Genomic DNA, 230,686 nt, shown 5'->3' with positions numbered 1-230,686 from the left:
AAGAGACGACACTCTGCATGAGCTTGGCCTGGCCGTCGTTGTGCGCCGACGTGTCCGCAGTCGGCATCTCGCCCGCCGGGTGTCCTGTGGTCGCTGCTTCCAGGGCAAGCGCCAGATTGTTTTGTCCGGTGTGAAGTTCGTCGCCCTTGAGGTTGGCCTCTTGAGGCCAGTCCCGCTCTTCGAACAGGTATTGGAAGTTGGACAAGGAAACCTTGCCCTTCTTGCCGTCATCGTCGGTGTCGCGCTCGAACGGGTTGCCGGGTTCGTCCTTGGACACGTACTGCTGGTTGAAGAAATCCGTTGCCGCGTCCGGGCTGTTGGACAACCCCTTCAGGTATCCCGTCAACGGGTCCGTACCACTGTCCTCGCCGATCCTGTTCAGGTAGGGGTCCATCCCCAAGCGCTGCCACGCACCATTGCGATGTTCACCGTTCCCCGTGAGCTTCCGCTCGGTCTCCATGAGCTTGGTGCCGTAATCCCGGAGGAACCCGTCGTCGTAGTCACCGGTCCGCATCAGGTTGCTCATGACCTGGAAGCCCATCGGTCCACCCCGGTCGCCGTACAAGGGTTTGTCACCGATATCGATCATCGTGTGCTTCCAGGTGCCCATCGCCGTCGAGTCGCTCTGAGACGCCGTGGCCAGTGTCATGCCCAGACTGCGCTGCAGGTCGTCGAACTTGTCGAGGCGCTCACGCCCCAAGTCCCAGTTCCCCCGCTGAGGGTCGGTGACTCCGGTCCAGAACTCCAACGTCCCTTTGGGACCCAGCGTCGTGGCGAACCGCTCGGCGAACAGTTCGTCGCCGGCGTACTTCTTGAGTCCCGCGGTGAGCCTGTCGAAGTCCTTGACACTGAGGTCGTCGGGACTCTTCTTCGCCAGTGCCGCCAGCTCTTCCGCTTGCTTCAAGGCCTCGGCTGCGGAGTCCCGGTCCTTGTAGCTGGCGTCGGAGAAGCCCAGCGAGCTCTGGTCGGCGATGGCCTGGAGGACGGTCTTGGCCGAGTTGTCGCTCTCGGTGGCCTTGTTGAGGATGCCCTGGATCTGGTCCCGGAGCGCGGTGATGTCGCCCTTGTTGTCCTGATCCATCTTGCTGCGGGCTTCGGGCGGGGCGTTCGTGGTGACAGTGAAGCCGCCCTCGTAGCCGATGACCGTGAGGTCCTTCTTGCGGCCGCCCTCCAGGGCATCAAGGAGCTGCCGATGGTAGTCCTTCAGCTCCCCGACCGTGTCGTTGAGGATCTTGTAGATGGACGTTGCCTGGGTGTGGGCGTCGGCGAACTCTCCCGCCGTCTTCCCGATGAACTCCTTGGACACCTTGGCGTTCACGCCGGCCCAGTCGGCTTTGTTGGCGCCTTGGTGCAGATTGTCCTCGGCGTCCTTCTTCATCTCTGCGAGACTGCGGACGAGTGTCGACCAGTCCGTCAAAGCATCGTCGATCAGCTTGAAGTTGGCATCGCGCAGGGCTTCGAGTTCCATCGAGCTATTCGTTCCTCATAAGTCGGAGACGAGGGAGAAACCGGGGTTGCCCGCGCCCAACGGCGGCGGGCGTGGCGCGTCAGTCCTTCTTCTCCTTGCTCTGCTCGCCGTAGATCTCGTTGTGCCTCCCAGGCGGCCCGACTCGTTCGTCGAAACCGGCGTCCAGCGTCGCGATGCTGCTCATCTGCCGCAGGATGTAGCCCTCGTCACCGTCATGGGTCTTCTTGGTGACCTGCATGTGGTTCGAGATCTGGGCGCACGCGTCCATGAGGGACTTCAATTGCTCGTCCCACCGCGTCGACACGTGCTTGAGCCCGGCGCCCAGCGCGAAGCCCTGCTTCGACAGATCGCCCGCGGCACTGTCGCTACTGACGATGTGGACCCGAGCCTTGTCCCACAGTTGGTTGTACAGGGCGTGGGCGTCCTTGCCGACCTTGGTCAGGGCATCGTTATGCACCTTCAGATCCCCGTACTGACTCGGTGCCCGCACGGGGCCACCGCCGTCCAGCTGGTTCAACTGCATGTGCGCGGAGCCACCCTGCCGCTGCTCCAACGCGTCCGTCTTGAGCTGCTCCCACTCGTCCCATGCCATGGACGGCTACCTTCCCCGTATGCAGGACCATCGACGCCGTGCGGATCACAGGGCGCCGTGCGGTGACCGGACTCTGCCATAACCTAGCAATGGCTGGGCGAGGCGACGTAGCTCGCATGGTCAGCCCCGGACATAAGAGTCTTCGCCGATGGCTCTCTGACTGGTTCTTGGCCATGATGCATCCCCGTTCGCGCTCGCCGCTTTGCTGGTCCTCATGACCTGTATGAAGGCGGACCGCGTACGTTCCTGGCGCGAGTCGCTGAGCCCTTCCGCTCCGACCTCCCGGACCCGGCTTTCGTGGTCGGACGAGCCGTCCTGACTCTCATGGCCGTTGTCTGTGCCATCGTCGGTTTCCAGGGGCTAGCCATGCAGGACGGACGCGGATGGAGGGACGACGAACTGACGAGCGCGGCTGAGGGCGTGACCCCGGCCCTGGACGGCAGTTTCACCTATGGAGACCCTGAAGGACGGGTCCCTGGTCGACTTCGACGGTGACTGCGCCAGGAAGGTCGAGCAGGAGGTCCTCGAGCACGGTGGTGGGGACGCCCCACAACTGGGCCTGACCGCCGCATCGGTCGGCCCGGCGGCGCCCGTCCAGGACGAGTACCGCATCCCAGCCGACGGGGGCAGACGCGGTCCTCTATAGGGCCCGCGGTTCACATACCGATACTGCGCCGCCGCCTGCCTGGCATCCGTCACGGCCGTCGGCCGGGTCGCGCAGTCAACTGCGGGTGCCGGACAAGACAACGAGATCTTCGCGTTCATCGCGCCTGTGGCTGGTCGAGGTGAAGACGACGCATCGCCTGCTGGTGGTCAAGAGCAGCCAGCCGAAGCTGCCCACGGCCCTCGAAGCACCGTGGGCCGGCTGTGACTGCCCAGAGACGCGCGAGCACCGCTCAGTGCATACGCTCACCGTCAAAGGTCTCCGCTTGGACTTCCCACACGGCCTCAGACAGTGGAAATCCTGCGGCAGCGCACCAACATGAAAGTCGGCTGGCAAGGTCACACGGAACGTCCGCCCGATCGCGGACACGACAGCACGACGAAGGTCCCCTGATCTGTGCAAGGTTCCCTGGTCCTCATGCTTGGGCGGTCGATAGGGCTCAGAGGTCAGCCTTTGAAGAGGATCTGCGGCGGCGCATCCGGAGGTAGTTGGAGGCATGCGCGGGCGACCCAGTCATGAGCCTGGTACTCCTCGGATGTCGAGGCATGACTGCTGGGGCGTCGGGCTTGAGGCGCCCGATCCGCGGGCGCTCGCTCACTTCTACTCGGTTCTGCTGGGCTGGGCGATTACCGAGGAGGAGCCTGATGGGGCGGCGGTCGCATCCTCGGAGAGTGTGGGCTAATAACCTTCCAGCTCTCGGACGGCTACGTCCCTCCAGTCTGGCCCGCTCAGGACGCCCAGCGGATCACGATGTCGGCCCGGCGTTCCCAGCGGACTCGCAGTCGCCGGAAGCCGTGCAACCAAGCGAAGGTTCGCTCTACCACCCGCCGGTAGACGTCAAGCCCGGTGCCGTCCGTGGTATTTCGGCGGGCGATGGCTCACTGCGAGGAGAGTGCCGTGGCCTGCAACCGCGGGACCGCCGCTTCTACGTCCAGTGTAACGCCCAACTCGCCTGTCAGGCACGGCTACCAGGGGCGATCCACCTTGTTGTGTTAGCCGATTTTAGTCCGACGGTAGTTGCGTGGGAACAGAGGGTTTGTTTTTGCAGCTGAAATCGTCGACGACTGTCCGTGCCGACTGCAGCAGGTAGGTGAGATGTGTGTTGGTGTCGGTGTCGCCGGTGAGTGTGTCCCGCATGGTCCCTTCGATGGGTACGCCTCGCTCCTGACCTGGCGATGCGTCGGACACCTGGCACTTGACGTAGACGGAGTATTCGAGCGCTCCGTCGTCGTCCCGGGTTACCAGCTTCACATCAGAGTTCACGGATACGACGGAAACAGACGAGTAGATGTCTTCTTCTTTGTTGAACGGGTAGTCGAAGGGAAGTATCGAGGCGCCGTAGCTAAGCGACAGAATTCCCTGTTCGTTGCTCTTGTCGTGCGCCAAATACCTGCACACCTCTGTGCTGAGGAATGTGGGGGTCTTGTCGTTGTCGGGTTTCCATTCTCTTGCGTCCCGGTAGAAATCCTCCTTGGCGTCCTTCAGGTCGCCCGATTTGGAGGAGTCAGCCTCTTGCCCTTGATTATGCTCGACCCATTCGATACCAGATTGTCCGAGCAGTCGCTTGCAAGCGCTCGGTGAACTGCTGTTCTCCGTCTCGGCATCACATGCCGTGGCGGCGATCAGTAGACCGACGAGTGTCGAGGTAGCGAGGATCTTCTTGCCGTTCAACGTTATTAACCTCGACTGTTGTCGGTGTCAGTGTGATCTTCGCCAATCAGGTATCGAGCCTGTGCGTCTTGAGTCAATTTGCGCACTTCATGTGGAGACATGTTCTCGTCTTCCGCATAATTCAGGAGCGGTGTCATAGCATTGCGTTGCCCCTGATCCTTTGCATCTTGAATCGAATCGATCGATTCCTGGTCGTTCTTGTACTCGTTCTCCTGGAGCCAGTCGATCGTGTGGGTTCCCATGACCGTCTCGCCGGCTGCGCCCAGCGTCTCGAAGCCGAGAGGGACCGCCACGGCCGCCGCGACCCCGGCGGGGATGACGACTCCGGAAGCCACGCCCACGCCAACCCCGATCGCGGCACCAGCGGCGAACTTACGCCATTCGCCCTGCTTTTCGAGCGCTTTGTTACGTGCTTCTTCGTCATCGGAGTACTGCTGTCCGATGGCCTCGGTGCGAGACTCGTCCAGCATTCCGTGCATGGTCATACTGTGCAGTCCCGCGTCCAGCGTTGCGTCGCGATTCTCGCCCTGTGCCGCCATGAGGCTCGCCCCGTACACCTGCTGTGCCGAGGAGACCGTGGCGTAGGAGTCCTCATCGGACGCCAGCGCACGCAGGAAGTTGGTCGTGTCCGAACTGTCGAGGTCACGGAGATGTTGGGCGTCGGCATTGAAAAGGCCATCCCGGTCTGCGAGTTGCCCGCTGCCACCCCAGTCCGCCATGGAGTAGTTGAGACTGTCGATGTTGCCGGCCGCGATTTTGGCGAGACTGTCCCGGACGCCGGGCTGGGCGTCGATGATGTCGGACGTCTTGTAGTTGCCCATGACGTCGGCGACGAAGTCCAAGCGGGCCTCACGAGCCGCGATCTGCTGCTCTGTCTTCATCGGCGGAATCTGTGGGTTCGGCTCGTCGTAGGCGTACCCCAGGGTCGCGGACTCCAGTGCGTGGCCGAGGTTGTCGTAACCGATCGGTTTCCCGTCGTCGCCCTCCGGCCAGTCACGGGCACCGCCTTCGTGGCCCGCGAGGTAGTCGAAGTTGCTCATCTTGTCGTCGCCCTGGCCGGTCGAGGCGTTGAAGAACTCCAAGGACGCCACCGGGTTGTGACCGAGAGCATCCATGAAGCCGGACATCGGGTCGTTGGCGTTGCCGGTGGGCGGGTAGTTCAAGTCGGCGGTGTCGCGCCAGGCCACGCCGGGATCACCCGGGTACTCGCGCTCGTACTTCACCACGGCCTGGCCGTAGTCGTTCAGGAAGTCCGTGTCGAACTTGCCCTTGTGCATGAGGCTGCTCATGACCTGGAAGCCGTTGGGCCCCATGGGCATGGCCGGATCGACCGGGAATATCTTGGTTCCGGCGGCGATGACGTCCTTCTTCCAGGCCTCCATCGCGGGGCTGTCCCCGTGGGAAGCATTGGCGAGGGCCATGCTGAGGTTGTCCTGGACATCCGCCAGCATCTTGCCTTTGTCACCCTCGACGGCTCCACCGGGCGGCGCGGCCAGATCACGCCAGAACTGGAGGGTGTCTTCCGCACCCAGCCCGGTTGCGAACGTCTCGGTGAAGCCGGGATTGTCCCGCTGGTCCTTCAACATCTCGTTGAAGCGGGCCAGCTTCTCCTTGCTCCACTCGTCGACGTTCCCCTTGGCGATCTCCTTCTCCCAGTACTTGGCGTCAGCCTCGCCCTGCTCGCGGTCGGCTTCCTTTACCGATGCGGCCCCCGTGTCGGTGAAGTCATGTTTGTTCTTCACCAGGGCACGCAACGCACGTGCGACGATGCGGTCGGTCTCCGAAGCCTCCCAGAGGATCCTGGTGATCCGCTGCTGCGCGCCGTCGAGTTCTTCGTCGGTCGGCTGGTGGATGCCCTTGCCGTCCCCGGCTGCAGCTCCGGACGGTACGGAGGCACTCACCTTGCCGCTGGGATTCACGTAGATGTTCCGCTTCGCCAGGTCGTCTATCGCGGTGTTGAGAGCGGTTTTGCGCTTGGTGAGGTCGGCATGGGCATCCCGCAGGAGGCCGTGGACACTCTTCGCCTCTGCGGCGGCGTCCGCGAACTGCGCAGCTGTCTTGGTCACGAACTGGCGTGACACGGTGGCGTTCGCGCCCTTCCAGGTCGCCGCCTCAGCCTTGGACTGCAGGCCTGCGGCGTTGACATCCTCGTTGCCGCCGTCGGCCAGCTTCTGCAGGCGTCCGGCCATGGTGGCCCAGTCGTCCACCGCCGTCTTAAGGGTACTCAGGCGCAGATCCGTGAGCTCCTGAGCCGTCAGCGTGTCCGCCACGTGAATCAGTCCCCGTTACTCGCTGCCGGTGCCTTGTCGGCTGCCGTCACTTGAAGTAGCTGTTGATGCGGGAAACGGTCATCAGGTCACCCGCCGCGTTCCGCATACCGGTCACTACGTGCGCCTCGTCCTCGGCGTGCCGGGCACGGCTGAAGTCAAGGTGGTTGGAGATGTGGGCGCACGCTTCGTTGAGCGTCTGCAGTTGGGTGTTCCAGGCGTCGTGTACCTCAAGGAGCGCCGAACCCATGTCCAGGCCGTCATTGAAGAGATCGTTCGACGCCGTGAACGTACTGGGACGCGCGAAATCGCCGTCAACTCTGAGCCGCTCGCGTAGGTCGTACGCCATGTTTCCGAGCTTCCCCAGTTCGTCGTCATGGACGACGAGGTCCGAACCCCCACCACCCCCGGACTCCGCTGGGAGCTGATTGAGTTGCATGTGCGCCGACTGCCGCTCGACGGCACCGGACTTCAGTTGCTCCCACTCTTCCCATGCCACTCGGTCGTACCTCCCCGTTCGGGACTGCGGCAACCGAACATTCTTACCACGTAGCCGGATTGGCACGGATGAACAGGGCGGTGGCAGGGGCTGTGGACCTCGCGAACGTTTCTGCTACGCAGCGAAGGCTCCGTTCGGCACTTGGCATTCGCGACGGTCGGTAACATCACGAAGGTGTGGATTGCTGATGGTTCCTGCGCAACTCGGACTAGCTCTCGTCGAATGCACTGGAGTCGGATGGGCGATGATCTCGAGCTGGCGTCGCTGGGGTCACCGGCAACCCCGAGGTCCGCCCTTGTGGGCATTCAACGGATCTCGTTCGTCCCAGGCTGCAGGTGACCGTGCGCTGCATCGGGCGCGCCGCGAGGTATGAGTACGGGTACTCATGGTGGAGTTGTGAGGCAATGGGGCAGGCTTGGCAGGGGGTGCTCACGAAGCACCGGCCGCTGTGGTGGTTGAACGTCGAAACCGTTGCGCGGCTGCAACGAGGCTGACAGAAACTGCAGTTGGGTAGGAGCTACCCGGCGACTACAGTGACGAAGCTCTAAGGTTACGATCGGTTGTGGTCGTAAGCCGTTCAGACTGGCTCGACCGACGGATGTACGGGGCAGCGGGGGAGGTAGCAGCATGCTTCCAATGGTGGGAGGGGTGTCCGCCGCCAGGGCAGCCAACCTGGAGGTCACTGGCGAAGCACTGTCGACGTTCGTGAAGCGGGTGGACAGCGCGCTCAGCAATCTTGAAGGGTCGGCGGGCGACCCGACGCGTATCGGCGCGCAAAGAATCAAGCCCTCTTCGCTCAACAGCGGCAGCACGGCCGCCTTCCCGGAGGCTCACGCACTCTACCTGCAGTACAACCGGGTCCACGAAGAGCTCACCAGCCTCTCCAAGACACTGCACCTTCAGATCGAGGCCATCGGCATCGCCGTCAGGGGCGCGCACGTGGGCTTCGACAATCTCGAAGAGGAGCAGCGCCGCCGCTTCCAGCTGATCCAGACCCAGCTCAAGCAGATCGAGGACGCCAGGGGCGGCAAACAGCGCACCGAATCGACAGTCAGTGGGGGCCTGTAGACATGTCCGACAAGCGTCACGAGGCGGACTACGACCGAATCTCTCGGCAGAACACCGCTGCCGACTTGACGCGGGGCCTGGAAAAACGCCCCTCGTTCGGGCTCTTCGGTGGGATGCTGAAGTCTGCTGTCGAATCGACGCCGCTGGGTTCGGCCATGCGAGGCCGGACGAACTTCGAGAACCACGACCTCAACGAGATGGTCGACCTCGTCGAACAGACGAATCCGGAAGACCTGGAGAGCTCGGGCAAAGCGCTGTGGGATGCGCGAGACGCCATCAAGGAGGCCGCCAAGGAGTTGGACGGTCATATCGGCAACGTTCGCTGGGTGGGCGAGGCGGGCGAAGCCTTTCGTAAGTGGGGGCGCGCTCTTGTCACCAGCACGCATGCCCTGAGTGCCTTTGCCGGCGGGGCGGGAGACCAGATCACCGCTGCCGCTGTGGGCCTGGCGCACGTACGCACTGCCATGCCGGAACGTGATACGAGGCCGACGAGCAAGGCGCTGCGGCCCGAGCAGCTCCCGATGCCCATGCAGGTCGAGGGAAACAGCGAGTACACGGAAGCGGTTCGCGTCGAGAAGAACCGCCAAGAGGCGATCAACCAGATGAACCGGTTGTCGTCCTACTACGCCGTGTCCGAGGAATTGCTCGCGGGACTGGAGCCGCCCAAGTTCACGGATATGCCGGATGTGGGAGTGCCGAAGCCTCAAAAGGATTACCGAACCGGGACGCCTGATGTTCGCCAGCCGGGTCCCATTCAGGAACGCGAGAGCGGAAGCTTTACGGGCGGTCATTCGGGCACCGTCATGGAGGACCGAACTCGGCCGCATACAACGGACGGCACCGTTGACTCATCTGTGAGCATCACACGGCCGGCCGTCTACACCGATGTTCCTATTGCGACGAACATCGACAGTGTTGGTACGCCAACGCTGCCTACGGCTCCTGTTCCCGGCCCTGCGTTGCCGACCACGCCACCCCCGGGTGACGGTGGTGGACCGACTGGCCCGTTCGGTCCGAGTTTCGGTCCTCCGGTGCCTCCTGGACGCTCCGGCCGGGCTGATGGCGGACCCGGTCGTGCCAGGGCGCCGTTTCCGGCCCAGGGGCGTGTGACCCCTCCCTCCCAGGGTGGGGGCCCGGGGCGTCAGGGCAGCCAGGGGCCCTTCAATCAGGTGGGGCGTCCGACGCCTGCCGGGCAGCAGCCCGTCGTGAAGGGGCTCACGTCAGGAGCCAAGCCGTCCCTCATGGGGCCCGGGGTGAGCGGCGGTACTCCGCGTCCTAACCCCACGATGGCGCCGAAACCGGTGGGCGGCCCGGTCACCGGAGCCGGCCGGACTGGTGGTGTGGTCGGCGGTCGGCCGATGAGCACCACGGGTACAACGGGACGAAGTGGGCCGAAGCTTCCCCGTGGCACGGTCGTCGGGGCTGACGCCGGATCGCAGTCGGGCAAGGGTCGTTCCACGGCGAAGCCCGGTATCACCGGTGCGCCTACGGGGGCGAGGTCTGCCGCCCGTGCCGAACGGAACGGCATGACCCGTGGTGGTACGGGGCTCGTGCGCGGTCCCGGCGGACGTGGGCGCCGTCGCGATGAACGCAGGGAGGAAGGTGCGGAGCGACCCGACTACCTGGTCGAGGACGAAGAGACACACCTGCCTACGAATCCGCGGCGCGATGTGCCGCCGGTCGTCAACTGAGCGCGAGCGAGGACTCACCCCATCATGAAGTCAGCAACACGCCAAGGGCTGCGAGTACGCGTAGGGGGCGCCGTCGTGAGTGCCCTGATTGCCGTTGGCGTGAGCTTTGCTCCAGGTGCCACTGCGGCCGACGTGCAGTCGGAGCAGTGGTACCTGGGGCCAATGCAGGCCGAGAAGATGTGGAAGACCAGCACGGGGGAGGGCATCAAGGTCGCAGTAATCGATACCGGAGTTAACCCCGACACGCCTTCCCTCAAGGGGCAGGTTCTGGCTGACGAAGTGCCTAAGCAAGTCGCGTACGGTGCCACCGACGACTATGCGGGCCACGGCACGACGATGGCAGAGTTGATCGTCGGCACCGGGGCAGGCGGACGACTTCAAGGGTTGGCGCCTGGCGCGGAGGTCGTGCCCTATCGAGTTCCGTTGGGAAACGAGCTCAGCGCCAAGGAGGAGAAACGGGCGCCCACCTCAGCTGAAGCGATCAGGGCAGCCGCGGACAGCGACGCACGCATCATCAGCATGTCCATCGGCTCCGTAGCCTATGAAGCAGAAGATGCAGCAGCAGTGAAGTATGCCGCTTCCAAGGGCAAGATTTTGGTCGCGAGTGTCGGGAACGGTGGCCAGGACAGTGGCTACATTGAGTACCCAGCGGCGTACCCATACGTCCTTGGCGTGTCGTCCATCGACGACAAGAGCCGCATCTCAGACTTTGGCCAGTCGGGCAATTACGTCGACTTGGTGGCGCCGGGTGAGAACCTCCCCGCTTATTGCAACGGGAACTTCGAGAAGTACTGCCACAACCTCAACGGCACCAGTTTCAGCACCGCCATCACCTCTGCCGCAGCCGCCCTCATCTGGTCCGCGCACCCGGACTGGACGGCAAACCAGGTCACCCGGGCGCTGATCGACACGGCTGGCCGTAAGTGGCCCAAGGACGAGCCGACCTCGACCGCCGGTTACGGGACCATCCGCCCTCGGTCGGTGCTGGCGGACCCGAACTACGACGCCGGGGAGCCGTACTCCGACCCGCTGCGGAGGGAGAACATGCAGGAGGGGGAGAAGCTGGTTACGGAGATTCCGCCGGCGTCCGCCTCCGCGAAGCCGTCCGCAGGTGCAACAGGCCCGTCACAAGGTGCCGCAGGGTCTTCCAAGGACAAGCAGGCGGCCGCAGGCTCGGACGATGCGAAAGCCGTGGCGGCCGACTCGTCCGGTGAGAGCAGCACGCTGTGGATCGTGCTCGGCGCCGCCGCAGCCGTGGTCGTCATCGGCGGCGGTGCCTTCGCCGTACTGCGGGCGAAGCGCGCGCACTGACACCGGCGCCGTCGGTGTCGTAACGAGAGAAGGAAACAGGGAGGGCAGGGCGGATCATGGCCGTCGACCAGAAGCTCGAAGATGCAGCGGTAGTCAAGCTGCAGAAGGACATGTACGAGAAGTTCGAGAGCATCCGTAAGCGAGTTCACAACCTGCAGGGTGTGATCGACAGCCTTGAGGGCCAGTGGCAGGGTATCGGCCGTGCCGCCTTCGACAAGAAGCAGTACGAGATCAACACGTCGCTGCAGAACATGGGCCGCATTCTCGCGGACGTGGTGGACGCGATGACCACGACGCGGAACATCAAGGACAGCAAGGAAGACGAAGTCCGTGCTGCCGTGAACAAGATCGACGTCCGCGACGGTGCCAAGACGTCACCCCTCAGCGCGCTCTGAGTCGAGCGGTCAGCAGGCGCCGGAGAGCAGATCCGACGGGGCTCGCGGCGCAAGGGTCAGCCACAGCCGGCGCACGTCCGGCAGGAGAACAGGGAGGCAGAAATGGGCGGTCGTAACGGCGAGGGCCTGCAGGTAACGTACGACGGACTTGACGTCGCGGCGACGAACATCGCCAACGAGGCGAAGCTGCTGGACGAGGACATTCAGCAGCTCACCAAGATGGTGGAGGGCAGCAAGCAGTACTGGGCGGGCAAGGCCCAGGCCGCCTACGACGAGAAGCTGCGTCTCTGGAAGAACGAGACCACCGACATCCACCAGGCTCTCATGGGCATCGGACATGTCGTCGGTTCGTCCGGCGGTTCGTACATGGAGGGTGACCTGGCCGCGTCCAGGTACCTGCAGTAGGCGAGGCTGGAGCAGCAGCCGAAGCGGTCGCAACAGAGGGTGGGCGTGCGCGGGAGACGCCCACCCTCATTGGTGACTCCGGAGGCGGTTCACCCGGCCGCCACTCGACGGTGGGAGCGGGAAGTCCGATGGGTCTTCCGGCTCCAGGGTGGGCGCCATTCGACGACGGAGGGGCGGGCTGGCGGAGCAAGCGCTCCGTCGGCCCGCCCCTCTCACGCCTCACCCGCGGGTGACCGGTCGTTCGGCCGTCGGCCGACGAACCCTCAGCGGCCGCCGGTGTCCGTGTCCTCCGCCAGCCCCACCTGGACCAGTGGCCTTCCCCGCCGACGGGACACGAACACGCCCCGGCCCGGCGGCATCGTGCGCGGCCGGACGCCGCCCAGCAGGTCGCCCTCGGCCGTGTCGCCGCTGAGGACAACGCCCTGGGCGCCGAGTTCCTTGAGGCGCTGCATGAAGGACTCGTAACTGGCGCGGCCGGCACCCGCGGTCGAGCGGGCGATGATGAAGCGCACGCCGACGTCCCGGGCGAAGGGCAGGAGTTCGGTGAGATGCGCCAGCGGATTGCCGCTGGACGTGGCGACCAGGTCGAAGTCGTCGATGATGATGTACACCGCCGGGCCCTGCCACCAACTGCGGTCGCGCAACTGCTCCGGCGTGACGTCGGCGGTCGGCGTGCGGCGCTGCATCAGCTCGGCCAGCGCGTCCATGTGGTGCTGCATCTGGTTCGACATGGGCACGTACTCGGCCAGGTGCGACGGCGGGGTGACGCCCAGCAGCGTACGGCGGTTGTCGATGACGAACAGCTTGCAGGAGTCGCCGTCGTAGCGTTCGCAGAGCCGGCGGATGAGGAGCTTCAGCAGATTCGACTTGCCGGACTCGCTCTCGCCGAAGATGAGGAAGAACGGGTCCTGCTCGAAGTCCACGAACACCGGCTCCAGGTTGTCCTCGTCGAGCGCGAAGGAAACCCCGCGCTGCGGGAACCGGTCCCCCGGGGGAAGCTGCTGCGCCGGGAACTCGCGCGGCAGCAACCGCACTGCGGGAGCGCCGGGCTGCTGCCAGTGCCGGGTGACCTCGGTCGCGAGCGCCTGGGTGGCCTCGGCGAGGTCCGTGTCGGAGGACAGCCCGTCGATGCGCGGGACCGCCGCCATGAAGTGCTGCTTCTGCGGCGTCTGACCGCGCCCGGGAACACCCGTCGGCACGTTCGCCGCGACCTTGCGGTCGAACTCCGAGTCCATCGAGTCACCGAGGCGCAGTTCGAGGCGGTTCATCAGGTGGTCCTTGAGGTTGCTGCGGACCTCCATGGAGCGGGACGCGGTGAGGATCACGTGGATGCCGTAGCCGAGACCTCGCGCCGCGATGTCCAGCACCAGCGACTCAAGGCCTTCGTAGTCCGCGCGGAAGTTGCCCCAGCCGTCGATGACCAGGAAGACATCACCCCACGGCTGATCGGTCACCGAGATGTCGCCACGCGCGCGGCGCGCACGGAACTCCGCGATCGACGAGATGCCGGCCGTGCGGAAGTACTCCTCGCGGCGGGTCAGCACGCCGTAGACCTCGGCTGTCGTACGCCGTACCTTCTCGGGGTCGAGGCGCGAGGCCACGCCTCCGACGTGGGGCAGGCCGGCCAGCGCCGACAGGCCGCCACCGCCGAAGTCGAGTCCGTAGAACTGGACTTCGTGCGGGGTGTGGGTGAGCGCGAAGGACGCGACGATCGAGCGCAGCAGCGTCGACTTGCCGGACTGCGGTCCGCCCAGGATCTGCATGTGGCCGGCGGCGCCGCCGAAGTTCACCCACAGCGGGTCCCGGCGCTGCTCGTACGGCTTGTCGACGATGCCGACGGGGACGACGAGCTGCCCCGCGCCCTCGTAGCCGGGCTGGGTCAGCCCGCGGCCCGCCACCTGGGCGAGGCCGGGCAGCAGTGTGTCGAGCGACGGCGGACTGTCCAGCGGCGGAAGCCACACCTGGTGGGCCGCCGGGCCCTGCGCCTCCAGGCGCCGGACCACGACATCGAGGACCGTGTCGGCGAGGGCGTCGTCCGTCACGTCAGGGGTCTCCTCGCGCTGCTGCGGCACCGCCAGGTACCGCACAGGGACCTCGGCGGCGGTGAACAGCACCGGCCGCCGGTCGATCGGCCGGGGGCCGCCGGGAACCGCCGCCTGCTGGGAACCCGTGCGGTATACACCCGAGACGTACGCCGCCTTGAAGCGCACCATCTCGTCCGTGCCGAACTTCAGGAACCCGGAGCCGGGGACGTTCGGCAGTTCGTAGGCGTCCGGGACGCCGAGCGCGGAGCGGGACTCGGCCGCGGAGAAGGTGCGCAGACCGATGCGGTACGACAGGTAGGTTTCCAGGCCGCGCAGACGGCCCTCCTCCAGGCGCTGCGAGGCCAGCAGCAGGTGGACGCCCAGCGATCGGCCGATGCGGCCGATCTGGACAAACATCTCGATGAAGTCCGGTTTCGCCGTGAGTAGTTCGCTGAACTCGTCGATGACGAGAACGAGGGAGGGGATCGGCTGCAGTGCGACGCCGGCCGCGCGGGCCTTCTCGTAGTCGTGGATGTTGGCGTAGTTGCCCGCGTCCCGGAGCATCTCCTGGCGGCGGTTGAGCTCACCGCGGATCGAGTCGCCCATCCGGTCGACCAGGGTCAGGTCGTCGGCGAGGTTGGTGATCACGGCGGCGACGTGCGGCAGTTGCGCCATGCCGGCGAATGTCGCACCGCCCTTGAAGTCGGCGAGGACGAAGTTGAGGTTCTCGGACGAGTGGGTCACGGCCAGGCCGAGGACCAGGGTGCGCAGCAGCTCCGACTTGCCGGAACCGGTCGCGCCCACGCACAGGCCGTGCGGACCCATGCCCTCCTGCGCGGCCTCCTTGAGGTCGAGCATCACGGGCCGGCCGTCCTCGCCGACGCCGATCGGCACCCTGAGCCGTTCGGACTGGGAGCGGGGCCGCCAGGTCCGGCGCGGATCGACGGAGGCGGCGTCGCCGAGGTTGAGGAGGTCGGTGAACTCCAGGTTGGCGAGCAGCGGCTCGTCGTCGTCCCCGCCCGTTCCCGCGCGCAACGGGGCGAGCTGCCTCGCCAGCGCCTCCGCGCTCTCCGGGGACAGGATGTCGGGGGTGCCTTCGTAGACCGCTCCGTGCACGGCCTCCAAGCGCAGTTCGTTCGGCTGGACGACGACCGAGAGGTCGCCGCGTCCAGTGGTGAGGGTGCCGGGGACCAGCTCCACGACCGTCACCCCCTGCAGACCCTCGGGGCTCGCCAGCAGCGACGTCGGCGGCAGGGAGACGCCGTCGAGCACGATGACCAGGTGCGGCTGATCGGGCACCGGGCGGCCCTGCGGATGGAACCGGGGGCGGCCTTCGAGACGAGTGCCGAGCAGTTCTTCGAGCGCCGTGGGATCGGCGGTCATCAGGCGCCGGGAGCCCGCTCCGTCAGCGGCACCCCCCAACTGCGTGTGCGGGAGCCACTTCGCCCACTCCCACTCCGTCGCCGCGTCCCGCCCGGTGGCGACAGCGATCACAAGGTCCTCGGGGGAATGCAGCGCGGCGAGCGAAGCGGTGACGGCCCGGGCGGTGCCGCGCGCGGTGACCGGGTCGCCGCTGATCGTCAAGTGATAGAACGCCCGCAGGGAGACGGCCATCGGAAGGTGCTCGACGGTGCCGTGGGTGGCGATGAAGCGGTGCATGGCGCCCGCGGTCAGCGGTTCCAGCTCGTCCACCGGGGCGGTCTCGGGCGGCACCAGGGGAGTGGCCAGGGACTGCGGGCCGAGGCCCACGCGTACCTGGGCGAAGTCCTCGTCGCCCGTGCGCCGCTCCCATAGCCGGCTGCCCTCGGCCACCAGCGCCCACAGCTGGTCCGGCGACGGATGCAGGTAGTACTGCGCGTCCCGCTGGGCCTGTGCCGTTGCGTGCGCGGTGCGCCTGGTCTGCGACAGATAACGGAGGTAGTCGCGGCGGGTGTCGGCCATCTGCCCCTGGTTGCCGCGGCGGTAGCGCACCAGCATCGCGATGCCCATGGCGATCGTGGACGCGATCATCACCATGCCCATGATCTTCATGATGGGCTGCGCCGAGGGGTTGAAGAAGAACACCACCGACCCGCCCATGCCGAGCATGGGCAGGAGTTGCATCCATGCGCCCTCCTGCTGCCCGCGCGGGAGTTCCGGCGGGGACTGCAGGTGGACCTCCTCCGTGGGCACGTTCTTCGGCAGTGCCCGAGGGGGGCGCTTGACGACGATGTGACTCACTTCGCACCAATTCCCTTGCCGGCCCGACCTGTTCCGTTCACCGCCCGTCTCCCGGTGTACGTCGATCGCGAAGGACGATCCTACTGACACCTGCGAACAGCAGAGGGCGGTAGGGTGCCGTGAGACGCGTGAGCAGTTGCGAACCCGTCCGGGAGGGAGAAGTGAGGCCCCGCGGGCGGCGCGACGCTGGACACGGGCTGTTCCCCGCGCAGTGCTGCGGGGCGCCGCCGAACAACCGAGCAGGATCGTTACCGAGAGGCAGGGCGCGCCGTGCCGCACCTTGCCGCCATCACTCACGAGGGGGACGACGGGTGAGCATGACGGCCTCCGCGCCGACCGGCGCGACAGGCGGAGCACGCACGGGTGCCGGAAGCCCGGCCGCAGCGGGTTCGGGACTCGGCTTCTGCCGGGTCACGATCGTGGCGCCCGACAGCCGTATCGACGTGGCCCTACCCGACGACGTGCCGGTCGCCGACCTGTACCCGGAGATCCTGCGGTTCTCCCGGCAGAGCCCCGCCGAGGGCGCGCCCGTCGGTTACCACCTCGTACGCCGTGACGGAACCGTCCTCGACAGCGGCCGCTCCTTCGCGGCGCAGCGCATCCTGGACGGTGAGCTGCTCACGCTGCGTCCGTTCGCCGACTCGCTGCCCCCGGCCGTCTTCGACGACGTGTCGGAGGCGGTCGCCTCCGCCGTCGTCCACGACCGCACGCTGTGGGACGGTGCGCTCACCCGGGTGGCCTGCCTGGTGGGGGCGGGAGTCCTCCCTGTTCTGCTGGCGTTCGTGGCCTGGAGTTCCCAAATCCGTCACGACATGCACAGCCTGCAGGGCATTCTCGCCGCGGTGGCCGGCGTCCTGCTCGTCACCTTCGCCTGCGTGCGGGCGCGCGTGTACAGGGACCGGGGCTCCGCGCTCGCCCTCGGCCTGGGCGGACTCGCGAACCTGGCCGTGGCGGGCTCCGGACTGCTCCCGCTCAGTGACGGCCAGGGCATTGGCCGACTCCAGTTCCTCCTCGCCTGCGCGGCGGTCCTGGTCGCTTCCGTCGTGCTCACCCTGGTGTCACCGAGCGGCGACAGCGCCTTCGTCGCGTTCGTCTTCTCGTCCGCGATCGGCCTGCTCGCGACGTTCGTGGGGATGCTGACGCACCTGAAGCCCATGGAGACAGCCGCGGTCTGTGCAGTCCTGTCCGTGTGCGCGCTGGCGTTCCTGCCGGGTCTGTCCGTGCGCTTCGCGCGACTGCCGATCGGCTTCGAGCCGCCCAACCAGCCGCGCGGCTCCTACGCGTCGGACGAGGCCACCGCGCCCGAGCCCGTGGACGCCGAGCGTGTCGCTGCCCAGGCCCGTCGCGGCCACGAGCTTCTCGCGGGGCTGGTCGGCGGCTGCGCGCTGGTCTCCGTAGGCGCGTCGCTCGTCCTCGGCTTCACGAACAACGTGTGGGCGCAACTGCTGACGCTCGCCACCGGCGTCGCGATGGTGATGCGGGCGCAGCTGTTCCGCTACACCACCCAGGTCGCCGCCACGCTGGCCGCCGGGCTCGCCTGCCTGATCGCCCTCGGTCTGGGGCTGGCGATGAGCCCGCCCGTGGAGTACTGGCGCGACGCGCTCCAGGGCGACACCGCAGCCCTCGACATCCGCAGCGTGTGGCTGGTCGCGGCGGTGGGCGTGGCGGTGGTCCTGGTGACCGCGATCGGCCTGATCACTCCCCGGCGCGGTGTGACGCCGTTCTGGGGCCGCTTCATGGAGATCGCTGAGGTCTTCGTCCTGCTGACGCTGATTCCCCTGGCCCTGGCGGTCTTCGACGTCTACGCCTCGGCACGGTCGATGACGAGCGACTGAGAACGGCGCTCATTCGTACGGCGCCCACGTGGCACCGGGCGCCAGACGGCGGGGCGGCCGGATACGCACCACGCCCTCCCACCACACGCGGAACGGCGGGTGGGCGGCATAGTGCGTGGCCCGCTCCGGGTGTCATTCGACGCCGCCACCCGCCCGCAGCGTCACTCGGCGCCGTTCCCGCTCTCCCGGGGCGTCGGCTCCAGGTCGAACTCCCCGTCCCGCGCGCCGAGTACGAACGCCCGCCACTCCGCCTCCGTGTACCGCAGCACGGTGTCCGGGTCGAGGGACGACCGCATGGCGACGGCGCCTTCCGGGAGGTAGGCGATCTCGACCCGCTCCTCATGGGTCTCGGTGCCGGGCGCGCTGTGCCATTCGACGCCGGAGATGTCGAGGGCGTAGAGCTCGTCCCGCTCCCGGTCCTTGCGTGCTCGGAGTTCCTTGTCCTCGGCATCGGCCATCGTGGCTCCGGTCCTTCCTGCTGTGCCAACGAACTGTGCGGCTACCCTACTTGCCGCCCACCCTCCTGCCCCGCGGTTCGCGCACGCCTCACCAGGCAGGGAGTGACGATGCCGTCGGCTCCTTGACCTCTCGACTCCCCGAGATACCGACTCCTCCACTCGAAAGGCGTCCGCCGTGAGTTTCGGGCCCCCGCCCACCCCCTACAACGTGCCCGGCCCGGACGGCTCCTCCGGTCCGCCGCCACGCACCGGGCGCCGCAGGACGGCCGTCGGCGCGGTCGCGGCCGTCCTGCTGGTGGCCCTGGCCGCCGGAGTGTGGGCGTTCGGTCCGGGCGGGGCCGGTGGCGGCTCCGCGTCGGACGCGCGGGCGGCGGCGGGTCGCCAGGCACCGGACGACATCCGGGAGACCGTCGAGAAACGGCCGCCGTCCCCGGAGGGCACCGCGGCGGTGTCGTACGAGGAGACCCTCCGTACCGTCGGACGGAACGTCTCGGCGATGGGCACCTGGGCCACGGACAAGGTCTTCGCCAAGGGCTTCGGCAACGAGATCAAGGGTTTCCGGCTCGGCGGCCCGGACGCGTCGGAGACCGCCTGGCGACTCACCCTCCCGGGACCGCTCTGCGCGGTGTCCCGCCACGTCAGCGTGGACGGCCGTACCGCCATCGCCTACGCCGGGGAGGACGAAGGCCGGGGCGAGGACGGGACCGGGGACGGCGGGCCGGAGGCCGACCCGCTCACCCGCGCCTGCGACCGGCTCGCGGTGTTCGACATCGACACCGGCAAGAAGATGTGGGACACGAAGCTGGCCGGCGCGGGCTCCTCCCTGGCCGTCAACGTGACGATGACGGACGGCACCGTCGTCACCGCCTGGGGCGAGGGCTCGGCGGCGTACGAGCTGTCCGGCGGCAAGCGGCTGTGGGCGGACACCGACCCCTCGGCCTGCGCGGACGAGGGCTTCGCCGGTGGCCGCGACCTGCTCGCCCTGCTCTCCTGCGGAGACTCGGCGGATCCCACCTACCGCGTCCAGAAGATCGATCCGCGCACGGGCGACGCGCAGTGGACGTACCGGGTCGCCCGGGGCGTCCAGGGCGTCTACCTGGTCTCCAGCTCACCGGCCGTCGTCGCCGTGGCCGCCGGCGACGTCGTCGTCACCGACCTGATCTCCCTCGACGAGCGGGGCAAGCGCCGCGCCACCATCCGCCTGAACCGGGACCACCAGGTCCTCGACTGCGACCGGACCTTCAGCGCCGTGGTCGAGAGCTGCGGCGCGATCGTCGTCGACGACGAACGGCTGTACCTGTCGGAGGAGGACCACATCGTCGCCCACGACCTGGCCACCGGCCGGACCGCCGGGAAGTTCGACGCGCCCGCCGGCGGCGAGATGCACCCGCTGCGGATGAGCGGGGGACAGCTGATCGCCTACCGCCCGGGCCGGGGGCTGGGCCGCCCCGACGCGGTCGTCGCCCTGGACCCCGACTCCGGCGAGCAGACCCTCCTGCTCCTGTTCTCCGGGGGAGAGGAGGTCGGCGGGCTCGACGACCCCGCGCAGAACGACATCGTGTACGAGCACGGGCGCGTATTCTTCGGCGCGCGCACCGTCGTGGGCCCGTACGACGAGGGCGAGGTCGGTGGGACCGACCAGGTCGCGGTGGGCATCGAAAGCGCCGGGTGAGTGGCGCGTCTGCCGACTGGTACCCTGTGTGACGGCCGTTTGTGTACGCGCCCCCGGAGCCTCGAGCCCTGGAGGTCGCGCCCAGCGGATCCCCGCCTTCCGAGTTGTGGAAGATCCCCCGAGACGTAGACCGGGGGCACTCGGTGGCCCGTCACAGACCAAGAGGAGTACGCGTGTCGCTCGACGCCGCAGTGAAGAAGCAGATCATCACCGAGTTCGGTACCAAGGAGGGCGACACCGGCTCCCCCGAGGTCCAGGTCGCTCTGCTGTCCCGTCGGATCTCCGACCTGACCGAGCACCTCAAGACCCACAAGCACGACCACCACTCCCGTCGTGGTCTGCTCATCCTGGTCGGCCAGCGCCGCCGGCTGCTGCAGTACCTCGCCAAGAAGGACATCCAGCGCTTCCGTGCGCTGGTCGAGCGCCTCGGCATCCGCCGCGGTGCGGCGGGCGCCCGCTAGGACGCCGTGGAGGGAGCGGTTCCCATCGTTCGGGGGCCGCTCCCTTTGCTGTACGTGCGTGCTGTCGCCGCCCCTTTGTAGTGTGGTAACAGAACACAAGACGTACGAGGAGAAGCGGACCCTCACGCCGCCGCCGGTCCTCGGTAGTGGCCCCCGGGGGGCAGAACCCCGGGTGCTTCGATCGAAGACCGGCCCGCATTGCACGGAACGCTTCTCCGTACCGTCCCCTCCGCCACACGGGCGGCGCGGGACAAAAGACGACAAGCATCGGAGAAATCACTAGTGGAGAACGAGACCCACTACGCCGAAGCCGTGATCGACAACGGCACCTTCGGCACCCGCACCATCCGCTTCGAGACGGGCCGCCTGGCCCGTCAGGCCGCCGGTTCCGCCGTGGCGTACCTGGACGACGACACCATGGTGCTGTCGGCCACCAGCGCCTCGAAGAACCCGAAGGACCAGCTCGACTTCTTCCCCCTGACGGTGGACGTCGAGGAGCGGATGTACGCCGCCGGCAAGATCCCCGGCAGCTTCTTCCGCCGTGAGGGCCGGCCCTCCGAGGACGCCATCCTCACCTGCCGCCTGATCGACCGCCCGCTGCGCCCGTCCTTCAAGAAGGGCCTGCGCAACGAGATCCAGGTCGTCGCGACGATCATGGCCCTCAACCCCGACCACCTGTACGACGTCGTGGCGATCAACGCCGCCTCCGCGTCCACGCAGCTGGCCGGCCTGCCCTTCTCCGGCCCGATCGGCGGCGTCCGCGTCGCGCTGATCCGCGGCCAGTGGGTGGCCTTCCCGACGCACACCGAGCTCGAGGACGCCGTCTTCGACATGGTCGTCGCGGGCCGCGTCCTGGAGGACGGCGACGTCGCGATCATGATGGTCGAGGCCGAGGCCACCGAGAAGACCGTCAAGCTGGTCGAGGGCGGCGCCGAGGCGCCCACCGAGGAGGTCGTCGCCGCCGGTCTCGAGGCCGCGAAGCCCTTCATCAAGGTGCTCTGCCGCGCCCAGGCCGACCTCGCCGCCAAGGCCGCCAAGCCGACCGGCGAGTTCCCGATCTTCCTCGACTACCAGGACGACGTCCTGGAGGCGCTGACCGGCGCCGTCAAGCCCGAGCTGGCCCAGGCGCTCACCATCGCCGGCAAGCAGGAGCGCGAGGCCGAGCTGGACCGCGTCAAGGGCATCGCCGCCGAGAAGCTCCTGCCGGAGTTCGAGGGCCGCGAGAAGGAGATCTCCGCCGCGTACCGCGCGCTGACCAAGTCCCTGGTCCGCGAGCGCGTCATCAAGGAGAAGAAGCGCATCGACGGCCGCGGTGTCACCGACATCCGCACCCTGGCCGCCGAGGTCGAGGCCATCCCGCGCGTGCACGGCTCCGCCCTGTTCGAGCGTGGCGAGACCCAGATCCTGGGCGTCACCACCCTGAACATGCTCCGCATGGAGCAGCAGCTGGACACCCTCTCCCCGGTGACCCGCAAGCGCTACATGCACAACTACAACTTCCCGCCCTACTCCGTCGGTGAGACCGGCCGCGTCGGCTCCCCGAAGCGCCGCGAGATCGGCCACGGCGCCCTCGCCGAGCGCGCCATCGTGCCGGTGCTGCCGACGCGCGAGGAGTTCCCCTACGCGATCCGTCAGGTGTCCGAGGCCCTCGGCTCCAACGGCTCGACGTCCATGGGCTCGGTCTGCGCCTCCACCATGTCGCTGCTGAACGCCGGTGTGCCGCTGAAGGCCCCCGTCGCCGGTATCGCCATGGGCCTGATCTCCCAGGAGAGCAACGGCGAGACGCACTACGTCGCCCTCACCGACATCCTCGGTGCGGAGGACGCCTTCGGCGACATGGACTTCAAGGTCGCCGGCACCAAGGAGTTCGTGACCGCCCTCCAGCTCGACACCAAGCTGGACGGCATCCCCGCCTCCGTCCTGGCCGCCGCCCTCAAGCAGGCCCGTGACGCCCGCCTCCACATCCTCGACGTGATGATGGAAGCGATCGACACGCCGGACGAGATGTCCCCGAACGCGCCGCGGATCATCACCGTGAAGATCCCCGTCGACAAGATCGGTGAGGTCATCGGCCCCAAGGGCAAGATGATCAACCAGATCCAGGAGGACACGGGCGCCGACATCACGATCGAGGACGACGGCACCATCTACATCGGTGCCGCCGACGGCCCGGCCGCCGAGGCCGCCCGCGCCACGATCAACGGCATCGCCAACCCGACCATGCCCGAGGTCGGCGAGCGCTACCTGGGCACGGTCGTCAAGACGACCACCTTCGGCGCGTTCGTCTCCCTGCTGCCCGGCAAGGACGGTCTGCTGCACATCTCGCAGATCCGCAAGCTGGCCGGCGGCAAGCGCGTGGAGAACGTCGAGGACGTCCTCGGTGTGGGCCAGAAGGTCCAGGTCGAGATCGCCGAGATCGACTCCCGCGGCAAGCTCTCCCTCATCCCCGTCATCGAGGGCGAAGAGGGCGACGACAAGAAGGACGACGCCGACAAGTGACGTCCCGTAGCGCCAGGGCGACGGCCCGCACCTCCTCGGAGGCGCGGGCCGTCGCCCGTACCCAAACCCTCATCAAGGGCGAGCACGGCATCGGCACGGTCCGCAGGACGACCCTCCCCGGCGGCCTGCGCATCGTCACCGAGACCCTGCCCTCGGTCCGCTCGGCGACCTTCGGCATCTGGGCCCACGTCGGCTCCCGCGACGAGACCCCGGCCCTCAACGGCGCCACCCACTACCTGGAGCACCTGCTCTTCAAGGGCACCCGCAGGCGCAGCGCCCTGGACATCTCGTCCGCCATCGACGCGGTCGGCGGCGAGATGAACGCGTTCACGGCGAAGGAGTACACGTGCTACTACGCGCGCGTGCTCGACACCGACCTGCCGCTCGCCATCGACGTGGTCTGCGACATGCTCACCGGCTCGCTGATCCAGGAGGAGGACGTCGACGTCGAGCGCGGCGCCATCCTCGAAGAGATCGCGATGACCGAGGACGACCCCGGCGACTGCGTGCACGACCTGTTCGCGCACACCATGTTCGGCGACAACGCGCTGGGCCGCCCCGTCCTCGGCACCGTCGACACGGTCAACGCCCTCACCGCCGACCGCATCCGCCGCTTCTACAAGAAGCACTACGACCCCACCCACCTGGTGGTCGCCGCGGCCGGCAACGTCGACCACAACAAGGTCGTACGCCAGGTCCGCGCCGCCTTCGAGAAGGCCGGCGCCCTCAAGGACCCGGCGGCCCGGCCGCTCGCCCCGCGCGACGGCCGGCGCACCGTCCGTGCCGCCGGACGCGTCGAGCTGATCGGCCGCAAGACCGAGCAGGCCCACGTCATCCTCGGCATGCCGGGCCTGGCCCGCACCGACGAGCGCCGCTGGGCGATGGGCGTCCTCAACACCGCCCTCGGCGGCGGCATGTCGTCCCGCCTGTTCCAGGAGGTCCGGGAGAAGCGCGGCCTGGCCTACAGCGTGTACTCGTACACGTCCGGCTTCGCCGACTGCGGCCTCTTCGGCGTGTACGCGGGCTGCCGGCCCTCCCAGGTGCACGACGTGCTCAAGATCTGCCGCGACGAGCTGGACCACGTCGCCGAGCACGGCCTCACGGACGACGAGATCGGCCGCGCCGTCGGCCAGCTCCAGGGCTCCACGGTCCTCGGCCTGGAGGACACCGGCGCGCTGATGAACCGTATCGGCAAGAGCGAGCTGTGCTGGGGCGAGCAGATGTCGGTCGACGACATGCTCGCCCGGATAGCCTCGGTCACGCCGGACGACGTCCGCGCCGTCGCCCGCGACGTCCTGGGGCGCCGGCCGTCCCTGTCGGTCATCGGCCCGCTCAAGGACAAGCAGGCGGCCCGGCTGCACGACGCCGTCGCCTGACGGTCCCGTTCCGAGAAGTTCGAGAAGGAAGCATGTGACATGAGCAAGCTGCGCGTGGCCGTCCTCGGCGCCAAGGGCCGGATCGGCTCCGAGGCGGTACGGGCGGTCGAGGCCGCCGAGGACATGGAACTGGTCGCCGCCCTCGGCCGGGGCGACAGCCTGGAGGCGCTGGCCGAGTCGGGTGCCCAGGTCGCCGTCGAGCTGACCACCCCCGCCTCGGTGATGGACAACCTCGACTACTGCCTGCGCCACGGCATCCACGCTGTCGTAGGCACCACCGGCTGGACCGACGAGCGCCTCGCGCAGCTGAACGCGTGGCTCGACGCCTCCCCGGGGACCGGCGTGCTCATCGCGCCGAACTTCTCCATCGGCGCCGTGCTCACCATGAAGTTCGCGCAGATCGCCGCGCCGTACTTCGAGTCCGTCGAGGTCGTCGAGCTGCACCATCCGAACAAGGTGGACGCCCCCAGCGGCACCGCCACCCGCACCGCCCAGCTGATCGCTCAGGCCCGGCAGAAGGCAGGCTCCGCACCGGCGCCCGACGCCACTGCCACCGCTCTGGACGGCGCCCGCGGCGCGAACATCGACGGCGTCCCGGTGCACGCGATCCGGCTGCGGGGCCTGCTCGCCCACCAGGAGGTCCTGCTGGGCGGCGAGGGCGAGACCCTCACCGTCCGGCACGACTCCCTGCACCACAGCAGCTTCATGCCGGGCATCCTGCTGGGCGCCCGCCGGGTGGTCACCACCCCGGGCCTCACCTTCGGCCTGGAACACTTCCTGGACCTGAACTGAGACCCTCACCCTGATGCGCGCGAAGATCACCTACCTCGTCACGGCCGCCGTCCTGGTCTTCTACTTCGTCCTGGTCGGCAGCCGCGGCGTGCTGCTCATCAAGACCGGCACCCTGCTCACCGTCACCTTCGGCGTCGCGGTGCTGATCCTGCCGGTGATCGGCCTGTGGTTCCTCTGGAAGAACACCCAGTTCGTCCGCCGGGCCAACGCCCTCGCCGCCGAGCTCGACGCCGAGGGCGGACTGCCCGTGGACGAGCTGAAGCGCACCCCCAGCGGCCGGGTCGACCGGGAGTCGGCCGACGCGGTCTTCGCCCTGCGCAAGGCCGAGACAGAGGACAGCCCCGGCGACTGGCGCACCTGGTTCCGCCTCGCCGTCGCCTACCACGACGCCCGCGACACCCCGCGCGCCCGCAAGGCGATGCAACGGGCGATCGCCCTCCACGACGGCAAGCAGGTCGAGGCCGCCTGAGCGGGCAGGAACCGAAAGGCCGGGGCCCGGACCGCAGCTGTGCGGTCCGGGCCCCGGCCTTTCGACCTCGGCCGTTCAGCTCCGCCGGTACTCGTCGGCCCACGCCTCCACCGCGTCGGCGGCCCGGTTGAAGGCGCCGTCACGGGCGAGGAAGTCGGAGTTGTGCGTGGTCAGCAGCGGGGCCATGGGCTCCGCCGACCGGCCCTGCCGCACGAGCAGCAGCGCCTGCCCCTGCACCGTGCGCGGCAGTCCGAGCCAGCGCACCGGCTGCTGCACCGTGCGCAGGCTGGCGACCTGCTGCCAGGCCACCGTGCGCGTGCTGAGGAAGCCCACCTGACGCACCCCGTGCGCGCTCACCCACGCGCCCATGCGCAGCATCCGCAGGGCGCAGACGATGACGACGACCGCGATGCCGAAGACCACCCCGGCGGAGGACGGGCCGCCCGTCGCCGCGATGATCACCGCGGCGAACAGGACGAACGAGGCCAGCAGCAGCATCAGGGCCGCCGTCCCCACGCGCCACGGCCCCGGCCGGTAGGGCCGGCGCCACTGGTCGCGGTCGTCGTACGGCAGCGCGACGTCGTCGGCCGTGTCAAAGGCGCGGTCGGCCGTCAGGAAGGGCAGGGGCACGGCTGGTCCTCACTCGTTCCAAGGCAAGAGTTGTGCCCGGTGAGGCTACCGACCTGTGTCTCCCGTCACCACCCTCGGGGGTCCGGACGGAGTCGGGCCGTCCGCCCCCGTGTGCCCCTAGCGGCCCTCGGACGCCTGCGACGGCTGCTTGTGCGGGGAGGGCTGGTCGGCCGACAGGGCGGGCATCCCGATCACCAGGGAACCCACGAGACCGGCGACGACGGTGAGGCCGAGGAGCCAGCGTCCGGCCAGCTGACCGAAGGACGCCCGCTCGCGCGGCGGGGGTGTGACATTGCTGCGGAACCTGTCGGCCTCGGCGACGAAGGCGAACGGCACGGGTTCACGCCGGCGGATCATAGGGACTGCGTCTCCCTTCAGGGACTGGAATGAAGTGCTGTTACTCATACAGACGAACGAACGCCCCTCCAGGTGCCCTGTTTCGCCGACTTCATTGCGGCACGGCAGCGAACGCCCGATTCGGCGCCACATGGCGGGCCGTAGAGTGGCCTCGCCAAGCGCCGAGATTGACTGGGAAGGCCCTCCACACCGTGACCGAGATCCCCGCCGACGATCCGAAGATCGAACTCCGCAGCGACATCACCGTCGAGTTGGTCAAGAGCGCCGCGACCGACTCCGACGTGCTGTTCGCCGCCCGCGTCTCGACCGCCGGGGAGCAGTCCCTGGACGAGCTGAAGAAGGACCCGGAGCGCTCCAAGGGCCTGATCAACTACCTGATGCGGGACCGGCACGGCAGCCCGTTCGAGCACAACTCGATGACCTTCTTCGTCAGCGCCCCGATCTTCGTCTTCCGGGAGTTCATGCGGCACCGCGTCGGCTGGTCCTACAACGAGGAGTCGGGCCGCTACCGGGAGCTCCAGCCGGTCTTCTACGTGCCGGACACCTCCCGCAAGCTGGTGCAGCAGGGCCGCCCCGGCAAGTACGTCTTCGTCGAGGGCACCCCCGAGCAGCACGAACTGGTCGGCGGCGCGATGGAGGACTCCCACCGCCAGGCCTACGCGACGTACCAGAAGATGCTCGCCGCCGGCGTCGCCCGCGAGGTGGCCCGCGCGGTGCTCCCCGTCGGCCTCTACTCGTCGATGTACGCCACCTGCAACGCCCGCTCGCTGATGCACTTCCTGGGCCTGCGCACCCAGCACGAGCTGGCCAAGGTGCCCTCCTTCCCGCAGCGGGAGATCGAGATGGTCGGCGAGAAGATGGAGGAGGAGTGGGCCCGGCTCATGCCGCTCACCCACGCAGCCTTCAACGCCAACGGCCGCGTGGCGCCGTAACGAGAGCGAGGGCCGGCCTCCGGCCCCGCCCGGCCGGGCACAGATGTACGCATCAACCATCCGAAGTGTCCGGATTGCGGCGTTTGGAGAAGTTCATCTAGCCTGATCAAAGGGACCCGGCACTGCTTGAACCCCCGAGCAGGCAGTGCCGGGCTCCACCTCCGTTCCGACCTGCCGCCTCCCCCGAGGGCAGACCTCGCCCTGAGCAACGAGTAGCGTGTAACCCATGGCTCCGACCTCCACTCCGCAGACCCCCTTCGGGCGGGTCCTCACCGCCATGGTCACGCCCTTCGCGGCGGACGGCGCACTCGACCTCGACGGCGCACAGCGGCTCGCCGCCCACCTGGTGGACGCAGGCAACGACGGCCTGATCATCAACGGCACCACCGGCGAGTCCCCCACCACCAGCGACGCGGAGAAAGCGGACCTCGTACGAGCCGTCCTGGAGGCCGTCGGCGACCGGGCGCACGTCGTCGCCGGAGTCGGCACCAACAACACCCAGCACAGCATCGAGCTGGCCCGCGCCGCCGAGCGCGTCGGCGCCCACGGCCTGCTGCTCGTCACGCCGTACTACAACAAGCCCCCGCAAGAGGGCCTGTACCAGCACTTCACGGCCATCGCCGACGCCAGCCGGCTCCCGGTCATGCTCTACGACATCCCCGGCCGCAGCGGCGTCCCGATCAACACGGAGACCCTGGTCCGCCTCGCGGAGCACCCGCGGATCGTCGCCAACAAGGACGCCAAGGGCGACCTCGGCCGGGCCAGCTGGGCCATCGCGCGCTCCGGCCTCGCCTGGTACTCCGGCGACGACATGCTGAACCTGCCGCTGCTCTCCGTGGGCGCGGTCGGCTTTGTCTCCGTCGTCGGCCACGTCGTCACCCCCGAGCTGCGCGCCATGGTGGACGCGTTCGTCGCGGGTGACGTACAGAAGGCCCTGGAGATCCACCAGAAGCTGCTCCCGGTCTTCACCGGCATGTTCCGCACCCAGGGCGTCATGACCACCAAGGCCGCGCTCGCCCTCCAGGGACTGCCCGCCGGACCACTGCGCGCCCCCATGGTCGGCCTCACGCCCGAGGAAACCGAGCAGCTCAAGATCGATCTTGCCGCCGGCGGGGTACAGCTCTGACAACAGACTTCGCACCACCGCACGAGCGCACGGACTTCACAACTGAATAGGCGGGCCACCGGTGCCCGCACCCCACAACGACAACTGCTTCTGCACGAACGTCACGCGCGCCACGTGCCACCGGTACGTGGCGCGCGTGGTGAGGAGAGTCTTTTGAGTCATCCGCATCCTGAACTGGGCCGGCCCCCGGCGCTCCCCAAGGGCGGCCTCCGGGTCACGCCGCTGGGCGGCCTCGGCGAAATCGGCCGCAACATGACGGTCTTCGAATACGGCGGCCGTCTGCTGATCGTCGACTGCGGCGTGCTCTTCCCGGAGGAGGAGCAGCCCGGCATCGACCTGATCCTGCCGGACTTCTCGTCCATCCGGGACCGCCTCGACGACATCGAGGGCATCGTCCTGACCCACGGACACGAGGACCACATCGGCGGCGTCCCCTTCCTCCTCCGCGAGAAGCCGGACATCCCGCTCATCGGCTCCAAGCTGACCCTCGCGCTGATCGAGGCCAAGCTCCAGGAGCACCGCATCCGGCCGTACACCCTTGAGGTGGAGGAAGGGCACCGCGAACGCGTCGGCCCCTTCGACTGCGAGTTCGTCGCGGTCAACCACTCCATCCCGGACGCGCTGGCCGTCGCCATCCGCACCCCGGCGGGCATGGTGGTGCACACCGGCGACTTCAAGATGGACCAGCTCCCGCTGGACGGCCGCCTCACGGACCTGCACGCGTTCGCGCGCCTGAGCGAGGAGGGCATCGACCTCCTCCTCTCGGACTCGACCAACGCCGAGGTCCCGGGCTTCGTCCCGCCCGAGCGCGACATCTCGAACGTCCTGCGTCAGGTCTTCGCCGGCGCGCGCAAGCGCATCATCGTGGCGAGCTTCGCCAGCCACGTCCACCGCATCCAGCAGATCCTGGACGCCGCCCACGAGTACGGCCGCCGGGTCGCCTTCGTCGGCCGCTCCATGGTCCGCAACATGGGCATCGCGAGAGACCTCGGCTACCTCAAGGTCCCGCCGGGCCTGGTGGTCGACGTCAAGACGCTCGACGACCTGCCCGACAGCGAGGTGGTCCTCGTCTGCACGGGCTCCCAGGGCGAACCGATGGCCGCTCTGTCCCGGATGGCCAACCGCGACCACCAGATCCGCATCGTCAACGGCGACACGGTGATCCTGGCCTCGTCCCTCATCCCGGGCAACGAGAACGCGGTGTACCGCGTCATCAACGGCCTGACCCGCTGGGGCGCCAACGTCGTCCACAAGGGCAACGCCAAGGTGCACGTCTCGGGCCACGCCTCGGCCGGCGAGCTGCTGTACTTCTACAACATCTGCCGCCCGAAGAACCTGATGCCGGTCCACGGCGAATGGCGCCACCTGCGCGCCAACGCCGAACTGGGCGCCCTGACCGGCGTCCCGCACGACCGCATCGTCATCGCCGAGGACGGCGTGGTCGTCGACCTCGTCGAGGGCAAGGCGAAGATCACCGGCAAGGTCCAGGCGGGGTACGTCTACGTCGACGGCCTCTCGGTCGGGGACGTCGGCGAGCCGGCCCTCAAGGACCGCAAGATCCTCGGTGACGAGGGCATCATCTCCGTCTTCGTGGTCATGGACTCCTCCACCGGCAAGATCACCGGTGGGCCCCATGTCCAGGCCCGTGGTTCGGGCATCGAGGACTCGGCCTTCTCGGCGGTGCTGCCCAAGATCACCGAGGCACTGGAGCGCTCGGCCCAGGACGGGGTCGTCGAGCCGCACCAGTTGCAGCAGCTGATCCGCAGGACCCTCGGCAAGTGGGTCTCGGACACCTACCGGCGCCGGCCGATGATCCTGCCGGTCGTCGTGGAGGTCTGACGGACCGTCGGACCACCGACAGCGCCAACCTGGAGCGGGGCGCCTCGATTTGCATCGGGGCGCCCCGCTCCAGTACGTTTACATCTCCGCTCGGACGGGCACCCGGTCACTTCGTGGTTCGGAGCCGCCCCGGGGGCGGAAATCCCGACTCAGAATCTCTGATAAAGTCGGACTCGCCGGAAAGGGAAACGCGAAAGCGGGAACCTGGAAAGCACCGAGGAAATCGGATCGGAAAGATCTGATAGAGTCGGAAACGCAAGATCGAAGGGAAGCGCCCGGAGGAAAGCCCGAGAGGGTGAGTACAAAGGAAGCGTCCGTTCCTTGAGAACTCAACAGCGTGCCAAAAGTCAACGCCAGATATGTTGATACCCCGTCTCCGGCCATCAGGCTGGGACGAGGTTCCTTTGAAAACACACAGCGAGGACGCTGTGAACGTCGGGACTATTCCTCCCGATGTTCCGCTCTCGTGGTGTACGCCGGATAACCGGCAAACATTCACGGAGAGTTTGATCCTGGCTCAGGACGAACGCTGGCGGCGTGCTTAACACATGCAAGTCGAACGATGAACCACCTTCGGGTGGGGATTAGTGGCGAACGGGTGAGTAACACGTGGGCAATCTGCCCTGCACTCTGGGACAAGCCCTGGAAACGGGGTCTAATACCGGATACTGACCTGCCAGGGCATCTTGGCGGGTCGAAAGCTCCGGCGGTGCAGGATGAGCCCGCGGCCTATCAGCTTGTTGGTGAGGTAATGGCTCACCAAGGCGACGACGGGTAGCCGGCCTGAGAGGGCGACCGGCCACACTGGGACTGAGACACGGCCCAGACTCCTACGGGAGGCAGCAGTGGGGAATATTGCACAATGGGCGAAAGCCTGATGCAGCGACGCCGCGTGAGGGATGACGGCCTTCGGGTTGTAAACCTCTTTCAGCAGGGAAGAAGCGAAAGTGACGGTACCTGCAGAAGAAGCGCCGGCTAACTACGTGCCAGCAGCCGCGGTAATACGTAGGGCGCAAGCGTTGTCCGGAATTATTGGGCGTAAAGAGCTCGTAGGCGGCTTGTCGCGTCGGTTGTGAAAGCCCGGGGCTTAACTCCGGGTCTGCAGTCGATACGGGCAGGCTAGAGTTCGGTAGGGGAGATCGGAATTCCTGGTGTAGCGGTGAAATGCGCAGATATCAGGAGGAACACCGGTGGCGAAGGCGGATCTCTGGGCCGATACTGACGCTGAGGAGCGAAAGCGTGGGGAGCGAACAGGATTAGATACCCTGGTAGTCCACGCCGTAAACGGTGGGCACTAGGTGTGGGCAACATTCCACGTTGTCCGTGCCGCAGCTAACGCATTAAGTGCCCCGCCTGGGGAGTACGGCCGCAAGGCTAAAACTCAAAGGAATTGACGGGGGCCCGCACAAGCGGCGGAGCATGTGGCTTAATTCGACGCAACGCGAAGAACCTTACCAAGGCTTGACATACACCGGAAAGCATCAGAGATGGTGCCCCCCTTGTGGTCGGTGTACAGGTGGTGCATGGCTGTCGTCAGCTCGTGTCGTGAGATGTTGGGTTAAGTCCCGCAACGAGCGCAACCCTTGTCCCGTGTTGCCAGCAACTCTTCGGAGGTTGGGGACTCACGGGAGACCGCCGGGGTCAACTCGGAGGAAGGTGGGGACGACGTCAAGTCATCATGCCCCTTATGTCTTGGGCTGCACACGTGCTACAATGGCCGGTACAATGAGCTGCGATACCGCAAGGTGGAGCGAATCTCAAAAAGCCGGTCTCAGTTCGGATTGGGGTCTGCAACTCGACCCCATGAAGTCGGAGTCGCTAGTAATCGCAGATCAGCATTGCTGCGGTGAATACGTTCCCGGGCCTTGTACACACCGCCCGTCACGTCACGAAAGTCGGTAACACCCGAAGCCGGTGGCCCAACCCCTTGTGGGAGGGAGCTGTCGAAGGTGGGACTGGCGATTGGGACGAAGTCGTAACAAGGTAGCCGTACCGGAAGGTGCGGCTGGATCACCTCCTTTCTAAGGAGCACATGGCCGACTGCAAGCAAATGTCTTGCACGGTTGCTCATGGGTGGAACGTTGACTACTCGGTCGGGACCACGGGTCGGTGGCTGCTAGTACTGCTCTTCGGAGCGTGGAACGCACGATCACCGGACGGGATCCGGCCGGGCACGCTGTTGGGTATCTGAAGGTACGGCCGCATGGCCTGCTTTCAGTTGCCGGCCCCAGTGCACTCGGGATGTAAGTCTCGGGGTGATGGGTGGTTGGTCGTTGTTTGAGAACTGCACAGTGGACGCGAGCATCTGTGGCCAAGTTTTTAAGGGCGCACGGTGGATGCCTTGGCACCAGGAACCGATGAAGGACGTGGGAGGCCACGATAGGCCCCGGGGAGTCGTCAACCAGGCTTTGATCCGGGGGTGTCCGAATGGGGAAACCCGGCAGTCGTCATGGGCTGTCACCCGCTGCTGAACACATAGGCAGTGTGGAGGGAACGCGGGGAAGTGAAACATCTCAGTACCCGCAGGAAGAGAAAACAACCGTGATTCCGGGAGTAGTGGCGAGCGAAACCGGATGAGGCTAAACCGTTCACGTGTGAGACCCGGCAGGGGTTGCGTGTGCGGGGTTGTGGGATCTCACTTCTGTTGTCTGCCGGCAACAGGGCGAGTCAGAAACCGTTGATGTAGGCGAAGGACATGCGAAAGGTCCGGCGTAGAGGGTAAGACCCCCGTAGTCGAAATGTCAGCGGCTTGCTTGTGAGACACCCAAGTAGCACGGGGCCCGAGAAATCCCGTGTGAATCTGGCGGGACCACCCGCTAAGCCTAAATATTCCCTGGTGACCGATAGCGGATAGTACCGTGAGGGAATGGTGAAAAGTACCGCGGGAGCGGAGTGAAATAGTACCTGAAACCGTGTGCCTACAAGCCGTGGGAGCGTCGGAACAAGGCTTGCCTTGTTCTCGTGACTGCGTGCCTTTTGAAGAATGAGCCTGCGAGTTTGCGGTGTGTTGCGAGGTTAACCCGGGTGGGGAAGCCGTAGCGAAAGCGAGTCCGAACAGGGCGATTGTAGTAGCACGCTCAAGACCCGAAGCGGAGTGATCTAGCCATGGGCAGGTTGAAGCGGCTGTAAGAGGTCGTGGAGGACCGAACCCACCAGGGTTGAAAACCTGGGGGATGACCTGTGGTTAGGGGTGAAAGGCCAATCAAACTCCGTGATAGCTGGTTCTCCCCGAAATGCATTTAGGTGCAGCGTCGTGTGTTTCTTGCCGGAGGTAGAGCACTGGATAGGCGATGGGCCCTACCGGGTTACTGACCTTAGCCAAACTCCGAATGCCGGTAAGTGAGAGCGCGGCAGTGAGACTGTGGGGGATAAGCTCCATGGTCGAGAGGGAAACAGCCCAGAGCATCGACTAAGGCCCCTAAGCGTACGCTAAGTGGGAAAGGATGTGGAGTCGCACAGACAACCAGGAGGTTGGCTTAGAAGCAGCCACCCTTGAAAGAGTGCGTAATAGCTCACTGGTCTAGTGATTCCGCGCCGACAATGTAGCGGGGCTCAAGCGTACCGCCGAAGTCGTGTCATTGCGATATGTACCCCCAACGGGGATCGTGATGGGTAGGGGAGCGTCGTCTGCCGGGTGAAGCAGCACCGGAAGGTAGTTGTGGACGGTTGACGAGTGAGAATGCAGGCATGAGTAGCGATACAAACGTGAGAAACGTTTGCGCCGATTGACTAAGGGTTCCTGGGTCAAGCTGATCTGCCCAGGGTAAGTCGGGACCTAAGGCGAGGCCGACAGGCGTAGTCGATGGATAACCGGTTGATATTCCGGTACCCGCTGTGAAGCGTCAAACATCGAACCAGGCGATGCTAAGTCCGTGAGACCGCCTGCTGCCGGCTTTGCCGTCAGTGGGAGTGGTGGAGCCGACGAACCAGACCTGTAGTAGGTGAGTGATGGGGTGACGCAGGAAGGTAGTCCATCCCGGGCGGTGGTTGTCCCGGGGTAAGGGTGTAGGCCGCAAGGTAGGTAAATCCGCCTTGCATACGGCTGAGACCTGATGCCGAGCCGATTGTGGTGAAGTGGATGATCCTATGCTGTCGAGAAAAGCCTCTAGCGAGTTTCATGGCGGCCCGTACCCTAAACCGACTCAGGTGGTCAGGTAGAGAATACCGAGGCGTTCGGGTGAACTATGGTTAAGGAACTCGGCAAAATGCCCCCGTAACTTCGGGAGAAGGGGGCCACACCTGGTGACCGGATTTACTCCGTGAGCTGGGGGTGGCCGCAGAGACCAGCGAGAAGCGACTGTTTACTAAAAACACAGGTCCGTGCGAAGCCGTAAGGCGATGTATACGGACTGACGCCTGCCCGGTGCTGGAACGTTAAGGGGACCGGTTAGCTTGGATTCGTCCAGGCGAAGCTGAGAACTTAAGCGCCAGTAAACGGCGGTGGTAACTATAACCATCCTAAGGTAGCGAAATTCCTTGTCGGGTAAGTTCCGACCTGCACGAATGGCGTAACGACTTCTCGACTGTCTCAACCATAGGCCCGGTGAAATTGCACTACGAGTAAAGATGCTCGTTTCGCGCAGCAGGACGGAAAGACCCCGGGACCTTTACTACAGTTTGATATTGGTGTTCGGTTCGGCTTGTGTAGGATAGCTGGGAGACTGTGAAGCTCGCACGCCAGTGTGGGTGGAGTCGTCGTTGAAATACCAGTCTGGTCGTGCTGGATGTCTAACCTGGGTCCGTGATCCGGATCAGGGACAGTGTCTGATGGGTAGTTTAACTGGGGCGGTTGCCTCCTAAAGAGTAACGGAGGCGCCCAAAGGTTCCCTCAGCCTGGTTGGCAATCAGGTGTTGAGTGTAAGTGCACAAGGGAGCTTGACTGTGAGACCGACGGGTCGAGCAGGGACGAAAGTCGGGACTAGTGATCCGGCGGTGGCTTGTGGAAGCGCCGTCGCTCAACGGATAAAAGGTACCCCGGGGATAACAGGCTGATCTTCCCCAAGAGTCCATATCGACGGGATGGTTTGGCACCTCGATGTCGGCTCGTCGCATCCTGGGGCTGGAGTCGGTCCCAAGGGTTGGGCTGTTCGCCCATTAAAGCGGTACGCGAGCTGGGTTTAGAACGTCGTGAGACAGTTCGGTCCCTATCCGCTGTGCGCGTAGGAGTCTTGAGAAGGGCTGTCCCTAGTACGAGAGGACCGGGACGGACGAACCTCTGGTGTGCCAGTTGTTCTGCCAAGGGCATGGCTGGTTGGCTACGTTCGGGAGGGATAACCGCTGAAAGCATCTAAGCGGGAAGCCTGCTTCGAGATGAGGACTCCCACCCACTTGATGGGGTAAGGCTCCCAGTAGACGACTGGGTTGATAGGCCGGATCTGGAAGCACCGTGAGGTGTGGAGGTGACCGGTACTAATAGGCCGAGGGCTTGTCCTCAGTTGCTCGCGTCCACTGTGTTGGTTCTGAAACCACGAACAACCCCACGTCCACAGCGTGGTGCGGTTGAGTGTTTCATAGTGTTTCGGTGGTCATAGCGTAGGGGAAACGCCCGGTTACATTTCGAACCCGGAAGCTAAGCCTTACAGCGCCGATGGTACTGCAGGGGGGACCCTGTGGGAGAGTAGGACGCCGCCGAACAATTATTAGAAGGGCTGGTCCCGGAACTTCGGTTCCGGGACCAGCCCTTTTTTGTTTTCCGTCACTTCGAGTTCACGTTGCGCCCCCACCATCCCCCTATGGGTACTGCAGCAATGCTCAGGGCCGCCGGCGTGGGCGTCGGTGACGAGGTCGTCGTACCTGCCTTCGGGAACGTGGAAGTCGCCGAGGCCGTGGCCCTGGTGGGCGCTTCGCCGGTGTTCGCCGACATAGATCCGGTGACGTACTGCCTGGACCCCTCCGTGGTGGAGGCGGCGCTGACGCCCCGGACCGCGGCGATGGTCGTCGTGCACCGGTTCGGGCGGCCGGCGGACATGGGCGCACTGCACCGGGTCGGACAACGGCACGGGCTGCTCGTGCTGGAGCAGGGTGAGTCCGAGGTGCCGTACGACGAGATAGCGCGGCGCAGGCAGCGGGCGGCCTACCTCGACGGGAAGTTGAGGGGGGTGCGGACTCCGGACTGGGGCGACGGGCACACCTACCAGCAGTACGTGGTGCGGGTGCCGGGGAACGGGCGGCCGGACCGTGACGCGTTCGCGCGCGCCGTGCGGGGGAGGGGAGTGGAATGCCGGGTGCCGGTGAAGGTGCCCGTGCACCGGTTGCCCGGATTCCGGCGGTGCGTGTCACTGCCGGAGACGGAGCGGGCCGTCGACGAGACGCTCGCGCTGCCCGTCGAGGCGGCGTTGACCAAGCGGGACATGCAGCGGATCGTGTCCGCCTGCAATGCGCTCGGTGGGCTGTTGCAACCCGCGCACTGAGGAAAGGCCGTGGTTGGGAGCACCGGCTTGTTCGGGGTATGATCTATTCCGTTGCCGCGAGGGAAACCTCAAAAGCGACAGGCCCCTATAGCTCAGTCGGCAGAGCGTCTCCATGGTAAGGAGAAGGTCAACGGTTCGATTCCGTTTGGGGGCTCCAGCACAAAGGCCCCGCCCATTCGGGCGGGGCCTTTCGCATGCCCTGGTCAGTCCGCGTGGGGCTCCGGGACGCGCATGGCGAGGATCGCCATGTCGTCGGACGGGGCGTCGGACGCGAACCGTTCCACCGCGCGCATGATGCGGGCGGCCACCGCGCCGGCCGTCAGACCCGTGCAGGTCGTCAGGACGTCGGCGAGTCCGTCGTCGCCCAGCATGCGCGTGCCCTCGCGGCGTTCGGTGACGCCGTCCGTGACGCACAGCAGGACGTCGCCCGGGTCGAGGGTGACCGTCTGCTCGTACAGCTCCAGGTCCTCGATGACACCGAGGAGGGGCTGCGGTTCGGCGGCCGGTTCGACCGTGCCGTCCTGGCGCAGGCGGAGCGGGAGCGGATGGCCGGCGCAGACCACCTTCAGCTCCGCGCTGCCGTCCTCCTGCGGGCGCATCTCGCCGTACAGCAGCGTGAGGAAGCGGCTGCGGGCGCCCTCGTCCAGGATGGCGGAGTTGAGGCGCTGCAGGACCGCCGGGCCGCTCAGCCCCTCCCGGGCCAGCAGGCGCAGGGCGTGCCGGGCCAGGCCGGTGACGGCCGCCGCGTTGGGGCCCGTACCGCAGACGTCGCCGATGGCGAAGCCGTACGCGTCGTCGCTGATGGGGAAGAGGTCGTAGAAGTCGCCGCCCACCTCGTTGCCCTCGCCGGCCGCGCGGTAGATGACCTCCACCTCGACGCCGTCGATGACGGGCAGCTCCGGGGGCAGGAGGCTGCGCTGGAGGGACTGGCTGATGGCCGTGCGCTCCGAGTACAGCCGGGCGTTGTCCAGGGCCAGGGCGGCCCGGCGGGACAGGTCCTCGGCGAGTTCCAGGATCTCCTGGCGGAAGTGGTCGTCGGTGGGCTTGCCGAGCGTGAGCATGCCGATGACGCGGTTGCGGGCGACCAGCGGGAGGACGACGGTCTCGCCGCCGACGGCGGAGGCCGTGGCGAGGGTCGGGCCGATGCCGATGCTCACCGGCTGGGGCGTACCGCCGCTGAGGCCGAGGTCGCGCATGGAGGTGCGCAGTGCCGCCTGGTGGGCCATCTCGGCGGGAGCCGTCCAGACCCGGGCGCCCGGGGTGGGGACCGGGTCGGGCGGGGCGATCTTCGACAGCAGGGATTTGATGCCGTCGATCAACTCCTCGTCCTCGTGCAGGACGTAGGAGAGGTACGGGTCCGAGGACTGGTCGGCGATGGTGTACACGGCGCACCAGGTGGCCAGCGTCGGGACCGTCATCTGGGCCATGAGGGCCAGCGTCTGGTCGCGGTCCAGGGTGCCGGCGAGGAGGTCGGAGGCCTCGACGAGGAAGCTGAGCGAGCCGCGGCGCAGCCGCTCCAGCTCGCCCAGGCGTGCCGACTCGACGGCCAGCGCGATGCGATCGGCGGCGAACTGGAGGCGCAAGGCCTCCTCGTTGGAGTACCGGCCGGGGGCCTCGGCGGCGACGCCGAGGGAGCCGGTGAGGCGGCCCTCGACCTTGAGGGGGACCGTGACGACCGAGCGCATGCCCGTGCTGTTGAGCAGCGGAACCGCGCCGGGGACGGCCTCGAGGTCGTCGTGGACGGCGGGCATGCGTGCCGAGCCGTAGCGGCCGGGGCCCGCCTCGACGGGGACGCGGGCGAAGCGCTGGCGGGCGGAGGGCAGGCCGGTCGAGGCGCGGACCTCCAACTCCGTTTCGTCGTCGGTGGCCAGGAGCAGGAAGGCGGCGTCGGCGTCGAGCATGTCGCGGGCGCGTTCGACGGTGCGCTGGAGCAGGCCGTCGAGGTCGTCCGGGGCGGGGGAGCCGATGAACACCTCGAAGGGGTCGGCGCTCTGGCCCTCGGCGGCCGGGGTGTCGGCGGCCGGCACGCGCAACGGGGTCTGCAGCACCGCGCGTTCGTGGTCGCGGACCAGGAGGCAGACCGTGGACGGTTCGCCGTCGGCGTCGCGGACGCGGAGGTGGGAGGCGTAGACCGGGGTGACGCGGCCGTCGGCGCCCCTTATGCCGTAGCTGCCCTCCCAGCGGGAGAGCTGGAGCGCCTCGGCGATGCCGGTGCTGGTGCCGGGGGTGTGCGGCCAGGCGGCGAGGTCGGTCAGCGGCTTGCCGACGACCTGGTCGGGGGCGTAGCCGAAGAGGTCCTCGGCGTCCTCGTTCCACGACGTGACGGCGCCGGTGCGGTCGATCTGGACGACGGCGACGCGGACGCGGCCGTCGGCGAGCGGCAGCAGGGCGGCCGGGAGGGAGGGGCCGGCGGCGCGGGTGCCGACCGGGCGCTCGGGCAGATGGAGGTGGAACCAGACATTCTTGAGCGTGGGCGTGTACTCCACGCCCCAGCGGTCGGCGAGCGCCGCGCACAGCTGGAGGCCGCGCCCGCCCTCGCGGTCGAGGCTGCCCATGTTGGCGGGGGAGCCCTGGAGCGGTACCTCGCGCTCCGGATAGTGGTCGGCGACCTCGATGCGCACGCCGTCGTCACCGCGCAGACACACGACGTCGGCGGTGGTGCCGGCGTGGACCACGGCATTGGTCACCAGCTCGCTGGTGAGCACCACGGCGTCGTCGACGATGTCGGCCTGGCCCCAGCCCTGGAGGGTGTCGCGGACGAAGGACCGGGCACTCGCCACGGATCGCCCGACGGGCTCGAAGCTGGCGGCCGCGCGCGCGGTGATCACAGAACTCCTCGACCCTCTCTCCCCGTGCACGGCCTCATGGCCGACCGGCTCGTGCCGCTGCTGCGGCAGCCCACCCGTCGGCCCGGGATCCGGGGGCTGCTCCCCCGGGATCAGTCCGGTGGTCATTCCGGCCGCCCCTCCGATGCCCGCTCGTCTCCGTGCCACCGCCCAGACCGGACGGACCGGTACGGCTGGACAGCCTCATGCAAGGTTACTTACCTTCGCCGTCCATCCGGATGCCGGTCTGCAGTGTTTCCGCCCAGAGGGTGTGCGGACGATGTGCGAAGCTGCCGAACTGTTATGGCCTGGTTCGGCCGGGGTGAAACACTGGGCAAGCTGCTTATGAAGGTCCGGGCAGGTGAATGCGTGCCCAGTCGGGTGGGCAGCAGCCCCTGGAAGCGGTCCGGCGTGCCGGGCCGCGGTGCCCGGCAGTACGGGAATCACAGGCGGCAGGAACCGGTCCGCCGAGCGTGGGCGGCCGGGCACAGCGGTATCGGTCGACCCCTGCGGGAGGGACACAGTGGAGTCTGGCGCAGCGACGCGGACCTCGAAGACGCGCGCGAAGGGCGGACAGTCCCTGAGCAACCAGGGCAAAACGCGGGGCGGCAGTACCCGGGGCGGCACCACGACGGTGGACACGGCGGCCCTGAACCGGCTGCTGGCGGCCCTCGTGTCCATGCGGGAGGGAAACTTCCGCAGGCGGCTCACGGTGTCCGGCGACGGCGTGATGTCGGAGATCGCGGCGGTCTTCAACGAGGTGGCCGACCGGAATCTGCACCTCACGGGCGAGCTGGCGCGGGTACGGCGCGTGGTCGGACGTGAGGGAAAACTCACGGAACGGCTGGAGACCGGCGCCTGCGAGGGGTCCTGGGCTGCCGCGATCGACCACTCGAACGCGTTGGTGGACGACCTGGTGCGACCCGTCTCCGAGGTCAGCCGGGTGCTGTCGGCGGTGGCGGACGGTGATCTGTCGCCGCGCATGGAGCTGCGGACGCAGAGCGAGGAGGGCACCGGGCAGCCGCTGCGCGGTGAGTTCCTGAAGGTCGGCCGCACCGTGAACAACCTGGTCGACCAGCTGTCGACGTTCACGGACGAGGTCACGCGGGTGGCCAGCGAGGTCGGTACCGAGGGCAAGCTGGGCGGTCAGGCCCGAGTGCGCGGTATGTCCGGTTCCTGGAAGGACCTGACGGACTCCGTCAACACGATGGCGTACCGGCTCACCGCCCAGGTGAGGGACATCGCGCTGGTCACGACGGCGGTGGCCAAGGGTGACCTGTCGCGGAAGGTCACGGTGCACGTGGCCGGCGAGATGCTGGAGCTGAAGAACACCGTCAACACGATGGTGGACCAGCTCTCCGCGTTCTCGTCCGAGGTGACGCGGGTGGCCCGTGAGGTGGGCACCGAGGGTGCGCTGGGCGGTCAGGCGCGGGTGCCGGGTGTGGCCGGGGTGTGGAAGGAGCTGACCGACTCCGTCAACACCATGGCCGGGAACCTGACGGCCCAGGTGCGCGAGATCTCGCACGTGACGACGGCGGTCGCCAACGGCGACCTGTCGAAGAAGGTGACGGTGCCGGCCCGCGGCGAGGTCGCGCAGCTCGCCGAGACGATCAACCAGATGACCGAGACGCTGCGGATCTTCGCGGACGAGGTCACGCGCGTGGCGAACGAGACGGGCGGCGAGGGTCAGCTCGGCGGGCAGGCGAACGTGCCGGGCGCGGCCGGTATCTGGAAGGACCTGACGGACTCCGTCAACACCGTCTTCCGGAACCTGACCACTCAGGTGCGCGACATCGCCGCGGTGACGACGGCCGTGGCCAGCGGCGACCTGTCGCAGAAGGTCACCGTGGACGTGGCCGGCGAGATGCTGGAGCTGAAGAACACCGTCAACACGATGGTGGACCAGCTCTCCGCCTTCGGTGCCGAGGTCACGCGGGTGGCCCGCGAGGTCGGTGTCGAGGGCGAGCTGGGCGGTCAGGCGCAGGTGCCGGGGGCGGCCGGGACGTGGAAGGACCTCACCGACTCCGTCAACACGGCGTTCCGCAACCTCACCGGTCAGGTGAGGAACATCGCCCAGGTGACGACGGCGGTGGCCAACGGCGACCTGTCGCAGAAGGTCACCGTGGACGTCTCCGGCGAGATGCTCCAGCTGAAGAACACCGTGAACACGATGGTGGACCAGCTCTCCAGCTTCGCCGACCAGGTGACGCGGATGGCCCGCGACGTGGGCACGGAGGGCCGCCTCGGCGGTCAGGCCCGGGTCGACGGCGTGTCCGGCACCTGGAAGGAGTTGACGGACTCCGTCAACTCCATGGCCGGCAATCTGACCTCCCAGGTGCGCAACATCGCCCAGGTGACGACGGCCGTGGCGCGCGGTGACCTGTCCCAGAAGATCGACGTGGACGCGCGCGGCGAGATCCTGGAGCTGAAGAACACCATCAACACGATGGTCGACCAGCTGTCGTCGTTCGCGGAGCAGGTCACGCGCGTGGCCCGCGAGGTGGGTACCGAGGGCCGGCTCGGCGGTCAGGCGCAGGTGCCCGGGGTCGCGGGCGTGTGGCGCGACCTGACGGACTCCGTGAACGGCATGGCCGGCAATCTCACCGCGCAGGTGCGCAACATCGCGCAGGTCGCGACGGCCGTGGCGCGCGGCGACCTGTCCCAGAAGATCACCGTGGACGCGCGCGGGGAGATCCTGGAGCTGAAGAACACCCTGAACACGATGGTGGACCAGCTGTCGTCGTTCGCCCAGGAGGTCACGCGCGTCGCGCGCGAGGTGGGCACCGAGGGCATCCTCGGCGGCCAGGCGGAGGTGCAGGGCGTCTCCGGCACCTGGAAGGACCTCACGCAGTCCGTGAACGGCATGGCCAACAACCTGACCATGCAGGTGCGCAACATCGCCGAGGTCACCACCGCGGTGGCCAAGGGCGACCTGTCGAAGAAGATCACCGTCGACGCCAAGGGCGAGATCCTCGAACTGGTCACCACCGTCAACACGATGGTGGACCAGCTGTCGTCCTTCGCCGAGCAGGTCACGCGGGTGGCCCGTGAGGTGGGCACGGAGGGCATCCTCGGTGGTCAGGCGAGCGTGCCCGGCGTCGTGGGCATCTGGAAGGACCTCAACGACAACGTCAACCTGATGGCCAAGAACCTCACGGTCCAGGTGCGGAACATCTCCCAGGTGGCCGCGGCCGTCGCCAACGGCGACCTGACGCGGACGGTGACGATCGAGGCGCGCGGCGAGGTCGCCCAGCTCGCCGACACCTTCAACACCATGGTGCGGACGCTGCGGTCCTTCGCCGACCAGGTGACCAAGGTGGCCCGCGAGGTGGGCACCGACGGCATCCTGGGCGGTCAGGCACAGGTGCCCGGTGTGTCGGGGACGTGGAAGGACCTCACCGAGTCGGTGAACCAGATGGCGTCCAACCTGACCGGCCAGGTGCGCAACATCGCCATGGTCACCACGGCGATCGCGAAGGGCGACCTCACCAAGAAGATCGACATCGACGCGCGCGGCGAGATCCTGGAGCTGAAGACGACCATCAACACGATGGTGGACCAGCTGTCGTCGTTCGCCGAGGAGGTCACCCGCGTCGCCCGCGAGGTGGGCACGGAGGGCCAGCTCGGCGGCCAGGCACGCGTGCGGGACGTGGACGGCACCTGGCGCGACCTGACGGAGTCCGTGAACGAGATGGCCGGGAATCTCACCCGGCAGGTGCGGGCCATCGCGCGCGTGGCGACGGCGGTGACCCGCGGCGACCTGAACCTGAAGATCGACGTGGACGCTTCCGGAGAGATCTCCGAGCTGCAGGACTACATCAACAAGATGATCGCCAACCTGCGCGACACCACGATCGCCAACAAGGAGCAGGACTGGCTCAAGGGCAATCTGGCCCGGATCTCCGGTCTGATGCAGGGCCGCCGCGACCTCCAGGACGTGGCGTCGCTGATCATGAGCGAGCTGACGCCCGTGGTCTCCGCGCAGCACGGGGCGTTCTTCCTCGCGATGCCCCTGGTCGACGGGCAGGAGCAGGCGGGCGCCGAGGGCGACGCGTACGAGCTGCGGATGCTCGGGTCGTACGGCTACTCGATGGGCTCGATGCCGACCTCTTTCCGGCCGGGGGAGGCGCTGGTCGGCACGGCCGCCAAGGAGAAGCGCACGATCCTCGTGGAGAACGCGCCGACCGGCTACCTGAAGATCTCCTCCGGGCTCGGCGAGGCCCCGCCCGCGCAGGTGATCGTCCTGCCGGTGCTGTTCGAGGGGCAGGTGCTCGGCGTCATCGAGCTGGCGTCGTTCACGCCGTTCACGCACATCCAGAAGGACTTCCTGAACCAGATCGCCGAGATGATCGCGACCAGCGTCAACACCATCTCCGTCAACACCAAGACGGAGGTGCTGCTGAAGCAGTCGCAGGAGCTGACCGAGCAACTGCGTGACCGCTCCGAGGAGTTGGAGCAGCGGCAGAAGGCGCTCCAGTCGTCCAATGCCGAACTGGAGGAGAAGGCGGAGCTGTTGGCGCAGCAGAACCGCGACATCGAGGTGAAGAACACCGAGATCGAGGAGGCCCGCCAGGTCCTGGAGGAGCGCGCCGAGCAGCTCGCGGTCTCCATGCGCTACAAGAGCGAGTTCCTGGCCAACATGTCGCACGAGCTGCGTACGCCGCTCAACTCACTGCTGATTCTGGCCAAGTTGCTCGCCGACAACGCCGACGCGAACCTCTCCCCGAAGCAGGTGGAGTTCGCCGAGACGATCCACGGCGCCGGCTCGGATCTGCTCCAGCTCATCAACGACATCCTCGACCTGTCGAAGGTCGACGCGGGGAAGATGGACGTCTCCCCGACGCGCATCGCACTCGTCCAGCTCGTGGACTACGTGGAGGCCACCTTCCGGCCGCTGAGCGCGGAGAAGGGCCTGGACCTGTCGGTGCGGGTGTCGCCGGGGCTGCCCGCGACCATGCACACCGACGAGCAGCGGCTGCTCCAGGTGCTGCGCAACCTGCTGTCCAACGCGGTGAAGTTCACCGACTCGGGCTCGGTCGAGCTGGTCATCCGGCCCGCCCGGGACGAGGTGCCGCAGGCCATCCGGGAGCAGTTGCTGGAGGCCGGTTCGATGAGCGACCCGGACGCCGAGCTGATCGCGTTCTCCGTGAGCGACACGGGCATCGGGATCGCGGCCAGCAAGATGCAGGTGATCTTCGAGGCGTTCAAGCAGGCCGACGGCACCACCAGCCGCAAGTACGGCGGTACGGGCCTCGGGCTGTCCATCTCGCGGGAGATCGCGCAGCTGCTCGGCGGCGAGATCCACGCGCAGAGCGAGCCGGGCCGCGGGTCGACGTTCACGCTCTACCTGCCGCTGCACCCGAGCGAGCTGCCGCCGCACGGCTACCAGCAGCCGCTGCCGTCCGTGGAGGGCGGTGAGCCGTCGGCGTCCCCGGCGGCCGTGGCCGAGCTGCCGGGTGCACAGGCCGAGACGCCGGCCGAGGTGAAGTCGTACCAGGACTCGCAGAACGGAGCGGCCGCGCTGTTCCGGCGCCGCCGCCGGTCGGCCGGGACCGACGAGCTGCCCGCGGTGCGGGAGCGGCAGTCGGACGACGGGCAGGAGCCGGCGCCGCAGTCCGGCCGGGGCATCCGGTTCGGCGGGCAGAAGGTGCTGATCGTCGACGACGACATCCGCAACGTCTTCGCCCTCACCAGCGTCCTGGAGCAGCACGGCCTGTCCGTGCTCTACGCCGAGAACGGGCGGGAGGGCATCGAGGTCCTGGAGCAGCACGAGGACGTGGCGGTCGTCCTGATGGACATCATGATGCCCGAGATGGACGGGTACGCGACGACCACGGCGATCCGCCGGATGCCCCAGTTCGCCGGTCTGCCGATCATCGCGCTGACCGCGAAGGCCATGAAGGGGGACCGGGAGAAGGCGATCGAGTCGGGCGCGTCCGACTACGTGACGAAGCCGGTCGACCCCGACCACCTGCTGACGGTGATGCAGCAGTGGATGCGCGAGGAGTGAGCGAGAGGCTCCGGCGGCGGCCGGGGAGCCGGCGGGAAGCGAGCGGTACGTTCGGGCCCCGGGTCCGTAGTACGTTCGGGCACGGTGTCCTCGTATGTTCGGGCACCTTCCGTGCGGCTCGCTCGGGCGGTGTGCGAACGTGGAGTGTGTGTCAACGGCGGGAACCTTCGGGGTTCACGCGGAGTCGCTGACTCAGCGTGCCCGAAGCCGTGTAGAAGTACGGGATTCGGGGAACCTTCTGGTCCCCTGCCGCGTTTCTGCTACGAGCACAGTGACATCACGGTGACAGGGTGTGGCGACAGGCGGGGTGCGGCTACGATGACCGGCACGAGGACGGACGGCGCAAGGGAGCCGTCCCCCGGGGCGGCACCCGCCGGTGCCGTGCCAAGTCCTGTGGACAGGGGAGGCCCCACGCCGGGGCGAGGAGGGCGGGCCATGGTGCAGAAGGCCAAGATCCTCCTGGTCGATGACCGGCCGGAGAATCTGCTTGCGCTGGAGGCGATCCTCTCGGCGCTCGATCAGACGCTGGTGCGGGCATCGTCCGGGGAGGAAGCGCTCAAAGCACTGCTCACGGACGACTTCGCGGTCATTCTGCTGGACGTCCAGATGCCGGGCATGGACGGTTTCGAGACCGCCGCGCACATCAAGCGACGGGAGCGGACCCGGGACATCCCGATCATCTTCCTCACCGCGATCAACCACGGTCCCCATCACACCTTCCGCGGGTACGCGGCGGGCGCGGTGGACTACATCTCCAAGCCCTTCGACCCGTGGGTGCTGCGCGCCAAGGTCTCGGTCTTCGTCGAGCTGTACATGAAGAACTGCCAGCTGCGGGAGCAGGCGGCGCTGCTGCGGCTCCAGTTGGAGGGCAGCGGCAAGGCGGAGGCGGGCGAGACCAAGGAGCCGGCCGGGCTGCTCGCCGAGCTGTCGGCGCGGCTGGCGGCCGTGGAGGAGCAGGCGGAGGCGCTGTCCAAGCAGTTGGGCGACGAGTCGACGGACGCGGCGGCGGTGGCGACGGCCGCCCACCTGGAGCGCAAGCTCACCGGGCTGCGGCGGGCCCTGGACGCCCTGGAGCCGGGCACGTCCGGAGGCCAGGCCGCCGTCAACTGACGCCGCGGCCGGCGCCCGGATCACCGATCACGTCCCGGTACGGCGGCTGCGGCCGCCTGTGAGGCCGCCCGTGAGGAACGGTCAGGCACCGTACCGGAACCGTCAGTTCCGCCTCCGCTCGGGCGCGACACGAACGGGTGAAGCGGTGGGCACACGTGTCGACCGCCGTCTCCCCCGGTAACCTCACACCCATGGCCTCACGTCCCTCCGCAGCCAAGAAGCAGCCCGCGAAGAAGGCGGCCGCTCCCGCGAAGGGTCCCGCCAAGAAGGCCGCCGCGAAGAAGGCACCCGCGAAAAAGGCGCCCGCCAAGAAGGCCGCGGCGAAGAAGCCCGCGCCCAAACCGGCTCCGAATCCCACCGGAGGCGTCTACCGGCTGGTGCGCGCGCTCTGGCTGGGCCTCGCGCACGGCGTCGGCGCCGTCTTCCGCGGCATAGGGCAGGGCGCCAAGAACCTCGACCCGGCCCACCGCAAGGACGGCGTCGCCCTGCTGCTGCTCGGCATCGCGCTGATCGTCGCCGCGGGCACCTGGGCCGACCTCAAGGGCCCCGTCGGCGACCTCGTCGAGATCCTCGTGACCGGCGCCTTCGGCCGGCTCGACCTGCTCGTGCCGCTCCTGCTCGGCGCCATCGCCGTACGCCTGATCCGGCACCCCGAGAAGCCCGAGGCCAACGGGCGGATCGTGATCGGTCTGTCCGCGCTCGTCGTCGGCGTGCTCGGCCAGGTGCACATCGCCTGCGGCTCACCGGCACGCAGCGACGGCATGCAGGCCATAAGGGACGCCGGTGGGCTGATCGGCTGGGGCGCGGCGACCCCGCTGTCGGCCACGATGACCGACGTGCTGGCCGTGCCGCTGCTCGTGCTGCTCACGGTCTTCGGCCTCCTCGTTGTCACCGCCACCCCGGTCAACGCGATTCCGCAGCGGCTGCGGCAGCTCGGGGTGCGGCTCGGCGTCGTCCACGACCCGGAGGCGGACGAGTACACCGAGGACGACGAGCGCTACGACGAGCAGTGGCGCGAGGCACTGCCCGCCCGGTCCCGCAAGCGCGCCCAACCGGCCGCCGAGCCGTACGACCCCGACGCGGCCGAGCAGGAGGCGCTCAGCCGGCGCCGCGGCAGGCCCCGGCGGTCCGCCGTGCCCCAGCCCGAGATGAACCGGCCGATGGACGCCGTGGACGTCGCCGCCGCCGCGGCCGCCGCGCTCGACGGCGCCGTCCTGCACGGAATGCCGCCCTCGCCGCTGGTCGCCGACCTCACCCAGGGCGTGAGCACGGGGGAGCGCGAGTCCACGACCCCGACGCCCACGCCCGTGCCGGCGGCGCGGCCGCAGCCGGGGAAGCTCAAGAAGGACGCCGCCAAGGCGCCCGCGGAGGAACCGGCGAGCGGTGGCGTCCCGGACCTGACGAAGACGCCGCTGCCCAAGGAGCGGGACCTGCCGCCGCGCGCCGAGCAGCTCCAGCTCTCCGGCGACATCACCTACTCCCTGCCGTCGCTCGACTCCCTCACGCGCGGCGGGCCCGGCAAGGCGCGCAGTGCTGCCAACGACGCCATAGTCGACTCGCTGACCACCGTCTTCACCGAGTTCAAGGTCGACGCCCGCGTCACCGGCTTCACCCGCGGCCCGACGGTCACGCGCTACGAGGTCGAGCTGGGGCCGGCCGTGAAGGTCGAGCGGATCACCGCGCTGACCAAGAACATCGCGTACGCCGTCGCCAGCCCCGACGTGCGGATCATCAGCCCGATCCCCGGCAAGTCCGCGGTGGGCATCGAGATCCCCAACACCGACCGGGAAATGGTCAACCTCGGCGACGTGCTGCGCCTCGCCGAGTCCGCCGAGGACGACGACCCGATGCTGGTCGCCTTCGGCAAGGACGTCGAGGGCGGCTACGTCATGCACTCGCTGGCGAAGATGCCGCACATGCTGGTCGCCGGCGCCACCGGCTCCGGCAAGTCGTCCTGCATCAACTGCCTGATCACCTCGATCATGATGCGGGCGACCCCCGAGGACGTCCGGATGATCCTGGTCGACCCCAAGCGCGTCGAGCTGACCGCGTACGAGGGCATCCCGCACCTCATCACGCCGATCATCACCAACCCGAAGCGGGCCGCCGAGGCGCTCCAGTGGGTCGTGCGCGAGATGGACCTGCGCTACGACGACCTCGCCGCCTACGGCTACCGGCACATCGACGACTTCAACCGCGCGGTGCGCGAGGGCAAGGTCAAGCCCCCCGAGGGCAGCGAGCGCGAACTCCAGCCGTACCCGTACCTGCTGGTGATCGTGGACGAGCTGGCCGACCTGATGATGGTCGCGCCGCGCGACGTCGAGGACGCGATCGTCAGGATCACGCAGCTCGCGCGCGCGGCCGGCATCCACCTGGTGCTCGCCACCCAGCGGCCCTCCGTGGACGTCGTCACCGGTCTCATCAAGGCCAACGTGCCCTCGCGCCTAGCCTTCGCCACCTCCTCGCTGGCCGACTCCCGGGTCATCCTGGACCAGCCCGGCGCCGAGAAGCTGATCGGCAAGGGCGACGGTCTCTTCCTGCCGATGGGCGCGAACAAGCCGACCCGTATGCAGGGCGCGTTCGTGACCGAGGAGGAGGTCGCGGCCGTCGTCCAGCACTGCAAGGACCAGATGGCGCCGGTCTTCCGGGACGACGTCACCGTCGGCACCAAGCAGAAGAAGGAGATCGACGAGGACATCGGCGACGACCTCGACCTGCTGTGCCAGGCCGCCGAGCTGGTCGTCTCCACGCAGTTCGGGTCGACGTCGATGCTCCAGCGCAAGCTGCGCGTCGGCTTCGCCAAGGCCGGGCGGCTGATGGACCTGATGGAGTCGCGGAGCATCGTCGGACCGAGCGAGGGTTCGAAGGCTCGTGACGTTCTTGTGAAGCCTGACGAGCTGGACGGCGTGCTCGCGGTGATCCGGGGGGAGTCTGAAGGCTAGGGAACGGGTAGGCGATGGGTTCCGCCGGAGTTCCCGCGGCATTCCTCCGGCGGAGGGTCGCGGCGGCCGGGCGGCCGATCGTGACTCACCCGTTAGGGATCATTGAGCAACCGTTTCCCCATGCCCTACGTCAAGTTGAGGGAAGTGACAAACAGGTAGTCCACCATCGGGGTGCCGGGCCATTCCGATGGCGTAAAGGTCGTACCGCCCGGTTGCCCCACCCCTTGGCACCCCTCCTAGACTGAACGCCCAGCACAGGCGGCTAAAACGCTCGAAAGGCGCCCCCGTGTCCAACGGCAACTCTCCCGAAGACGAGCGTCCGATCGAAGACGTGTCCCACGACGCCCCTGAAGACGTTTCCGAGGAAGCCCGACCCTCCGTCGGCCGTGCCCTGCAGCAGGCACGGATCGCCGCCGGGTTGACCGTCGACGACATCACCACCGCCACCCGGGTCCGCATCGCCATCGTGCACGCCATCGAGGCGGACGACTTCGCGCCCTGCGGCGGCGACGTCTACGCGCGCGGTCACATCCGCACCCTCGCCAAGGCCGTCGGGCTCGACCCGGCCGAACTGCTCGCGCGGTTCGAGGCCCAGCACGGCGGGCGTCCGGAGCCGACCGTCACCGCGCCCCTGTTCGAGGCGGAGCGCATCCGTCCCGAGCGGCGCGGACCCAACTGGACCGCCGCCATGGTCGCCGCCATCGTCGCCGTGATCGGCTTCGTGGGCTTCACCTTCGTCAAGGGCGGCGACGACGGCGGCAACGAGGCGAGTGTCGCCGAGGGGGCCCAGCCCTCGTCCGGCGAGTCCGCCTCGCCGAGCGCCAAGCCCAAGAAGCCCGCCGACCCCAAGCCGGAACCGAGCGACAGCGCCATCGCCGCCGCACCGGCGGACAAGGTGACCGTCAAGGTCAGCGCCACCGACGGGCGCAGCTGGATCTCGGCCAAGGACCACAACGGCCGCCTGCTCTTCGACGGACTGCTCGCCCAGGGCGACTCCAAGACCTTCCAGGACAACGAGAAGGTCAACCTCGTCCTCGGTGACGCCGGCGCCATAGAGCTCTACGTCAACGGCAAGAAGATCGAGGACGACTTCCAGCCCGGCGCCGTCGAGCGGCTGACGTACACGAAGGGCGATCCGCAGGTCGGATAGCGGATCGGGCGAGTGCTCCGGCACGGGGCCGGCCGGGAACGGCCAACCCCGTCGACGTGGGCTGTCCGCGGGACGAAGTAGTCTTGAGCCCATGCCTGAAAGCCGCACCGTCGCACTCGTCACCCTTGGCTGCGCCCGTAACGAGGTGGACTCGGAGGAGCTCGCAGGCCGTCTGGAGGCGGACGGCTGGAAGCTCGTCGACGACGCCGAGGAAGCGGACGTCGCCGTCGTGAACACGTGCGGCTTCGTCGAGGCCGCCAAGAAGGACTCCGTCGACGCCCTCCTGGAGGCCAACGACCTCAAGGGCCACGGAAGAACGCAGGCCGTCGTGGCCGTGGGCTGCATGGCCGAGCGGTACGGCAAGGAACTGGCCGACGCCCTCCCGGAGGCCGACGGCGTCCTCGGCTTCGACGACTACGCCGACATCTCCGACCGCCTGCAGACCATCCTGAACGGCGGCATCCACGCCGCCCACACCCCGCGCGACCGGCGCAAGCTGCTGCCGATCAGCCCCGCCGAGCGGCAGGAGGCCGGCGCCTCCGTCGCCCTGCCGGGACACGGTCCGACCGACCTCCCCGAGGGCGTCGCCCCCGCCTCCGGGCCCCGCGCGCCCCTGCGCCGCCGCCTGGACGGCTCCCCGGTCGCCTCGGTGAAGCTGGCCTCCGGCTGCGACCGGCGCTGCTCCTTCTGCGCCATCCCGTCCTTCCGCGGCTCCTTCATCTCGCGCCGCCCCAGCGACGTGCTCAACGAGACGCGGTGGCTGGCCGAGCAGGGCGTCAAGGAGATCATGCTGGTCTCCGAGAACAACACCTCGTACGGCAAGGACCTCGGCGACATCCGCCTCCTCGAGTCGCTGCTGCCGAACCTGGCCGAGGTCGACGGCATCGAGCGGGTGCGGGTGAGCTATCTGCAGCCCGCCGAGATGCGCCCCGGGCTGATCGACGTGCTGACCTCCACCGAGAAGGTCGTGCCCTACTTCGACCTCTCCTTCCAGCACTCCGCCCCGAACGTGCTGCGCGCGATGCGCCGCTTCGGCGACACCGACCGCTTCCTGGAGCTCCTCGACACCATCCGGAGCAAGGCCCCCGAGGCCGGTGTCCGCTCCAACTTCATCGTCGGCTTCCCCGGCGAGTCCGAGGCCGACCTCGCCGAGCTGGAGCGCTTCCTGAACCACGCCCGGCTGGACGCCATCGGCGTCTTCGGCTACTCCGACGAGGAGGGCACCGAGGCGGCGACCTACGGCGACAAGCTGGACGAGGACGTAGTCGCCGAGCGGCTGGCACGGGTCTCCCGCCTGGCCGAGGAACTGGTCTCGCAGCGCGCCGACGAGCGCGTCGGCGCGACCGTGTGGGTACTCGTCGAGTCCGTGGACCCCGCCGACGAGGGCGACGGCGTCCGCGGCCGCGCGGAGCACCAGGCGCCCGAGACGGACGGCCAGGTGCTGCTCACGAGCGGCGAAGGCCTGAGTGTCGGTCGTATGGTCGACGCGAAGGTGGTCGGTACGGAGGGTGTCGACCTGGTGGCCGAGCCGCTGCAGGGCTCGCCCGAGTGGAGTGAGGAGGCCGGCAGATGAGCGGAGTCCCGGCGTCCGCGGCGGGCGGCTCCTCCAGTGCGGCGCGCAGGACCGGGCCGCGCGGCACCGCGGGTCCGGCGCACGGACCGGCCGAGCGTACGACTCCGAGGGGTGCTGCCGTGGAACGGGACGCGGCGGAACGGGGCACGGCCGAGCGGGGCGCGACCGAGGGCGGTGCCGGCGGGCGCGGCGGCAAGATCGCGGCCGCCGCCGTCAACCAGGCGAGCCTGTGGAACGTCGCCAATCTGCTGACGATGTTCCGGCTGCTCCTCGTGCCGGTCTTCGTGGTGCTGATGCTCGGCAACGGCGGATACGACCCGGCCTGGCGCTCCTTCGCCTGGGCCGCCTTCGCCGTCGCCATGTTCACCGACCTCTTCGACGGGCATCTGGCGCGCACCTACAACCTCGTCACCGACTTCGGCAAGATCGCCGACCCCATCGCCGACAAGGCGATCATGGGGGCGGCGCTCATCTGCCTGTCCGCGCTGGGCGACCTGCCGTGGTGGGTGACGGCCGTCATCCTCGGCCGGGAACTCGGGATCACCGTCCTGCGTTTCGTGGTCATCCGGTACGGCGTCATCCCCGCCAGCCGGGGCGGCAAGCTGAAGACGCTCACCCAGGGCATCGCCGTCGGCATGTACGTCCTGGCGCTGACGGGGCCGCTGGCCACCCTGAGGTTCTGGGTGATGGCCGCGGCGGTCGTCCTGACCGTGGCGACCGGCCTGGACTATGTGAAGCAGGCCATTGTGCTGCGCCGCCGGGGAATCGCCGAACGCAGAGCGGCGTTGAAGGATGCGTCGAAGGAGTCGGAAGCTTGAGTTCCACGGCCGCCGACGTGGTGCGACTACTCACCGTCAGGGGCGAGACCCTGGCGGTCGCCGAGTCACTGACCGGCGGGATGGTCGCGGCCGCGCTCACCGCGGTCCCCGGTGCCTCCAAGGCCTTCCGGGGCTCCGTCACCGCGTACGCGACGGAGCTGAAGCGGGAAGTGCTCGGTGTCGACGGCGAGCTGCTCGCGGCACGCGGAGCGGTGGACCCGCAGGTCGCCGCCCAGATGGCGGCAGGCGTACGTACGAACCTGGGCGCCGACTGGGGCATCGCGACGACGGGTGTCGCAGGCCCGGACCCGCAGGACGGACAGCCCGTGGGGACGGTCTTCGTGGCCGTGGACGGGCCCCTGGGGGCCCGCCGGGGTCGCGCCGATGGCGGAAAAGTGGAGGCGCTGCGGTTGAACGGCGACCGCGCGGAAATTCGTATGGAGAGTGTACGGAGCGTACTCGCACTTCTTTTGAGGGAGCTTGCGAGCGAACAGACCGGGAATGAGCGGGCACAGGATACGGAACGGAACGGGGGGTTTTGATGTTTGCAGCCCTGAGTGAACACGACATCGCTCCCCGCACGGCCGCGGCGCGAGGCGGTACGGTGGGGCGTGAAGGATGCGGTTACACGGTCCGAGGAGGGAGCCACCGATGATTCTGCTCCGTCGCCTGCTGGGTGACGTGCTGCGTCGGCAGCGCCAACGCCAGGGCCGTACTCTGCGCGAAGTCTCCTCGTCCGCCCGAGTCTCACTCGGCTATCTCTCCGAGGTGGAGCGGGGGCAGAAGGAGGCTTCTTCCGAACTGCTCTCCGCCATCTGCGACGCGCTGGACGTACGGATGTCCGAGCTCATGCGGGAAGTGAGCGACGAGCTCGCCCTCGCCGAGCTGGCCCAGTCCGCTGCGGCCACCCCCAGCGAGACCGTTCCGGCACCGGTGCGTCCGATGCTGGGTTCCGTCTCGGTGACCGGTGTGCCACCGGAACGGGTGACCATCAAGGCGCCCGCCGAGGCAGTGGACGTCGTCGCCGCCTAGGCGCCCGAGAACGTGTGCGTGTGAGGCCCCGGCCCGGGGTCGCTCCGGTGAGCCGGAGCGACGCGGTCGGGGTTTTCGCGTGCCCGGGGGCGTCCCACGCGAGGTCGTGAGAGCCGTCGGCGGCGCCGGCGCCGGTTTGCCGGTGCGGGTCGGTGCGGTCATCGTGGAGGAGATGGCCGGGGGGCGAACCGACGGAGGCGTGCATGTACGTCGTCAAGAGCCCGTTGTCCGACGCGGACCTGAAGACCGTCTCCGAGGCGCTGCAGGGCGCCCTCGTCGACCTGGTCGACCTGGCCCTGGTGGCGAAGCAGATCCACTGGAACGTGGTCGGCCCGCGCTTCCGCTCCGTCCACCTCCAGCTGGACGAACTCGTCGGCACCGCCCGCACGCACTCGGACACCGTGGCGGAGCGTGCCTCGGCGCTCGGCGTCTCCCCGGACGGGCGGGCCGCGACCGTCGCCGTGGGCAGCGGGATCGACGTGACGCCCGAGGGCTGGGTCGACGACACCGCCGCCGTACAGACCATCGTGGACGCGCTGGGCGCGGTGATCGGGCGGATGCGCGAACGGATCGCGGCGAGTGGCGAGCCCGACCCCGTGAGCCAGGACATCTTCATCCAGATCACGGCCGATCTCGAGAAGCAGCACTGGATGTTCCAGGCCGGAAACGGATGACGCGGGATGGCGGCGGCGCGCACGGCCCGCCGGACGGCCGCGCTGGGCCTCTGTGCGCTGTGGTGGTGGGCGGTGCTGCGGCTGGCGCTGGAGCCCGGTGCCGGGGTGCTGGAAGGGGCCGTCGCGGTCGGCGGCTGGGGGCTGAGCGTGCTTCCGGTGCACTGTGTGCCGCGGCGCCGGGCCGTGGGGGCCCTGGGACCGGGGCGGTGGCGGCGGGCTCTGCGGCGGGCCGTGACGCGAGGGCCTGACCCGGCGCCCGACCCGACCCGGCCCGGCGGCGCGGGCCTTTACGGCGGACGCCCCGGGGAGTAACGTACAACCAAATGGTTGTAGATGAAGGGATCGAGGAAGCGGAAGCGGGCACGGACCGCCTGTTCCAGGCGCTGGCCGACACGACCCGCCGCGACATCCTGCGCCGCTGTGCGCGGGACGACCTGTCGGTGTCACGACTGGCCGACGCCTACCCGATGAGCTTCGCCGCCGTGCAGAAGCACGTCGCGGTACTGGAACGGGCCGGCCTGGTGGCCAAGGAACGCCGCGGACGGGAACAGATCGTGCGGGCCGAGCCCGACGCCCTGGACCGGGCCAGGCGAGCCCTGGACGGACTCGAGGCCGCATGGCGCGGACGTGTGGAGCGCATGTCCGGCCTGCTCGCCGAGGCGCCGGAAACCGAACCCGAAGCACAGCAACCGACGGAAGGACAGAGCCGATGAGTGTCACCAGCCTGGACAAGGATCCGGACAACCTGACCCTCACCCTGGTCGCCGACTTCGCCGCCCCCGCGGAACGGGTGTGGCAGCTGTGGGCCGACCCCCGGCAGCTGGAACGCTGGTGGGGACCGCCGTCCCACCCGGCGACGGTGGAGGAGCACGACCTGACCCCCGGCGGGGACGTCACGTACTTCATGACCGGCCCGGAGGGCGAGAAGTACCGCGGCTGGTGGCGGGTGGCCACGGTCGACGCACCACGGTCGCTGGAGTTCACCGACGGGTTCGCCGACGAGGACGGGGTGCCGAACGCCGCGATGCCGACGACCGCGAACCGCGTGACGCTCACCGAGCGCGACGGCGGCACCCGCATGGAGATGCGGGCGGTCTTCGACACCCGGGAGCAGATGGACCAGCTCATGACGATGGGCATGGACGAGGGCATGCGCGAGGCGGCCGGCCAGATGGACGCCATCCTCGCCGCCGGCTGAGCCGTCCCACGGCTCCCACGGCTGGCTCCCACGGCTTCCCGGCGGTTCCTCAGCGGCTTCCGCGGTGGGCCGACCGGTGTCGTGTTCGTGCGCCCCCGGGGCCGCCCGGGCGGGGCGCGGGTCCTGCCTGGCAGGTCGGGCACCAGTACGTGGGGCGCTCGCGGGAGCCGTCGCCCTGGTCGGCCACCCGGACCGACGTGCCGCAGCGCAGACACGGGCGGGGCGCGCGGCCGTACACGAACAGGTTGTGGCCGCGCAGGCCCGTCGTCCGGCGGACCGGGCGGTCGCGGTTGGCCTCCAGGAGTTCCCGCGCGAGCGCGGGGAGCCGCGCGGCGCGGTCGGCGGGCAGGTCCCCGACCGGCAGCCAGGGGGTGACGCCGAGGAGGAAGCAGAGCTCGGACTTGTAGACGTTGCCGATGCCGGCCAGATTGCGCTGGTCGAGCAGGGCCTCACCGATCGGCCGCGCCGGGTCCGCCCGCAGGTTGTCCAGCGCCCGCGCCGGGTCCCAGTCGGGGCCGAGCAGATCGGGGCCGAGATGGCCGACGGCGCGCTGCTCGTCGGCGGTGCGCAGGATCTCCAGCACCGGGAGGCGGTAGCCGACGGCCGTGCGGTCGGCGGTGGCGAGGACGACCCTGATCTGGTGCGCGGGTCCGCCGCTCCAGCGCTGACCGGACGCGAACACCTTCCAGGAACCGTCCATGCGCAGGTGCGAGTGCACCGTCAGACCGCCCTCGACACGGGCGAGCAGGTGCTTGCCGCGCGGGGTGACGTCCAGGACGGTGCGGCCGGTCAGATCGACCGTGGCGTACCGGGGGACGCGGAAGTCGCTGCGGGTCAGCACCTTGCCCGCGAGGGCGTCGTGGAGCCGTCGCGCGGCCTGTAGGACCGTGTCGCCTTCGGGCATGGTTCAAGGGTGACAGGGTCACGCCCTGATGCGCAGACCGCGTGGAGTGGCGACGAAGCCCGCTCCCTCCAGCAGCGGTCCGAAGGGGGAGGTCAGGGCCGCCGCGCCGTTGACCCGTTCCACCGTGACCGTGCCGAGCGAACCGGCGCGTGCGGCCTCCGCGAGGGCCTGCGCCGCGGCTCGCAGCCCCGGATCCTCGGTGGGCAGCCGATCGGGGTCGGAGGGCCACAGCAGGAGGGTCTTGCCGCCGCGTTCCACGTAGAGCGCGGGCTCGCCCCCGACGAGGACCACCAGGGAGCCCGCCTTGCGGCCGGGCTTGTGCGTGGCACCGGCAGGCGGCTCGGGCCAGCCGAGCGCCGCGCCGTAGGCGTTCGCCGGGTCGGCGGCGGCCAGGACGACGGCCCGGGGCCCGGCGGGGGTGCGATCGCGCCGGCCGGGGAGTCCGGTGTCGTACGGGCCGCGCGAGCCCCCGTAGCCGCCGTGACCGTGCCCGCCGCCGCGGGGACCGCCGGCGCCCGGCTCGGCGTAGTCGCGCGGCGAGATGTAGTCGCCCCGGGACGGTGAACGGCCCAGGCCGTCGGGGTCGGCGAAGACGTCGTCGAAGTCGTCCGGGGGCCCGGCCGGGGCCGGGCGGCCCCCTGGACCTTCCCGGCGATCGGGGACGGAGCCGCCGGCGGGGTCCGGGGCGCCGGGGCCGCCGCCGGACGCGGAGTCGCGGAAGTCGCCGGAATCGCCGACGTGGCCGGAGTCCCCGAAGGGGGCGGAGGGGTCGAAGGGGTCGGAGGGGGCGAAGGGGGAACCGGCGACCGGTCCGGCGGGGCCCCCGGAGGGGTGGCCGGGGCCGAAGGCGCCGCCCGTGGAGTCCGCCGGAGGGGGCGAGTCGTCACCGCGCTCTCGGGCGTTCGCCACCGCACGCAACCGGTCCACGGCCCCCTCCATGGCGAACTGCGCCGCGCCCAGCCCCTCCACGACATAGCCGCGCCGGGCCTGCCCGCTCTCCTCGAAGGCGGCCAGGATCCGGTACACCGCCGAGAAGCCGCCCTCCACGCCCTCCGCGGCGACGGCGCCACGGGTGACCACGCCGTGCCGGTCGAGCAGGGTGCGGGCCAGGGCATGGGCCCGCACCGTCCCGTCCGCCTCGCGCTCCGGGAGCAGCGACCAGCGGCCCGCGACCGTCGGCGGGCCGGTGCGGGACGCCGGGCGGGCGGCGGCGGTGAGCGAGCCGTACCGCCCCCGGGGCACCGCGCGCTTGGCGCGGTGGGCGGTGGAGCCGGCGGTGCGCCCGGAGCCCAGCAGGGAGCGCAGGGGCGCCAGCGTGTCGTTGGTCAGCCGTCCGGACCAGGCCAGGTCCCACAGCGCGTCGGCCAACTGCGGATCGGTGGCCTCGGGGTGGGTGGTGGCGCGGACCTGGTCGGCGATCTGCCGGAAGAACAGGCCGTACCCGCCCGAGAGGATGCTCAGGACGGACTCGTGCAGGGCGGTCGTCTCCAGCGGGTGCGGGGGCGGCAGGAGCAGCGGGGCCGCGTCCGCGAGGTAGAGGGAGACCCAGCCGTCCTTGCCGGGCAGGGAACCCGCCCCCGCCCACACCACCTCACCGGCGGCCGTCAGCTCGTCCAGCATCGCCGGGTTGTAGTTCGCCACCCGGGAGGGCAGGACCAGCTTCTCCAGCGCGGACGCGGGCACGGAGGCGCCCTGCAGCTGCTCGACGGCGCGGACCAGCCCGTCGATGCCGCGCAGCGTGTGTCCCTTGCCGATGTGCTGCCACTGGGGGAGGAACTGGCCCAGCGCGGCCGGCGCCACCGGCTCCAGCTCGTGCCGGAGCGCGGCCAGGGAACGACGGCGCAGCCTGCGCAGCACGGTCGCGTCGCACCACTCCTGGCCGATGCCGGCCGGATGGAACTCGCCCTGCACCACCCGGCCCGTCCCGGCGAGCCGCTGGAGGGCGCCCTCGGTGACCGCCACGCCCAGACCGAAGCGGGCCGCCGCGGTGACCGACGTGAAGGGGCCGTGGGTGCGGGCGTGCCGGGCCAGGAGGTCGCCGAGCGGGTCCTTGACCGGTTCCGTGAAGGCCTCCGGCACACCGACGGGCAGCGCGGTGCCCAGCGCGTCGCGCAGCCGGCCCGCGTCCTCGATCGCCGCCCAGTGGTCGGCGCCGGCGATCCGCACCCTGATCGCGCGGCGGGCCGCGGCCAGCTCGAGCGCCCACTGCGGCTCGGCGCCACGCTCGGCCAGCTCGGTGTCCGTCAGCGGGCCGAGCACCCGCAGCAGGTCGGCGACGCCCTCGGAGTCCTTGACGCGGCGGTCCTCGGTGAGCCACTGCAGCTCGCGCTCCAGCTCGGTGAGCACCTCGGCGTCGAGCAGCTCGCGCAGCTCCGCCTGGCCCAGCAGCTCGGCCAGCAGCCGCGAGTCCAGGGACAGGGCGGCGGCCCGGCGCTCGGCGAGCGGCGAGTCGCCCTCGTACAGGAACTGGGCGACGTAGCCGAAGAGCAGGGAACGGGCGAACGGGGACGGCTCCGGGGTGGTGACCTCGACCAGGCGGACCTTGCGGGCCTCCACGTCGCCCATCAGCTCGACCAGGCCGGGGACGTCGAAGACGTCCTGGAGGCACTCGCGGACCGCCTCCAGGACGATCGGGAACGAGCCGTACTCGCTCGCCACCTCCAGTAGCTGCGCCGCCCGCTGCCGCTGCTGCCACAGCGGGGTGCGCCTGCCGGGGCTGCGGCGCGGCAGCAGCAGCGCGCGGGCGGCACACTCGCGGAACCTGGAGGCGAACAGCGCCGAGCCGCCCACCTGGTCGGTGACGACCCGGTCGACCTCGCCCTTGTCGAAGACGACGTCGGCGGCGCCGACGGGTGCCTTCTCGGCGTCGTACTCCAGGCCCGGCTTCGCGGGGTCCTGGTCGAGGAAGTCCAGGCCCATGAGGTCGGCGTCCGGCAGGCGCAGCACGATGCCGTCGTCGGCGTGCATGACCTGGGCGTCCATGCCGTACCGCTCGGTCAGCCGGGCGCCCAGGGCGAGGGCCCAGGGAGCGTGGACCTGGGCGCCGAAGGGGGAGTGGACGACGACCCGCCAGTCGCCCAGCTCGTCCCGGAAGCGCTCGACGACGATGGTGCGGTCGTCGGGGACGTGGCCGCAGGCCTCGCGCTGCTCGTCGAGGTACGCCAGCACGTTGTCCGCGGCCCAGGCGTCCAGACCCGCGGTGACCAGACGCAGCCGGGCGTCCTCCACGGAGAGGGAACCGACCTCGCGCAGGAACGCGCCCAGCGCCCGGCCCAGCTCCAGGGGGCGGCCCAGCTGGTCGCCCTTCCAGAACGGCAGCCTGCCCGGCACGCCCGGCGCCGGGGAGACCAGGACCCGGTCGCGCGTGATGTCCTCGATCCGCCAGGAGCTGGTGCCCAGCGTGAAGACGTCGCCCACCCGGGACTCGTACACCATCTCCTCGTCCAGCTCGCCGACCCGGCCGCCGCCCTTCTTCGGATCGGCACCGGCCAGGAAGACCCCGAAGAGCCCGCGGTCCGGGATCGTGCCCCCGGACGTCACCGCGAGCCGCTGCGCCCCCGGGCGGCCGGTGACCGTGCCGGCGATCCGGTCCCACACCACGCGCGGACGCAGCTCGGCGAAGGCGTCGGAGGGATAGCGGCCCGCGAGCATGTCCAGGACCGCGGTGAAGGCCGACTCCGGGAGGGAGGCGAACGGGGCGGCACGGCGGACGGTGGCCAGGAGGTCGTCGACCTGCCAGGTGTCCAGCGCGGTCATCGCCACCAGCTGCTGGGCCAGCACGTCCAGTGGGTTGGCGGGGATCCGCAGGGCCTCGATGGCGCCGCTGCGCATCCGCTCGGTGACCACGGCCGACTGCACCAGGTCGCCGCGGTACTTCGGGAAGACCACGCCCGTGGAGACCGCGCCGACCTGGTGCCCCGCGCGGCCGACGCGCTGGAGGCCGGAGGCGACCGAGGGCGGCGACTCCACCTGGACGACCAGATCGACGGCGCCCATGTCGATGCCCAGCTCCAGACTGGAGGTGGCGACGACGGCGGGCAGGCGGCCCGCCTTCAGGTCCTCCTCGACGAGGGCGCGCTGCTCCTTGGAGACCGAGCCGTGGTGGGCGCGGGCGATCACGGGCGGTGCTCCCTGGGCGGCACCGGAACCGCCCATCAGCTCGGCGGGGGAGTGGTGCTCGTCCAGGGGCTCGCCGGTGGCCCGCTCGTACGCGATCTCGTTGAGCCGGTTGCACAGGCGCTCGGCCAGCCGCCGGGAGTTGGCGAAGACGATCGTGGAGCGGTGCGACTGGACCAGGTCGGTGATCCGCTCCTCGACGTGCGGCCAGATCGACGGGCGCTCCGCGCCCTCGTTGCCGTCGGCGACCGGGGAGCCGCCCAGCTCGCCGAGGTCCTCGACCGGGACGACGACGGACAGGTCGAACTCCTTGCCCGACTCCGGCTGCACGATCTCGACCCGGCCGCGCGGGGCGAGGAACCGCGCGACCTCGTCCACCGGGCGGACCGTCGCCGACAGACCGATGCGCCGGGCCGGCTTCGGCAGCAGCTCGTCCAGCCGCTCCAGGGTGAGCGCGAGATGGGCGCCGCGCTTGGTGCCCGCGACCGCGTGGACCTCGTCCAGGATCACCGTTTCGATGCCGGTCAGCGCCTCGCGCGTGGCCGACGTCAGCATCAGGAACAGGGACTCGGGCGTGGTGATCAGGATGTCCGGCGGCCGGGTGGCCAGGGCGCGGCGCTCGGCGGCCGGAGTGTCGCCGGACCGGATGCCGACCTTGACCTCGGGCTCGGGCAGACCGAGGCGCACGGACTCCTGGCGGATGCCGGTCAGCGGGCTGCGGAGATTGCGCTCGACGTCGACGGCCAGGGCCTTGAGCGGGGAGACGTACAGGACGCGGCAGCGCTTCTTGGGGTCGGCGGGCGGGGGCGTCGAGGTCAGCTGGTCCAGGGCGGCGAGGAAGGCGGCCAGGGTCTTGCCGGACCCCGTGGGGGCGACCACCAGCACGTCCGAGCCCTGCGAGATGGCCTGCCAGGCGCCCGCCTGTGCGGAGGTGGGCGCGGAGAAGGCCCCCGTGAACCAGCCGCGGGTCGCGGGGGAGAAGCCGTCCAGGGCTCGGTGTGCGGAGCTGACCATGGATCCATCGTGCACCCGGCCACTGACAATCGGCCCGCGCCGGGCGTACGGGCGGGGGCGGGGTCGCGGAGCGGCCTGCTCCCGCAACCGGGCGCGGGGCGCCCGACCCACGGCCGGGTCTGGTGCCGGGTGCACCGCGGCCGCCGCTCGGGGCCGGGTGTGGTTGGCGGAGACTGCCGTCGCCCGGGGGCCGGGTGCGGTTGGCGGAGAATGGGGACATGGCGGGATCGGGTGAGCGGGCACGGCACTGGCGTTACGCGGAGCTGCCCGACGTCGACCTGCTCCGTGCCCAGTACATACGGAAGACCTTCGTGCGCCACACGCACGAGCACTTCGTCATCGCCGCCATCGCCGACGGCGTCGAGATCTTCCACCACGGCGGGAGCGACCAGTACGCCGGAGCCGGCTCGCTCGCCCTGGTCAACCCGGACACCCCGCACACCGGACGGGCCGGAGTGCCGGAGGGCTGGCGGTACGGGGCCGTCTACCCGGCGCCCGAGCTGGTGGCCGGGATCGCGGCGGAGACGACGACGCTGCGCGGCACGCCGGGGTTCGTCCGGCCGGTGCTCGACGACCCGTACACCGTCGAGCTGGTGCACCGCGTGCTGCGCGCCGCCGACGACGGGAACGCGCTTGCCGCCGACACCCTGCTGCGCGTGGCCGTGACCCGGCTGCTGCGGCTGAACGGCGGCCCGCTGCCACGGCGCCGGGTGCCCACCGCCGGGGCCGGGACGGCGGCACGCGCGCGTGCCGTGCTGGAGGAACGGATGGCCGACCCGCCGAGCCTTGAGCGCCTCGCCGGGGAGCTGGGGAGCAGCCCGTTCGCGCTGCTGCGGGCGTTCCGGGACGCCTACGGCATGCCGCCCCACACCTGGCTGACGGACGCCCGGGTGCGTCGGGCCCGGCGGCTGCTGGACACCGGGACGTCCCCGGCCGAGGCCGCCGTCGCCGTGGGGTTCACCGACCAGCCGCACCTCAACCGGCACTTCGCGCGCATCGTCGGCGTGCCGCCCGGCGCCTACCAGCGGGAGCGCAAGAACGTACAAGACGCGCGGCGGAAGCCCCTCCTACCGTTCGAGGCGTGACCGAACAGACAGCCCTTCCCGACGCTCCCGACGCGGGTGTCGCCGGCGCCAAGCCGGACACCGCCGTCGTGCGGGACGCCCTCGGGGTCGGAGTCGCCGTCGGACTGTCCGGGTTCGCCTTCGGGGTGACCTCGGCCGGCAGCGGACTCACCCTCGCCCAGACCTGCGCCCTCAGCCTCCTGGTGTTCACCGGGGCGTCCCAGTTCGCGCTCGTCGGCGCGCTCGCGGCCGGTGGCAACCCGCTCACCGCGGCGGCCGGGGCCTTCTTCCTCGGCGTGCGCAACGCGTTCTACGGGCTGCGCCTGTCGCAGTTGCTGGCACTCCCGCGCGCGGTGCGGCCGTTCGCCGCGCAGTGGGTCATCGACGAGACGACCGCCGTGGCCCTCGCACAGCCCACACGGCGCGCCGTACGCATCGGGTTCACCGTCACCGGACTCACCCTGTACGTCCTGTGGAACCTCACCACCCTGCTCGGCGCGCTGGGCGCGGAGGCCATCGGGGACACCGACGCCTGGGGTCTCGACGCGGCCGGCCCCGCGGTCTTCCTCGCGCTGCTCGCGCCGATGCTGAAGGACACCACCGAGCGCACGGTCGCCGCCCTGGCCGTCCTCCTGGGACTCGGTCTGTTGCCCGTGCTGCCCGCCGGCGTGCCCGTCCTGGTGGCGGCGCTGGCGGCGCCCGTCGTCCTCTGGGCGCGGGGACGCCGCGCGCGTGGCGCGGGAAGCGGCGAGGAGGAGGGGAGCGATGAGCGTATGGATCGCGATCGGCGTCACCGCGGTGGGCTGCTACGCCGTCAAGCTTCTCGGGCTGCTGGTGCCCGCGGGCGCCCTGGAACGCCCCCTGGTCCGGCGGCTCGCCGCGCTGCTGCCCGTCGCCCTCCTCGCGGCGCTCACCGCTCAGCAGACCTTCGCCGACGGACAGGCACTCGTGCTGGACGCGCGGGCCGCGGGAGTCGCCGCGGCTGCCGTCGCGCTGCTGCTGCGTGCGCCGTTCCTGCTCGTCGTCGCGGCCGCCGTGGTCGTCACCGCGGGCGTACGGGCCATGGGCGGCTGAGCTGCCCCAGGCTCCAGGCCCCCGGGCAACAGACCCCAGGCCCCAGGCCTCAAGCCCCCGGCCCTAGGCCCCAGGCCCTCGGCCCCAGGCCCTCGGCCCCAGGCCCCTGGCCCGGCAGGTCAGCCGAGGGGGCGGCCGTACGCCCGGAGCGTGCGCAGGGCCTCGATCGTCACCCGGCCGCGGGCCTCAAGCACCGGGGCGGGTGCCCAGCGCGGCCGGCGGGCGGGCCAGCCGCCGTCGTCCTCCTGCTCGGCCGCGAGGAAGTCGAGGGAGCGGGCCATCTCGGCGTCCGTGAACCACGCGCGCGCGAGCGAACGCGGATCCCGCGCGTAGTCGTGCGGGAATCGGTGCCCGCCCGGGGCATGGCCGGGGGAGAGCGGGTACGCGTCGAGATCGTCCGGATCCAGTACGGCGAGGCGCCGCTCGCGCACCAGGCGGCCCAGCCGGTCGGCCGCGGCCTGCGCGCGCGGACGGTCCGGAGCGGTGTCCAGAAAGGCGACGGCGGCCTCGATCTCGTCCGGGCGCGACGACTCCAGTGACTCCGCCGCCTGCCAGCAGAAATCGGTGGCGCGGAACAGCCAGGCGTGCCAGACCTCGTTGCCGTGCAGCAGGCCGACCACCGCACCGGTGGCGAGCAGCTCACCGGGCGGATCGGTCACGACCGGTACGAAGGGCGCGGTCAGCCCCGCCTCCCCGCCCGCCCGCAGCAGCGGCAGGGCACCGTCCGGGGTGGAAACGGAGGTCAGATAGCGGCACACGCGCTCGGCCCGCTGCCCGCCGCAGCGGCCGACGGCGTCCAGGACGCGCAGGGCGCGTGCGGTGTGCAGCGGCTGACTGACCGGACCGCGCAGGTCGGGGTCCAGCGCGTGGCCGTACCCGCCGTCCTCGTTGCGGTAGGCGTCCAGCGCCGTCTCCACCGGGTCGGGGGTCCCACCGCGGAAGTGGTACGCGAACAGCCGCTGCTCCAGCACGCGCGCGTTGAGCCACACGAAGCGCTCCGCGCGCGCGAGCGGTGAAAGTGGGTCCGGGGTGCGGGGGGTCGCGGGTGGCGGGATCGCGGGGAGTGCGGACGCTCCGGTTTCGGCCATGGGACAGACCGTAGGCCGGAAAGCGGTTCCGTCAGGTGGTCCCGGCCCAAGGCCCACTCTCAGGGGCGGGATACTGGTGGCATGCGGTTGACGGTCTTCTGGGAGCGGATGACGGACCACTTCGGTCCGGGCTACGCCGACACCTTCGCGCGCGATCACGTGATGGCGGAGCTGGGCGGACGTACGGTGCACGAGGCGCTGGACGCCGGCTGGGACGCCAAGGACGTGTGGCGGGTGGTGTGCACCGTCATGAACGTGCCGCGGGAGAAGCGGTGAGGGCGCACGAAGATCGCCCGGCGGGGTCTGCCCGCCGGCGGTGTGGGTGAGACTTGCTCCGTGCCCTCCACTGACGAGACCGGGCAGGCGGCCCGGCACGCATCCCCGGCCGGCGCCGTGCCGCCCACCGGGCCCCCGGCCGACGGCGCCCCCGCCGGGCCGGGCGCCCGCATGCCGCGCTGGCTCCCGCGCGCCATGGTGCTGGCTCTGGCGCTCATCGCCGCCTTCCAGCTGGGCAGCTGGGCCTTCCACCAGCTCACCGGGCTGCTGATCAACGTCCTCATCGCGTTCTTCCTGGCCCTGGCCATCGAGCCCGCGGTGAGCTGGATGGCCGGGCGCGGCCTGCGCCGCGGGTTCGCCACCTTCCTCGTCTTCCTCGCCGTGCTGATCGCCGCCGCCGGGTTCGTCACCCTGCTGGGCTCCATGCTCGCCGGCCAGATCGTCAAGATGGTCGAGGAGTTCCCGAACTACCTCGACTCCGTCATCAACTGGATCAACGGCCACTTCCACACCGAGCTGAGACGGGTCGACATCCAGGAGGGCCTGCTCCGCTCCGACTGGCTGCGCAACTACGTGCAGAACAGCGCGACGGGCGTCCTGGACGTGTCGGCCCAGGTCCTCGGCGGCCTCTTCCAGCTGCTGACGGTCGTGCTGTTCTCGTTCTACTTCGCCGCCGACGGCCCCCGGCTGCGGCGCGGGCTCTGCTCCGTGCTGCCGCCCGCCCGCCAGGCCGAGGTCCTGCGCGCGTGGGAGATCGCCGTGGACAAGACCGGCGGCTACCTGTACTCACGCGGGCTGATGGCGCTGATCTCCGGCGTCGCGCACTACATCCTCCTGGAGATCCTCGAGGTGCCCTACGCCCCCGCGCTCGCCGTGTGGGTGGGCCTGGTGTCGCAGTTCATCCCGACCATCGGCACCTATCTCGCGGGCGCCCTGCCCATGCTGATCGCGTTCACGGTCAACCCCTGGTACGCGCTGTGGGTGCTGATCTTCGTGGTGATCTACCAGCAGTTCGAGAACTACATGCTGCAGCCCAAGCTGACGTCCAAGACCGTGGACATCCACCCCGCGGTCGCCTTCGGCTCCGTCATCGCGGGCACCGCCCTGCTCGGTGCCGTCGGCGCGCTGATCGCCATCCCGGCGGTCGCCACGCTGCAGGCGTTCCTCGGGGCGTACGTCAAGCGCTACGACGTCACGGACGATCCACGGGTCCACGGGCGCCGGGTCCGCCGGGTGGGGCCCGCGCGGTCCGCGCGACTGCGCCAGCTGTGGGCCCGGCGCCCGGAGCAGGGACGCCCGGGGGCGGAGGGCTCGCAGGAGAACGGAGACGGCGGGCCCTCGTGAGGGCGGCGGGCCGGCGGGAGCGGGGTCAGCCCTGCGGCTCCTGCGGCTTGGCGTCGATGTCCCGCAGGTCCCGGTCCTTGAGCTCGGTGCGGGTCTCGGTGCGGTGACCGCGGGCGATGTAGTCCCGCACCACCGCCTCGACGGCGTCCTGGGGCGAGCCGATACCGGCCAGAACCATCACTTCCACCACCAGTTCGGCGTCGAGACTGATGTTGACCCTGGCCATGGCGCCCCCTCTTCCGGCTCGTCCCTGCATCCAACCACCCGGCCCGCCGGGCCGGGAGACGTACGCTCGGAAGTGCCGCGTGGTGCGCTTGACACGAAAATCGAACATCCATTCTCATGGAGGCTCGGGCAGGGCTCGTGACGGGTGATTCGAGTGGGTTTGGGTGAGGTTGCACCCGGGTTATCCACAGGCTGGACCCGCATCGGGGCCCATTGTCAGTGGCAGGCATTAGCGTCTTTGACGTGAAGCGATCGAATCAAGCAAACCGGGTGGAACCCATGGCAGGAACCGACCGCGAGAAGGCTCTGGACGCCGCGCTCGCACAGATTGAACGGCAGTTCGGCAAGGGCGCGGTCATGCGCATGGGCGAGCGGTCGATGGAGCCCATCGAGGTCATCTCGACCGGGTCGACCGCGCTCGACGTGGCCCTCGGCGTCGGCGGCATCCCGCGCGGCCGGGTCGTGGAGATCTACGGCCCCGAGTCCTCGGGCAAGACGACCCTGACCCTGCACGCCGTGGCGAACGCGCAGAAGGCCGGCGGTCAGGTCGCGTTCGTGGACGCCGAGCACGCCCTCGACCCCGAGTACGCCAAGAAGCTCGGCGTAGACATCGACAACCTGATCCTCTCCCAGCCGGACAACGGCGAGCAGGCCCTGGAGATCGTGGACATGCTGGTCCGCTCCGGTGCCCTCGACCTCATCGTCATCGACTCCGTCGCCGCGCTCGTCCCGCGCGCGGAGATCGAGGGCGAGATGGGCGACAGCCACGTCGGTCTGCAGGCCCGCCTGATGAGCCAGGCCCTGCGGAAGATCACCAGCGCGCTCAACCAGTCCAAGACCACCGCGATCTTCATCAACCAGCTCCGCGAGAAGATCGGCGTGATGTTCGGCTCCCCGGAGACCACGACCGGTGGCCGGGCGCTGAAGTTCTACGCCTCGGTGCGCATCGACATCCGCCGCATCGAGACGCTGAAGGACGGCACGGAGGCGGTCGGCAACCGCACCCGCTGCAAGGTCGTCAAGAACAAGGTCGCGCCGCCCTTCAAGCAGGCCGAGTTCGACATCCTCTACGGCCAGGGCATCAGCCGCGAGGGTGGCCTGATCGACATGGGCGTCGAGCACGGCTTCGTCCGCAAGGCCGGCGCCTGGTACACGTACGAGGGCGACCAGCTCGGCCAGGGCAAGGAGAACGCGCGCAACTTCCTCAAGGACAACCCCGACCTGGCCAACGAGATCGAGAAGAAGATCAAGGAGAAGCTGGGCGTCGGCGTGCGTCCCGAGGAGCCGGCCACCGAGCCCGGCGCGGACGCCGCCCCCGCCGCCACGGCCGACGCCGCACCCGCGGTGCCCGCGCCCACGACCACCAAGGCCACCAAGTCCAAGGCCGCGGCAGCCAAGAGCTGACCCATGACCCGACGAACCGACTGGGCCGAGTACACCGACGGCTCCGCCGGACCGGGCGACGGCACGTACGGGGCGGCTGCGGCCCCGTACGAGACGGACCCCTTCGCCACGGGCCCCCGCGAGGACGACGAGGCGCGCCACGGTGACGGCGAGGCGCGCCGCGGAGGCGGACGGGGCCGAGGGGCGGGCGGCACGCGCGGACGCCGGCGGCGCGAGCGCGCGGAGCCGTCGGCCGAGGACGGAGGTGCCACTTCCTCGTCGAGGGCCGAGAAGGGGGAGCCTCCGCGGGACCCGGTCGAGCAGGCACGGGCGATCTGCCTGCGCCTGCTCACCGGGACCCCGCGCACCCGCAGACAGCTGGCCGACGCCCTGCGCAAGCGGGAGATCCCCGACGAGGCCGCGGAGGAGGTGCTGTCCAGGTTCGAGGAGGTCGGCCTGATCAACGACGGCGCCTTCGCCGAGGCCTGGGTGGAGTCCCGGCACCACGGCCGCGGGCTGGCCAGGCGCGCCCTCGCCAGAGAGCTGCGCACCAAGGGCGTCGACGCCACCCTCATCGACGCGGCGGTGTCCCAGCTGGACTCCGAGCAGGAGGAGGAGACCGCGCGCGAGCTGGTCGACCGCAAGCTGCGTGCCACCCGGGGCCTCGACCGCGACAAGAGACTGCGCCGCCTCGCCGGGATGCTGGCCCGCAAGGGCTATCCCGAGGGCATGGCCCTGCGGGTGGTCCGCCGGGCGCTGGAGGAGGAGGGCGAGGACACGGAGTACCTCGGCGACGAGGCGTTCTGAGGCGCTGCCCGCCCCGGGACTCGCCGTCTACCGGACCCGCCGACTACCGGGGCCGGACGCCGCCACCGGCAGGCCCGCCGCGCGCCAGGCCTGGAAGCCGCCGATCAGATCGGTGGCCCGGTGCAGCCCCAGACGGTGCAGGGACTCCGCCGCCAGACTGGAGGCGTAGCCCTCGTTGCACACCACGACCACTCGCACGTCGTGGTCCGTCGCCTCGGGGAGACGGTGGCTGCCCTGCGGGTCCAGCCGCCACTCCAGCTCGTTGCGTTCGATCACCAGGGCGCCAGGGATCAGACCGTCCGCCTCGCGCAGAGCCGCGTACCGGATGTCGACCAGCAGCGCGGTGCCGGCCGCCGCGGCATCGTACGCGTCGCGCGGTGCGATCCGCCGGTATCCGGCGCGTACGCGCTCCAGCAGGGCGTCGATCCCGGTGGGCCCGCTCACTGCCAGTCCCCGGGGCGCTCGACCTGCTCCAGGCGCAGGGTCTGCCCGCTGCGGCTGTAGCGGCGGATCTGCGGCAGCGGCGGGTAGTAGGCGTGCACGGAGACCGCGTGGCGGTCGGACGACTCGTTGAGGACCTCGTGCACGTGGTGCCGCCCGAAGGCGCGCCCTTGGCCGGCGGTCAGCCGGCGTTCCCGGTCCACGCCGTCGCTGAGTTCGAGGGTCTTCCAGCCGTCGGTGGGCAGGCGGGCGGCGAGCGCGTTCTCCTTGAGTTCGCCCGCGGCAGTGACGAAGGCGCCCACGGATTCGGCGTGGTCGTGCCAGCCGGTGCCCGTGCCGGGCGGCCAGCCGATCAGCCACGCCTCGCTGCCGCCGGGCCCGGCCAACCGCACCCATGTGCGGCCCTCGGGGTCGAGTGGCAGGGAGGCGACCAGTTCGGCGTCGGCCGCCGCACGCCGGACGAAGTCGAGAAGCTCGGCCTGCGTCGGTGCCGCCGTCGGGGCGGACGGGGCGGCGGAGGCGGGAGAGGGTGAGGAAGAGAGGGAGGGAAGGGACACGGCTACCGTCCTGGGAATTCGCGAGGAAGCGCGCGGCGGCAGGCAGGAGCTGCGCCGGGCGTGAAGAAGAGGGCGATTCAGCAGGACGGACGACACACGCCGCCCGCATAGCGGACGAGGTCCATATGGACCCTCCGCCACAGGCGCACACAGGTGTCGGTCACGATCCGGAGTAGACCACGACGGTGCGGACCGGTCAACTCAGCGTCACCATGCGGACAGTGCCCGCACAGCCGGGGAGCGGAGGCCGGGCCCGGGGGCGGCCGGCCGACGGCCCGCTCAACGGGACCCGGCGGCCGCCCCCGCTCCCTCCTCGGCCTCCGATGTCGCCCCGGCCGTCGCCCCGCCCAGCGCCGCCTCGGCAGCCGAGTAGAGGTCGGCCGGGCGCACCCCGTTCAGCGCTGTGACCAGGTGACCGTCGGGCCGCACCAGCAGCACGGTGTGCGCCGCGGCACCCGGATAGCTCTCGGCGACCAGCAACTCGGCGCGGTGGGGCAGCGCCGTCACCGCGGCCGCCAGTCGGGGCATGACCCCGGCCGTCACCCAGTGCTTGCGCTCCCACACCCCCGTACCCGGCGCGATCAGCACCACCAGCAGCGCCCCGCGCCCCAGCCGGTCACGGAGCCGGACGAACGTGCCGTCCTCCGCCGTGACCCGCACGTCGGTGACGGGCGTCCCCGGCGGTGTGCCGACGGACACCTCCCCGGCGAGGCCCTCGGGCGCCAGCGGCGAGTCGGCGTAGGACCCCGTGGCGCCCAGCGTTCCGCGCCCGAGGTGACCGTCCGTCAGCAGTGCGTCGTTGCCGCGGGCCGCGCCGGGGACGTAGGAGCGCAGTCCGCCGCCACCGCGGAGCAGGGGAATCACCTGGTCGGCGGCGCGCAGTCGTGCGGAGATCGCCGCACGCCGCTCCTTCTGATAGCTGTCGAGCAGCGCCTCGCGAGGCCCGTGGTGCCAGGCCAGGGCCAGCTTCCAGGCGAGGTTGTCGGCGTCGAGGAGTCCCTCTTCGAGACCCTGCGTACCGAGCGCGCCCAGCAGGTGGGCCGCGTCCCCGGCGAGCAGCACGCGGCCCACCCGCCAGCGGCGGGCGAGACGGTGGTGGACCGTGTGGACGCCGGTGTCGAGGAGTTCGTACGCCGGGGTCGCGCCGTCGGCCCACCCGGTGAGGGTCTCGCGCACGCGGTTCACCAGGAGCTCCGGAGTGACGAGGTCCTTGCCGGGCGGCAGCAGCCAGTCCAGGCGCCACACGCCGTCCGGCAGCGGGCGGCCGACCACCTCACCGGCCGACGGCCCGGTCGTCCGCCACGGCGGCATCCGGTGGAGCAGCGCCTCGTCGGGCCACGGGAGTTCGGTGCGCAGCGCGGCGACGGCGTATCGTTCCACCGCCGTACGGCCGGGGAAGCGGATGTCCTGGAGCTTGCGGACGGTGGAGCGGGGGCCGTCGCAACCGACCAGCCAACTGCCGCGCCACCAGGTGCCGGCGGGGCCGCGGGTGTGGGCCGTGACGCCGGAGCGTTCCTGCTCGATGCCGTCCAGGCGGCTGTCCACGGCGACCTTGACGAGCCGTTCGCGGGCGAGTGCCGTGCGCAGGACCCCGGTCAGCTCGTGCTGGGCGATGTGCAGGGGGGCCGGATCGGTGTCGCCGAACACGACCTCGCGCGTCACCTGCTTGCGCCGCATCGACCGCCATCCGGCCCAACGCGAACCCAGCCCCGTCAGCGGTGTGCCGGTCAGCCGCTCGACGAGCGCGACGGCCTCCTCGCGCAGGACGACGGTGCGCGCGGGCCGCGGTTCGTCCTTGCCCGGCCCCTCGTCGAGGACGACGCAGGGCACCTCCTGCCGCGCCAGCGCCAGGGCGAGCGTGAGCCCGACGGGCCCCGCTCCGGTGATGATCACCGGGTCCACGGTGCGGCGCCCCCTGCCCGTGGCGGCGTCCCGGGGGACGTGGGTGAACAGGACGTTTGAGCAGGGTGCACGGTCACAGAACGTATGCAACCTATTGCCGCAGCTTGCGTCAAGCGACGGAGGCCGTGGCGATCACGCCACGGCCTCCGTTGATGGTCATACGAGATGACCGAGTGTCAGGTGTTGCTAGACCTTGCCGACGGTTCCGGCATCGGCGGTCTCGACGTCGTCCGCCCTGAGCACCGCACCGGTCGACTTCTTCGCCCGCCGCAGCCGGCGCTCCAGCCAGCCCGCGAAGCTCGTGAGGGCGAAGTTGAGCGCGATGTAGATCACGGCCACCACGGTGTAGCTGGCGATCACGTTGGCGCCGTAGTAGCCGCTCATGGTGTTGGCCGACGCGAGCAGCTCCGGGAACGTGAGGATCGCGCCGCCGAGCGCGGTGTCCTTGAGGATCACGACGAGCTGGCTGACGATGGCCGGCAGCATCGCGGTGACCGCCTGCGGCAGCAGGATCAGCCGCATGACCTGGCCCTTGCGCAGCCCGATCGCCATGGCGCCCTCGGCCTGGCCCCTGGGGAGGGCGAGGATGCCGGACCGGACGATCTCGGCGAGGACCGAGGCGTTGTACAGCACCAGGCCGGTGACGACGGCGTACAGCGGGCGGTCGTCCGGGCTGACGTTGGTGTACTCCGCGAACAGCGCGAGGCCGAAGATCATCAGGACCAGCACGGGGATGGACCGGAAGAACTCGACCACGACCGCGGCCGGTACCCGGACCCACGCGTGGTCGGAGAGCCGGGCGATGCCCAGTGCCGCGCCGAGGGGCAGGGCGATGACCACCGCGAGCACCGCGGCCTTCAGGGTGTTCTGCAGACCCGGCCAGATGTACGTCGACCACGCCTCGGTGCCGGTGAAGAACGGCTTCCACAGGGCCCACTCCAGCTGACCCTTGTCGTTGAGGGTGCCGAACACCCACCACAGCAGGGCGGCCAGGGCGACCAGGAAGACGACCGTGAAGAGGACGTTGCGACGCTTGGCGCGGGGGCCCTGGGCGTCGTAGAGGACCGAGCTCATCGCTTCACCGCCACCTTCTTGCCCACCCAGCCGAGGATCAGGCCGGTCGGCAGCGTCAACACCACGAACACGAGAGCGATGATCGCGGCGATGAGCAGCAGCTGAGCCTCGTTCTCGATCATCTCCTTCATCAGCAGCGCCGTCTCCGCCACACCGATGGCGGCGGCGACCGTGGTGTTCTTGATCAGGGCGATCAGCACGTTCGCCAGCGGAACGACGGACGAGCGGAACGCCTGCGGCAGAACCACCAGCCGGAGCACCTGGCCGAAGCTCAGACCGAGGGCCCGAGCCGCCTCCGCCTGGCCGACGGGCACCGTGTTGATGCCGGAGCGCAGCGCCTCGCACACGAACGACGACGTGTAGAGGACCAGGCCCAGGACGGCGAGCCGGAAGTTGATCGTCTCGAAGTCATTCCCTCCGCCGAGGGTGACGCCCAACGTCTGGTTCAGTCCCAGCGACGCGAACAGGATGATCACGGTCAGCGGGATGTTCCGGACGATGTTCACGTACGCGGTTCCGAAACCGCGCATCAACGGCACCGGGCCGACCCGCATGGCGGCCAGTATGGTGCCCCAGATCAGGGAGCCGACGGCCGACAGCACAGCGAGCTGCACTGTCGTCCAGAAGGCTCCCAACAGGTCGTACTTGTCGAGAAAGTCGAACACGATCTCCCGCGCTTCCGCGTGTAGGGACGCCCGATCCGGTGCGCCGCCCCTGCCGTGGGGCGGCGCACCCCGTCAGGCCCGGCCTCAGCTCTTGATGTCGCCGATCTTCGGCGCCGGCTCGTTCTTGTAGTTGGCCGGGCCGAAGTTGTCCTTGACGGCCTTGTCCCAGGCGCCGTCGGCGACCATGGCCTCGAGCGCGTCGTTGATCTTGTTCTTGAGGTCGCTGCCCTTCTTGACGCCGATCCCGTAGTTCTCGTTCGTCAGCTTGAAGCCGCCGAGCTTGAACTTGCCCTTGAACTGCGCCTGGGAGGCGTAACCGGCGAGGATCGAGTCGTCCGTGGTCAGCGCGTCGACGGCGCCGTTCTGCAGACCGGGCAGGCAGGCCGAGTACGTCGGGTACGGCTGCAGCTGGGCCTTGGGAGCCAGCTTCTTCTTGATGTTCTGGGCCGAGGTCGAACCGGTGACGGAGCAGAGCTTCGCGTCGTTCAGGTCCTCCGGCGACTTGATCTTGTCGTCGTCGGCGCGGAGCAGCACGTCCTGGTGGGCCAGCAGGTAGGGGCCGGCGAAGTCGACCTTCTCCGAGCGCTCGGGGGTGATCGAGTACGTGGCGGCGATGAAGTCGACGTCACCGCGCTGCAGCATGGTCTCGCGGTCGGCGCTCTTCGACTCCTTCCACTCGATCTGGTCCTCGGTGTAGCCGAGCTTCTTGGCGACGTACGTGGCGACGTCCACGTCGAAGCCCTCGTAGCCGTCCGGGGTCTTCTGGCCGAGGCCGGGCTGGTCGAACTTGATGCCGATGGTGATCTTCTTGTCGCCACCACCGGAGGAACCGCTGTCGCCTCCGTCGTCGCCGCCGCACGCGGTGGCGGTCAGGGCGAGGGCGAGCACGGCGGCCGAGGCGGCGGAGACCTTGCGAAGCTTCATGGGGAACATCCTTTGGCTGTGATCGAGCTGTGATCTGGCTGCGATCGGACGATCAGGCGATCAGGTGCGGCCGTCGGGAGCGGGCCGCCGGCGCGGTCGGCGCAGGGCGCCGGAGCCGCTCCGAAGTCTCAGTGGTGCAGGATCTTCGACAGGAAGTCCTTGGCACGGTCGCTGCGCGGATTGCTGAAGAACTGGTCCGGCGTGGCCTCCTCGACGATGCGGCCGTCGGCCATGAACACCACGCGGTTGGCCGCCGAGCGGGCGAAGCCCATCTCGTGCGTGACCACGATCATGGTCATGCCGTCCTCGGCGAGCTGCTTCATGACCTCGAGGACCTCGTTGATCATCTCGGGGTCGAGGGCCGACGTCGGCTCGTCGAAGAGCATGACCTTCGGGTCCATCGCCAGCGCCCGCGCGATGGCGACACGCTGCTGCTGACCGCCGGAGAGCTGCGCGGGGTACTTGTCCGCCTGGGCGCCCACACCGACCCGGTCGAGCAGGGCGCGGGCCTTCTCCTCGGCCTTCTTGGCCTCGACCTTGCGGACCTTGACCTGGCCCAGGGTCACGTTCTCGAGCACCGTCTTGTGCGCGAAGAGGTTGAAGGACTGGAAGACCATGCCGACGTCGGCGCGCAGCCTGGCCAGTTCCTTGCCCTCGGCCGGCAGCGGGTTGCCGTCGATCGTGATCGAACCGGAGTCGATGGTCTCCAGCCGGTTGATGGTGCGGCACAGAGTGGACTTGCCGGACCCCGAGGGCCCGATGACCACGACGACCTCGCCGCGGTGAATCGTCAGGTCGATGTCCTGGAGCACGTGCAACGCGCCGAAGTGCTTGTTGACACTGTCCAGGACGACCAGTTCGCCGGTCGCAGCCTTGTCTTCCTTGGCCACCGATACTTCGGTCATCGCTCTCGGGCTCCGTCCTCCTGGGTTTCGGAGGACAGTAGTGACCCGGGCCACGCCGCGTCTCTACATCTGAGCGAGATCTGAGCATCACGATCCGGTAGCGATCGGACACGAGTCGTAGCGCTTGTGAGCTGGGCGCATATCGGCCGGATAACTTCGAGCGGCCGCAACCGGCAGCCTCTTGACGCCGTCCCCCTGTATCGGAGTCACTGCACAGGACGCACGCGCGCGTGCCGGTGGTTCCACCCGCCCGCAACCCTTGCCCACCCCGCCCGATTCCTACCCGCGCCGAGCGTACGGCCGATGAACCGAAGGGAGCCCGGATGAGACTGCTGCTCGTCGAGGACGACAACCACGTGGCCGCCGCCCTGTCCGCGATCCTGGCACGGCACGGCTTCGACGTCACCCACGCGCGCAGCGGCGAGGAGGCGCTCCAGGCGCTCGTCCCCGAGGTCGACGGCTTCGGTGTCGTCCTGCTCGACCTGGGCCTGCCCGACCAGGACGGCTACGAGGTGTGCGGCAAGATCCGCAAGCGCACCAGCACCCCGGTCATCATGGTCACCGCGCGCTCGGACGTCCGCTCCCGCATCCACGGCCTCAACCTCGGCGCCGACGACTACGTGGTCAAGCCGTACGACACGGGGGAGCTGCTGGCCCGGATCCACGCCGTCAGCCGGCGCACCGCCCACGAGGACGCCACCGGCAGCACCGAGACCGTCGTGCGCCTCGGGGCCGTGCGCATCGAGCTGCCGACCCGCCAGGTGAGCGTGAACGGGTCGGTGGTCCAGCTCACCCGCAAGGAGTTCGACCTGCTCGCCCTCCTCGCCCAGCGCCCCGGTGTGGTCTTCCGCCGCGAGCAGATCATCAGCGAGGTCTGGCGCACCAGCTGGGAGGGGACCGGGCGCACCCTGGAGGTGCACGTCGCCTCCCTGCGCTCCAAGCTGCACATGCCCGCGCTGATCGAGACCGTCCGCGGCGTCGGCTACCGCCTCGTCGCCCCCACCGCCCAAGGGGCCGGGTGAGCACACGCCTGCTGCCGCTGCTCATCGTCCTGATGGCGGCCGTACTGCTCGCTCTCGGTGTGCCGCTCGGCGTCAGCGTCGCGCGCGCCGAGCAGCAGAAGGTCGTCATCGACCGCATAGACGACACCGCACGCTTCGCCGCGCTCGCCCAGTTCGTCACCGAGGACGGGTCGGGCGGCTCACGCCGGACGGACACGGACGAACGCCTGGCGACCCTGCAGACCGAGCTGACCAGCTACTACGAGGTCTACGGCATCAAGGCGGGCGTCTTCTACCGCAACCACATCCCGATGGCCAACGCGCCCACGACGTGGTTCCTGCCGCAGACCGGCGAGGTGCGCGACTCCTTCGACGAGGCGCTGCTCAGCCGCCGCAGCCACGACCCCGAGCAGGTGTGGCCCTGGCAGGACGGCCGGCTGGTGGTGGCCTCGCCGGTCATCCGGGACGGCGACGTGGTCGCGGTCGTGGTCACCGAGTCGCCGACGGACTCGATGCGGTCGAGCACCCTGCGCGGCTGGCTGGTCATCGGTGCCGGGGAGATCGCCGCGATGCTGCTCGCCGTCGGCGCCGCACTGCGGCTGACCGGCTGGGTGCTCAGGCCGGTACGGGTGCTCGACGCCACCACCCACGACATCGCCACCGGGCGGCTCAAGTCCCGCGTCGCACCGTCCGGGGGACCACCGGAACTGCGCCGCCTGGCGGGGTCCTTCAACGAGATGGCCGACCACGTGGAGGACGTGCTGGAGCAGCAGCGCGCCTTCGTCGCCGACGCCTCGCACCAGTTGCGCAACCCGCTCGCCGCGCTGCTGCTCCGCATCGAGCTGCTCGCCCTCGAACTGCCCGAGGGCAACGAGGAGATCGCCTCCGTCCAGACCGAGGGCAAACGGCTCGCCCGGGTCCTGGACGACCTGCTCGACCTGGCCCTGGCCGAGCACAGCCAGGCCGACCTCAAGGTCACCGACGTCGGCGCGCTGACCGCCGAGCGGGTGGCGGCCTGGGCGCCGACGGCGCAGGCCAAGGGCGTACGACTGGTCGGCGACTGCCCGCCGACCACGGGCTGGGCCGACCCGGTGGCCCTGTCCAGCGCCCTGGACGCGGTCATCGACAACGCGGTGAAGTTCACGCCCCCCGACGAGACGGTGCGGGTCGAGGTCGCCTCCGCCGGGGACGCCGCCACCGTCGTCGTCACCGACAACGGTCCCGGGCTCACCGACGAGGAGCTCGCGCGCGTGGGGGACCGTTTCTGGCGCAGTGGGCGGCACCAGAACGTCAACGGCTCCGGCCTGGGCCTGTCCATCTGCCGGGCACTGCTCGCGGCGGGCGACGGTTCGATCTCCTTCGGCCACCACGAGCCGCACGGCCTGCGGGTCACGGTCAGGGTGCCCCGGACGGGTACGGCCCCGGTGGAGCCGCGGCAGCCGCGTCCCTAGGGCTTGACCGACCGGTAGTAGCGCCGGGCGCCCTCGTGCAGCTCCAGCGGGTCGGTGTAGATCGCGGTGCGCAGGTCCACCAGCTGCGCGGAGTGCACGTGCGCGCCGATGCCGTCGCGGCTGTCGAGCACGGTCCGGGTCAGCCACTCGGTGAGCCGCGGATCGACGTCCGCGCGGGTCACCAGCAGGTTGGAGACCGCCATGGTGGGCACCACGGCACCGTTCTGGACGGTGGGGTAGGCCGACTCCGGCATGTTGGTTGTGCGGTAGTAGCGGGTCGCGCCGCCCGACTCGTGCAGCTTGGTGACCAGGTCGTCGCCGATGGGCACGAACCGGAACGCGGAGCTCTCCGCTATCTCCTTGAGGCCGTCCGTCGGCACCCCGCCGGACCAGAAGAACGCGTCGAGCTCGTCGCCGAGGCGCCCCGGACCGGTGTCGATCCCGTCCGCCCGGGGCGTGATGTCCGTCTCGGGATCGATGCCGACGGCCTTCAGCAGCCGGGTCGCTATCAGCCGCACCCCCGAGTTGGGCAGCCCGATGGCCACCCGTTTGCCGCGCAGGTCGGCCACGGACTGGATGTCCGAGTCGCTCGGCACGACGAGCTGCACGTAGTCGTCGTAGAGCCGGGTGACCCCGCGCAGTTCCTCGGCGCCCGCACCGCCGGCCAGCTTGTACGTCTCCACCGCGTCGGCCGCCGCGATCGTGAAGTCGGCCTCGCCGGACGCCACCCGCTCGACGTTCTCCTGCGAGCCGGCGCTGGTCATCAGCCGCACGTTCAGATCCGGCATGTCCTTGCGCAGCTCGGTGCGCAGCAGCTCGCCGTACTTCTGGTAGACGCCCGCGCGGGTGCCCGTACTGAACGTGATCGTCCCGCCCGGGGGCTTCTCGCCCAGCGGCAGCAGCCACCACAGCAGCAGCCCGAGCACGACGGCACCGGCGACCGCGCCCTGCACGGCCCGGCGCCTGCCGATACGGGAGAGCAGCGTGGACATGGAGGCGATCCTGCCAGCCCGCACCCACCCTGACCAGGGCCCCATGTCAGTGGCGGTCGCTACAGTCGTCGGCATGAGCAACACCCCGCCCGCCGAGAGCAGCGCCCAGCCCGCAGGGAGCGGCACCCCGCCCGCCGAGAGCAGCACGCCGTCCGCCGGGAGCAGCACGCCGTCCGCCGGGAGGGGCACGTCGCCCGCCGACCTGGTCCGCGCCTTCCACCTCGCCTTCGGCCTGGACGCGCGCAGCACTCCGACCGAGGTCCCGCCCGGCCTCGCCGCGCACCGGGGCGAGCTGCTCGCCGAGGAGGCCGCCGAGGTGGCCGAGGTCTCGGTCGGGGGCCCGCTCGACCGGCTGGCGCACGAGCTGGCCGACGTGGTCTACGTCGCGTACGGCACCGCCCTCGTGCACGGCATCGACCTGGACGCGGTGATCGCCGAGGTCCACCGCTCCAACATGACCAAGCTGGGCCCCGACGGCCGCGTCAGCCGCCGGGCCGACGGCAAGGTCCTCAAGGGCGACCACTACGAGGCGCCGGACGTCTCGGGCGTACTGCGCCGGCAGGGCTGGACGCCGCCGGCGGCCGGGACCGCGACGACGCCGGGCGCCTGAGCGAGGCGCACGACGACCCCGGCACCGTGTGCCGGGGTCGTACGGGGGGCCGTGGCCGGGCCGGGGTCAGTCGCCGACCGAGGCTTCCGCCTCCTTGGCCCGGGGCGTCCCCTCCGCGGGGCCGCCGGGACGGTCGGGGTTGTCGCGGCGCCGGAACAGGCGCATCGCCAGCGGCTCGGTGAAGCGTGCGGTGAGAGGGCCGAGCACGACCAGGATCAGGACGTACGCCGTGGCCAGCGGGCCCAGGGACGGCTCGATGCCGGCCGAGACCGCGAGGCCCGCGATCACGATGGAGAACTCGCCGCGCGCCACCAGCGCGCCGCCCGCCCGCCAGCGGCCCTTGACGGAGATCCCGGCCCGCCGCGCCGCCCAGTACCCGGTGGCGATCTTCGTCAACGCGGTCAGCAGCGCCAGCGCCAGCGCGGGCAGCAGGACCGGCGGAATGCTGGCCGGATCCGTGTGCAGCCCGAAGAAGACGAAGAAGACCGCCGCGAACAGGTCCCGCAGCGGGCTCAGCAGCGTGTGCGCGCCCTCCGCGACCTCCCCGGACAGCGCGATGCCCACCAGGAAGGCGCCCACCGCCGCCGACACCTGGAGCTGCTGCGCGACACCGGCGACGAGGATCGTCAGGCCCAGCACCACCAGGAGCAGCTTCTCGGGGTCGTCGCTGGAGACGAAGCGGGAGATGAGCCGGCCGTAGCGCACGGCGACGAAGAGCACGAGGCCGGCCGCGGCCAGCGCGATCGCCAGGGTGATGCTCCCGGTCATCAGACCGGCGCCGGCGACCAGGGCCGTGACGATCGGCAGGTACACCGCCATCGCCAGGTCCTCCAGGACCAGCACGCTCAGGATCACCGGTGTCTCGCGGTTGCCGACCCGGCCCAGGTCGCCGAGGACCTTCGCGATCACACCGGACGACGAGATCCACGTCACGCCGGCCAGGACCACGGCGGCCACCGGACCCCAGCCCATCAGCAGCGCGGCCACCGCGCCCGGCACGGCGTTGAGCGCGCAGTCGACGAGGCCCGCCGGGTAGTGGGACTTGAGGTTGGTGACCAGGTCGCTGGCCGTGTACTCCAGGCCCAGCATCAGCAGCAGGAGGATGACACCGATCTCGGCGCCGGTCGCGACGAACTCCTCGCTCGCGCCGAGCGGCAGCAGACCGCCCTCGCCGAAGGCCAGGCCGGCCAGCAGGTACAGCGGGATGGGGGAGAGGCGGTAGCGGCCGGCGAACCGGCCGAGGAGCCCGAGCCCCAGGATGATGGAACCGAACTCGATCAGCAGAACCGCGGAGTGCACCGGCTCACTCCTGCCCGAGTATCGCCGCGGCGGCGTCGACGCCCTCACGGGTGCCGATGACGATCAAGGTGTCACCACCCACGAGCCGGAAGTCCGGCGCCGGCGAGGGAATCGCCTCGGCCCGCCGCAGCACCGCCACGATCGAGGCACCCGTGTCGGTCCGCATCCGGGTGTCGCCCAGCAGCCGCCCGTTCCAGCGGGAGGTGGCGGCCACCTCGATCCGCTCGGCGACCAGCCCAAGATCGGTGGTGTAGAGCAGGCTCGCGCTGTGGTGGGAGGGCTTCAGCGCGTCGATCAGCGCGCCCGCCTCGGGGCCCGTCAGCCGCAGTGAGTGGGCGCAGGAATCCGGGTCGTCGGACCGGTACACGTTGACCGTGCGGGCACCGTCGCGGTGGGCCACCACCGACAGATGGCGGTGCTCGCGGGTCACCAGGTCGTACTGGACCCCGATACCCGGGAGCGGCGTCGCCCTCAGGCGTGGAGCTGACACGTGCTTTCCCCTCATTCGTCCTGTGTTGCCTGCCGCGTGTCCTGCCGCTCTCGCTGCGTTTGCGCACGTGGGTGACGTGCCCGCGACCTCGCCATGCTGCCATCCGCACGTACGGTGGCGATATGGGTGTCGTGACGGATATACGCAGCCGGTCGCGGTCGGCGAAGCTGGCCGCGGGGGTGTCGTGCGAGCAGGCCGGGAGGAGCGGGAACAGGAACGTGTCGCTGTTCTGGCGGATCTTCTCGCTCAACGCCGCCGGCCTGGTCGTCGCCACCGCACTGCTGCTGGGACCGGTCACCGTGTCGACCCCCGTGCTGGCCGGGGAGGCCCTCGTCCTGCTGGCCGGCCTCGTGGCACTGCTCGCCGGCAACGCGGTCGTGCTGCGCATCGGTCTCACCCCGCTGCACCGGCTGGGGCGGGCCATGTCCACCGCCGACCTGCTGGTGCCGGGGACCCGTCCCGAGGTCTCCGGACCGGCCGAGGCGGCGCAGCTGATCGCGACGTACAACACGATGCTGGACCGGCTCCAGGCCGAACGCGCCGCCGGCGCCGGCCGGGCCCTGGAGGCCCAGGAACGCGAACGCCACCGCATCGCCCGCGAACTGCACGACGAGGTCGGCCAGACGCTCACCGCCGTCCTCCTCCAGCTCAAACGCGTCGCCGACCGGGTCCCCGGCGAACTGCGCGAGGAGGTGTCCCTCGCCCAGGAGGCCACCCGGGCCGGCCTCGACGAGATCCGCCGCATCGCCCGCCGGCTGCGCCCCGGCGTCCTGGAGGAACTCGGCCTGGCCAGCGCCCTGCGCTCGCTCGCCACCGAGTTCACCCACCACGGACTGACCGTCCAGCACCACATCCCCGGCGACCTGCCCCCGCTCGCCCCGGAGGCCGAACTCGTGCTCTACCGGGTCGCGCAGGAAGGCCTGACCAACACCGCCCGCCACGCCTCCGCCGACCGCGCGGCGCTCACCCTGCGCCCGCTGCCCGACGACGCCGGTGTCGAACTGCTCGTGCGGGACAACGGCACCGGCCTCGGGACCGCCGCCGAGGGCGCCGGTATCCGCGGGATGCGGGAGCGGGCCCTGCTGATAGGAGCCGACATCCACTTCGAACCCGCCCCCGGAGGGGGCACCGACGTACGCCTGCGCGTCCCCGCGCCGCCGGGGGACCTTTCCGCAGACCGAACCGGAGACAGCCCCTGATGCCGGCCCGGCCCCCGATCCGCGTCCTGCTCGCCGACGACCACACCCTCGTACGCCGGGGGGTCCGCCTCATCCTGGACGGCGAACCCGATCTCACGGTGGTCGCTGAGGCCGGTGACGGCGCCGAAGCGGTCGCGGCCGCGCGGTCCACCGAGGTCGACCTGGCCGTCCTGGACGTCGCCATGCCCCGCATGACCGGCCTCCAGGCGGCCCGCGAACTCTCCCGCCGCCTGCCCGAGCTGCGCATCCTGATTCTGACCATGTACGACAACGAGCAGTACTTCTTCGAGGCCCTCAAGGCGGGCGCCTGCGGATACGTGCTCAAGTCCGTCGCCGACCGGGACCTGGTCGAGGCGTGCCGGGCCGCCGTGCGCGACGAGCCGTTCATCTACCCGGGCGCCGAACGGGCCCTCGTCCGCTCCTACCTCGACCGCGTACAGGGCGGCGGGGGTCTGCCCGAGCGGCCCATCACCGAGCGCGAGGAGGAGATCCTCAAGCTCGTCGCCGAGGGCCACACCTCCAAGGAGATCGGCGAGCTGCTGTTCATCAGCGCCAAGACCGTCGAGCGCCACCGCGCGAACCTCCTGCAGAAACTGGGGGTGCGCGACCGGCTCGAACTCACCCGGTACGCGATCCGCGCGGGGCTCATCGAGCCGTGACCGCGCGCGTCCTCGGACCCGGGCGAGCGGCGGGACCCGCCGGCCGGGTCGTACGGCGCGGCCCCCGGGGCGAGCGGCGGGACCCCGCTCAGGGCGTGGGTCGCGCCCGTCAGGACCGTGCGGCGGGGCTGCGCCGTCCCGAGGGTGTGCGCCGCGCGCGGACCGTCCTGCGCGCGCCCGCGCCCGCGCCTCCACGGGTACTCGGGGCGGTCGGGGCGGTCGTGCTCCCGTGTCGCGCGGTCCCGGCGACAGCCGGCCCGTTCCGGTCGATCGCCCGGCGGGCGGGGGCGGCCCTGCCGGACGGGGCGGGCCGCACCCGACGGAGGAGACACCCAGGGGGCGCTCCCCCCAGCGCGCCCCCGCCCCGCACTCCCGTCCGCGGCCGGCAGCAGCGGTCTCGCACCGCGCGGTTCGCCCGGCAGCCGCCGCCCCCTGGGCTGCTGGGTCGCCCGTCGAGGCGGGCGGCCCAGCAGGGAAGCGCCGGGGCCGTACCGGGCGCAGGGCGAGGCCCGGGAGCTCCACCCGGCGCGCCCGCACCGGTGCGTCCGGTCAGCAGCCGATCGGCGCGGAGCCCACGGCCACGTCGTCGAACCAGACCGTGTCGTCGCCGCTCGCGTAGCTCTCCCAGCCCAGGCGCAGGGCGGTCGGCCGGGGCGCGGTGCCGCGGGCGAGCCACTGCTGGTCGACGTCCTGCGTCGGCACCCCGTCGGCGTGCAGGCCGGGCACCTGCTCGTCGCCGAGCCAGGTGTCCAGATGACCGGCCGAGGTGTCGATCGCGAACCGCAGGCACTGCCAGCCGTCCGTCGGCAGCGGCCGGCTCAGAGCGACCCCGGCCGGGCTCTGCGCGGGCAGGGTGGCGTCGTCGCTCTCCCGGTTCCACTGCAGCGCGCCGTTCTGGCCGCCCACGCGCAGCGCCCGGCCGCCCTGGGCCGAGTCCGGCATCGACACGAAGGTGACGTGGGAGACCGGCAGTGCGGTGGTGTGCCGTACCCACATGCGTACGTACACCACCGGGCCGACCGCCGACAGGTCCGCGGTGTGGGCGACGAAGGCGTGGTTGCAGTAGCCGGCCCGGCCGTCCACCCGGAGCGACCTGCCGCCCTCGTGCGCCACCGCCGAGTCGACGACGGCCGAGCCCGTGCCCTGACAGTCGGGTGCGGTGAACCGCCAGTCGCCGGACGGCTCGGGGCCGGCCTGGTCCTCGAAGCCCGAGCAGATCACGGCGTCACCGCACTCCGCGGACGGCGGCGGAGTCGTCGGAGGGGGCGTGGTGGGCGGCGGTGTCGTGGGCGGTGTGCCGCCGTCACCGCCGCACGAGAGGCCGTTGAGCGCGAAGTCGTCCGGCACCGGGTCGGCGGACCGCCAGGTCCCCTGCAGCCCGAACTCGGCGGTGCCGCCCGTGGCCAGCGCGCCGTTCCAGCCGGCGTCGACGGCGACGACGGACGCGCCGGTCTGGGTCACGGTCGCGTTCCACGCCGACGTCACCTGCTGATCGCCGGTATAGGTCCAGGTCAGCCGCCAGTCGCTCACCGCGGGGCCGAGGTTGGTGATCCTGACCTGTGCGGTGTAGCCGCCCGCCCACGCGTCGACCGTGTAGTCGACGCGGCAGGCGTCCGACGCCGCACCGCTCGCGGGCATGGCCGCCAGGACCGACACGACCAGCGCGACGGCGGCCACGACGGCGGTCCAGGTCCGGCGCGGTAATCGCAGAACTCGGGTGAGCACGGGGTGCCTCCAGTGAGGAGAAGGGACTCGATGTGTGGGAGCGCTCCCATGCATCACACCGACCATGACGGTGTACTGTCAATATGCGCGCGGCGATCGCCGCCACCGCGACCGCCTACCCTTATTGCCATGAGCAGCATCGACCGGAGCCAGTCAGCGGGCGGCACGCGCACCTACGAAGTACGCACCTACGGGTGCCAGATGAACGTTCACGACTCCGAGCGATTGTCCGGTCTGCTGGAGGACGCGGGGTACGTCCGCGCCCCCGAGGGCGCCGACGGCGACGCCGACGTCGTCGTCTTCAACACCTGCGCCGTACGGGAGAACGCCGACAACAAGCTGTATGGCAACCTCGGCCACCTCGCCCCGAAGAAGGCGAGCCGCCCCGGCATGCAGATCGCGGTCGGCGGCTGCCTGGCGCAGAAGGACCGCGACACCATCGTGAAGCGGGCCCCCTGGGTTGACGTCGTCTTCGGCACCCACAACATCGGCAAGCTCCCCGTGCTGCTGGAGCGCGCCCGCGTACAGGAGGAGGCGCAGGTCGAGATCGCCGAGTCCCTGGAGGCGTTCCCGTCCACGCTGCCCACCCGGCGCGAGAGCGCCTACGCGGCCTGGGTCTCCATCTCCGTCGGCTGCAACAACACGTGCACCTTCTGCATCGTCCCCGCGCTGCGCGGCAAGGAGAAGGACCGCCGGCCCGGCGACATCCTCGCGGAGGTCGAGGCCCTGGTCGCCGAGGGCGTCAGCGAGATCACCCTCCTCGGCCAGAACGTCAACGCCTACGGCTCCGACATCGGCGACCGCGAGGCGTTCAGCAAGCTGCTGCGCGCCTGCGGGAACATCGAGGGCCTGGAGCGCGTCCGCTTCACCTCGCCGCACCCGCGCGACTTCACCGACGACGTCATCGCCGCCATGGCCGAGACGCCGAACGCGATGCCGCAACTGCACATGCCGCTCCAGTCCGGCTCCGACCCGGTGCTCAAGGCGATGCGCCGCTCGTACCGCCAGGAGCGCTACCTGGGGATCATCGAGAAGGTGCGCGCCGCCATTCCGCACGCGGCGATCACCACCGACATCATCGTGGGCTTCCCCGGCGAGACCGAGGAGGACTTCGAGCAGACCCTGCACGTGGTGCGCGAGGCCCGCTTCGCCCAGGCCTTCACCTTCCAGTACTCCAAGCGCCCCGGCACTCCGGCCGCCGAGATGGACGGCCAGATCCCCAAGGCGGTCGTCCAGGAGCGCTACGAGCGCCTCGTCGCCCTCCAGGAGGAGATCTCCTGGGAGGAGAACAAGAAGCAGGTCGGCCGCACCCTGGAGCTCATGGTCGCCGAGGGCGAGGGCCGCAAGGACGGCGCCACCCACCGCCTCTCCGGCCGGGCCCCCGACAACCGCCTGGTGCACTTCACCAAGCCGGAGCAGGAGGTCCGCCCCGGCGACGTGGTGACCGTCGAGATCACCTACGCCGCCCCGCACCACCTGCTCGCCGAGGGCGCGGTGCTCGACGTGCGCCGCACCCGCGCGGGTGACGCCTGGGAGAAGCGCAACACGGCCGAGCAGGCCAAGCCGGCCGGCGTCCTCCTCGGCCTGCCGAAGATCGGCGTCCCCGAGCCCCAGCCGGCCGTGGCGAGCGGCTGCGGCTGCGACTGACCGCAGGGGGTGCCGCCGGGGGCGGCGGTACGGGGATACGCTGCCGATCATGCTTGTCGCCGCCGCCGTCTGTCCCTGCCCGCCGCTCCTCGTACCGGAGGTCGCCGCGGGTGCCGCACCCGAGCTGGACGCGGCACGTGCCGCGTGCACGGACGCGCTGGGCGTGCTCGCGGCGTCCCGGCCCGACCGGCTCCTGGTCGTCGGCCCCGCGGACACCGCCGGTCCCGAGGTCTACCCGCAGGGCGCGCGGGGCTCCTTCCGCGGCTTCGGCGTGGACCTGGACGTGTACCTGGGTGCCGACGTCGGTGACGCGCGCGGTCCCGGCCTGCCGTACGGACTGGCCGTGGGCGCCTGGCTGCTCGGCAGGACCGGGTGGACCGACGCCCCCGTCGAGGGCATCGGGGTGGGGGAGGCGCTGTCCGCCGAGCGCTGTGCCGCCGTGGGCCGGGACATCGCCGCCCGGGCCGGACGGACCGCGCTGCTGGTGCTGGGCGACGCCAGCGCCTGCCGCACGCTCAAGGCCCCCGGGTACCTCGACGAGCGGGCCGCGCCCTTCGACGCGGAGGTGGGACGGGCCCTGGGTGCCGCCGACCCGGCCGCCCTCGTCGCCCTGGACGTCGCACTGGCCCGCGAGCTGAAGGTCTCCGGCCGGGCGCCCTGGCAGGTCCTCGCGGGAGCGGCCGAGAACACGGACCTCGCCGGCACGCTCCTCTACGAGGACGCGCCCTACGGGGTCGGGTACGTCGCGGCCACTTGGTCGTAGCGGCTGGGCGCGGCCGAAGTGACCACGTCCTCACGCGCGCGTGAGGACCGGCGGGCACACGCGCGCGTGTGCGGTCTGGCGGCACAGACGCGTACCGACCGGTTGGCCCAGGCCCAGGCCCGTGCCGGCTGGCGGGCACACACGCGCGTGCCAACGGGTGGGCCCGCGCGCACGGAGCGGCGGTACACGCGCGTGTCGAAACCGGTGGCCCCGGGCACGCCGCGGCCCACGCCCAACGCGTGGACGAACTGGCCGGCCCGTGCGTGGACCGGCCGTACACGCGCGTGCCCCGACCGGGGAGCCGGGGCGCGGGCGTGTGCGGGGTTGCCGACCCGCGCGGGTGCGGTGCGGCGGGCCCGCGCGGGCCGGAACCCGCGGGCGCGAGGGCGTCCCCACGGGCAGGCCCGCGCTTCCGTGCGCCCACGGGCACGCGGGACCACGCGGCCGGTCCCGCAGATCGGCTCCGGACCGTCGCCGACGTGCGACGCACCTGGGTGCCGACGTGCCGACGTGCCGACGTGCCGACGTACCGACGTGCCGACGTCCCGGTGTCAGGAAGCCGGAGGCGGTCCGGCCGGAGGGGTGCCGCCGGGCGTTCCGCCGGGGGCGGCGCCGCCTCCTTCCCCGTCTCCCTGGGTGTCCTTGTGAGCGAGACGGTCCATGGCGTCCTTGGCCTTGCCCGTGCCCGTGTGGATGCGGTCGCTGTACTTGCCCTTGGTCCGTTCGTCGACGGTCCGTGCCATCTTGTCGAGGCCGCGGTCGATCTTGTCGCCGTGCTGCTGCGCGAGGTCGGAGACCTTGCCCTTCGCCGGTTCCAGTCTGGCCTTCAAGTTGTCCAGGAGACCCATGGTTCGCCTTCCCTCACGGGGCAGTCAGGTGCGGGCGCCCTTGTCGGCCTCGTTGTCGACGGCCTCCCCGGCCGACTGCTGCTTGGGGATGCCGACGCTCTCCGAGTCGCCGCCCTCGGCCGTGGCCCCGGCGGCTTCGTCGGCCTCCGCCGTGTTCCGGGGACCGGCGTCGGTCGTCTCCGCTGCCTCGGCCGCGCTCGCTTCCGCGACGCCCTCGGTGTCCGGGGTGTCGGTCCGCGTCTCGGCGACCGACGTCTCCTCGGTGTTCTTCGACCTCCGAAAAAGCCGTGCAAAAACGCCCATATCAACTCCATACGTTACTCGTGCGGGCGAAATCCCGCGGCGTCCGGTGCGTCCGTTTGCGTGGCCGGGGCCATGACCCGGTGGTCCGGGGAGCGGGAACCTCGCAACGGGCAACGACTCCCGTCGCGGACCGTCACGTAACTCGTTCGAGGGCCGGCTGAGAGGTTTGCGAGACTGGTGCGGTGAGCAGCGCACCCCCCGCCCCCCGCGTCATCGCCGTAGTCGGACCCACCGCGGCCGGAAAGTCCGATCTGGGCGTCTTCCTGGCCGAGCGGCTCGGCGGCGAGGTCGTCAACGCCGACTCCATGCAGCTCTACCGTGGGATGGACATCGGCACCGCCAAGCTGACGCCCGGGGAACGCGGTGGCGTCCCGCACCATCTGCTGGACGTCTGGGACGTGACGGTCACGGCGTCCGTCGCCGAGTACCAGCGCCTCGCGCGGGAGCGGATCGACACGCTGCTCGCCAAGGGGCGCTGGCCGATCCTCGTCGGCGGTTCCGGCCTCTACGTCCGGGGGGCCGTCGACAACCTGGAGTTCCCCGGCACCGACCCCGAGCTCAGGGCCCGTCTCGAGGCGGAACTCGAACGGCACGGTTCGGGTGTCCTGCACGCCCGCCTGGCGGCAGTCGACCCCGAGGCGGGGCGGGCCATCCTGGCGAGCAACGGCCGTCGCATCGTGCGCGCCCTCGAGGTGATCGAGATCACCGGAAAGCCCTTCACCGCCAATCTGCCCGGGCACGACTCCGTCTACGACACCGTCCAGATCGGCGTCGACGTGGCCCGCCCCGAACTGCACGAGCGCATCGCCCGGCGCGTCGACCGCATGTGGGAGGCGGGTCTGGTCGACGAGGTGCGGGCGCTGGAGGCGCAGGGGTTGCGCGAGGGGCGCACCGCGTCGCGCGCGCTCGGCTACCAGCAGGTCCTCGCGGCCCTCGCCGGCGAGTGCACGCTGGAGGAGGCGCGCGACGAAACCGTCCGTGCCACCAAGCGCTTCGCGCGCCGTCAGGATTCGTGGTTCAGACGCGACCCGCGGGTGCACTGGCTCAGTGGGAATGTGGCGGACCGCACGGAACTTCCGCGGCTCGCCCTGTCGTTGGTCGAACGACCGGTTACAGCCTGATCACGTGATGGCATCGGGACGCCCCGGCCGTCATCGGGGCCTTCGGCGGCGTGCCATCATCGAGCTTCGATCGACCGAGTGAGTCCTAGTTGGGAGGGCGCGTGGCGATGGAGGCCGGCCCTCGCGACACCGCACCAAGCACCGAGCACGGCACCGCCGACGGCGGCGGCCCGGAGCCGGACGGCGGCGCGCTCAACCCGGACGGGCCCGATGAGACGCCGGAGGGCGTCACCGCGGACGGACCCGAGCCCGACGAGATGTACGGGGACGAGGTCGAGGTCGAGCTGCGCCCCCAGCGCCGGCTGCGGCTGTGGCAGCTCGCCCCCATCGTGTGTCTGGCCGCGGTCGGCTCCCTGATGTTCGCCTTCCCCCTCGCCTTCGACTTCGGCGACAGCGGCGCCGTGATCGCGATGCTGGGCCTGCTGATCTGCTCCTGCGCGGCCGGCTGGGGCATGATGGCCGCCCGCCGGGTCGGCTACACGTGGCCGGGCCTGCCCCAGCGGGGATCGGAGCGCCGTGCCGAGTGGCGGACGATCCTCGTGTACGCCCTGGCGGTCGCCGCGGTCGTCGTCCTGGCCGTGTGGCGGGTCGCCCGCCTGCGCGGCTGACGGACCGCCCGGCCGCCCCTCGTCGTCGCGGGGTGCCCACCCCGTACGATCGAGGAATGAGCACGCGGATCGCCTTCCTCAAGGGTCACGGCACCGAGAACGACTTCGTGATCGTTCCCGACCCGGAGAACGCCCTCGACCTGCCCCCCGCCGCCGTCGCCGCGCTGTGCGACCGCCGCGCGGGTCTCGGCGGGGACGGACTGCTGCACGTGGTGCGCTCCGCGGCCCACCCCGAGGCACAGAGCATGGCCGCCGAGGCGGAGTGGTTCATGGACTACCGCAACGGCGACGGCTCCGTCGCCGAGATGTGCGGCAACGGCGTGCGGGTCTTCGCCCGCTACCTCCAGCGCGCCGGGCACGTCTCCGAGGGCGACCTGGCCATCGCGACGCGCGGGGGAGTGAAGCGCGTGCACATCGCCAAGGCCGGGTCCGCCGGCGGCTCGGCCGAGGGTGACGTCACCGTCGGCATGGGCCGCGCACTGCTCCCCGAGGGCGACGTCGAGGTGAGCGTGGGCGAGCGCACCTGGCCCGCGCGGAACGTGAACATGGGCAACCCGCACGCGGTCGCCTTCGTCGCCGACCTGGCCCACGCCGGAGACCTGTACGCTCCGCCGCCCTTCGAGCCCGCCGGCGCCTACCCGGACGGGGTCAACGTCGAGTTCGTGGTCGACCGGGGCCCCGCCCACGTCGCGATGCGGGTGCACGAGCGCGGCTCCGGGGAGACCCGCTCCTGCGGCACCGGCGCCTGCGCCGTCGCCGTCGCCACCGCCCGCCGGGACGGCGTCGACCCGGCGGTCACCGGCACCCCGGCCACCTACACCGTCGACGTGCCCGGCGGCACCCTGGTGATCACCGAGCGCCCCGACGGCGAGATCGAGATGACGGGCCCCGCGGTGATCGTGGCGGAGGGCGAGTTCGACTCCGCCTGGCTGGAAGGGGTACTCGCCTGAACCACAGCCCGGTCCATGACACTCAGTGCGAAAACGTAAACCCTCGGACCATCGCTCGAATGGGTGATCCGTTTCACGCTCGGCGAGAGGCGGTCGGCCGCACGTGATGGGCTCGATAGCATCAAGCACCGGCCCGGACGGGGGACCGACACCATCCCCTGAGCCGTGTCCGCCCTGGGATTCCCCGTCCGCCGGTCCGCGCAGCCGGAGGTGCCCATGAATGCGGAGGCCGTGAACCCGACGAGCCCGGGCCCTGTGCCGCCCGCGGCCACCGGTGCCGTGACCCCGGCGCCCCGCAGGAAGGCCCGTCCCCGGATCGACCTGCGCCGGCTGGGCCGCGCGGCCCTGCTCGGCTCCGCCACCCGCAGCCGGGCCCTGCCCGACGCCATCGGCCACGTCGTCGAGGCCCACCGCGCCCACCACCCCGACGCCGATCTCGACCCGCTGCGCCGCGCCTACGTCCTGGCGGAGTCCTCGCACCGCGGCCAGATGCGCAAGAGCGGCGAGCCGTACATCACCCACCCCCTCGCCGTCACCCTGATCCTCGCCGAACTCGGCGCCGAGACCACCACCCTGACCGCCTCCCTCCTCCACGACACCGTCGAGGACACCGAGGTGACGCTCGACCAGGTCGGCGAGGAGTTCGGCGCCGAGGTCCGCTACCTCGTCGACGGCGTCACCAAACTGGAGAAGGTCGACTACGGCGCCGCCGCCGAGCCCGAGACCTTCCGCAAGATGCTCCTCGCCACCGGCAACGACGTCCGTGTGATGTCGATCAAACTCGCCGACCGGCTGCACAACATGCGCACCCTCGGCGTCATGCGCCGGGAGAAGCAGGAACGCATCGCCAAGGTCACCCGCGACGTCCTCATCCCGCTCGCCGAACGGCTCGGTGTGCAGGCGCTCAAGTCCGAGCTGGAGGACCTCGTCTTCGCGGTCATGCACCCTGAGGAGTACGCACACACCCGGGAGCTGGTCCACGAGAACTCCGCCCGCACGGACGACCCGCTCGCCGCGGTCGCCGACGAGGTGCGGGGAGTGCTGCGCGAGGCCGACATCCAGGCCGAAGTCCTCATCCGCCCACGCCACTTCGTCTCCGTGCACCGCGTCTCGCGCAAGCGCGGCAGGCTCCGCGGCGCGGACTTCGGCCGGCTCCTGGTACTGGTCCAGGAGGACGCCGACTGCTACGCCGTCCTCGGTGAGCTGCACACCTGTATGACGCCCGTCGTCTCGGAGTTCAAGGACTTCATCGCCGTTCCCAAGTTCAACCTCTACCAGTCGCTGCACACGGCGGTGGCCCGCGCGGAGGACGGCCAGGTCGTCGAGGTCCTCATCCGCACCCACCAGATGCACAAGGTCGCCGAGGCCGGTGTGGTCGCGCTCGGCAACCCCTACGCCCAGCCGTCCGAGGAGCAGAGCGCGGGCGACGGCGAGCGCGCCGACCCCACCCGCCCGGGCTGGCTCTCCCGGCTGCTCGACTGGCAGCGCGGCGCCCCGGACCCCGACACCTTCTGGTCCACCCTGCGCCAGGACCTCGCCCAGGACCGCGAGATCACCGTCTTCCGCCCCGACGGCGGCACCCTCGGCCTGCCCGACGGCGCGACCTGCGTCGACGCCGCCTACGCCCAGTACGGCGAGGACGCGCACGCCACCATCGGCGCCCGGGTCAACGGCCGGCTGGCGCCCATGAGCACGGTGCTGCGGGACGGTGACACCGTGCAGCTCCTGATGGGCCAGGACCCCGCCTCCGAGCCCGCCAGACAGTGGCTGGAGCACGCCCACACGCCCGCCGCGCGGATCGCCATCCAGCGCAGGCTCGCGGCCCACCCGGAACCGGCGCCCGAGGCGGAGGGCCCGGCACGCGGCCCCGCCGCACCCGAGTCACACGCCCACCCCGACGCGCCCCGGCCGGCCACGGGCGCCCCGCCCGCGCGCCCCGCCTCCGCCGACGTCCTCGTCGACTCCCCGGGCGCCACCGTGCGGCTGGCGGGCTGCTGCACCCCCGTACCGCCGGACGAGATCACCGGCTTCGCCGTGCGCGGGGGAGTGGTGACCGTGCACCGCGCGCAGTGCGCCGTGGTGACGCGCATGAAGAACGCCGGCCGCGCGGAGATCGGGGTGCGCTGGGGGGAGAGCACCGGCTGCCGGGTGACCCTGCTCGCCGAATCGTTCGGCCGCCCGCACCTCCTGGCCGACCTCACCGAGGCCATGGCCCTCGAAGGCGCCGAAATCGTCTCCGCGACCGTCGAGCCCCCGGACCGCCAGCGGGTCCGGCACAGCTACACCGTCGTCCTCCCGGACGCGGCCCGGCTGCCCGCCCTGATGCGCGCCATGCGCGACGTGGCCGGCGTGTACGACGTCAGCCGTGCCCAACCCCAGCCGACGGGCGCCTGAACCGGCACCCCCTGAACAGTCGTGTGAACCGGCACACCGCGCGGGGACCCGTTCGGGTGCCGTGGGCGCGCGCCGTCGCCGCACCGCACGCGCGCGCTGATAGCCGTGGGGGATGCTGCACACCCCTCACGCCCCGACTCCGCGACCCCGCGCACGATCCCGGCGCCGGCTCAGGGCCGCGGCGCTGCTCGCCTCCGCCGTCTCCGTCTGCCTGGTCGCCGCGAGCGCACCGCCCACCCCGCTGGGCGTCGGCGACCGCCTCTTCCCGCAGCTGGGCAACCCCGGCTACGACGTGACGGCGTACGACCTCTCCTTCACCTACTCCGGCGACAACAGCAAGCCGCTGAAGGCCGTCACGACCATCGACGCCCGGACCACCGCCGACCTGGACCGGATCAACCTCGACTTCGCCCATGGAAAGGTCGACTCCGTCGAGGTCGACGGGGAGCCCGCCGGCTTCGCCACCGCCGGCGAGGACCTCGTCGTCACGCCCGAGGACGAGCTCGACGAGGGCGAGCGGACGCGGATCACGGTGCGGCACAGCAGCGACCCCGTGTATCCCGAGGACCGCCAGGGCGGCTGGGTGCGCACCGCCGACGGCCTCGCCATGGCCAACCAGGCGGACGTCGCCCACCTGGTGTTCCCCTGCAACGACCACCCCTCCGACAAGGCGCGGTTCACCTTCCGCATCACGGCCCCCGACGGGCTCACGGCCGTCGCGAACGGCCTGCCGGCGGACGTGGACCGTGCCGGCGGCTCGACCACCTGGACCTACCGGACCGTGCACCCCATGGCCACCGAGCTGGCCCAGGTGTCCATCGGCCGCTCCACGGTGCTGCACCGCACGGGCCCGCACGGACTGCCGGTGCGGGACGTCGTGCCGACCGAGCACCGCGCGGCGCTCGAACCGTGGCTGGAGAAGACCCCCGGCCAGATCGAGTGGATGGAGCAGAAGGTCGGGCGCTACCCCTTCGAGACCTACGGGCTGCTCATGGCCGACGCCACCACCGGCTTCGAGCTGGAGACCCAGACGCTCACCCTCTTCGAGCGGGAACTGTTCACCGAGCCGGCCTACCCGAAGTGGTACGTCGAGTCGATCATGATCCACGAGCTGGCCCACTCGTGGTTCGGCAACAGCGTCAGCCCGGCCACCTGGTCCGACCTGTGGCTCAACGAGGGACACGCCACGTGGTACGAGGCGCTGTACGCGGACGAGACCGCGGACAAGCCCATGGCGGCACGGATGAAGGCCGCCTACGGCGCCTCCGACCGCTGGCGCACCGCGGGCGGCCCCCCGGCGGCTCCGAAGCCGCCGAAGAACGGCAGCAAGACCGGGATCTTCCGCTCCAACGTCTACGACGGTGCCGCGCTCGTGCTCTACGCCCTGCGCCAGGAGATCGGCCGCCCCGCCTTCGAACGCGTCGAGCGCGCCTGGGTCGCCCGCAACCAGGACGGCACGGCGACGACCGCCGACTTCGTCCGCCTCGCCTCCGAGACCTCCGGCCGCGACCTGAGCGACTTCTTCCGGGCCTGGCTGTACGGGGAGAAGACCCCGCCGATGCCCGGCCACCCGGACTGGAAGCAGACCCCGGCCGCGAAGGCCCCCGCCAAGGCGGCCCATAAGGCGCACGGCGAATAAGCCGGTGACGAGACGGCCCGTGCCGTGCGACCATCTTCGGGACGGTGCGGCACGGGCCCCGGGAATCTCCCCGGCGGTTCGCACGTTGTACCCGATGTCGCGGCACATGTGCCGCGCCCACCGTTTCCCCACTGCGTAAGGATCCAATGACCTCCTCTTCTTCCCCCTCCCAGGACACCAAGCGTCTCGCGCAGACCTATCCCGAGGGCCTCCGGGCCGATGCCCTGATGGAAGAGGACGTCGCCTGGAGCCACGAGACCGACTCCCAGTGGGACGGCGAGCAGTTCGACCGCTCCGACCGCGCGGCCCTGCGCCGCGTGGCGGGCCTCTCCACCGAGCTCGAGGACGTCACCGAGGTCGAGTACCGCCAGCTCCGTCTGGAGCGGGTCGTCCTCGTCGGCGTGTGGACCTCGGGCACCGTGCAGGACGCGGAGAACTCCCTGGCGGAGCTCGCCGCCCTCGCCGAGACCGCGGGCGCCCTCGTCCTCGACGGCGTGATCCAGCGCCGCGACAAGCCCGACGCCGCCACCTACATCGGCTCCGGCAAGGCCCAGGAACTGCGGGACGTCGTCCTCGACACGGGCGCGGACACCGTCATCTGCGACGGTGAGCTGAGCCCGGGCCAGCTGATCCACCTCGAGGACGTCGTCAAGGTCAAGGTCATCGACCGCACGGCCCTGATCCTGGACATCTTCGCCCAGCACGCCAAGTCCCGAGAGGGCAAGGCGCAGGTCGCGCTCGCGCAGATGCAGTACATGCTGCCCAGGCTGCGCGGCTGGGGCCAGTCGCTGTCCCGGCAGATGGGCGGCGGCAAGGGCGGCGGCCTCGCCACCCGCGGCCCCGGTGAGACCAAGATCGAGACGGACCGGCGCCGGATCCGCGAGAAGATGGCGAAGATGCGCCGTGAGATCGCGGAGATGAAGACCGGCCGCGAGATCAAGCGCCAGGAGCGCAAGCGCCACAAGGTGCCCTCCGTCGCCATCGCGGGCTACACCAACGCGGGCAAGTCCTCGCTGCTCAACCGCCTCACGGGCGCGGGCGTGCTGGTGGAGAACGCGCTGTTCGCCACCCTCGACCCGACCGTGCGCCGCGCGGAGACGCCCAGCGGCCGCCTGTACACCCTGGCCGACACCGTCGGCTTCGTCCGGCACCTGCCGCACCACCTGGTCGAGGCGTTCCGCTCCACGATGGAGGAGGTCGGCGACTCCGACCTGATCCTGCACGTGGTCGACGGTTCGCACCCCGTCCCGGAGGAGCAGCTGGCCGCCGTGCGCGAGGTGATCAGGGACGTCGGCGCCACCGACGTGCCCGAGATCGTCGTGATCAACAAGGCCGACATGGCCGACCCGCTGGTGCTCCAGCGGCTGCTGCGGGTCGAGAAGCGGTCCATCGCGGTCTCGGCGCGCACCGGGCAGAACATCGACCAGCTGCTCGCGCTGATCGACAACGAGCTGCCGCGTCCCTCGGTCGAGATCGAGGCGCTCGTGCCGTACACCCACGGCAAGCTGGTCGCCCGCGCCCACGACGAGGGCGAGGTGATCTCCGAGGAGCACACCCCGGAGGGCACCCTGCTCAAGGTCCGGGTGCACGAGGAACTGGCGGCGGAACTGACGCCGTACGTTCCGGCGCCGCTCGCCTGAGACCCGCTCGCCTGAGACCCGCGCGCCGCACAGCGGGCAACGACCGAGGGCCCGTCCCCCTGCCACGGCAGGGGGACGGGCCCTCGTCACGTGCGGCTCACTGACCGCCGTACGTCTTGCTCATGTTCTGGTACATCGCCTCGGCCGCCCGGCCCAGCTGCGGACCCGCCAGCCAGGTGTTCTCCAGCGGGCCGATCGAGGTGTTCGAGACCAGCTTGGTCTCCCCGTCCACCACCCGGAACCAGCCGCCGCCGGACGAACCGCCGGTCATGGTGCAGCCGATGCGGTACATCGTCGGCAGCGACGGGCTCAGCGACAGCCGGCCGGGCCGGTCGACGCACTTGAACATCTCCAGGCCGTTGTACGGCGGGGCCGCCGGGTAGCCCCAGGCGCCCATGCTGGACACCTCCGTCGCCGACGGGGCGGAGAAGTCCACCTCCAGCGCGGCGCCGACGGTCTCCTCCAGCGACTTGCTGCCCTGCTCCGGCTTCACGTGCAGCACCGAGTAGTCGTACGCGGCCCCGTCGCCGCCGCTCTCCGAACCGCCCTGGATCCACTGGTCCGAGGTCGACGCCCAGTCGGCCCACCAGGTGCCGTACGGCGCCATCTCGGTGGTCGTCGCGTTCGCCAGCTCCGCCTCGGACTTGCCGTAGTCGTTGTACGACGGGACGAAGGCGATGTTGCGGTACCAGCCGCCGCTGCCGCCGGCGTGCACGCAGTGGCCCGCCGTCCACACCAGGTTGGACTTGCCGGGGTGGTTCACGTCCTTGATCACCGTGCCGGAGCAGACCATCGAGCCCTCGGGGGAGTCGAAGAAGACCTTGCCCACCGGGGCGGCGTTCTCGTGGTACGGCTTCTTCTCGGCCACGGCCTCGACGGGCGCCGGCTCCGGGTCGGTGGCGCCCTGGTCGGCGGCCGCGTCCTTGGTGGTGACGGTCTTGTCGGCCTCCTTCGCGGACTTCATCCGGTCCGGCTGCCACAGGCCCTCGATCACCGGGTTGACGAAGTCCTTGGCCTCACTGAGCCACTTGTCCTTGTCCCAGTTCTTCCAGCCGCCCTCCTTCCACTGGTCGACGTCGATGCCGTGTTCCTTGAGCCGGTCCGCGAGGCCGGCCGGCAGACCGCCCTCGCCGCCACCGGCGGCGCCGGTGTCGGCGGCCTGGGAGGTGCCGCCGCCGGGCTCGGCGTCGGCCTTGTCCTGCTCCGACCCCCCGCAGGCGGTCGCGGTGAGCGTCAGCGCGGCGACCAGGCCGGCCGCGGTGAGAGCGGTGCGCCGGCCGCGCCGTGGCGCGGCGGACGTACGTGTGGAACGCATGGTGCGGGGACCCCCGTTGAGACGTGTGAATGCGTGATTGTCTGTCATGGATGCGCGGTGGGGTGCCGGCCTCGGCCCGGCGCACCCCACCGTGCGGCCGGCTCAGCGCAGGCGACGCCCGCTCACTGACCGGCGAACTTGCCGCTCACCGCGTCGAACACGCCCTTGGCCTCCTTGCCCAGGCGCGGACCGGCCAGCCAGCCGGCCGTCACCGGGCCGATCGACGTGTTGGAGACCAGCGCGGGCTTGCCGTCGGAGCCCGCGGCGATCCAGCCGCCGCCGGACGAACCGCCGGTCATGGTGCAGCCGATGCGGTACATCGTCGGGTCGGAGGCGTTGATCGACAGCCGGCCGGGCTTGTCCTGGCACTGGTACAGCTTCTGGCCGTCGTACGGCGGCGCGGCCGGGTAGCCGATCGCCTTCATGCTCTCGACCTCCGGCACGGCGGGCGCGTCGAAGTCGACCGGCATCGCGGCGCCGACCGTCTCCTCCAGCGACTTGCCGCCGCTGCCCTTCTCCGGCGTCACGTGGATCACGGCGAAGTCGTACGAGGCGCCGTCACCGCCGGTGGCGCCACCCTGCTCGATCCACTGGTCCGAGGTCTGCGCCCAGTCGCCCCACCAGACACCGTAGGGAGCGAGCTCCTCCTTGGTGGCCTTCTGCAGTTCCTCCATCGACATGTCGGCGTCGTTGTACGACGGCACGAAGGCGATGTTGCGGTACCAGCCGCCGCTCTTGCCGGCGTGCACGCAGTGACCGGCCGTCCAGACCATGTTGGACTTGCCGGGGTGGGCCGGGTCCTTCACGACCGTCGCCGAGCACACCATCGAACCCTTGGGGGAGTCGAAGAGGAGCTTGCCGGCCGTGGCGGCGCTGTCGTGGTACTTGGCCGGTACGGCCTCCGCCTCCACCGGCGCCGGCTCCGGGTCGGTGACCCCCTGGTCACCGGAGATGTCGTTGTCGTCGACCTCCTGGTCCGGCTCCTCGGCGTCCCGCATCCGGTCCGGGTCCCACAGGCCCTCGATGATCGGGTTGACGAAGTCCTGCGCCTCGCGCAGCCAGTCGTCCTTGTTCCAGTTCTTCCAGGCGCCGTTCTTCCAGTCGTCGACGTCGATCCCGTGTTCCTTGAGCTTGTCCTTGATGTGGTCCGGGATCCGGATGCCTCCGTTGCCGTCGTCGACGGCGGAAGCGGAGGCCGAGGCGTCGCCGCCCGCCTCGGGGTCGCCGTCCTCGCACGCCGTGGCGGTGAGCGCGAGCGCCGAGACGAGCGCCACGGCGGCGGCCGCGGAGGAGGTCCCGCGCCGCCCGCGTCTGTTTCCGCGCGTGCTGAACGACGGCCGTATGGATCGCATGGTGTTGACTCCCCCTGCTGTGAACGAACGTGGTGCAGTGGCCGCGCCGCCCGGCGGAACCGGCCCGGTCTCCCGGGGCCCGGTTCCGCGCAGCGGCTGCCACCTGGAACGGCACCACACACTATGCGCCCGCTGTGGGGGACTTCCGACGGAACGGCAACGGTTCGGACACAGCCGTCCGACCGGGGCTGTTCGGCGGCGGCGCCCGCACGCCGGCGAGGGACGCCGCGGACGCCGGCGCCGGTCGTCGGTGCGGCCGGGGAGCACGGCATCGAGCCTAAGGATCTTCGGGCAACCCGTAACCCACCGCGCGTGCCGCGGTTGCTAGCGGTGGGGGGTCCGCTGTCGCGACGCGGTCCTCCGTGCCGAGGGCGGGCCCGGCACGACGCGCCGGGTCGGACAGCGGGAGGTCGAGAAGCCGTGGCGGGATCCGCGTACGAGGGGTTTGCGGGCGGCGACGGCGAGATCGCCGCACCTCGGAGCATGGAGGGGGAGAGCCCCGGACGCCGTGGCCGCCCCGGCCGAGAGGAAGCCGGCCCCGAGAGCGGCGAGTCGGGGCGGGGCCGGCCCGTGAACGTCCGGTCCGAGGCCGGCCGGTCCGAGGACGACGCGGGGCCGCGGGGCGTCGGGCCGAGAGGCGCACCGAGGCGTCAGCCGACGCGGGAGACCGCGGCGCGCACCTACCCGCGCGCCCTGCCGGTCGTCCCCGTACGCGCCCGAGGGCTGACCGTCGAGGACGCCGCCGGCCGCCGGTACCTGGACTGTTCCTCCGGATCGGGGGCCCTGGCCCTTGGGCACAATCACCCCGTCGTGCTGGAGGCGATCCGCAGGGTTCTCGACTCGGGGGCTCCGCTGCACGCCATGGGCCTCACCACCCCGGTGGAGGACGCGTTCGTCACCGAACTCCTGCGCACCCTCCCGCCCCGGCTCTCCGCCCACGCGCGCGTGCGGTTCTGCGGACCCGGCGGTACCGACCCGGTCGACACCGCGGTCGCCCTGGCGCGCGCCGCCACCGGGCGGGCCCCGGTCGTCACCGTCACCGGCGCCCACCACCGCGCGGCCGCCGGGGCGTGCTGCCCGGCCGACGCGGGAGAACCGCCCGCCGGGGTCCTCCTGGAGCCGGTACGGGGCGCGGACGGTGTACTGACCGTGCCGGACGCCTGGCTGCGCGACCTGCGACGGATCACGGCCGAACGGTCCGTGCCGCTCATCGCCGACGAGACCGAGACGGGGGTCGGCCGGACCGGCGCCTTCTGGGCGGTCGACCACAGTGGAGTCACTCCCGACGTGCTGATCCTCTCCAAGGCGATCGGCGGCAGCCTGCCGCTCGCCGCGGTGGTCCACCACGACGCCCTCGACGGCCACGACGCCCTCGACGCCCTCGACGACCATCTCGACGGCCACCGGCACGACTCCGACGGCCACCGCGCCGGCTTCCCCCGGCACCGTGCCGGAGCGTCCGGTGCCGCCACCTTCCGCGGCAACCAACTCGCCCTGGCCGCCGGTGCGGCGACCCTGGCCCACGTCCGCGAGCAGCGCCTCGCCGAGCACGCCGCCACCCTCGGTGGCCGGATACTGTCCCGACTGCGCGATCTGGCCGCGGAGTTCGCCTGCGTCGCGGACGTGCGCGGGCGCGGCCTGATGATCGGCATGGAGCTGGCGCCGCCGGACGGTGCACTCGACGGCACCCCCGCCGACGCGGACCCGCCCCACACCGGGAGTGAACTCGCCGCCGCCGTCCAACGGGAGTGCCTGCACCGCGGCCTGATCGTGGATCTCACCGGACCGGCCGGGAACGTCGTGCGCCTGCTGCCACCCCTGATCGTCACCGAGGAGCAGACGTCGGCGGTGCTGGACCGCCTGGCCGACGCGGTGCAGGCGGTGGACCGGCGCCGCGACGGCCACGTCCCACCCCACCGGGCGCACGTCCCGCACTGACATCCGCCGCCGCTCCCCGCCCCGCTCCCGCACGTCACGAGGACCGAGTTGCACACCACCCCCACACATGAACCGCCGCCTGCCGAACCGCCCGGGCCGCGGCCGACCGCCACCACCCCCTCGGACCACCCCGGTCCCCGCGACTGCCCAGACCGCGCACACCCCAGCGACCGCCTCGACGCCTACGCCGTGGCGCAGGCCGCGGCCGTCGAGAACCTGCTCCGTTGCTGGGTCCGTGAGGCCGGCGTGCCCGCGCCCGACAACGGCGTCCTGCACCTGCTGCTCCCGGCCTGCGGCACGGCCCTGGCCGTCCCCGTGTCCTACTGGTCCCCGACCGGACTGCACCGCTTCGGCCTCCCCCGGCTGGCCGGCGCCCCCTCCTCGGCGCCGCCCGTGGACGCCCTCACGCTCGCCGCGCTGCTCGGACGGGAGGCCCCTGGCGTCCCGGGGCCCGCCGGGCCCGACCTCGTCGCGCGCGTGGCCGACTCCGTCCGCCGTACCGCCGTAATCCTCCGCGACCGCGCGGAACGCCCCGGCGGTGCCACCGGTCGTCCGGCTCCCGCATCCGAGGACCTGTTCCTCGCCGCCGAACAGGCGCTGCTGCTCGGGCACCCGCTGCACCCCACGCCCAAGAGCCGTGAGAACCTCACCGACGCGGAGGCGCGGCGGTACTCGCCCGAACTGCGCGGCTCCTTCCCCCTGCACTGGATGGCCGTCGCCCCGTCCGTACTCGCCACCGACTCGGCCTGGACCGAGCGCGGGCGCCCGGTCGCCGCACCCCGGCTGACCGCACGCCTCGCCGCGGACGGCCCGGCCCCGCCGGACGGATACGCGCTCCTTCCGCTGCACCCCTGGCAGTTCCGCGCCGTCACCCATCGGCCCGAGGTCGCCGCACTGCTGGAGGCCGGACTGCTCAGGGACCTGGGAGCCCGCGGCGCCCCGTGGCATCCCACCTCCTCCCTGCGGACCGTGCACCGCACCGGCGCCCCCGCCATGCTCAAGCTCTCGCTGGCGCTGCACATCACCAACTCCCGCCGCGAGAACCTCCGCAAGGAACTCCACCGCGGCGTCGAGGTCCACCGCCTGCTGCGACGCGGACTGTCCCGCCAGTGGCAGGCCGCCCACCCGGCCTTCGACATCGTCCGCGACCCGGCCTGGCTCGCCGTCGACGGACCGGACGGCGCCCCCGTGCGCGGGCTGGACGTCGTCATCCGTCACAACCCGTTCCTGCCCTCGGACGACGTCTCCTGCGTGGCCGGCCTCGCCGCGCCGCGACCGCACCCGCGGGCGGACCGCCCCGACGCGCGCACCGCCGGCGCTCCCGCCCCACGCTCCCGGCTGGCCGAGGTCGTCACCGGGCTCGCCGGGCGGACGGGCCGCCCGGCAGGAGCCGTCGCCACCGAGTGGTTCGGGCGCTACCTCCACCACGTCGTACGTCCCGTCCTGTGGCTGGACGCCCACGCGGGCATCGCTCTGGAAGCGCACCAGCAGAACACGCTCGTCCTGTTGGACGCCGACGGCTGGCCCGCCGGCGGCCGCTACCGCGACAACCAGGGCTACTACTTCCGGGAGTCGAGACGCACGGAACTCGACGCCCGGCTGCCGGGGCTCGGCGCGCACAGCGACACCTTCGTGGCCGACGAGGTCGCCGACGAACGCTTCGCCTACTACCTCGCCGTCAACAACGTGTTCGGCCTCATCGGCGCCTTCGGCGCCCAGGGTCTGGCCGACGAGCGGCTGCTGCTCGCCGTCTTCCGCCGCTTCCTCGGCGAGCTCGCCGCCGCCCCGGCCCCGGGGGGCGGACGGCTCCCGGCGCACCTCCTCGACTCACCCGTCCTGCGCTGCAAGGCCAACCTGCTGACCCGCCTGCACGGCCTCGACGAACTCGTGGGGCCGGTGGACACCCAGTCCGTCTACGTCACCATCGCCAACCCGCTGCGCGCCTGACCGGCCCGCCGCCCCGACCCCGTTGACTCGGGCACCCCGCCCCTCCCCGAAAGAGCGACCCCATGACGTCCACCGACGCGAGTGCCGACGACACCCTGGACCTGCACCTGCCCGAGGAGTTTGTCGCGCTCTTCCGGAGCGGGGCGGACGACCCCGCCGGGACGGGAACGGCACGCGCGCGTGAGGATCTCCTCGACCGCGTCGCCGACTGGGGGCCGATCGACACCCCCGTGGGCGCCTTCCACCTGGTACCCGTCGAAGTCGAACGGCACGTTCCGCTGATCGCGCGCTGGATGAACGACCCGGCCGTCGCCGCCTACTGGCAGCTGGCCGGACCACAGAGCGTGACCGAGGACCACGTACGCGCCCAGCTCACCGGCGACGGCCGCAGCGTCCCGTGCGTCGGGGTGCTGGACGGGGTGCCGATGAGCTACTGGGAGATCTACCGGGCCGACCTCGACCCGCTGGCCCGGTACTGTCCCGTACGGCCGCACGACACCGGCGTTCACGTCCTGATCGGCGACGACGCGGATCGCGGACAGGGCATCGGCACCGCGCTGATCAGGACCGTCAGCGACCTCGCCCTCGCCGCCCGGCCCGCCTGCACGCGGGTGCTCGCCGAACCGGACGTCCGCAACGCACCCTCCGTCGCGGCGTTCCTCGGCGCGGGCTTCCGCTTCCACACCGAGATCGACCTGCCCGGCAAGCGGGCCGCCCTCCTGGTCCGGGAACGGACGGCGCCCGATTCCCGGTGACCCGCGCCGCCCTCCGACCCGTCCCGTCCGTCCAGGAGCCACCCTTGCACCCGCCGTCGCCACCGCCTCCGCACCGCCGCGGCACGTCTGACCCCGGCAGTCCCTCGCCCCTCGTACGCGCCTTGCCGACCCGTTTGTCAGTGCCGGGCCGTAGGGTGGTCGCGCTATGACGAAGCCCTCACTCCCCGAACTCCTGCACGCCGCCGTCACCGCCGTCGGCGGCACGGAGCGGCCCGGTCAGGTGGCCATGGCCGAAGCCGTCGAGGAAGCCATCGACGGCGGCTCCCATCTGCTGGTCCAGGCCGGCACCGGCACCGGAAAGTCGCTCGGCTACCTGGTGCCCGCCCTGGCCCACGGGGAGCGGGTGGTCGTGGCCACGGCGACCCTGGCCCTGCAACGCCAGTTGGTCGAGCGGGACCTGCCCCGCACGGTCGACGCGCTCCATCCGCTGCTGCGCCGCCGCCCGGAGTTCGCGATGCTCAAGGGCAGGTCGAACTACCTGTGCCTGCATCGGCTGCACGAGGGCGTCCCGCAGGACGAGGAGGAGGGCCTCTTCGACCAGTTCGAGGCCGCCGCACCCACCAGCAAACTGGGCCAGGACCTGCTGCGGATGCGCGACTGGGCCGACGAGACCGAGACCGGCGACCGCGACGACCTCACGCCGGGCGTCTCCGACCGCGCCTGGTCGCAGGTGTCGGTGTCCTCCCGGGAGTGCCTGGGCGCCACGAAGTGCGCCTACGGCGCCGAGTGCTTCGCCGAGACGGCCCGGGAGCGGGCCAAGCTCTCCGAGGTCGTCGTCACCAACCACGCGCTGCTCGCGATCGACGCCATCGAGGGTGCGCCCGTCCTGCCGCAGCACGAGGTGCTGATCGTCGACGAGGCGCACGAGCTGGTCTCCCGGGTCACCGGGGTCGCCACCGGCGAGCTGACCCCCGGCCAGGTCAACCGCGCGGTCCGCCGCGCCGCGAAGCTGGTCAACGAGAAGGCCGCCGACCAGCTCCAGACCGCCGCCGAGGGCTTCGAGCGGCTGATGGAGCTGGCGCTGCCGGGCCGCCTGGAGGAGATCCCGGAGGACCTGGGCTACGCGCTGATGGCACTGCGGGACGCCTGCCGCACGGTCATCTCGGCCATCGGCACCACCCGCGACAAGTCCGTGCAGGACGAGGACGCGGTCCGCAAGCAGGCGCTGGCGTCCGTGGAGTCCGTGCACGACGTGGCGGAGCGGATCACGAACGGCTCGGAGTGGGACGTCGTCTGGTACGAGCGGCACGAGCCCCGTGGCGGAGCCGCGTATCGGCCCAGTGGGGCCTCGCTGCGGGTCGCCCCGATGTCCGTCTCGGGGCTGCTGCGGGAGAAGCTCTTCACCGACCGCTCCGTGGTCCTGACCTCCGCGACCCTCAAGCTGGGCGGCGACTTCAACGGCGTCGGGGCGTCGCTCGGCCTGGCCCCCGAGGGCACCGAGGGCGAGGACGTGCCCCAGTGGAAGGGCGTCGACGTCGGCTCGCCCTTCGACTACCGCAAGCAGGGCATCCTCTACGTCGCCAAGCACCTGGCCCGCCCCGCCCGGGACGGCGACCGCGGCGACATGCTCGACGAGCTGACCGAGCTGATCCAGGCCGCGGGAGGCCGCACGCTGGGGCTGTTCTCCTCGATGCGCGCGGCCCAGCTGGCCGCCGAGGAACTGCGCTCGCGCATCCCGGAGTACCCGATCCTCCTCCAGGGCGAGGAGACCCTCGGCGAGCTGATCAAGAACTTCGCCGCCGACCCGCGGACCTGCCTCTTCGGCACCCTGTCGCTGTGGCAGGGCGTCGACGTCCCCGGGCCGAGCTGTCAGCTCGTCGTCATGGACAAGATCCCGTTCCCGCGTCCGGACGACCCCCTGATGAGCGCCCGCCAGAAGGCGGTGGAGGAGGCCGGGGGCAACGGCTTCATGGCGGTCGCCGCGACGCACGCCGCGCTGCTGATGGCCCAGGGCGCGGGCCGGCTCGTCCGGGCGTCCGGCGACCGCGGGGTGGTCGCCGTACTGGACCAGCGGCTGGCGACGGCCCGGTACGGAAGCTATCTCAAGGCGTCCCTGCCGGACTTCTGGTTCACCACGGACCGCAACCAGGTCCGCAAGTCGCTCGCCGCGATCGACGCGAAGGCGCGGCAGACCGAGGCCGCAGGGCAGGCGGAGAGCGGCTGACAGCGCGGGGCCCCGGAACCGGCGCAGAGGTTCCGGGGCCCGGTCGGGTCGGCGGGGCGCGGTCGCGCGTACCCGCCCGCCGTGGCGCTCAGACGCGACGCAGTACGGCCACCACCTTGCCGAGGATGGTCGCGTCGTCACCGGGGATCGGCTCGTAGGCCGCGTTGTGCGGGAGGAGCCAGACGTGGCCGTCCTCGCGCTTGAAGCGCTTGACGGTGGCCTCGCCGTCGAGCATCGCGGCCACGATGTCGCCGTTCTCGGCGACCGGCTGACGGCGGACCGTGACCCAGTCCCCGTCGCAGATCGCGGCCTCGATCATCGAGTCGCCGACGACCTTCAGCACGAACAGCTCACCGTCGCCGACCAGCTGCCGGGGGAGCGGGAAGACGTCCTCGACGGACTCCTCGGCCAGGATCGGGCCACCGGCGGCGATGCGCCCGACGAGCGGCACGTACGACGCGGCCGGCTTTCCGGCGGTGTCCGTGGGCTGCACCGAGGCGGCCTGGTCGGAGCCACGCACCTCGTAGGCGCGCGGGCGGTGCGGGTCCCTGCGCAGGAAGCCCTTGCGCTCCAGAGCCATCAGCTGGTGTGCCACGGAGGAGGTGCTGGAGAGGCCGACGGCCTGGCCGATCTCCCGCATCGACGGCGGGTACCCGCGCCGCTGCACGGAGTCACGGATGACCTCGATCACCCGGCGTTGGCGGTCGGTGAGTCCTGAGCTGTCCGCCCGGATGCCGGGAGGTCGCCCCGGCAGGGAGCGCTTGTGCCCCTCGGGATTCGTGGCGTCGCTCATCGCGTGCACCGGCTCAGGTCGGCCCTGGGGGCGTTCCTGGGCAGTGATGGTGGCACTGTCGGCGGTGGTGGTCACGTCGGCCCCTCTCGATGGTCTCCCTGCTGCACAACGGTAGTAGCTTTCGAAAGGTTGCGCCAAACACACGTTCGAGTGAAAAACCGCGATTCTCTCGTCCGTATTGCATGTCTGGGTGTATGGCTACCGTTGTGCCTGGCGGACAAAAGGGCTTATTGCTGTACTCTTCACCGCCGTGGTGACAACCTCCGGGATGTCGCTCCAGTCTGCCATCCGGCATCCCGTTCGACGGGGCGGGTCTCCCATCTGTTGCGGTAGTCCCACGTCCCCTCCCCGCGGCGCCCACGGTATCTCCGCATGCGCGCCCTTCGGGGCCCGGAGCGCGCGTACGCGCGGGCGCGACACGCGTGCAGGGCCTGGATGTATGAGCCAATCCCCACATCTAGTGGTTGGATTGCATCAGCAGCCCACAAGTTGTGGTCCCCCGGGTCTTCGGGCCCGTCGCGATCGCCTATGCTGGGGGCTGCTTCGAGGGGCCCGAAGGGTCTGTCGAGGCCGTTGAGTCTGCTGTGAGGAGGGTTCGGAGTCCATGCACTGCCCCTTCTGCAGGCACCCCGACAGCCGTGTCGTCGACAGCCGTACGACCGACGACGGCACGTCGATCCGCAGGCGCCGCCAGTGCCCTGACTGCTCCCGTCGGTTCACGACCGTGGAGACGTGCTCGCTCATGGTGGTGAAGCGGTCCGGGGTCACCGAACCGTTCAGCCGGACCAAGGTGATCAACGGAGTGCGCAAGGCCTGTCAGGGCCGGCCCGTCACCGAGGACGCGCTCGCACAGCTCGGCCAGCGGGTCGAGGAGGCGGTGCGGGCCACCGGAAGCGCCGAGCTGACCACCCACGACGTGGGGCTGGCCATCCTCGGACCCTTGCAGGAACTCGACCTCGTCGCCTATCTGCGGTTCGCCTCGGTCTACCGGGCGTTCGACTCGCTCGAGGACTTCGAGGCCGCGATCGCGGAACTGAGGGAGACGACGGGGCACCCCGGCGAGGACGACGACACCGGCGCGGGGAGCCAGGAGAACGACCGCGGGCCCACGGGGGCGGGACAGGTCCCCGAGCCCGCAGGCGCCGCCGACTGATCGGCGGGCCGGACCCGGACTTCGGCGCCCGGGCCCGGCCGGACGGCGGCGAACAGAGACCTGTTGCGGGCGCAGCGAGAGATGCCCGCAACACCAGACAGAACACCGTGCCCACGGGAACAATCGGGGCACTTCAGGGCGTTTTCGCCCGTACAGGGAGGCGGCATGACAGAGACGGCGAGCGGTCCGGCACGGAGTTCCCGCGCCAAGGGCACCAAGGCGGGCAAGGGACTCCGCGTCGAGCGCGTCCACACCACTCCCGGCGTCCACCCCTACGACGAGGTGGCCTGGGAGCGTCGTGACGTCGTCATGACCAACTGGCGCGACGGCTCGGTCAACTTCGAGCAGCGTGGCGTCGAGTTCCCCGAGTTCTGGTCGGTGAACGCGGTCAACATCGTCACCAGCAAGTACTTCCGGGGCGCCGTGGGCACCCCGCAGCGCGAGGTGAGCCTCAAGCAGCTCATCGACCGCATCGTGAAGACGTACCGGAAGGCCGGCGAGGACAACAAGTACTTCGCCTCGCCCGCCGACGCCGAGATCTTCGAGCACGAGCTGGCCTACGCCCTCCTGCACCAGATCTTCAGCTTCAACAGCCCGGTGTGGTTCAACGTCGGCACGCCCCAGCCGCAGCAGGTCTCCGCCTGCTTCATCCTGTCCGTCGACGACTCCATGGAGTCGATCCTCGACTGGTACAAGGAAGAGGGCATGATCTTCAAGGGCGGCTCCGGCGCCGGCCTGAACCTCTCCCGGATCCGCTCCTCCAAGGAGCTGCTCTCCTCCGGCGGCAACGCCTCGGGACCGGTCTCCTTCATGCGCGGCGCCGACGCCTCCGCCGGCACCATCAAGTCCGGCGGCGCCACCCGTCGCGCGGCCAAGATGGTCATCCTCGACGTCGACCACCCCGACATCGAGGACTTCATCGAGACCAAGGTCAAGGAGGAGGAGAAGATCCGCGCCCTGCGCGACGCGGGCTTCGACATGGACCTGGGCGGCGACGACATCACGTCCGTCCAGTACCAGAACGCCAACAACTCGGTCCGTGTGAACGACACGTTCATGAAGGCCGTGCAGGACGGCGGCAAGTTCGGCCTGACGTCCCGCATGACCGGCGAGGTCATCGAGGAGGTCGACGCCAAGGCGCTGTTCCGCAAGATGGCCGAGGCCGCCTGGGCCTGCGCCGACCCGGGCATCCAGTACGACGACACCATCAACGCCTGGCACACCTGCCCGGAGTCCGGCCGCATCAACGGCTCGAACCCGTGCAGCGAGTACATGCACCTGGACAACACGTCCTGCAACCTCGCCTCGCTGAACCTGATGAAGTTCCTGAAGGACGACGGCAAGGGCAACCAGTCCTTCGACGCCGAGCGCTTCTCGAAGGTCGTCGAGCTCGTCATCACCGCGATGGACATCTCCATCTGCTTCGCGGACTTCCCGACCCAGAAGATCGGCGAGAACACCCGCGCCTTCCGCCAGCTCGGCATCGGCTACGCCAACCTCGGCGCCCTGCTGATGGCGACCGGCCACGCCTACGACTCCGACGGCGGCCGCGCCCTGGCCGGCGCCATCACCTCCCTGATGACCGGCACGTCGTACCGCCGCTCCGCCGAGCTCGCCGCCATCGTCGGCCCGTACGACGGCTACGCCCGCAACGCCAAGCCGCACCTGCGGGTCATGAAGCAGCACTCCGACGAGAACGCCAAGGCCGTCCGCATGGACGACCTCGACACGCCGATCTGGGCCGCCGCCACGGAGGCCTGGCAGGACGTGCTCCGCCTCGGCGAGAAGAACGGCTTCCGCAACTCCCAGGCGTCCGTCATCGCCCCGACCGGCACCATCGGTCTCGCGATGTCCTGCGACACCACCGGCCTCGAGCCCGACCTCGCCCTGGTCAAGTTCAAGAAGCTGGTCGGCGGCGGCTCGATGCAGATCGTCAACGGCACCGTCCCGCAGGCCCTGCGCCGCCTGGGTTACCAGGAGGAGCAGATCGAGGCGATCGTCGCCCACATCGCCGAGCACGGCAACGTGGTCGACGCGCCCGGCCTGGCGCACGAGCACTACGAGGTGTTCGACTGCGCGATGGGCGAGCGCTCCATCTCCGCGATGGGCCACGTCCGCATGATGGCCGCCATCCAGCCGTGGATCTCCGGCGCCCTGTCCAAGACGGTCAACCTGCCGGAGTCGGCGACCGTCGAGGACGTCGAGGAGGTCTACTTCGAGGCGTGGAAGATGGGCGTCAAGGCGCTCGCCATCTACCGCGACAACTGCAAGGTCGGCCAGCCCCTCTCCGCGAAGACCAAGTCGGCCAAGGACGAGAAGGCGGAGATCACCGAGAAGACCGAGGCGGCCATCCGCGAGACGGTCGAGAAGGTCGTCGAGTACCGTCCGGTCCGCAAGCGCCTTCCGAAGGGACGGCCCGGCATCACCACGTCCTTCACCGTCGGCGGCGCCGAGGGCTACATGACCGCCAATTCCTACCCGGACGACGGTCTCGGCGAGGTCTTCCTCAAGATGTCCAAGCAGGGGTCGACCCTCGCGGGCATGATGGACGCCTTCTCCATCGCGGTCTCCGTCGGCCTCCAGTACGGCGTGCCGCTGGAGACGTACGTCTCGAAGTTCACGAACATGCGCTTCGAGCCGGCCGGTATGACGGACGACCCGGACGTGCGGATGGCGCAGTCGATCGTCGACTACATCTTCCGCCGCCTGGCGCTGGACTTCCTGCCCTTCGAGACGCGCTCCGCGCTCGGCATCCACTCCGCCGAGGAGCGCCAGCGCCACCTGGAGACGGGTTCGTACGAGCCGTCCGACGACGAGCTGGACGTCGAGGGCCTGGCCCAGTCGGCGCCGCTCGCCCAGGTGAAGGCCGTCGCCACGCCGAAGGCCGAGGCCGAGTCCGCCAAGCCCGCGCCGCAGCAGGCGCACACCAGCGCCGAGCTGGTGGAGATGCAGCTGGGCATCCAGGCCGACGCCCCGCTGTGCTTCTCCTGCGGCACGAAGATGCAGCGCGCCGGCTCCTGCTACATCTGCGAGGGCTGCGGCTCGACCAGCGGGTGCAGCTGACGCGTAGCCGCTCGTAGTGGCTCATGAGTAAGGGGCGACCGCCTTGGCGGTCGCCCCTTACTCATGCACGGCACCGTCAAGGCCGGTGCGGGGCGCCCATCACACGGGTGAACGTCGAGGGGTCCCCCTCGAAGCCGTGCACGCCGGACCGGAACTCCCACGCCCCCGTCTCGTCCCGGACGAACTCCGCGACCGTCGCCGCCGTGGCGTCCGGGACACCGGCGAAGTCCTCCGAGGCCAGGTCCGTGTACCCCTCACGGATGCGCAGGCCCGGGTTGGCGACCGCGGCGAAGGTCCGCTCCTCGGAGTGCTGCTGGATGGCGACGCCGACCACCACGCGCGCGTACCGGGCGGCGAGCCGCTCCAGCTCCAGCGTCATGACCTCGTCGAACCCGAAACCCTTGCCGTCCTTGCTGTCCCGGTTGAGATAGATCGTGCCGTCGGGCGAGCGGCTGTCGAAGTGCACCAGATAGGCCGGAGCGCCGTACGGATCGTCCACCGGGTAGGTCCCGGCGACGAGGTCCAGGTCGGCGGCCGGCTGTCCCGCCGGACTCGGGTCCCACCGCAGCGCGACCTCGACCTTGCGCATGCCCTTGCTGAGGCCGTTCACAGACTTCCCCTTCCCAGGTCCCCCGCCCTGCCCGGCCCTCCGAACTGCCGGGCGGTGACGGCCGGTTGTCCATCCTGCCACGCACCGGGACGGGGGTGCGGGCAAGCGGTCCCGCGGAGAGTGACCGGTGCCACGTTCCCTGGCCTTACCATGGCGCGGTGCTGGTCAAGTGGATTCGCTGCACCGTGGTGGACCGCCGCGGTTTCGAACGGGGGCAGCGGAAGTGGGCGGGGCTTCCGGGGGAGCCGGGTTTTCGGGGACAGGGGGGTGGCTGGAGCCGGACGCGGCCGGACGTGGCGCACGTCTTCGCCTTCTGGGAGAGCCGTGCCTTCTACGACTCCTTCATGGCCCGCTCCCACGACAGGCTGGCATCGGCCCAGGCCGGCACCTTCAAGGACGCCCAGGTCAGGCTCTTCGACCACCGGTTCGACGTGAAGACCGGGTTCGAGCCGCGCTTCACCGACGCCGACCTGCTCCGGGTGGCGCTGTGCCGGGTCCACGAGGAACGGGCCGAGCACTACGTCCTCATGCAGGAGAAGGTCTGGAACCCGGCGATGGCGGGCTCGCCGGGCATGATCCGCGGCCTGTTCGGCGAAGCCCCGGGAGACGCCTACAACGAGTACCTCGTGCTGTCCATGTGGCTGTCGGCCGCCGAGCACGGGAAGTACCGCACCGAGCGTATCGAGCGGCTCGCCCTGCGCGCCCGGACGGAGGCCGACATCACGGCCCTGACCGGCGACATCGTTCAGCTGGAACCCTCCTGGACCGTTTGAGACCCCCGGCCCGGCCTCCCGCCCGGGTGCGGAAGCCGTGTGAGGTGTGTGTGATGTACGCCGTACGGGAACGTACGGGTGCTTGGTTCCGGCCGTCTCGATCTAGGGTTCTGGCATGGCACGACCACGGCGCATCGTTCTTGTCCGGCACGGCGAGTCGACCGGCAACGTCGATGACACCGTGTACGAGCGCGAACCCGACCACGCGCTGGCCCTCACGGACCGGGGCCGGGCGCAGGCCGAGGAGACCGGCAAGGCGCTGCGCGAGGCGTTCGGCCGCGAGCGGGTCAGCGTGTACGTCTCGCCGTACCGCCGCACCCACGAAACTCTCCAGGCCTTCCACCTCGACCCGGACCTGATACGGATCCGTGAGGAGCCCCGGCTGCGCGAACAGGACTGGGGCAACTGGCAGGACCGCGACGACGTCCGGCTCCAGAAGGCCTACCGCGACGCCTACGGGCACTTCTTCTACCGCTTCGCCCAGGGCGAGTCCGGCGCCGACGTGTACGACCGCGTCGGCAACTTCCTGGAGAGCCTGTTCCGCAGCTTCGAGGACCCCGACCACCCGCCGAACGTGCTGCTGGTGACCCACGGACTCGCCATGCGGCTGTTCTGCATGAGGTGGTTCCACTGGACGGTCGCGGAGTTCGAGTCGCTGTCCAACCCCGGGAACGCCGAGATGCGGATGCTCGTTCTCGGTGAGGACGGCAAGTACACCCTTGACCGGCCCTTCGAACGCTGGCGAGATCCGGAACCGTACGGGATCACCGGATAGAGTGGCAGGGCGATGACCGCTCATTCTTCTTCCGACGGGCGCCCGGACCGCGCCCTTTCCAGCCTGCGCGGACTGTCGGTGGGGGACGCGCTGGGTTCACAGTTCTTCGTTCCCGCGAACTATCCGCTGCTGGGACGCCGTGAGCTGCCGCCCGGCACCTGGCAGTGGACGGACGACACGGAAATGGCCTGTTCCGTGGTCTCCGTCCTGGCCGCCCACCACCGCATCGACCAGGACGCGCTGGCGCTCTCCTTCGCCCACCACCACGACTTCGACCGGGGGTACGGCCCCGCGGTCAACCGGCTGCTGCGGCTGGTCCGGGAAGGCGGCGACTGGCGCGAGCTGGCCGCGGCGCTCTTCAACGGCCAGGGCTCCTGGGGCAACGGCGCCGCCATGCGCATCGCCCCGCTGGGTGCCTGGTACGCGGACGATCCGGAACAGGCGACCCACCAGGCGGAGATCTCCGCCTATCCGACGCACCAGCACCGTGAGGCGGTGGTCGGGGCCATGGCCGTCGCGGCGGCTGCGGCCCTGGCCGCCGATCCGGCCGGTCCGCCCCCGGCGCACGCGCTCCTCGACGGGGTGATCGCGCTCGTACCCAAGAGCGCGGTGGGCGCCGGACTGCGTCGCGCCCGGGACATGCTCGACTACGGCGACGCGGCCACGGTCGCGGCGGTCCTGGGCTGCGGCCGGCGTACGACCGCGCACGACACGGTTCCCTTCGCCCTCTGGTCCGCGGCCCGCGCGCTCGGGGAGTACGAGACCGCGTTCTGGACGACCGCACAGGTCGGCGGAGACGTGGACACGACCTGCGCCATCGTGGGCGGTGTGGTCGCGGCGGGCAAGGGCGGAGCGCCCCCCGCCGAGTGGGCGGGACGGGTCGAGGCGCTGCCCGCCTGGATGACGGTGGGCGCCTGACCGGATCCGCGAGCCGGCCGGGCGGGCTCCGGCGGGCGTGCTGGACGCCCGCCGGTGGCTTCCGCCCGGCCCGCGGTGTCGTGGGCTCAGCCCACGCCCGGACCGGCCGAGCCGGACAGGGCCTCCAGGTCGCTCTTCCGTACCCGGATCACCAGCCACGCCGTGGCCAGGGCGAGTACGGCCATGGCGGCGGCCGGGACGAAGGCGGCCGAGATGCCCTGCGCCAGCACGTCGTGCGACCACGGCGCGGGCAGCTGGTGCGTCTGGGCGAACTCCGCCTTCTGCTCCGGAGACCCGTTGGTGAGGAAGTCCGGTATCTGCTTCTCCGCCTCGTCCTTACTGGCCGTGCCGAAGACCGTCGTCAGGATGGCGAGCCCGATCGATCCGCCCACCTGCTGCATCGCGTTGAGCAGCCCCGACGCCGCGCCCGCCTCGTGCTGGGCGACCCCGGAGACCGCGGTCAGCGTCAGCGTCACGAAGTTCAGGCCCATGCCGAAGCCGAAGATCAGCATCGGCCCCAGAATGCCGCCGACGTACGAGCTGTCGGAGCTGATGAGGGCCTGCCAGCCGAGCCCGATCGCGGCGAGCGTGGAACCCGCGATCATGAACGGCTTCGGGCCGAAGACGGGAAGGAATCGCTGCGACAGGCCCGCACCGAGCGCGATCACCACCGTGACCGGCAGGAAGGCCAGGCCGGCCTCGATGGGCGTGTAGCCGAGCACGTTCTGCACGAACAGCACGATGTAGAAGAACATGCCGAACATCGCCGCGGCCAGGCTCAGCATGATCACGTACGTGCCGGAGCGGTTGCGGTCGGCGAACATCTTCAGCGGGGTGATCGGTTCCTTGGCCCGCTGTTCGATGAGGACGAAGGCCAGCAGCAGGACCGCGGCGGCCGCGAAGGAGCCGATGGTCAGGTTGTCCCGCCAGCCCTCGTCAGCGGCCCGGATGAAGCCGTAGACGAGAGACGCCATGCCCGCGGTGGAGGTCACCGCCCCGGCTATGTCGAAGCGGCCGGAGTGGCGTTCGGACTCGTTGATGTAGAGCGGTGCGAGTACGGCGATCAGCACACCGATCGGCACGTTGACGAAGAGCACCCAACGCCAGTCGAGCCACTCGGTGAGCATGCCGCCCGCCAGCAGGCCGATGGCGCCGCCACCCGCCGAGACGGCGGCGAAGACGCCGAAGGCCCGGTTGCGCTCCGGTCCCTCGGGGAAAGTGGTGGTGATGAGGGCCAGCGACGTGGGCGACGCGATCGCGCCTCCCATGCCCTGCAGGACGCGCGCCGCCAGCAGCTGCCAGGGTTCCTGGGCGAAGCCGCCGAGCAGCGAGGCGAAGGTGAAGAGCAGGATGCCGGTCATGAAGACCCGGCGCCTGCCGAGGATGTCGCCGGCTCGGCCGCCGAGCAGGAGCAGGCCGCCGAAGGTGAGCGTGTAGGCGCTGACGACCCAGGTGAGATCGGTGGTGCTGAACTCGAGCGCGTTTTGAATGTGCGGGAGCGCGATGTTCACAATCGTCGCGTCGAGTACGACCATGAGTTGACAGGCCGCGATGACGGCGAGTGCGATGCCGGGGTGTCCCTCCCGGCGGGCCGCTCCCGGCTTCTGGTCTTTGATCAGAGAAGAGGTTGTCACTATGTGTCCCCCACGAATGACTTAGTGAACGCTCGCGTTCACTGTTGCTTCAACGTTAGTGACTCGGCGACAGTGAACGCAACCGTTCACTTGCCGAGGTGTCGCGCGTCCGATCCCCCGTTGCGGCCGCGCGAGACGCGTCTCGTCCCCGAATACCCGTTTTCACCGTTTTTTGGAGACCTCCGACATGGTTGCTTCGCACTGGGCGGCCGCCTCCGCCCAGACGCCCTCCCGTCGGCGCGGTGCGGTCCTGGAGCGCGCCATCCTCGAGGCCGCGCTGGACCAGCTCGGCACCGTCGGCTGGAACGGCCTGACGATGGAAGGCGTGGCCGCCGGCGCGCAGACCGGCAAGGCGGCCGTCTACCGACGCTGGCCCTCAAAGGAGGATCTCGTCGCGGACGCGCTGCTGTCCGGACTGCCGGACTTCGACACGGTCCCCGACCTCGGCAGCGTGCGCGAGGACCTGCTGGAGCTGTGCCGCAGGGCGCGCGACGCGATGTTCTCCCGCCCCGGATTCGCGTTGCGTTCGGTGATTCACGAATGCGACAGCATGCAGGCCGAGCGCTTCCATGCGGTGATCATCAAGGGTGTGGTGGAACCGACCCTCACGATGATCTGCGAGGTCATAAACCGTGGAATGGAGCGGGGAGAGGTCCGTCGCGACGCGGCCAACGGATACGTCTTCGACGCCATCCCGGCGATGATGATGTACCGCTCGAAGATTTGTGCAAGTGAATGGACGGACGGCGAGCTCGAGGAAATGATCGACCAGTTGATGGTCCCGCTGCTGCGTCCCGACGCTCCCTGAACCGGGCCGCCGAGGGGGCCGGAACCGATCGGGGAACCGGGGTGTCGCACGGGGATCGCGGCGGCGTAGGCTAGGGGCGCCATGCCGTACGAACCACCTACTCACACCGTCGAGCGCTCCCTTCGCGCCACGACCGGAGCGAAGATCATTGCCGGTGTCGACGAGGTGGGGCGCGGCGCGTGGGCCGGTCCGGTCACCGTCTGCGCCGCGGTCACGGGACTGCGGCGGCCCCCGGCCGGTCTGACCGACTCCAAGCTGCTCACCGTCAAGCGACGCACCGAGCTCGCCGTGGAGTTGCACACCTGGGTCACGTCGTACGCCCTGGGGCACGCCTCTCCGGAGGAGATCGACGCGCTGGGCATGACGGCCGCGCTGCGGCTGGCGGCGGTGCGGGCCCTGGAGGCCCTGCCGGTCCGTCCCGAAGCCGTCATCCTCGACGGCAAGCACGACTATCTCGGGGCCCCTTGGCAGGTGCGTACGGTGATCAAGGGCGATCAGTCCTGCGTCGCCGTCGCGGCGGCCTCGGTCCTCGCCAAGGTCCAGCGCGACAAAATGATGGCCGAACTGGGTGTCGACCATGCAGACTTCGGTTTTGCGGACAACGCCGGGTATCCGTCGCCCGTGCACAAGGCCGCACTGGAGGAGCGGGGCCCCACCCCGCACCACCGGTTGTCGTGGGCGTATCTTGATGCGCTGCCCCAGTGGCGGCACCTCAAGAAGGTCCGCAGTTGGGTGGACGGAAGCGCTCCGGAAATCGAGGGTCAGCTCGGCTTCGATTTCTGACGGTTCGGCTCGCAGGCATGTGCCACCCGCCGACGCGAGCCGCACCAACGTTTGATAAACATCAGCTCATGCCTCTCATTCCCGAGGAGCCTCAGATTCACGAGAAGGCCCAGGGTCCCCGCGCCACTCCGGCCAGTGGCCGCACCGCGCCGACCCCCCGCCCCGTACCCGGCCCCCGTCCCGCGGCTCCGCCGCGCCCCGGCCGTCCCGGCCCGGTGCGCCCGGCTCCGCCGGCGCAACGCACGTCGCGCGACACGGCCGCGGCCAAACCCGGACCCGCGGGTCCGGCCGCCCCGGCCGCTCCCGCCGCCGCCCCGGCCGCCGCGCAGATCCAGCTGATCCCGGCCACGCCGGACGGCGCGCTCGACGCCGCCGAAGAGGCCGTCGACCTGCTGCTGGACTCGGGCCGCACCCCCGGTGACGTGCTGGTGATCACCACCGGCGACCCCCACCCGTGGGCGGCCCACGAACTGTCCTTCGGCGATGCCGCCTACTGGGCGCAGCACGACGCGGGCGACGACGTCTTCTACGCCGACGCCGCCGTCGCGGACCGTGCCGCGTCGCGGGCCGTGGTCGTGGTCGCACTCAACGGCGGCCCCGAGGCCGCCGCCGTCACCGCCCTGACCGTGGCCCGCTCCCGGGCCGGCGCCCTGCTGATCGTCTGCGGCGACCCGCAGCGGATCAACTCGGTGCTGGGCGCGGGCGTCTGAGCCCGTTCCGCCGGGTGCGGCGGCCGGCGGCGCGACACGGAGAGTGCCGGGCCGCTGCCCCCGCACGGCGGCGGCTCCCGCGGGCCGCGTGCACCTGACGTTCCTCCGGGCCCGCACCGGCTCGGACCGACGAGCGGGACCGGTGGATGCGCCCCGGCCGCCGCGGCACGGGCGGCGTGCGGGTGTCACCGGGACCGGCGCACCCCGGTCCGCCGGTCGCAGGCCGACCGGATCATGGCGAGCCGTGTCACCGCTCGGGTGGACCCGTAGTGGCCCTCCAGTGGTCGCCTGCTTCTCGCTGCCGGGGTGCTCAGCGGGCGGCGGCGCGGCGCAGCACGTCCGAGGCGACACCGCCGGTGCGTGGTGGCGGAGGCGGTGCCTCCGCCGTGGCGAAGGGCTCCGGCACCGACGCCGCGTTGGGCCGGCGTCCGCCGCGGCCCTCGCCGAGCACCTGCCAGCCGTCCCGGGTCAGCGTGATGTACGCGCCGCAGCGCAGTCCGTGCAGCGTGCACGCGTCCCGCAGCCCCCACATCCAGGCGCCGTCCTCCTGCGTCCAACGCGCGTCGCCCTCCCGGCAGTAGAGCAGTACGGCGGTGCGCACCGGCGTGCGGCGCCGCAGATCGTGCGGGATGACGCGGCGCAGCTGGGAGAGCAGCGCGTTGCGGAACATCCAGCCGTCCGCGGGGGAGCGGCGGCTGGTGAACGAGGCGCTGGCGCGCAGTCGTTCGTCCGGGTCGAGTACGGCCACGACCGCAGTCGCCGGTTCCGGCCGGTGTCGGGAGTGCAGCCCGCTGACGACCTCCCGAGGATTGCGCAGCAGCGGGATTCCGGCGGCGGCCCACTCCGCCGGTTCGAGCATGCGAGTGGCGGAAACGGCGGACGACGAAAACGAGGCCGCCGAGGACGGAGCGAATCCGAAGGTCACGTTCCTCCCTTCGGCTACGCGCCCACACTGCGGGCAGGGTCGGATTCGGGGAGCGCGCACCGCAGCGAAGCCCAGCCGGATCACGGAGGGCCGTGCGGGGAGCGGACTTCAATTCTTCCTGTCGAACTGGGATGCGGCAACGAGCAATTGAGACCGAGGCCCCATATCGGCTGATGTGCGCTCTATATCCCTACCCGGAGTGCCGCCGCGCGACGCATGGGACGCGGCACGCGCCGTGCCCGTCTCCGATTCGCACATTGTCAGTGCCATCGGGTTGCATGGGGGCATGGACCACGAGGAACTCCGTACCGAAGCCGACGCCGTCCTCGCCGAGCTGGTCGGTGATCGCGAGGGCTCGGCACGGCTGCGGGAGGACCAGTGGCAGGCGGTGGCGGCCCTGGTGGAGGAGCACCGGCGCGCCCTGGTGGTGCAGCGCACCGGCTGGGGGAAGTCGGCCGTGTACTTCGTCGCCACCGCGCTGCTCCGCCGCCGCGGCGCAGGTCCCACGGTGATCGTCTCGCCGCTGCTGGCGCTGATGCGCAACCAGGTCGAGTCGGCCGCGCGGGCGGGGATCCGGGCGCGCACCATCAACTCGGCCAACCCGGAGGAGTGGGAAACGATCTACGGGGAGGTCGAGCGGGGCGAGACCGATGTCCTCCTCGTGAGCCCGGAGCGCCTCAATTCCGTGGACTTCCGGGACCAGGTGCTGCCGAGGCTCGCGGCGACGACCGGTCTGCTCGTGGTGGACGAGGCGCACTGCATCTCCGACTGGGGCCACGACTTCCGCCCCGACTACCGCCGGCTGCGCACCATGCTGGCCGAGCTGCCGGCCGGGGTGCCGGTGCTGGCCACCACGGCGACCGCCAACGCGCGGGTCACGGCCGACGTGGCGGAGCAGCTGGGCACGGGCGGCGGGGACGCCCTGGTGCTGCGCGGGCCGCTCGACCGGGAGAGTCTGCGGCTGGGCGTGCTCGAGCTGCCGGACGCGGCGCACCGGCTCGCGTGGCTGGGGGAGCGGCTGGGCGATCTGCCCGGCTCCGGGATCATCTACACGCTGACCGTGGCGGCGGCCGAGGAGGTCGCGTCGTTCCTGCGACAGCGCGGGCACCCGGTGGCCTCCTACACCGGGAAGACGGAGAACGCCGACCGGCTGCAGGCGGAGGAGGACCTGCTGGCGAACCGGGTGAAGGCGCTCGTGGCCACGTCGGCGCTCGGCATGGGCTTCGACAAGCCCGATCTGGGATTCGTCGTGCACCTGGGGTCGCCCTCGTCGCCCATCGCGTACTACCAGCAGGTCGGGCGCGCGGGGCGCGGCGTGGACCATGCGGACGTCCTGCTGCTGCCGGGGCGGGAGGACGAGGCGATCTGGGCGTACTTCGCCTCGGTGGGCTTCCCGCCGGAGGAGCAGGTGCGGCGCACGCTGGCGGTGCTGGAGGACGCGGGGCGGCCGATGTCGCTTCCGGCGCTCGAACCGTTGGTGGATCTCCGGCGGTCGCGGCTGGAGACGATGCTCAAGGTCCTGGACGTGGACGGCGCGGTCCAGCGGGTGAAGGGCGGCTGGGCCGCCACGGGCCGGCCGTGGACGTACGACGCGGAGCGGTACGCGTGGGTGGCCCGGCAGCGGCAGGCGGAGCAGCAGGCCATGCGGGACTACGTGGCGACCACGGGCTGCCGGATGGAGTTCCTGCAGCGACAGCTGGACGACGAGAAGGCGGCTCCGTGCGGCCGCTGCGACACCTGCGCCGGACCCTGGCTCGATGCGGCCGTCCCGTCCGCGGCCCTCGCGGCGGCGACCGGCGAGCTGGACCGTCCCGGCGTGGAGGTCGAGCCGCGCAAGATGTGGCCGACCGGGCTCGCCGCGGTGGGCATGGACCTCAAGGGCCGGATTCCGGTGGGCCAGCAGGCCCTCACCGGCCGGGCACTGGGGAGGCTGTCGGACATCGGCTGGGGCAACCGGCTGCGCCCGCTCCTGTCGGCGCAGTCGGCGGACGGACCGGTCCCGGACGACGTGCTGGACGCCGTCGTGACGGTGCTGGCCGACTGGGCCCGCTCCCCGGGCGGCTGGGCCGACGGTTCCCCCGACGCGGTGGCGCGGCCCGTGGGCGTCGTCGCCATGCCCTCCCGCAGCCGTCCCCAGCTGGTCTCCTCGCTGGCCGGCGGAGTGGCACGGGTCGGCAGGCTCCCGCTGCTGGGCAGCCTCGCCCACACCTCCCGGGCCGACGCGCACGCCGCCCACCGCAGCAACTCCGCCCAGCGGCTGCGCGCTCTGGCGGATTCGTTCACCGTGCCGGACGAGCTCGCCACGGCCCTGGCCGGCGTCTCCGGCCCGGTGCTGCTCGTCGACGACTTCACCGACTCCGGCTGGACGCTGGCCGTGGGCGCACGCCTCCTGCGTCAGGCCGGTGCGGGCCAGGTGCTTCCGCTGGTCCTCGCCCTGGCCGGATAGGGCACGCGCGGGGCGGGGTGATGTGTCCCTGTCGACAGTTATCCACAGGCAAAGCGGAACCTGTCGATCCGCGAGATCGTCGAGCCATGACGAACCACAGCGAAACGACCGGATCCTTCGACAACGGCGACATCCCGGACGCCGCGGAGCCGGGCCGGGCGGACCGCGCCCCGCACGAGAGCCCCGGGGACGAACAGCAGGTCACCCTGCGCACCCCCGCCGAACTCGCCGACGCCCTGCCGTATCTGCTCGGGTACCGCCCCGAGGACAGCATCGTCCTGGCCGCCCTGCGGGACAGGGACGGGCGGGGCCGCTTCGGCGGTCGCGCGCGACTGGGCATCCCGGCGAACCCGGACGACTGGGCGGGCGCGGCCGGACAACTGGTCCACGGCCTGGTGACCGGAAGCGAACGGCGCGGGGTGCGGCCCGAGCAGATGGTCGCCTATCTCTGCCAGGAACCGGGCCCGGGCGAGACCGGACGGGACGTGATGGAGCGACTGCGACCGCTGGCCCAGAAGCTGCGCGTCGAGTGCGGCGCCCTCGACGTCCCCGTCGTCGAAGCGCTGTGCATCTCGGCCGGACGCTTCTGGTCGTACTGCTGCGACGAAGAGGCCTGCTGCCCGGCGGAGGGCCTCCCCATGGGGCTGCCGGGCACGTCGGTGCTGGCCGCGGCGGCCACCTACGCCGGTATCCAGGTGCGCGGCTCCCTCCGTGAGCTGCGGGCCAGGATGCTTCCCCGACAGGACACGGCGGCGGGCGAACAGGCGGCGGCCCTGGACGCCGCCGCCACGACGCTGGTCTCCCGGATCCTCGACGCCGACGGCCGCGCGGAAGTGGCCGAGGAGACGCTGGACACGGCGGAGCGGGTGATGCGACGCCTCGCCGGGGCCCCGCCCGTCTCCGGGGTGCCGGCCGAGGACCTGCGCGACGACCACCTGCTCGGACACGAGGAGGCGGCGGTGCTGATCCTCGGACTTCAGGACCGTACGACACGTGACCGCGCGGCCGCGTGGATGGAGGGCGACGAGGCGGCCCCCGCGATGCGGCTGTGGCGAGCCCTGGCCCGTCGCTGCGCCGGGCCGTACGCCGAACACGCGGCCGCGCCCCTCACCCTCGCCGGCTGGGTCGCCTGGTCCACCGGTGACGAGCTGGAGGCACGGGAAGCACTGGCCATGGCCCTCGGTGCGGACCCCGACTACCTCTTCGCCCGCCTGCTGCACCAGGCGTGCAACGAGGGCCTCGACCCCGAGTCGATCCGCCGCTGTCTGCGCGAGGGCAGGAAGGGCGGCGCGGACACGGGCGGCGGTGCTCCGGACGACGACGGACGCGGTGAAACGCGGGCGGAGCGAGAGCCGGCCGACCCCTCGGCCGGCGTGCCGGCGGGCCGTCGGCGCCGCTCGCGCACCCTCCCCTCGACGCATGGTGCCCGCCGCCGTACGAGGGCGCATGCCCATGAGCCGAGCGCTGCGGTAGTGCGCCCCCGGGGGACGCGCAGGGAAGAGCGCCGGGCCGGTGGGGCCGCCAGTGCCCCCGAAGCGGGCCGTCGCGGCCCTTCGTCACGGGCTTGACCTGGCGCGAGACCTCCTCACACGGCCCGCCGGGGCGGGCGATGGGACACCGGCGGGCAAGGAGTGGATCAGTGGCCGGAGCGGTTGACGAAGGGAGTGTTTATCGTCAGGAAGACGACTATGATCACCGCATGCCCTACGACCCGTCAGCCTTTCCGCCCTTCGCCGTCACTGTGGACCTGGTCGTGCTGACCGTGCGCCGCCACTCCCTGTGCGCGCTGGCGGTGCGCAGGGGTGAGCCGCCGTTCCAGGGCCGCTGGGCCCTGCCCGGCGGGTTCGTGCGGGACGGCGAGGACCTGGCGCAGGCGGCGGCGCGGGAGCTGGCCGAGGAGACCGGGCTGTGCGCCCACGACCCGGCCGCGCCGGCCCAGGACAACGGTGCCCATCTGGAACAGCTCGCGACCTACGGCGACCCCGACCGCGACCCCCGGATGCGCGTGGTCAGCGTCGCCCACCTCGCACTCGCCCCCGACCTGCCCGCACCGCGAGCGGGCGGTGACGCCAGCAACGCCCGCTGGGCACCGGTGGAGGAACTGCTGGAGCAGAGCGGCTACGGTCACGCAGGCGAGGCGGTCGCGCCGCTCGCCTTCGATCACGCCCAGATCCTGGCGGACGGGGTGGAGCGAGCCCGTTCCAAGATCGAGTACTCGTCGCTGGCCACCGCCTTCTGCCCGCCCGAGTTCACCGTCGGCGAGCTGCGCCGTGTCTACGAAGCCGTGTGGAGCGTGGTGCTCGACCCCCGCAACTTCCACCGCAAGGTGACGGGCACGCCGGGGTTCCTCGTGCCCACCGGCGGCACGACCACCCGCCAGGGCGGCCGTCCCGCCCAGCTCTTCCGGGCGGGCGGCGCGACCCTCCTCAACCCCCCGATGCTCCGCCCCGAGGTCTGACGCCGAGCCCGGGCCGGACCCGCCGGGGTGGTGTGCGAGCGGTCGAGGACGCGCGGCCGTGCCCGTGCCGACAGGCCGTGCTATGCCCGAAAAACCGGATATCGCACGCTATCTTGCTACGGGTGATCCAGGCCTTCGGACTGACCAGCAACCCCCGCAAGGAGCTTCCGCCCGCCGTCGACGACGTCTCGTTCGAGGCGCCCGCGGGCCGCGTCACCGCGCTGCTCGGAGCATCGGGCGCCGGCAAGACGACGGCACTCAGACTCATGCTCGAGCTCCAACACGGCCGGGGTCTCACCTACTTCAGAGGCCGCCCGCTGCACCGCATCGCCCACCCCTCCCACGAGGTCGGCGTGCTGCTGGGCGACGTCCCGGGGCACCCGGCCCGCACGGTGCGCGGCCACCTCCGCATGCTGTGCGCGGCCGCCGGCGTCCCCGTCCGCAGGGCCGACGAGGTCCTGGAATCGGTCGGTCTCGAGGGGCTGCGCGACGAACGCCTCGGCACCCTCTCCCGGGGCATGGACCGACGGCTGGGCCTGGCCTGCGCGCTCGTTCCCGACCCGCACACCCTGGTCTTCGACGACCCCGCCGGCGCACTCTCCGCCCCCGACGCCCGACGGCTGCACGGCGCGCTGCGTGCCCACGCGGCCCAGGGCGGCACCGTCCTGTTCAGCACGGCGGACCCCAAGGAGGCAGCGCGCAACGCCGACCACGTCGTCACCCTGGAGCGGGGAAAGGTCGTGGCCGACCAGGAGGCCGCGGAGTTCTCCCGGACCCGGTTGCGTCCCCGCGTCGCCGTCCGCAGTCCGCACGCCGCCCGCCTTGCCGCCCTGGTGACCAAGGAGGCGCGCACGGCCCGCCGTTCCGTCGAGGTGGTACGCGAGGGAGGCAACCGGCTCGCGGTGTACGGCAGTACGTGCGCCGACATCGGCGAGACCGCCTTCCGGCACGGCATCCTCGTGCACCAACTGGCAGACGAGGTGGGAGACATGGGCGCCGGGGCCGGCGCGGTCCCCGCAGCACGGCACCAGGAGCGGCAGGACGGTGACGGCGACCGCGCGCAGGTCACCGGGGCGCCGAGCACGTCCCGCACCGCGGCCACCGGCCCCTCCTCGCCTTCCTCCGGCGCCGCCCAGCCGCAGCCGCACCGCCGCGAAGCCCGCCCCGAGGCCGGCCCCCGTCAGGCGCCCGCCCCGGACGGGGACACGGACGGACCCGCGTCCGGGACGGCCCGCCGCAGGACACCCGGGCCCCGTCGGGCCCTCGTCCCGGACGGCGCCTCCGGCAGTGTCTCCGAATCGTCCGGAGCCCCCGGAGTCGCCGCCCCCGACGTCGCTCCGCACCGCACACCGCGCCCCTTCAGCGCGCTCACACCGGGCGGGACGAAGCCGGCGGACACGGCCGTCACGCTTCCGCCGCCCATCTCCGTCCGTTCCGCCCCCAGCCCCCTCCGGCCGCTGCGTTACGAGCTCCGTCGTGCGGTGGGCGTCGGCACCGGCTTCGTCACCGGCGCGGTCGTGCTCCTCGTGTCCGCCGTCACCGCCGTGATCCTCGCCCGGATCGGACACACCCCGCAGGCGCGGCTCCTGGCCGCGTGGCCGAGGGAGCTCCCGCTGCCGCCCGCCGCGCTCGGCGCCGGGCTGCTCGGCGCGCTCGCCTTCGGCGACGAGTTCCGCCACCCCGCCCTCGCGGCCGACTGCGGCACCGTGCCCCGCCGCATGGGGCTGCTGACCGCCAAACTCCTCGTCTCCGCGGCCGCCGCACTGGTCCTGGCCGCCCTGACCGCGGGCTGCGACGCCGCGGTGCTGCGGCTCTTCTACGGCTCCGAACTCGCGGGGTTCCCCGCCGACTGGCCCGCGCCGGGCGCCGGTTGGCTCGCACTCGTCGTCGGGTGCGCATGGGCCGGCGTGCTCGCCGCGGGCGTGTTCCGGTCCACCACCGCCGGGCTGGCGGCCGTGGTCGCCGTTCCGGTCGTCGTCGTACCGCTCGTACAGAAGGTCTGGGAGGGCCCGTCCGTACGGACCGCCGCCGGCTTCCCGATGCGGGTGCGCGAGGTCCTGCTGACCCAGTGGCCGTTCGGGGGCGAGCGGTACGTGGCGGAGGCGCTGCGTCTGATCGCCCAACCCGTGGGCGGCGCAATGACGTTGTCCCTGACCGCTCTGCTCTGCGCGTATCTGCTCATGACCCTGCGCAGCAGGGTGCGGTGACGCGTGTCTCACCCTTCCGTTCCGACCGTGTGCGCAACTCCCCGGGGAAAGCCCATTTCTTTCCGATAAGGCGTCAATTGCGACGGGGTGAGCGATCACCCTTTCGTGTGCTTTTCACCAAAGACCTCAAGGGAGTTGGGGTCAGCGCCGACAAAGGATGCGTGAGTACCCTTGCGCACACCATGATGACCGCCGCCCGCTCCGCCGACTCCGGCCTCGCGAACCCGGGCGAACTCGACCGCTACCCGTACGCCGAGACGCCCGCCGTCGACCGCGTCGGAGCGCCCTCCTGGGAAGGGGTGGAGCCCGAGCTGGGCCGCGTGGGCCGGCGCACCGCGGGCAACCGTGGCCGCGGGCTGCACGGGCAACTCGTCCAGCAACTGGGCCAGATGATCGTTTCGGGCGACCTGGGCGCCGACCGCCCGCTGGTGCCCGAGGAGATCGGGCAGCGTTTCGAGGTCTCCCGCACCGTGGTGCGCGAGTCCCTTCGCGTGCTGGAGGCGAAGGGGCTGGTCAGCGCCCGGCCGAACGTCGGCACGCGCGTGCGCCCCGTGAGTGACTGGAACCTCCTCGATCCGGACATCATCGAATGGCGCGCCTTCGGGCCGCAGCGCGACGACCAGCGCCGGGAGCTGAGCGAGCTGCGCTGGACGATCGAGCCGCTCGCCGCGCGCCTGGCCGCCGGACACGGGCGCGAGGACGTCCAGCAGCGGCTGTCCGACATGGTGGGGATCATGGGGCACGCCATGGGACAGGGCGACGCGCTCACCTTCTCGCGTGCCGATGCCGAGTTCCACGCCCTGCTCATCCAGGTCGCGGGCAATCGGATGCTGGACCACCTCTCGGGGATCGTCTCCGCCGCCCTCCACGTCTCCGGCGGCCCGGTCACCGGCTGTGACCGGCCGAACGACGTGTCGCTCGCGCAGCACGGCAGGATCGTCGACGCCCTCGCCACCGGCGACGGCGCGGCGGCCGAGGCGGCCATGCGCCAACTTCTGACCGTCCACCCCGAGGTGGAACGCGTGGTGCCCGCCCCGCGCGAGCACTGACCGCCTTCCGCCGCAGCGGCGCGGTCCGGGCACGCCATACCCCTCCTGTGGCAGTGGCCGGCACGCCGCCGTCACCGTCGGACCCCGCGGAGCCTCTCGTGGTTCCCCGGGGTCCGACGGTGCGAATGAGAGGCTGAGTCGTCCCGGCATGGCCGGTAGGTATGAGTTGGTGACCTTGTTCATCCGGATCTGACCGGTTTTGATCGCTTACGGGGTGTGACTCGGGCCACGCGGATTGGGCGTAACGCTCTTGGGAACAACACGATGACCTAAGAGGTGACAGCCGCGGAAGGAATACGGACGCCGTTCACGGCGCTGTGCATCTCCCCGGCCCGCCCGCACCGTCGGCCCATTCCCAAGCCGGTGGTCGGCTCCCGTCCGCCGTGGACGGGGCCGGAAGCCGTTTTTCAACGTTCCGAGAGGTTGTTCGTGTCGGCCAGCACATCCCGTACGCTCCCGCCGGAGATCGCCGAGTCCGTCTCTGTCATGGCGCTCATTGAGCGGGGAAAGGCTGAGGGGCAGATCGCCGGCGATGACGTGCGTCGGGCCTTCGAAGCTGACCAGATTCCGGCCACTCAGTGGAAGAACGTACTGCGCAGCCTCAACCAGATCCTCGAGGAAGAGGGTGTGACGCTGATGGTCAGTGCCGCAGAGCCCAAGCGCACCCGAAAGAGCGTCGCAGCGAAGAGTCCCGCCAAGCGCACCGCCACGAAGACGGTCGCGGCGAAGACGGTGACCAGCAGGAAGGCGACCGCGCCCGCCGCCCCGGCGGCACCCGCGGCCGAGCCCGCCGTCGAGGAAGAGGCACCCGCCAAGAAGGCGGCGGCCAAGAAGACGACCGCCAAGAAGGCGACCGCGAAGAAGGCGACCGCCAAGAAGACGGCGGCCAAGAAGACGACCGCCAAGAAGGACGACGGCGAGCTTCTCGAGGACGAGGCGACCGAGGAGCCGAAGGCCGCGACGGAGGAGCCCGAGGGCACCGAGAACGCGGGCTTCGTGCTGTCCGACGAGGACGAGGACGACGCGCCGGCCCAGCAGGTCGCCGCGGCCGGTGCCACCGCCGACCCGGTCAAGGACTACCTCAAGCAGATCGGCAAGGTCCCCCTGCTCAACGCCGAGCAGGAGGTCGAGCTCGCCAAGCGCATCGAGGCCGGTCTGTTCGCCGAGGACAAGCTGGCGAACGCCGACAAGCTGGCGCCCAAGCTCAAGCGCGAGCTGGAGATCATCGCCGAGGACGGCCGCCGCGCCAAGAACCACCTGCTGGAGGCCAACCTCCGTCTGGTGGTCTCCCTGGCCAAGCGCTACACCGGCCGCGGCATGCTCTTCCTGGACCTCATCCAGGAGGGCAACCTCGGTCTGATCCGCGCGGTGGAGAAGTTCGACTACACCAAGGGCTACAAGTTCTCCACGTACGCCACCTGGTGGATCCGTCAGGCGATCACCCGCGCGATGGCCGACCAGGCCCGCACCATCCGTATCCCGGTGCACATGGTCGAGGTCATCAACAAGCTCGCCCGCGTGCAGCGCCAGATGCTCCAGGACCTGGGCCGCGAGCCCACCCCGGAGGAGCTGGCCAAGGAGCTCGACATGACCCCGGAGAAGGTCATCGAGGTCCAGAAGTACGGGCGCGAGCCGATCTCGCTGCACACCCCGCTGGGTGAGGACGGCGACAGCGAGTTCGGTGACCTCATCGAGGACTCCGAGGCGGTCGTCCCGGCCGACGCGGTCAGCTTCACCCTCCTGCAGGAGCAGCTGCACTCCGTGCTCGACACCCTGTCCGAGCGCGAGGCGGGCGTCGTCTCCATGCGCTTCGGTCTCACCGACGGTCAGCCGAAGACCCTCGACGAGATCGGCAAGGTGTACGGCGTCACGCGTGAGCGCATCCGCCAGATCGAGTCGAAGACCATGTCGAAGCTGCGTCACCCGTCGCGCTCCCAGGTGCTGCGCGACTACCTCGACTAGGTCGCGGCAGGCCGACAGGCAGGCAGTACGAGCGACGGAGGCCCGGTCCCGCCAGGTGCGGAGCCGGGCCTTCGCGCTGGGCAGCGGGTGCGGGGGGCGGCGTACTGGATCACTCTGGGTGTCCCATGACCACCCAGGAGTGAGGAGCCCGCATGCGTCGTCTCTGTGCCCGGACACTGGCCCGGCCGCTGGTGCTGGCGGCCGCCGCGACCGCGATACCGCTGGGGTCCGCCGCCCCCGCGGCCGCCGACAGCATCGTCGTCGGAGGCTTTCCGGTCGAAGTGTCCGACAGTCCGTGGACCGTCGCCCTGTCCAGTCGTGACCGGTTCGGGGGTACGCGGGCGGGGCAGTTCTGCGGGGGAGTGGCCGTCGGCCGGACCACCGTGCTCACGGCGGCCCACTGCCTGGGGGAGGAGGTTCTCGGCTCGCCGCCGGAACAGGTGGACGACCTGCGGGTCATCGCCGGCCGGACCGATCTGCTGTCGGACCGGGGGCAGGAGATCCCCATCCGCTCCGTCTGGGTGAACCCGGCGCACGACGACCGCAGCAACGCCGGCGACTTCGCGGTGCTCACACTCTCCGAGGCGCTGCCCGCCGACTCGGTCATAGGGATGGCGGCGGAAGGCGACCCCGCGTACACACCCGACACGGGTGCCCTCGTCTACGGCTGGGGCGACACCTCGGGCGCCGGCGACTACGCCAACGGTCTGCACGCGGCCCGGGTGCGGGTGCTTCCCGACGCGTCCTGCGAGCAGGCGTATCCGGGGAACGACGACGGCCGGTATCTGCCGGACACCATGCTCTGTGCCGGGCAGGAGGCCGGGGGCCGCGACGCCTGTCAGGGGGACAGCGGGGGGCCGCTGGTCGGCCGGGGGAGGCTCATCGGCCTGGTGTCCTGGGGGAGTGGATGCGGGCGCCCGGGCAGCCCCGGGGTCTACACGCGCGTCTCCTCGGTACTGCGGACGCTGGGGTGGGACGGCACGGCCACGAAGCAGCGCGGGGGCGCCTGACGGCCGCTGAGAGCCCTCCGGGACACGAGTACGGGCGGCCGCCTCCGGGACACGGAGACGGCCGCCCGCTCATCGGCCTGTGCCGATTCGGCTCGTCGTCGGGCGCGTTCGATTCAGCGCTCTTCCTCGGCGGAGGAAGCCGGAACGGCCGTCAGCCGCTCCGTCTCGTCCTGTATCTCAGCGGCGATCTTCTTGAGTTCCGGCTCGAACTTGCGACCGTGGTGGGCGCAGAAGAGCAGTTCTCCGCCGCTCAGCAGGACGACGCGCAGGTATGCCTGGGCGCCGCAGCGGTCGCAGCGATCGGCGGCCGTCAGCGGGCTTGCGGAAGTCAGAACAGTAGTCACGTCGCCTCTTCTCTAGCTCGACGAGCTGTCGTACCAGGGTCAACATCCAACCAGCCCCAAAACGTTCCCGCTCGTGGCTTTTCCTCGAAAAAAATTTCCGAGGGGCCGGCTGTTGCCGATTGGCGGCGAATGTGCCGTATTGCGTGTCTCTGTGTCGTACGGGTTCGCGCGGTCGGTCAGTGTCGGTCCCGCCGGCTGGGTTGCCGGTTTGTTCATGAGGACGTGCCCGGAGCCTAAATGGTTCATGCGTCGAAGGGAACGTGATGTGTGCTTCACCCCATCGAGGGATCGAACAGGCATGCGACCGTGGACTAGGGTGGTTCGGCGACGAGGGTGGCGTTACAACGGCTCTACCAGGCCTCGGTACCCTCTGAGCGGTGAACCGAGCCACGCCCTTACCCAGCGGGGCCCCATCTGAAATTCAGCGAGGAGCGAACCGCGTGACCGCCGAGACATCCGTGCCGTCCACTGCGCTGCTGGCAGGAGCAGACCGGGACGGATCCAACTACACCGCGCGGCACCTGCTCGTCCTCGAGGGGCTCGAGGCCGTGCGCAAGCGTCCGGGCATGTACATCGGATCCACCGACAGCCGCGGGCTGATGCACTGCCTGTGGGAGATCATCGACAACTCCGTCGACGAGGCCCTGGGCGGCTACTGCGACCACATCGAGGTGATCCTCCACGACGACGCCTCCGTGGAGGTCCGGGACAACGGTCGGGGCATCCCGGTCGACGTCGAGCCCAAGACCGGCCTGTCCGGCGTCGAGGTCGTCATGACCAAGCTGCACGCCGGCGGCAAGTTCGGCGGTGGCTCCTACGCCGCCTCCGGCGGTCTGCACGGCGTCGGCGCCTCCGTGGTCAACGCCCTGTCCGCCCGTCTGGACATCGAGGTGGACCGCGGCGGACACACCCACGCGATCAGCTTCCGCCGCGGGGTCCCGGGCACGTTCGCGAAGACCGGCCCGGACGCCCGGTTCGACGCCGGGAACGGGCTGCGCAAGGTCAAGAAGATTCCCAAGAGCCGCAGCGGCACGCGCGTGCGGTACTGGGCGGACCGGCAGATCTTCCTCAAGGACGCCAAGCTCTCCCTGGACACACTGCACCAGCGGGCCCGCCAGACCGCGTTCCTGGTGCCCGGGCTGACCATCGTCGTGCGCGACGAGTTCGGCCTCGGTGACGGCGGCAGCAAGGGCGAGGAGTCGTTCCGCTTCGACGGAGGCATCAGCGAGTTCTGCGAGTTCCTGGCCAGTGACCGGCCCGTCTGCGACACCCTCCGCTTCAGCGGTCAGGGATCCTTCAAGGAGACGGTCCCCGTCCTGGACGAGGAGGGGCAGATGACGCCCACCGAGGTCACCCGCGACCTCGGCGTCGACGTCGCGCTGCGCTGGGGCACCGGCTACGACACCACGCTCAGGTCGTTCGTCAACATCATCGCCACCCCGAAGGGCGGCACCCACGTCGCCGGCTTCGAGCAGGCGGTGGCCAAGACGATGAACGAGGTGTTGCGCACCAAGAAGATGCTGCGTGTCGCCGAGGACGACATCGTCAAGGACGACGCCCTGGAGGGCCTGACGGCGGTCGTCACCGTCCGGCTCGCCGAGCCGCAGTTCGAGGGCCAGACCAAGGAGGTCCTCGGCACCTCGGCGGCCCGCCGGATCGTGAACAACGTGATCAGCAAGGAACTGAAGGCCTTCCTGACCTCGACCAAGCGCGACGCCGCCCAGCAGGCCCGGACGGTCATGGAGAAGGCCGTCGCCGCGGCCCGCACCCGTATCGCCGCGCGCCAGCACAAGGACGCCCAGCGCCGCAAGACGGCCCTGGAGTCCTCGTCGCTGCCCGCCAAGCTGGCCGACTGCCGCAGCGACGACGTCGACCGCAGCGAGCTGTTCATCGTCGAGGGCGACTCCGCGCTGGGCACGGCCAAGCTCGCCCGGAACTCCGAGTTCCAGGCGCTGCTGCCGATCCGGGGCAAGATCCTCAACGTCCAGAAGTCGTCCGTGACGGACATGCTGAAGAACGCCGAGTGCGGGGCGATCATCCAGGTCATAGGAGCCGGGTCGGGCCGTACCTTCGACATCGACGCGGCCCGCTACGGCAAGATCATCATGATGACCGACGCCGATGTGGACGGCTCCCACATCCGCACCCTGCTGCTGACCCTGTTCCACCGCTACATGCGGCCCATGGTGGAGGCGGGCCGGGTGTTCGCCGCGGTGCCGCCGCTGCACCGCATCGAGCTGATCCAGCCGAAGAAGGGCCAGGACAAGTACGTCTACACGTACTCGGACCGCGAGCTGCGCGACAAGCTCATGGAGTTCCAGAGCAAGAACATCCGGTACAAGGACTCCATCCAGCGCTACAAGGGTCTCGGCGAGATGGACGCCGACCAGCTGGCGGAGACCACCATGGACCCCCGGCGCCGCACCCTGCGCCGGATCAACCTCACCGATCTGGACTCCGCCGAGCAGGTCTTCGACCTGCTGATGGGCAACGACGTCGCTCCCCGCAAGGAGTTCATCTCCAGCTCGGCCGCGACGCTGGACCGCTCGCGCATCGACGCGTGACCACGCCCGACGGCCGGACCGGACCCGGGAGCGATACCCGGGGCCGGTCCGGCCGGAGGGACCTCTCAGGGGGAATCACCTGATGGGGTGAAGTGCCCGGGGAAGAAGAGTCGGGGATCTTCCCGTTCTGTCCATCCTTGGGCATGCAGTCAAGCAACGATCGGCCCCGCGGCGCCGGGGGCGGTCCCGAAAGCGCGGCCGACCACCGCGCCGCGCCGGGCAGGGCCCATGTCGAGACGGCCCCCGGCCCGCGGCACGACGAGCCGCGGCACGAGGGTCCGCGGTACGACGACCCGTGGTACGACGCCCTCGCCTCCGGCTGGGGCGAGCCGGCCGGCCCCGGAGCCCCCGAGCCGGCCGTGCCGCCGATGCGCCGGGACCCGGCGGCCAAGCCGTCCCGGGCCGCGGCCGACGTGTACCTGGAGGTCCAGCGCAGCGCGGCCTTCCAGGAGGTCCGCAGCCGTTACCGCAGGTTCGTGGGGCCGGCGGTCGCCGCCTTCTTCCTGTGGTACGTCGCCTACGTGGTGGCCGCCACGACGGCCCCCGCCCTGATGGCCCGGCCGGTGGCCGGCGCGGTGAACGTCGCCATGGTCGCCGGCCTCGGCCAGTTCCTCACCACCTTCCTGCTCACCTGGGCCTACGCACGGCACGCCCGGCTGCGCAGGGACCGGGCCGCGCTCGAACTGCGCTGGGACACCCAGGAACTGACGCGCGGTGTGCGGGGCGGTGCCTCGTGACGGGCGATCACCAGACGCTGGCGCTGCTGCTGTTCAGCACCTTCGTCGCCGTCACGCTCGCCATCACCACCTGGGTGGGCCGCCACCGGCACGGTTCGGCGGAGGAGTTCTACGCGGGCGGCCGGCTCTTCTCTCCGATGGAGAATGGTTTTGCCATCTCCGGCGACTACATGTCGGCCGCGTCCTTCCTCGGCATCTCGGGGCTCATCGCCCTCTACGGCTACGACGGCATGCTCTACTCGGTGGGCTTCCTGGTGGCCTGGCTCGTCGTCCTGTTCCTCGTCGCCGAACTCGTGCGCAACTGCGGACGGTTCACCCTCGCCGACGTCGTGGCCGCCCGGATGCGGGAGCGGCCGGTACGCATCGCGGCGGGGACGTCGTCCGTCACCGTTTCCGTGCTGTACCTGGTGGCGCAGATGGTGGGCGCGGGCAGTCTCGTCGCGCTGCTTCTGGGCGGGACGAGCGAGGCGGCGCGGACGTGGACCGTCATCGGCGTCGGCGCCCTCATGGTGATCTACGTGTCGCTGGGCGGGATGCGCGCCACCACCTGGATCCAGATCGTCAAGGCGGTCCTGCTGCTCGGCGGCACCGTGGCGCTGACCACGCTCGTCCTGGTGCGCTTCCACGGCGACGTCGACCGGCTGCTGCGCACGGCGGCGGAGCGCAGCGGCCGCGGCGACGCGTTCCTCGCGCCCGGCCTGGCCTACGGCGGGGACTGGGTGTCCCGCTTCGACTTCATCAGCCTGGGGCTCGCCCTGGTGCTCGGCACGGCCGGGCTGCCGCACATCCTGTCCCGCTTCTACACCGTGCCCACCGCACGGGCGGCGCGACGGTCGGTGGTCTGGTCGATCGGCCTCATCGGCGGCTTCTACCTGATGACGATCGTGCTGGGGTTCGGCGCCGCCGCCCTGGTCGGCCCGGACGCCGTACGCGCGTCGAACGCCGCCGGGAACACGGCGGTGCCGCTGCTCGCCCTGGACCTCGGCGGCGGCGCGCAGTCCACCGGCGGGACGGTCCTGTTCGCCGTCGTCGCCGCCGTCGCGTTCGCCACCATCCTCGCGGTGGTCGCCGGCATCACCCTGGCCTCCTCGGCGTCCGTCGCCCACGACCTGTACGCCTCCCTGCGGCGCCGCCGCTCCGAGCCGCGCAGCGAGGTCGCGGTGGCGCGGGTCGCCGCCGTCGGCATCGGAGCCGTCGCGATCGGGCTGGGCCTGCTCGCCCGCGACCTCAACGTCGCCTTCCTGGTGGGCCTCGCCTTCGCCGTGGCCGCCTCCGCCAACCTGCCGGTGCTGCTCTACTCGCTCTTCTGGCGCGGCTTCACCACCCGGGGCGCGGTGTGGGCGGTCTACGGCGGCCTGGTGCCGTCCGTGGTCCTCGTGCTGCTGTCCCCGGTGGTCTCCGGCAGCCCGCAGTCGCTCTTCCCCGGCCTCGACTTCCAGTACTTCCCGCTGCAGAACCCCGGCCTCGTCTCGATCCCGCTGGGCTTCCTCGCCGGCTGGCTCGGCACGGCCACCTCCCCGGAGGTCCCGGACGAGGCCAGGCACGCCGAGACGGAGGTGCGGGCGCTGACCGGGGCGGGGGCCGTGTAGGGCGGCGGCCCCAGGGCCCCAGCGCCCCGGGGCTCAACGGCGGTTCAGGCGCGGGTCGCCCACGCGTAGCGGTGTTCGGGGCGGCCCGCCTCGCCGTATTTGAGGGTCAGTACGGCCCGCCCGGTGCGTTCCAGGAGCTTCAGATAGCGCTGGGCGGTCTGGCGGCTCACCCCGGTCCGATCGGCGATCTCCTGGGCGGACAGCGGCCCGTCGGCCTGCAGCAGACACTGGCGCACCAGTTCGGCGGTGGTGGGGGAGTGCCCCTTGGGCAGCCCGGGCTCGGAGGGTGCCGACAGGGCGCCGAAGATCCGGTCGACCTCGGCCTGCTCCGCCTCACCGCCCCCGTCGAGGGTGCGGCGCAGCTCCGCGTACGCCTCCAGCTTGGCGCGCAGACCGGCGAAGGCGAACGGTTTCACCAGGTACTGGAGAGCGCCCTGGCGCATCGCCGCCTGGACGGTCGACACGTCCCGGGCGGCCGTCACCATGATGACGTCGGTCTGGAGTCCTCTCCGCCGCATCTCCCCGACGACCTCCAGGCCGGTCCGGTCGGGCAGGTAGTGGTCCAGCAGGATCAGGTCCAGGCGGGACAGCCGCTCCACCGCGCCCAACGCCTCCAGCGCGCTGTGCGCCTCACCGGCGACGTGGAAGCCGGGCACCTTCTCGACGTACGCGGCGTTGACGCGCGCGACCCGCGTGTCGTCGTCCACGACCAGGACCTCGATCATCGGGACTCCTTCTCGGCAGCGGTGGTCACAGAGGCGGTGGGGGCGGCTTCCGGGACCGGGCCCGTCGCCGGTGTCGACACCGGTACCGGTTCGGGCTCCGGTTCCGTCAGTGCCTCCGGCAGGGCCACGACGAACTCCGCGCCGCCGCCGTACGCCTCGCCGGCGGTCGCGCTGCCACCCTGCCGCTCGGCCAGGCGGCGCACCAGCGGGAGTCCGATACCGCGCTCGCGGTGGGCCGGCGCCTCCTTGGTGGACCAGCCCGTGGTGAACACCAGCTCGCGGTGGTCCACCGGTATGCCGGGCCCCGTGTCCCGCACCGTGAGCATGGCGGCGCGCCCCTCGGTGCGCAGTTCGACCTCCACGCGCGCGTGCGGTGTCCCGGCGGTGGCGTCGAGCGCGTTGTCGACCAGGTTGCCGACGATGGTGACGAGGCCCCCGGGATCGACCAGGCGGTCGGGCAGCCGCGTCCGGTCCGAGACCCACAGGGCGACTCCGCGTTCGGCCGCGACGGTCGCCTTGCCGACCAGCAGGGCGGCGAGCAGGGGGTCCCGGATCCGCTCGGTGATCTGTTCGGCGGTGACCCGGTGGTCGCCGACCACCTCGCCGACGAACTCCACGGCGTCGTCGTACATCTCCAGTTCCAGCAGGCCGAGCAGGGTGTGCATGCGGTTGGCGTGCTCGTGGTCCTGTGCGCGCAGGGCGTCGATCAGGCCGCGCGTGGAGTCCAGCTCCCGGCCGAGCTGCTCCAGTTCGGTGCGGTCGCGCAGCGTGGCGACGGCCCCGCCGTCGTCGGTGGGCATCCGGTTGGCGACCAGGACCCGCGGGCCGCGCACGGTCAGCAGGTCGGTGCCGGTCACCCGGCCGGCCAGCACGTCGGCCGTGCGGCCCGCGCCGAGCGCCTCGTCGGGGAAGCGGCCGACGGCCTCGCCCCCGATGCCCAGCAGGCGCTGCGCCTCGTCGTTGAGCAGGCGGATCCGGCCCCCGCGGTCGAGGGCGACGACACCCTCCCGGATGCCGTGCAGCATGGCCTCGCGCTCCGCCAGCAGCCCCGCGATGTCCGAGAAGGCCAGGTCCCGGGTCTGCCGCTGCACCCGGCGCGAGATGATCCAGGACGCCAGGGCACCGACGGCCAGCGCGCCGCCGGCGTACGCGAACAGGCCGGGGATGGCGTGGATCAGCCGCGCCCGGACGCTGTCGTAGGCGATGCCCACCGAGACCGCCCCCACGATCGCGCCGTCGCTGTCGCGCAGGGGCACCTTCCCGCGGGCGGAACGGCCCAGGGTGCCGTTGTCGATCTCCATGACCTCGCGTCCCGCCAGGGCCTGCCCCGGGTCGGTCGAGACGACCTGGCCGATCCGCTCCGGGTCGGTGTGCGACCAGCGCACCCCCTTGCGGTCCATCACGACGACGTACTCCGCCTTGGTGGCCCTGCGGACCCGCTCCGCCTCCTGCTGCACCGGTCCGTCCGCCGCCGGCCGGGTGGTCCGCAGGTCCCGCACGACCTGCGGTTGCTGCGCGGTGGTCTGCGCGATCGCCAGCGCCCGGCGCATCGCCTGGTCGTCCAGCTGGTCACCGAGCGGTGCCAGGAACAGCCCGGTCGCAAGTACGGCGACGCCCGCGGCGATCGCCAGCTGCATCAGCAGCACCTGCGAGAACACCCGCCGCGGCAGGCCCAGGCGCAGTCGGCGTACGGGGGGAGTGGAGCTCATGGCCTTGACGGTACGTGGGGACCGCGGCCGGCCGTAGCGGGGTGTGGCGTGTATCTCCCGTCCGGCGGCTCCGCCCGCGTCTCCCGGCCGAGCTTCGGCCGCCGAGCTGTCGGCCGGCTTCCCAGGTGGTCCGCGCGTCAGCTTGCCAGTGCCGCCGCCCGTACCGGCAGCTCGCGCACCGCCGTGACCTCCATCCGGGCCGGCGAGCCCAGCACCGACGCTCCGCAGCTCTCCGGTCGCGGGGGCGCCGAGGCCCCCTGTACGACGGTGACCCGCCAGCGCCGGCCGTCCGAGTGGGCCAGGGTCACCCCCCAGCGCGGAGCGGCGCCGTCCGTCCGTACGACCGTCAGTGCCTGCGCCGCGTCCTCGGCGAGGGCCGACCGCAGGGCCAGCTCGGCCGCCTGGCCGGGGCGCTCCCAGGCGGAGTGCCCGCGGCAGCCCTCCACGACGATCCGGCCCTCCCGCGCGCCGTGCAGGATCTCCTTGACGGAGTGTGCCTGGACCCGCCCGTAGACATAACCGTGCGGCAGCACCAGCACGGTCGGCGAGAAGCGGTGGCCTCCCAGGTGGGTGACCTCCCAGACACCGTCGGCTCCGGAGGCGGCGATCTCGGCCGCCAGCGGCCTGCCGAGGAGCGCGCAGCACCGGTCGCGTTTGCCGTTGGTGCAGACTAGCGCGAGCGGATCGCCCCGGTGGGGGCCGCCGTCCAGCACCGAGTCGAAGGTGTGGTGGTCGCCCCGGCCGAGTGCCGCGAAGTCGAGGTCGAGCAGCCGGCGGGGGTCCGCGACCGTGGTGCCGTGCAGCCACACGTTGCCCGGCACGGTGTGCGCCGCGTACACCCTGCGCTCGGCGGGCGTGCCCCGGTCCGCGTGGCGCCCGGGGCGGCGGATGAGCGCGATGCGCACGCCCGTCCCCTTCGCCGCCGCCTCCAGGGCACGCCCCAGCGCGGGGTCCAGGTGGCTCGAGGTGAGCGCCTTGGCGCCCCACGGGCCGGGCTGTTCGAGCAGCAACCAGGTCCTCGCGACGGGTGCGGTGCCCGTAAGGGGCTCGTCGAGGTCCCGGGAGACGGTTGAGCACGTACTCACAGAGGTGAGCCTAACCTGACTTGCGCCACGGCGACGTCCAGCCGCGCCTGGGCGCTACTCCGGTAGGGGGCGCGGCGGCCTGGGGCCGGAGTACAGCCCGCTCGGCCGCATCCGCAGGGGGCGCTCCCCGTACTCCTCCAGGGCGTGCGCGATCCAGCCCGCCGTACGCGCCACCGCGAAGATCGTCTCGGCCGCGGTGGATGCCATGCCGGACGACGCGGTGAGTACGGCGAGCGCCAGGTCGACGTTGGCGTGCAGCGGGGTGTGGCGGGCGGCGGTGGCCTGGATGTCCCTGGCCGCTGCGAGCGCGGGCGCCGCCCGGGGGATGTCCTCCAGAAGCGCGAACAGGGCACGCGCGCGTGGGTCCTCACCGGGGTAGAGCCGGTGGCCGAGTCCCGGGATGCGCCGGCCGGCCCGCAGCTCCTCCGCGACCACCGGGCCCGCGCTGCCCAGTTCGAGCACCTCCAGCAGCATCCGGTGGGCGAGTCCTCCGGCGGCGCCGTGCAGCGGTCCCTCGATGACGCCGAGCCCGGCGGACACCGCGGCGTAGGCGTGCGCCCGGGCCGACGCGGCGACGCGCACGGCGAGCGTGGAGGCCGCCAGGTCGTGGTCGACGAGGAGGCAGAGCGCCGTGTCGAGAGCGCGCAGCGTCGGCTCGTCGGCCTCCCGCCCGCTGAGCCGGGTCCACAGGCGGTGGGCGATCGGGGCACGGTCGTCACCGTCGCGCAGCACGGGGGGCAGCGCGGCGACGAGAGTGGGGATGAGGATGCGGGCCGTGCCCAGCACCGCGCCCTCCGACAGGTCGAAGCGGAGCGGGTCCGCGACCGCGGCGGCGATCGCCGCCACGCGGAGCCGGTCGGTGGGGCCGGCGTGTTCGGGCAGGGCGTCGACGGCCCCGCGGGCAGCGGTCACGGAGGGTTCCGGCGCAGAGAAGACGGTGCCCGGACGCAGCTGTCCGGTCCAGAGCCACTCGGCCACCTCCTCGTAGGTGTGGCGTGCGGCGAGTTCGACCGCGTCGACGCCCCGGTAGTAGTACCGGTCGCTCTCGATGAGCGTGAGGCGGGTGCGCACGGTCAGCTCCTGACCGGCGGCCGAGGCCGCGGGGTTGCCGCCGTCGCGCCGGTTGCGCCGGGCGAGGGCCCGGACCTCCTCGGCGTCGAAGGTGCTGCCCCGGCCGCCGGGTGTGCGCCGGCTGCCGAGCTGGCCGCGGCTCACGTACGCGTAGACGGTCTCGGGTTTCACCCCGAGCAGTTCGGCCGCCTCCCGGGTGGTCAGGCGCCGCTCCTCGGCGTCGGGACGGCCGGGCTCTTGATCACGCATGGGGTCACCGTATCCATCGGAAGGGGGTTCGTGTTGAGCCATGAAGCACATCTGTTGATTCAGTCCGGACGCAATCAATATTGACAGGATCGCAGTCAAGTATGGACAGTTAAATCAAGTTCGAGGAGGTAATCATGTCCGTCAACAGGACCGCAGCCCCCACATCGCCCGTCGAGGTGCCGCGCGGACTCGCCGGTGTCGTGGTGGCCGACACCGAGGTCGGCGACGTGCGAGGGCTCGAGGGCTTCTACCACTACCGGCAGTACTCGGCCGTCGAGCTCGCGCAGAACCGCGCCTTCGAGGACGTCTGGCACCTCCTGGTCCACGGAGAACTCCCCAACGCCCGGCGCGGCGCCGCCTTCGCCGCCGAGACCGCGGCGCTGCGGCGGCTCCCCGACGCGGTGCGCGCGGCACTGCCCGCCATCGCCGCGGCCGGCGGGCGCTCCGGACCGCTCGCCGGGATGCGCACGGGTCTGTCCCTGCTGGGCGCGGCCCTGGGCTTCCGGCCGGTGTACGACCTGACGGCCGACCGGCGCCGGCAGGACACCCTGGTAGCGGCCGCGGCCGTGCCGACGCTGCTCGCCGCGCTGCACCGGCTGGGGCAGGGCCTCAAGCCGGTGGAGCCCCGCGAGGACCTGTCGTACGCGGCGAACTACCTCTACATGGTGACCGGCGACGAGCCGGACGAGGTGCGCACGCGCGCGGTCGAGCAGTACCTGATCTCCACCATTGATCACGGGTTCAACGCGTCCACCTTCACCGCACGGGTCATCGCGTCGACGGGTGCGGACGTCGCGGCGTGTCTGGCCGGTGCGGTGTCCGCCCTGTCCGGGCCGCTGCACGGCGGCGCGCCCAGCAGGGCGCTGGACACCCTGGACGCGATCGGCACACCCGACCGCATCGACGGATGGATCCGCGAGCGGGTGCTCGCCGGTGACCGCATCATGGGCTTCGGGCACGCGGTCTACCGCACGGAGGACCCGCGCTCGCGGATGCTGCGGGAGGTGGCGCAGCGGTTCGGCGGCCCGCGGGTGGAGTTCGCCATCGAGGTGGAGCGGCAGGTCGAGGCGATCCTCGCGGAGCTGAAACCGGGGCGCGAACTGCACACCAACGTCGAGTTCTACGCGGGCGTGGTCATGGAGCTGTGCGGTCTGCCCCGCGAGATGTTCACGCCGACGTTCGCGGCGGCGCGGGTGGTGGGCTGGAGCGCGAACATCCTGGAACAGGCACGCGACTCGAAGATCATCCGGCCGGCGGCCCGGTACGTGGGGCCGGGAGCGCCCGTCGGTGTACCCGCGGTGGCCTGAGGAACGCGAGCGGCCTGGTGCCGTTCGGGCGCCAGGCCAGGTCGGGAGGGGTCGAGCAAGGACGGGGTGCCGGGTTGCTCGCCGGGAGTGGGGTCCGTGCGCGGTCGGCGGTGGGTACGGCCAAGGACACGGCCAGAGGTCAGGCGTCGGGGATGTCCGCCTTGGCCCGGATGAGGGTCTCCCGGCTGATGACCACGATGCGTTCGTAGTCGGCCCGGGAAGCATCGGCGGGCAGCTCACGCTCGAGGGCCTCGGTGGCCTCCGTACCGATCACGGCGAAGTTGCCGTCGCTCAGTTCGAACAGATCCGGGCAGTTGGCTCCCGACGTACTGCCACGCGAGCTCGGAGGCACACCGATGCGGCGCACGATCTTCAAGGGGTACCGGTCCTTACACAGGTTGGGCACGCTGGTCGGCAGCACCGTACTGTGATCAGTGGGTCGCGTGTGACCGCATGGCCGAAATGTGGCGAGAGGTTCACTCGCCCGAGGACGAGGTGCCCTCCCAGGCGGGCGGAGGCGTGCCGACCACCCACCACTCGTCCGTGTCCGCCTCGTCCAGTTCCACGATGAGGCCGTCCACCATGGCCCCGATCCGGGTCTCGTCGGACGACTCGTCCAGCGTCGCGCGCTGCGCCCTGGACGCCTCCCAGTACTCCCGCATCAGCGGCGTCTGGAAGATCTCACGCAGGCGCCCGAACAGCTCCTGCTGGTCCAACAGGCCCGCTTCGTAGAGGTAGTAGAGGTTGACGTACCAGGCGTTGGCGTAGAAGAACTGACGCCGCTTCTCCGCGGGGATGTCCTTGTCGTAGGTGTCGATCACGGCAGCCAGGGACGCGTCGTCCATCGCCCTCGTGAGCAGTTCCCAGTGCATGCGCTGCTGGTGGGCCAGCGCCCTGCGCCGGGAGGCCGCTTCCTCCAGTTCCAGCCGCCTGAGACCGAGGCGTTCCGCCTCCAGCCGCCGCCGGCGTGCGGCCAGTGTCAGCCCCGCCGTGGCGACCAGCATCCCGGCCGCGGCGGAGCAGAACCTCCCCGTGACGTTCTTCCGTGTGACCATGTCAACCCCCGAATCAGGCGACCGCCCACCGGTCGTCGAGTGCGGGTCGGCTGACGGGGACCGGCGAGCGATGCGTGGTGCTGCCGCCTCCAGAGTGCCGAGCGGCGCTGATCGACGGGGAGGCGGAGAGGCGGCGCACGGAGGGAAGCGAGGGTCGCACGGTCCGGCGCCATGCAAAACGTCTGCCCACCAAGTGCTGCTAACAATCGTTCACTCCGCGGGTACTCCGCCGGCTCGTATCCTGAGCAGGCAATTCCGTACGTGGGTGTACGCCCTGCCGCGGGCCGGCGTACGCGTGGGTGAGAGAGAGGTCGCACGGTGGGGCAGCGCCCGACTCCGCAGCAGATCCCGGTCGTCGTACTCGCCGGATTCCTCGGCTCCGGGAAGACCACCCTTCTCAACCATCTCCTCCACCGCAGCGGAGGCAGCCGTATCGGCGCCATCGTCAACGACTTCGGCTCCATCGAGATCGACGCGATGGCCGTCGCGGGCGCCCTCGGCGACTCCACCGTGTCGCTGGGCAACGGATGCCTGTGCTGTGCCGTCGACGCGAGCGAACTCGACGGGTACCTGGAGCGGCTGGCCCGGCCCGAGACCGGCATCGACGTCATCGTCATCGAGGCCAGCGGTCTCGCCGAACCGCAGGAACTGGTGCGCATGCTGCTCGCCAGCGAGCAACCGGGGGTCGTCTACGGCGGTCTCGTCGAGGTCGTCGACGCCGCCGAGTTCGACGACACCCGCGCCAAGCACCCCGAGATCGACCGGCATCTGGCCCTCGCCGACCTGGTCGTGGTCAACAAGACCGACCGTGTCCTCGACCCGGAGCGCCTGCTCGCCCTCGTGCGCACGCTCGCCGACGGTGCCGCCGTCGTCCCGGCGACCTACGGCCGTATCGACCCCGAGTTCCTCTACGACTGCCGGCCCACCGAGGAGCGCGTGGGACAGCTGTCCTTCGACGACCTGCACGACCACTCCGGGGGCGGCGCGCACGCGGGGCACCTGCACGCCGCCTACGACACCCTGTCGTTCGTCTCCGACCGCCCGCTCGACCCGCGCCGGCTCATGCGCTTCCTCGACAGCCGGCCCGAGGGCCTCTACCGGATCAAGGGGTACGTCGACTTCGGCCCGTACGACACACGGAACCGGTACGCCGTCCACGCCGTCGGACGCTTCCTGCGCTTCTACCCGGAGCCCTGGACCTCGGCGGCCGAAGCCGCCGGTGCCGCCGACACCCCCGGCGTCCGCCGGACCCGGCTCGTCCTCATCGGCACCGGCATCGACACGGCCACCCTCGGCGAGGAACTCGCCGCGTGCCGCCGGGACGCCGACGCCCCACCCGCCGACGAACACGGCATGTGGGGCGTCCTGCGCTACGTGCCCGACGGCGAGGAACCCGACGGCGAGGACCCCGACGGCCAGGAGCCGCCGGACGCCCCGTAGGCCTCCCTACGCCGGACCCGCCACCACCGACACCGTCTTCGGCAGCGACACGCCCGAGCCGTCGCGGCGCGGGTCCATGTCCGGGAGCTGGGCCGGCGTGCCGTTCTTCTGCGCGGCGAGCGCCGGGGTGGCGCCCGCCCAGGCGAAGGCCAGGCAGTCCTCGCCCTTCAGGAACCGCTGGCACCGCACCCCGCCCGTGGCGCGGCCCTTGCGCGGATACTGGTCGAACGGCGTCAGCTTGGCCGTGGTCTGCACGGAGTCGTCCAGCGTGCCGCGCGAACCGGCCACCGTGAAGACCACCGCGTCCGCCGCCGGGTCCACCGCCGTAAAGGAGATGACCTTTGCGCCGTCGGCGAGCTTGATGCCCGCCACACCACCCGCCGGACGGCCCTGCGGGCGGACCTGCGAGGCCTGGTAGCGCAGCAGCTGGGCGTCGTCCGTGATGAAGACCAGGTCCTCGTCACCCGTGCGCAGCTCGACCCCGCCGACGATGCGGTCGCCCTCCTTGAGGGTGATGACCTCCAACTCGTCCTTGTTGGAGGGATAGTCGGGCACCACACGCTTGACGACGCCCTGTTCCGTGCCGAGCGCCAGGCCCGGCGAGGACTCGTCCAGCGTGGTCAGGCAGACCACGTCCTCGTCGTCCTCGAAGGACACGAACTCGGCCAGCGGCGCACCGCCCGCGAGGTTCGGTGCCGGCATGGACTCCGGGAGCTGGGGCAGGTCCACGACGTTCACCCGCAGCAGCCGCCCCGCGGACGTGACGACACCCACCTCGCCGCGCGCCGTGGCCGGCACGGCGGAGACGATCACATCGTGCTTGATCCGCTTGGCGCCCGCCTCCGTGACCAGCGGCTCGTCGTTCGCGGTGCGGGCCAGCAGGCCCGTCGACGACAGCAGCACCCGGCACGGGTCGTCCGCCACCTGGAGCGGCACGGCGGCGACCGGGGCGCCGCTCGACTCCAGCAGCGTCGTACGGCGGTCGGTGCCGAACTTCTTCGCCACCGCGGCCAGTTCGGCCGAGACCAGCTTGCGCAGCTCCGCGTCCGAGTCGAGGATCCGGGTCAGCTCCTCGATCTCCGCGTTCAGCCGGTCCTTCTCGGACTCCAGCTCGATGCGGTCGTACTTGGTGAGCCGGCGCAGCGGTGTGTCCAGGATGTACTGCGTCTGGACGTCGCTCAGCGAGAAGCGCTCCATCAGCCGCTGCTTGGCCTGGGCGGAGTTCTCGCTGGAGCGGATGAGCCGGATGACCTCGTCGATGTCGACCAGGGCGGTGAGCAGGCCCTCCACCAGGTGCAGCCGGTCGCGCTTCTTGCTGCGGCGGAACTCGCTGCGGCGCCTGACGACGGTGAAGCGGTGGTCGAGATAGACCTCCAGCAGCTCCTTGAGGCCCAGGGTGAGGGGCTGGCCGTCCACCAGGGCGACGTTGTTGATGCCGAAGGACTCCTCCATGGCCGTCAGCTTGTAGAGCTGCTCCAGGACCGCCTCGGGCACGAAGCCGTTCTTGATCTCGATGACCAGGCGCAGTCCGTGCTCGCGGTCGGTCAGGTCCTTGACGTCCGCGATGCCCTGGAGCTTCTTCGAGCCGACCAGGTCCTTGATCTTCGAGATGACCTTCTCGGGGCCGACCGCGAAGGGCAGCTCGGTGACGACGAGACCCTTGCGGCGGGCCGTCACCGTCTCCACCGAGACCGTCGCGCGGATCTTGAAGGTGCCGCGCCCCGTCTCGTACGCGTCCCGGATGCCGGGCAGGCCGACGATGCGGCCGCCGGTGGGCAGGTCGGGGCCCGGCACGTGCTTCATCAGCGCGTCCAGGTCGGCGTTCGGGTACCGGATCAGGTGCCGGGCCGCCGCGATCACCTCGCGCAGGTTGTGCGGCGGCATGTTCGTCGCCATGCCGACCGCGATGCCCGAGGCGCCGTTGACCAGCAGGTTCGGGAAGGCGGCGGGCAGCGCCACCGGTTCCTGCTCCTGGCCGTCGTAGTTGGGGGCGAAGTCGACGGTGTCCTCGTCGATGGACTCCGTCATCAGGCCCGCGGCCTCGTCCATGCGGCACTCGGTGTACCGCATGGCGGCCGGCGGGTCGTCGTTGCCCAGCGAGCCGAAGTTGCCGTGGCCGTCCACCAGGGGGACGCGCATCGAGAACGGCTGGGCCATGCGCACGAGCGCGTCGTAGATCGACGCGTCGCCGTGCGGGTGCAGCTTGCCCATGACCTCGCCGACGACGCGGGCGCACTTCACGTAGCCGCGCTCGGGCCGCAGGCCCATCTCGTTCATCTGGTAGACGATGCGGCGGTGCACCGGCTTGAGGCCGTCGCGGGCGTCCGGCAGCGCACGGGAGTAGATGACCGAGTACGCGTACTCGAGGAAGGAGCCCTGCATCTCGTCGACGACGTCGATGTCGAGGATCTTCTCCTCGTACGAGTCGTCGGGCGGCGGGGTCTTCGTACTACGGCGGGCCATCGCTGCCGGCTCCTTGCTGAAGCGTGAACGGTGAACTGACGCCGTCCATTGTGGACTGCGGCACTGACAGCGACCGACCAGGACCCGTCACGGGCTGCCCGGCCCGGCGCTGCCCGCAGAGTACGCCCTCGTGCCGCGGCACCGTCCGCGCAGCCGTCCCCGGCGGCCCGTCAACCGCCTGCTCGCTCTCGGCGTACGAGCTCCGGGAACTCCACCGGCGGCCCGCACGCTTGCATACAGTGGCAGGATCGGCGGAATTCCGCAGTTCCGCCCGCTGATTCCACCCGGTGGTTCACCCAGTGATCCCACCAGATATTTCGCGATCGAAGGGACGTACATGCCCATGGGTCACACGGCCACAGCCCAGGCAGGCTCCGGCGGCCTGACAGCGACCGAGCACCGCCTGGCCAACGGCCTGCGCGTGGTGCTCTCCGAGGACCACCTGACCCCGGTCGCGGCGGTGTGCCTCTGGTACGACGTCGGTTCGCGCCACGAGGTCAAGGGACGCACCGGCCTGGCTCACCTTTTCGAGCACCTCATGTTCCAGGGCTCCGCCCAGGTCAAGGGCAACGGCCACTTCGAGCTGGTGCAGGGCGCCGGCGGCTCGCTCAACGGCACCACCAGCTTCGAGCGGACCAACTACTTCGAGACCATGCCCGCCCACCAGCTGGAGCTCGCCCTCTGGCTGGAGGCCGACCGCATGGGCTCCCTGCTGGCCGCCCTGGACGAGGAGTCCATGGAGAACCAGCGCGACGTCGTCAAGAACGAACGCCGTCAGCGCTACGACAACGTTCCCTACGGCACGGCCTTCGAGAAGCTGACCGCCCTCGCCTACCCGGAGGGCCACCCCTACCACCACACGCCGATCGGCTCGATGGCCGACCTGGACGCGGCGACCCTGGAGGACGCGCGCGCGTTCTTCCGCACCTACTACGCGCCGAACAACGCGGTGCTGTCGGTCGTCGGCGACATCGACCCCGAGCGGACGCTGGCCTGGATCGAGAAGTACTTCGGCTCCATCGCCTCCCACGACGGCAAGCAGCCGCCCCGGGACGGTTCGCTGCCCGACGTCATGGGCGAGCAGCTGCGCGAGGTCGTCGAGGAGGAGGTCCCGGCCCGCGCCCTGATGGCCGCCTACCGCCTCCCCGAGGACGGCACGCGCGCGTGCGACGCGGCCGACCTCGCCCTGACCGTCCTGGGCGGCGGCGAGTCGTCCCGTCTCTACAACCGGCTGGTGCGCCGCGACCGTACGGCCGTGGCCGCCGGGTTCGGCCTGCTGCGCCTCGCCGGAGCCCCCTCCCTGGGGTGGCTGGACGTGAAGACGTCGGGCGACGTCGAGGTGCCGGTCATCGAGACCGCCGTCGACGAGGAGCTGGCCCGGTTCGCCGAGGAGGGCCCCACGGCCGAGGAGATGGAGCGCGCTCAGGCCCAGCTCGAGCGGGAGTGGCTGGACCGCCTGGGCACGGTCGCCGGCCGCGCCGACGAACTGTGCCGGTACGCCGTCCTGTTCGGCGACCCGCAGCTCGCCCTCACCGCCGTGCAGCGGGTGCTGGAGGTGACCGCCGAGGAGGTCCAGGAGGTCGCCAAGGCCCGCCTGCGTCCCGACAACCGCGCGGTGCTCGTCTACGAGCCCACCGCCCCGGCCGACGAGACCGACGCCGACCCGACCGACGCCACCGACGAGAACGAGGAGGCGGCCAAGTGACCGAGCTCGCCACCATGGACTTCCACGCACAGCCGCAGGCCGGCGAGCCCAAGCCGTGGGCCTTCCCGGCCCCCGAGCGCGGCAGCCTCGACAACGGGCTCACCGTGCTGCGCTGCCACCGCCCCGGCCAGCAGGTCGTCGCCGTCGAGGTGCTCCTCGACGCGCCCCTGGACGCCGAGCCGGCCGGTCTCGACGGCGTCGCCACCATCATGGCGCGCGCCTTCTCCGAGGGCACCGACAAGCACTCCGCCGAGGACTTCGCCGCCGAGCTGGAGCGCTGCGGCGCCACCCTGGACGCGCACGCCGACCACCCCGGTGTCCGACTGAGCCTGGAGGTGCCCGCCTCGCGCCTGGCCAAGGCGCTCGGCCTGCTCGCCGACGCCCTCAGGGCGCCCGCCTTCGCGGACGGCGAGGTCGAACGGCTGGTGCGCAACCGGCTCGACGAGATCCCGCACGAGCTGGCCAACCCCTCCCGCCGGGCCGCGAAGGAACTCTCCAAGGAGCTGTTCCCGGCCGACTCGCGCATGTCGCGCCCGCGCCAGGGCACCGAGGAGACCGTCGCGGCCGTCGACTCGGCCGCCGTACGCGCCTTCTACGAGCGGCACGTCCGCCCCGCCACCGCCACCGCGGTGGTCGTCGGCGACCTCACCGGCGTCGACCTGGACGCGCTGCTCGGCGACACCCTGGGCGCGTGGACCGGTTCGGCCGCCGAGCCGCGCCCCGTGCCCCCGGTGACCGCCGACGACCGGGGCAGGGTCGTCATCGTGGACCGTCCCGGCGCCGTCCAGACGCAGCTGCTGATCGGCCGCACCGGAGCCGACCGGCACGACCGCGTGTGGCCCGCCCAGGTGCTCGGCACGTACTGCCTCGGCGGCACCCTCACCTCGCGCCTGGACCGCGTCCTGCGCGAGGAGAAGGGATACACCTACGGCGTACGGGCGTTCGGCCAGGTCCTGCGGTCCGCGCCGGACGGCACGGGCGCCGCGATGCTCGCCATCAGCGGCTCCGTCGACACCCCCAACACCGGTCCCGCCCTGGAGGACCTGTGGACGGTGCTGCGCAAGCTCGCCGCGGAGGGGCTCACCGACGCCGAGCGCGACGTGGCCGTGCAGAACCTGGTGGGTGTGGCGCCGCTCAAGTACGAGACGGCGGCGGCCGTGGCGGACACGCTCGCCGACCAGGTCGAGCAGCACCTGCCCGACGACTTCCAGGCGACGCTCTACCGTCAACTCGCCGCCACGGGCACCGTGGAGGCCACGGCGGCGGTCGTGAACGCCTTCCCGGTGGACCGCCTCGTGACGGTCCTCGTCGGCGACGCGGCGCAGATCAAGGAGCCCGTCGAGGCCCTCGGCATCGGTGAAGTCACCGTGGTGGCGGCCGAGTAGCGGCACGCGCGTGGGGCGGCCCTGGTGACCGGAGTGTCACCAGGGCCGCCGTATGTCCGGATTGGGGGAGTGGCTGCCCGTCTGCCCTGTGGCGTGCGCTACAAAAAGCCTGTTGCGTTTGAGGATTGAACACAGCCGCGTTTAGCGTCTTCCGGGCTGTTCGTCAGGCAGTGCGCCGCACCCGCGGCACCGGACAGTCATCGCCGAGTCCCCGTACGGCGCGAGCCAGGGGAGCCGGGGACCCAACGCAGTCCCTGGGGTGAATCGGACGCCCGCGCGCGCAGCGAGGGGGTCCGTAGGAGACCTTCCACCTCCGAACCCGTCAGCTAACCCGGTAGGCGAGAGGGAAGGAAAGGACAAGCCTCTACATGGCGTTCACGCGCGCCACCGGGAAGCACCGCCGTCCCAGTCGGGTGCACCGCACCACCGCCCGCGCGGCGGGAGTCGCGGCCCTCGCCACCACCGGCGTCGTCGGCACCCTCGCGGCTCCGGCGCTCGCCGCCGAGCCCGAGGTGGAGCAGAGCGGGCTCACCCCGGTCGTCACCATCGGCGACTCCGTAGCCGACGAGATCGACGCCCAGGCCGTCGCCCAGAAGCAGGCGGCCGTGGACGCCGCCGCCCGCGAGGCGGCCCGGGAAGCGGCCCGCGAGCGGGCGGCCGAGGCGGCCAAGGAGGCGCGCGAGGCCAAGGAGCGCGCCGCCCGGGAGGCGGAGCGCAAGCGCCTCAACACCTTCGTCGCGCCGATCACGGCCTCCTACGTCTCCACCGCCTACCAGGCCGGCAGCTCCCTGTGGTCCTCCGGCAGCCACACCGGGATCGACTTCCACGCCTCCAGCGGCACGACCGTGCACGCAGTGGGCGTCGGCACCGTCGTCGAGGCCGGCTGGGGCGGGGCGTACGGCAACCAGGTCGTGATCAAGATGCACGACGGCACGTACACGCAGTACGGGCACCTGTCCTCCATCGGCGTCTCGGTCGGCCAGTCGGTGGAGCCCGGCCAGCAGATCGGCCTCTCCGGGGCCACCGGCAACGTCACCGGACCGCACCTGCACTTCGAGGCCCGCACGAGCCCCGAATACGGCTCGGACATGGACCCCGTCGCCTACCTCCGCTCGCACGGCGTGAACGTCTGACGGCCGCATCCGAAAAGCCCCGCCTCCTTGAGTCGGGGCTTTTCGCATTCCATATTCGCTTGATTGGCCTAGAGTCGCTGAACATGCGTCCATCGTCGACGTTTCAGGGATCAAGGCGGAGGTCGGTCATGCGTATTCCGGCGCATTCTGTGTGTACGGCGATCCGGGACGACATCGTCGCCGGCGTCCACGGACGCGGGAGCCGGCTCACCGAGGAAATCCTCGCCCGCCGCTACGGCGTCTCGCGCGTCCCCGTGCGCGAGGCCCTGCGCACGCTGGAGGCGGAGGGCTTCGTGGTGACCCGGCGGCACGCGGGCGCCTGCGTCGCGGAACCGACCGAGCAGGAGGCCGCCGACCTGCTGGAGACCCGCGCTCTCCTGGAGCCGCTCGGTGCCTCCCGGGCCGCCCGGCGGCGCACCGAGGCCCACCTCAGGGTGTTGCGCGGCCTGGTCAGGCTGGGCCAGGAGCGGGCCGGGCAGAGCGACGGGGAGGATCTGCGCCCGCTGGGCGGCTGGTTCCACGAGACCCTCGCCCGGGCGGCGGGCAGCCCCTCCCTGGCCGCACTCCTGACGCAACTGCGCCACAAGATCGCCTGGATGTACGTCCAGGAGGCCCCGGCCGGACCCGTGCAACACTGGGCGGAGCACGGCGCGATCGTCGACGCGGTGGCCCGGGGCGACAGCGAACGCGCCCGGGCGCTCATGACGCTGCACACCGAGCGGTCGACATCGGCGTACCGGCTGCGGTTCGCCTCCGGCAGCGGGCGGACGGAGCGCGTGAGGAATGCGCAACATTCCGTAAACACGGCGGTGCTGCCGAAGTAACACAAGTGCCGTAGAAAGGGGCGGGGAATTCCGGACCGCTTTTCCAGCGCTCGGAACGGAAAAGGAGAAAGGCCCGTCCGGTGGTACCGGCGGGCCTTTCGGTGCTGCTGTTCCTTTGTCCGTCAGACGGTCTCGGGAAGCTCCTCGAGCCCCTCGGCGACCAGCTTCGCCAGCCGGTCCAGGGCGGCCTCCGCGCCCTCGGCGTCGGAGGCGAGGACGATCTCCTCGCCACCCTGGGCGCCGAGGCCGAGGACGGCCAGCATGGAGGCCGCGTTGACGGGGGACCCGTCGGCCTTGGCGATCGTCACCGGGACGCCTGTGGCCGTGGCGGCTCGGACGAAGATGGAGGCGGGGCGGGCGTGGAGACCCTCGGCCCAGCCGACGTTGACGCGGCGCTCAGCCATGTGATGCTGCCCTTCAGGTGTTCAGAGGGGTTGAAGTTGTCTAGACCATGTTGTCTAGACCAGTTTCCCACATCGTGAAGCAAGCCGGGACGACCGCGTGTGCCGTCCCGTGCGGTGCCCGGACCGCGGCCTCGGTCCGGGATTCCGTTGTCCACAGACTGCCCCGCGCCGTTGTCGTACGCGAGCCGTAGTCTGGGGCCCATGCAGACCTCGTCGGACCGGCACGAGTACCCCGCCCACTGGGAAGCCGACGTGGTGCTGCGCGACGGCGGCACCGCGCGCGTCCGCCCCATCACCGTTGATGACGCCGAGCGCCTGGTCAGCTTCTACGAGCAGGTCTCCGACGAGTCGAAGTACTACCGCTTCTTCGCGCCGTACCCTCGCCTGTCCGCCAAGGACGTCCACCGCTTCACGCACCACGACTTTGTGGACCGGGTGGGACTCGCGGCCACCATCGGCGGCGAGTTCATCGCCACCGTACGCTACGACCGGATCGGCGCCGGCGGAACACCCGCCACCGCACCTGCCGACGAGGCCGAGGTCGCCTTCCTCGTCCAGGACGCCCACCAGGGACGCGGCGTCGCCTCCGCCCTCCTGGAGCACATCGCCGCCGTCGCCCGCGAGCGCGGCATCCGCCGCTTCGCCGCCGAGGTGCTGCCCGCCAACACCAAGATGATCAAAGTCTTCATGGACGCCGGATACACCCAGAAGCGGAGCTTCGAGGACGGCGTGGTCCGCCTGGAATTCGGTCTCGAACCCACCGACCGCTCGCTCGCCGTGCAGTACGGGCGCGAGCAGCGCGCGGAGGCCCGTTCCGTCCAGCGGCTGCTGCAGCCCGGCTCGGTCGCGGTCGTCGGCACCGGCCGCGCCCCGGGCGGCGTCGGCCGCAGCATCCTCGACAACATCCGGGACGCCGGCTACACGGGCCGCCTGTACGCCGTGAACAGGGCGTTTCCCGAGGAGCAGAAGACCCTGGACGGGGTTCCGGCGTGCCGTTCCGTGCGCGACATCGACGGGCCCGTCGACCTCGCCGTCGTCACCGTGCCCGCCGCGCACGTCCCCGACGTCGTCACCGAGTGCGGCGAGCACGGCGTGCAGGGCCTCGTGGTGATCTCCGCCGGGTACGCCGACAGCGGCCCCGAAGGCCGTGAGCGGCAGCGGGCCCTCGTGCGTCAGGCGCGCACGTACGGCATGCGGATCATCGGGCCCAATGCCTTCGGGATCGTCAACACCTCCCCGGACGTGCGGCTCAACGCCTCCCTCGCCCCCGAGATGCCGCGCCCCGGCCGGATCGGCCTGTTCGCCCAGTCCGGCGCCATCGGCATCGCCCTGCTGTCCCGGCTGCACCGGCGCGGCGGCGGGGTCACCGGCCACACCGGCGTCTCCACCTTCGTCTCCTCCGGCAACCGCGCCGACGTCTCGGGCAACGACGTCCTGCAGTACTGGTACGACGACCCGGACACCGACGTCGCGCTGATGTACCTGGAGTCCATCGGCAACCCGCGCAAGTTCACCCGCCTCGCCCGGCGGACCGCCGCGGCCAAGCCCCTGGTCGTCGTGCAGGGCGCCCGGCACGGCGGCGTGGCACCCCAGGGACACGCCGTACGGGCGACACGGCTGCCGCACGCGACGGTCTCCGCGCTGCTGCGCCAGGCCGGCGTGATCCGGGTCGACACCATCACGGAGCTGGTCGACGCGGGGCTGCTGCTCGCCCGCCAGCCGCTGCCGACCGGACCGCGGGTGGCCATCCTCGGCAACTCCGAGTCCCTGGGACTGCTCACGTACGACGCGTGCCTCTCCGAGGGCCTGCGCCCGCAGCCCCCGCTGGACCTGACGACCGCCGCGTCGGCCGACGACTTCCACGCCGCCCTGGCCAGGGCCCTGGCCGACGACACCTGCGACGCGGTCGTGGTGACCGCGATCCCCACGGTGGGGGAGGGCGCCGCCGGGGACGCCGCACTGGCCGAGGCGCTGCGCTCGGCGGCGGCCGCGGTCCCCACCAAGCCGGTCCTCGTGGTCCACGTCGAGCTGGGCGGCCTGGCGGAGGCCCTGTCGGCGGCGACAAGCACCGCCCCCCAGGCCGACCCGGCCCCGACCGCCCCGACTGCGCCGGACCCCGCCGCTCTGCCTGCGCCGGGTGCCGCGGCTGATTCCGCTCCCGGCGTGGCCCCTCCGGCTGTGCCGGGCACTGCCTCTCGGGTCGAGCCCGGATCAGCTGCTCCGGCTCCGTCGAGCCCCACGGCCGATTCCGCTCCGGGTGCCGCCCGACAGGCCACTGGGGGCGCCGCCCCACAGGCCGATCCGGGCCTCGCCTCTCCGGCAGCTCCGGGCGCCCCGTCCTGGGCGACTCCGGGCACCGCCGCCGATTCCACTCCCGGCACCTCTCCTGGCGCCGCTCCGGGCAGCGTCACCGGGACCGCTCCGGACGCTCTTTCTGGGGCGGCCCCGAGCAGCCCCGCCCGGGGTGGTCCGAGCAGCACGCCCCCCGCCGCTCCAGGCGGGGCCGCGGCGGCTTCGTCCGGCTCGTCCGCCGCCCCGCCCCCGGCCCCGTCGCAGCCCGCCGCCCCGGCCCCGGCCCCGGCGGGAACCCACCTGATCCCCGCCTACCCCGCCGCCGAGCGTGCCGTCCGCGCACTCGGTGAGGCCGTCGCCTACGCCCAGTGGCGGCGCGAGGCCGCCGACCCCGGCAAGGTGCCCGAGTACGAGGACATCGACGAGAAGGGCGCCGCCGAGCAGATCGCCGGCCTCCTCGCGCGCGGACAGGGGCTCACCCTCGGCGACCGGGAGACCTGCGACCTGCTCGGCAGGTACGGCGTCCACGTCCACCGCGCCCTGCCCGCCCCCACCCCCGACGACGCCGCGGCCGCCGCGCGGACCCTCGGCTACCCCGTGGCCCTCAAGGCCACCGCCCCGCACCTGCGTCACCGCGCGGACCTGGGCGGCGTACGCCTCGACCTGGCGGACGAGGAGCAGCTGCGCCGTGCCTACGCCGAGTTGACCGAGCTGTTCGGAAAACCCGCGGAGCTGCGCCCCGTGGTGCAGGGCATGGCCCCGCGCGGCGTCGACACCGTCGTACGGGCGGTCATCGACCCGGCGGCCGGCGCGGTGCTCTCCTTCGGCCTGGCCGGCGCCGCCACGCAGCTGCTCGGCGACATGGCGCACCGGCTGATCCCGGTCACCGACCGGGACGCCACCTCGCTCATCCGCTCGATCCGCACGGCACCCCTCCTCTTCGGCTGGCGCGGCTCGGCCCCCGTCGACTCCGCCGCCCTGGAGGAGCTGCTGCTGCGGGTCTCCCGGTTGGTCGACGACCACCCGGAGGTCGTCGCCGTCACCCTGGAGCCGGTCGTGGTCGCCCCGCACGGCCTGAGCGTCCTCGGTGCCTCCGTCCGCCTCGCGCCCCCGCCCGCCAGGGACGACCTGGGCCCGCGGACCATGCCGGCGTACTGATCCGCCGCCGCCCGGCCCTCGCACCGCGCATGCCCGGCCCCCGTACCGCGCACGCCCGGCCCCGGTACCGCGCACGCCCGGTTCTCCGCACCGCGCACGGCCCGGGACGGGTACCGCAGGAGCGTCCCTCGCAGTCAGTGGGTCCCCGTAGGATGGACGGCATGGCCAAGACCAGTACGACGACCCAGGGGCTGCGAGCGGCGATCGAGCGCAGTGGCTACTACCCGGCCCTCGTGGCCGAGGCGGTGGAGGCCGCCGTGGGCGGCGAGCCCGTGCGGTCGTACCTGGTCCACCAGGAGACGACGTTCGACCAGAACGAGGTGCGCCGGCACGTGACCGTGCTGGTCCTCACCGGCAACCGCTTCATCGTCAGCCACACCGACGAGCAGGCCGCCGACGACACCTCCCCGACGCCGTACGCCACCACGTCCACGGAGTCCGTCAAGCTCGGCCGGATCTCGTCCATCGTCGTCAGCCGCGTCGTCGCCAACCCGGAGCAGTACAAGCCGGGCACACTGCCCCGCGAGATCGTGCTGACCATCGGCTGGGGCGCCGTCTCCCGCCTCGACCTGGAACCGGCCGCCTGCGGCGACCCCAACTGCGAGGCCGACCACGGCTACACGGGCAGCTCCACGGCCGACGACCTCAGCCTGCGCGTCAGCGAGGCCGGCGACGGGCCCGAGACGGTGCGCCAGGCGCTCGCCTTCGCCCAGGCCCTCTCCGAGGCGACCGCGGACTCCGCCCGCTGATGGCGCAGTACACCGCCTGGGACACCCACCCGGAACCGCTCCCCGTCGACTCCGCCCCCGTACCCGAGTACGGCACGGGCTCCCTCGCCGACCTGCTGCCCACCCTGGCCGCCGGCCTCGGCGTCCCCGGCATGACCGCGGGGATCACCGAGCTGACCCCGGCCGACCGCAACTGCGTCTTCCTGATCGACGGCCTCGGCTGGGAGCAGCTGCGCGCGCACCCCGACGACGCCCCCTTCCTCACCTCGCTCCTGGACAGCTCGCGCGGCGGCACCGGGCGCCCGATCACCGCCGGCTACCCGGCCACGACGGCGACCTCCCTCGCCTCCGTCGGCACCGGACTCCCGCCGGGCGCCCACGGCCTGCCCGGCTACACGGTGCGCGATCCCGCCACCGGCGCGCTGATGAACCAGCTCCGCTGGCAGCCCTGGACCGCGCCCGGCCCCTGGCAGCCGTACCCCACCGTCTTCGGCCTGGCCCACGAGGCGGGCGTGCACGCGGCCCAGGTCTCCTCACCGACCTTCGCGAACACCCCGCTGACCAAGGTCGCGCTCAGCGGCGGCGAGTTCCACGGACGGCTGTCCGGCGAGGACCGGATGGACTGCGCCGCCGAGCAGCTGGCCCGCGCCGACCGCGCCCTCGTCTACACGTACTACGCCGAGGTCGACGGCGCCGGCCACCGCTTCGGCGTCGACTCCGACACCTGGCGCGGCCAGCTCGGCCACGTCGACCGGCTCGTCCAGCGCCTCGCCGAGCAGCTCCCGCCGCGCAGCGCCCTGTACGTCACCGCCGACCACGGCATGGTCGACGTGCCCTTCGACGAGGAGCACCGCATCGACTTCGACGAGGACTGGGAGCTGAAGGCGGGCGTCGCCCTCCTCGGCGGCGAGGGCCGCGCCCGCCACGTCTACGCCGTCCCCGGCGCCCGGAGCGACGTGCTGACCTGCTGGCGCGAGGTGCTCGGCGAGCAGTTCTGGGTGGCGTCCCGGGACGAGGCCATCGCCGCGGGCTGGTTCGGCCCCAGCGTCGACGACCGGGTGTACGCCCGTATCGGCGACGTGGTCGCCGCGGCGCGTGACGACGTCCTGCTCATCGCCTCCGAGCGTGAGCCCAAGGAGTCGGCGATGGTCGGCAACCACGGCTCGATGACCCCGGCCGAGCAGCTCGTCCCGCTGCTCGAAGTACGCTCCTGACCCCGCAAGCCCCTCCTCCCAAGCCCCTCCTCCGCCGAAAGGTGCCCAACCCCTCATGCCCGAGCTGGTGTTCTTCTCCGGAACGATGGACTGCGGGAAGTCGACACTGGCTCTCCAGATCGAGCACAACCGCTCGGCGCGCGGACTGGCCGGCATGATCTTCACCCGCGACGACCGCGCGGGCGAGGGCAAGCTCTCCTCCCGCCTCGGCCTCGTCACCGACGCGGTGGAGGTCGGGGACGGCCAGGACCTCTACGCCCACGTCGTGGACCACCTCTCGCAGGGCGGCCGGGTGGACTACGTCATCGCGGACGAGGCGCAGTTCCTCGCCCCGGACCAGATCGACCAGCTCGCGCGCGTGGTCGACGACCTCGACGTCGACGTGTACGCCTTCGGCATCACCACCGACTTCCGCTCCAAGCTCTTCCCCGGCTCCCAGCGCCTGGTGGAACTCGCCGACCGCGTCGAGGTGCTCCAGGTCGAGGCCCTGTGCTGGTGCGGCGCCCGCGCCACGCACAACGCCCGCACCGTCGGCGGCGTCATGGTCGTCGAGGGAGCCCAGGTGGTCGTCGGCGACGTCGCCCAGTCCCCGGACGAGATCGGCTACGAGGTGCTGTGCCGCCGCCACCACCGCCGCCGTACGACCGCCGCGACGGCCCGCGCGGCGGCCCTGTCGCCGGACGTGCTGCCCGTCTCCCCGAGCTGACGGGTCCGACCGCCCCCGCCCGGCGCGTCGGGCGGGGGAGCGGCCGTTCAGCCGATGCGGGTGCCCGAGCCGCCGACCCGGACGCGGGGGTCGTCCGCGCGCAGGGTGACCGTGAGCTCACCCGGGCGGCCCAGGTCCTCGCCCTGGTGGAGGGTGAGGACGGCGTCCGCCGGTACGAGGCCGAGCTCACGGGCGTACGCGCCGAACGCCGCGGCCGCGGCGCCGGTCGCCGGGTCCTCGACGACACCGCCGACGGGGAACGGGTCACGGACGTGGAAGACGGTGGCCGACTCCCGCCACACCAACTGCACCGTGGTGAGGTCCAGTCGGTGCATCAGCGCTTCGAGGCGGGCGTAGTCGTACGCCAGCTCCGCGAGGCGGGCCCGGGACGCCGCCGCGAGCACCAGGTGACGTGCCCCGGCGAACGCGATCCGGGGCGGGAAGGCCGGGTCGAGATCGGCGGCCGGCCAGTCGAGCGCGGCGAGCGCTTCTTCGAGGTCGGGGTCGGTGACCTCATCGACGTGCGGCTCGACGCTGGTGAGCGTGGCCCTGAACACCCCGCCCTCCTCGGCCACCGTCACCGGCACGGTGCCGGCGCGCGTCGCGAACACCAGCTCCCCGGGACCGATCCGCTCGGCGAGCGCGACGGCCGCCGCGACGGTGGCGTGCCCGCAGAACGGCACCTCGGCCTTGGGACTGAAGTAGCGGATGCTGTACGCCCGCCCCTCCTCGCCACCCAAGCCCTCCGGGGGAGCGGTCAGGAACGCGGACTCGGAGTACCCGAGCCCGGCGGCGATGCCCAGCATCCCGGCGTCGTCCAGACCGGAGGCGTCCAGCACGAGACCGGCGGGGTTCCCGCCGTCGGGGTTGCTGGAGAAGGCGGTGTAGCGCAGTACCTCGGGTCCCACGGCATTCGTCGTCATGATCGCGCCAACACGGGGCCGGTCAGGCGTATTCCGGCAGCGTCGTACGCGCCGCCCGCCTGCTCAGCGCGGCGGCCGCACCACCGTGAACCGCGCCCCCTCCGGATCCGCCACCGTCGCCACCCGTCCGTGGGCCGTGTCCTCGGCGGGCGTGAGGACATGCCCGCCCAGGCCGACGAGCAGCTCCACGGACGCATCCGTGTCGGCCACCTCGAAGTACGTCATCCAGTGCGGGCCCCGGTCGCGCGGCAGGGCGTCGCCGACGCCCTGGATGCCGGCCACCGGGCGGCCGGACAGGCGCAGGGTGACGTGGTCGCGGCCAGCCGAGGTCTCGGCGTCCAGTTCGAAACCGAACACCGTCTCGTAGAACTTGGCGACGCCCGTCGTCTCGTACGTCAGCAGCTCGTTCCACGCCGGTGTGCCGGGGACCCCGGCGACCGCCGTGCCGAGGTGGGCCGCCGCCTGCCAGATGCCGAAGACGGCACCCGCCGGGTCGGAACCGAGGGCCATGCGGCCCGCCTCGCCCGCGTCCAGGGGGCCGACGCCGACCGTGCCGCCGCACAGGCGCACCGTATCGGCCGTGCGGTTGACGTCGTCCGAGGCGAAGTAGGGCGTCCAGGCGGTGGGCAGTTGGCGGTCCGGGGGCAGTTGACCGATGCCGGCCACCTCGCGCCCGTCGAGCAGGGCCCGCGCGTACGGGCCCAGTTGCTGGGGTCCCGGCCGGAACTCCCAGCCGAACAGGGCGCCGTAGAAGTCATGGGTGGCGGCCGGTCCGTGCACCATCAGACTCACCCAGCAGGGTGTGCCGGGCGCGCGCCGGGCGTTCGTCTCGCCGATCCGGCTGTCCGATCCCCGTGCGTCGGTCATCGTCACCCTCTTCTCGGCCCTTCGCGGGCCGTGCGTCCGCTTCCGCTCCGGTGGGCTCTCGCGGCTTGCGCACCGAAGCCGTTACCGGATCCGGTGCGGTGCTTCGGGCGGGGTCGCGCTCGTGGGGCAGCCCGCCTGCCCGGGCAGTACAGCATGTGGCCGAACCCGTACGCCTCGTGACCGGTACTGTCCGGCGGGCAGAGTAGCCCGACAGCGACGCCTCGGCCACTCGGTACGCCAGGATGGGGCCATGAACGCCATCATCTCCGCATCCGAACTCGTCGACGAACTGGCGGGCGCCAACCCGCCGGTCCTGCTCGACGTCCGCTGGCAACTGAGCACGGCGAAGGCGGCCGGGGCCGCGCCGTTCGACGGCCGGGCCGAGTACGCGGCCGGGCACCTGCCCGGTGCCGTATACGTCGACCTGGACCGGGAGCTCGCTTCCGCGCCCGGCGCGGGCGGCCGGCACCCGCTGCCCGACGTGGCGGAGTTCGGCGCGGCGATGCGCCGGGCGGGCGTGTCGCAGGGGCGGCCGGTCGTCGTCCACGACGGCGGACAGGGCTGGGCGGCGGCCCGTGCCTGGTGGCTGCTGCGCTGGACGGGTCACCCGGACGTGCGGGTCCTCGACGGCGGGTTGACGGCCTGGGAAGGACCGCTGTCGACGGACGTCCCGACGCCCGAGGAGGGCGACTTCGTGCCCGCGCCGGGCGCGGCGGGACTGCTGGACGCGGACGCGGCCGCCGCGCTGGCCCGGTCCGGAGTGCTGTTCGACGCCCGCGCGGGGGAGCGCTACCGGGGCGAGGTCGAGCCGATCGACCGGATCGGCGGCCACATCCCGGGCGCCGTGTCCGCGCCCACGACCGCCAACGTCGCCCCGGACGGGCGCTTCCTGCCGGCCGAGGAACTCCGGGCGCGTTTCAAGAGCCTGGGCGCCACGGAGGACGGCGCGGTCGGTGTGTATTGCGGCTCGGGCGTGTCGGGCGCCCACGAGGTGCTCGCCCTGGCGGTGGCGGGCATTCCGGCGGCGCTGTACGTGGGTTCGTGGTCCGAGTGGTCGTCGGACCCGGAGCGGCCGGTCGCCGTGGGGCCGGACCCGCAGTAGGGCGCGGACACCCGCAGCAGGGCGCGGACGCCCGTAGGAGGGGGCAGGACAGAGGCCGGGGCCGCACCCGACGGTGCGGCCCCTTCGGTTGCTCGGCCGGAGCCGGCTACTCCTGCTTCTTGCGCCGCGTCCCGAACACGATCTCGTCCCAGCTCGGCACCGCCGCGCGGCGGCCCGGCCGGACGCCGTCGGCCTCGGCCTGGCGGTCGGTGGAACCGGTGAGGCGGTCGCGGTGGCTGGCCACCGAGCGCGGCATGAGCACGTCCGCGTAGGCGGAACCGGCCGACGCCGCGGGCGCCGGGGGCTCCTCCACCTCGGGTTCCTCGACGGGCTCCTCCACCGGTTCCGGAGCGCGCTCGGGCACCACCAGGTCGCCCCGGAAGCTCGGTACGGCCTCCAGCAGGCTGGTCAGGGAGTCGCGTTCGCGTTCGACCGAGGCGGTGGCCGCGGTGTCGTCGGACGGCTCGGCCGGCGGCGGGGGCAGGCTCGGACGTTCCCGTTGTTCCCGGTCGAGGGTGCGGTCCAGCGGCCGGTCGCGCGGCAGCCGGGCGATGCGCGGCACGAACGGGAAGCTGGGCTCCGGCGCGGCGAGGTCGTCGGACTCGCCGATCAGCGCGCGCGCCTCCGCGTCGACGGCCTGGACGAGGCGACGCGGCGGGTCGTACGTCCAGCTCGCCGAGTGCGGCTCGCCCGCGACGAGGTAGACCAGCAGGACTTCCCAGGTGCCGTCGTCGCGGCGCCAGGAGTCCCACTGGACGGTGTCCTTGTCGGCGCCGCGCAGCAGCAGCCGCTCCTGGACGGCCTCGCCGAGGGGCGGTCCGGAGTTCTCGCCGGGGCGGCGGACGGGGGTCTTGCGGGCCCGCTCCGCCATGAAGGCGCGCTCGGCCAGCACGGGACCCTCGAAGCGCCGTACGCGGTCGACGGGGATGCCGGCCATCTGCGCGACCTCTTCCGCGGTCGCGCCGGCTCGTATACGTGCCTGGATGTCGCGGGGGCGGAGATGGCTCTCCACCTCGATCTCGATCTGGCCGAGGCGGGGACGGTCGCCGCGCACGGCGGCCCGGAGCCGCTCGTCGATCGGAAGCGTGTACTCCGTGCTGTCCGCAGCCTTCAGCACCAGCCGTGTGCCGTCATTCGAGACGGCCACGACACGCAGTTCGGGCATGGGGACCTCCCGGGTGGTGCCTGCCGACGTCACGTGCGTCGCTGCTTCCGCTCTGTCGAGTGTGGCCTGCCCGGGTGCAGCCTGCCACAACCTTGCCGAGTTGCCCGGCGTGTCGGGCGCGGGCCCTGGATCGCCGTTATGGCACGGTTACCTGTTCGCAACGCTAAGTGACCAACTCCGTCACCCTGTGCAACTGTCCCCCTCGTGGCGGTCCTTCGCGGTGTCGGACCCCTTGTCGGGAGACCGGCTCCAGGGCTCGCAACAGTACTCCATTCGGGCCACGTGCGTGGATTGGCACGCCGCCCAACTTCTGGCAAGAGGTGCTCCCTGGCCGCCCGCGGCCGGATTTCCGCGATCTTGGACGTGGCGTACTTCACGCAATCACCAGAAACGGAACTAATGGTTTCGGCCGCACGTCCCTTTCTCGTGCAGTTGATCGCTCCCGTACGGGAAAGGCAGGCAAGGTCCGACGATGCGTGAAAGGTCCGATGGCACGGGTGAGGCGGACATGCATTCGAAGGGGGAGTCCAGGCGAATCGACCTGAGCGTCCCCCAGGTCGCGGGCAGCGCCCTGGCCGCGGTGGTGGCCGCCAAACTCGCCTCCTCCTTCGGCGTCTACGGCACGATCGCCGGCGCCGGTCTGATCAGTGTCGTCGCCACCTGCGGAGGCTCGGTGCTCCAGCACTTCTTCAAGCGCACCGGGGAGCAGATCCGGGTGAAGCGCACCGTCGCCGCCGTGCGGACCGGCGGAAGGACCGCGTCGGTCCCGGCCGCGGTCTCGGGCCCGGGTTCCGCCGCGCCCTCGGGCGACTTCACCGAGGGCACCGTCTACCGCGCGCGGACCAGCGGTTGGCGTCGCCCGCTGGTCGCGGCGGCCCTCGTCTTCGGCGTCACGATGGCCGGGATCACCGTGTACGAGGTCGCCTCCGGCCAGAACCTGAGCGGCGGGCACAGCACCACCGTCGGCAGCGCCTTCACCGGTCACAACAAGTCCGCCTCCCCCTCGGGGGAGTCCGGCGGCTCCGAGGACGTGCGGGACGGCGGGGGCTCGGCCGGCTCCGGTGACCCGGGTGACGCGAAGGACTCCGGTACGGGGGACGACGCACCCGCCTCCACCCCGTCCGGGAGCCCGGACGGGACCGGCGGGAGCCCGTCGCCCGACGGCGGTTCCGCGGAGGGCGGCGGTACGGCGTCCAGCCCGACGCCCACCCCGGACGCCACCGGCGACGAGGGCACCGGCGACGGCACCGGAACCCCCGACCCGGACGCCTCGGCTACGGCCCCAGAACCCGGCGCAAGTAGTCGTTCAGGAACAGCCGGTCAGGGTCAAGACGGTCCCGCAGCGCCGTGAACTCGCCGAAGCGCGGATACACCCGGGAGAAGTACTCGGCGTCCCGGGTGTGGACCTTGCCCCAGTGCGGCCGGCCCTCATGCGCCGTGAAAATGCGCTCGGCGGCGGTGAAGTACGCCTGATAGGGCGTGCCCCGGAACATGTGCACGGCGATGTAGGCGCTGTCGCGCCCCGAGGCGGTGGAGAGCGTGATGTCGTCGGCCGGGGCCGTGCGCACCTCGACCGGGAAGCTGATCCGCAGCCGCGATCGGTCGACCATCGCCCTCAGTTCGCGCAGCGTCTCGACCACGGCCTCGCGCGGAACGGCGTACTCCATCTCCACGAACCGCACCCGGCGCGGTGATGTGAAGACCTTGTAGGGAGTGTCCGTGTACGTCCGCGCGGAGAGCGCCCTGCTGGAGATCCGGGCGATCGACGGGATGGTGGCGGGCGCGGCGCGGCCGACCCAGTTCGCCGCCTGGAAGACGCCGTTGGAGAGGAACTCGTCGTCCATCCAGCCCTGGAACCGGCCCACCGGCTGCTCCGGACCGGCGCTGCGGTTGTTGCGCTTGGTGTTGGTGCTGTTGGTGTGCGGGAACCAGTAGAACTCGAAGTGCTCGTTCTCGGACCACAGCGCGTCGAAGTCGGACAGGACCCGGTCGAACGGCATCGGCTCCTCGCGGGCCGTCAGCAGGAAGATCGGCTCCACGGAGAAGGTGATCGCGGTGACGACGCCCAGTGCCCCGAGGCCGATCCGCGCGGCGGCGAACACCTCGGGGTTCTCGTCCGCGGAGCAGGTCAGCACCGAGCCGTCCGCCGTGACCAGCTCCAGGCCGCGGATCTGGGCGGCGATCGAGGCCGAGTCGCGGCCGGTGCCGTGGGTGCCGGTGCTGGTGGCGCCCGAGACGGTCTGCTCCATGATGTCGCCCATGTTCGTGAGCGACAGACCCTCCCGCGCGAGCGCCAGGTTGAGCCTCTTGAGCGGGGTGCCGGCCTCGACCGTGACCGTCATGGCGTCGCGGTCGATGCCGCGGATGCCCGTCAACAGTTGAGGGCGGATCAATACACCGTCCGTCGCGGCTATCGACGTGAACGAGTGCCCCGTGCCGACCGCCTTGACCCGCAGCCCGTCCTCGGCCGCCCTGCGCACGGCGCCGGCCAGTTCGTCGACGGAGGCGGGAGCGACCTCCCGCGCGGGGCGCGCCGTGATGTTGCCGCCCCAGTTACGCCATGTGCCGTTCCGGCCCTTCGGCCCCCTCGGCCGTCCGCTCGCCCTGCCGCTCGCCGTTCGTGTGCTGCTCAACGGTCCCTCCCCGACGCGGTTCCGGCCGCTTGAGCCGGCGGTACCCGAGGAAACCGACCGCGACCGCGACGGCCCCGGCCACCGCCGGAACCCCGTACCCGGCACGCGCCCCGGAGGCGTCGATCACCCAGCCGCTCGCGGAGGAGCCGAGCGCGACCCCGACCGCGAGTCCGGTGCTCACCCAGGTCATGCCCTCGGTGAGCTGCGTGCGTGGTACGTGCTCTTCGATGAGGGACATCGTCGTGATCATCGTGGGAGCGATGGACAGACCCGCAACGAACAGCGCCACGGCCAGAAACGGCAAGTTTCCGACCAGTAGGAGGGGGATCATACTCACGGCCATCGCACACACGCCCAGGAGCCAGCGGCGTTCCGGCGGTCCCGCGAAGCGCAGCAGCCCGAAGATCATGGCGGCCGTGCACGATCCCGCCGCGTAGAGGGCGAGGACGAGGCTGGCGGCGGCCTTGTGCCCCTCCTCCTCGGCGAACGCCACGGTGACCACGTCGATGGCGCCGAAGATCGTGCCCGTGGCCGCGAACGTGCCGACCAGGACCCGCAGGCCCCGGGAGCGCAGCGCGGTGCCGCCGCCCTTGTGCTCGCGCGGGTGCGGTTCCGGCTCGGTGGCGCGCTGCGAGGTCAGCCAGAAGACCCCCGTCGCCAGGAAGCAGGCGGCGAGCAGCGGCCCGGCCTCCGGGAACCAGGCCGTGGACAGGCCGATGGAGACGATGGGGCCGAAGATGAAGCAGATCTCGTCCACCACGGACTCGAAGGAGTACGCGGTGTGCAGCTGCGGCGTGCCCCGGTACAGGGCCGCCCAGCGGGCCCGGACCATCGCGCCGAGGCTCGGCACGCAGCCGATGCCGACGCAGGCGACGAACAGCACCCAGTCCGGCCACTCGAAGTGCGCGGCCGCCAGCAGCAGCGCCGCCGCGGTCAGCGACACCAGGGTCGCCGGGCGCAGCACCCTGCGCTGCCCGTACCGGTCCACCAGGCGGGAGACCTGGGGTCCCGCCACGGCGGCGGCGAGCGCGATGGTCGCCGACAGGGCCCCGGCGAGTCCGTACCGCCCCGTGAGCTGGGAGATCATCGTCACCACGCCGATGCCCATCATCGACAGCGGCATCCGGCCGAGGAAGCCCGCGGCGGAGAAGCCCTTGGTGCCGGGGAGGGCGAACAGGGCGCGGTAGGGACTGGCCAACGAGGTCTCCGAAGCGGCTCAGTGACGGCAGGGCGACGGCTTCGTAAGGTGCGAACGCAGTCGATACAGCTTACTCGTCGCCGCGCCCGAAGACACCCCTCGGATCCGGTGACACGCACGGTCGGTACCCCACCGTTTCCCCGCTGTCAGTGCCGGGTGGCAGGATCGGGGCATGCCAGACGTGCTCGATGCCAGCCCCTACGACGCCCTGCTCCTGCTCTCGTTCGGCGGCCCGGAGGGCCCGGACGACGTGGTCCCGTTCCTGGAGAACGTGACGCGGGGGCGCGGCATCCCCAAGGAACGCCTCAAGGAAGTCGGCCAGCACTACTTCCTCTTCGGCGGGGTCAGTCCCATCAACGACCAGAACCGCGCCCTGCTGGACGCCCTGCGCAAGGACTTCGCCGAGCACGGCCTGGACCTGCCGGTCTACTGGGGCAACCGCAACTGGGCGCCGTACCTGACGGACACCCTGCGCGAGATGGTCCGCGACGGTCGCCGCCGCATCCTGGTCCTCGCCACCAGCGCCTACGCCTCGTACTCGGGCTGCCGCCAGTACCGCGAGAACCTCGCGGACGCGCTCGCCGCCCTGGAGGCGGAGGGCCTGGAGCTGCCGAAGATCGACAAGCTCCGGCACTACTTCAACCACCCCGGCTTCGTCGAGCCCATGGTCGACGGGGTCGTCCGCTCCCTCGCCGAGCTGCCCGAGGAGGTCCGGGAGGGCGCGCACCTCGCGTTCTGCACCCACTCGATCCCGAATTCCGCCGCCGACACCTCCGGACCGGTCGAGGAGCACGGCGACGGCGGGGCCTACGTCCGCCAGCACCTGGACGTGGCGCGGCTGATCGCCGACGCGGTGCGCGAGCGCACCGGTGTCGACCACCCCTGGCAGCTCGTGTACCAGTCGCGCTCGGGCGCGCCGCACATCCCGTGGCTGGAGCCCGACATCTGCGACCACCTGGAGGAGCGGCACGCGGCCGGCGTCCCCGCCGTGGTCATGGCCCCCATCGGGTTCGTCTCCGACCACATGGAGGTCCTGTACGACCTCGACACGGAGGCCACCGCCAAGGCCGGGGAGCTGGGGCTGCCGGTGCGCCGCTCGGCCACGGTGGGCGCCGACCCGCGGTTCGCCGCCGCCGTCCGCGACCTGGTCCTGGAGCGCGCGGGCGCCGAGCGCGGGCAGGAGGTCACGCCCTGTGCCCTCGGCACGCTCGGCGCGAGCCACAACCTGTGCCCGGTCGGCTGCTGCCCCGCCCGTGCCCCCCGGCCCGCCGCCGCGGGCGCCGACAGCCCCTACGTGTGAGGAGCCCCGTGACCGACGTGACGCCCGACCCGCTCCGTGCCGACCTGCTGAAGATCGCCCAGGAGGCCGCCCACCGCGCGGGCGAGCTGCTGCGGGACGGCCGTCCGGCCGACCTCGCGGTCGCCGCCACCAAGTCCAGCCCGATCGACGTGGTCACCGAGATGGACATCGCGGCGGAGAAGCTGATCACCGGGCTGATCGCCGACCGCCGCCCCGACGACGGTTTCCTCGGCGAGGAGGGCGCCGCCACGGAGGGCACCAGCGGCGTCCGGTGGGTCATCGACCCCCTCGACGGCACGGTGAACTACCTGTACGGACTGCCCACCTGGGCCGTCTCCATCTGCGCCGAGCAGGACGGCGAGCGGGTGGCCGGCGTGGTCGTGGCCCCTATGCGGGGCGAGACGTACCAGGCGGTGCTGGGCGGCGGAGCCTGGGCGACGGGCGCCTGGGAGGGCGAACGCAGGCTCACCTGCCGGTCCGCCGCCCCGCTGGACCAGGCGCTGGTCTCCACCGGCTTCAACTACGTCGCCGACGTCCGCGCGGAGCAGGCCGAGATCGCGCGGCGGCTGATCCCGCTGGTCCGCGACATCCGGCGCGGCGGCTCGGCCGCCATCGACCTGTGCGACGTGGCCGCGGGGCGGCTGGACGGCTACTACGAGCGTGGTCTGCACCCCTGGGACCTCGCGGCGGGCGACCTGATCGCCCGGGAGGCGGGCGCGGTGACCGGCGGACGCCCCGGTGAGCGTCCCGGCGGCGCCCTCACCATCGCCGCCACCCCGGCCGTCTTCGAGCCCCTCCAGCGGCTCCTGACGGACTTCGGGGCGTAGGCCTCCGGCGGTCGGTGAGACCGGGCGCGTCCCCGGCGCGGGGGAGGGCGCCGCGTCGATGCCGTGGGACGCGGGCGCGGGCGGCGGTGCACGGTGCGTGTGCGGGCGGGATTTGCGAAGCGGCCGCTCGCTGGCGGTCGGGCGGGTCGAGTGCCCCGGGCGCGAGGGCGGGCGCCGCGTCGACGCGTCGTGTGCGTGTGTCCGGACCGCCCACCCCGGCGAGGTCGCCCGCTCTGTGCGACCCGGCCACCCGCCTCGCCCCACCGGCCAGGACGGTCGCCGCACCGCCGGGCGGTCACCGCACCGCCGGACGGCGCCGCGCACGACGAAGCCCCGGCGCTGGATCTCGCCGGGGCCTGGTCTCCGCGGGCCGGTCAGGCGTTGGTCGCGCTGACTTCCACACCGTGCTCGGCAGCGAGACGGCGCAGATCGTCGAGCTCGCCCAGCTCCACCTCGACAAGGAACTCGTCGCCCTCGTCGCGGGCCCGGGAGAGGTCGGACTCGGTCGTCTTTATGCGCTGCAGAAGTCCTGCGGTGAAAGCGTCCATGCTGCGCCCCCTCGTCCTGGGTCGTGGGTCGTTGGCACGGGGGTGTGCCGATCGGAAGGGGCGATCACGTCTCCGGTGGAGTGCCCAGCGCTGCCCGGCCGGGCGGCGACGGTGCCGGACACCCACGCCCGCTCTGCGGAAGCGGACCGCGACGTACCGCGCGGTAACGCGGTACAGGCAGAGCGTGATCGCGGGGTGTAAAGCCGTCCTCCCCCGGCTCCCCTTCGCGGAAACCTCAACCGCGCGAGAAAATCTCGCATTCCCGCTTCGGCGGCCTTTCCGCACCCTTCTTCGTCACCGGCCCCTCACCCGGCTTACAGCCGACTTATGGCCGAAAAGGGCAGGATGGAGGCAACACACCCACCAGCCCCCTGCCCTCGTGCGTCCGAGAAGCGCTACGCGGGTGGACACAGGAAGGACAAGCGACGTGCGCGTACTCGTCGTCGAGGACGAGCAACTGCTCGCCGATGCGGTGGCCACCGGACTGCGCCGGGAGGCCATGGCCGTCGACGTCGTGTACGACGGTGCGGCCGCCCTGGAGCGCATCGGCGTCAACGACTACGACGTGGTCGTCCTCGACCGCGACCTCCCCCTCGTGCACGGCGACGACGTCTGCCGCAAGATCGTCGAGCTGGGCATGCCCACGCGCGTGCTCATGCTCACGGCCTCCGGCGACGTCAGTGACCGGGTCGAGGGCCTGGAGATCGGCGCCGACGACTACCTGCCCAAGCCGTTCGCGTTCAGCGAGCTGATCGCGCGCGTGCGGGCCCTCGGCCGGCGCACCAGCGTGCCCCTGCCGCCGGTCCTGGAGCGCGCCGGGATCAAGCTCGACCCGAACCGCCGCGAGGTCTTCCGCGACGGCAAGGAGGTGCAGCTCGCGCCCAAGGAGTTCGCCGTGCTCGAGGTCCTGATGCGCAGCGAGGGCGCCGTGGTCTCCGCCGAGCAGCTGCTGGAGAAGGCCTGGGACGAGAACACCGACCCGTTCACCAACGTCGTGCGCGTGACCGTCATGACCCTGCGCCGCAAGCTGGGCGAGCCGCCGGTCATCGTCACCGTCCCCGGCTCCGGCTACCGGATCTGACCGGCCGTGGCGACGACACCCGCGCCCCCCGGGGCGCCCCCCAAGCCCACGTGGGACCCGCGCTCGGTCACCCCCCTGCCGTGGCTGCGGCCCACCATCCGGATAAGGCTCACGCTGCTGTACGGCGGCATGTTCCTGATCGCCGGCATCCTGCTGCTGTCGATCATCTACCTGCTCGCCGCCCAGGCGGTGCGCACCGGCAACGAACCGCTGTACAAGATCGTCGACTTCACCGACCTCAAGGTCTCCAGCAGCACGTGCCCCGTGGTCGACAACGGCGGTCTGTCGCTGTCCGACTTCAACGCGGCGATCAGCGACTGCATGGACCACCAGCGCAAGGTGGCCCTGGACAACCTGCTCAGCCGCTCCCTGCTGGCGCTGCTCGGCCTCGCCGTGATCGCCTTCGCCTTCGGCTACGCCATGGCCGGCCGCGTCCTGTCCCCGCTGGGCCGGATCACCCGCACCGCGCGCGCGGTGGCGGGCTCCGACCTGTCCCGGCGGATCGAGCTGGACGGCCCGGACGACGAGCTGAAGGAGCTGGCGGACACTTTCGACGACATGCTGGAGCGGCTGCAGCGGGCCTTCACCGCCCAGCAGCGCTTCGTCGGCAACGCCTCCCACGAGCTGCGCACGCCCCTGGCGATCAACCGCACCCTCCTGGAGGTGCACCTGTCCGACCCGGGCGCTCCGGTGGAGCTCCAGCAGCTCGGCAAGACGCTGCTGGCGACCAACGAGCGCAGCGAGCAGCTGGTCGAGGGACTGCTGCTGCTGGCCCGCAGCGACAACCAGATCGTCGAGCGCAAACCCGTCGACCTCGCCGAGGTGGCCGGCCAGGCCATCGACCAGGTGCACGCCGAGGCCGAGACCAAGGGCGTGGAGATCCGCGGCACCCGGGAGGCCGCGGTGGTCCAGGGCAACGGCGTCCTGCTGGAGCGCATCGCCCTGAACCTCGTCCAGAACGCCGTGCGCTACAACGTGGCCGAAGAGGGCTGGGTGGAGGTCACCACGGCCGTGGAGGGCGGACAGGCGGTCCTGGTGGTCACCAACACGGGCCCGGTCGTACCGGCGTACGAGGTGGACAACCTCTTCGAGCCGTTCCGGCGGCTGCGCACCGAGCGCACGGGCAGCGACAAGGGCGTCGGGCTCGGACTGTCCATCGCGCGGTCCGTGGCCCGGGCGCACGGCGGGCACATCTACGCCCAGCCGCGCGAGGGCGGAGGGCTCGTGATGCGCGTGACACTGCCCGTCTGAGATCATGACCCCGACATCTCGCCGAGACCGGAGGATGTTCGCTTTGAGCGGAATTTCGAGGTCACCGGCCCGGGAGTCGCATGTGTGATCGATCACAACGGGGGCTTTCCCACTCTCTACTCTCCGTGATCATGCACCCTGTCGGAAAGCCGGGAAAATCCCGGTTTTCGAGGGTCCAGATCACGGGAAGTACACGGTGAGACGCCTTTGAAGTGCGGCATTCGGACCGTGTACGGTCCCCATCGCCATCCAAGCCGATCACTCATGCGAGGTCCGGTTGGGTGTCGATTGAGTAACAGACCTTGATGTGAGGCAAAATCTCCGCCTCGGGTCGGGCACAAGTCCGGCCTCTCACGCGTTACGTGCGCTGAAGACACCGCAGACACCCAGAGGGGGAGAGCGACCATGGCAACCGATTACGACACTCCACGCAAGACCGACGACGACGTCGACTCGGACAGCCTCGAAGAGCTGAAGGCCAGGCGGAACGACAAGTCCGCCTCGGCCGTCGACGTCGACGAGTTCGAGGCCGCGGAAGGCCTCGAGCTTCCCGGCGCCGACCTCTCGAACGAGGAACTGGCCGTCCGCGTGCTGCCGAAGCAGCAGGACGAGTTCACCTGCATGAGCTGCTTCCTGGTGCACCACCGCAGCCAGCTGGCCCGGGAGAAGAACGGCCAGCCGATCTGCCGCGACTGCGACTGAGGCGGGGTCGGCCGTGACCACCGGCTCGACCCCTCCCTGGAAGCGCCGTTTCTCCCGGCGAGGAGGAGCGGACCAAGGGCCGTCCGACGGCCCGTACAGCGCGCGTGACGACGAGCGGGGCCCGACCGACACGGGGAAGGCCCCGCTCGAGCCAGTGGCCGACCGGAGTGACCTCCCGGCGACCACGCAGCCTCCGGCACCCGCTGCCCGGCGCCGGGCAGCGGCGTTCCGGGAGAAGGCCGGCCAGGGCGTCCGTAACGGCGGCGCCCGCGCCAGAGCGGCCCTGGGACACCTCGCCGACCGGATCATCGACCTCGCACCCCGCGTGCCCGTACGCGACCTGGCGACGCTGCGCAGGCAGTTCCCCGGCCTCGGTCCGGAGGAGCTCGCCGACCGGCTCGTGGCCGGCGCGGCCAAGGGCACGGCGACCGTGGGGGCCGGCATCGGAGCGGCGGCGATGCTGCCGGTACCGCCCGCGATGCCCACCGAACTGGCTGCCGAGATCACCGGCGTCGCGGCGATCGAGCTCAAGCTGATCGCCGAACTCCACGAGGTCTACGGCGTACGCCCGCCCGGCGGCCTCGCGCAGCGCAGTACCGCGTACCTGAACTCCTGGTCCGACGAACGCGGCGTCGACGTGTCCAAGCCGTCGACCCTGGGCTCGGCGATGAACAGCCACATGAAGCGTCAGCTGCGCCAGCAGATCATGAAGCGGATGGTGCGCGACCTGCCGAACCTGATGCCGTTCATGGTGGGAGCGGCCGTGGGCGCCGTCATGAACCGCCGCGACACCAGAAAACTGGCCGCGAGAATCCGCGCCGACCTGCGCAGGCACCAGGTCGCCTGGAGCGCCCTGGAGGGCCTCCCCGCGCTGGAACGGCCGCAGGACGCCCTGGACATGGGAGAGATCGCCAACGGCCTTACCAGGGGCATCGGCCTTGGCGGCCACGGGGAAAACTTCGGCAAAGACGGCGGCTGACGGCTCCGGCGCCACCCGCGCGCCCGCGCGTGCGTGCGCTCCCGTCCGGGCGGACCCCGCCGCGGACCAGCCGGACCGGCGCTACGCCGCAGCCGCCTTCGCCGCCGTCAGGGCCTCGATCAGCCGCTCCGGCTCGCGCGTCGACAGGTACAGGTAGGGAGTCGGATCCTCCGGATCCGTGACCACCACGCGCACGGCACGCGGGATGTAGGCGCGCAGCAGCAGGAACGCCCGGGTGTCGGCCTTGTACGTGCGCCAGGCGCGGGCCTCCTCCGGGTCGAGGATCTCCGCCTCGCCCAGCGCCGACACCGGCACCCGTGCCTCGCCCGCGATCAGCGAGTCGCCCACGATGCGGATGCGGACCGCGCCGTACGAACTGGCCGCCACCGCCGCCACCGCCGTGCCGCCCGCCAGGCCGCCCAGCATCGGCAGGGTGCCGAAGGGCAGCAGGATCAGCGCGAACGCCAGCCCCACCAGGAAGGAGACGAGCCACCAGGAGCGGGGCGCGGTGAGGCGTTCTTCGTACGGGGCCGTGGAGAGCTGCATGAACCAAGCTTGGCACGGGATCGGTGTTCGGCCGACGCACGGGTAAGGTCTGCGCCTGTGAGTGGTACTTCCCCAGGTCTTCAGCCCCCCGCCGACGCCGTGAAACCCGTACGGCACCCCGACGCGCCCGCCCCCGGCGAGCTGCTCGGCGCCCACTACGGCCAGTGCTTCGGCTGCGGCGGCGACCAGCCCCACGGGCTGCACCTCCAGGCGCGGGCGGGCGAAGGCGTGTCGATCACCGCCGAGTTCGTCGTCCGCCCCGCCCACCAGGGCGCCCCCGGTCTGGCGCACGGCGGCGTGCTGGCCACCGCCCTGGACGAGACGCTGGGCTCGCTGAACTGGCTGCTGCGCACCATCGCGGTGACCGGTCGGCTCGAGACCGACTTCCTGCGGCCGGTGCCCGTCGACACGACGCTGTACCTGGAGGCCGAGGTCACCGCGGTGGCCGGCCGGAAGATCTACTCCACCGCCACCGGCCGGATCGGCGGGCCCGACGGCCCGGTGGCCGTCCGCGCCGACGCCCTCTTCATCGAGGTCAAGGTCGAGCACTTCGTCCGGAACGGCCGCGAGGAGGAGATCCGCGCCGCCATGGACGACCCCGACCAGCTCCGCCGCGCCCGCGCCTTCGAGGTGAACCCGTGAGCCGTGCCGACCTCGAGGTGCTGATCCGCCGCGTCGACCCCGACGTGCCGCTGCCGGAGTACGCGCAGCCCGGCGACGCGGGCGCCGACCTGCGCACCACCCTCGGCTGCGAACTGGCGCCCGGCGAACGCGCCGTTCTGCCCACGGGCGTGTCTGTGGCGCTGCCCGAGGGGTACGCGGCCTTCGTGCACCCACGTTCCGGTCTGGCCGCCCGCTGCGGTGTCGCCCTCGTGAATGCCCCGGGGACGATTGATGCCGGGTACCGTGGGGAGATCAAGGTGATCGTGGTGAATCTCGACCCGCGCGAAAGCGTGCGGTTCGAGCGCTTCGACCGGATTGCCCAACTGGTCGTCCAGCAGGTCGAGAGGGTCCGCTTCCGTCAGGTCGCGGAGCTTCCCGACTCGACGCGGGCCGAGGGGGGCTTCGGGTCCACCGGCGGCCACGCCGGGTTGGACCGTGCAAGCGGCACAAGCGGTCAGGTCGCCGACGGCGGCCCGACGGGTGGGAATCGATACGCTTCGGTCGTATCCGACCGGGAAGGACAGTGACGTGTTCGGACGTCGCAAGAAGAATGACGCCGCCGAGGACGCGGCCGGCGAGACCGAGCAGGTCGTCGACAGCGTCGACACCGGGGCGGACGAAGAGCGTGAGCGCGTGCGGCTCGAGCCCGAGCCGCGCCCCGACGGGCCCTGGGACAGCAGCGAGGTCCGCGACCCGGCCGAGGGCCGGGTGGACCTGGGCGGCCTGTTCGTCCCCGGGGTCGACGGCATGGAACTGCGGGTGGAGGTCGCCGGTGACGCGATCGTCGCCGCCACCGTCGTACTGCGCGACAGCGCCATCCAGCTCCAGGGCTTCGCCGCGCCCAAGCGCGAGGGCATCTGGGCCGAGGTGCGCGAGGAGATCGGCTCCGGCATCACCCAGCAGGGCGGCATCATCGACGAGGTCGAGGGCCCCCTGGGCTGGGAGCTGCGGGCCCAGGTCCCGGTGCAGCTGCCGGACGGCACCAGCGGCTTCCAGGTCGTGCGGTTCGTCGGTGTGGACGGGCCCCGCTGGTTCCTGCGCGGTGTGATCTCGGGCCAGGGCGCGGTGCAGCCGCAGGCCGCCGGTCTGCTGGAGCAGATCTTCCGGGACACGGTCGTCGTCCGCGGCGATGGCCCGATGGCCCCCCGCGACCCGATCGTCCTCAAGCTGCCGAACGACGCCCAGATGGTCCCCGAGGGCGTCCAGCAGGAGGAGGGCTCCCGCTTCGCCGGCGGCATGGGCCAGCTCCAGCGCGGACCGGAGATCACCGAAGTGCGTTAGGCAAAGACTTGGTACGGCTTTCCGCCGTACGCGAGCCACGACGGCCGCGCCCCCGGAAGGGGGTGCGGCCGTCGGCGTCGGGGCGGGCACGCGCTCGTCCGCGCCGGACGCGGGGAGGGGGACCCGGCGGCGAGGTGCCCTCCGGACGCCCACGGGCGTCGCCGGCGGGGCGTTGCCGCGAGCGATCCGGCCCCGGCCGTTGAACCCGCCCGTCTCCGCCGGTGATACTGGCGCCCGGTTTCACGGCGTACGGCGGGGGAGGGCGCGAGATGAGCCAGGTGGCCACCGGGACCATGGTGCGCGTCGAGGACGTACGCAAGTCGTACGGTCGCGACAGCGCCGCCGTGCACGCGCTGCGCGGCGTCTCCTTCGACGTGCCGCGCGGCGAGCTGGTCGCCCTCAAGGGGAGGTCGGGCTCCGGGAAGACCACACTGCTCAACATCGTCGGCGGCCTCGACACGCCGGACGCCGGCCGGGTCGAGGTCGACGGCCGGGACCTCGCGGAGCTGGACGAGGACGGACTGCTCGCGCTGCGCCGGGACCGGGTCGGCTTCGTCTTCCAGTCCTTCGGACTCGTCCCGATCCTCACCGCCGCCGAGAACGTCGGCGTACCGATGCGGCTGCGCCGGGCCGCGCCGCGCGAGCGGGACGAGCGCGTCGAGCTGCTGCTCGCCCTCGTCGGCCTCTCCGACCACGCCGCCCAGCGCCCCGGTGAGCTGTCCGGCGGCCAGCAACAGCGGGTCGCCATCGCCCGCGCCCTCGCCAACGACCCCGCGCTGCTGATCGCCGACGAGCCCACCGGCCAGCTGGACGCGGAGACCGGGCACTCCGTGATGGAGCTGCTGCGTGCCGTCGTACGCAGCGAGCGGGTCACCGCCCTGGTCGCCACCCACGACGCCACCCTCCTCGACCTCGCCGACCGGGTGCTGGAGCTGCGCGACGGGGAGATCGTCGAGCAGTGACGCCGCCGGGAGCGGGCGGCCGTCAGGGTTCCGTCAAGGACGACCGGCATCCGCACCCCCGCCCTTTTTGCCGCGATTGTGGGTCGTAGGGTCGACGCTGCGCACTCAGCGGTGACCGGAAGACAATGAGGCCATGGGACGCGGCAAGCTACGGATCTACCTCGGCGCGGCGCCGGGCGTCGGCAAGACGTACGCCATGCTGTCCGAGGCGCACCGGCGCGTCGAACGGGGCACCGACTGCGTGGTGGCCTTCGTCGAGCACCACGGCAGGGCGCGTACCGAGGTGATGCTGCGCGGCCTGGAGCAGGTTCCGCGCCGGGAGGTCGCGTACCGGGGCGCGGACTTCACCGAGCTGGACCTGGACGCGGTCCTGGCCCGCGCGCCCCGGGTGGCCCTGGTGGACGAACTGGCCCACACCAACGTCCCCGGCGTGCGCAACGCCAAGCGGTGGCAGGACGTCGAGGAACTCCTCGCCGCCGGGATCGACGTCGTCTCGACCGTCAACATCCAGCACCTGGAGTCGCTCGGCGACGTCGTGGAGTCGATCACCGGCGTACGGCAGCGGGAGACCGTGCCCGACGAGGTGGTGCGGCGGGCGGACCAGATCGAACTGGTCGACATGTCGCCGCAGGCGCTGCGCCGGCGCATGGCCCACGGCAACATCTACCAGCCGGACAAGGTCGACGCGGCCCTGTCCAACTACTTCCGCCCCGGCAACCTCACCGCCCTGCGCGAGCTGGCCCTGCTGTGGGTCGCGGACCGGGTCGACGAATACCTCCAGCAGTACCGCAGCGAGCACCGCGTCTCGAAGATCTGGGGCTCGCGCGAACGCATCGTGGTCGGCCTGACCGGCGGCCCCGAGGGCCGGACGCTGATACGCCGGGCCGCGCGCCTCGCCGAGAAGGGCGCCGGCGGCGAGGTGCTGGCCGTGTACATCGCCCGCAGCGACGGGCTGACCTCCGCCTCCCCGAAGGAGCTGGCGGTCCAGCGCACCCTGGTGGAGGACCTCGGCGGCACCTTCCACCACGTCCTCGGCGACGACATACCGGCCGCCCTGCTCGACTTCGCCCGCGGCGTCAACGCCACCCAGATCGTCCTGGGCTCCTCGCGCCGCAAGGCCTGGCAGTACGTCTTCGGACCCGGCGTCGGCGCCACGGTCGCCCGCGAGTCCGGACCCGACCTCGACGTCCACATCGTCACCCACGACGAGGTCGCCAAGGGACGCGGGCTGCCGGTGGCCAGGGGTGCGCGGCTCGGCCGTTCCCGCATCGTCTGGGGCTGGTTCGCGGGCCTGGGCGGACCGGTGCTGCTGACACTGCTGCTCAGCACCGTCCACCTCGGCCTCGCCAACGACGTCCTGCTCTACCTGGCGCTGACCGTCGCGGCGGCGCTGCTCGGCGGTCTGTATCCGGCGCTGGCCTCGGCGGCGGTCGGGTCGCTGCTGCTGAACTGGTTCTTCACGCCGCCCGTCAACCGGATCACCATCGCCGACCCGAGGAACATGCTTGCGCTCGCCATATTCGTGGGCGTCGCACTCTCCGTCGCCTCGGTCGTCGACGTCGCGGCCCGCCGCACCCACCAGGCCGCCCGGCTGCGCGCCGAGTCGGAGATCCTGTCCTTCCTGGCCGGTGACGTGCTGCGCGGCGAGACCAGCCTGGAGACGCTCCTCGAACGCGTCCGCGAGACCTTCGGCATGGAGTCCGCCGCCCTCCTGGAGCGGGAGGGCGACATGGCCCCCTGGACCTGCGCCGGCCGCGCCGGGTCGGGACCGCCCGTCGACCGCCCGGAGGACGCCGACGTGGACATGCCCGTCGGCGACCACATGGCCCTCGCGCTGACCGGCCGCGTGCTGCCCGCCGAGGACCGCCGGGTCCTCGCCGCCTTCGCCGCCCAGGCCGCCGTCGTCCTGGACCGGCGCCGCCTGCGCGAGGAGGCCGACCGGGCCCGCGCCCTGGCCGAGGGCAACCGGATCCGCACCGCGCTGCTGGCCGCCGTCAGCCACGACCTGCGCACCCCGCTGGCCGGCATCAAGGCGTCGGTGACCAGCCTCAGGTCGGACGACGTGGCCTGGTCGGAAGAGGACCGGGCGGAGCTCCTCGAAGGCATCGAGGAGGGCGCCGACCGGCTCGACCACCTCGTGGGCAACCTGCTCGACATGTCCCGCCTCCAGACCGGCACCGTCACCCCGCTGATCCGCGAGATCGACGTCGACGAGGTGGCGCCGATGGCGCTCGGCGGGGTGCCCGAGGGGAGCGCGGAGCTGGACATCCCGGAGACGCTGCCCATGGTCGCCGTGGACGCCGGGCTCCTGGAGCGGGCGATGGCCAACCTGGTGGAGAACGCCGTCAAGTACAGTCCCGACGACCGGACCGTCCTGGTCGCCGCCAGCGCCCTCGCGGACCGCGTCGAGGTGCGCGTCGTCGACCGGGGGCCGGGCGTGCCGGACGACGCCAAGGACCGCATCTTCGAGCCCTTCCAGCGCTACGGCGACGCCCCGCGGGGGGCCGGGGTGGGGCTCGGCCTGGCCGTGGCCCGCGGCTTCGCCGAGTCGATGGGCGGCACACTGACCGCGGAGGACACCCCCGGCGGCGGCCTCACCATGGTCCTCACCCTCCGCGCGGTGGGCTCCTCCGGTTCCCCCGCGACGACCCCCGACCCCGCGACCGCGGAAAGCACGACCGCAGAAAGGCAGACCGCCCGATGACCCGCGTCCTCGTGATCGACGACGAACCGCAGATCGTGCGCGCCCTCGTGATCAACCTCAAGGCGCGTCACTACGAGGTCGACGCCGCCCACGACGGCGCCACCGCCCTCCAGCTCGCCGCCGCCCGCCACCCCGACGTGGTGGTGCTGGACCTGGGCCTGCCCGACATGGACGGCGTCGAGGTGATCAAGGGGCTGCGCGGCTGGACCCGGGTGCCGATCCTCGTGCTGTCCGCCCGGCACTCCTCCGACGAGAAGGTCGAGGCGCTGGACGCGGGCGCCGACGACTACGTCACCAAGCCCTTCGGCATGGACGAGCTGCTGGCCCGGCTGCGGGCCGCCGTCCGCCGGGCCGAACCCGTTCCGGGCGGCGAGGACGAGGTGGTCGTGGACACCGCGGAGTTCACCGTCGACCTGGCCGCGAAGAAGGTCAACCGGGGCGGGAAGGACGTACGCCTGACGCCCACCGAGTGGCATCTGCTGGAGGTGCTGGTGCGCAACACGGGGCGCCTGGTGAGCCAGAAGCAGCTGCTGCAGGAGGTGTGGGGGCCGTCGTACGGGACGGAGACGAACTACCTGCGGGTCTACATGGCCCAGCTGCGCCGCAAGCTCGAGGCGGACCCCGCGCACCCGCGGCACTTCATCACCGAACCGGGCATGGGCTACCGCTTCGAGAAGTGAGCCGGCGTGCACGCGAGGTGAGGGGGAGTGAGCCTCGCCATCCCGTCCCCGGAGGGGTGCATGGCTGTCGGCGGGCCCCGGTACGCTTCAGATATGAGTGCTGCTCCGCGTTCCGACAAGCCGGTGGGCCGGTTCCGGCGCATGTTCGACCGGCTCTCCTCGTCACAGGAGGACCTGGAGTCGGAGGAACTGCGCGAGGACGCCGACACCGCCGGCTGCACCCGTATCGGAGACTGCCAGGACCGGCAGGTCGTGTCGGTAACTGGTACCTTGCGCACGGTCACCCTGCGGCCGCGTGCGGGCGTTCCGGCCCTGGAGGCCGAGCTGTTCGACGGCTCCGCCGCCCTGGACGTGGTGTGGCTGGGCAGACGCTCCATCGTGGGCATAGAGCCGGGGCGCAAGCTCATCGCATCGGGCCGGATCTCGATGAGCCACGGCCGCCGGGTGCTCTTCAACCCGAAATACGAACTGAGACCCCTCGGACGGGAGTAGCCGGTGACGTCGCTCGACAAGCCGACCGAAGAGACGACAGAGGCCGACGACGCCCGGGCGGTGACGGAGGCCGCGCTGTTCGAGGCGTTCGGCGGCGTGCGCGGCATGGTCGAGACGGTGCTGCCCGGCCTGCTCTTCGTCACCATCTTCACGCTCAACAACGACCTGCACATGTCGGCGATCGCGGCCCTGGCCGTGTCCGTGGTGCTGGTCGTGGTCCGGCTGGCGATGAAGGACACCGTCAAGCACGCGTTCAGCGGGGTCTTCGGCGTCGCCTTCGGCGTGGTCTTCGCGATGATGACCGACAACGCCAAGAACTTCTATCTGCCGGGCATGCTCTACACCCTGGGTCTGGCGCTGGCCTACATCGTCACCTCGCTGGCCGGGGTGCCGCTGATCGGCCTGATCCTCGGCCCGGTCTTCAAGGAGAACCTCTCCTGGCGCACCCGCAATCCGGGCCGCAAGAAGGCGTACACGAAGGCCAGCTACGCCTGGGGCTTCATCCTGCTCGCCAAGTCCGCGATCCTCTTCCCGCTGTACTGGTGGGCGGACACGGAGCAGCTCGGCTGGGTCCTGGTCACCCTGAAGATCCCGCCCTTCCTGCTCGCCGTCTGGCTGACCTGGGTCTTCCTGGCCAAGGCGCCGGCCCCCATCGACGTGTTCGCGGAGATGGAGGCGGCGGAGGAGGCCGAGAAGGCGGAGAAGGCCGAGCGGGAACGGCGCGAGCAGGAGGCCGACGGAGCCCTCCCGGGGCCCTCCGGGGCCGAGGGGGAGCCGGCCGACCCACGCGGCGGCAGGCACCGCAAGGCCTGACGCGCAGGACGACGCGCCACGGCGACACGGCGATATGGCGATACGGCGGTGGGGCGCCCGGAGATCTCCGGGCGCCCCACCGCCGTATCGCGCCGTACCGCCCTGCTCAGACCGTGCCGTCCGGCCGTCTGCGGGCCGACAGCAGGTCCTCCAGCTGCTCCTCACGGGCCTGCGCGGCGACGAAGAGCAGTTCGTCGCCCGCCTCCAGGGAGTCCTCCCGGGACGGCGTCAGCACCCGGGTGCCGCGGATGATCGTCACCAGCGAGGTGTCCTCGGGCCACTGGACGTCCCCCACCTGGGTGCCGGCCAGGGCCGACTCCTCCGGCAGCGTCAGTTCGACCAGGTTCGCGTCGCCGTGGCTGAAGCGCAGCAGCCGGACCAGGTCGCCGACGCTCACCGCCTCCTCCACCAGGGCCGACATCAGCCGCGGGGTGGACACGGCGACGTCCACGCCCCAGGACTCGTTGAAGAGCCACTCGTTCTTCGGGTTGTTCACCCGGGCGACGACGCGCGGAACGCCGTACTCCGTCTTGGCCAGCAGGGAGACGACCAGGTTGACCTTGTCGTCGCCCGTCGCGGCGATGACGACGTTGCAGCGCTGGAGCGCCGCCTCGTCCAGCGACGTGATCTCGCACGCGTCGGCGAGCAGCCACTCCGCCATCGGGACGCGCTCGACCGAGATGGCGGTCGGCGCCTTGTCGATGAGCAGGACCTCGTGGCCGTTCTCCAGCAGCTCGCCCGCGATCGAACGGCCGACCGCGCCGGCTCCGGCAATGGCGACCCTCATCAGTGACCGCCCTCCTCTTCGGGACCCTTGGCGAACGCCGCCTCGACCTTGTGGACCTCGTCGGTGCGCATCATCACGTGCACGAGGTCGCCCTCCTGCAGGACGGTCTGCGAGGAGGGCAGGATCGCCTCCCCGAGCCGGGTCACGAACGCGACCCGCACACCCGTCTCCTCCTGGAGCCGGCTGATCTTGTGACCGACCCAGGCCGAGGAGGTGTGCACCTCGGCGAGCTGGACACCGCCGGTGGGGTCGCGCCACAGCGGCTCGGCACCCGAGGGCAGCAGCCGGCGCAGCATCTGGTCGGCCGTCCAACGGACGGTGGCCACGGTGGGAATGCCCAGGCGCTGGTAGACCTCGGCACGGCGAGGGTCGTAGATGCGGGCGGCGACGTTCTCCACGCCGAACATCTCGCGTGCGACGCGGGCGGCGATGATGTTCGAATTGTCGCCGCTGGAGACGGCGGCGAAGGCGCCGGCCTCCTCGACGCCCGCCTCACGCAGGGTGTCCTGGTCGAAGCCGATGCCGGTGACGCGGCGGCCGCCGAACGAGGAACCGAGGCGTCGGAAGGCGGTGGGGTCCCGGTCGATCACGGCGACCGTGTGCCCCTGCTGCTCCAGGGTCTGGGCCAGCGCCGAGCCCACCCGCCCGCAGCCCATGATGACAATGTGCACGGCTCACACCACTCTTCTTCTCAGCCCTCTTACCGGGGTGAACATCCCGTTCATCTTCCTCTTTCGGCTCGACGGGCAAACATCCGCGGCCCCGCTGAGGGCCGCGGGTCACCATCATGCCGGTCCGCCGCCGCCGGACCCCGCCGGGGTGGTTCGTTCGCGTCGTTCAGTTCCGTTGAACCGGAACGCGGTCGCGCCTCAACACATTGACGGTGACGTCACGCTTCGCCGGTCCTGTGTTGAGGCCGGAATCCGATCGTTCGGTGGATGACGGGTCGGACAGCACTTGCCACGATGGACCCCGGCAAGAGAACTGGCCGAGAGCCAGCCAAAGACCGGGCGGCGGCCCTTCGGGGCCGAGAAGGACCGCCGTGGACCAGCACCCCGTCCGCTCACGGGAGTGCGGGGAGCACGCGAGGGCGACCCGGCGCGCCGAGCTGTCCGGCAGCACGCGTGGCAGACCCCTCGGACGATGGATACAACCTGTACAACCTCGGGGGATGTGTGGAAATCAATATATTGGGACCCGTATCGATCAACACGCCGCACAGCGGCGGCGGGATCCGAGCCGGGAAGGTCCGCACGCTGGTGGCGACACTCGCCGTCGACGCGGGCCGCGCCGTGTCGCTCGCGGACCTGGTGGACGAACTCTGGGGGGCGACCCCACCCGACAACGTCCTCAACGCCCTCCAGGCGCACGCCGCGCGCGCCCGGAAGGTGATCAACGAGCGCGCCTGCCCCGAGCGGGCCGGCGGCATCCTGCGCTCCGTGCTCGGCGGCTACCTCCTGGAGATCGACCCGCAGTGCGTGGACGGCAACCGGTTCCTGCGGCTGGTCTCGCAGGGCGCCTCCGTGCTCCCGGCCGACCCGGCGCGCGCCGTCGAACTGCTGGAGGCGGGGCTGCGGCTGTGGCGCGGCCCCGCCCTCATCGACGCGGGTGAGGGCCGGCGCTGCCGGGGCGCGGCGGCCCTGTTCGAGGAGCGCCGGCTCACGGCCCTGGAGGACCTGGCGAGCGCGCTGTTCCTGCTCGGCGGGGAGGCCAGGGCGATCGCCATGCTCCAGCAGCTGGTGGCGCAGCACCCGCTGCGCGAGCGGTTCTGCGAGCTGCTGATGGTCGGCCTCTACCGGGTGGGACGCCAGGGCGACGCGCTGGAGTCGTACCACCTGGCCAGGAAGCGGCTCGACGAGGAGCTGGGCGTCCAGCCGGGCGCGCTGCTGCGCCGACGGCACGCCGAGATCCTCGCCCAGGACCCGGTTCTGAAGGTGCCGTCCACGCTGCGGCGGGAGCCGTACCCGCAGGCCGACAGCAGCCTGCTCACCGCCTGACGGCCCCCTCCGGGCCGGTCGCGGCCGGCGCCCTTGTGAACAGGAACGAGAAGTTGTCAGACAAGGAAACAGTCACGGACAGGGGCGCGTCGCCGGCGGCACCGGCGACGCCCCGCCCCCCGGAACCGATCGCCATCGTCGGCATGTCCGCCCTCCACCCACGCGCCCACGGCATCGAGGAGCTGTGGCGGCTGCTGACCGCCGACGCCGCCCCGCCGTCCGGCGCCGGCACCGACGCGGGATCGGCACCGGCGCCGGCGAGCCTGGGCGACATCGAGGTCGACGTCGCGCGCTTCGGCATCCCGCCGGCCCAGGCAGCCTCCATGGCCCGCCTGCAACTGCTCATGGTGGAGGCGGCCCGCCAGTGCCTCGACGACGCCTCGGGCCCCGGCGGCCTCCCGGCCCGCACGGACGTCGTCGTGGGCACCTGCCTCGGCCTGGACCGGCAGTACGCCAACGCGCTGCGCATCGACGGCGCCCGCTACGCCCGGGACCTGGCGGAGGTCCTCGCGGACGGCTCGTGGCGGGACGACGGTGTCGACCCGAAGCAGGCCGAGCGGGAACTCAACGACGTACTGACCCGCCGGCTCGGCGCCTCCCCGCACGACCGGGTGGGCGAGATGGCCAGTACGATCCCGGCGCGCATCGCGTCCGCCTTCAAGCTGCGCGGACGCACCCTCGCCGTCGAGTCGGCGGACGCCACGTCGTACGTGGCCCTCGCGCACGCCGTGGACAGTCTGCGTGCCGGGCTGACCGACGCCGCGCTGGTCGTGGTGGGGCAACGCGACGAGGGCCGGTTCGCCCGGCGGGCGCTGGCGGCGAAGGGGTTCGCGGCCGGACCGGACGGGACCGGCGACGCCCCGGTACTCGCCGAGGGGCTCGGGGCGCTGCTGCTCAAGCGCCGCTCGACCGCGCGGCGGGACGGCGACCGCGTCTACGCGTCGGTCCTGGACTGCGCGCTGCGGCACGAGGGGCGGCCGGGCACCTTCCGCCACTCGTTGTCGGCCGCATACCGCAGGGCGGTCGCCGAGGCCGCGCACCGTACGGCGGGCGTCGCGCCCGGGTCGGTGGGCCTCGTCGAGGGCGCCGGGCCGGGCACGGACGCGCTGGGGCGCGCCGAGCAGGAGGCGCTGGCCGCGCTCCACGCCGGTGCGCCGCGGGACTCGGTGGCCCTGGGCAGCGTGCAAGACCGGCTGGGCCACACGTTCGCCAACGCGGGGCTCGCCGGTGTCACGAAGGCGGCGCTGGCCCTGCACCACCGCACCGTGCCCCCGGCGCGGACCGGCGCGACCGCCGAGCCGTTCCGGGCACCGCGCACGGCCGAGCCGTGGGAGCCCCCCGCGGACGGCACGCCTCGCCGGGCGGCGGTGCTGGGCGCCTCCCTGACCGGAACGGTCTGCCACGTGCTCCTCGAAGAGCACACCCCGGCTACCACCGGGGCCCCGGAGCCGACCACCGGTTCGCCGGACGACGTCACGACCGGCCCGGGGAATGGTGTCCTGGGCGACCCGGAGGCTGGTGTCCCGGTCGGCCCGGAGGCTGGTGCATCGGTCGGCTCGCAGGCCGGTGCCTTGGTCGGCCCGGCGGATGGTGTCGTGGCCGGCTCGCAAGCTGGTGCGTCGGTGGGCGCGGGGGACGGTGTCCTGGGCGGCCCGGAGGCTGGTGCCTCGGCCGGCTCGCAGGCCGGTGCGTCGGTGGGCTCGGGGGACGGAGTCCCGGCCGGCTCGAAGGCGGCTGTCCCCGACGGCCCGGTCGGTGTGAGGCCCGTGGACGAGGGGGCAGCCGTCGCGTGCGGTGGCGTCGACGCATCCGCGTGCGGTGGCGTCGGTCTGTCGGGAGGCGGCGGGGGCGGCTTCCAGGGTCGCGGGCGTGCCGTTGCGGCCGTACGCGGTGGCGTCGGGGCGCCCGTGCTGCGGGACGGTGCCGGGGCGGCGGTGACCGGTGATGGGGAGCCCGTCGCTGTCGTCGGGTTTGGTGGGCGGTTCGCCGACTCGCCCGACGCGGACGGCTTCTGGCGGACCATGCTCTCCGGGCGGGACCGGATCGGGCCGCTGCCGGCCGAGTCGTTCGACCGGGACCTCTACCACGCCCCGGGCGCGCTCGCCCGCGGCCGCAGTTACACCGACCTGGGCGCGCCCGTCCCGGCGCCGGACGCGCCGCCCGCCGGGCTGCGCATCCCGCCGCACCGGTACGCGGCGATGGACGCGGCCCAGCGCCTCGCTCTCGACGTGGCGACCGAGATGTTCGCCCGTCACGGGCGCCCACCGCACTCGCTCAAGGGCGTCGGCACGGTGGCCGTCGGCAGCAACCTGGGCCTGTCCAGGGAACGCCGGCTGCACACCGGCCTGTGCCTGGACGACCTGGAGGCGGACGTCCGTTCCCTCGCCGCGCTCGGCCGGCTGGGGCCCGACGAGGTCGAGGCGCTGACCAAGCTGGTGCGGGACCGGTTCGCGGATCCGGGCCCGGTCGACCTGCCGACCACCTTCGACGGCAGCGTCGCCAGCGGCATCGCGGCCCTCGTCGCCAACGAACACCGCCTGGACGCCGTACCGGTGGCCGTGGAGGCCGCCTGCGCGTCCTCGCTGGCGGCGCTCGACGTCGCCGTGGGACGGCTGCGCTCCGGCGCCGCCGACTACGCCGTCGCCGGGGGCGTGGAACTGCCCTGCAACGCACGGGACATGGTGCTGTGCTCCGCGCTGGGCCTGCTGTCGCACAGCAGGATCACCCCCTTCGACGCGGCGGCCGACGGCTTCACCCCGGGCGACGGCTGCGCGCTGTTCCTGCTCAAGCGCCTTGCGGACGCCCGGCGCGACGGCGACCCGGTGTTCGGCGTGCTCCGCGCGGTCGGCGCGTCCAACGACACGAAGTCGCTGATCGCACCGGACGCCGACGGCCAGGCCCGCGCGGTGCGCCAGGCCTTCGCCCAGGTGGACTTCGGTCCGGACGACGTGGACTACCTGGAGGCCCACGGCACCGGGACCCGGCTGGGCGACCGGGTGGAGGTGGCCGCCGTCGCGCAGGTGTACGGCACGGGGCGGCGCGGCGCACCGCTGCACATCGGGTCCGCCAAGTCCTTCCTCGGCCACACCTTCGCCGCGGCCGGCGCGGCCGGGCTGCTGCGCACGCTCCAGGCGATGCGGCAGGCGACCCTGCCGCCCAGCGTCAACCTGAGCGAACTCAGCCCCGACCTCGCCCTGGACGCCGTCCCGGCGCGGGTGGCCACCGAGGCCCTGCCCTGGCCCGCGGGGCCCGACCGGCCGCGGCGTGCCGCGGTGAGCGCGTTCGGAACCGGCGGCATCAACTACCACCTGCTCATCGAGGAAGGCACGGACGCAACGCGATGAACTTCGATTTCGAGGCCGGGTTCGACGCCGAGACGGCGGAGATGCGCGACATGGTCGTGCGGTTCGCCCGGCGCGAGCTGGACTCCTCCGGCCGCTTCGCCGACGCCGAGGACTTCCGGCGGCGCTGGCGCCTGGCCGGCAAACAGGGCCTGGTGGGCACCACCGTGCCGGGCGAGTTCGGCGGCAGCGGTCTGGACGCGGTGGCCGCGGCCGCGACGATGGAGGCGCTCGGGTACGGCTGCGCGGACACCGGTTTCGCCTTCTCGGTCGCCGCGCACCTGTTCGCCGCCGTCATGCCGATCGTCGAGTTCGGCACCGAGGAGCAGCGCGCCGCGTGGCTGCCGGCCCTCGCCTCGGGCGAGCGGATCGCCGCGCACGCGATCACCGAGCCGGAGGCCGGGTCGGACGCGCTGCGTCTGCGCACCCGCGCCCGGGCCGTCGACGGCGGCTACGTCCTCAACGGTGCCAAGTGCTTCATCACCAACGCCCCGGTGGCCGACATGTTCGTGGTGCAGGCCGCCACCGACCCGGACGGCGGCTTCTTCGGGCTGACCACCTTCCTTGTCGAGGCGTCCACCCCGGGGCTCACGGTGGGGCAGCCGTACGACAAGGTGGGGCTGCGCGGCTCCCCGACGGCCGACGTCCACTTCGACGACTGCCCCGTCCCGGCCGCGGCGGTACTGGGGGCGGAAGGCGCCGGGGCGAGCATCTTCTCCGGGTCGATGAAGTGGGAGCGCACCTGCCTCTTCGCGGCCTACCTCGGGGCGATGCGCCGGGTGCTGGAGTCCACGGTGGAACACGCCCGGGACCGCGAGCAGTTCGGCTCGCCGATCGGGGAGTTCCAGGCGGTCAGCCACCGCATCGTCGACATGCTGGGCCGCTACGAGGGGGCCAGGCTGATGCTCTACCGCGCGGCGCGGTCACTGGCCGACGGCACGGCGGACGAGATCGGCCCGGCCCTGGCGAAGATCGCGGTCAGCGAGGCCGCCGTGCAACTCGGCCTGGACGCCGTCCAGATACGGGGTGCGCTGGGCGTGCTGGACGGGGAGGCGGAGTCCCTGCTGCGGGACGCGCTGCCCGCCCGGATCTTCTCCGGCACCAACGAGATCCAGAAGAACAACGTCGCGCGAGCGCTGGGCCTGGGGCGCCGGCGTCCCGCGGCACGCCGCTGAGCACAGAGCCAGGGAGAAGCGAGACATGGACGTCATCATCCACCGTATTCGGCTGCACGACGGAGTGGACCCGGCCCGTTTCGAGGCCTGGGTCCGGGACGTCGACTACGCGACCTGTCCCCGACTGCCGAGTGTGCGCGCCTTCGCGGTGCAGCGGGTGAGCACGGAGCGGGACGCTCCATTCCACTACTTCGAGATCATCTCGGTGAGCACACTGGACGCATTCTCCCGGGACATGAAATCGGAAGCCTTTCAGGGCCTGGTCGCCGCATTCGACACGATGGCCTCGGTTGTCGAGGAGATGAGCGGCGAACGCCTGGAACCGGGCTACGCGGCACAGCCCTGACGCGGCGGTCCGCCGGCCAGGCGGAGCCCCGAGGGGCCGAACGGAGACGAGCCGTTCGGCCCCTCGGACATGGGAATCTCAGCGCGTGGGAGAGCCGTAGCCCGGGCAGGTGCCCAGGAGTCCCGACTCGTAGGCGATGGCGACGGCCTGGGCGCGGGTCGCCGCACCCAGTTTGCGCAGGACCCGGTGCACGTGCGACCGGACCGTGGTGGACGAGACGGAAAGGTGCCCGGCCATCTCGGTGTTCGTCTTCCCCTGGGTCAATAAAATAAGTACTTCTGTTTCCCGTGGAGTCAGGTCCGGGCGGAGATTCTTCGGTGCTTTGCTCCGCCAATAGCGCGTCAAGGCCTCCTGGGCCTCTTCCGGGGCGATTATGGCGTTCACTTCGGTGATGGTTTTGATGACGTGCACCAGTTCTTCGACCGAAGTTTCCGCCGACAATACGGCGCGTACTCCGACACGGAGTGCCTCGAATGCGCGATGGGTGTTCTCCGGTTTGCTCAGGAGAATCGTCTTGCCGAGGCGGGCCAGCTCGGTCAGTCTGTCGATGTTGTCCAGCGTCACCAGGGGCGCGACGGCGACCAGGATGTCGGGCCCGGTCTCCGCCGCGGTGCTGAGCGAGCCACGCAAGGTGGTCTCCACCTGCACCTTCAGATGGTGCCGCTCCAGCAGTGCGCGCATTCCCTCGCCCATGATGACGCGGTCGCAGCACACCAGGACACGGGTCGTCATGCGCGGGCTTTCGGACGGGAGGAGGGATCTGAATGGCAGAGATGCTGCGGATCGGGCCCGGCGGTGACAGCTCGGAGCCGGACGCCTTTCTTTGTGATTCCCCCGATATGCGTCATGCGGCCAAACTTAGCACGCTTGTGCGCGCCTGGAGAGGGGCTTGTGATGCCCGGGTGACAGCCTGATACGAATCTGTTTCACCCCGATGAAGATCTTGTCGGGAATCTTGTGAATGCCCCTGGTCGCGTGCCTGTCCGCCTCAGATCTCCACGTGCCCGGCGGCCTCGTCGCGCCGGTGGGAGTGCGGCGCGGGACGCCCGGCGACACCGACCCGGCTCACGAAGAAGGTGCGGCCGCCGGGCAGGGACAGCTCGCGCTCCAGCCGGACGCGCAGGTCCTCGTGCTGGACGACGATGCTGACGGGATGCAGGGACAGCCCGTGCCGGGTCGCCCGCCACCAGTAGTCGGCCAGTCGAGCTCCGCCGCGCAGCAGGTCCGCCCGGGCGGGCGTCCGCTCCGCGAAACCCATCGTCACCACGGTCGGAGTGCGGCGCACGATGTCGGCGAGCCCGGCGGCCAGCACCCGGTGGTAGCCGGCCTTCCCCAGCAGGTGCATGGTGGCCGGCGCCAGCGCACGGCGCATCGCGGCCCGGCGCGGCCGGGACATGGGCCCGAACAGCTGCTCCAGCGTGAACCCGTCCCCCCGCGCGGCGGCGTCCGCGAGGTCCCGGCGCAGGAAGGAGTGGGTCTCCCGCCAGGCGGCACGGTGCCCGAAGTCGAGGCCCGCGTGCCGGGCGACGAACGCCGCGAACGCGCGCAGGTCCCGCCGCTCGGTCAGGTGGCGCAGGCGGACCGCGTCCTTCTCGCCCTCCGGCGAGCCGGTCTGCGCCAGGTCGCGCAGCAGTTCGGCGGAGACCGGCGCCGGCCGGTACGGCCCGCGGTGGGTGCGGCGAGCCAGCGCGGTCTCGCGCAGGTCGTCCAGCCGCTCCTCGGACGGCGTCCCGGGACGCAGCGCCACCACGCACAGCGGCGTCCACGCCGCCGGCCACCCGGCACCGGCCAGAGCACCGGCCCCGGACGCGTTCCCGGACAGGGCCGCGTCCCCGCTCCCGGACCCGCCGTCCCCGTCCAGGGTGCGCACCGCGGCGGCCGTCCAGCCCTGGGCCGCCAGGGCGCGCAGCAGGATTCGCCAGTAGATGCCGCAGCTCACCTCCATCTCGACGGCGTGGGCGGCCAGCGCGGTCAGTTCCCGCTCCCGGTCCAGGGCCAGGACCAGGTACTCGTCCGCGTCCCGGCCGGTCAGGTCCGCCGCCGCCCGGCGCGCCGCCGCGGTCGTGGCACGGGCGAGGCCCCACGGCTGGCAGTTGTGCGAGGAGGGGCTCAGCGCCGCCGTTGCCGCCGCCGCCTCGAGCGCCTGTGCGAACGTGGACACCGGCGCGGCGGCACGGTCCGTGCTGCGGGTGGTCATGACGATCTCCTCTTCGAAGGCCGGGCTCATCGCCCCACGAGGGCCAGGTGGTGGCCGTGGACGGCGCCGGCCCATCCCGTCGGCCGCCGCGTCTCGGCGGTGGGGGCGTGACGCAGCAGCCCGCCCCCGGGCCGCCAGGTGAAGCGGCCGTCCGGCAGCCAGCCGGTCAGCGCCACCTCGCGGGCGTCGACCCGCAGTCCGAAGCCGTAGTACTTGAGCACGGCCTCCTTGCACGTCCAGCGCAGCGCCGTCGGCATGGCCGCCAGCCGTCGGGCGTCCGGTGACGGCGCCCGCGGGTCGCACTCCCCGTCGAGCAAGCCGGCCAGGGTCGGCGGCATCGGCCGGTCGTACTCCAGGTCGACGCCGATCGCGTGCGGTCCGCACACCGCGACCGCGAAGTCCCCCGAGTGCGTCAGACCCACCTCGACCGGCGCGTCCACCACCGGCCTTCCCGCCTGGATGCCCCCGACCACGGTGCGCACCTCCACGGTGCCGGGCGCCCGGTCCACACCCCAGTGCCGCCGGCCGTGCGCGCTGACGGCGTGCTTCAGCGCGAGCCGGCCGGCCAGCCACTCGTGTCTGCGGCGGGGCGCGCGCAGCGTCGCGGCCCGTTCCGCCTCGGCGGGCGTCAGGTACCGCGCGCGAAGCTCGGCGAGGGCCTCCTGGCTCCGCCCGCGCAGCCAGCCGATGGACACCACGGCGAGGGTGAGCCGCCGGGACGCCGGCGTCAGGTGCGTGACGCGCAGCGGCCGGGACACGTCCAGCACCACCTGGTCCGCGAGGCCGTCCGCCGCGCGTGCCGTCGCGGTCTCACCGGGCGACATGACGGGGCAGCAGGAATGGGTAGGGACGGTGCAGCACCTTGTTGTGGACGAAGCGGTCCGCCTTGCGCAGCCGCTGGATCAGCTCCCACATCCGCGCGTCGTCACGGTAGTAGGCCCTGACCTCCTCGGCGTCCAGCGGCCGGTCCAGGCGGGCGTTGGCCTGCTCGAGGAAGCGGGGGACGAGCCACTCCAGCCGCTCCTTGTGCAGGTTGCCGAGGAAGTCGAGGACCACTCCGCGCGGCGTGTAGAACTTGTCGAAGATCGACTTCGTCATCGCCAGCCGCACCACGTCCCGCAGCAGCCACGGCAGGGAGGTGAAGAACAGGGGCACGTCGAGGAGTTCCCGCTCGCGCTCGTCGCGCATCAGCGGGGTCGTCACGTCGAGGTAGACCAACTCGCCGTCGAACTCGATCCAGTTGGACGCCTGCCCGTCCAGCCCCAGCCGGGGCGTGACGGTCGCCTCGACGCGGTCGAGGAACCGCTCGAAGAACCCCTCGCACCAGGCCTCGCCGGCCGTGTGCAGCAGGCGCGAGCACAACCGCTCCTCGGGCAGCGCCTCCTGGACGCAGTAGGCGACGGCCCGGCCGCCCCGCAGCGGCCGGTGCCACATGCGGGTCTCGGCGACCGCGATGCCGCCCTTGTCCAGCCGGGTGATGTAGTCGTCGACCAGCGCCGAGTGCCGGTCCAGCCGCTCCGGGGACGGGAACACCGGCAGCCGCTTGCACGCGAACGCGCCCGTGTCGGTCTCCAGGCGCAGCACCAGCGTCACCTCCCCGTAGCCGAGGATGGTCAGGGCCCGGTCGTCGGTGGTCCGCAGTGCCCGCGTGACCTCGTCCTCAAGGGCGTCGAGCGCGTCGAAGGGTACGGAGAAGGTCATGGCCGGGTCACCGGGCTTCCCGGGACGGGCCGGACGGCGCGGCGACCCGCCCGCCCGGCGACGAGTGGTACCGGTACAGGAGGTAGATCGCGGCGGCGAAGAAGGCGGCGTCCATCACCAGGATCTGCGGGACACTGCTCACCAGGATGATCACGAACATCACCAGCATCAGCAACTGGCCGTAGAGCGCCGCGACCACCAGGCCCCGGCGGTTCCACAGCAGCGCCACGCCCGCCGCGACCATCGCGACGGCGACGAACCACATGACGCCGGTGGGGTGGCTGTCCAGCCAGTCCACGAAGCCGGAGATCACGGTTCCTTGGTTGGCTTCCGAGGCGTCGTCCAGGCGCCCCTCCACCGACTCCAGCTGCGGGAAGAACTTGCCTATCCCCGCAAGGATGTAGAGGGCGCCGACGATGCGCTGGAGGATCAGGTTTCGTCCGGTCACGGGACAGCTTCTTCCGGAGGTTGACGAGGGGCGCCCCGAACGGGGGACGCAGGTGACGGGGTTCGGGGTTCGGTACGGGCTTCGGGCACCGGGTTCGGGAACGGCCGGGGAGGTCCCGGGCGGGCTCTACGGGGAGGCGAAGACCAGGACCGCGTTCTGCCCGCCGAAGCCGAAGGAGTTGCTCATCGCCAGCTCCACCTTCTGCTCCCGCGCGGCGCCGGCGACCACGTCCAGGTCGACGGCGGGGTCCTGCCGCCGGAGGTTCGCGGTCGGCGGGACGGTGGACCGCTCGACGGACAGCACGGTCAGCGCCGCCTCGATGGCACCGGCGGCGCCCAGCGTGTGCCCGAGGACACCCTTGGTCGAGGTGACGGTCGCCCCGTCGCCCAGCAGCCGGCCCAGCACCGCGGCCTCCACCGCGTCGTTGAGCGGCGTCGAGGTTCCGTGCGCGTTCACGTGGTCGATGTCGCGGCCGGTGACGCCCGCCTGGGCCAGGGCCGCCTCCATCGCCCGCTGCGCGCCGGCGCCCTCGGGATCGGGCGCGGTGACGTGGTGGGCGTCGGCCGACGCGCCGTGACCCACGAGCCGGGCGCGGACCGTGGCGCCGCGCGCCTCGGCGTCCGCCGGCCGCTCCAGGACGAGCATGCCGCTGCCCTCACCGATGACGAAGCCGTCCCGGTCGGCGTCGAAGGGCCGGGACGCCGCGGCCGGCTCCTCGGTCCTGCGGGACAGCGCGCCCATCTGCGCGAAGCCCGTGACCATGAGCGGGCTGACCCCCGCCTCGCTGCCACCGGCCACGACGATGTCGCACGTCCCGTCCTGGAGCAGCCGGGCGGCGGTGCCGAGCGCGGTGCCGCCCGAGGCGCACGCGGTCGCGGTCACCAGGTTGGGGCCGAGGGCCCGCAGGTCCATCGCGAGGTGCCCGGCCGCCATGTTGGGCACCAGCATCGGCACCAGCAGCGCGGAGACCGCCTCGGGCCCGCGCTCCAGCAGCCGCCGGTGCTGGGTCTCCCACGTCGACACGCCGCCCAGCCCGCAGCCCACGACCACGCCCACCCGGGCGCCGTCCCAGGTCTGCGGATCGAGGCCGGCGTCGGCCACGGCCTCCCGGGCGGCCACGATCGCCAGCTGCACGAAGCGGTCGTGGACCAGCCTGCTGCGCCGGTCCACGTGGCGCGCCGGGTCCAGGCCCGGCACCGCGCAGGCGATGTCCACGGGCAGTCCGGCGAGCCGCTCGTCCCTGGCTCCCGCCGACTCCCCGCGCACCACCCCCTCCCAGGTGGCGTCGACGCCCAGTCCGGCCGCGGTCACCAGACCGAGCCCGGTCACGGCAACGGAGCGGTCGGTCATGACGCCGTGGCCGCTATCTCGCTGTCGACCAGCGCCACCGCGTGGGAGATGGTGTCGGTCGGGACCGCGGCGTCCTCGCTGATCTTCACACCGAACTCGGACTGGATGACGAGAAGCAGTTCCACGAGGAACAGCGAGTCCATCTCCAGTTCTTCGAAGGTCACGTCCGGACGGATCGCAGCGCGGTCCACCGCGAAACCGTCGACCAGCAGATCAACGAGCCTGTCGTAGGTGGTGCTCATCAGTGTGGTCCGCCTTTCCTGGGTGGATCGGTCGCCGCACGCCGCCCCGGCCCGCCGACGGGGTGGTGCGGGGGCGGCGTGCGGCGACGATGCGACGCTGCGGCAAGTCTGGGGCGGTGCGCTGACGGCTCGCTGACGGCTCGCTGACCCCCGGGCGGTGCGCCTGCCGGGTGGGAGCCGCGGTCAGCGGGACGTCAGCGCCCGGTCAGGGGACCCGGCCAGACTCGGGACGGCCGGGGTGCCCGGGTTACTCCCCGCACCGACCGGCCGGTAAACCGTCCAACACGCGAGGAGCACACACGTGGTTTCCCGTCTCCGTCGCCGCACGTGCCGGCAGACCGCTCACCGGAGCCGCTCCGTGGGCGGTGCCCGGTGAGCCGGGCGTCCGTGGTCGCCGGCATCGGCTCCTGTCTGCCGTCCCGGTGCGTCACCAACGCCGAGCTGGAACGGACCATGGACACCTCGGACGCCTGGATCCGGGCGCGGACGGGCATCGCGCAGCGCTACGTCGCCGAGGACGGCACCCAGACCTCCGACCTGGCGGTGGGCGCCGCCGAGCGGGCGCTGAAGTCCGCGCGTCTGACCCCGGACGCGATCGACGCGGTCATCGTGGCCACCACCACCCCGGACCGGCCCTGCCCGGCGACCGCGCCGACGGTGGCGGCCCGGCTGGGGGCCGGCCCGATCACGGCGTTCGACGTGGCCGCGGTGTGCTCCGGGTTCCTCTACGGGCTCGCCGCGGGCTCCGGTCTGATCGCTTCCGGAGCGGCGGAACGGGTCCTCGTCATCGGCGCGGAGACGTTCTCCCGGATCCTCAACCCCGAGGACCGGTCCACCTCGGTGATCTTCGGTGACGGCGCGGGAGCCGTCGTCCTGCGGGCCGGCGAGGCGGACGAGACCGGTGCCCTCGGCCCGCTGCGGCTGGGCAGCGACGGCACCGGCGTGGACCTGATCACCGTGCCGGCCGGCGGCCCGCCGCGGCCGGGCGAGACGGCAGCGGCCGACTCCGCCGACCGCTACTTCACCATGGAGGGCAAGCGGGTCTTCTGGCTCGCCGTCCAGCGCATGGGCGAGTGCGCGGCGAGCGTGCTCGACCGGGCCGGCTGGCGACTGGAGGACGTGGACTGGCTGGTCAGCCACCAGGCCAACCACCGCATCACCGCACGACTGGCCGACGAGATCGGCATCCCCCGACAGCGCAGCGTCGGCAACATCGCCGAGGTGGGCAACACGGCGGCCGCCTCCATCCCCCTCGCGCTCGACCACGCGCACGCCCAGGGCACCATCCGGCCCGGCGACCGGATCCTGCTCACCGCGTTCGGCGGCGGACTCACCTGGGGCGCCGCCGCACTGACCTGGCCCGCCATCGATCCGGTCTGAGAGCGGCGGGCCGGCCCCGGAGCGGAGCCCGGTCCCAGCGCGTGCAGACGACCGATGAACCAAGGACGACCATGACTCCTCGGAAACTGATCACCGACTACATCGCCGACGCCTGGATGGGCGGCGACGCCGAAGGCCTGGAGCCGGACACCCCCATCGCGGAGCTCAACATCATCGACTCCGCCGCCATCTTCGACCTCGTCCACTACCTGCAGGGCGAGTTCCGCGTCACGGTGCCCCTGCCCGAGGTCACCCCGCAGAACTTCCGGTCCGTCAACGCGATCTGCGCCCTGGTCGACCGCCTCCGGCAGACCGAGGGGGGCAGCGCGGCATGACGAACCCCGTGGACACCCACCCGGACACCGCGCGCATCCGCGACGGCGTCGTGGAGGTCATCGCCGCCCGCACCCTCTACGACGTCGCCCACCTGCGGCCGGAGAGCCACTTCGAGGCCGACCTCGGCATCGACTCGGTCATCATGGAGTCCGTCCTGGCCTCCGTCCGCGAGCACTTCGCCCTCACCGCCGAGCTGCCGGCCGGCTCCGCGACCATCGGCGAACTCGTGGACGCCGTACGGACCGCGCTGGCCGGCGCCGACGCGTCCGCCACCGCCGGCGCCGACGCGTCCGCCACCGCCGGGGCCGCGCCCGCCGCCGACGGGGGAGCGGACGACCCCGTCACCGAGGCCGTGGTCGCCGCCGCCATGCGGCAGACCCAGTACCAGCGCCACCAACTCGCCCTCGACGCCGACCTGGAGGGCGAGCTGGGTGTCGACTCGGTCGTCCTGACCTCCGTCGTCGCCGAGGCCACCGAGCGGCTCGGGCTCACCGGGGCGGATCCGGACCTCGCCGGCGCCACGACCCTGCGCACCCTGGCCGACGCGCTGCGCGCCTGCGACACCGCCGCCCGGGACACGGCCACCGGCGCGGGCCCGGACGCCGCCGACGGCGCGGGCACGGACCAGCCGCGGCAGGCCCCCGGCTCGGCACCCGGAGCCCACGGGGACGGCTGGGACCACCGCTCCATGAAGGACTTCACCGAGCAGCGCGACCCCGACCTGTTCGCCAAGACCCGCAGCTTCGCCGGCTACCTGCGCTCCCGCGAGAAGGACCGCCTGTACTGGTACGGCATGCCGCTGCACTCCAAGTGCGGGAACCGCGCCGTCATCTTCGACGAACTGGAGGGCCGCAAGCGCGAGTTCCTCATGTTCGCCTCCAACAACTACCTCGGCCTCGCCAACCACCCCAGTGTCGTCGAGGCCGTCTGCGACGCCACCCGCACCTACGGCGCCACCCACACCGGCTCCCGGTTCATCGGCGGCACCAACATGCTGCACAAGGAACTGGAGCGCAGGCTGGCGGCGTTCAAGCAGCGGCCCGCCTGCATCGTCTATCCCGGTGGCTACTCCGCGAACCTCGGCGCCATCTCGGCCCTGGTCAAGAGCTACGACACCCTCGTCGTCGACCGCCTCAACCACATGAGCATCGTCGACGGCGCCCGGCTCTCCGGCGCGGTGCGCAAGATCTACCGGCACAACGACATGGCCGACCTGGAGCGGATCCTCAGCCGCAGCGCCGCGGAGGGCACCGGCGGCAGGCTGATCGTCGCCGACGGCGTCTTCAGCATGCACGGCGACGTGTGCGACCTGCCCGAGATCGTCCGCCTGGCCAAGGAGTACGACGCCCGCGTCATGATCGACGACGCGCACTCCACCGGCGTCCTCGGCGTCCGCGGCTCCGGCACCGCCGAGCACTTCGGCCTCAAGGGCGAGGTCGACCTGGAGCTGGGCACCATGAGCAAGACCCTGGCCGGCATGGGCGGGTTCGTCGTCGGCGAGGAGGAGGTCGTCGAGTACCTGCGCTACTACTCCAACTCCTACGTCTTCGCCGCGAACATCCCCGCCGGGGTCGCCGCAGGGCTGATCGCCGCCATCGACGTCATCGAGGCCGAGCCCGAACGCCTCAAGCGGCTGTGGACCAACATCGGCACGCTGCGCGACCGGCTGCTGGAGGCCGGGTTCGACCTGGAGCACTCCGAGAGCGCGATCCTGCCCATCGTCATCGGCGACGAACGCCGCGCCATGGAGATGGGCCGGGCGGTACGCGCCCGCGGCCTGTTCTGCCAGACCGTGGTCTACCCCGGCGTCCCCCTCGGCGACGCCCGGCTGCGGGTCAGCGTCACCTGCGAGCACACCCCGCAGGACCTGGACGAGGCCGCCGGGATCTTCGTCGAAGCAGCCCGCGAGACCGGGGTGCTGCCCGGCACCCCGTAGCGGCCGTCTCCGTCCGCCCCGCACGTCCGGCCCCCGCCCGGCAGGCCCCCTCCCTGCCGGGCGGGGCCCGGGCCCCGAGCCACCCACGCACGTCAAGGAGAAGGGCCCACACCCCATGAGCGCCACCACTCCCTCCGTGATACGCCTGCCCAGGGCCGCGTCCGCGCGGCACGCCGCCCGGCCCGCCTTCGTCGGCTCCGACCCCCTGACGTACGGGGAGTTCACCGCCCGGGTCGAGGCCGTGGCCGCCCATCTGCTCAGCCTCGGGGCGCGCGTCGGCGACCGGATCGCGATCTGGATGGACAAGCAGCCGCGCTACGCCGAGGCGATCGTCGCCGCCCTGGAGGCCGGGTGCGCCTACGTCCCCCTGGACGGCGGCCAGCCGGTGAGCAGGGTGCGGACCATCCTGGCGGACGCCGAACCCGTCGTCCTGTTCACCGACGCGCACCACGCCGCCCTGCTCGGCGACGACGACCTGCCGGACTCCGTCACCACGGTCGTGGCCGTCGGCGACGGGCTGCCCTCCGCCGTGGGCGGCGCCCCGGTCGCGACCTGGGAGAGCTGGGAGCAGGGCCGCGCGGGCGGGGTCACGCTGCTGCCCTCCCTCACCCCCGGCGACCTCGCCGCCGTCCTCTACACCTCCGGGTCCACCGGCACGCCCAAGGGTGTGCAGATCTCGCACGGCGCACTGGCCAACTTCGTGGCGTGGGCCCGCAGCGAACTGGACGTCGGACCCGACGACGTGTTCGCCGGCCACGCCTCCTTCAACTTCGACCTGAGCACCTTCGACCTCTTCACCGCGCTGTCCTGCGGCGCCGCGCTGTGGATCGTCCCCGACGCGGCGACCAAGGACGTGACCGCACTGGCCGAGGGCATCCGCCGGCACCGGGTCACCGTCTGGTACTCCGTCCCGTCGGTCCTGCACCTGCTGACCGCCTCCGCAGCGCTCACCCCCGAGCACGCCGCGAGCCTGCGCTACGTCCTCTTCGCCGGCGAGGTCTTCCCCGTCCCGCAGCTGCGCGCGCTCAGCGAACTGCTCCCCGCCGGCACCCCCCTCTACAACCTCTACGGCCCCACCGAGACCAACGTCTGCACCTACCACCGGGTCCGCCCCGAGGACCTGCACCGGGCCACCCCGGTACCGATCGGGCTGCCCATCACCGGCGCCGGGACCACCGTCGTCGACGACGCCGGCCGCACCGTCCGCGAGCCCGGCGCCATCGGCGAACTCCACGTGTCCGGCGTGTGCGTGACCCCCGGCTACTGGCGGCGCGCCGAGGAACCCGTCTCCACCGCCCACTGCCGGGGCGTGCACCCCACCGGCGACCTGGTCAGCTACGAGGAGGACGGCCGGCTCGTCTACCGCGGGCGCAAGGACCGGATGGTGAAGCTCTCCGGCTACCGGATCGAGCTGGGCGAGATCGAGGCCGCCGCGCTGCGCCACCCCGGCATCGCCGACGCCGCCGTCCTGGTCGACGGCTCCGGTCCCCGGGCACGGCTCAGGCTCTACTACACCCTGAGCGAGGGCGCCGACCGGATCGGCCTGGTGGAGCTCAAGCGGCACTGCGCACGGCACCTGCCGACCTACATGGTCCCGCACAGCGCCGTCCGGCTGGACCGGATGCCTCTCAACCCCAACGGCAAGACCGACTACCGCCGACTCGGCGTCGACGCGGCCCCCCGCGCCGAGGCACCGCTCGGAACGGCCCGCTAAGTGGCCCGGCGATCCATGGAGAAGAACGTGAGTCAGGGGCCGACGGAGCCGATACGCGCGCACTGGCAGGGACCCGAACCGGAGACCGTCACCGCCCTGCTGCGGCACCGGGCGGAACACACCCCGGACGCCCTCGCCCACCGCTTCCTCACCGACGCCGACGGCACCTCCGTCGCCTGGAGCTACCGCGAACTCGACCTGCACGCCCGCGAGGTGGCCGCCCACCTGCGCCGCGAGCAGGTGGGCCGGGGCCCCGTCCTGCTGCTGCACCCGCCGGGCCTCGACTATCTCGCCGCGTTCTTCGGCTGCCTGTACGCCGGCGCGGTGGCCGTCCCCGCCTACCCGCCGGACAACGCCCGGTTCGGGCAGACGGTGCCCCGTCTCGCCGCCATCGCCCGGGACTCCGCCGCCACCCACGCCCTGACCACCGGCAGGGTCCGCGAGGCGGTCGCCGCCCGCGGCACCGGACATGTCGGCGCCGAACTCGACGACGTGCGCTGGCTGGTGACCGAGGACCTCTACACCGGCGACTCCAGCGCCCCCTGGGAGGACCCCGGCCTCACGGCGGACTCCCTGGCCTTCCTCCAGTACACCTCCGGCTCCACCGCCGCGCCCAAGGGCGTGATGGTCGAACACGGCAATCTGGTGCGCAACCTGCGCTCCATCCACCTCCGGCTCGGCCACGACGCCGGCTCCGGCATGGTGTCCTGGCTGCCGCCGTACCACGACATGGGCCTCATCGGCGGCATCCTCACCCCGGTGTACGGCGGCTTCCCCGCGCACCTGATGGCCCCGATGACCTTCGTGCAGCGACCGCTGCTGTGGCTGGAGACCCTCTCCCGCACCGGCGCCTCCACCAGCGTCGCGCCGAACTTCGGCTTCGAGCAGTGCCTGCGCCGGATCAGCCCGGAACAGCGGGCCGGGCTGGACCTCAGCCGCTGGCGCCTCGCCCTGAACGGGGCCGAGCCGATCCGCCCCGACACCCTCGACCGGTTCGCCGAGTACTTCGCGCCCGCCGGCTTCGACCGCACCGCGCTGCTGCCCTGCTACGGCCTCGCCGAGGCGACCCTCATGGTCACCGGCGCCGAACCGGCCGAGCCGCCCGTGGTGGAGTCCTTCGACGCGGCGGCCCTGGAGGCGGGCACCGCCCGCCCGGCCGAACCGGGCAGCGTACGCACCACCCGCGTCGTCGGCTGCGGAGCACCCGTGGACGACGTCGAGGTCGCGCTGGTCGACGCCGCCACCGGCCGGCAGGTCCCCGACGGCACCGTCGCCGAGATCCGGGTGGCCGGACCGAACGTCGCCCGCGGCTACTGGAAGCGCCCCGAGGCCGGTGCGGACGTCTTCGGCACCCGCGTCGAGGACGGACCCGACGCCGCGTGGCTGCGCACCGGGGACCTCGGCTTCCGCCACGACGGGCAGCTCTTCGTCGTCGGCAGGACCAAGGACGTGATCATCGTCCAGGGCCGCAACATCCACCCGCAGGACGTGGAGCAGACGGCCGAACGCGTCGGCGCCGGTCTGCGCGCCGGGCACGGGGCCGCGTTCGGCATCCCCACCGCCGAGGGCGAACAACTGGCGCTCGCCTACGAGATCGGCGGACCCGGCGCCGGAGACCCGCACGCCCTGCTGGCCCGGCTGCGCACCGCCATCGCCGACGAGCACCAGGTGACGCCGCACACCGTCGTGCTGCTCAAGCGCTCCTCGGTGCCGCGCACCACCAGCGGCAAGATCCAGCGCAGCGCCTGCCGGCAGCAACTGCTCGACCTCGAACTGCCCGTGGTGGCCGCGAGCGTCGTCCAGGACGGCACGCCCGACACCACCGGGCCGCACCCCTCGGGCCCCGGCGCCGCGGACCGCACGGCCGCCCTCGTCGCCGACGCCCTCGCCGCCTCGCACGCCGCCGAGGGGACCCCGCGCTACCAGCGGCTGCTGACGGCCGTACGCACGCTGGCCGACGGCCTCGGCGTCGCCCTCGACGTCGGCACGCTCCTGTCCGCCGCCGAACCGGACGGCGCCGACGCCCTGACCGCACTGTGCCGGACGGCCCTCGCCGACGCCGAACCCGCCCCCGCGCTGGGACGGACCCGGACCGAGGCCGTGACCTGGTTGCGGCGCGCCGTCGCCGCCCGGCTGGGCCTGCGTCCCTCGGTGATCGACCCGACGGTGCCCTTCACCTCCCTGGGTCTGGACTCCAAGCAGGCGGTGTCCCTCGCCGACCGGTTCGGCGAGTGGCTCGGCACCCCCGTCACCCCGGCCACCGTCTACGACCACCCGACCGTCGAGTCCCTGGCGGCGCACGTCACCACCGGCCCGACGACCGGCGGCACGGCGGGCACCCCGGCCCCCCGCACCGACGCCGTCCCGCACCCGCGCCCCCACGGCCCCGCCCGCCGCGCTCCCGCCGACGAGCCCGTCGCCGTGGTCGGCATCGGCTGCCGCTTCCCCGGCGCGCCCGACGCCGACAGCTACTGGCGGCTGCTGCGGGACGGCCGGGACGCCGTGGGCGAGGCCCCCGCCGACCGGGCCGCCGACGTCGCGGGACCCGGCGGGCGCCCGGGCGGCTTCCTGGACCACGTCTACGACTTCGACGCCCGCTTCTTCGGCATCTCCGCCCGCGAGGCCGAACGCATGGACCCCCAGCAGCGGCTGCTCCTGGAGGTCGCCTGGCAGACCCTGGAGGACGCGGGCATCGCGCCCTCCTCCCTGGCGGGCTCCGACACCGGCGTCTTCGTCGGGGTCAGCGGGCACGACTACGCCGACCTCCAGATGCCCCACCCCGACGTCGTCGACATGTACTCGGCCACCGGCAACGCCCAGTCCGTCGCGGCGGGCCGGCTCTCCTACTTCTTCGACCTGCGCGGGCCGAGCCTCGCCCTCGACACCGCCTGCTCCTCCTCGCTCGCCGCCGTCCACACCGCCCTGCGCAGCCTGCGGGACGGCGAGTGCGGCGTGGCCCTCGCCGGCGGCGTCAACCTGATGCTGGCCCCGGGTCTTTCGGCGGCGCTCGCCCGGGGCGGGATGCTCGGCCCCGGCGGACGCTGCCGCACCTTCGACGAGGGCGCCGACGGCTATGTGCGCGGCGAGGGCGCGGGCCTGGTCTGCCTCAAGCCGCTGTCCGCCGCACTGGCCGACGGCGACCGCGTGCACGCCGTGCTCACCGGCTCCGCGCTCGGCCACGGCGGCCGGGCCAACGGCCTGACCGCACCCCGCACCACCGCCCAGCGCGCCGTGATGACCGGGGCACTGGAGCGGGCCGGCATCGAACCCGGGCAGATCGACTTCGTCGAGGCGCACGGCACCGGCACCGCCCTCGGCGACCCCGTCGAGTGGGAGGCGCTGGCCGGCGTCTACGGCCGGGGCCGCCCCGCCGACGCGCCCTGCCCGGTCGGCTCCGTCAAGACCGGCATCGGCCACCTGGAGGCGGCCGCCGGCATCGCCGGTCTGATCAAGGCGGTGCTCGTGGTACGGCACCGGGAGGTACCGCCGCTGCTGCACCTCAAAACCCCCAACCGGCACCTGGACTGGACGGGTTCGGGCCTGACCGTGCCCACCACCCGCCGGGCGCTGCCCGCCGGGGGCACCCTGCGCGCCGGCGTCAGCTCCTTCGGCTTCGGCGGCACCAACGCCCACGTGATCGTCGAGTCCGCGCCCGAATCCCCGGCCCCCGCCGACGCGTCCGGGGCCCCCGACGGCACGGTGCACGCCCTGTCCCTGTCCGCGCACACCGAGACCGCCCTGACCACCCTGGCCGGCCTCTACCGCACCCACCTAGCCGCCCACCCCGACGTGCCGCTCGCCGCCCTGTGCCGCTCCGCCAACACCGGCCGCTCCGCACTGGCGCACCGCGCGGTCCTCACCGTCGGGACCCGGGACGAACTGGACGCCGCGCTGGACGCCCTGATCCGGCGCGAGCCCGCCGTCGACGTGGCCCGCGGCGGGCCCGCCCCCGGCGGCGCCCCCACCGTCGCCTTCCTCTTCGGCGGCCAGGGCACCCAGTACCCGGGCATGGGCCGCGACCTGTACGACGCCCACCCCGTCTTCGCCCGCACCCTGCGGCGCGCCGACGCCGTCCTGCGCGACCTGGGCGAGATCCCGCTGCTCGACCTGCTCTTCGACCCGGAGCACGCCGAGGACCTGGCCCGCACCCGCTACTGCCAGCCCGCGCTGGTCGCCCTCGAAGTCGCCCTCGCGGACCTGTGGGAGAGCTGCGGAGTGCGCCCGGCCGCCGTGCTCGGGCACAGCGTCGGCGCCCTCGCCGCCGCGTGCGTCGCCGGCGTCCTCTCCCTGGAGGACGCCCTCACGCTCGCGGTCGTCCGCGGGCGCGCCATGGACGAGCAGCCCGGCGAGGGCGCGATGATCGCCTGCGTCGGCGACCCGGACACGGTGCGCGACATCGCCGCCGGCCACGAGGGGGTGGCGCTCGCCGCGGTCAACGGGCCCCGCAACCTGGTGCTCTCCGGCGCGGCCGACCGGATCGCGGCGCTCCGTACGGACCTGGAGCGCAAGGGGGTCACCGTCCGGCCGCTGGTCGTCTCGCACGCCTTCCACTCACCGCTGATGGCGGGCGCGGCCGAGCCGTTGCTCCGGGCCGCCCGCGCGGTCGAGTTCCACGCCCCGCGCATCCCCTGGATCTCCGACGCCACCGGTGAACCGGTGGAGCGGGTGGACGCGGAGTACTGGGTCCGGCACCTGCTCGGCACCGTGCGCTTCGCCGAGGGCTTCGCCCGCCTGCGCGACCCGGACACGGAGGGCGGCCCGTTCTGCGACGCCTTCGTCGAGATCGGCCCGCACCCGACCCTGCTGAACCTGGGCCGGTCCGCCGTCGCCGACGCCCCGGCGGGCGAGGGGCGGCCGACGCTGTGGCTGCCCTCGCTGCGCCGCGGCGCCCCGGGCCGGCGCACCCTGCTCCGGTCGCTGGGCGCCCACCACTGCGCCGGCGCGAGCGTGGACTGGTCCGCCCTGGACGGCGAGCACCCGCCCGCCCGCGTCCCGCTGCCGCACACACCCTTCGAGCGCCGGACCTACCGGTTCCACGCTCCCACTCCCGACCAGGAAGGCGATCCCATGCCGTCCCAGCCCACGGCGACGGGCACAGCCGAGACGGACCCGGCGGGCGAGGTCTCCCGCACCGTGCTCGACGCCGTCGCAGCCGTCTGCGGATTCCCCGTGGCCGACCTGCCGGTACACGCCCGGCTGGGTCTCGACCTGGGGTTCGACTCGCTGATGCGGACCGATCTCCAGCGCCGTCTCACCGACCGCTTCCCCCAACGGATGCACATGCTCCAGGACGTGCCGGAGGACCCCACGGTGCAGGACATCATCGGCCGGCTCGCCGCCGGCGACGACCACGCGGGCACCCCCGCCCCCGGCACCGGCGCGGGCGCGCAGCAGGCCGCCCGCCCCGCGGCCGTACCGGCGGCGCCGCCCGCCCCGGCCCCCCAGTACGGTCCCTACGGCGCCTTCCCGGCCCCGCCCCACGGCTACGCCGTCGCGGCGCCGGTCCCGCAGCCCGGAGTGCCGTACCCGTACCCCTACGGCTACCCGCCGCACGGCGCCCCCGCGTACGCCTACTACGTCCCCCAGCCGTTCCCGCAACAGGCGTTCCCGCAGCAGGCGTTCCCGATGCCGTCCCCGACGCCGCCCGCCCCGGTCCAGGCGGCCCCCGCACCCGTACCCGCCGCCCCCGCGCCCGATCCCGCCCCGGTGCCCGCGGCCCCGGTCCGCCAGGAGCACACCTTCGAGGACTGGGCGGAGTACGCCGAACTCCAGGGCAGGCTCCGGCAGACCGAGACCAGCGGCTCCAACCCCTACGGCCGCACCCACGAGGGCTTCAACTCCGCGCTCGCCACGGTCGACGGCACCAAGGTCGTCAACTTCGCCGCCTTCAACTACCTCGCGCTCTCCCACCACCCGCGGGTGCGCCAGGCCGCCAAGGACGCCGTCGACCGGTACGGCACCTCGGCCTCCGCCACCCCGCTGCTGTTCGGCGAGACCCCGCTGCACCACGAACTCGAAGCGGAGATCGCCGGGTTCATCGGTGCCGAGGCGGCCATCGTCTTCTCCGGCGGCCACGCCACCAACGTCGCCACCGTCGGCCACCTGTTCGGCCCGGAGGACCTGGTGGTGCACGACGCGTGGATCCACGACAGCACCGTGCGCGGCTGCATCCTCTCCGGCGCCCGGCGCCGCTCCTTCCCGCACAACGACTGGGCCGCCCTGGACCGCATCCTGGCCGGCGCCCGGGCCTCGCACCGCCGGGCGCTGGTCGTCATCGAGGGCGCCTACAGCCAGGACGGCGACATCCCCGACCTGCCGCGCTTCATCGAGGTCAAGAAGCGGCACGGCGCGATGCTGATGATCGACGAGGCGCACTCCATCGGCGTCCTGGGCCGCACCGGCCGCGGCGTGGGCGAGCACTACGGCACCGACCCGGCCGACGTCGACCTGTGGATGGGCACCCTCAGCAAGGCGCTGGGCAGCCTCGGCGGCTACATCGCGGCCCGCCGCCCGATCATCGAGTACCTCAAGTTCACCGCGCCGCTGCACATCTTCTCCACCGGCATCTCCCCGGCCAACGCCGCCGCCGCGCTGGAGGCGCTGCGCGTCGTCCAGGACGAGCCCGAGCGGGTGGCCCGGGTGCAGGAACTCGCCGAGTTCTTCCGGGCCGGCGCCCGCGCCCGCGGCCTCGACGTCGGGGTCTCCCGCCTCTCCGCGGTGATCCCCGTGATCACCGGCGACTGGGAGAAGACGATGGCCCTCTCCAACTCGCTGCTGGAGCGCGGCGTCAACGTCATGCCGATCGGCTACCCCGCCGTCCCGCGCGACCAGTGCCGGCTCCGCTTCTTCATCAACGCGGACCACAGCGAAGCAGACCTCGAACACTCCCTCGACCTCCTGGTGTGATCCATGTCCTCACTCAGCCAAGACAGCCCGTCCGCCGCCCCCGACATCCTGGTCACCGGCGCCAGCGGCTTCATCGGCGGTCACCTGGTGCACCGGCTGGCCGAGCGCGGGCACCGCGTCCGCGTCCTGGCGCGCTCCACCAGCGACCGCGCCGCCTTCACCGGCGCCGCCGCCCAGGTCACCGTCGGCGACCTCGGTGACACCGACAGCCTGCGCCGCGCCACCACCGGAGTCCGGTACGTCTACAACTGCGCCGGGCTATCGGCCGACTGGGGCCCCTGGGACCGGTTCCGCGCGGTCAACGTGGACGGCGCCAAGAACCTCGTGGACGCGGCCCACGAGGCCGGGACGGTCGAACGCCTGGTCCACCTCAGCACCACCGACGTCTACGGCTACCCCGAGCGGCCCTGCGACGAGAACACCGCCCCGCGCGACATCGGCCTGCCCTACAACCGCAGCAAGATGCTCGGCGAGCGTGCCGTGTGGGCCGCCGCCGAACGCACCGGCCTGCCCGTCACCGTGGTCCGCCCCGTCTCCGTCTACGGCCCCGGCAGCAAGGACTTCGTGATCGAGATCGCGAACCTGCTGCTGAGCAAGCAGATGGTCTACATCCGCGGCGGCCGGGTGCCCGCCGGACTGCTCTACGTCTCCAACGCCGTGGACGGCATCATCGCCGCCGCGACCGGCGAGCACACCGCGGGCCGCGCCTACAACCTGCGCGACCCGCACGACACCACCTGGCGCGAGTACGTCGAGGCGCTCGCCGAGGGGCTGGGCGTGAAGGCCCCCTGGCTGAGCCTGCCCACGCCGGTCGCCACCGCCGTCGCCACCGTCTCCGAGAAGCTGTGGGGCGCCCTGCGCATCAACTCCCGGCCCGTGCTGACCCGGCACGCCGTCCACCTCTTCGACCGCGACCAGTCCTACCCCATCGGGCGGGCGCAGGAGGAGCTGGGCTTCAAGGGCGAGGTCGACTTCAAGGAGGGCATGCGGCGCACCGTCGCCTGGCTCGACTCGGCCGAGGGGCGCGCCCATGTCGCCCGCTGACCTGCTCGCCCAGCGGTCCGCCTGGTTCCCCCGCCCGGTCGCGTCACCGGCCGCCGGCCGGCCCGACCCGGCGACCGCGCCGCTGCGCCTGGTCTGCTTCCCCTACGCCGGGGGCACGGTCTCCGCGTTCCGCGGCTGGCAGGAGCACCTGGGCGACGCCGTCGCCGTCGTCCCCGTACAGCTGCCCGGCCGCGGACTGCGGCTGCGCGAGCGCCCGTTCGACACCATGACGCCCCTCGCCGAAGCGGTCGCGGACGCCCTGGAGGAGCACGGGCTGGTCCACGACTACGCCCTGTTCGGGCACAGCATGGGCGCCCTGCTCGCCTACGAGGTGGCCTGCGTGCTGCGCCGGCGCGCACGGCCGGCGCCCCGGCACCTGTTCGTCTCCGGCAGCCGGGCCCCGCACCTGTACGGCGACCGCGCCGACCACGCCCTGTCCGACGCCGGCCTGCGCGAGGTGATCCGGGACCTGGGCGGCCTCGACGACGCGGACACCCTCGGCGCCGCCTACTTCGACCGCAGGCTCCCGGTGCTCCGCGCCGACCTGCGCGCCTGCGAGCGCTACGGCTGGCAGCCCCGGCCGCCGCTGGACTGCCCGACGACCGCGTTCTCCGCCACCGAGGACCCGATCGCCACACCGGAGATGGTCGAGGCCTGGCGGCACCACACCACCGGCTCGTTCCTGCGGCGCCACCTGCCGGGCAACCACTTCTTCCTGAACGGTGGCCCGTCCCGCGACCGGCTGCTCGCCCACCTGGGCACCGAACTCGACGCCCTCGGCACCACCCCGCACAGGAAGGCAACAAGGGAAGCAACATGGACATTCTGAGCCTGGCCAAGAGCGTCGGCAGCCGCGTCGAGGCGCCGCTGACCGACCTGCGCACCGTCACCAAGGTGCTCGGCAACCCGCACATGCCGCTGCTCCTGGCCCTGTCCAAGGGCTTCGTGGAGCCGGTCTACCGGGCCGCCTTCCTGGCCTCGGCGGCGAGTTCGGGCGTGCTCGACGCCCTCGCCGTACGCCCCTGCGACCTGGAGTCGCTGGCGGAACGGCTCGGCATCGCCGACGAGGACCGGCCGCGCCTCAAGGAGTGGCTGGACATGGGCATCCGCCTCGGCGACCTCGCCAAGCGCGAGGGCTGCTACAAGCTGAGCAGCCTGCCCGCCAAGGCGCTCGCCCAGGCCGGCAACGACGCCATCGCCGCGGCCCTGGAGGAGGTCCTGCGCTTCCACGTGCCCGCCCTGCTCAACGGGCCACGCATGCTGCGCGAGGGCCGCCGCTTCTCCCTCGACGACCAGGACGGCCTGGTCATCGCCCGCTCCACCCGGGTGGTCCAGCCGCTGGTCGAGGAGGCCATCGCCCGCACGCTGGACCGGGACGCGCCGGTACGGCTCCTGGAGGTCGGCTGCGGCAGCGGCGCCTACGTCCGCTACGCCGCCGAACTCAACCCCCGCCTGTCGGCGCTCGCCGTCGACCTCCAGCAGGACGTGGCGGACAGCGCCGCGGCGAACATGGCCGAGTGGGGGCTGACCGACCGGGTCGAGACCCGCCGGGCCGACCTGCGCACCCTCGACGCGCAGCCCCAGTTCGACCTGGTCACCCTGCACAACAACATCTACTACTTCCCCGAGGCCGAGCGCGTAGACGCCCTGCGCCGGGCCCACGACCTGCTGGCGCCCGGCGGCCGGCTGCTGCTCACCACCTCGTGCAAGGGCGGCAACATCGGCCTGGAGGCGCTCAACCTCTGGTTCACCTACGCCGACTTCGGCGGCCCGCTGCCGCAGGCCGACGAGCTGGTGGACCAGCTCCGTCAGGCCGGGTTCGACGACGTCGAGGCCACCCGGATCGTCCCGGGCGAGCAGTTCCACGCCTTCACGGGCACCAGCAAGCGCGTCGCGTACGCCTGACCGCCGAGGAGACACCCGCCATGGACACGCACGTCAGCGATACGACGACCGCCGCCGCAGCCGGCGAGCGCGGCGCGAGCCCGGTCACCGACCCGGCCGGACACGCCGCCTGTGTCGTCACCCTGGGCGCGGGCGCCCCGGCCACGGACCACCGCGGGGAACTCGGCGGCAAGGGCACCCGCCTCGCCGAGCTCTCCGCCGCCGGACTGCCCGTCCCGCCCGCGTTCTGCCTGACCACCGCCCTCTTCGACGCCTACCTGCGGGAGACCGGGATCGCCGCCGAGGTCCCGGGCGCCGACCCCCGCACGATGCGCGAGCGCATCCTGGGCACCCGGATGCCCGCCGCGATCGCGGACGCCGTCCTCGACGCCTACGGCAGCATGGGCCGTCCCCGCGTGGCGGTGCGCTCCTCCGGACTGCGGGAGGACTCCGCCGCCCAGTCCTTCGCCGGCCAGCACGACACGGTCCTCGACGTCAGCGGCGACGAGGACGTACTGGAGGCGGTCCTGCGCTGCTGGGCCTCCCTGTGGTCCGACCGCGCCACCGCGTACCGGGACACCGACGCCCCCGACTCCCTCGCCGTGGTCGTCCAGGAGATGATCCACACCGACGTCAGCGGCGTGATGTTCACCGTCGACCCGGTCAACCCGCGCCCGCACCGCCTCGTGGTCGAGGCCTGCCAGGGCCTGGGCGAGGGACTGGTCTCCGGGCAGGTCTCCAGCGACTTCTTCGTCGTCGACGACGAGAAGCTGGAGGTCGTCGAGGAGCGGGTGCGCTACAAGGTCACCAAGTGCGCGCCGCTGGAGCCCGGCCGCATCGGCATGACGAAGGTCGACGCCGCGTCCCGCAGCGTCCCCTGCCTCACCCACGACCAACTGCGCGAACTCGGCGCCCTCGCCGTCCGCATCCGCGACCTCTACGGCAGCGAGCAGGACATCGAGTGGGGCGTGCGCGACGGCGTCTTCCACCTGTTCCAGACCCGGCCGATCACGACCCGCCCCGTCGCCCCCGCGGCCCCGTCCGGCGCGCTCAGCCCGTACGTCGCCCCGCAGCCGGAGCCGATCCTGAACGGCACCCTGTGGTCGCGCATGGACATCGGCGAGATCTTCGTCGGCCTGATGACGCCGCTCGGTCTCAGCTTCGCCCGCTACTACCAGCGCAACGTCCACACGGACTGCGCCGGTGCCCTCGGCGTGCGCGACACCGGCGAGGCCGACCTGCACATGGGCTTCTACCAGGGGCACGTCTACCTCAACATCTCCTACAGCTCCTACCTGCTGGCCCAGTGCCTGCCCACCCGCGACCAGCGCCACTTCACCAGCCGCTTCGTCAGCGAGGAGGTGGACCTCGCCTCCTACGAGAACCCGTTCGGCACCTTCCCCGGCGGCATGGAGGACCTGCGGTCCGCCGTCCACTGGCTCCAGCACACGGCCCGCGAGATGACGCAGATGAAGTCCCGCTCGCAGCAGATGGTCGACGCCCGGCTCTACGAGTTCGACCGCGCCCGCGGCCTGGACCTGACCCGGATGAGCCGGCGCGAGCTGCACGGCGAACTCCACCGCGACCTCGCCTGGTTCCACGACATGCACGTCGGCTACATGCCGTACTACATCAACGCGTTCGCGTTCTACGGCCTGCTCACCGAGCTGTGCGCCCGCTGGCTCGGCAGCGACGGCACCGGTCTGCAGAACCGCGTCAAGACCGACATGTCCAGCCTGCGCACCGTCGAGTCGGCCAAGGAGGTCTGGGCGGTGGCCCAGGCCGCCAAGAACGACCCGGCCGTCCTGAAGATCATCAAGGACGAGCCGCTGGAGGACATCGCCCGGCTGCTGCGCGAGGACCCCGCCGGACAGCGCTTCTGGGACCGGCACATGGAGCCCTTCCTGCGCGCCAACGGCACCCGGGGCCACCAGGAGATGGAGATCACCCACCCGCGGTGGATCGACGACCCCTCCTACATCTTCCAGATGATCCGCCGCTACGTCGCCGACGGCTTCTCCATCGACGACATCCTGCGGCGCAGCAGTGCCTGGTCCGACGACTCCCGCGAGGTGCTGGACCGGCTGCCGATGCCCAAGCGCCAGATCCTGGACACCGTCATCTCCCTGTACGCCCTGTGCAGCGAGCTGCGGGAGACCACCCGGATGTCCATGATCACGTCCATCTGGCTGGTGCGGAACGTGGTCTACGAGGTCGGCCGGCGCCTGGTCGCCGACGGCGTCCTGCACTCCCTGGACGAGGTCGCCCACCTCGACTTCGAGGACGTACGCCGCTACCTCGCCGGCGACGAGGACGCCGTGCGGGTCTTCGACCGGGCCCGCATCGACGCCGCCCGCCGGCTGCACGAGCACAACAAGCGGCTGCCGGAACCGCCGTTGACCTTCGTCGGCGTGCACGACATCACCGCCTCGGTCCGGCCCGCCGCCGACGGCGCCCGCCTCGAAGGCCTGGCCGCCAGCCCCGGACGGATCGTGGGCCGCGCCCGCATCGTCGAGGACCTGGTGTGGCAGGCCGACGAGTTCGAGGCCGGGGAGATCCTGGTGACCCGGTACACGGACGCCTCCTGGACGCCGCTGTTCGCCATCGCGGGCGGGGTCGTCACCGACATCGGGTCGATGCTCTCGCACAGCTCCATCGTGGCCCGCGAGTTCCACGTGCCGTCGGTGGTGAACACCAAGGACGCCACCCAGCGCATCAACACCGGCGACCTGATCGTGGTCGACGGCGACGCGGGCACGGTCGAGGTCGTCGAGAGCGCGGACGCCGAGGGCGCGGGGAGCGCGGGCACCGACGCGAGCCCGGCCGACGCCGTACACGACTGAGCGGACGCGTGGCGGCCGAACGCCCCGCCGCCACCGCCGCAACGAGAGACCACGACCGCCCCCGCACGGGGCGGACCCCACCGAGACGGGAGACGACCCGATGATCCCCAACCAGTGGTACCCCATCGTCGAGGCGCAGGAGGTGCGCAACGACAAACCCCTCGGTCTGCGCCGCATGGGCCAGGACATCGTGCTCTGGCGCGACATCGAGGGCAACCTCGTCTGCCAGGGCGCCCGCTGCCCGCACAAGGGCGCCAACCTCGGCGACGGCCGCATGAAGGGCAACACCATCGAGTGCCCGTACCACGGCTTCCGCTACGGAGCCGACGGCGCCTGCCGGGTGATCCCCGCCATGGGGTCCGGCGCCCGCATCCCCGGGTCCCTGCGCGTGCCCACCTACCCGGTCCAGGAACGGTTCGGGCTGGTGTGGATGTGGTGGGGCGACGAGCGTCCCGCGGCCGACCTGCCGCCGGTCCTGGCCCCGGCCGAGGTGACGGACAACCGGAAGCTCTACGCCACCAAGCGCTGGACCCGTCCGGTGCACTACACCCGTTACATCGAGAGCCTGCTCGAGTTCTACCACGTGACCTACGTGCACCGGGACCACTGGTTCAACTACATCGACTACCTGCTCCTGTACGGCACACCGAGCAAGTTCGGGCTCGACGGCCGCGAGCGCTACCTGGCCGCCACCCGGATCACCAACCACCAGGTGGAGACGGAGGCGGAGGGGCAGACCATCCGCTACTCCTTCGACCACTGCCAGGAGGACGACCCCACCAACACCACCCACTACGTCATCACGTTCACCTTCCCGTGCATGGTGCACGTGCAGACCGAGCAGTTCGAGACCACCTCCTGGCTGGTCCCGATCGACGACGAGAACACGGAACACATCCTGCGCTGGTACGAGTACGAACAGGTCAAGCCGGTCCTGCGGATCGAACCGCTGCGCCGACTGCTGCCCTGGGCGTCCCTCTACATGGAAAAGTGGGTCCAGGACCCCCAGGACGTACGGATCATGGAGCACCAGGAGCCCAAGATCAGTGCCGGCGGCGTGAACAAGTTCATCCCCGTCGACGAGATGAACGCCAAGTACATCTCGATGCGCGCCAAGCTGCTCGCGGACGCCGCCGCACCCCGGGAACCGGCACCGGCCCCGGCACCGGCCGGGGACGCGGCCCGCGAGCCGGTCCGGGAACCGGCACCCGCGCCGGACGCGACGGCGGGCAACGGCACGCCGGCCCGCGCCACGGCGGGCGGCCGGGGGACCGGCGGCACACGGCGCGGCGCCAAGCCCAAGGAGGACGCCGCCGCGCGCCCGTAGACCCGAAGACGGGGGACGGACAAGAGAGAGCGAGAGTGAGAGATGTACGGCGGATACGACGCGTCGACCGGTCCCAAGACGGTGGTGACGACGTTCAACACCGTCGCCGTGGCCATCGCAGTGTGGTTCCTCTTCGGCGGCGCGGACACCGTGGCGGACTGGTTCGGAACCGACTTCGACGAGGCGGCGACCGTACGCCGGGCCCTGCTGGCGGCGTTGTCGGTGCTCTACCTGCTGCGCTTCATCGCCACGAACTTCGTGATGCTGCAACGCAAGATGGAGTGGTCGGAGTCGTTCACCATCGGCATCTGGGTCCTGGTGATCCACGGCACGATGGCGTACTTCGGCGGCACCAACGACGCCGGCGTGAGCGTGTTCACCTGGCTCGGCGTCGTCCTCTACCTCTTCGGGTCCTACCTGAACACAGGGTCGGAGTACCAGCGCAAACTCTGGAAGAAGCGCCCGGAGAACAAGGGAAAGCTCTACACCGAGGGCCTGTTCAAGTACTCCATGCACATCAACTACTTCGGTGACGCCGTGCTCTTCTCGGGATTCGCGCTGGTGACCGGCACGGTGTGGGCGTTCGCCATCCCGCTGATCATGGTCTGCATGTTCGTCTTCCTGAACATTCCCATGCTCGACAAGTACCTCGCCGAGCGCTACGGCGAGGCCTTCGAGGAGTACGCGTCCCGGACGGCGAAGTTCGTCCCGTTCGTGTACTGATCCCGCCCGTCGCGCGCGTACGGCGGCCCTCCCGCCCCGGCGAGAGGGCCGCCGTACCGGGCGCGACACCTGACCCGACCGACAGAACCGAGACGAGGCACGCATGACCGGAGACATCCCCTTCGGAGAGGCCGAGGCGTCCCTGACCGCCGAGGTGCTGCGCGAGGTCCTGGCCGGCGGCGCGGACGCGTTCGCCCGGCTGACCTCCGACGAGGGCGCCGTCGACGACTTCGGCTTCGACCCGGAGCTGACCGACGACTACCTGCTCCCCGTCCTGCGGCTGCTGTACGAGAAGTACTTCCGGGTCGACGTGGAGGGCCTGGAGAACGTGCCCGCCGACGGGGGAGCCCTCCTGGTCGCCAACCACTCCGGCACCCTGCCGCTGGACGCCCTGATGCTCCAGGTGGCCCTGCGCGACCACCACAGCGCCCACCGCAGGCTGCGGCTGCTCGCCGCCGACCTGGCCTTCGAGCTGCCCGTCGTCCGCGACCTCGCGCGCAAGGCGGGCCACGTGCGGGCCTGCCCCGAGAACGCCCTGCGGCTGCTCGGCTCCGGGGAACTGGTCGGCGTGATGCCGGAGGGCTACAAAGGGCTCGGCAAGCCCTTCGAGGAGCGCTACCGGCTCCAGCGCTTCGGGCGGGGCGGCTTCGCCGCGGTGGCGCTGCGCTCGCGGCGCCCCATGGTGCCGTGCTCGATCGTCGGCGCCGAGGAGATCTACCCCATGATCGGCTCGGCCCCGACCCTGGCCCGGATGCTGAAGCTGCCGTACTTCCCGATCACCCCGACGTTCCCGCTGCTCGGCGTGGCCGGCCTGATCCCGATGCCGACCAAGTGGACGATCCGCTTCGGTGCCCCGATCCACACGGACGCCTTCCCCGAGGACGCGGCGGAGGACCCGCTGATGGTCGAGAAGCTCGCGGGCGAGGTGAAGGACACCATCCAGCACACGCTCAACGAGATGCTGGAAGGCCGCGAGTCCCCGTTCTCCTGAGCGCCCTCACCCCTCCGCCGACGACCCCCGCCGGCCGATGCTGCGGATGCTGGCGAAGGCCAGAACACCGAGACCGACGAGCGTGACCACGCCGCCGATCAGCTCCGCGGACAGATGCATGGGATCTCCCTCACAGGGCGACGGGCGGTGCCGGTCGGGATGGGCGGTGCAGGTCGGGACGGGCGGTGCTGGTCAGAACGGGCGGTGCCGGTCGTGACGGGCCGTGTTGGTCATATAGCCATGCGAACGCCGCCGCCCGTCCCACCCCCAGCCGAACCGCCCCGCGAATTCACCCGTAGGGCAGACCGGCACCGATCGGGGGTGGCGGTTGCGCGGTCGCCCGTTCGAACGCTTACGATCCTCTGTTGTGTCCAAACTGACCGACGTGCCCAAACGGATCCTGATCGGGCGCGCACTGCGCAGCGACCGGCTGGGGGAAACGCTCCTGCCGAAGCGCATCGCCCTGCCCGTCTTCGCGTCCGACCCGCTGTCCTCGGTGGCGTACGCGCCCGGCGAGGTGCTGCTCGTCCTGTCCATCGCGGGCGTGTCGGCGTACCACTTCAGCCCCTGGATCGCGGTCGCGGTCGTCGTCCTGATGTTCACGGTGGTCGCCTCCTACCGGCAGAACGTGCACGCCTACCCGAGCGGCGGCGGCGACTACGAGGTGGCCACCACCAACCTGGGCCCGAAGGCCGGTCTGACCGTGGCCAGCGCCCTGCTGGTGGACTACGTCCTGACGGTCGCCGTCTCCATCTCCTCCGGCATCGAGAACCTGGGCTCGGCGATCCCCTTCGTCGTGGAGCACAAGGTGCTGTGCGCGGTCGCCGTCATCCTGCTGCTGACGCTGATGAACCTGCGCGGGGTGCGGGAGTCGGGCACTCTGTTCGCCATCCCGACGTACGTCTTCGTCGCGGGCGTCTTCATCATGATCGTGTGGGGCGCGTTCCGGGGCCTGGTCCTGGGCGACACCATGCGCGCCCCGACCGCGGACTACCAGATCAAGCCGGAGCACGGCGGCCTGGCCGGCTTCGCCCTGATCTTCCTGCTCCTGCGCGCCTTCTCCTCCGGCTGCGCGGCGCTCACCGGCGTCGAGGCGATCTCCAACGGCGTCCCGGCCTTCCGCAAGCCCAAGTCCAAGAACGCGGGCAACACGCTCGCGATGATGGGCCTGCTCGCCGTCACCATGTTCTGCGGCATCATCGCGCTGGCCGCCGCGACCGACGTCCGCATGTCGGAGAACCCGGCCACCGAGCTGTTCCACAACGGCGTCGCGGTCGGCGCGGACTACGTCCAGCACCCGGTGATCTCACAGGTCGCCGAGGCGGTCTTCGGCGAGGGCAGCTTCCTGTTCGTCATCCTCGCCGCCGCCACCGCGCTGGTCCTCTTCCTCGCCGCCAACACCGCGTACAACGGCTTCCCGCTGCTCGGCTCGATCCTGGCCCAGGACCGCTACCTGCCGCGCCAGCTGCACACCCGCGGCGACCGCCTGGCCTTCTCCAACGGCATCGTGCTCCTGGCCGGCGCCGCCATGCTCCTGGTCGTCGTCTACGGCGCCGACTCGACCCGGCTGATCCAGCTCTACATCGTCGGCGTCTTCGTGTCCTTCACGCTGAGCCAGATCGGCATGGTCCGCCACTGGAACCGCAACCTGGCCGGCGAACGCGACCAGGCCAAGCGCCGCCACATGATCCGCTCCCGCGCCATCAACGCCTTCGGTGCCTTCTTCACCGGCCTCGTCCTGGTCGTCGTCCTGGCCACGAAGTTCACCCACGGCGCGTGGGTCGCGCTGCTCGGCATGTGCATCTTCTTCGCGACGATGACGGCGATCCGCAAGCACTACGACCGCGTCGCCGAGGAGATCGCGGCCCCCGAGGACCCCGAGGAGGCCCAGAGCGACGACATGGTGCGCCCCTCCCGCGTCCACTCGGTGGTGCTGATCTCCAAGATCCACCGCCCCACGCTGCGCGCCCTCGCCTACGCCAAGCTCATGCGCTCCGACAGCCTGGAGGCGCTCAGCGTCAACGTCGACCCCGTCGAGACCAAGGCGCTGCGCGAGGAGTGGGAGCGCCGCGGCATCGAGGTACCGCTGAAGGTCCTGGACTCGCCGTACCGCGAGATCACGCGGCCGGTCATCGAGTACGTCAAGAGCCTGCGCAAGGAGTCCCCGCGCGACGCGGTCTCGGTCATCATCCCCGAGTACGTGGTCGGCCACTGGTACGAGCACCTGCTGCACAACCAGAGCGCGCTGCGCCTCAAGGGCCGCCTGCTGTTCACGCCGGGCGTCATGGTCACGTCGGTGCCCTACCAGCTGGAGTCCTCCGAGGCGGCCCGGCGCCGGGCCGGCAAGCGCCAGGACTGGAACGCCCCCGGCGCGGTGCGGCGCGGCCCGGCCCACCACCCCCACCAGGACCGTCCGAAGGACTCCTCCTCGTCCACGTAGACTGGACGGCTGTTGTCCCTGGTCGCCCACCGTTCTCTGGAGTCACCCCGCCATGCAGGCAGAACCGAAGAAGTCGCAGGCGGAGTCGCGAGCGGGCGCACGGCCCGCTCCGCCGTCGGCCTCGCTGGTGGGGGAGGAGTACGAGGTCGAGGTCGGCCCCGTCGCCCACGGCGGCCACTGCATCGCCCGCACGTCCGAGGGCCAGGTGCTGTTCGTCCGGCACACCCTGCCCGGCGAGCGGGTCGTGGCCCGGGTGACGGAGGGCGAGGAGGGCGCCCGCTTCCTGCGCGCGGACGCGGTCGAGATCCTGGACGCCTCCAAGGACCGCATCGAGGCCCCCTGCCCCTTCTCCGGCCCCGGCCGCTGCGGCGGCTGCGACTGGCAGCACGCCAAGCCGGGCGCCCAGCGCCGCCTCAAGGGCGAGGTCGTCGCCGAGCAGCTCCAGCGCCTGGCGGGCCTCACCCCCGAGGAGGCCGGCTGGGACGGCACGGTGATGCCGGCCGAGGGCGACAAGGTGCCCGCCGGCCAGGTCCCGTCGTGGCGCACGCGCGTGCAGTACGCGGTGGACGCGGACGGTCGCGCGGGTCTGCGTCGCCACCGCTCCCACGAGGTCGAGCCGATCGACCACTGCATGATCGCGGCGGAGGGCGTCAGCGAGCTGGGCATCGAGCGCCGTGACTGGCCCGGCATGGCGACGGTCGAGGCGATCGCGGCGACGGGCTCCCAGGACCGCCAGGTCATCCTGACCCCGCGCCCCGGCGCCCGCCTGCCCATCGTGGAACTGGACCGCCCGGTCTCGGTCATGCGCGTCGGCGAGAAGGACGGCGGCGTCCACCGCGTCCACGGCCGCCCCTTCGTCCGCGAGCGCGCCGACGGCCGCACGTACCGGGTCGGCTCCGGCGGCTTCTGGCAGGTCCACCCGAAGGCAGCCGACACCCTGGTGACCGCGGTCATGCAGGGCCTGCTGCCCCGCAAGGGCGACATGGCCCTCGACCTCTACTGCGGCGTCGGCCTCTTCGCCGGCGCCCTGGCCGACCGCGTCGGCGACCAGGGCGCGGTCCTGGGCATCGAGTCCGGCAAGCGCGCCGTCGAGGACGCCCGCCACAACCTCGCCGACTTCGACCGCGTCCGCATCGAGCAGGGCAAGGTGGAGACCGTCCTGCCCCGCACCGGCATCGACGAGGTCGACCTCATCGTCCTCGACCCGCCCCGCGCGGGCGCCGGCCGCAAGACGGTCCAGCACCTGTCCTCCCTGGCCGCCCGCCGAATCGCCTACGTGGCCTGCGACCCGGCCGCCCTGGCCCGGGACCTGGGGTACTTCCGGGACGGGGGGTACCGGGTGCGGACGCTGCGGGTGTTCGATCTGTTCCCGATGACGTCGCACGTGGAGTGTGTAGCTATTCTTGAGCCTGCTGGAAAGAGGATCTGACCTGCGGGTTTCTATGGTTCTTCAAGTTCGGCCGGTGGTGCTCGACCTGTTTCCCTCTGAGTAAAGGTTTGAGCGGGGGATTGATCTTCGCACCTTGCTGAACTGCGGCTTCGTGAGTGGGGTGCCTGCCTGGGTGGCGCCCTCGGATGGGCTTTCGGGGATTGTTGACGCTCGGATGACGCTCGAAGTGGAAGTCACTGCCGGACCTTCGCAGGCGCTGAGCCAGCATCTTCGGCCCACGTTTTCAGGGCACGAGACTCGACCGTGGCACGTGATACCGGCCAGGTATCATTCCCTTGTGGTGATGACACTCCGACTCCCTGACGACCTTGACGCGAAGCTCACCGAGCGGGCTCGTCGGGAGGGCCGCAGCAAGCAGCAACTTGCCATCGAGGCCATCCGCGAGGCCCAGTACCGGGCTGAGCTGAAGGTCGATGACGTCCTGGCCGAGCTGTTGGACAGCGATGCGGAGATTCTTGACTACCTGAAGTGACCGGCGTGCGCTACCTCCAGATCGACGAGATCCTGGCCACCGCCCGCACCGTCAACGGTACCGAGCACAGTGTGCGTGACATGGGACTCTTGGTGTCGGCGATCGACCGGCCCCGGACGAACGTGTTCGGGGCCGAGCTGTATCCCACGCTGCACGAGAAGGCAGCAGCACTGCTGCACTCCGTCGCCCGCAACCATGCGTTGATCGACGGCAACAAGCCCACCGCCTGGCTCGCCATGCGCATCTTCCTGTGGTTCAACGGTGCCAGCGCCAGTACTGTCCCGCCGCCCGCTTTCGTGGCCGGTCCGTTCGTCGAGGACGTCGCGCAGGACAACATCGAGGTACCGGCCATCGCCAAGCGCCTCTGAACCTGGTTCCCCGTGTCCTGATGTTCGACGTCGTGCGGTGGGGACCGCTCGTTCACGGGCCGGCCGTTCCTGTCCGCCGCCCAGAACATCACATCCTCACTTTGCATTGGGTACGCGGGCGTGGCGAGAGCGCGTGGCATCGGCGCACGGTGGCCTCGGCCGGGGGCTCGCGTCTACTTCGCCGGCCTCCTCCGCACGGACAGGTTCTTCTGGAACCAGCGGTAGGAGTCCTTGGGTGTCCGCGCCTGGGTGTCGTAGTCGACGTGCACCAAGCCGAACCGGGGCTCGTAGCCCAGGGCCCACTCGAAGTTGTCCAGGAGCGACCAGGCGAAGTAGCCGCGCACGTCGACGCCGTCCTCGATCGCCCGGGACACCGCGGCGAGGTGGTCGCGGTGGTATGAGATTCGCTGTGGGTCGTGGACGGCACCGTCGGGGCCGGGCCGGTCGTGGAAGGCGCAGCCGCTCTCGGTCACGTGGAGCGGCGGCAACCGGTCGCCGTACCGCCGCGCGAACGTGGTCAGGATCTCGTGCAGCCCGTCGGGGACGACGGCCCAGCCGAGGTCGGTGGTGGGTGTGCCGGTCAGGACGCGGGGCTCGAACGGCAGCCCTTCCGGCAGGGCGGCGCCCTCCAGTACGGGCGAGCTCGCGGACGCGGTGCCGGGGGCGCCCACGGGCACCGGCTGGTAGTAGTTCACCCCGAACCAGTCCAGGGGGGTGGAGATGATCTCCAGGTCCGCGGCCAGGGTGCCGTCGGCATGGCCGGGCATCAGTGAGGCCAGCAGTTCGTCGGGGTAGCAGCCACGCAGGATCGGGTCCGCGAAGAGCCAGTTGACCAGGGTGTCGTACGACGCGGCAGCCTCCCGGTCGGCGTCGGAGCCGGTCGCCGCCCACGTGGGGGCGTGGTTGGAGGCGATGCCGATGTTGCCGACGCCGGCGGCGCGCAACGCCTGCACGGACAGGCCGTGGCCCAGGAGCATGTGGTGGGCCACCGGCAGCGCGTCGAAGCCGAGAGCCAGGCCGGGGGCGTGAGTGCCGACCGCGTGCCCGAACATCGTCGCCACCACCGGTTCGTTGACCGGCATCCACATACCGACCCGGTCACCGAGTCGCTCGGCCACCACGGTGGCGTAGTCCGCCATGCGCCGAGGCGTCTCCCGCACCTGCCAGCCGCCGCGGTCCTGAAGCGCCTGGGGGAGGTCCCAGTGGTACAGGGTCACCGCCGGAGTGATGCCGGCGGCCAGCAGGTCGTCGACGAGCCGGTCGTAGAAGTCCAGGCCGGCCGCGTTGACGTCGCCCGCCCCCGTCGGCATGACGCGCGGCCACGAGATCGAGAAGCGGTAGGCGTCCACCCCCAGCTCCCGCATCAGGGCGACATCCTCCTTGGACCGGTGGTAGTGATCGCAGGCGACCTCACCGCTCTCGCCGTTCCTGATCCTGCCGGGCTCGGCGCAGAACGTGTCCCAGACGGAAGGGCCCTTGCCGTCCTCGGCGGCGGCGCCCTCTATCTGGTACGACGCCGTCGACACGCCGAGGACGAAGTCCTCGGGCAGGCGGGGGAATTCGGACATGGTCACACCTTCCGGCGCTGACGGTCAGGGATCGGTCTTAAGGGACAGGCTCTGCGGTGGCCCTGGTGGCCCTGGTGGCCCTGGTGGCCCTGGTGGGCGGCGGCGGTGTCGACGGTTCGGCCCGGCCGCCGCGGCCTCGATGACGAGAGTGGCGACCTCCTCGGCGGAGGCGGGCCCGGTGATCCGGTCCAGTACGACTGATTCGATGCGGGCCCGGTTCTCCCGGCGCGTGGTCATCGCGGCCTCCGGCGGACGAGTCGGTCGGTGGCGCGACTATCGCAGCAGCCGAAAGTCGGGTCAAGCGTCCTGGTCGATCGTCCAGGACGAGGGCGAGGACAATGGAGTGGACGTGGGCGCTCGCGCCCCGTCACCCCCCCCGAGTACGAGTGAGGAGCCGAGTCATGAGCCGGATGGCGGCGAGCGAACGACGCGGGCGGCTGGTCGACGCCGCGATCGCGGTCATGGTCAGGGAGGGGGTCTCGGCCGCCACGACGCGCGCGATCGTTGCCGAGGCGGACATGCCGCTGGGCTCCTTTCACTACTGCTTCCGATCCAAGGAGGAGCTGCTGGTCGAGGTCATCGAGGTCATCACCGGCCACACCCTGGAGCGAGCGCTGTCGGAGGTGACCGGCCCCGGCGGCCTGGAGGAGCGGCTGCGTCGCGGGATGCGCGCCTACTGGCAGCACGTGGTCGAGGAGCCGGACGAGCACCGTCTGACCTACGAGCTGACGCACTACGCGGCGCGGCAGTCCGGCCTGGCCGTCGTCGCGGAGCGGCAGTACCAGACCTATCTGGCGGCCAACACCCGTCTCATCGAGGCGCTCACGGACGACGAGGGGAAGCGGCTGCAGTGGGAGGCGCCGGTGCCGGTCCTGGCGCGCTACGTCACGGCGGCGCTCGACGGCGTGACGCTGCTCTACCTCAACGAGGGGAACGCGGCAGCGGCCGGCGAGGCCCTCGATCTCGTCGCCCGGCACGTGGCCGGGCTGGCACGCCCCGCCTGACCCGGGCACCGACGAGGTCGCGATGGCTCAACTGGGACTCTTGACCGGGACGGTTGACCAACTCTAGGGTGCGCCCCACCCCATGCCTCGGGAGAGCCCATGAAGAGAGCGCGTCCGGGTGGCGCCGCCGCCCTTGCCCTGTCCCTCCTCTCCGCACTGCTCCTCTCCGGCCTGGGTGCCGGTGGGGCCGGTGCCGCCGAGCGTCCCTGGTGGGAGCCGGTCGACCGGCCCGCCCCCGACTCCCGGATCAACGTGAGCGGCGAGCCGTTCACCGGCACCGACGCGAACGGCGACGTACGCGGATTCGTCGACACCCACAACCACCTGATGACCAACGAGGCGTTCGGCGGCAAGTTGGTCTGCGGCAAACCCTTCTCCGACAAGGGGGTCGCAGACGCCCTCAAGGACTGCCCCGAGCACTACCCCGACGGAGCCGGCGCGCTGCTGGAGAACCTCACCGTCGACCCCGACGGCCACCACGACCCGGTGGGCTGGCCGACGTTCAAGGACTGGCCCAGCTCCACCACGATGTCGCACCAGCAGAACTACTACGCCTGGCTGGAGCGCGCCTGGCGGGCCGGCCAGCGCGTCCTGGTCACCGACCTGACGTCGAACGGAGTCATCTGCTCCATCTACGTCCGCGACCGCGGCTGCGACGAGATGGAGTCCGTACGGCTGCAGGCCCAGAAGACCTACGAGATGCAGGACTACGTCGACGACATGTACGGCGGCGCCGGCAAGGGCTGGTTCCGGATCGTGAAGTCTCCTGCGCAGGCCCGCCAGGTGATCGAAGCAGGGAAGCTGGCCGTGGTCCTGGGCGTGGAGACCTCCGAACCCTTCGGCTGCAAGCAGGTGCTCGACGTCGCCCAGTGCTCCAGGGCGGACATCGACGCCGGCCTCGACGAACTCCAGGCGCTCGGCGTGAGCAGCATGTTCCTGTGCCACAAGTTCGACAACGCCCTGTGCGGCGTGCGCTTCGACCAGGGAACGCAGGGCACCGTCATCAACGTCGGGCAGTTCCTCTCCACCGGCACCTTCTGGAAGACCGAGAAGTGCACCGGCCCCCAGCACGACAACCCGATCGGCTCGGCGAAGGTCCCCGAAATCGAGGCGAAGCTGCCGAGGGGGACGAGCGTGCCGTCGTACGACGAGAACGCACAGTGCAACACCCGCGGCCTCACCCGGCTCGGGGAGTACGCCCTCAACGCCATGATGGACCGCCAGATGATGGTCGAGCTCGACCACATGAGCGTCAAGGCCGCCGACCGGGCGATGGACATCATGGAGTCGGTGCGGTACCCCGGTGTGATCTCCAGCCACAGCTGGATGGACCGCAGCTGGACCGAGCGGCTGTACCGGATGGGCGGCTTCATCGGCTCCTACGACATGGACTCCAAGAACTTCGTCCAGGACACCGCCGCCACCGCCGACCTGCGCAAGAAGTACGACGTCGGGCTCGGCTACGGCACCGACTTCAACGGGCTGGGCAGTCACCCCGCGCCCCGCGGGGCCGACGCCCCCGACAAGGTCACCTACCCGTTCCGGTCCTACCCCGACGGCCCGCTGGTGGACCGCCAGCACACCGGCGAGCGGGTGTGGGACGTGAACACCGACGGCGGCGCCCACGTCGGACTGATCCCGGACTGGATCGAGGACGTACGCCACCTCGGCGGAGAAACGGTCGTCGACGAACTCCTGCACGGCGCGCAGTCCTACCTGGACACGTGGAACGCCTCCCGTACGTGGGACCGACCGGCCAACCTGGCCCGGAGCGGGCCCGCGTCGGCCAGCAGCAGCGAGTTCTCCGTCGTCACCAGCTACCGCCCCGACCGCGCCGTCGACGGGAACCCCGCCACCCGATGGGCCAGCGACTGGAGCGACGACCAGTGGTGGTCGGTCGACCTGCGCAGCCCCCAGCCCGTCGGCCGGGTGGTACTGGACTGGGAGAAGGCCCACGCCGCCGCCTACCGCGTCGAGGTGTCCGACGACAACCGGACCTGGCGCACGGTGTGGCAGACCGCGGAGGGGCACGGAGGGATCGAGACCGCCGAATTCCCCCCGACGACCGCCCGCTACCTGAGGGTGCACGGCACCGACCGGGCCACCAAGTACGGCTACTCGCTGTGGGAGGTGGCCGTCCACGCACGGTGAGCGCCGCCGCCTACGGTGCGTCTGGGGCCGGGAGGTCCCAGACGCACCGGAAGCCGGCGTTGGCGGCCGACGCGTCCTCCTCGTTGGCCGAGCGCGCGGCCACCCGGTAGCGGTTGCACCAGGAGTCGTGGCACAGGAACGAACCGCCCCTGATCACCCGGCCGTCGCGCCAGGGGTCGGCGCACCACTCCCACACGTTGCCGACGGTCTGGAAGAGACCGAACCCGTTGGGAGCGTACGTCGCGACCGGAGCGGTGCCGGCCCAGGCGCCGACGTCGTGGCGGTGGGGGAAGTCGCCCTGCCAGATGTTGCACCGGTGCTCCCCGTCGGGGCGCGGTTCGTCGCCCCACGGGTACCGCGCGCCGTCGAGCCCGCCGCGGGCGGCGTACTCCCACTCCGCCTCGGTCGGCAGCCGGCCGCCGGCCCAGGCGCACCAGGCCCGCGCGTCGCGCCAGGACAGGTGCACAGCGGGGTGGTCTTCGCGGCCGGCCAGGTCGGACCCGGGGCCCTCGGGCTGCCGCCAGCTCGCGCCCTGGACCGCGCACCACCACGGTGCCGACCGGACCCGGGGCGCGCGTGCCGCGACCGCGGGCGGCAGGTGCAGATGGAAGACGTGGGACCAGCCGAAGCGCTCGGCGTCGGAGACATGCCCGGTCTCCTCGACGAACGCCGCCCAGTCGTCGGTGGTAACCGTCGTCGTTGCCGGACGAGGCGCACGCCGAGGTCCGCAGGGAGCGGCTGAAGGAACGCCTCTACGCCTCGCTGACCCTGCTGGCGGTCCTCGTCGGCCTGGCGCAGAGCGGACACCCGACGCACGTCGGCGCGGCCACCTCGGTCACCGCCACCGCGCTGGGACTGTGGCTGGCCACACTGGTGGCCGACCTCCAGGCCCGTCCCGTCGCGCACGGGCGTCGGCCCACCGGACCCGAGGTCCGCCACGCGCTGCTCACCAGCAGCCCCCTCCTCAGCAGCGCACTGGGGCCGGCGCTGCTGATCGCCCTGTCCGCCCTGGGGGTTCTCACCCTGGACACGGCGTTGTGGGTCTCGGTGGCCAGTGAGGTGGCGGCGCTGGCCCTGTGGGGCTTTGTGGGCGGGCTGCGTGTCGGCGCCGGGCGTCTGGGAGCCCTGATCACCGGTGTACTCAACGCCGTGATCGGTCTCGGCGTGGTCGCCGTCAAACTCGTCGCCGGCCACTGAGGGAGCGGCACCTCGCCGGTGTGCATCGCGGTCCCGGCACCCCGGCGAACAGGCGCACGTCTCCGTCCGGTCGGGTCAGGACCGGGCCGTCAGATCCAGGTCAGTCGCCACAGGCGCAGTAGCCCCGTGCCGTCCACCGCGTACTGGCCGCCGCCCACGTCCTCCCCGGACACCACGAAGTCCTTGGCCTGCCACAGCGGGACGACGGGCACGTCGCGGGCGACGATCCTCTGAAGGGCTTCGAGGTCGGCTTCGGCGTCGCTCCGGTCGGCGAAGCGCTGACTGTTCGTGATCAGCCGGTCGGCGGCCTTGCTGCCGTACCCCGTTGCCATGGTGCCGTCCGTGCCGACGAGAGGACCGCCGAAGGTGTCGGGATCGGGGTAGTCGGCCACCCAGCCGACGGCGTATGCGTCGAGCTCTCCCTCGGCCCAGCTCTTCTGGAATTCGTCCCACTCATATCCCTTGAGGGTCACCTTGAACAGCCGTCGGCCTCCAGTTGCCTTTTCACCTCCGCAGCCTCCTCGTGGGCTGAGCCGCGTCCCGCCGCATAACCGTAGGTGAAGGACAGCGGGATTTCCTCACCGGCCTCGACGAGGAGACGGCGTGCCTTTTCGGCGTCCTTGTGAGGGTAGTTGTCGAAGAAGGAGGTGGTGTGCCCCGTGATGCTCGTCGGGATGAGGGAGTAGAGCGGGTCCACGGTTCCGTCGTAGACGTCGTAGGAAATCCGGTCCCTGTCTATCAGCCAGGCCGCCGCCTGCCGTGCGCGTCTGTCGTGGAACGGCTTGCCGCGGCGGTTGTTGAGGTACAGGTTTCGAGTCTCCGCGCTCTGCGCCTCCGTCACGCGAAGCCCCGGATCGCTCGGGTTCAGATCGGCGAGCATTTCGGGGGGAAGCTGTCTGAGGGCGACATCGATGCGGTGGGATATCCAGGCCCGGGCGAGTGAGTCGGGGGTGTCGTAGAAGTGGAGTTCGATCGGCCGGCCCGTGTTCTCGGCGGCGCCCTTGTACCGAGGGTTGGGCGAGAGGGAGAGCTTCTCGCCCTTCGCGTAGGAGACGACGCCGTACGGTCCGGTCCCGTCGATCCGGTCGTCCGAGCGCAGGGAGTCCGCCGGGTACGTGGTTGAGTCGACGATCGAGCCCGCCCCGGTCGTCAGCTTGAAGGGGAACGTGGCGTCCGGTGCGGTCAGTCGGAAAGTGATGGTCCGGTCGCGGGCGTCCATCGACTCGATGGTGTCCAGGAGGGACGACGGCCCCACGTCGGAATCTATCTTCTTGACCCGTTCGAACGAGAACCGGACATCCTTGGCTGTCATTCTGCGTCCGCTGGAGAAGGTGATGTCATCCCGCAGCCGGCATCGATAGGTGCGTAGGCCGGAATCGGTGAAGGAGCAGCTTTCGGCCGCGTCGGGAACGGGCTCCGCCACTCCGGGCTCCAGGGTCAGCAGTGTTTGGAAGACATTGCTGTACAGAGCCGTCGAGCCGGAGTCGTAGCCGCCGGCCGGGTCGAGTGACGTCGGCGGTTCCGTCGTCCCGACCTTGATGGTGGCGCCCTCCTGGTCGCCCGTCGGGTAAAGCAGCAGACCGGCTGCCAGTGCCGTGGCGATCACCGTGGGTGTGACGACGGACGCACGGATATGCGCACGAATATGCCTCATGAGGCTCGTCCTCGCAAGATCGAGACGAACAGGAATTCTCATACCCCTGGGGGGAGAGTGTCGGCCAAGTATGCGCAGGCGTCGCTTCCTTCGGAGCCTGACGGCATTTCCGGAACGAAGTCTTATGACTGACACGGTGGAACTGTTATGGCCCGTTCGGCGAGAGGACCGCCAGGGGTCTGCACCCCCTCTCAGCAGCCGTTCCGCATCGTCTCCGGTGGTCCTGCGGACCCGCTGGCGCGGGTCCCGCCCACGGTCTCACTCCTCGATGCCATTCCCTGTGCAATGTCACCTGTGCCATGTTCCCTGTAGCAGGGCGTGGCCATGCCAAGTCGGAGAGGACATCCGTCTTCCGTCAGGTGGCAGCGCGGTACTCCGTTTCCCACGCCCTCTCCCCCTTCAATCGGCTGTGTTCCGCACGGCCGGATCCCTCATGGGAGGCGCAGTGAGAAAGTCACTGGTACGGCGAGGTCTGGGGGCGGCGCTGCCGCTGGCCCTGACCGTCGCCATGAGCGTGGGCCTGCTGTCACAGCCGGCCGGCGCAGCCGGGAACACCGGGTCCGTCGTGCACGTCGCGGCGGACGACCCGGAGCACGCAGGACCCCCACCCGTCGCGCAGTCCCCCACCGCCGAGACGGAGCACGTCGCGCAGGGACGCACGAAGGCGTCCGAGCTGCCGCCCCTGGCAGCGAGCAAGGACGCGCTCAAGGAGGTGTACGGCAAGACCGCGAAGGCGCCGGTCCGTCCGTCGAAGTCGACGGACAAGGCGGTCGCCGGCAAGGCCGGCAAGTCCCGTGCGCGTGCCGCCGCGTGCAACGTCTCCGACTTCACCAGCCGGAGTGGCGGTGCGCTGGTCCAGCAGATCAAGGCGTCCACGACCGACTGCGTCAACACTCTGTTCAACCTGACCGGGACGGACGCCTACTACGCCTTCCGCGAGTCGCAGATGGCCTCGGTCGCCTATGCCCTGCGTGACGGTTCGACGTCCTACCCGGGCAACGCCTCCACCGGTATGCCGCAGCTCGTGCTCTACCTGCGCGCCGGCTACTACGTGCACTATTACAACGCCGGTACGGTGGGCACCTACGGCAGCAGTCTGCAGACCGCGATACGCGCGGGGCTCGACGCCTTCTTCGCCAGCCCGCACTCGCGCGACGTCAACGACGCCAACGGCGAGACGCTCGCCGAGGCCGTCACCCTCATCGACAGCGCCGAGGAGAACGCCCGCTACATCCCCGTGCTCAAGCGGCTGCTGGCGGACTACGGCTCCACCTGGAACTCGTCGTGGTGGATGCTCAACGCGGTCAACAACGTGTACACGGTGACCTTCCGCGGCCACCAGGTGCCCGCGTTCGTGAGTGCCGTGCAGTCCGACCCGGGTCTGATCGACGCGCTCTACAACTTCGCGAGCGGTCATCTCGCGCTGCTGGGAACGGACCAGTCCTACCTTACGTCGAACGCGGGACGTGAACTCGGCCGTTTCCTGCAGCATTCCGCGCTGCGCTCCAAGGTCAGCCCCCTGGCCGCGGGCCTGCTCAACTCCAGCTCCATCAAGGGCCGGACGGCCCCGCTGTGGGTCGGTGTCGCCGAGATGACCGACTACTACGACAAGGCCAACTGCTCCTACTACGGCACCTGCGACCTCCAGGCTCAACTGGCCCGCTCCGTCCTGACGGTGACCTACCCGTGCAGCTCCAGCATCACCATCAAGGCGCAGCAGATGACCTCGGGGGAGCTGTCCTCCAGCTGCAGCAGCCTGCGCAACCAGGACGCCTACTTCCACAACGTGGTCCGTGACAACGGCCCCGTCGCGAACGACAACAACAGCACCATCGAGGTCGTGGTCTTCGACTCCAGCACCGACTACCAGACCTACGCCGGTGCGATGTACGGGATCGACACCAACAACGGCGGCATGTACCTGGAGGGGAATCCGTCGGCGGCCGGCAACCAGCCGCGGTTCATCGCCTACGAGG

179 protein-coding genes, 1 tRNA gene, 3 rRNA genes, 5 pseudogenes and 1 riboswitch (2 of these 189 only partly in view) are annotated in these 230,686 nt (G+C 71.4%); of the genes and pseudogenes, 125 read left to right on the top strand and 63 right to left on the bottom strand.

What is annotated here, in order from left to right; genetic code table 11:
• Both D1J63_RS09565 and D1J63_RS09560 read right to left on the bottom strand, forming a co-directional pair.
• Positions 1-1,468, bottom strand: the 5' portion of a protein-coding gene (locus D1J63_RS09565) for a hypothetical protein (protein WP_125628571.1). Its footprint begins 845 nt before the window's first position; 1,468 of the gene's 2,313 nt are visible here — the first part of the coding sequence; the start codon lies at positions 1,466-1,468; its stop codon lies off the left edge, out of view.
• A gap of 79 nt (positions 1,469-1,547) precedes the next feature.
• Positions 1,548-2,060, bottom strand: a complete 513-nt coding sequence (locus D1J63_RS09560; protein WP_125628570.1) for a hypothetical protein — start codon at positions 2,058-2,060, stop codon at positions 1,548-1,550.
• 451 nt (positions 2,061-2,511) lie between these two features.
• Between D1J63_RS09560 and D1J63_RS09555 the strand changes: the two genes are divergently transcribed.
• Positions 2,512-2,706 (top strand): hypothetical protein, encoded by a 195-nt coding sequence (locus D1J63_RS09555; protein WP_125628569.1) that lies wholly within the window; start codon positions 2,512-2,514, stop codon positions 2,704-2,706.
• 767 nt (positions 2,707-3,473) lie between these two features.
• On the opposite strand, the pseudogene D1J63_RS37095 reads toward D1J63_RS09555, so the two are convergent.
• From D1J63_RS37095 to D1J63_RS09540, 4 genes and pseudogenes are all read right to left on the bottom strand, one after another.
• A pseudogene (locus D1J63_RS37095) lies at positions 3,474-3,599 on the bottom strand (IS5/IS1182 family transposase); the annotation flags it as partial.
• A gap of 127 nt (positions 3,600-3,726) precedes the next feature.
• The gene (locus tag D1J63_RS09550; protein WP_125628568.1) at positions 3,727-4,395 is read right to left on the bottom strand and encodes a hypothetical protein; all 669 of its coding nucleotides are present in this window, start codon (positions 4,393-4,395) and stop codon (positions 3,727-3,729) included.
• Between the two features lie 5 nt (positions 4,396-4,400).
• Positions 4,401-6,665: a hypothetical protein gene (locus tag D1J63_RS09545; protein ID WP_125628567.1), complete on the bottom strand. Its 2,265-nt coding sequence runs from the start codon at positions 6,663-6,665 to the stop codon at positions 4,401-4,403.
• Between the two features lie 46 nt (positions 6,666-6,711).
• Entirely contained in the window at positions 6,712-7,161 is a 450-nt protein-coding gene (locus tag D1J63_RS09540) for a hypothetical protein (RefSeq protein ID WP_125628566.1), read from the bottom strand.
• 627 nt (positions 7,162-7,788) lie between these two features.
• Here D1J63_RS09540 and D1J63_RS09535 point away from each other — a divergent pair.
• The 5 genes from D1J63_RS09535 (at position 7,789) to D1J63_RS09515 (ending at position 12,031) form a co-directional block, all read left to right on the top strand.
• Positions 7,789-8,229 (top strand): hypothetical protein, encoded by a 441-nt coding sequence (locus D1J63_RS09535; RefSeq protein WP_125628565.1) that lies wholly within the window; start codon positions 7,789-7,791, stop codon positions 8,227-8,229.
• Positions 8,230-8,231: 2 nt separating this feature from the next.
• Positions 8,232-9,920: a WXG100 family type VII secretion target gene (locus tag D1J63_RS09530; RefSeq protein WP_125628564.1), complete on the top strand. Its 1,689-nt coding sequence runs from the start codon at positions 8,232-8,234 to the stop codon at positions 9,918-9,920.
• Positions 9,921-9,944: 24 nt separating this feature from the next.
• Positions 9,945-11,231 carry a S8 family serine peptidase gene (locus tag D1J63_RS09525; RefSeq protein WP_125628563.1) on the top strand — a complete coding sequence of 429 codons (1,287 nt, stop codon included), beginning with the start codon at positions 9,945-9,947 and terminating at the stop codon, positions 11,229-11,231.
• 56 nt (positions 11,232-11,287) lie between these two features.
• The gene (locus D1J63_RS09520) at positions 11,288-11,626 is read left to right on the top strand and encodes a WXG100 family type VII secretion target (RefSeq protein ID WP_102932725.1); all 339 of its coding nucleotides are present in this window, start codon (positions 11,288-11,290) and stop codon (positions 11,624-11,626) included.
• Between the two features lie 102 nt (positions 11,627-11,728).
• Entirely contained in the window at positions 11,729-12,031 is a 303-nt protein-coding gene (locus D1J63_RS09515; RefSeq protein ID WP_102932726.1) for a WXG100 family type VII secretion target, read from the top strand.
• Between the two features lie 263 nt (positions 12,032-12,294).
• Here the strand turns inward: D1J63_RS09515 and eccCa are convergent, their stop codons facing one another.
• Positions 12,295-16,275, bottom strand: coding sequence for a type VII secretion protein EccCa (gene eccCa / locus D1J63_RS09510; RefSeq protein ID WP_125628562.1), 3,981 nt, complete (start codon positions 16,273-16,275; stop codon positions 12,295-12,297).
• A gap of 317 nt (positions 16,276-16,592) precedes the next feature.
• Here eccCa and eccD point away from each other — a divergent pair, with 317 nt between their 5' ends.
• Positions 16,593-18,110 (top strand): type VII secretion integral membrane protein EccD, encoded by a 1,518-nt coding sequence (gene eccD / locus D1J63_RS09505; protein ID WP_125635342.1) that lies wholly within the window; start codon positions 16,593-16,595, stop codon positions 18,108-18,110.
• Positions 18,111-18,271: 161 nt separating this feature from the next.
• Here the strand turns inward: eccD and D1J63_RS09500 are convergent, their stop codons facing one another.
• The gene (locus tag D1J63_RS09500) at positions 18,272-18,568 is read right to left on the bottom strand and encodes a DUF397 domain-containing protein (protein ID WP_125628561.1); all 297 of its coding nucleotides are present in this window, start codon (positions 18,566-18,568) and stop codon (positions 18,272-18,274) included.
• Positions 18,569-18,743: 175 nt separating this feature from the next.
• On the opposite strand from D1J63_RS09500, the gene D1J63_RS37540 reads away from it, so the two are divergent.
• The 6 genes from D1J63_RS37540 (at position 18,744) to D1J63_RS09470 (ending at position 25,837) form a co-directional block, all read left to right on the top strand.
• Positions 18,744-20,240, top strand: coding sequence for a PQQ-binding-like beta-propeller repeat protein (locus tag D1J63_RS37540; protein WP_125628560.1), 1,497 nt, complete (start codon positions 18,744-18,746; stop codon positions 20,238-20,240).
• A gap of 173 nt (positions 20,241-20,413) precedes the next feature.
• Complete coding sequence (gene rpsO / locus D1J63_RS09490; RefSeq protein ID WP_003973291.1) at positions 20,414-20,701, top strand: 30S ribosomal protein S15; 288 nt, start codon at positions 20,414-20,416, stop codon at positions 20,699-20,701.
• Between the two features lie 282 nt (positions 20,702-20,983).
• Positions 20,984-23,200, top strand: a complete 2,217-nt coding sequence (locus D1J63_RS09485) for a polyribonucleotide nucleotidyltransferase (RefSeq protein WP_125628559.1) — start codon at positions 20,984-20,986, stop codon at positions 23,198-23,200.
• Positions 23,197-24,576: a pitrilysin family protein gene (locus tag D1J63_RS09480; RefSeq protein ID WP_125628558.1), complete on the top strand. Its 1,380-nt coding sequence runs from the start codon at positions 23,197-23,199 to the stop codon at positions 24,574-24,576. The genes D1J63_RS09485 and D1J63_RS09480 overlap by 4 nt, the downstream gene beginning before the upstream one ends.
• Positions 24,577-24,615: 39 nt before the next feature.
• Complete coding sequence (gene dapB, locus D1J63_RS09475; protein WP_125628557.1) at positions 24,616-25,368, top strand: 4-hydroxy-tetrahydrodipicolinate reductase; 753 nt, start codon at positions 24,616-24,618, stop codon at positions 25,366-25,368.
• Positions 25,369-25,381: 13 nt separating this feature from the next.
• The gene (locus D1J63_RS09470) at positions 25,382-25,837 is read left to right on the top strand and encodes a hypothetical protein (protein WP_102932733.1); all 456 of its coding nucleotides are present in this window, start codon (positions 25,382-25,384) and stop codon (positions 25,835-25,837) included.
• Positions 25,838-25,912: 75 nt separating this feature from the next.
• Here the strand turns inward: D1J63_RS09470 and D1J63_RS09465 are convergent, their stop codons facing one another.
• Both D1J63_RS09465 and D1J63_RS09460 read right to left on the bottom strand, forming a co-directional pair.
• Positions 25,913-26,467, bottom strand: coding sequence for a hypothetical protein (locus D1J63_RS09465; protein ID WP_125628556.1), 555 nt, complete (start codon positions 26,465-26,467; stop codon positions 25,913-25,915).
• A 117-nt stretch (positions 26,468-26,584) separates the two neighbouring features.
• The gene (locus tag D1J63_RS09460; protein ID WP_061442225.1) at positions 26,585-26,824 is read right to left on the bottom strand and encodes a hypothetical protein; all 240 of its coding nucleotides are present in this window, start codon (positions 26,822-26,824) and stop codon (positions 26,585-26,587) included.
• Between the two features lie 191 nt (positions 26,825-27,015).
• Between D1J63_RS09460 and thyX the strand changes: the two genes are divergently transcribed.
• From thyX to D1J63_RS09415, 8 genes are all read left to right on the top strand, one after another.
• The gene (thyX, locus tag D1J63_RS09455; RefSeq protein ID WP_125628555.1) at positions 27,016-27,756 is read left to right on the top strand and encodes an FAD-dependent thymidylate synthase; all 741 of its coding nucleotides are present in this window, start codon (positions 27,016-27,018) and stop codon (positions 27,754-27,756) included.
• Between the two features lie 226 nt (positions 27,757-27,982).
• Entirely contained in the window at positions 27,983-28,882 is a 900-nt protein-coding gene (gene dapA, locus D1J63_RS09450; protein ID WP_102932736.1) for a 4-hydroxy-tetrahydrodipicolinate synthase, read from the top strand.
• Positions 28,883-29,035: 153 nt separating this feature from the next.
• On the top strand, positions 29,036-30,721 hold the full coding sequence (locus tag D1J63_RS09445) for a ribonuclease J (protein WP_102932737.1): 1,686 nt from the start codon (positions 29,036-29,038) through the stop codon (positions 30,719-30,721).
• Positions 30,722-31,215: 494 nt separating this feature from the next.
• Positions 31,216-32,742: ribosomal RNA gene (locus D1J63_RS09435) — 16S ribosomal RNA — on the top strand.
• Positions 32,743-33,030: 288 nt separating this feature from the next.
• Positions 33,031-36,154, top strand: a 23S ribosomal RNA gene (locus tag D1J63_RS09430).
• Between the two features lie 84 nt (positions 36,155-36,238).
• Positions 36,239-36,355 (top strand): 5S ribosomal RNA (gene rrf / locus D1J63_RS09425).
• The 16S, 23S and 5S rRNA genes sit together here, the layout of an rRNA operon.
• Before the next feature lie 113 nt (positions 36,356-36,468).
• A complete protein-coding gene (locus D1J63_RS09420) occupies positions 36,469-37,131 on the top strand; it encodes a DegT/DnrJ/EryC1/StrS family aminotransferase (RefSeq protein ID WP_164713165.1) in 663 nt (220 codons plus the stop codon).
• Positions 37,132-37,212: 81 nt separating this feature from the next.
• Positions 37,213-37,288, top strand: a tRNA-Thr gene (locus D1J63_RS09415).
• 46 nt (positions 37,289-37,334) lie between these two features.
• On the opposite strand, the gene D1J63_RS09410 is transcribed toward D1J63_RS09415, so the two are convergent.
• Complete coding sequence (locus D1J63_RS09410; RefSeq protein WP_125628553.1) at positions 37,335-40,085, bottom strand: SpoIIE family protein phosphatase; 2,751 nt, start codon at positions 40,083-40,085, stop codon at positions 37,335-37,337.
• Between the two features lie 394 nt (positions 40,086-40,479).
• On the opposite strand from D1J63_RS09410, the gene D1J63_RS09400 reads away from it, so the two are divergent.
• From D1J63_RS09400 to D1J63_RS09345, 12 genes are all read left to right on the top strand, one after another.
• Positions 40,480-45,966, top strand: coding sequence for a HAMP domain-containing protein (locus D1J63_RS09400; protein ID WP_125628552.1), 5,487 nt, complete (start codon positions 40,480-40,482; stop codon positions 45,964-45,966).
• A 435-nt stretch (positions 45,967-46,401) separates the two neighbouring features.
• Positions 46,402-47,076 carry a response regulator gene (locus D1J63_RS09395; protein ID WP_102932166.1) on the top strand — a complete coding sequence of 225 codons (675 nt, stop codon included), beginning with the start codon at positions 46,402-46,404 and terminating at the stop codon, positions 47,074-47,076.
• 191 nt (positions 47,077-47,267) lie between these two features.
• Positions 47,268-50,018 carry a DNA translocase FtsK gene (locus D1J63_RS09390; RefSeq protein ID WP_206436761.1) on the top strand — a complete coding sequence of 917 codons (2,751 nt, stop codon included), beginning with the start codon at positions 47,268-47,270 and terminating at the stop codon, positions 50,016-50,018.
• A gap of 286 nt (positions 50,019-50,304) precedes the next feature.
• On the top strand, positions 50,305-51,168 hold the full coding sequence (locus D1J63_RS09385) for a helix-turn-helix domain-containing protein (RefSeq protein ID WP_125628550.1): 864 nt from the start codon (positions 50,305-50,307) through the stop codon (positions 51,166-51,168).
• A 91-nt stretch (positions 51,169-51,259) separates the two neighbouring features.
• Complete coding sequence (gene rimO / locus D1J63_RS09380; RefSeq protein ID WP_125628549.1) at positions 51,260-52,741, top strand: 30S ribosomal protein S12 methylthiotransferase RimO; 1,482 nt, start codon at positions 51,260-51,262, stop codon at positions 52,739-52,741.
• Positions 52,738-53,559 carry a CDP-diacylglycerol--glycerol-3-phosphate 3-phosphatidyltransferase gene (gene pgsA / locus D1J63_RS09375; protein WP_125628548.1) on the top strand — a complete coding sequence of 274 codons (822 nt, stop codon included), beginning with the start codon at positions 52,738-52,740 and terminating at the stop codon, positions 53,557-53,559. The genes rimO and pgsA overlap by 4 nt, the downstream gene beginning before the upstream one ends.
• Positions 53,556-54,101, top strand: coding sequence for a CinA family protein (locus D1J63_RS09370; RefSeq protein WP_125628547.1), 546 nt, complete (start codon positions 53,556-53,558; stop codon positions 54,099-54,101). Before pgsA ends, D1J63_RS09370 begins: the two co-directional genes overlap by 4 nt.
• A 109-nt stretch (positions 54,102-54,210) precedes the next feature.
• Positions 54,211-54,591 carry a helix-turn-helix transcriptional regulator gene (locus tag D1J63_RS09365; RefSeq protein ID WP_007387871.1) on the top strand — a complete coding sequence of 127 codons (381 nt, stop codon included), beginning with the start codon at positions 54,211-54,213 and terminating at the stop codon, positions 54,589-54,591.
• A gap of 203 nt (positions 54,592-54,794) precedes the next feature.
• Positions 54,795-55,265: a DNA starvation/stationary phase protection protein gene (locus tag D1J63_RS09360; RefSeq protein WP_102929331.1), complete on the top strand. Its 471-nt coding sequence runs from the start codon at positions 54,795-54,797 to the stop codon at positions 55,263-55,265.
• Between the two features lie 6 nt (positions 55,266-55,271).
• Entirely contained in the window at positions 55,272-55,577 is a 306-nt protein-coding gene (locus D1J63_RS09355) for a hypothetical protein (RefSeq protein WP_240798564.1), read from the top strand.
• An 11-nt stretch (positions 55,578-55,588) separates the two neighbouring features.
• Complete coding sequence (locus D1J63_RS09350) at positions 55,589-55,978, top strand: metalloregulator ArsR/SmtB family transcription factor (RefSeq protein WP_125628546.1); 390 nt, start codon at positions 55,589-55,591, stop codon at positions 55,976-55,978.
• Entirely contained in the window at positions 55,975-56,463 is a 489-nt protein-coding gene (locus D1J63_RS09345; protein WP_102929333.1) for an SRPBCC domain-containing protein, read from the top strand. Before D1J63_RS09350 ends, D1J63_RS09345 begins: the two co-directional genes overlap by 4 nt.
• A gap of 49 nt (positions 56,464-56,512) precedes the next feature.
• Here D1J63_RS09345 and D1J63_RS09340 read toward each other — a convergent pair whose 3' ends face one another.
• Both D1J63_RS09340 and D1J63_RS09335 read right to left on the bottom strand, forming a co-directional pair.
• A complete protein-coding gene (locus tag D1J63_RS09340) occupies positions 56,513-57,367 on the bottom strand; it encodes a DNA-formamidopyrimidine glycosylase family protein (protein ID WP_125628545.1) in 855 nt (284 codons plus the stop codon).
• A gap of 18 nt (positions 57,368-57,385) precedes the next feature.
• Positions 57,386-62,497, bottom strand: coding sequence for an ATP-dependent helicase (locus D1J63_RS09335; protein WP_125628544.1), 5,112 nt, complete (start codon positions 62,495-62,497; stop codon positions 57,386-57,388).
• A 218-nt stretch (positions 62,498-62,715) separates the two neighbouring features.
• Between D1J63_RS09335 and D1J63_RS09330 the strand changes: the two are divergent.
• The 3 genes and pseudogenes from D1J63_RS09330 to D1J63_RS09320 all read left to right on the top strand — a co-directional run bounded on the left by D1J63_RS09330 (position 62,716) and on the right by D1J63_RS09320 (position 64,635).
• Positions 62,716-63,711, top strand: a pseudogene (locus D1J63_RS09330) (AraC family transcriptional regulator).
• Positions 63,651-64,292, top strand: a pseudogene (locus tag D1J63_RS09325) (AzlC family ABC transporter permease); the annotation flags it as partial. The pseudogenes D1J63_RS09330 and D1J63_RS09325, both read left to right, overlap by 61 nt.
• Positions 64,293-64,326: 34 nt before the next feature.
• Positions 64,327-64,635: an AzlD domain-containing protein gene (locus D1J63_RS09320; RefSeq protein WP_102932689.1), complete on the top strand. Its 309-nt coding sequence runs from the start codon at positions 64,327-64,329 to the stop codon at positions 64,633-64,635.
• A 119-nt stretch (positions 64,636-64,754) separates the two neighbouring features.
• On the opposite strand, the gene D1J63_RS09315 is transcribed toward D1J63_RS09320, so the two are convergent.
• Positions 64,755-65,723 carry a hypothetical protein gene (locus D1J63_RS09315; protein WP_164712772.1) on the bottom strand — a complete coding sequence of 323 codons (969 nt, stop codon included), beginning with the start codon at positions 65,721-65,723 and terminating at the stop codon, positions 64,755-64,757.
• Positions 65,724-65,804: 81 nt separating this feature from the next.
• On the opposite strand from D1J63_RS09315, the gene D1J63_RS09310 reads away from it, so the two are divergent.
• Both D1J63_RS09310 and D1J63_RS09305 read left to right on the top strand, forming a co-directional pair.
• Complete coding sequence (locus tag D1J63_RS09310; protein WP_031037914.1) at positions 65,805-65,999, top strand: DUF3046 domain-containing protein; 195 nt, start codon at positions 65,805-65,807, stop codon at positions 65,997-65,999.
• 60 nt (positions 66,000-66,059) lie between these two features.
• Positions 66,060-67,343, top strand: coding sequence for an AI-2E family transporter (locus D1J63_RS09305; protein ID WP_176153511.1), 1,284 nt, complete (start codon positions 66,060-66,062; stop codon positions 67,341-67,343).
• Positions 67,344-67,368: 25 nt separating this feature from the next.
• On the opposite strand, the gene D1J63_RS09300 is transcribed toward D1J63_RS09305, so the two are convergent.
• On the bottom strand, positions 67,369-67,569 hold the full coding sequence (locus D1J63_RS09300; RefSeq protein WP_102932691.1) for a type II toxin-antitoxin system VapB family antitoxin: 201 nt from the start codon (positions 67,567-67,569) through the stop codon (positions 67,369-67,371).
• 278 nt (positions 67,570-67,847) lie between these two features.
• On the opposite strand from D1J63_RS09300, the gene recA reads away from it, so the two are divergent.
• Together recA and recX are read left to right on the top strand one after the other, a co-directional pair.
• Complete coding sequence (gene recA / locus D1J63_RS09295) at positions 67,848-68,972, top strand: recombinase RecA (RefSeq protein ID WP_125628541.1); 1,125 nt, start codon at positions 67,848-67,850, stop codon at positions 68,970-68,972.
• 3 nt (positions 68,973-68,975) lie between these two features.
• Complete coding sequence (gene recX / locus D1J63_RS09290) at positions 68,976-69,758, top strand: recombination regulator RecX (protein WP_125628540.1); 783 nt, start codon at positions 68,976-68,978, stop codon at positions 69,756-69,758.
• 27 nt (positions 69,759-69,785) lie between these two features.
• Here recX and D1J63_RS09285 read toward each other — a convergent pair whose 3' ends face one another.
• From D1J63_RS09285 to D1J63_RS09255, 8 genes are all read right to left on the bottom strand, one after another.
• Positions 69,786-70,202, bottom strand: coding sequence for a rhodanese-like domain-containing protein (locus tag D1J63_RS09285; RefSeq protein WP_125628539.1), 417 nt, complete (start codon positions 70,200-70,202; stop codon positions 69,786-69,788).
• On the bottom strand, positions 70,199-70,756 hold the full coding sequence (locus D1J63_RS09280) for a cysteine dioxygenase (RefSeq protein WP_125628538.1): 558 nt from the start codon (positions 70,754-70,756) through the stop codon (positions 70,199-70,201). The genes D1J63_RS09285 and D1J63_RS09280 overlap by 4 nt, the downstream gene beginning before the upstream one ends.
• A gap of 77 nt (positions 70,757-70,833) precedes the next feature.
• A complete protein-coding gene (locus tag D1J63_RS37650) occupies positions 70,834-70,905 on the bottom strand; it encodes a putative leader peptide (protein ID WP_347141337.1) in 72 nt (23 codons plus the stop codon).
• Positions 70,906-71,035: 130 nt separating this feature from the next.
• On the bottom strand, positions 71,036-72,658 hold the full coding sequence (locus tag D1J63_RS09275; protein ID WP_125628537.1) for an FAD-dependent monooxygenase: 1,623 nt from the start codon (positions 72,656-72,658) through the stop codon (positions 71,036-71,038).
• Between the two features lie 186 nt (positions 72,659-72,844).
• Complete coding sequence (locus D1J63_RS09270; RefSeq protein ID WP_125628536.1) at positions 72,845-73,732, bottom strand: amino acid ABC transporter permease; 888 nt, start codon at positions 73,730-73,732, stop codon at positions 72,845-72,847.
• Positions 73,729-74,397: an amino acid ABC transporter permease gene (locus tag D1J63_RS09265; protein WP_125628535.1), complete on the bottom strand. Its 669-nt coding sequence runs from the start codon at positions 74,395-74,397 to the stop codon at positions 73,729-73,731. The genes D1J63_RS09270 and D1J63_RS09265 overlap by 4 nt, the downstream gene beginning before the upstream one ends.
• An 84-nt stretch (positions 74,398-74,481) precedes the next feature.
• Positions 74,482-75,321 (bottom strand): glutamate ABC transporter substrate-binding protein, encoded by an 840-nt coding sequence (locus D1J63_RS09260; RefSeq protein ID WP_125628534.1) that lies wholly within the window; start codon positions 75,319-75,321, stop codon positions 74,482-74,484.
• A gap of 128 nt (positions 75,322-75,449) precedes the next feature.
• Positions 75,450-76,226: an amino acid ABC transporter ATP-binding protein gene (locus D1J63_RS09255; RefSeq protein ID WP_125628533.1), complete on the bottom strand. Its 777-nt coding sequence runs from the start codon at positions 76,224-76,226 to the stop codon at positions 75,450-75,452.
• Between the two features lie 323 nt (positions 76,227-76,549).
• Between D1J63_RS09255 and D1J63_RS09250 the strand changes: the two genes are divergently transcribed.
• Both D1J63_RS09250 and D1J63_RS09245 read left to right on the top strand, forming a co-directional pair.
• On the top strand, positions 76,550-77,248 hold the full coding sequence (locus D1J63_RS09250) for a response regulator transcription factor (RefSeq protein WP_102928759.1): 699 nt from the start codon (positions 76,550-76,552) through the stop codon (positions 77,246-77,248).
• Entirely contained in the window at positions 77,245-78,678 is a 1,434-nt protein-coding gene (locus D1J63_RS09245; protein ID WP_125628532.1) for a HAMP domain-containing sensor histidine kinase, read from the top strand. The genes D1J63_RS09250 and D1J63_RS09245 overlap by 4 nt, the downstream gene beginning before the upstream one ends.
• Here D1J63_RS09245 and D1J63_RS09240 read toward each other — a convergent pair.
• Positions 78,675-79,670, bottom strand: a complete 996-nt coding sequence (locus D1J63_RS09240) for a TAXI family TRAP transporter solute-binding subunit (protein WP_125628531.1) — start codon at positions 79,668-79,670, stop codon at positions 78,675-78,677. The genes D1J63_RS09245 and D1J63_RS09240 overlap by 4 nt on opposite strands.
• Positions 79,671-79,872: 202 nt before the next feature.
• Here D1J63_RS09240 and D1J63_RS09235 point away from each other — a divergent pair, with 202 nt between their 5' ends.
• Positions 79,873-80,280, top strand: coding sequence for a MazG nucleotide pyrophosphohydrolase domain-containing protein (locus tag D1J63_RS09235; protein ID WP_164713164.1), 408 nt, complete (start codon positions 79,873-79,875; stop codon positions 80,278-80,280).
• Between the two features lie 66 nt (positions 80,281-80,346).
• Here D1J63_RS09235 and D1J63_RS09230 read toward each other — a convergent pair whose 3' ends face one another.
• Positions 80,347-81,579, bottom strand: a complete 1,233-nt coding sequence (locus D1J63_RS09230; protein ID WP_125628530.1) for a cation:proton antiporter — start codon at positions 81,577-81,579, stop codon at positions 80,347-80,349.
• Positions 81,580-81,583: 4 nt separating this feature from the next.
• A complete protein-coding gene (locus tag D1J63_RS09225) occupies positions 81,584-82,069 on the bottom strand; it encodes a TrkA C-terminal domain-containing protein (protein ID WP_102928754.1) in 486 nt (161 codons plus the stop codon).
• A 122-nt stretch (positions 82,070-82,191) separates the two neighbouring features.
• Between D1J63_RS09225 and D1J63_RS09220 the strand changes: the two genes are divergently transcribed.
• A complete protein-coding gene (locus D1J63_RS09220; RefSeq protein WP_125628529.1) occupies positions 82,192-83,268 on the top strand; it encodes a HAMP domain-containing sensor histidine kinase in 1,077 nt (358 codons plus the stop codon).
• Complete coding sequence (locus D1J63_RS09215) at positions 83,268-83,927, top strand: response regulator transcription factor (protein WP_125628528.1); 660 nt, start codon at positions 83,268-83,270, stop codon at positions 83,925-83,927. The genes D1J63_RS09220 and D1J63_RS09215 overlap by 1 nt, the downstream gene beginning before the upstream one ends.
• Positions 83,928-84,476: 549 nt before the next feature.
• Here D1J63_RS09215 and D1J63_RS09210 read toward each other — a convergent pair.
• Complete coding sequence (locus tag D1J63_RS09210; RefSeq protein WP_125628527.1) at positions 84,477-85,652, bottom strand: cellulose-binding domain-containing protein; 1,176 nt, start codon at positions 85,650-85,652, stop codon at positions 84,477-84,479.
• A 129-nt stretch (positions 85,653-85,781) separates the two neighbouring features.
• On the opposite strand from D1J63_RS09210, the gene miaB reads away from it, so the two are divergent.
• Both miaB and D1J63_RS09200 read left to right on the top strand, forming a co-directional pair.
• On the top strand, positions 85,782-87,299 hold the full coding sequence (gene miaB / locus D1J63_RS09205; RefSeq protein WP_102929772.1) for a tRNA (N6-isopentenyl adenosine(37)-C2)-methylthiotransferase MiaB: 1,518 nt from the start codon (positions 85,782-85,784) through the stop codon (positions 87,297-87,299).
• A 49-nt stretch (positions 87,300-87,348) separates the two neighbouring features.
• Complete coding sequence (locus D1J63_RS09200; RefSeq protein WP_125628526.1) at positions 87,349-88,062, top strand: class III extradiol dioxygenase subunit B-like domain-containing protein; 714 nt, start codon at positions 87,349-87,351, stop codon at positions 88,060-88,062.
• Positions 88,063-88,613: 551 nt separating this feature from the next.
• Here D1J63_RS09200 and D1J63_RS09195 read toward each other — a convergent pair.
• Together D1J63_RS09195 and D1J63_RS09190 are read right to left on the bottom strand one after the other, a co-directional pair.
• Positions 88,614-88,910 carry an antitoxin gene (locus D1J63_RS09195; protein WP_125628525.1) on the bottom strand — a complete coding sequence of 99 codons (297 nt, stop codon included), beginning with the start codon at positions 88,908-88,910 and terminating at the stop codon, positions 88,614-88,616.
• Positions 88,911-88,934: 24 nt separating this feature from the next.
• A complete protein-coding gene (locus tag D1J63_RS09190; RefSeq protein WP_125628524.1) occupies positions 88,935-89,213 on the bottom strand; it encodes a hypothetical protein in 279 nt (92 codons plus the stop codon).
• A gap of 182 nt (positions 89,214-89,395) precedes the next feature.
• Between D1J63_RS09190 and miaA the strand changes: the two genes are divergently transcribed.
• From miaA to hflX, 6 genes are all read left to right on the top strand, one after another.
• Positions 89,396-90,334 carry a tRNA (adenosine(37)-N6)-dimethylallyltransferase MiaA gene (gene miaA, locus D1J63_RS09185; protein WP_125628523.1) on the top strand — a complete coding sequence of 313 codons (939 nt, stop codon included), beginning with the start codon at positions 89,396-89,398 and terminating at the stop codon, positions 90,332-90,334.
• Between the two features lie 107 nt (positions 90,335-90,441).
• On the top strand, positions 90,442-90,942 hold the full coding sequence (locus tag D1J63_RS09180; protein WP_164713163.1) for a hypothetical protein: 501 nt from the start codon (positions 90,442-90,444) through the stop codon (positions 90,940-90,942).
• A 56-nt stretch (positions 90,943-90,998) separates the two neighbouring features.
• The gene (dapF, locus tag D1J63_RS09175) at positions 90,999-91,892 is read left to right on the top strand and encodes a diaminopimelate epimerase (protein WP_125628521.1); all 894 of its coding nucleotides are present in this window, start codon (positions 90,999-91,001) and stop codon (positions 91,890-91,892) included.
• 216 nt (positions 91,893-92,108) lie between these two features.
• A complete protein-coding gene (locus tag D1J63_RS09170; protein WP_125628520.1) occupies positions 92,109-94,286 on the top strand; it encodes an HD domain-containing protein in 2,178 nt (725 codons plus the stop codon).
• A 112-nt stretch (positions 94,287-94,398) separates the two neighbouring features.
• A complete protein-coding gene (locus D1J63_RS09165; RefSeq protein WP_125628519.1) occupies positions 94,399-95,925 on the top strand; it encodes a M1 family metallopeptidase in 1,527 nt (508 codons plus the stop codon).
• A gap of 146 nt (positions 95,926-96,071) precedes the next feature.
• Positions 96,072-97,565: a GTPase HflX gene (hflX, locus tag D1J63_RS09160; protein WP_125628518.1), complete on the top strand. Its 1,494-nt coding sequence runs from the start codon at positions 96,072-96,074 to the stop codon at positions 97,563-97,565.
• A 97-nt stretch (positions 97,566-97,662) separates the two neighbouring features.
• Here the strand turns inward: hflX and D1J63_RS09155 are convergent, their stop codons facing one another.
• Positions 97,663-98,880 carry a hypothetical protein gene (locus D1J63_RS09155; protein ID WP_125628517.1) on the bottom strand — a complete coding sequence of 406 codons (1,218 nt, stop codon included), beginning with the start codon at positions 98,878-98,880 and terminating at the stop codon, positions 97,663-97,665.
• Between the two features lie 122 nt (positions 98,881-99,002).
• Positions 99,003-100,232: a hypothetical protein gene (locus D1J63_RS09150; protein ID WP_102927299.1), complete on the bottom strand. Its 1,230-nt coding sequence runs from the start codon at positions 100,230-100,232 to the stop codon at positions 99,003-99,005.
• 570 nt (positions 100,233-100,802) lie between these two features.
• On the opposite strand from D1J63_RS09150, the gene D1J63_RS09145 reads away from it, so the two are divergent.
• The 4 genes from D1J63_RS09145 (at position 100,803) to D1J63_RS09130 (ending at position 107,057) form a co-directional block, all read left to right on the top strand.
• Positions 100,803-102,170 (top strand): aminotransferase class III-fold pyridoxal phosphate-dependent enzyme, encoded by a 1,368-nt coding sequence (locus tag D1J63_RS09145; RefSeq protein ID WP_241235539.1) that lies wholly within the window; start codon positions 100,803-100,805, stop codon positions 102,168-102,170.
• A 189-nt stretch (positions 102,171-102,359) separates the two neighbouring features.
• Positions 102,360-104,117 carry an IucA/IucC family protein gene (locus tag D1J63_RS09140; protein WP_241235538.1) on the top strand — a complete coding sequence of 586 codons (1,758 nt, stop codon included), beginning with the start codon at positions 102,360-102,362 and terminating at the stop codon, positions 104,115-104,117.
• A 62-nt stretch (positions 104,118-104,179) separates the two neighbouring features.
• Complete coding sequence (locus D1J63_RS09135; RefSeq protein ID WP_125628515.1) at positions 104,180-104,872, top strand: GNAT family N-acetyltransferase; 693 nt, start codon at positions 104,180-104,182, stop codon at positions 104,870-104,872.
• 166 nt (positions 104,873-105,038) lie between these two features.
• The gene (locus D1J63_RS09130; protein WP_102931389.1) at positions 105,039-107,057 is read left to right on the top strand and encodes an ATP-dependent DNA helicase; all 2,019 of its coding nucleotides are present in this window, start codon (positions 105,039-105,041) and stop codon (positions 107,055-107,057) included.
• Between the two features lie 88 nt (positions 107,058-107,145).
• Here the strand turns inward: D1J63_RS09130 and lexA are convergent, their stop codons facing one another.
• Positions 107,146-107,925: a transcriptional repressor LexA gene (gene lexA, locus D1J63_RS09125; protein ID WP_061442172.1), complete on the bottom strand. Its 780-nt coding sequence runs from the start codon at positions 107,923-107,925 to the stop codon at positions 107,146-107,148.
• 529 nt (positions 107,926-108,454) lie between these two features.
• Here lexA and nrdR point away from each other — a divergent pair.
• Positions 108,455-109,003 (top strand): transcriptional regulator NrdR, encoded by a 549-nt coding sequence (gene nrdR / locus D1J63_RS09120; protein WP_125628514.1) that lies wholly within the window; start codon positions 108,455-108,457, stop codon positions 109,001-109,003.
• A gap of 165 nt (positions 109,004-109,168) precedes the next feature.
• Entirely contained in the window at positions 109,169-112,066 is a 2,898-nt protein-coding gene (locus D1J63_RS09115) for a vitamin B12-dependent ribonucleotide reductase (RefSeq protein ID WP_125628513.1), read from the top strand.
• 76 nt (positions 112,067-112,142) lie between these two features.
• Here D1J63_RS09115 and D1J63_RS09110 read toward each other — a convergent pair whose 3' ends face one another.
• The gene (locus D1J63_RS09110; RefSeq protein WP_125628512.1) at positions 112,143-112,676 is read right to left on the bottom strand and encodes a TerD family protein; all 534 of its coding nucleotides are present in this window, start codon (positions 112,674-112,676) and stop codon (positions 112,143-112,145) included.
• A 158-nt stretch (positions 112,677-112,834) separates the two neighbouring features.
• Between D1J63_RS09110 and D1J63_RS09105 the strand changes: the two genes are divergently transcribed.
• The 3 genes from D1J63_RS09105 (at position 112,835) to D1J63_RS09095 (ending at position 115,142) form a co-directional block, all read left to right on the top strand.
• Positions 112,835-113,449, top strand: coding sequence for a YdbC family protein (locus tag D1J63_RS09105; protein WP_102931385.1), 615 nt, complete (start codon positions 112,835-112,837; stop codon positions 113,447-113,449).
• Between the two features lie 115 nt (positions 113,450-113,564).
• Positions 113,565-114,224: a histidine phosphatase family protein gene (locus tag D1J63_RS09100; RefSeq protein ID WP_125628511.1), complete on the top strand. Its 660-nt coding sequence runs from the start codon at positions 113,565-113,567 to the stop codon at positions 114,222-114,224.
• Between the two features lie 12 nt (positions 114,225-114,236).
• Entirely contained in the window at positions 114,237-115,142 is a 906-nt protein-coding gene (locus D1J63_RS09095; RefSeq protein ID WP_125628510.1) for an ADP-ribosylglycohydrolase family protein, read from the top strand.
• A gap of 86 nt (positions 115,143-115,228) precedes the next feature.
• Here D1J63_RS09095 and D1J63_RS09090 read toward each other — a convergent pair whose 3' ends face one another.
• Positions 115,229-116,776: an MFS transporter gene (locus D1J63_RS09090; RefSeq protein WP_102927154.1), complete on the bottom strand. Its 1,548-nt coding sequence runs from the start codon at positions 116,774-116,776 to the stop codon at positions 115,229-115,231.
• A gap of 187 nt (positions 116,777-116,963) precedes the next feature.
• Between D1J63_RS09090 and D1J63_RS09085 the strand changes: the two genes are divergently transcribed.
• The 3 genes from D1J63_RS09085 (at position 116,964) to D1J63_RS09075 (ending at position 119,077) form a co-directional block, all read left to right on the top strand.
• Entirely contained in the window at positions 116,964-117,584 is a 621-nt protein-coding gene (locus tag D1J63_RS09085) for a TetR/AcrR family transcriptional regulator (RefSeq protein ID WP_125635334.1), read from the top strand.
• A gap of 81 nt (positions 117,585-117,665) precedes the next feature.
• On the top strand, positions 117,666-118,367 hold the full coding sequence (locus tag D1J63_RS09080) for a ribonuclease HII (RefSeq protein ID WP_102927156.1): 702 nt from the start codon (positions 117,666-117,668) through the stop codon (positions 118,365-118,367).
• Positions 118,368-118,435: 68 nt separating this feature from the next.
• Positions 118,436-119,077: a hypothetical protein gene (locus tag D1J63_RS09075; protein WP_125628509.1), complete on the top strand. Its 642-nt coding sequence runs from the start codon at positions 118,436-118,438 to the stop codon at positions 119,075-119,077.
• Positions 119,078-119,387: 310 nt separating this feature from the next.
• Here the strand turns inward: D1J63_RS09075 and D1J63_RS09070 are convergent, their stop codons facing one another.
• Positions 119,388-120,002, bottom strand: a complete 615-nt coding sequence (locus D1J63_RS09070) for a hypothetical protein (protein WP_061442161.1) — start codon at positions 120,000-120,002, stop codon at positions 119,388-119,390.
• Positions 120,003-120,288: 286 nt separating this feature from the next.
• Between D1J63_RS09070 and D1J63_RS09065 the strand changes: the two genes are divergently transcribed.
• From D1J63_RS09065 to D1J63_RS09035, 7 genes are all read left to right on the top strand, one after another.
• Positions 120,289-122,448 (top strand): DEAD/DEAH box helicase, encoded by a 2,160-nt coding sequence (locus D1J63_RS09065; RefSeq protein WP_125628508.1) that lies wholly within the window; start codon positions 120,289-120,291, stop codon positions 122,446-122,448.
• 86 nt (positions 122,449-122,534) lie between these two features.
• On the top strand, positions 122,535-124,016 hold the full coding sequence (locus D1J63_RS09060; RefSeq protein WP_125628507.1) for a DUF4192 domain-containing protein: 1,482 nt from the start codon (positions 122,535-122,537) through the stop codon (positions 124,014-124,016).
• Between the two features lie 131 nt (positions 124,017-124,147).
• Positions 124,148-124,906, top strand: a complete 759-nt coding sequence (locus D1J63_RS09055; RefSeq protein ID WP_102930686.1) for an NUDIX hydrolase — start codon at positions 124,148-124,150, stop codon at positions 124,904-124,906.
• A gap of 122 nt (positions 124,907-125,028) precedes the next feature.
• Positions 125,029-127,113: an ABC transporter ATP-binding protein gene (locus tag D1J63_RS09050; RefSeq protein ID WP_125628506.1), complete on the top strand. Its 2,085-nt coding sequence runs from the start codon at positions 125,029-125,031 to the stop codon at positions 127,111-127,113.
• A 161-nt stretch (positions 127,114-127,274) separates the two neighbouring features.
• The gene (whiH, locus tag D1J63_RS09045) at positions 127,275-128,162 is read left to right on the top strand and encodes a sporulation transcriptional regulator WhiH (RefSeq protein WP_102932412.1); all 888 of its coding nucleotides are present in this window, start codon (positions 127,275-127,277) and stop codon (positions 128,160-128,162) included.
• Positions 128,163-128,591: 429 nt separating this feature from the next.
• Positions 128,592-130,124, top strand: coding sequence for an RNA polymerase sigma factor (locus D1J63_RS09040; protein ID WP_125628505.1), 1,533 nt, complete (start codon positions 128,592-128,594; stop codon positions 130,122-130,124).
• Between the two features lie 152 nt (positions 130,125-130,276).
• Entirely contained in the window at positions 130,277-131,134 is an 858-nt protein-coding gene (locus tag D1J63_RS09035) for a serine protease (protein WP_125628504.1), read from the top strand.
• A gap of 113 nt (positions 131,135-131,247) precedes the next feature.
• Here the strand turns inward: D1J63_RS09035 and D1J63_RS09030 are convergent, their stop codons facing one another.
• On the bottom strand, positions 131,248-131,478 hold the full coding sequence (locus tag D1J63_RS09030; protein ID WP_007445070.1) for a hypothetical protein: 231 nt from the start codon (positions 131,476-131,478) through the stop codon (positions 131,248-131,250).
• Between the two features lie 440 nt (positions 131,479-131,918).
• On the opposite strand from D1J63_RS09030, the gene D1J63_RS09025 reads away from it, so the two are divergent.
• From D1J63_RS09025 to D1J63_RS09015, 3 genes are all read left to right on the top strand, one after another.
• Positions 131,919-134,042 (top strand): DNA topoisomerase IV subunit B, encoded by a 2,124-nt coding sequence (locus D1J63_RS09025; RefSeq protein ID WP_102932410.1) that lies wholly within the window; start codon positions 131,919-131,921, stop codon positions 134,040-134,042.
• Between the two features lie 143 nt (positions 134,043-134,185).
• Entirely contained in the window at positions 134,186-134,779 is a 594-nt protein-coding gene (locus D1J63_RS09020) for a DUF485 domain-containing protein (RefSeq protein WP_125628503.1), read from the top strand.
• Positions 134,776-136,368: a cation acetate symporter gene (locus tag D1J63_RS09015; protein WP_125628502.1), complete on the top strand. Its 1,593-nt coding sequence runs from the start codon at positions 134,776-134,778 to the stop codon at positions 136,366-136,368. Before D1J63_RS09020 ends, D1J63_RS09015 begins: the two co-directional genes overlap by 4 nt.
• A 44-nt stretch (positions 136,369-136,412) precedes the next feature.
• Here D1J63_RS09015 and D1J63_RS09010 read toward each other — a convergent pair whose 3' ends face one another.
• The 4 genes from D1J63_RS09010 to D1J63_RS08995 all read right to left on the bottom strand — a co-directional run bounded on the left by D1J63_RS09010 (position 136,413) and on the right by D1J63_RS08995 (position 141,207).
• The gene (locus D1J63_RS09010) at positions 136,413-137,093 is read right to left on the bottom strand and encodes a response regulator (RefSeq protein ID WP_125628501.1); all 681 of its coding nucleotides are present in this window, start codon (positions 137,091-137,093) and stop codon (positions 136,413-136,415) included.
• Complete coding sequence (locus tag D1J63_RS09005; protein WP_125628500.1) at positions 137,090-138,802, bottom strand: sensor histidine kinase; 1,713 nt, start codon at positions 138,800-138,802, stop codon at positions 137,090-137,092. Before D1J63_RS09005 ends, D1J63_RS09010 begins: the two co-directional genes overlap by 4 nt.
• Positions 138,803-138,939: 137 nt before the next feature.
• Positions 138,940-139,887, bottom strand: coding sequence for a sucrase ferredoxin (locus D1J63_RS09000; protein WP_125628499.1), 948 nt, complete (start codon positions 139,885-139,887; stop codon positions 138,940-138,942).
• Positions 139,888-139,941: 54 nt separating this feature from the next.
• Positions 139,942-141,207 carry a citrate synthase gene (locus D1J63_RS08995; RefSeq protein WP_125628498.1) on the bottom strand — a complete coding sequence of 422 codons (1,266 nt, stop codon included), beginning with the start codon at positions 141,205-141,207 and terminating at the stop codon, positions 139,942-139,944.
• A 134-nt stretch (positions 141,208-141,341) separates the two neighbouring features.
• On the opposite strand from D1J63_RS08995, the gene D1J63_RS08990 reads away from it, so the two are divergent.
• Entirely contained in the window at positions 141,342-142,514 is a 1,173-nt protein-coding gene (locus D1J63_RS08990) for a citrate synthase/methylcitrate synthase (RefSeq protein ID WP_125628497.1), read from the top strand.
• A 139-nt stretch (positions 142,515-142,653) separates the two neighbouring features.
• Here D1J63_RS08990 and D1J63_RS08985 read toward each other — a convergent pair whose 3' ends face one another.
• Positions 142,654-142,890, bottom strand: a complete 237-nt coding sequence (locus D1J63_RS08985) for a hypothetical protein (protein ID WP_079187841.1) — start codon at positions 142,888-142,890, stop codon at positions 142,654-142,656.
• A 100-nt stretch (positions 142,891-142,990) separates the two neighbouring features.
• Entirely contained in the window at positions 142,991-143,569 is a 579-nt protein-coding gene (locus D1J63_RS08980; protein ID WP_164712771.1) for a DUF6082 family protein, read from the bottom strand.
• A 318-nt stretch (positions 143,570-143,887) separates the two neighbouring features.
• On the opposite strand from D1J63_RS08980, the gene D1J63_RS08975 reads away from it, so the two are divergent.
• On the top strand, positions 143,888-145,009 hold the full coding sequence (locus D1J63_RS08975) for a GTP-binding protein (RefSeq protein ID WP_125628496.1): 1,122 nt from the start codon (positions 143,888-143,890) through the stop codon (positions 145,007-145,009).
• A 6-nt stretch (positions 145,010-145,015) separates the two neighbouring features.
• Here the strand turns inward: D1J63_RS08975 and D1J63_RS08970 are convergent, their stop codons facing one another.
• Positions 145,016-147,472, bottom strand: coding sequence for a DNA topoisomerase IV subunit A (locus tag D1J63_RS08970; RefSeq protein ID WP_102929395.1), 2,457 nt, complete (start codon positions 147,470-147,472; stop codon positions 145,016-145,018).
• 337 nt (positions 147,473-147,809) lie between these two features.
• On the opposite strand from D1J63_RS08970, the gene D1J63_RS08965 reads away from it, so the two are divergent.
• The 4 genes from D1J63_RS08965 (at position 147,810) to D1J63_RS08950 (ending at position 152,519) form a co-directional block, all read left to right on the top strand.
• Complete coding sequence (locus D1J63_RS08965; RefSeq protein ID WP_102929396.1) at positions 147,810-149,177, top strand: pitrilysin family protein; 1,368 nt, start codon at positions 147,810-147,812, stop codon at positions 149,175-149,177.
• Positions 149,174-150,562 carry a pitrilysin family protein gene (locus tag D1J63_RS08960; RefSeq protein ID WP_125628495.1) on the top strand — a complete coding sequence of 463 codons (1,389 nt, stop codon included), beginning with the start codon at positions 149,174-149,176 and terminating at the stop codon, positions 150,560-150,562. The genes D1J63_RS08965 and D1J63_RS08960 overlap by 4 nt, the downstream gene beginning before the upstream one ends.
• Positions 150,563-150,753: 191 nt before the next feature.
• A riboswitch (cyclic di-AMP (ydaO/yuaA leader) is annotated at positions 150,754-150,918 on the top strand.
• Between the two features lie 12 nt (positions 150,919-150,930).
• A complete protein-coding gene (locus D1J63_RS08955; protein ID WP_125628494.1) occupies positions 150,931-151,695 on the top strand; it encodes a M23 family metallopeptidase in 765 nt (254 codons plus the stop codon).
• Between the two features lie 128 nt (positions 151,696-151,823).
• Positions 151,824-152,519, top strand: a complete 696-nt coding sequence (locus tag D1J63_RS08950) for a GntR family transcriptional regulator (RefSeq protein ID WP_125628493.1) — start codon at positions 151,824-151,826, stop codon at positions 152,517-152,519.
• Positions 152,520-152,641: 122 nt separating this feature from the next.
• Here the strand turns inward: D1J63_RS08950 and D1J63_RS08945 are convergent, their stop codons facing one another.
• Positions 152,642-152,923: an HPr family phosphocarrier protein gene (locus tag D1J63_RS08945; protein ID WP_007445064.1), complete on the bottom strand. Its 282-nt coding sequence runs from the start codon at positions 152,921-152,923 to the stop codon at positions 152,642-152,644.
• 201 nt (positions 152,924-153,124) lie between these two features.
• Here D1J63_RS08945 and D1J63_RS08935 point away from each other — a divergent pair, with 201 nt between their 5' ends.
• From D1J63_RS08935 to D1J63_RS08920, 4 genes are all read left to right on the top strand, one after another.
• On the top strand, positions 153,125-156,373 hold the full coding sequence (locus tag D1J63_RS08935; protein WP_125628492.1) for a bifunctional GNAT family N-acetyltransferase/acetate--CoA ligase family protein: 3,249 nt from the start codon (positions 153,125-153,127) through the stop codon (positions 156,371-156,373).
• Positions 156,374-156,525: 152 nt separating this feature from the next.
• Positions 156,526-157,122 (top strand): DUF5998 family protein, encoded by a 597-nt coding sequence (locus D1J63_RS08930; protein WP_042825364.1) that lies wholly within the window; start codon positions 156,526-156,528, stop codon positions 157,120-157,122.
• Positions 157,122-158,315 (top strand): nucleotide pyrophosphatase/phosphodiesterase family protein, encoded by a 1,194-nt coding sequence (locus tag D1J63_RS08925; protein ID WP_125628491.1) that lies wholly within the window; start codon positions 157,122-157,124, stop codon positions 158,313-158,315. The genes D1J63_RS08930 and D1J63_RS08925 overlap by 1 nt, the downstream gene beginning before the upstream one ends.
• Positions 158,316-158,370: 55 nt before the next feature.
• The gene (locus D1J63_RS08920) at positions 158,371-159,021 is read left to right on the top strand and encodes a thymidine kinase (RefSeq protein ID WP_061442133.1); all 651 of its coding nucleotides are present in this window, start codon (positions 158,371-158,373) and stop codon (positions 159,019-159,021) included.
• Between the two features lie 47 nt (positions 159,022-159,068).
• Here D1J63_RS08920 and D1J63_RS08915 read toward each other — a convergent pair whose 3' ends face one another.
• On the bottom strand, positions 159,069-159,944 hold the full coding sequence (locus D1J63_RS08915) for a PhzF family phenazine biosynthesis isomerase (RefSeq protein ID WP_125628490.1): 876 nt from the start codon (positions 159,942-159,944) through the stop codon (positions 159,069-159,071).
• A gap of 63 nt (positions 159,945-160,007) precedes the next feature.
• The gene (locus D1J63_RS08910; RefSeq protein ID WP_125628489.1) at positions 160,008-160,811 is read right to left on the bottom strand and encodes a VOC family protein; all 804 of its coding nucleotides are present in this window, start codon (positions 160,809-160,811) and stop codon (positions 160,008-160,010) included.
• Positions 160,812-161,061: 250 nt separating this feature from the next.
• Here D1J63_RS08910 and D1J63_RS08905 point away from each other — a divergent pair, with 250 nt between their 5' ends.
• Positions 161,062-161,913 carry a sulfurtransferase gene (locus tag D1J63_RS08905; RefSeq protein WP_125628488.1) on the top strand — a complete coding sequence of 284 codons (852 nt, stop codon included), beginning with the start codon at positions 161,062-161,064 and terminating at the stop codon, positions 161,911-161,913.
• Positions 161,914-162,019: 106 nt separating this feature from the next.
• Here the strand turns inward: D1J63_RS08905 and sepH are convergent, their stop codons facing one another.
• A complete protein-coding gene (gene sepH, locus D1J63_RS08900) occupies positions 162,020-163,078 on the bottom strand; it encodes a septation protein SepH (RefSeq protein ID WP_102929405.1) in 1,059 nt (352 codons plus the stop codon).
• Between the two features lie 472 nt (positions 163,079-163,550).
• On the opposite strand from sepH, the gene D1J63_RS08895 reads away from it, so the two are divergent.
• The gene (locus tag D1J63_RS08895; RefSeq protein ID WP_125628487.1) at positions 163,551-164,429 is read left to right on the top strand and encodes a hypothetical protein; all 879 of its coding nucleotides are present in this window, start codon (positions 163,551-163,553) and stop codon (positions 164,427-164,429) included.
• Here the strand turns inward: D1J63_RS08895 and D1J63_RS08890 are convergent.
• Positions 164,353-165,711, bottom strand: a complete 1,359-nt coding sequence (locus tag D1J63_RS08890; RefSeq protein WP_125628486.1) for a D-arabinono-1,4-lactone oxidase — start codon at positions 165,709-165,711, stop codon at positions 164,353-164,355. The genes D1J63_RS08895 and D1J63_RS08890 overlap by 77 nt on opposite strands.
• A complete protein-coding gene (locus D1J63_RS08885; protein ID WP_125628485.1) occupies positions 165,632-166,909 on the bottom strand; it encodes an MFS transporter in 1,278 nt (425 codons plus the stop codon). Before D1J63_RS08885 ends, D1J63_RS08890 begins: the two co-directional genes overlap by 80 nt.
• A 172-nt stretch (positions 166,910-167,081) precedes the next feature.
• On the opposite strand from D1J63_RS08885, the gene D1J63_RS08880 reads away from it, so the two are divergent.
• A complete protein-coding gene (locus D1J63_RS08880; RefSeq protein WP_102929409.1) occupies positions 167,082-168,209 on the top strand; it encodes a ferrochelatase in 1,128 nt (375 codons plus the stop codon).
• Between the two features lie 8 nt (positions 168,210-168,217).
• On the top strand, positions 168,218-169,036 hold the full coding sequence (locus D1J63_RS08875; protein WP_125628484.1) for an inositol monophosphatase family protein: 819 nt from the start codon (positions 168,218-168,220) through the stop codon (positions 169,034-169,036).
• 374 nt (positions 169,037-169,410) lie between these two features.
• On the opposite strand, the gene D1J63_RS36695 is transcribed toward D1J63_RS08875, so the two are convergent.
• Entirely contained in the window at positions 169,411-169,584 is a 174-nt protein-coding gene (locus D1J63_RS36695; RefSeq protein ID WP_007387792.1) for a hypothetical protein, read from the bottom strand.
• 427 nt (positions 169,585-170,011) lie between these two features.
• Between D1J63_RS36695 and D1J63_RS08865 the strand changes: the two genes are divergently transcribed.
• The 4 genes from D1J63_RS08865 to D1J63_RS08850 all read left to right on the top strand — a co-directional run bounded on the left by D1J63_RS08865 (position 170,012) and on the right by D1J63_RS08850 (position 173,597).
• Complete coding sequence (locus D1J63_RS08865; RefSeq protein ID WP_003993508.1) at positions 170,012-170,665, top strand: response regulator transcription factor; 654 nt, start codon at positions 170,012-170,014, stop codon at positions 170,663-170,665.
• Between the two features lie 6 nt (positions 170,666-170,671).
• Positions 170,672-171,916 (top strand): HAMP domain-containing sensor histidine kinase, encoded by a 1,245-nt coding sequence (locus D1J63_RS08860; protein ID WP_125628483.1) that lies wholly within the window; start codon positions 170,672-170,674, stop codon positions 171,914-171,916.
• 405 nt (positions 171,917-172,321) lie between these two features.
• Positions 172,322-172,618: a DUF4193 domain-containing protein gene (locus D1J63_RS08855; protein ID WP_003993510.1), complete on the top strand. Its 297-nt coding sequence runs from the start codon at positions 172,322-172,324 to the stop codon at positions 172,616-172,618.
• A 13-nt stretch (positions 172,619-172,631) separates the two neighbouring features.
• Positions 172,632-173,597, top strand: a complete 966-nt coding sequence (locus tag D1J63_RS08850; RefSeq protein ID WP_125628482.1) for a hypothetical protein — start codon at positions 172,632-172,634, stop codon at positions 173,595-173,597.
• Positions 173,598-173,678: 81 nt separating this feature from the next.
• Here the strand turns inward: D1J63_RS08850 and D1J63_RS08845 are convergent, their stop codons facing one another.
• A complete protein-coding gene (locus tag D1J63_RS08845; protein WP_125628481.1) occupies positions 173,679-174,143 on the bottom strand; it encodes a DUF3093 domain-containing protein in 465 nt (154 codons plus the stop codon).
• Positions 174,144-174,200: 57 nt separating this feature from the next.
• Between D1J63_RS08845 and D1J63_RS08840 the strand changes: the two genes are divergently transcribed.
• The 8 genes from D1J63_RS08840 (at position 174,201) to D1J63_RS08805 (ending at position 181,738) form a co-directional block, all read left to right on the top strand.
• Positions 174,201-174,785 carry a PaaI family thioesterase gene (locus tag D1J63_RS08840; protein WP_102928819.1) on the top strand — a complete coding sequence of 195 codons (585 nt, stop codon included), beginning with the start codon at positions 174,201-174,203 and terminating at the stop codon, positions 174,783-174,785.
• Complete coding sequence (gene dut / locus D1J63_RS08835) at positions 174,782-175,333, top strand: dUTP diphosphatase (protein WP_125628480.1); 552 nt, start codon at positions 174,782-174,784, stop codon at positions 175,331-175,333. Before D1J63_RS08840 ends, dut begins: the two co-directional genes overlap by 4 nt.
• A gap of 1 nt (position 175,334) precedes the next feature.
• Positions 175,335-176,087, top strand: a complete 753-nt coding sequence (locus D1J63_RS08830; RefSeq protein WP_125628479.1) for a DUF3710 domain-containing protein — start codon at positions 175,335-175,337, stop codon at positions 176,085-176,087.
• Between the two features lie 269 nt (positions 176,088-176,356).
• Positions 176,357-177,049 (top strand): ABC transporter ATP-binding protein, encoded by a 693-nt coding sequence (locus tag D1J63_RS08825; RefSeq protein ID WP_125628478.1) that lies wholly within the window; start codon positions 176,357-176,359, stop codon positions 177,047-177,049.
• A gap of 133 nt (positions 177,050-177,182) precedes the next feature.
• Entirely contained in the window at positions 177,183-179,753 is a 2,571-nt protein-coding gene (locus D1J63_RS08820; RefSeq protein ID WP_125628477.1) for a sensor histidine kinase KdpD, read from the top strand.
• Positions 179,750-180,433 carry a response regulator gene (locus D1J63_RS08815; protein ID WP_102928814.1) on the top strand — a complete coding sequence of 228 codons (684 nt, stop codon included), beginning with the start codon at positions 179,750-179,752 and terminating at the stop codon, positions 180,431-180,433. Before D1J63_RS08820 ends, D1J63_RS08815 begins: the two co-directional genes overlap by 4 nt.
• Positions 180,434-180,526: 93 nt before the next feature.
• A complete protein-coding gene (locus D1J63_RS08810) occupies positions 180,527-180,925 on the top strand; it encodes an OB-fold nucleic acid binding domain-containing protein (protein WP_076976707.1) in 399 nt (132 codons plus the stop codon).
• Between the two features lie 3 nt (positions 180,926-180,928).
• Positions 180,929-181,738, top strand: coding sequence for a DUF3159 domain-containing protein (locus tag D1J63_RS08805; RefSeq protein WP_125628476.1), 810 nt, complete (start codon positions 180,929-180,931; stop codon positions 181,736-181,738).
• 106 nt (positions 181,739-181,844) lie between these two features.
• On the opposite strand, the gene D1J63_RS08800 is transcribed toward D1J63_RS08805, so the two are convergent.
• Both D1J63_RS08800 and D1J63_RS08795 read right to left on the bottom strand, forming a co-directional pair.
• On the bottom strand, positions 181,845-182,525 hold the full coding sequence (locus D1J63_RS08800) for a TrkA family potassium uptake protein (protein WP_031035218.1): 681 nt from the start codon (positions 182,523-182,525) through the stop codon (positions 181,845-181,847).
• Positions 182,525-183,196 carry a TrkA family potassium uptake protein gene (locus tag D1J63_RS08795; protein ID WP_042821828.1) on the bottom strand — a complete coding sequence of 224 codons (672 nt, stop codon included), beginning with the start codon at positions 183,194-183,196 and terminating at the stop codon, positions 182,525-182,527. Before D1J63_RS08795 ends, D1J63_RS08800 begins: the two co-directional genes overlap by 1 nt.
• Before the next feature lie 519 nt (positions 183,197-183,715).
• On the opposite strand from D1J63_RS08795, the gene D1J63_RS08790 reads away from it, so the two are divergent.
• The 4 genes from D1J63_RS08790 to D1J63_RS08770 are packed head-to-tail and all read left to right on the top strand — an operon-like array spanning position 183,716 to position 189,384.
• Positions 183,716-184,522 (top strand): BTAD domain-containing putative transcriptional regulator, encoded by an 807-nt coding sequence (locus D1J63_RS08790; RefSeq protein ID WP_206209957.1) that lies wholly within the window; start codon positions 183,716-183,718, stop codon positions 184,520-184,522.
• Between the two features lie 35 nt (positions 184,523-184,557).
• Entirely contained in the window at positions 184,558-187,866 is a 3,309-nt protein-coding gene (locus D1J63_RS37085) for a beta-ketoacyl synthase N-terminal-like domain-containing protein (RefSeq protein WP_277601458.1), read from the top strand.
• Positions 187,863-189,038 carry an L-prolyl-[peptidyl-carrier protein] dehydrogenase gene (redW, locus tag D1J63_RS08775; RefSeq protein WP_125628475.1) on the top strand — a complete coding sequence of 392 codons (1,176 nt, stop codon included), beginning with the start codon at positions 187,863-187,865 and terminating at the stop codon, positions 189,036-189,038. Before D1J63_RS37085 ends, redW begins: the two co-directional genes overlap by 4 nt.
• Before the next feature lie 25 nt (positions 189,039-189,063).
• Positions 189,064-189,384, top strand: a complete 321-nt coding sequence (locus tag D1J63_RS08770; RefSeq protein ID WP_125628474.1) for a RedY protein — start codon at positions 189,064-189,066, stop codon at positions 189,382-189,384.
• Positions 189,385-189,462: 78 nt separating this feature from the next.
• Here the strand turns inward: D1J63_RS08770 and D1J63_RS08765 are convergent, their stop codons facing one another.
• The 7 genes from D1J63_RS08765 to D1J63_RS08735 all read right to left on the bottom strand — a co-directional run bounded on the left by D1J63_RS08765 (position 189,463) and on the right by D1J63_RS08735 (position 195,322).
• On the bottom strand, positions 189,463-190,116 hold the full coding sequence (locus D1J63_RS08765) for a response regulator transcription factor (protein ID WP_102932193.1): 654 nt from the start codon (positions 190,114-190,116) through the stop codon (positions 189,463-189,465).
• A gap of 256 nt (positions 190,117-190,372) precedes the next feature.
• A complete protein-coding gene (locus D1J63_RS08760; protein ID WP_125628473.1) occupies positions 190,373-191,581 on the bottom strand; it encodes a RedV protein in 1,209 nt (402 codons plus the stop codon).
• A gap of 26 nt (positions 191,582-191,607) precedes the next feature.
• Positions 191,608-192,405, bottom strand: a complete 798-nt coding sequence (locus D1J63_RS08755; RefSeq protein ID WP_125628472.1) for a 4'-phosphopantetheinyl transferase superfamily protein — start codon at positions 192,403-192,405, stop codon at positions 191,608-191,610.
• Complete coding sequence (locus D1J63_RS08750; RefSeq protein ID WP_125628471.1) at positions 192,392-193,282, bottom strand: DUF6206 family protein; 891 nt, start codon at positions 193,280-193,282, stop codon at positions 192,392-192,394. The genes D1J63_RS08755 and D1J63_RS08750 overlap by 14 nt, the downstream gene beginning before the upstream one ends.
• A gap of 7 nt (positions 193,283-193,289) precedes the next feature.
• Entirely contained in the window at positions 193,290-193,730 is a 441-nt protein-coding gene (locus tag D1J63_RS08745; RefSeq protein ID WP_125628470.1) for a DUF6041 domain-containing protein, read from the bottom strand.
• Positions 193,731-193,856: 126 nt separating this feature from the next.
• Positions 193,857-195,080, bottom strand: a complete 1,224-nt coding sequence (locus D1J63_RS08740) for a beta-ketoacyl-[acyl-carrier-protein] synthase family protein (RefSeq protein WP_125628469.1) — start codon at positions 195,078-195,080, stop codon at positions 193,857-193,859.
• Positions 195,077-195,322 carry a phosphopantetheine-binding protein gene (locus D1J63_RS08735; protein ID WP_102931542.1) on the bottom strand — a complete coding sequence of 82 codons (246 nt, stop codon included), beginning with the start codon at positions 195,320-195,322 and terminating at the stop codon, positions 195,077-195,079. The genes D1J63_RS08740 and D1J63_RS08735 overlap by 4 nt, the downstream gene beginning before the upstream one ends.
• A gap of 372 nt (positions 195,323-195,694) precedes the next feature.
• Between D1J63_RS08735 and D1J63_RS08730 the strand changes: the two genes are divergently transcribed.
• The 16 genes from D1J63_RS08730 (at position 195,695) to D1J63_RS08655 (ending at position 221,136) form a co-directional block, all read left to right on the top strand.
• Positions 195,695-196,702 (top strand): beta-ketoacyl-ACP synthase III, encoded by a 1,008-nt coding sequence (locus D1J63_RS08730; protein ID WP_125628468.1) that lies wholly within the window; start codon positions 195,695-195,697, stop codon positions 196,700-196,702.
• Positions 196,703-196,773: 71 nt separating this feature from the next.
• Entirely contained in the window at positions 196,774-197,037 is a 264-nt protein-coding gene (locus D1J63_RS08725) for an acyl carrier protein (RefSeq protein ID WP_061442100.1), read from the top strand.
• A complete protein-coding gene (locus tag D1J63_RS08720) occupies positions 197,034-198,974 on the top strand; it encodes an aminotransferase class I/II-fold pyridoxal phosphate-dependent enzyme (RefSeq protein WP_125628467.1) in 1,941 nt (646 codons plus the stop codon). The genes D1J63_RS08725 and D1J63_RS08720 overlap by 4 nt, the downstream gene beginning before the upstream one ends.
• Before the next feature lie 115 nt (positions 198,975-199,089).
• Positions 199,090-200,688: an L-proline--[L-prolyl-carrier protein] ligase RedM gene (gene redM, locus D1J63_RS08715; RefSeq protein WP_125628466.1), complete on the top strand. Its 1,599-nt coding sequence runs from the start codon at positions 199,090-199,092 to the stop codon at positions 200,686-200,688.
• Positions 200,689-200,715: 27 nt separating this feature from the next.
• Positions 200,716-207,594: a type I polyketide synthase gene (locus D1J63_RS08710; RefSeq protein ID WP_241235537.1), complete on the top strand. Its 6,879-nt coding sequence runs from the start codon at positions 200,716-200,718 to the stop codon at positions 207,592-207,594.
• A gap of 3 nt (positions 207,595-207,597) precedes the next feature.
• Complete coding sequence (locus D1J63_RS08705; protein WP_125628464.1) at positions 207,598-208,638, top strand: NAD-dependent epimerase/dehydratase family protein; 1,041 nt, start codon at positions 207,598-207,600, stop codon at positions 208,636-208,638.
• Positions 208,625-209,467 (top strand): alpha/beta fold hydrolase, encoded by an 843-nt coding sequence (locus D1J63_RS08700; RefSeq protein WP_102931945.1) that lies wholly within the window; start codon positions 208,625-208,627, stop codon positions 209,465-209,467. The genes D1J63_RS08705 and D1J63_RS08700 overlap by 14 nt, the downstream gene beginning before the upstream one ends.
• Positions 209,455-210,543, top strand: coding sequence for a class I SAM-dependent methyltransferase (locus D1J63_RS08695; protein ID WP_125628463.1), 1,089 nt, complete (start codon positions 209,455-209,457; stop codon positions 210,541-210,543). The genes D1J63_RS08700 and D1J63_RS08695 overlap by 13 nt, the downstream gene beginning before the upstream one ends.
• 20 nt (positions 210,544-210,563) lie before the next feature.
• Positions 210,564-213,365 (top strand): PEP/pyruvate-binding domain-containing protein, encoded by a 2,802-nt coding sequence (locus D1J63_RS08690; protein WP_125628462.1) that lies wholly within the window; start codon positions 210,564-210,566, stop codon positions 213,363-213,365.
• A gap of 100 nt (positions 213,366-213,465) precedes the next feature.
• Entirely contained in the window at positions 213,466-214,692 is a 1,227-nt protein-coding gene (locus D1J63_RS08685; RefSeq protein ID WP_125628461.1) for an aromatic ring-hydroxylating dioxygenase subunit alpha, read from the top strand.
• Positions 214,693-214,734: 42 nt separating this feature from the next.
• Entirely contained in the window at positions 214,735-215,415 is a 681-nt protein-coding gene (locus tag D1J63_RS08680; RefSeq protein ID WP_125628460.1) for a DUF1295 domain-containing protein, read from the top strand.
• A 103-nt stretch (positions 215,416-215,518) separates the two neighbouring features.
• Positions 215,519-216,406 (top strand): lysophospholipid acyltransferase family protein, encoded by an 888-nt coding sequence (locus D1J63_RS08675; protein ID WP_125628459.1) that lies wholly within the window; start codon positions 215,519-215,521, stop codon positions 216,404-216,406.
• A 367-nt stretch (positions 216,407-216,773) separates the two neighbouring features.
• A complete protein-coding gene (locus D1J63_RS08670; protein ID WP_125628458.1) occupies positions 216,774-218,846 on the top strand; it encodes an APC family permease in 2,073 nt (690 codons plus the stop codon).
• 52 nt (positions 218,847-218,898) lie between these two features.
• The gene (locus tag D1J63_RS08665) at positions 218,899-220,275 is read left to right on the top strand and encodes a class I SAM-dependent RNA methyltransferase (RefSeq protein WP_125628457.1); all 1,377 of its coding nucleotides are present in this window, start codon (positions 218,899-218,901) and stop codon (positions 220,273-220,275) included.
• Between the two features lie 298 nt (positions 220,276-220,573).
• Positions 220,574-220,768, top strand: a complete 195-nt coding sequence (locus D1J63_RS08660) for a ribbon-helix-helix protein, CopG family (RefSeq protein ID WP_125628456.1) — start codon at positions 220,574-220,576, stop codon at positions 220,766-220,768.
• Positions 220,765-221,136 (top strand): Fic family protein, encoded by a 372-nt coding sequence (locus D1J63_RS08655; RefSeq protein ID WP_125628455.1) that lies wholly within the window; start codon positions 220,765-220,767, stop codon positions 221,134-221,136. Before D1J63_RS08660 ends, D1J63_RS08655 begins: the two co-directional genes overlap by 4 nt.
• Positions 221,137-221,309: 173 nt before the next feature.
• On the opposite strand, the gene D1J63_RS08650 is transcribed toward D1J63_RS08655, so the two are convergent.
• A complete protein-coding gene (locus D1J63_RS08650; RefSeq protein WP_125628454.1) occupies positions 221,310-222,704 on the bottom strand; it encodes a GH1 family beta-glucosidase in 1,395 nt (464 codons plus the stop codon).
• Positions 222,705-223,105: 401 nt separating this feature from the next.
• Between D1J63_RS08650 and D1J63_RS08645 the strand changes: the two genes are divergently transcribed.
• Both D1J63_RS08645 and D1J63_RS08640 read left to right on the top strand, forming a co-directional pair.
• Positions 223,106-223,708, top strand: a complete 603-nt coding sequence (locus tag D1J63_RS08645; protein WP_134651182.1) for a TetR family transcriptional regulator — start codon at positions 223,106-223,108, stop codon at positions 223,706-223,708.
• Positions 223,709-223,807: 99 nt separating this feature from the next.
• Entirely contained in the window at positions 223,808-225,859 is a 2,052-nt protein-coding gene (locus D1J63_RS08640) for a discoidin domain-containing protein (RefSeq protein ID WP_125628452.1), read from the top strand.
• A gap of 10 nt (positions 225,860-225,869) precedes the next feature.
• Here D1J63_RS08640 and D1J63_RS08635 read toward each other — a convergent pair.
• Positions 225,870-226,550, bottom strand: a pseudogene (locus tag D1J63_RS08635) (SUMF1/EgtB/PvdO family nonheme iron enzyme); the annotation flags it as partial.
• An 8-nt stretch (positions 226,551-226,558) separates the two neighbouring features.
• Between D1J63_RS08635 and D1J63_RS08630 the strand changes: the two are divergent.
• The gene (locus D1J63_RS08630; protein WP_240798571.1) at positions 226,559-227,056 is read left to right on the top strand and encodes a hypothetical protein; all 498 of its coding nucleotides are present in this window, start codon (positions 226,559-226,561) and stop codon (positions 227,054-227,056) included.
• A gap of 89 nt (positions 227,057-227,145) precedes the next feature.
• Here D1J63_RS08630 and D1J63_RS08625 read toward each other — a convergent pair.
• Positions 227,146-228,710, bottom strand: a pseudogene (locus tag D1J63_RS08625) (ABC transporter substrate-binding protein).
• Between the two features lie 445 nt (positions 228,711-229,155).
• Between D1J63_RS08625 and D1J63_RS08620 the strand changes: the two are divergent.
• A protein-coding gene (locus tag D1J63_RS08620; RefSeq protein ID WP_125628451.1) for a collagenase crosses the window boundary here: on the top strand, positions 229,156-230,686 show its 5' portion. The gene runs 1,067 nt beyond the window's last position; 1,531 of the gene's 2,598 nt are visible here — the first part of the coding sequence; the start codon lies at positions 229,156-229,158; its stop codon lies beyond the right edge, outside the window.

The sequence above is a fragment of the Streptomyces sp. KPB2 genome (assembly GCF_003950055.1).
Taxonomy (GTDB): Bacteria; Actinomycetota; Actinomycetes; order Streptomycetales; family Streptomycetaceae; genus Streptomyces; species Streptomyces salinarius.
The sequence above is the reverse complement of the archived record's forward strand: the minus strand, read 5'-3'. Positions and strand labels throughout refer to the sequence as shown.

Excerpts from the sequence above, each read along its gene's own strand:
- D1J63_RS08955 (WP_125628494.1), top strand. The coding sequence starts at position 150,931 with ATGGCGTTCACGCGCGCCACCGGGAAGCACCGCCGTCCCAGTCGGGTG.
- D1J63_RS09345 (WP_102929333.1), top strand. The coding sequence starts at position 55,975 with ATGAGTGTCACCAGCCTGGACAAGGATCCGGACAACCTGACCCTCACC.
- dapB (WP_125628557.1), top strand. The coding sequence starts at position 24,616 with ATGAGCAAGCTGCGCGTGGCCGTCCTCGGCGCCAAGGGCCGGATCGGC.
- D1J63_RS09460 (WP_061442225.1), bottom strand. The coding sequence starts at position 26,824 with ATGATCCGCCGGCGTGAACCCGTGCCGTTCGCCTTCGTCGCCGAGGCC.
- D1J63_RS09095 (WP_125628510.1), top strand. The coding sequence starts at position 114,237 with ATGACCGCTCATTCTTCTTCCGACGGGCGCCCGGACCGCGCCCTTTCC.
- D1J63_RS09255 (WP_125628533.1), bottom strand. The coding sequence starts at position 76,226 with ATGACCGAAGTATCGGTGGCCAAGGAAGACAAGGCTGCGACCGGCGAA.
- D1J63_RS08950 (WP_125628493.1), top strand. The coding sequence starts at position 151,824 with ATGCGTATTCCGGCGCATTCTGTGTGTACGGCGATCCGGGACGACATC.
- D1J63_RS08700 (WP_102931945.1), top strand. The coding sequence starts at position 208,625 with ATGTCGCCCGCTGACCTGCTCGCCCAGCGGTCCGCCTGGTTCCCCCGC.
- D1J63_RS08970 (WP_102929395.1), bottom strand. The coding sequence starts at position 147,472 with ATGGCCCGCCGTAGTACGAAGACCCCGCCGCCCGACGACTCGTACGAG.
- D1J63_RS09335 (WP_125628544.1), bottom strand. The coding sequence starts at position 62,497 with ATGGTCAGCTCCGCACACCGAGCCCTGGACGGCTTCTCCCCCGCGACC.
- D1J63_RS09410 (WP_125628553.1), bottom strand. The coding sequence starts at position 40,085 with ATGACCACCGGACTGATCCCGGGGGAGCAGCCCCCGGATCCCGGGCCG.
- D1J63_RS09520 (WP_102932725.1), top strand. The coding sequence starts at position 11,288 with ATGGCCGTCGACCAGAAGCTCGAAGATGCAGCGGTAGTCAAGCTGCAG.
- D1J63_RS09560 (WP_125628570.1), bottom strand. The coding sequence starts at position 2,060 with ATGGCATGGGACGAGTGGGAGCAGCTCAAGACGGACGCGTTGGAGCAG.
- hflX (WP_125628518.1), top strand. The coding sequence starts at position 96,072 with ATGACCTCCTCTTCTTCCCCCTCCCAGGACACCAAGCGTCTCGCGCAG.
- D1J63_RS09420 (WP_164713165.1), top strand. The coding sequence starts at position 36,469 with ATGCTCAGGGCCGCCGGCGTGGGCGTCGGTGACGAGGTCGTCGTACCT.
- D1J63_RS08760 (WP_125628473.1), bottom strand. The coding sequence starts at position 191,581 with ATGACCACCCGCAGCACGGACCGTGCCGCCGCGCCGGTGTCCACGTTC.
- D1J63_RS09010 (WP_125628501.1), bottom strand. The coding sequence starts at position 137,093 with ATGATCGAGGTCCTGGTCGTGGACGACGACACGCGGGTCGCGCGCGTC.
- recX (WP_125628540.1), top strand. The coding sequence starts at position 68,976 with ATGACCCGACGAACCGACTGGGCCGAGTACACCGACGGCTCCGCCGGA.
- D1J63_RS09525 (WP_125628563.1), top strand. The coding sequence starts at position 9,945 with ATGAAGTCAGCAACACGCCAAGGGCTGCGAGTACGCGTAGGGGGCGCC.
- D1J63_RS09060 (WP_125628507.1), top strand. The coding sequence starts at position 122,535 with ATGACGAACCACAGCGAAACGACCGGATCCTTCGACAACGGCGACATC.
- D1J63_RS09395 (WP_102932166.1), top strand. The coding sequence starts at position 46,402 with ATGGTGCAGAAGGCCAAGATCCTCCTGGTCGATGACCGGCCGGAGAAT.
- D1J63_RS09260 (WP_125628534.1), bottom strand. The coding sequence starts at position 75,321 with ATGAAGCTTCGCAAGGTCTCCGCCGCCTCGGCCGCCGTGCTCGCCCTC.
- nrdR (WP_125628514.1), top strand. The coding sequence starts at position 108,455 with ATGCACTGCCCCTTCTGCAGGCACCCCGACAGCCGTGTCGTCGACAGC.
- D1J63_RS09170 (WP_125628520.1), top strand. The coding sequence starts at position 92,109 with ATGAATGCGGAGGCCGTGAACCCGACGAGCCCGGGCCCTGTGCCGCCC.
- D1J63_RS09365 (WP_007387871.1), top strand. The coding sequence starts at position 54,211 with ATGATTCTGCTCCGTCGCCTGCTGGGTGACGTGCTGCGTCGGCAGCGC.
- D1J63_RS08800 (WP_031035218.1), bottom strand. The coding sequence starts at position 182,525 with ATGAGGGTCGCCATTGCCGGAGCCGGCGCGGTCGGCCGTTCGATCGCG.
- D1J63_RS09100 (WP_125628511.1), top strand. The coding sequence starts at position 113,565 with ATGGCACGACCACGGCGCATCGTTCTTGTCCGGCACGGCGAGTCGACC.
- D1J63_RS08750 (WP_125628471.1), bottom strand. The coding sequence starts at position 193,282 with ATGACCTTCTCCGTACCCTTCGACGCGCTCGACGCCCTTGAGGACGAG.
- D1J63_RS08645 (WP_134651182.1), top strand. The coding sequence starts at position 223,106 with ATGAGCCGGATGGCGGCGAGCGAACGACGCGGGCGGCTGGTCGACGCC.
- D1J63_RS09215 (WP_125628528.1), top strand. The coding sequence starts at position 83,268 with ATGCCGGCCCGGCCCCCGATCCGCGTCCTGCTCGCCGACGACCACACC.
- D1J63_RS08810 (WP_076976707.1), top strand. The coding sequence starts at position 180,527 with ATGAGTGCTGCTCCGCGTTCCGACAAGCCGGTGGGCCGGTTCCGGCGC.
- D1J63_RS08980 (WP_164712771.1), bottom strand. The coding sequence starts at position 143,569 with ATGGTCACACGGAAGAACGTCACGGGGAGGTTCTGCTCCGCCGCGGCC.
- D1J63_RS08990 (WP_125628497.1), top strand. The coding sequence starts at position 141,342 with ATGTCCGTCAACAGGACCGCAGCCCCCACATCGCCCGTCGAGGTGCCG.
- D1J63_RS08735 (WP_102931542.1), bottom strand. The coding sequence starts at position 195,322 with ATGAGCACCACCTACGACAGGCTCGTTGATCTGCTGGTCGACGGTTTC.
- D1J63_RS09320 (WP_102932689.1), top strand. The coding sequence starts at position 64,327 with ATGAGCGTATGGATCGCGATCGGCGTCACCGCGGTGGGCTGCTACGCC.
- D1J63_RS08925 (WP_125628491.1), top strand. The coding sequence starts at position 157,122 with ATGGCGCAGTACACCGCCTGGGACACCCACCCGGAACCGCTCCCCGTC.
- miaB (WP_102929772.1), top strand. The coding sequence starts at position 85,782 with ATGAGCAGCATCGACCGGAGCCAGTCAGCGGGCGGCACGCGCACCTAC.
- redW (WP_125628475.1), top strand. The coding sequence starts at position 187,863 with ATGAACTTCGATTTCGAGGCCGGGTTCGACGCCGAGACGGCGGAGATG.
- D1J63_RS09035 (WP_125628504.1), top strand. The coding sequence starts at position 130,277 with ATGCGTCGTCTCTGTGCCCGGACACTGGCCCGGCCGCTGGTGCTGGCG.
- D1J63_RS08920 (WP_061442133.1), top strand. The coding sequence starts at position 158,371 with ATGCCCGAGCTGGTGTTCTTCTCCGGAACGATGGACTGCGGGAAGTCG.
- D1J63_RS09180 (WP_164713163.1), top strand. The coding sequence starts at position 90,442 with ATGGAGGCCGGCCCTCGCGACACCGCACCAAGCACCGAGCACGGCACC.
- D1J63_RS09555 (WP_125628569.1), top strand. The coding sequence starts at position 2,512 with ATGGAGACCCTGAAGGACGGGTCCCTGGTCGACTTCGACGGTGACTGC.
- D1J63_RS08675 (WP_125628459.1), top strand. The coding sequence starts at position 215,519 with ATGACCGGAGACATCCCCTTCGGAGAGGCCGAGGCGTCCCTGACCGCC.
- D1J63_RS09500 (WP_125628561.1), bottom strand. The coding sequence starts at position 18,568 with ATGGCCGATGCCGAGGACAAGGAACTCCGAGCACGCAAGGACCGGGAG.
- D1J63_RS08930 (WP_042825364.1), top strand. The coding sequence starts at position 156,526 with ATGGACGGCATGGCCAAGACCAGTACGACGACCCAGGGGCTGCGAGCG.
- D1J63_RS09055 (WP_102930686.1), top strand. The coding sequence starts at position 124,148 with ATGCCCTACGACCCGTCAGCCTTTCCGCCCTTCGCCGTCACTGTGGAC.
- D1J63_RS08820 (WP_125628477.1), top strand. The coding sequence starts at position 177,183 with ATGGGACGCGGCAAGCTACGGATCTACCTCGGCGCGGCGCCGGGCGTC.
- D1J63_RS08705 (WP_125628464.1), top strand. The coding sequence starts at position 207,598 with ATGTCCTCACTCAGCCAAGACAGCCCGTCCGCCGCCCCCGACATCCTG.
- D1J63_RS09535 (WP_125628565.1), top strand. The coding sequence starts at position 7,789 with ATGCTTCCAATGGTGGGAGGGGTGTCCGCCGCCAGGGCAGCCAACCTG.
- D1J63_RS09350 (WP_125628546.1), top strand. The coding sequence starts at position 55,589 with ATGGTTGTAGATGAAGGGATCGAGGAAGCGGAAGCGGGCACGGACCGC.
- D1J63_RS08725 (WP_061442100.1), top strand. The coding sequence starts at position 196,774 with ATGACTCCTCGGAAACTGATCACCGACTACATCGCCGACGCCTGGATG.
- D1J63_RS09515 (WP_102932726.1), top strand. The coding sequence starts at position 11,729 with ATGGGCGGTCGTAACGGCGAGGGCCTGCAGGTAACGTACGACGGACTT.
- D1J63_RS36695 (WP_007387792.1), bottom strand. The coding sequence starts at position 169,584 with ATGGACGCTTTCACCGCAGGACTTCTGCAGCGCATAAAGACGACCGAG.
- D1J63_RS09005 (WP_125628500.1), bottom strand. The coding sequence starts at position 138,802 with ATGAGCTCCACTCCCCCCGTACGCCGACTGCGCCTGGGCCTGCCGCGG.
- D1J63_RS08855 (WP_003993510.1), top strand. The coding sequence starts at position 172,322 with ATGGCAACCGATTACGACACTCCACGCAAGACCGACGACGACGTCGAC.
- sepH (WP_102929405.1), bottom strand. The coding sequence starts at position 163,078 with ATGCCCGAACTGCGTGTCGTGGCCGTCTCGAATGACGGCACACGGCTG.
- D1J63_RS09020 (WP_125628503.1), top strand. The coding sequence starts at position 134,186 with ATGCAGTCAAGCAACGATCGGCCCCGCGGCGCCGGGGGCGGTCCCGAA.
- D1J63_RS08815 (WP_102928814.1), top strand. The coding sequence starts at position 179,750 with ATGACCCGCGTCCTCGTGATCGACGACGAACCGCAGATCGTGCGCGCC.
- D1J63_RS09115 (WP_125628513.1), top strand. The coding sequence starts at position 109,169 with ATGACAGAGACGGCGAGCGGTCCGGCACGGAGTTCCCGCGCCAAGGGC.
- D1J63_RS08965 (WP_102929396.1), top strand. The coding sequence starts at position 147,810 with ATGCCCATGGGTCACACGGCCACAGCCCAGGCAGGCTCCGGCGGCCTG.
- D1J63_RS09270 (WP_125628536.1), bottom strand. The coding sequence starts at position 73,732 with ATGAGCTCGGTCCTCTACGACGCCCAGGGCCCCCGCGCCAAGCGTCGC.
- D1J63_RS08770 (WP_125628474.1), top strand. The coding sequence starts at position 189,064 with ATGGACGTCATCATCCACCGTATTCGGCTGCACGACGGAGTGGACCCG.
- redM (WP_125628466.1), top strand. The coding sequence starts at position 199,090 with ATGAGCGCCACCACTCCCTCCGTGATACGCCTGCCCAGGGCCGCGTCC.
- D1J63_RS08910 (WP_125628489.1), bottom strand. The coding sequence starts at position 160,811 with ATGACCGACGCACGGGGATCGGACAGCCGGATCGGCGAGACGAACGCC.
- D1J63_RS09390 (WP_206436761.1), top strand. The coding sequence starts at position 47,268 with ATGGCCTCACGTCCCTCCGCAGCCAAGAAGCAGCCCGCGAAGAAGGCG.
- D1J63_RS08690 (WP_125628462.1), top strand. The coding sequence starts at position 210,564 with ATGGACACGCACGTCAGCGATACGACGACCGCCGCCGCAGCCGGCGAG.
- D1J63_RS09530 (WP_125628564.1), top strand. The coding sequence starts at position 8,232 with ATGTCCGACAAGCGTCACGAGGCGGACTACGACCGAATCTCTCGGCAG.
- D1J63_RS09195 (WP_125628525.1), bottom strand. The coding sequence starts at position 88,910 with ATGGGTCTCCTGGACAACTTGAAGGCCAGACTGGAACCGGCGAAGGGC.
- D1J63_RS09075 (WP_125628509.1), top strand. The coding sequence starts at position 118,436 with ATGCCTCTCATTCCCGAGGAGCCTCAGATTCACGAGAAGGCCCAGGGT.
- D1J63_RS09470 (WP_102932733.1), top strand. The coding sequence starts at position 25,382 with ATGCGCGCGAAGATCACCTACCTCGTCACGGCCGCCGTCCTGGTCTTC.
- D1J63_RS09200 (WP_125628526.1), top strand. The coding sequence starts at position 87,349 with ATGCTTGTCGCCGCCGCCGTCTGTCCCTGCCCGCCGCTCCTCGTACCG.
- D1J63_RS09250 (WP_102928759.1), top strand. The coding sequence starts at position 76,550 with ATGAGACTGCTGCTCGTCGAGGACGACAACCACGTGGCCGCCGCCCTG.
- D1J63_RS08895 (WP_125628487.1), top strand. The coding sequence starts at position 163,551 with ATGCGTGAAAGGTCCGATGGCACGGGTGAGGCGGACATGCATTCGAAG.
- D1J63_RS08740 (WP_125628469.1), bottom strand. The coding sequence starts at position 195,080 with ATGACCGACCGCTCCGTTGCCGTGACCGGGCTCGGTCTGGTGACCGCG.
- D1J63_RS08650 (WP_125628454.1), bottom strand. The coding sequence starts at position 222,704 with ATGTCCGAATTCCCCCGCCTGCCCGAGGACTTCGTCCTCGGCGTGTCG.
- D1J63_RS08880 (WP_102929409.1), top strand. The coding sequence starts at position 167,082 with ATGCCAGACGTGCTCGATGCCAGCCCCTACGACGCCCTGCTCCTGCTC.
- D1J63_RS08765 (WP_102932193.1), bottom strand. The coding sequence starts at position 190,116 with ATGACGACCCGTGTCCTGGTGTGCTGCGACCGCGTCATCATGGGCGAG.
- rimO (WP_125628549.1), top strand. The coding sequence starts at position 51,260 with ATGCCTGAAAGCCGCACCGTCGCACTCGTCACCCTTGGCTGCGCCCGT.
- D1J63_RS08640 (WP_125628452.1), top strand. The coding sequence starts at position 223,808 with ATGAAGAGAGCGCGTCCGGGTGGCGCCGCCGCCCTTGCCCTGTCCCTC.
- D1J63_RS09165 (WP_125628519.1), top strand. The coding sequence starts at position 94,399 with ATGCTGCACACCCCTCACGCCCCGACTCCGCGACCCCGCGCACGATCC.
- D1J63_RS08685 (WP_125628461.1), top strand. The coding sequence starts at position 213,466 with ATGATCCCCAACCAGTGGTACCCCATCGTCGAGGCGCAGGAGGTGCGC.
- D1J63_RS08720 (WP_125628467.1), top strand. The coding sequence starts at position 197,034 with ATGACGAACCCCGTGGACACCCACCCGGACACCGCGCGCATCCGCGAC.
- D1J63_RS09085 (WP_125635334.1), top strand. The coding sequence starts at position 116,964 with ATGGTTGCTTCGCACTGGGCGGCCGCCTCCGCCCAGACGCCCTCCCGT.
- D1J63_RS09310 (WP_031037914.1), top strand. The coding sequence starts at position 65,805 with ATGCGGTTGACGGTCTTCTGGGAGCGGATGACGGACCACTTCGGTCCG.
- D1J63_RS08755 (WP_125628472.1), bottom strand. The coding sequence starts at position 192,405 with ATGTCGCCCGGTGAGACCGCGACGGCACGCGCGGCGGACGGCCTCGCG.
- D1J63_RS09315 (WP_164712772.1), bottom strand. The coding sequence starts at position 65,723 with ATGGCCGAAACCGGAGCGTCCGCACTCCCCGCGATCCCGCCACCCGCG.
- recA (WP_125628541.1), top strand. The coding sequence starts at position 67,848 with ATGGCAGGAACCGACCGCGAGAAGGCTCTGGACGCCGCGCTCGCACAG.
- D1J63_RS09065 (WP_125628508.1), top strand. The coding sequence starts at position 120,289 with ATGGACCACGAGGAACTCCGTACCGAAGCCGACGCCGTCCTCGCCGAG.
- D1J63_RS08825 (WP_125628478.1), top strand. The coding sequence starts at position 176,357 with ATGAGCCAGGTGGCCACCGGGACCATGGTGCGCGTCGAGGACGTACGC.
- dapA (WP_102932736.1), top strand. The coding sequence starts at position 27,983 with ATGGCTCCGACCTCCACTCCGCAGACCCCCTTCGGGCGGGTCCTCACC.
- D1J63_RS08945 (WP_007445064.1), bottom strand. The coding sequence starts at position 152,923 with ATGGCTGAGCGCCGCGTCAACGTCGGCTGGGCCGAGGGTCTCCACGCC.
- D1J63_RS08915 (WP_125628490.1), bottom strand. The coding sequence starts at position 159,944 with ATGACGACGAATGCCGTGGGACCCGAGGTACTGCGCTACACCGCCTTC.
- D1J63_RS08935 (WP_125628492.1), top strand. The coding sequence starts at position 153,125 with ATGCAGACCTCGTCGGACCGGCACGAGTACCCCGCCCACTGGGAAGCC.
- D1J63_RS08680 (WP_125628460.1), top strand. The coding sequence starts at position 214,735 with ATGTACGGCGGATACGACGCGTCGACCGGTCCCAAGACGGTGGTGACG.
- D1J63_RS08695 (WP_125628463.1), top strand. The coding sequence starts at position 209,455 with ATGGACATTCTGAGCCTGGCCAAGAGCGTCGGCAGCCGCGTCGAGGCG.
- eccD (WP_125635342.1), top strand. The coding sequence starts at position 16,593 with ATGACGGCCTCCGCGCCGACCGGCGCGACAGGCGGAGCACGCACGGGT.
- D1J63_RS08995 (WP_125628498.1), bottom strand. The coding sequence starts at position 141,207 with ATGCGTGATCAAGAGCCCGGCCGTCCCGACGCCGAGGAGCGGCGCCTG.
- pgsA (WP_125628548.1), top strand. The coding sequence starts at position 52,738 with ATGAGCGGAGTCCCGGCGTCCGCGGCGGGCGGCTCCTCCAGTGCGGCG.
- D1J63_RS09190 (WP_125628524.1), bottom strand. The coding sequence starts at position 89,213 with ATGGGCGTTTTTGCACGGCTTTTTCGGAGGTCGAAGAACACCGAGGAG.
- D1J63_RS09135 (WP_125628515.1), top strand. The coding sequence starts at position 104,180 with ATGACGTCCACCGACGCGAGTGCCGACGACACCCTGGACCTGCACCTG.
- D1J63_RS08845 (WP_125628481.1), bottom strand. The coding sequence starts at position 174,143 with ATGCAGCTCTCCACGGCCCCGTACGAAGAACGCCTCACCGCGCCCCGC.
- D1J63_RS09155 (WP_125628517.1), bottom strand. The coding sequence starts at position 98,880 with ATGCGTTCCACACGTACGTCCGCCGCGCCACGGCGCGGCCGGCGCACC.
- D1J63_RS09300 (WP_102932691.1), bottom strand. The coding sequence starts at position 67,569 with ATGGCCAGGGTCAACATCAGTCTCGACGCCGAACTGGTGGTGGAAGTG.
- D1J63_RS09220 (WP_125628529.1), top strand. The coding sequence starts at position 82,192 with ATGGGTGTCGTGACGGATATACGCAGCCGGTCGCGGTCGGCGAAGCTG.
- dapF (WP_125628521.1), top strand. The coding sequence starts at position 90,999 with ATGAGCACGCGGATCGCCTTCCTCAAGGGTCACGGCACCGAGAACGAC.
- D1J63_RS09080 (WP_102927156.1), top strand. The coding sequence starts at position 117,666 with ATGCCGTACGAACCACCTACTCACACCGTCGAGCGCTCCCTTCGCGCC.
- D1J63_RS09340 (WP_125628545.1), bottom strand. The coding sequence starts at position 57,367 with ATGCCCGAAGGCGACACGGTCCTACAGGCCGCGCGACGGCTCCACGAC.
- D1J63_RS09240 (WP_125628531.1), bottom strand. The coding sequence starts at position 79,670 with ATGTCCACGCTGCTCTCCCGTATCGGCAGGCGCCGGGCCGTGCAGGGC.
- D1J63_RS08905 (WP_125628488.1), top strand. The coding sequence starts at position 161,062 with ATGAACGCCATCATCTCCGCATCCGAACTCGTCGACGAACTGGCGGGC.
- D1J63_RS09355 (WP_240798564.1), top strand. The coding sequence starts at position 55,272 with ATGGCGGCGGCGCGCACGGCCCGCCGGACGGCCGCGCTGGGCCTCTGT.
- D1J63_RS09150 (WP_102927299.1), bottom strand. The coding sequence starts at position 100,232 with ATGCGATCCATACGGCCGTCGTTCAGCACGCGCGGAAACAGACGCGGG.
- D1J63_RS09130 (WP_102931389.1), top strand. The coding sequence starts at position 105,039 with ATGACGAAGCCCTCACTCCCCGAACTCCTGCACGCCGCCGTCACCGCC.
- D1J63_RS09360 (WP_102929331.1), top strand. The coding sequence starts at position 54,795 with ATGTACGTCGTCAAGAGCCCGTTGTCCGACGCGGACCTGAAGACCGTC.
- D1J63_RS08665 (WP_125628457.1), top strand. The coding sequence starts at position 218,899 with ATGCAGGCAGAACCGAAGAAGTCGCAGGCGGAGTCGCGAGCGGGCGCA.